Annotated in this window: 196 protein-coding genes and 1 pseudogene (1 of these 197 only partly in view); 73 read left to right on the forward strand and 124 right to left on the reverse strand. The window is 70.8% G+C overall.

What is annotated here, in order from left to right; all coding sequences use genetic code 11:
• Positions 1–1,014: the 5' portion of a GspE/PulE family protein gene (locus ITJ59_RS10865; RefSeq protein ID WP_194651112.1), read on the reverse strand. It extends 654 nt beyond the left edge of the window; only the first 1,014 of its 1,668 coding nucleotides appear in the window; it begins with the start codon at positions 1,012–1,014; its stop codon lies off the left edge, out of view.
• Positions 1,015–1,318: 304 nt separating this feature from the next.
• On the opposite strand from ITJ59_RS10865, the gene ITJ59_RS10870 reads away from it, so the two are divergent.
• On the forward strand, positions 1,319–1,714 hold the full coding sequence (locus ITJ59_RS10870) for a VOC family protein (RefSeq protein WP_194651113.1): 396 nt from the start codon (positions 1,319–1,321) through the stop codon (positions 1,712–1,714).
• Between the two features lie 26 nt (positions 1,715–1,740).
• On the opposite strand, the gene ITJ59_RS10875 is transcribed toward ITJ59_RS10870, so the two are convergent.
• The 8 genes from ITJ59_RS10875 to ITJ59_RS10910 form a co-directional block, all read right to left on the reverse strand.
• A complete protein-coding gene (locus tag ITJ59_RS10875; protein ID WP_194651114.1) occupies positions 1,741–2,172 on the reverse strand; it encodes a MarR family winged helix-turn-helix transcriptional regulator in 432 nt (143 codons plus the stop codon).
• On the reverse strand, positions 2,165–2,587 hold the full coding sequence (locus ITJ59_RS10880) for an SRPBCC family protein (protein ID WP_228511367.1): 423 nt from the start codon (positions 2,585–2,587) through the stop codon (positions 2,165–2,167). The genes ITJ59_RS10875 and ITJ59_RS10880 overlap by 8 nt, the downstream gene beginning before the upstream one ends.
• A 232-nt stretch (positions 2,588–2,819) precedes the next feature.
• A complete protein-coding gene (gene rpoC, locus ITJ59_RS10885; RefSeq protein ID WP_194651116.1) occupies positions 2,820–6,701 on the reverse strand; it encodes a DNA-directed RNA polymerase subunit beta' in 3,882 nt (1,293 codons plus the stop codon).
• Positions 6,702–6,745: 44 nt separating this feature from the next.
• On the reverse strand, positions 6,746–10,234 hold the full coding sequence (rpoB, locus tag ITJ59_RS10890) for a DNA-directed RNA polymerase subunit beta (protein ID WP_194651117.1): 3,489 nt from the start codon (positions 10,232–10,234) through the stop codon (positions 6,746–6,748).
• Between the two features lie 420 nt (positions 10,235–10,654).
• Entirely contained in the window at positions 10,655–11,254 is a 600-nt protein-coding gene (locus tag ITJ59_RS10895; protein WP_194651118.1) for a hypothetical protein, read from the reverse strand.
• Positions 11,255–11,601: 347 nt separating this feature from the next.
• The gene (locus tag ITJ59_RS10900) at positions 11,602–12,285 is read right to left on the reverse strand and encodes a response regulator (RefSeq protein ID WP_194651119.1); all 684 of its coding nucleotides are present in this window, start codon (positions 12,283–12,285) and stop codon (positions 11,602–11,604) included.
• On the reverse strand, positions 12,282–13,577 hold the full coding sequence (locus tag ITJ59_RS10905) for a sensor histidine kinase (protein WP_194651120.1): 1,296 nt from the start codon (positions 13,575–13,577) through the stop codon (positions 12,282–12,284). The genes ITJ59_RS10900 and ITJ59_RS10905 overlap by 4 nt, the downstream gene beginning before the upstream one ends.
• Entirely contained in the window at positions 13,574–14,134 is a 561-nt protein-coding gene (locus ITJ59_RS10910; protein ID WP_194651121.1) for a hypothetical protein, read from the reverse strand. Before ITJ59_RS10910 ends, ITJ59_RS10905 begins: the two co-directional genes overlap by 4 nt.
• A gap of 142 nt (positions 14,135–14,276) precedes the next feature.
• Here ITJ59_RS10910 and ITJ59_RS10915 point away from each other — a divergent pair, with 142 nt between their 5' ends.
• The 6 genes from ITJ59_RS10915 (at position 14,277) to ITJ59_RS10940 (ending at position 19,462) form a co-directional block, all read left to right on the forward strand.
• On the forward strand, positions 14,277–15,119 hold the full coding sequence (locus tag ITJ59_RS10915; protein ID WP_194651122.1) for a spermidine synthase: 843 nt from the start codon (positions 14,277–14,279) through the stop codon (positions 15,117–15,119).
• A gap of 147 nt (positions 15,120–15,266) precedes the next feature.
• Complete coding sequence (locus tag ITJ59_RS10920; RefSeq protein WP_194651123.1) at positions 15,267–15,944, forward strand: hypothetical protein; 678 nt, start codon at positions 15,267–15,269, stop codon at positions 15,942–15,944.
• Positions 15,945–16,064: 120 nt separating this feature from the next.
• The gene (locus ITJ59_RS10925; RefSeq protein ID WP_194651124.1) at positions 16,065–16,895 is read left to right on the forward strand and encodes a hypothetical protein; all 831 of its coding nucleotides are present in this window, start codon (positions 16,065–16,067) and stop codon (positions 16,893–16,895) included.
• Complete coding sequence (locus ITJ59_RS10930) at positions 16,892–17,383, forward strand: SprT-like domain-containing protein (RefSeq protein ID WP_194651125.1); 492 nt, start codon at positions 16,892–16,894, stop codon at positions 17,381–17,383. The genes ITJ59_RS10925 and ITJ59_RS10930 overlap by 4 nt, the downstream gene beginning before the upstream one ends.
• 47 nt (positions 17,384–17,430) lie before the next feature.
• Positions 17,431–18,126 carry a CGNR zinc finger domain-containing protein gene (locus ITJ59_RS10935; protein WP_194651126.1) on the forward strand — a complete coding sequence of 232 codons (696 nt, stop codon included), beginning with the start codon at positions 17,431–17,433 and terminating at the stop codon, positions 18,124–18,126.
• A 76-nt stretch (positions 18,127–18,202) separates the two neighbouring features.
• A complete protein-coding gene (locus ITJ59_RS10940) occupies positions 18,203–19,462 on the forward strand; it encodes an Nramp family divalent metal transporter (RefSeq protein WP_323749475.1) in 1,260 nt (419 codons plus the stop codon).
• Between the two features lie 13 nt (positions 19,463–19,475).
• Here the strand turns inward: ITJ59_RS10940 and ITJ59_RS10945 are convergent, their stop codons facing one another.
• Both ITJ59_RS10945 and ITJ59_RS10950 read right to left on the reverse strand, forming a co-directional pair.
• The gene (locus tag ITJ59_RS10945; protein WP_111083501.1) at positions 19,476–19,778 is read right to left on the reverse strand and encodes a DUF427 domain-containing protein; all 303 of its coding nucleotides are present in this window, start codon (positions 19,776–19,778) and stop codon (positions 19,476–19,478) included.
• Positions 19,779–19,845: 67 nt separating this feature from the next.
• Complete coding sequence (locus tag ITJ59_RS10950; protein ID WP_194651128.1) at positions 19,846–20,451, reverse strand: hypothetical protein; 606 nt, start codon at positions 20,449–20,451, stop codon at positions 19,846–19,848.
• A gap of 96 nt (positions 20,452–20,547) precedes the next feature.
• Here ITJ59_RS10950 and ITJ59_RS10955 point away from each other — a divergent pair, with 96 nt between their 5' ends.
• The 4 genes from ITJ59_RS10955 (at position 20,548) to ITJ59_RS10970 (ending at position 22,781) form a co-directional block, all read left to right on the forward strand.
• Positions 20,548–21,180, forward strand: coding sequence for a GNAT family N-acetyltransferase (locus ITJ59_RS10955; protein WP_194651129.1), 633 nt, complete (start codon positions 20,548–20,550; stop codon positions 21,178–21,180).
• A 44-nt stretch (positions 21,181–21,224) separates the two neighbouring features.
• Positions 21,225–21,707, forward strand: coding sequence for a hypothetical protein (locus ITJ59_RS10960; protein ID WP_194651130.1), 483 nt, complete (start codon positions 21,225–21,227; stop codon positions 21,705–21,707).
• Positions 21,708–21,838: 131 nt separating this feature from the next.
• Positions 21,839–22,411, forward strand: coding sequence for a DUF1684 domain-containing protein (locus ITJ59_RS10965; RefSeq protein WP_194651295.1), 573 nt, complete (start codon positions 21,839–21,841; stop codon positions 22,409–22,411).
• Positions 22,412–22,421: 10 nt separating this feature from the next.
• Positions 22,422–22,781, forward strand: a complete 360-nt coding sequence (locus tag ITJ59_RS10970; protein ID WP_228511368.1) for a GntR family transcriptional regulator — start codon at positions 22,422–22,424, stop codon at positions 22,779–22,781.
• Positions 22,782–22,803: 22 nt separating this feature from the next.
• Here the strand turns inward: ITJ59_RS10970 and ITJ59_RS10975 are convergent, their stop codons facing one another.
• Positions 22,804–23,637, reverse strand: coding sequence for an endo alpha-1,4 polygalactosaminidase (locus ITJ59_RS10975; protein ID WP_194651131.1), 834 nt, complete (start codon positions 23,635–23,637; stop codon positions 22,804–22,806).
• A gap of 288 nt (positions 23,638–23,925) precedes the next feature.
• Between ITJ59_RS10975 and ITJ59_RS10980 the strand changes: the two genes are divergently transcribed.
• The gene (locus tag ITJ59_RS10980) at positions 23,926–25,530 is read left to right on the forward strand and encodes a DEAD/DEAH box helicase (protein ID WP_194651132.1); all 1,605 of its coding nucleotides are present in this window, start codon (positions 23,926–23,928) and stop codon (positions 25,528–25,530) included.
• A 161-nt stretch (positions 25,531–25,691) separates the two neighbouring features.
• Positions 25,692–25,901 carry a CsbD family protein gene (locus ITJ59_RS10985; protein WP_111083508.1) on the forward strand — a complete coding sequence of 70 codons (210 nt, stop codon included), beginning with the start codon at positions 25,692–25,694 and terminating at the stop codon, positions 25,899–25,901.
• 102 nt (positions 25,902–26,003) lie between these two features.
• On the opposite strand, the gene ITJ59_RS10990 is transcribed toward ITJ59_RS10985, so the two are convergent.
• The gene (locus ITJ59_RS10990; protein ID WP_111083509.1) at positions 26,004–26,546 is read right to left on the reverse strand and encodes an NUDIX hydrolase family protein; all 543 of its coding nucleotides are present in this window, start codon (positions 26,544–26,546) and stop codon (positions 26,004–26,006) included.
• An 85-nt stretch (positions 26,547–26,631) separates the two neighbouring features.
• Here ITJ59_RS10990 and ITJ59_RS10995 point away from each other — a divergent pair, with 85 nt between their 5' ends.
• On the forward strand, positions 26,632–27,249 hold the full coding sequence (locus ITJ59_RS10995; protein WP_194651133.1) for an alpha/beta hydrolase: 618 nt from the start codon (positions 26,632–26,634) through the stop codon (positions 27,247–27,249).
• Positions 27,250–27,328: 79 nt separating this feature from the next.
• Here the strand turns inward: ITJ59_RS10995 and ITJ59_RS11000 are convergent, their stop codons facing one another.
• Positions 27,329–27,997, reverse strand: a complete 669-nt coding sequence (locus ITJ59_RS11000) for a PadR family transcriptional regulator (RefSeq protein WP_194651134.1) — start codon at positions 27,995–27,997, stop codon at positions 27,329–27,331.
• Between the two features lie 161 nt (positions 27,998–28,158).
• Here ITJ59_RS11000 and ITJ59_RS11005 point away from each other — a divergent pair, with 161 nt between their 5' ends.
• Entirely contained in the window at positions 28,159–32,934 is a 4,776-nt protein-coding gene (locus ITJ59_RS11005) for an ATP-dependent helicase (protein ID WP_194651135.1), read from the forward strand.
• Entirely contained in the window at positions 32,927–33,706 is a 780-nt protein-coding gene (locus tag ITJ59_RS11010; RefSeq protein WP_194651136.1) for an Fpg/Nei family DNA glycosylase, read from the forward strand. The genes ITJ59_RS11005 and ITJ59_RS11010 overlap by 8 nt, the downstream gene beginning before the upstream one ends.
• Before the next feature lie 16 nt (positions 33,707–33,722).
• On the opposite strand, the gene ITJ59_RS11015 is transcribed toward ITJ59_RS11010, so the two are convergent.
• Positions 33,723–34,646, reverse strand: coding sequence for a LysR family transcriptional regulator ArgP (locus ITJ59_RS11015; protein WP_194651137.1), 924 nt, complete (start codon positions 34,644–34,646; stop codon positions 33,723–33,725).
• Between the two features lie 70 nt (positions 34,647–34,716).
• Between ITJ59_RS11015 and ITJ59_RS11020 the strand changes: the two genes are divergently transcribed.
• Positions 34,717–35,478: a LysE/ArgO family amino acid transporter gene (locus ITJ59_RS11020; RefSeq protein WP_323749476.1), complete on the forward strand. Its 762-nt coding sequence runs from the start codon at positions 34,717–34,719 to the stop codon at positions 35,476–35,478.
• Between the two features lie 14 nt (positions 35,479–35,492).
• Here ITJ59_RS11020 and ITJ59_RS11025 read toward each other — a convergent pair whose 3' ends face one another.
• The 6 genes from ITJ59_RS11025 to ITJ59_RS11050 all read right to left on the reverse strand — a co-directional run bounded on the left by ITJ59_RS11025 (position 35,493) and on the right by ITJ59_RS11050 (position 41,396).
• A complete protein-coding gene (locus ITJ59_RS11025) occupies positions 35,493–36,968 on the reverse strand; it encodes an APC family permease (RefSeq protein ID WP_194651139.1) in 1,476 nt (491 codons plus the stop codon).
• A gap of 191 nt (positions 36,969–37,159) precedes the next feature.
• Positions 37,160–38,032 (reverse strand): hypothetical protein, encoded by an 873-nt coding sequence (locus tag ITJ59_RS11030; RefSeq protein ID WP_194651140.1) that lies wholly within the window; start codon positions 38,030–38,032, stop codon positions 37,160–37,162.
• A 39-nt stretch (positions 38,033–38,071) separates the two neighbouring features.
• Positions 38,072–38,890: an alpha/beta fold hydrolase gene (locus ITJ59_RS11035; protein WP_194651141.1), complete on the reverse strand. Its 819-nt coding sequence runs from the start codon at positions 38,888–38,890 to the stop codon at positions 38,072–38,074.
• 138 nt (positions 38,891–39,028) lie between these two features.
• On the reverse strand, positions 39,029–39,247 hold the full coding sequence (locus tag ITJ59_RS11040) for a type II toxin-antitoxin system RelE family toxin (protein ID WP_194651296.1): 219 nt from the start codon (positions 39,245–39,247) through the stop codon (positions 39,029–39,031).
• Between the two features lie 59 nt (positions 39,248–39,306).
• Positions 39,307–39,819, reverse strand: coding sequence for a methylated-DNA--[protein]-cysteine S-methyltransferase (locus ITJ59_RS11045; RefSeq protein ID WP_194651142.1), 513 nt, complete (start codon positions 39,817–39,819; stop codon positions 39,307–39,309).
• Complete coding sequence (locus ITJ59_RS11050; protein WP_323749477.1) at positions 39,816–41,396, reverse strand: DNA-3-methyladenine glycosylase 2 family protein; 1,581 nt, start codon at positions 41,394–41,396, stop codon at positions 39,816–39,818. The genes ITJ59_RS11045 and ITJ59_RS11050 overlap by 4 nt, the downstream gene beginning before the upstream one ends.
• A 443-nt stretch (positions 41,397–41,839) precedes the next feature.
• On the opposite strand from ITJ59_RS11050, the gene ITJ59_RS11055 reads away from it, so the two are divergent.
• Complete coding sequence (locus ITJ59_RS11055; RefSeq protein WP_416354862.1) at positions 41,840–42,418, forward strand: molybdenum cofactor biosysynthesis protein; 579 nt, start codon at positions 41,840–41,842, stop codon at positions 42,416–42,418.
• A 50-nt stretch (positions 42,419–42,468) separates the two neighbouring features.
• On the opposite strand, the gene ITJ59_RS11060 is transcribed toward ITJ59_RS11055, so the two are convergent.
• The 4 genes from ITJ59_RS11060 to folE are packed head-to-tail and all read right to left on the reverse strand — an operon-like array spanning position 42,469 to position 45,466.
• Positions 42,469–43,122, reverse strand: coding sequence for an HAD-IA family hydrolase (locus ITJ59_RS11060; RefSeq protein ID WP_194651144.1), 654 nt, complete (start codon positions 43,120–43,122; stop codon positions 42,469–42,471).
• A 54-nt stretch (positions 43,123–43,176) separates the two neighbouring features.
• Positions 43,177–43,926, reverse strand: coding sequence for a pyrimidine reductase family protein (locus ITJ59_RS11065; RefSeq protein WP_323749478.1), 750 nt, complete (start codon positions 43,924–43,926; stop codon positions 43,177–43,179).
• Complete coding sequence (gene folP, locus ITJ59_RS11070; RefSeq protein WP_194651145.1) at positions 43,923–44,858, reverse strand: dihydropteroate synthase; 936 nt, start codon at positions 44,856–44,858, stop codon at positions 43,923–43,925. Before folP ends, ITJ59_RS11065 begins: the two co-directional genes overlap by 4 nt.
• Positions 44,855–45,466, reverse strand: a complete 612-nt coding sequence (gene folE / locus ITJ59_RS11075; protein ID WP_194651299.1) for a GTP cyclohydrolase I — start codon at positions 45,464–45,466, stop codon at positions 44,855–44,857. Before folE ends, folP begins: the two co-directional genes overlap by 4 nt.
• Positions 45,467–45,623: 157 nt before the next feature.
• On the opposite strand from folE, the gene ITJ59_RS11080 reads away from it, so the two are divergent.
• Positions 45,624–47,099 (forward strand): NCS2 family permease, encoded by a 1,476-nt coding sequence (locus ITJ59_RS11080; RefSeq protein ID WP_194651146.1) that lies wholly within the window; start codon positions 45,624–45,626, stop codon positions 47,097–47,099.
• A 165-nt stretch (positions 47,100–47,264) separates the two neighbouring features.
• Here ITJ59_RS11080 and ITJ59_RS11085 read toward each other — a convergent pair whose 3' ends face one another.
• Positions 47,265–47,717 (reverse strand): hypothetical protein, encoded by a 453-nt coding sequence (locus ITJ59_RS11085; protein ID WP_194651147.1) that lies wholly within the window; start codon positions 47,715–47,717, stop codon positions 47,265–47,267.
• A 133-nt stretch (positions 47,718–47,850) separates the two neighbouring features.
• Between ITJ59_RS11085 and ITJ59_RS11090 the strand changes: the two genes are divergently transcribed.
• Complete coding sequence (locus ITJ59_RS11090) at positions 47,851–48,114, forward strand: hypothetical protein (RefSeq protein WP_194651148.1); 264 nt, start codon at positions 47,851–47,853, stop codon at positions 48,112–48,114.
• Between the two features lie 19 nt (positions 48,115–48,133).
• Here ITJ59_RS11090 and ITJ59_RS11095 read toward each other — a convergent pair whose 3' ends face one another.
• Both ITJ59_RS11095 and ITJ59_RS11100 read right to left on the reverse strand, forming a co-directional pair.
• A complete protein-coding gene (locus tag ITJ59_RS11095; RefSeq protein WP_194651149.1) occupies positions 48,134–49,393 on the reverse strand; it encodes an MFS transporter in 1,260 nt (419 codons plus the stop codon).
• Complete coding sequence (locus tag ITJ59_RS11100) at positions 49,390–49,962, reverse strand: ArsR/SmtB family transcription factor (protein ID WP_194651150.1); 573 nt, start codon at positions 49,960–49,962, stop codon at positions 49,390–49,392. Before ITJ59_RS11100 ends, ITJ59_RS11095 begins: the two co-directional genes overlap by 4 nt.
• Before the next feature lie 90 nt (positions 49,963–50,052).
• On the opposite strand from ITJ59_RS11100, the gene ITJ59_RS11105 reads away from it, so the two are divergent.
• A complete protein-coding gene (locus ITJ59_RS11105) occupies positions 50,053–50,568 on the forward strand; it encodes a DUF1697 domain-containing protein (RefSeq protein ID WP_194651151.1) in 516 nt (171 codons plus the stop codon).
• On the forward strand, positions 50,565–50,951 hold the full coding sequence (locus ITJ59_RS11110; protein WP_194651152.1) for a VOC family protein: 387 nt from the start codon (positions 50,565–50,567) through the stop codon (positions 50,949–50,951). Before ITJ59_RS11105 ends, ITJ59_RS11110 begins: the two co-directional genes overlap by 4 nt.
• 96 nt (positions 50,952–51,047) lie before the next feature.
• Here ITJ59_RS11110 and ITJ59_RS11115 read toward each other — a convergent pair whose 3' ends face one another.
• From ITJ59_RS11115 to hxlB, 5 genes are all read right to left on the reverse strand, one after another.
• Entirely contained in the window at positions 51,048–53,558 is a 2,511-nt protein-coding gene (locus ITJ59_RS11115) for a glycoside hydrolase family 65 protein (protein WP_194651153.1), read from the reverse strand.
• Between the two features lie 76 nt (positions 53,559–53,634).
• A complete protein-coding gene (locus ITJ59_RS11120) occupies positions 53,635–54,402 on the reverse strand; it encodes an HAD family hydrolase (protein WP_194651154.1) in 768 nt (255 codons plus the stop codon).
• A gap of 169 nt (positions 54,403–54,571) precedes the next feature.
• Positions 54,572–55,312: an alpha/beta hydrolase gene (locus tag ITJ59_RS11125; RefSeq protein WP_194651155.1), complete on the reverse strand. Its 741-nt coding sequence runs from the start codon at positions 55,310–55,312 to the stop codon at positions 54,572–54,574.
• 153 nt (positions 55,313–55,465) lie between these two features.
• The gene (gene hxlA / locus ITJ59_RS11130; protein ID WP_194651156.1) at positions 55,466–56,092 is read right to left on the reverse strand and encodes a 3-hexulose-6-phosphate synthase; all 627 of its coding nucleotides are present in this window, start codon (positions 56,090–56,092) and stop codon (positions 55,466–55,468) included.
• 11 nt (positions 56,093–56,103) lie between these two features.
• Entirely contained in the window at positions 56,104–56,667 is a 564-nt protein-coding gene (hxlB, locus tag ITJ59_RS11135; protein ID WP_194651157.1) for a 6-phospho-3-hexuloisomerase, read from the reverse strand.
• A gap of 111 nt (positions 56,668–56,778) precedes the next feature.
• Between hxlB and ITJ59_RS11140 the strand changes: the two genes are divergently transcribed.
• Positions 56,779–57,624 carry a helix-turn-helix transcriptional regulator gene (locus ITJ59_RS11140; RefSeq protein WP_194651158.1) on the forward strand — a complete coding sequence of 282 codons (846 nt, stop codon included), beginning with the start codon at positions 56,779–56,781 and terminating at the stop codon, positions 57,622–57,624.
• Here ITJ59_RS11140 and ITJ59_RS11145 read toward each other — a convergent pair.
• Positions 57,608–58,102, reverse strand: coding sequence for a helix-turn-helix domain-containing protein (locus ITJ59_RS11145; RefSeq protein ID WP_194651159.1), 495 nt, complete (start codon positions 58,100–58,102; stop codon positions 57,608–57,610). The genes ITJ59_RS11140 and ITJ59_RS11145 overlap by 17 nt on opposite strands.
• A gap of 250 nt (positions 58,103–58,352) precedes the next feature.
• Here ITJ59_RS11145 and ITJ59_RS11150 point away from each other — a divergent pair, with 250 nt between their 5' ends.
• Entirely contained in the window at positions 58,353–59,165 is an 813-nt protein-coding gene (locus tag ITJ59_RS11150; RefSeq protein WP_194651160.1) for a transposase, read from the forward strand.
• Positions 59,166–59,344: 179 nt separating this feature from the next.
• Here the strand turns inward: ITJ59_RS11150 and ITJ59_RS11155 are convergent, their stop codons facing one another.
• The 3 genes from ITJ59_RS11155 to ITJ59_RS11165 all read right to left on the reverse strand — a co-directional run bounded on the left by ITJ59_RS11155 (position 59,345) and on the right by ITJ59_RS11165 (position 63,489).
• Positions 59,345–59,965 carry a hypothetical protein gene (locus ITJ59_RS11155; RefSeq protein WP_194651161.1) on the reverse strand — a complete coding sequence of 207 codons (621 nt, stop codon included), beginning with the start codon at positions 59,963–59,965 and terminating at the stop codon, positions 59,345–59,347.
• Positions 59,966–60,319: 354 nt separating this feature from the next.
• On the reverse strand, positions 60,320–61,000 hold the full coding sequence (locus tag ITJ59_RS11160) for a response regulator (RefSeq protein WP_194651162.1): 681 nt from the start codon (positions 60,998–61,000) through the stop codon (positions 60,320–60,322).
• The gene (locus ITJ59_RS11165) at positions 60,997–63,489 is read right to left on the reverse strand and encodes an ATP-binding protein (RefSeq protein ID WP_194651163.1); all 2,493 of its coding nucleotides are present in this window, start codon (positions 63,487–63,489) and stop codon (positions 60,997–60,999) included. The genes ITJ59_RS11160 and ITJ59_RS11165 overlap by 4 nt, the downstream gene beginning before the upstream one ends.
• Before the next feature lie 233 nt (positions 63,490–63,722).
• On the opposite strand from ITJ59_RS11165, the gene ITJ59_RS11170 reads away from it, so the two are divergent.
• On the forward strand, positions 63,723–64,487 hold the full coding sequence (locus ITJ59_RS11170; protein ID WP_194651164.1) for an Abi family protein: 765 nt from the start codon (positions 63,723–63,725) through the stop codon (positions 64,485–64,487).
• An 8-nt stretch (positions 64,488–64,495) separates the two neighbouring features.
• Here ITJ59_RS11170 and kdpC read toward each other — a convergent pair whose 3' ends face one another.
• The 5 genes from kdpC to ITJ59_RS11195 are packed head-to-tail and all read right to left on the reverse strand — an operon-like array spanning position 64,496 to position 69,138.
• Positions 64,496–65,098, reverse strand: coding sequence for a potassium-transporting ATPase subunit KdpC (kdpC, locus tag ITJ59_RS11175; RefSeq protein ID WP_194651165.1), 603 nt, complete (start codon positions 65,096–65,098; stop codon positions 64,496–64,498).
• A gap of 2 nt (positions 65,099–65,100) precedes the next feature.
• Positions 65,101–67,197 carry a potassium-transporting ATPase subunit KdpB gene (kdpB, locus tag ITJ59_RS11180; protein ID WP_194651166.1) on the reverse strand — a complete coding sequence of 699 codons (2,097 nt, stop codon included), beginning with the start codon at positions 67,195–67,197 and terminating at the stop codon, positions 65,101–65,103.
• The gene (kdpA, locus tag ITJ59_RS11185) at positions 67,194–68,882 is read right to left on the reverse strand and encodes a potassium-transporting ATPase subunit KdpA (protein ID WP_194651167.1); all 1,689 of its coding nucleotides are present in this window, start codon (positions 68,880–68,882) and stop codon (positions 67,194–67,196) included. The genes kdpB and kdpA overlap by 4 nt, the downstream gene beginning before the upstream one ends.
• A complete protein-coding gene (locus tag ITJ59_RS11190; RefSeq protein ID WP_017887940.1) occupies positions 68,882–68,971 on the reverse strand; it encodes a potassium-transporting ATPase subunit F in 90 nt (29 codons plus the stop codon). Before ITJ59_RS11190 ends, kdpA begins: the two co-directional genes overlap by 1 nt.
• A complete protein-coding gene (locus tag ITJ59_RS11195) occupies positions 68,968–69,138 on the reverse strand; it encodes a hypothetical protein (RefSeq protein ID WP_166673509.1) in 171 nt (56 codons plus the stop codon). The genes ITJ59_RS11190 and ITJ59_RS11195 overlap by 4 nt, the downstream gene beginning before the upstream one ends.
• A 93-nt stretch (positions 69,139–69,231) precedes the next feature.
• Here ITJ59_RS11195 and ITJ59_RS11200 point away from each other — a divergent pair, with 93 nt between their 5' ends.
• Positions 69,232–69,570 carry a hypothetical protein gene (locus ITJ59_RS11200; RefSeq protein WP_194651168.1) on the forward strand — a complete coding sequence of 113 codons (339 nt, stop codon included), beginning with the start codon at positions 69,232–69,234 and terminating at the stop codon, positions 69,568–69,570.
• A 221-nt stretch (positions 69,571–69,791) separates the two neighbouring features.
• Positions 69,792–70,346 (forward strand): annotated as a pseudogene (locus ITJ59_RS19120) (Abi family protein); the annotation flags it as partial.
• A 341-nt stretch (positions 70,347–70,687) separates the two neighbouring features.
• Here the strand turns inward: ITJ59_RS19120 and ITJ59_RS11210 are convergent.
• On the reverse strand, positions 70,688–71,635 hold the full coding sequence (locus tag ITJ59_RS11210) for a helix-turn-helix transcriptional regulator (RefSeq protein WP_194651169.1): 948 nt from the start codon (positions 71,633–71,635) through the stop codon (positions 70,688–70,690).
• A gap of 62 nt (positions 71,636–71,697) precedes the next feature.
• Between ITJ59_RS11210 and ITJ59_RS11215 the strand changes: the two genes are divergently transcribed.
• Complete coding sequence (locus ITJ59_RS11215; protein WP_194651170.1) at positions 71,698–72,117, forward strand: VOC family protein; 420 nt, start codon at positions 71,698–71,700, stop codon at positions 72,115–72,117.
• Positions 72,118–72,136: 19 nt separating this feature from the next.
• Here ITJ59_RS11215 and ITJ59_RS11220 read toward each other — a convergent pair whose 3' ends face one another.
• Positions 72,137–73,039, reverse strand: coding sequence for a putative RNA methyltransferase (locus ITJ59_RS11220; protein WP_194651171.1), 903 nt, complete (start codon positions 73,037–73,039; stop codon positions 72,137–72,139).
• 35 nt (positions 73,040–73,074) lie between these two features.
• Between ITJ59_RS11220 and ITJ59_RS11225 the strand changes: the two genes are divergently transcribed.
• The 3 genes from ITJ59_RS11225 to ITJ59_RS11235 all read left to right on the forward strand — a co-directional run bounded on the left by ITJ59_RS11225 (position 73,075) and on the right by ITJ59_RS11235 (position 75,413).
• Positions 73,075–73,830 carry an SDR family NAD(P)-dependent oxidoreductase gene (locus tag ITJ59_RS11225; protein ID WP_194651172.1) on the forward strand — a complete coding sequence of 252 codons (756 nt, stop codon included), beginning with the start codon at positions 73,075–73,077 and terminating at the stop codon, positions 73,828–73,830.
• A gap of 76 nt (positions 73,831–73,906) precedes the next feature.
• Positions 73,907–74,845, forward strand: a complete 939-nt coding sequence (locus tag ITJ59_RS11230) for an aldo/keto reductase (RefSeq protein ID WP_194651173.1) — start codon at positions 73,907–73,909, stop codon at positions 74,843–74,845.
• Positions 74,846–74,867: 22 nt separating this feature from the next.
• Entirely contained in the window at positions 74,868–75,413 is a 546-nt protein-coding gene (locus ITJ59_RS11235) for a GNAT family N-acetyltransferase (RefSeq protein ID WP_194651174.1), read from the forward strand.
• Positions 75,414–75,494: 81 nt separating this feature from the next.
• Here the strand turns inward: ITJ59_RS11235 and ITJ59_RS11240 are convergent, their stop codons facing one another.
• The 14 genes from ITJ59_RS11240 to ITJ59_RS11305 form a co-directional block, all read right to left on the reverse strand.
• Complete coding sequence (locus ITJ59_RS11240) at positions 75,495–76,040, reverse strand: hypothetical protein (protein ID WP_194651175.1); 546 nt, start codon at positions 76,038–76,040, stop codon at positions 75,495–75,497.
• A 66-nt stretch (positions 76,041–76,106) separates the two neighbouring features.
• Positions 76,107–76,325, reverse strand: coding sequence for a hypothetical protein (locus tag ITJ59_RS11245; RefSeq protein WP_194651176.1), 219 nt, complete (start codon positions 76,323–76,325; stop codon positions 76,107–76,109).
• 67 nt (positions 76,326–76,392) lie between these two features.
• On the reverse strand, positions 76,393–79,548 hold the full coding sequence (locus ITJ59_RS11250; protein ID WP_323749479.1) for a GH92 family glycosyl hydrolase: 3,156 nt from the start codon (positions 79,546–79,548) through the stop codon (positions 76,393–76,395).
• A gap of 47 nt (positions 79,549–79,595) precedes the next feature.
• On the reverse strand, positions 79,596–81,218 hold the full coding sequence (locus tag ITJ59_RS11255; protein ID WP_194651177.1) for a serine/threonine-protein kinase: 1,623 nt from the start codon (positions 81,216–81,218) through the stop codon (positions 79,596–79,598).
• A gap of 97 nt (positions 81,219–81,315) precedes the next feature.
• Positions 81,316–82,512 (reverse strand): Fic family protein, encoded by a 1,197-nt coding sequence (locus tag ITJ59_RS11260; protein WP_194651178.1) that lies wholly within the window; start codon positions 82,510–82,512, stop codon positions 81,316–81,318.
• 85 nt (positions 82,513–82,597) lie between these two features.
• Positions 82,598–83,419: a phosphatase PAP2 family protein gene (locus ITJ59_RS11265; RefSeq protein WP_194651179.1), complete on the reverse strand. Its 822-nt coding sequence runs from the start codon at positions 83,417–83,419 to the stop codon at positions 82,598–82,600.
• 50 nt (positions 83,420–83,469) lie between these two features.
• Positions 83,470–85,155: a bifunctional 3'-5' exonuclease/DNA polymerase gene (locus ITJ59_RS11270; RefSeq protein ID WP_194651180.1), complete on the reverse strand. Its 1,686-nt coding sequence runs from the start codon at positions 85,153–85,155 to the stop codon at positions 83,470–83,472.
• A gap of 47 nt (positions 85,156–85,202) precedes the next feature.
• Positions 85,203–85,409: a hypothetical protein gene (locus tag ITJ59_RS11275; RefSeq protein ID WP_111083557.1), complete on the reverse strand. Its 207-nt coding sequence runs from the start codon at positions 85,407–85,409 to the stop codon at positions 85,203–85,205.
• Between the two features lie 34 nt (positions 85,410–85,443).
• On the reverse strand, positions 85,444–86,217 hold the full coding sequence (locus ITJ59_RS19630) for a hypothetical protein (protein WP_194651181.1): 774 nt from the start codon (positions 86,215–86,217) through the stop codon (positions 85,444–85,446).
• A complete protein-coding gene (locus ITJ59_RS11285; protein ID WP_228511370.1) occupies positions 86,214–87,074 on the reverse strand; it encodes a carbohydrate ABC transporter permease in 861 nt (286 codons plus the stop codon). Before ITJ59_RS11285 ends, ITJ59_RS19630 begins: the two co-directional genes overlap by 4 nt.
• Complete coding sequence (locus tag ITJ59_RS11290; protein WP_194651182.1) at positions 87,071–88,048, reverse strand: carbohydrate ABC transporter permease; 978 nt, start codon at positions 88,046–88,048, stop codon at positions 87,071–87,073. The genes ITJ59_RS11285 and ITJ59_RS11290 overlap by 4 nt, the downstream gene beginning before the upstream one ends.
• Before the next feature lie 11 nt (positions 88,049–88,059).
• Positions 88,060–89,385: an ABC transporter substrate-binding protein gene (locus ITJ59_RS11295; protein ID WP_194651183.1), complete on the reverse strand. Its 1,326-nt coding sequence runs from the start codon at positions 89,383–89,385 to the stop codon at positions 88,060–88,062.
• A 23-nt stretch (positions 89,386–89,408) separates the two neighbouring features.
• A complete protein-coding gene (locus tag ITJ59_RS11300) occupies positions 89,409–90,689 on the reverse strand; it encodes a Gfo/Idh/MocA family protein (RefSeq protein WP_228511371.1) in 1,281 nt (426 codons plus the stop codon).
• 148 nt (positions 90,690–90,837) lie between these two features.
• A complete protein-coding gene (locus tag ITJ59_RS11305; RefSeq protein ID WP_194651184.1) occupies positions 90,838–91,626 on the reverse strand; it encodes a DeoR/GlpR family DNA-binding transcription regulator in 789 nt (262 codons plus the stop codon).
• Between the two features lie 132 nt (positions 91,627–91,758).
• Between ITJ59_RS11305 and ITJ59_RS11310 the strand changes: the two genes are divergently transcribed.
• From ITJ59_RS11310 to ITJ59_RS11330, 5 genes are read left to right on the forward strand one after another with little or no spacing between them, the layout of a single operon-like run.
• The gene (locus ITJ59_RS11310) at positions 91,759–92,637 is read left to right on the forward strand and encodes an SIS domain-containing protein (RefSeq protein WP_194651185.1); all 879 of its coding nucleotides are present in this window, start codon (positions 91,759–91,761) and stop codon (positions 92,635–92,637) included.
• Positions 92,637–93,557, forward strand: coding sequence for an ROK family protein (locus ITJ59_RS11315; protein ID WP_194651186.1), 921 nt, complete (start codon positions 92,637–92,639; stop codon positions 93,555–93,557). Before ITJ59_RS11310 ends, ITJ59_RS11315 begins: the two co-directional genes overlap by 1 nt.
• On the forward strand, positions 93,554–94,672 hold the full coding sequence (gene nagA, locus ITJ59_RS11320; RefSeq protein ID WP_194651187.1) for an N-acetylglucosamine-6-phosphate deacetylase: 1,119 nt from the start codon (positions 93,554–93,556) through the stop codon (positions 94,670–94,672). Before ITJ59_RS11315 ends, nagA begins: the two co-directional genes overlap by 4 nt.
• A complete protein-coding gene (locus tag ITJ59_RS11325; protein WP_194651188.1) occupies positions 94,669–95,634 on the forward strand; it encodes a 1-phosphofructokinase family hexose kinase in 966 nt (321 codons plus the stop codon). The genes nagA and ITJ59_RS11325 overlap by 4 nt, the downstream gene beginning before the upstream one ends.
• Entirely contained in the window at positions 95,631–96,467 is an 837-nt protein-coding gene (locus tag ITJ59_RS11330) for a class II fructose-bisphosphate aldolase (protein ID WP_194651189.1), read from the forward strand. Before ITJ59_RS11325 ends, ITJ59_RS11330 begins: the two co-directional genes overlap by 4 nt.
• Positions 96,468–96,495: 28 nt before the next feature.
• On the opposite strand, the gene ITJ59_RS11335 is transcribed toward ITJ59_RS11330, so the two are convergent.
• From ITJ59_RS11335 to ITJ59_RS11345, 3 genes are all read right to left on the reverse strand, one after another.
• A complete protein-coding gene (locus ITJ59_RS11335; protein ID WP_194651190.1) occupies positions 96,496–97,896 on the reverse strand; it encodes an L-serine ammonia-lyase in 1,401 nt (466 codons plus the stop codon).
• A 152-nt stretch (positions 97,897–98,048) separates the two neighbouring features.
• Positions 98,049–98,243: a PspC domain-containing protein gene (locus ITJ59_RS11340; RefSeq protein ID WP_194651191.1), complete on the reverse strand. Its 195-nt coding sequence runs from the start codon at positions 98,241–98,243 to the stop codon at positions 98,049–98,051.
• Between the two features lie 123 nt (positions 98,244–98,366).
• Complete coding sequence (locus ITJ59_RS11345) at positions 98,367–99,305, reverse strand: NADP-dependent oxidoreductase (protein ID WP_228511372.1); 939 nt, start codon at positions 99,303–99,305, stop codon at positions 98,367–98,369.
• Positions 99,306–99,384: 79 nt separating this feature from the next.
• Here ITJ59_RS11345 and ITJ59_RS11350 point away from each other — a divergent pair, with 79 nt between their 5' ends.
• Entirely contained in the window at positions 99,385–100,203 is an 819-nt protein-coding gene (locus tag ITJ59_RS11350) for a shikimate 5-dehydrogenase (RefSeq protein WP_194651192.1), read from the forward strand.
• Positions 100,204–100,279: 76 nt separating this feature from the next.
• Here ITJ59_RS11350 and ITJ59_RS11355 read toward each other — a convergent pair whose 3' ends face one another.
• From ITJ59_RS11355 to ITJ59_RS11365, 3 genes are read right to left on the reverse strand one after another with little or no spacing between them, the layout of a single operon-like run.
• A complete protein-coding gene (locus ITJ59_RS11355; protein WP_194651193.1) occupies positions 100,280–100,723 on the reverse strand; it encodes an SRPBCC family protein in 444 nt (147 codons plus the stop codon).
• Between the two features lie 5 nt (positions 100,724–100,728).
• Positions 100,729–102,174 carry a phytoene desaturase family protein gene (locus tag ITJ59_RS11360; RefSeq protein WP_194651194.1) on the reverse strand — a complete coding sequence of 482 codons (1,446 nt, stop codon included), beginning with the start codon at positions 102,172–102,174 and terminating at the stop codon, positions 100,729–100,731.
• Positions 102,175–102,213: 39 nt separating this feature from the next.
• Positions 102,214–102,882: a hypothetical protein gene (locus tag ITJ59_RS11365; protein ID WP_194651195.1), complete on the reverse strand. Its 669-nt coding sequence runs from the start codon at positions 102,880–102,882 to the stop codon at positions 102,214–102,216.
• A 102-nt stretch (positions 102,883–102,984) separates the two neighbouring features.
• Here ITJ59_RS11365 and ITJ59_RS11370 point away from each other — a divergent pair, with 102 nt between their 5' ends.
• The gene (locus tag ITJ59_RS11370; protein ID WP_194651196.1) at positions 102,985–103,260 is read left to right on the forward strand and encodes a hypothetical protein; all 276 of its coding nucleotides are present in this window, start codon (positions 102,985–102,987) and stop codon (positions 103,258–103,260) included.
• A gap of 42 nt (positions 103,261–103,302) precedes the next feature.
• Here ITJ59_RS11370 and ITJ59_RS11375 read toward each other — a convergent pair whose 3' ends face one another.
• Genes ITJ59_RS11375 through ITJ59_RS11385 form a run of 3 tightly spaced genes read right to left on the reverse strand, consistent with a single transcriptional unit; the run spans position 103,303 to position 105,877 of the window.
• The gene (locus ITJ59_RS11375; protein ID WP_194651197.1) at positions 103,303–103,830 is read right to left on the reverse strand and encodes a GNAT family N-acetyltransferase; all 528 of its coding nucleotides are present in this window, start codon (positions 103,828–103,830) and stop codon (positions 103,303–103,305) included.
• A 26-nt stretch (positions 103,831–103,856) separates the two neighbouring features.
• Positions 103,857–105,134 carry an ABC transporter permease gene (locus tag ITJ59_RS11380; RefSeq protein ID WP_194651198.1) on the reverse strand — a complete coding sequence of 426 codons (1,278 nt, stop codon included), beginning with the start codon at positions 105,132–105,134 and terminating at the stop codon, positions 103,857–103,859.
• On the reverse strand, positions 105,131–105,877 hold the full coding sequence (locus tag ITJ59_RS11385; RefSeq protein ID WP_228511373.1) for an ABC transporter ATP-binding protein: 747 nt from the start codon (positions 105,875–105,877) through the stop codon (positions 105,131–105,133). The genes ITJ59_RS11380 and ITJ59_RS11385 overlap by 4 nt, the downstream gene beginning before the upstream one ends.
• An 80-nt stretch (positions 105,878–105,957) precedes the next feature.
• Here ITJ59_RS11385 and ITJ59_RS11390 point away from each other — a divergent pair, with 80 nt between their 5' ends.
• The gene (locus tag ITJ59_RS11390; protein WP_194651199.1) at positions 105,958–106,587 is read left to right on the forward strand and encodes a TetR/AcrR family transcriptional regulator; all 630 of its coding nucleotides are present in this window, start codon (positions 105,958–105,960) and stop codon (positions 106,585–106,587) included.
• Here ITJ59_RS11390 and ITJ59_RS11395 read toward each other — a convergent pair.
• The 8 genes from ITJ59_RS11395 to ITJ59_RS11430 all read right to left on the reverse strand — a co-directional run bounded on the left by ITJ59_RS11395 (position 106,574) and on the right by ITJ59_RS11430 (position 113,479).
• Positions 106,574–107,590: a glycine betaine ABC transporter substrate-binding protein gene (locus ITJ59_RS11395; protein WP_194651200.1), complete on the reverse strand. Its 1,017-nt coding sequence runs from the start codon at positions 107,588–107,590 to the stop codon at positions 106,574–106,576. The genes ITJ59_RS11390 and ITJ59_RS11395 overlap by 14 nt on opposite strands.
• Entirely contained in the window at positions 107,587–108,348 is a 762-nt protein-coding gene (locus ITJ59_RS11400; protein ID WP_194651201.1) for an ABC transporter permease, read from the reverse strand. The genes ITJ59_RS11395 and ITJ59_RS11400 overlap by 4 nt, the downstream gene beginning before the upstream one ends.
• Positions 108,345–109,622, reverse strand: coding sequence for an ATP-binding cassette domain-containing protein (locus ITJ59_RS11405; protein WP_194651202.1), 1,278 nt, complete (start codon positions 109,620–109,622; stop codon positions 108,345–108,347). Before ITJ59_RS11405 ends, ITJ59_RS11400 begins: the two co-directional genes overlap by 4 nt.
• Complete coding sequence (locus tag ITJ59_RS11410) at positions 109,609–110,256, reverse strand: ABC transporter permease (RefSeq protein WP_194651203.1); 648 nt, start codon at positions 110,254–110,256, stop codon at positions 109,609–109,611. Before ITJ59_RS11410 ends, ITJ59_RS11405 begins: the two co-directional genes overlap by 14 nt.
• A gap of 208 nt (positions 110,257–110,464) precedes the next feature.
• Complete coding sequence (locus tag ITJ59_RS11415; RefSeq protein WP_194651204.1) at positions 110,465–111,166, reverse strand: DinB family protein; 702 nt, start codon at positions 111,164–111,166, stop codon at positions 110,465–110,467.
• Positions 111,163–111,774, reverse strand: coding sequence for a hypothetical protein (locus tag ITJ59_RS11420; protein ID WP_194651205.1), 612 nt, complete (start codon positions 111,772–111,774; stop codon positions 111,163–111,165). The genes ITJ59_RS11415 and ITJ59_RS11420 overlap by 4 nt, the downstream gene beginning before the upstream one ends.
• A gap of 58 nt (positions 111,775–111,832) precedes the next feature.
• A complete protein-coding gene (locus tag ITJ59_RS11425) occupies positions 111,833–112,711 on the reverse strand; it encodes an aminoglycoside phosphotransferase family protein (protein WP_323749480.1) in 879 nt (292 codons plus the stop codon).
• 117 nt (positions 112,712–112,828) lie between these two features.
• Entirely contained in the window at positions 112,829–113,479 is a 651-nt protein-coding gene (locus ITJ59_RS11430; RefSeq protein ID WP_194651206.1) for a ScbR family autoregulator-binding transcription factor, read from the reverse strand.
• Positions 113,480–113,553: 74 nt separating this feature from the next.
• On the opposite strand from ITJ59_RS11430, the gene ITJ59_RS11435 reads away from it, so the two are divergent.
• On the forward strand, positions 113,554–113,997 hold the full coding sequence (locus ITJ59_RS11435) for a disulfide bond formation protein B (RefSeq protein ID WP_194651207.1): 444 nt from the start codon (positions 113,554–113,556) through the stop codon (positions 113,995–113,997).
• Positions 113,998–114,018: 21 nt separating this feature from the next.
• Here ITJ59_RS11435 and ITJ59_RS11440 read toward each other — a convergent pair whose 3' ends face one another.
• A complete protein-coding gene (locus ITJ59_RS11440) occupies positions 114,019–115,176 on the reverse strand; it encodes a PP2C family protein-serine/threonine phosphatase (protein WP_194651208.1) in 1,158 nt (385 codons plus the stop codon).
• On the reverse strand, positions 115,173–115,949 hold the full coding sequence (locus tag ITJ59_RS11445; protein WP_228511374.1) for a ThuA domain-containing protein: 777 nt from the start codon (positions 115,947–115,949) through the stop codon (positions 115,173–115,175). The genes ITJ59_RS11440 and ITJ59_RS11445 overlap by 4 nt, the downstream gene beginning before the upstream one ends.
• Before the next feature lie 49 nt (positions 115,950–115,998).
• Between ITJ59_RS11445 and ITJ59_RS11450 the strand changes: the two genes are divergently transcribed.
• Positions 115,999–116,451, forward strand: coding sequence for a DUF3817 domain-containing protein (locus tag ITJ59_RS11450; protein ID WP_194651209.1), 453 nt, complete (start codon positions 115,999–116,001; stop codon positions 116,449–116,451).
• A 273-nt stretch (positions 116,452–116,724) separates the two neighbouring features.
• Here the strand turns inward: ITJ59_RS11450 and ITJ59_RS11455 are convergent, their stop codons facing one another.
• Complete coding sequence (locus ITJ59_RS11455; protein WP_194651210.1) at positions 116,725–118,935, reverse strand: NADP-dependent isocitrate dehydrogenase; 2,211 nt, start codon at positions 118,933–118,935, stop codon at positions 116,725–116,727.
• Between the two features lie 193 nt (positions 118,936–119,128).
• Here ITJ59_RS11455 and ITJ59_RS11460 point away from each other — a divergent pair, with 193 nt between their 5' ends.
• Complete coding sequence (locus tag ITJ59_RS11460; protein WP_194651211.1) at positions 119,129–119,494, forward strand: hypothetical protein; 366 nt, start codon at positions 119,129–119,131, stop codon at positions 119,492–119,494.
• A gap of 27 nt (positions 119,495–119,521) precedes the next feature.
• A complete protein-coding gene (locus ITJ59_RS11465; protein ID WP_194651212.1) occupies positions 119,522–121,213 on the forward strand; it encodes a cation:proton antiporter in 1,692 nt (563 codons plus the stop codon).
• Positions 121,214–121,270: 57 nt separating this feature from the next.
• On the opposite strand, the gene ITJ59_RS11470 is transcribed toward ITJ59_RS11465, so the two are convergent.
• Positions 121,271–121,765, reverse strand: coding sequence for a hypothetical protein (locus ITJ59_RS11470; RefSeq protein ID WP_194651213.1), 495 nt, complete (start codon positions 121,763–121,765; stop codon positions 121,271–121,273).
• Between the two features lie 162 nt (positions 121,766–121,927).
• On the opposite strand from ITJ59_RS11470, the gene ITJ59_RS11475 reads away from it, so the two are divergent.
• The 3 genes from ITJ59_RS11475 (at position 121,928) to ITJ59_RS11485 (ending at position 125,369) form a co-directional block, all read left to right on the forward strand.
• Complete coding sequence (locus ITJ59_RS11475) at positions 121,928–122,929, forward strand: M23 family metallopeptidase (protein ID WP_194651214.1); 1,002 nt, start codon at positions 121,928–121,930, stop codon at positions 122,927–122,929.
• Between the two features lie 153 nt (positions 122,930–123,082).
• Positions 123,083–124,342 carry a hemolysin family protein gene (locus ITJ59_RS11480; protein ID WP_194651215.1) on the forward strand — a complete coding sequence of 420 codons (1,260 nt, stop codon included), beginning with the start codon at positions 123,083–123,085 and terminating at the stop codon, positions 124,340–124,342.
• A 115-nt stretch (positions 124,343–124,457) separates the two neighbouring features.
• On the forward strand, positions 124,458–125,369 hold the full coding sequence (locus ITJ59_RS11485; protein WP_194651216.1) for a helix-turn-helix transcriptional regulator: 912 nt from the start codon (positions 124,458–124,460) through the stop codon (positions 125,367–125,369).
• Positions 125,370–125,395: 26 nt separating this feature from the next.
• Here ITJ59_RS11485 and ITJ59_RS11490 read toward each other — a convergent pair whose 3' ends face one another.
• Positions 125,396–125,599: a hypothetical protein gene (locus ITJ59_RS11490; RefSeq protein WP_194651217.1), complete on the reverse strand. Its 204-nt coding sequence runs from the start codon at positions 125,597–125,599 to the stop codon at positions 125,396–125,398.
• Between the two features lie 39 nt (positions 125,600–125,638).
• Here ITJ59_RS11490 and ITJ59_RS11495 point away from each other — a divergent pair, with 39 nt between their 5' ends.
• From ITJ59_RS11495 to pucL, 4 genes are all read left to right on the forward strand, one after another.
• Entirely contained in the window at positions 125,639–126,430 is a 792-nt protein-coding gene (locus ITJ59_RS11495) for a class I SAM-dependent methyltransferase (protein ID WP_194651218.1), read from the forward strand.
• Between the two features lie 182 nt (positions 126,431–126,612).
• A complete protein-coding gene (locus ITJ59_RS11500) occupies positions 126,613–127,095 on the forward strand; it encodes an FBP domain-containing protein (RefSeq protein WP_194651219.1) in 483 nt (160 codons plus the stop codon).
• Positions 127,096–127,391: 296 nt separating this feature from the next.
• Entirely contained in the window at positions 127,392–128,189 is a 798-nt protein-coding gene (gene uraD / locus ITJ59_RS19635; protein WP_323749481.1) for a 2-oxo-4-hydroxy-4-carboxy-5-ureidoimidazoline decarboxylase, read from the forward strand.
• 5 nt (positions 128,190–128,194) lie between these two features.
• Complete coding sequence (pucL, locus tag ITJ59_RS11515; RefSeq protein WP_194651220.1) at positions 128,195–129,112, forward strand: factor-independent urate hydroxylase; 918 nt, start codon at positions 128,195–128,197, stop codon at positions 129,110–129,112.
• On the opposite strand, the gene ITJ59_RS11520 is transcribed toward pucL, so the two are convergent.
• Both ITJ59_RS11520 and ITJ59_RS11525 read right to left on the reverse strand, forming a co-directional pair.
• Complete coding sequence (locus tag ITJ59_RS11520; RefSeq protein WP_228511375.1) at positions 129,109–130,515, reverse strand: nucleobase:cation symporter-2 family protein; 1,407 nt, start codon at positions 130,513–130,515, stop codon at positions 129,109–129,111. The two genes, pucL and ITJ59_RS11520, sit on opposite strands and share 4 nt — an antisense overlap.
• Before the next feature lie 177 nt (positions 130,516–130,692).
• Positions 130,693–131,679, reverse strand: a complete 987-nt coding sequence (locus ITJ59_RS11525; protein ID WP_194651221.1) for an aldo/keto reductase — start codon at positions 131,677–131,679, stop codon at positions 130,693–130,695.
• A 129-nt stretch (positions 131,680–131,808) separates the two neighbouring features.
• Between ITJ59_RS11525 and ITJ59_RS11530 the strand changes: the two genes are divergently transcribed.
• From ITJ59_RS11530 to ITJ59_RS11560, 7 genes are all read left to right on the forward strand, one after another.
• The gene (locus tag ITJ59_RS11530; protein ID WP_194651222.1) at positions 131,809–132,045 is read left to right on the forward strand and encodes a hypothetical protein; all 237 of its coding nucleotides are present in this window, start codon (positions 131,809–131,811) and stop codon (positions 132,043–132,045) included.
• Entirely contained in the window at positions 132,042–133,592 is a 1,551-nt protein-coding gene (locus ITJ59_RS11535; protein WP_194651223.1) for an FAD-binding oxidoreductase, read from the forward strand. Before ITJ59_RS11530 ends, ITJ59_RS11535 begins: the two co-directional genes overlap by 4 nt.
• Positions 133,593–133,752: 160 nt before the next feature.
• Complete coding sequence (locus tag ITJ59_RS11540; RefSeq protein ID WP_194651224.1) at positions 133,753–134,385, forward strand: YdeI/OmpD-associated family protein; 633 nt, start codon at positions 133,753–133,755, stop codon at positions 134,383–134,385.
• Between the two features lie 9 nt (positions 134,386–134,394).
• On the forward strand, positions 134,395–135,276 hold the full coding sequence (locus ITJ59_RS11545; protein ID WP_194651225.1) for an aldo/keto reductase: 882 nt from the start codon (positions 134,395–134,397) through the stop codon (positions 135,274–135,276).
• A gap of 147 nt (positions 135,277–135,423) precedes the next feature.
• Positions 135,424–136,008 (forward strand): PadR family transcriptional regulator, encoded by a 585-nt coding sequence (locus ITJ59_RS11550; protein WP_228511376.1) that lies wholly within the window; start codon positions 135,424–135,426, stop codon positions 136,006–136,008.
• The gene (locus ITJ59_RS11555; RefSeq protein ID WP_194651226.1) at positions 136,005–136,733 is read left to right on the forward strand and encodes an ABC transporter ATP-binding protein; all 729 of its coding nucleotides are present in this window, start codon (positions 136,005–136,007) and stop codon (positions 136,731–136,733) included. The genes ITJ59_RS11550 and ITJ59_RS11555 overlap by 4 nt, the downstream gene beginning before the upstream one ends.
• Positions 136,730–139,549, forward strand: coding sequence for an ABC transporter permease (locus ITJ59_RS11560; RefSeq protein WP_194651227.1), 2,820 nt, complete (start codon positions 136,730–136,732; stop codon positions 139,547–139,549). The genes ITJ59_RS11555 and ITJ59_RS11560 overlap by 4 nt, the downstream gene beginning before the upstream one ends.
• Before the next feature lie 46 nt (positions 139,550–139,595).
• Here ITJ59_RS11560 and ITJ59_RS11565 read toward each other — a convergent pair whose 3' ends face one another.
• The 3 genes from ITJ59_RS11565 to ITJ59_RS11575 are packed head-to-tail and all read right to left on the reverse strand — an operon-like array spanning position 139,596 to position 141,551.
• Positions 139,596–140,033: a hypothetical protein gene (locus ITJ59_RS11565; protein ID WP_194651228.1), complete on the reverse strand. Its 438-nt coding sequence runs from the start codon at positions 140,031–140,033 to the stop codon at positions 139,596–139,598.
• A 30-nt stretch (positions 140,034–140,063) separates the two neighbouring features.
• On the reverse strand, positions 140,064–141,167 hold the full coding sequence (locus ITJ59_RS11570) for a hypothetical protein (protein ID WP_194651229.1): 1,104 nt from the start codon (positions 141,165–141,167) through the stop codon (positions 140,064–140,066).
• 51 nt (positions 141,168–141,218) lie between these two features.
• Positions 141,219–141,551 (reverse strand): DUF952 domain-containing protein, encoded by a 333-nt coding sequence (locus ITJ59_RS11575; RefSeq protein WP_194651230.1) that lies wholly within the window; start codon positions 141,549–141,551, stop codon positions 141,219–141,221.
• 53 nt (positions 141,552–141,604) lie between these two features.
• Between ITJ59_RS11575 and ITJ59_RS11580 the strand changes: the two genes are divergently transcribed.
• A complete protein-coding gene (locus ITJ59_RS11580) occupies positions 141,605–142,147 on the forward strand; it encodes a TetR/AcrR family transcriptional regulator (RefSeq protein WP_194651231.1) in 543 nt (180 codons plus the stop codon).
• Between the two features lie 131 nt (positions 142,148–142,278).
• Here ITJ59_RS11580 and ITJ59_RS11585 read toward each other — a convergent pair whose 3' ends face one another.
• Both ITJ59_RS11585 and ITJ59_RS11590 read right to left on the reverse strand, forming a co-directional pair.
• Positions 142,279–142,950: an SDR family NAD(P)-dependent oxidoreductase gene (locus ITJ59_RS11585; protein WP_194651232.1), complete on the reverse strand. Its 672-nt coding sequence runs from the start codon at positions 142,948–142,950 to the stop codon at positions 142,279–142,281.
• Positions 142,947–143,345 carry a cupin domain-containing protein gene (locus ITJ59_RS11590; protein WP_194651233.1) on the reverse strand — a complete coding sequence of 133 codons (399 nt, stop codon included), beginning with the start codon at positions 143,343–143,345 and terminating at the stop codon, positions 142,947–142,949. Before ITJ59_RS11590 ends, ITJ59_RS11585 begins: the two co-directional genes overlap by 4 nt.
• 109 nt (positions 143,346–143,454) lie before the next feature.
• Between ITJ59_RS11590 and ITJ59_RS11595 the strand changes: the two genes are divergently transcribed.
• The 4 genes from ITJ59_RS11595 (at position 143,455) to ITJ59_RS11610 (ending at position 146,707) form a co-directional block, all read left to right on the forward strand.
• Positions 143,455–144,630 (forward strand): PQQ-dependent sugar dehydrogenase, encoded by a 1,176-nt coding sequence (locus tag ITJ59_RS11595; RefSeq protein WP_323749482.1) that lies wholly within the window; start codon positions 143,455–143,457, stop codon positions 144,628–144,630.
• A 73-nt stretch (positions 144,631–144,703) separates the two neighbouring features.
• Positions 144,704–145,582, forward strand: a complete 879-nt coding sequence (locus ITJ59_RS11600) for a helix-turn-helix transcriptional regulator (protein ID WP_194651235.1) — start codon at positions 144,704–144,706, stop codon at positions 145,580–145,582.
• A gap of 52 nt (positions 145,583–145,634) precedes the next feature.
• Complete coding sequence (locus tag ITJ59_RS11605) at positions 145,635–146,507, forward strand: helix-turn-helix domain-containing protein (RefSeq protein ID WP_194651236.1); 873 nt, start codon at positions 145,635–145,637, stop codon at positions 146,505–146,507.
• Positions 146,504–146,707, forward strand: coding sequence for a hypothetical protein (locus tag ITJ59_RS11610; protein ID WP_194651237.1), 204 nt, complete (start codon positions 146,504–146,506; stop codon positions 146,705–146,707). The genes ITJ59_RS11605 and ITJ59_RS11610 overlap by 4 nt, the downstream gene beginning before the upstream one ends.
• Before the next feature lie 145 nt (positions 146,708–146,852).
• Here ITJ59_RS11610 and ITJ59_RS11615 read toward each other — a convergent pair whose 3' ends face one another.
• Positions 146,853–147,869: an aldo/keto reductase gene (locus ITJ59_RS11615; protein ID WP_194651307.1), complete on the reverse strand. Its 1,017-nt coding sequence runs from the start codon at positions 147,867–147,869 to the stop codon at positions 146,853–146,855.
• A gap of 122 nt (positions 147,870–147,991) precedes the next feature.
• Here ITJ59_RS11615 and ITJ59_RS11620 point away from each other — a divergent pair, with 122 nt between their 5' ends.
• Entirely contained in the window at positions 147,992–148,690 is a 699-nt protein-coding gene (locus tag ITJ59_RS11620) for a carboxymuconolactone decarboxylase family protein (protein WP_194651238.1), read from the forward strand.
• A gap of 3 nt (positions 148,691–148,693) precedes the next feature.
• Here the strand turns inward: ITJ59_RS11620 and ITJ59_RS11625 are convergent, their stop codons facing one another.
• The 3 genes from ITJ59_RS11625 to ITJ59_RS11635 all read right to left on the reverse strand — a co-directional run bounded on the left by ITJ59_RS11625 (position 148,694) and on the right by ITJ59_RS11635 (position 150,809).
• Positions 148,694–149,026: a sigma factor-like helix-turn-helix DNA-binding protein gene (locus ITJ59_RS11625; RefSeq protein ID WP_228511377.1), complete on the reverse strand. Its 333-nt coding sequence runs from the start codon at positions 149,024–149,026 to the stop codon at positions 148,694–148,696.
• A 323-nt stretch (positions 149,027–149,349) separates the two neighbouring features.
• Positions 149,350–150,321: an NAD-dependent epimerase/dehydratase family protein gene (locus ITJ59_RS11630; protein ID WP_194651239.1), complete on the reverse strand. Its 972-nt coding sequence runs from the start codon at positions 150,319–150,321 to the stop codon at positions 149,350–149,352.
• Positions 150,321–150,809, reverse strand: coding sequence for a DUF4126 family protein (locus ITJ59_RS11635; protein ID WP_194651240.1), 489 nt, complete (start codon positions 150,807–150,809; stop codon positions 150,321–150,323). Before ITJ59_RS11635 ends, ITJ59_RS11630 begins: the two co-directional genes overlap by 1 nt.
• Positions 150,810–150,916: 107 nt before the next feature.
• Between ITJ59_RS11635 and ITJ59_RS11640 the strand changes: the two genes are divergently transcribed.
• The gene (locus ITJ59_RS11640) at positions 150,917–151,567 is read left to right on the forward strand and encodes an SDR family oxidoreductase (protein WP_194651241.1); all 651 of its coding nucleotides are present in this window, start codon (positions 150,917–150,919) and stop codon (positions 151,565–151,567) included.
• 27 nt (positions 151,568–151,594) lie between these two features.
• Here ITJ59_RS11640 and ITJ59_RS11645 read toward each other — a convergent pair whose 3' ends face one another.
• The 6 genes from ITJ59_RS11645 to ITJ59_RS11670 form a co-directional block, all read right to left on the reverse strand.
• Positions 151,595–152,596 carry a matrixin family metalloprotease gene (locus tag ITJ59_RS11645; RefSeq protein WP_194651242.1) on the reverse strand — a complete coding sequence of 334 codons (1,002 nt, stop codon included), beginning with the start codon at positions 152,594–152,596 and terminating at the stop codon, positions 151,595–151,597.
• Positions 152,597–152,720: 124 nt separating this feature from the next.
• Positions 152,721–153,812: a fatty acid desaturase family protein gene (locus tag ITJ59_RS11650; protein ID WP_194651243.1), complete on the reverse strand. Its 1,092-nt coding sequence runs from the start codon at positions 153,810–153,812 to the stop codon at positions 152,721–152,723.
• 96 nt (positions 153,813–153,908) lie between these two features.
• Complete coding sequence (locus ITJ59_RS11655) at positions 153,909–154,625, reverse strand: ANTAR domain-containing protein (protein WP_194651244.1); 717 nt, start codon at positions 154,623–154,625, stop codon at positions 153,909–153,911.
• 12 nt (positions 154,626–154,637) lie between these two features.
• Positions 154,638–155,336 carry a GAF and ANTAR domain-containing protein gene (locus ITJ59_RS11660; RefSeq protein WP_194651245.1) on the reverse strand — a complete coding sequence of 233 codons (699 nt, stop codon included), beginning with the start codon at positions 155,334–155,336 and terminating at the stop codon, positions 154,638–154,640.
• Positions 155,337–155,454: 118 nt separating this feature from the next.
• Positions 155,455–155,913, reverse strand: coding sequence for a hypothetical protein (locus tag ITJ59_RS11665; RefSeq protein ID WP_194651246.1), 459 nt, complete (start codon positions 155,911–155,913; stop codon positions 155,455–155,457).
• 183 nt (positions 155,914–156,096) lie between these two features.
• Positions 156,097–156,798 (reverse strand): SDR family oxidoreductase, encoded by a 702-nt coding sequence (locus tag ITJ59_RS11670; protein WP_194651247.1) that lies wholly within the window; start codon positions 156,796–156,798, stop codon positions 156,097–156,099.
• 96 nt (positions 156,799–156,894) lie between these two features.
• Between ITJ59_RS11670 and ITJ59_RS11675 the strand changes: the two genes are divergently transcribed.
• A complete protein-coding gene (locus ITJ59_RS11675) occupies positions 156,895–157,290 on the forward strand; it encodes a MerR family transcriptional regulator (RefSeq protein WP_123311419.1) in 396 nt (131 codons plus the stop codon).
• 83 nt (positions 157,291–157,373) lie between these two features.
• Here ITJ59_RS11675 and ITJ59_RS11680 read toward each other — a convergent pair whose 3' ends face one another.
• The 7 genes from ITJ59_RS11680 to ITJ59_RS11710 all read right to left on the reverse strand — a co-directional run bounded on the left by ITJ59_RS11680 (position 157,374) and on the right by ITJ59_RS11710 (position 165,350).
• Positions 157,374–159,056, reverse strand: a complete 1,683-nt coding sequence (locus tag ITJ59_RS11680) for a CBM35 domain-containing protein (protein WP_194651248.1) — start codon at positions 159,054–159,056, stop codon at positions 157,374–157,376.
• Between the two features lie 86 nt (positions 159,057–159,142).
• Positions 159,143–160,420 carry a family 1 glycosylhydrolase gene (locus ITJ59_RS11685; RefSeq protein ID WP_194651249.1) on the reverse strand — a complete coding sequence of 426 codons (1,278 nt, stop codon included), beginning with the start codon at positions 160,418–160,420 and terminating at the stop codon, positions 159,143–159,145.
• A 53-nt stretch (positions 160,421–160,473) separates the two neighbouring features.
• Complete coding sequence (locus ITJ59_RS11690) at positions 160,474–161,346, reverse strand: carbohydrate ABC transporter permease (protein WP_194651250.1); 873 nt, start codon at positions 161,344–161,346, stop codon at positions 160,474–160,476.
• On the reverse strand, positions 161,343–162,296 hold the full coding sequence (locus tag ITJ59_RS11695; protein ID WP_194651251.1) for a carbohydrate ABC transporter permease: 954 nt from the start codon (positions 162,294–162,296) through the stop codon (positions 161,343–161,345). The genes ITJ59_RS11690 and ITJ59_RS11695 overlap by 4 nt, the downstream gene beginning before the upstream one ends.
• A gap of 47 nt (positions 162,297–162,343) precedes the next feature.
• On the reverse strand, positions 162,344–163,606 hold the full coding sequence (locus tag ITJ59_RS11700) for an ABC transporter substrate-binding protein (protein ID WP_194651252.1): 1,263 nt from the start codon (positions 163,604–163,606) through the stop codon (positions 162,344–162,346).
• Between the two features lie 110 nt (positions 163,607–163,716).
• The gene (locus tag ITJ59_RS11705) at positions 163,717–164,736 is read right to left on the reverse strand and encodes a LacI family DNA-binding transcriptional regulator (RefSeq protein ID WP_194651253.1); all 1,020 of its coding nucleotides are present in this window, start codon (positions 164,734–164,736) and stop codon (positions 163,717–163,719) included.
• Positions 164,737–164,849: 113 nt separating this feature from the next.
• A complete protein-coding gene (locus tag ITJ59_RS11710) occupies positions 164,850–165,350 on the reverse strand; it encodes a MarR family winged helix-turn-helix transcriptional regulator (RefSeq protein ID WP_194651254.1) in 501 nt (166 codons plus the stop codon).
• A 107-nt stretch (positions 165,351–165,457) separates the two neighbouring features.
• On the opposite strand from ITJ59_RS11710, the gene ITJ59_RS11715 reads away from it, so the two are divergent.
• The gene (locus ITJ59_RS11715) at positions 165,458–166,249 is read left to right on the forward strand and encodes an SDR family NAD(P)-dependent oxidoreductase (protein ID WP_194651255.1); all 792 of its coding nucleotides are present in this window, start codon (positions 165,458–165,460) and stop codon (positions 166,247–166,249) included.
• A gap of 8 nt (positions 166,250–166,257) precedes the next feature.
• Here the strand turns inward: ITJ59_RS11715 and ITJ59_RS11720 are convergent, their stop codons facing one another.
• Entirely contained in the window at positions 166,258–167,472 is a 1,215-nt protein-coding gene (locus ITJ59_RS11720; RefSeq protein ID WP_194651256.1) for an FAD-dependent monooxygenase, read from the reverse strand.
• 23 nt (positions 167,473–167,495) lie between these two features.
• Between ITJ59_RS11720 and ITJ59_RS11725 the strand changes: the two genes are divergently transcribed.
• Positions 167,496–168,062, forward strand: a complete 567-nt coding sequence (locus ITJ59_RS11725) for a MarR family winged helix-turn-helix transcriptional regulator (protein ID WP_194651257.1) — start codon at positions 167,496–167,498, stop codon at positions 168,060–168,062.
• Here ITJ59_RS11725 and ITJ59_RS11730 read toward each other — a convergent pair whose 3' ends face one another.
• From ITJ59_RS11730 to ITJ59_RS11765, 8 genes are all read right to left on the reverse strand, one after another.
• Positions 168,063–168,338, reverse strand: a complete 276-nt coding sequence (locus ITJ59_RS11730; RefSeq protein WP_194651258.1) for a hypothetical protein — start codon at positions 168,336–168,338, stop codon at positions 168,063–168,065. It lies immediately after the preceding gene.
• Positions 168,339–168,524: 186 nt separating this feature from the next.
• Complete coding sequence (locus ITJ59_RS11735; protein ID WP_194651259.1) at positions 168,525–169,175, reverse strand: dihydrofolate reductase family protein; 651 nt, start codon at positions 169,173–169,175, stop codon at positions 168,525–168,527.
• Positions 169,176–169,192: 17 nt separating this feature from the next.
• The gene (locus tag ITJ59_RS11740; protein ID WP_194651260.1) at positions 169,193–169,915 is read right to left on the reverse strand and encodes an SDR family NAD(P)-dependent oxidoreductase; all 723 of its coding nucleotides are present in this window, start codon (positions 169,913–169,915) and stop codon (positions 169,193–169,195) included.
• A gap of 53 nt (positions 169,916–169,968) precedes the next feature.
• Entirely contained in the window at positions 169,969–170,538 is a 570-nt protein-coding gene (locus ITJ59_RS11745; protein ID WP_194651261.1) for a manganese efflux pump MntP family protein, read from the reverse strand.
• A 152-nt stretch (positions 170,539–170,690) separates the two neighbouring features.
• Positions 170,691–171,389: a hypothetical protein gene (locus tag ITJ59_RS11750; protein WP_194651262.1), complete on the reverse strand. Its 699-nt coding sequence runs from the start codon at positions 171,387–171,389 to the stop codon at positions 170,691–170,693.
• A 119-nt stretch (positions 171,390–171,508) separates the two neighbouring features.
• Positions 171,509–172,363: a LamG domain-containing protein gene (locus ITJ59_RS11755; RefSeq protein ID WP_194651263.1), complete on the reverse strand. Its 855-nt coding sequence runs from the start codon at positions 172,361–172,363 to the stop codon at positions 171,509–171,511.
• On the reverse strand, positions 172,360–173,244 hold the full coding sequence (locus ITJ59_RS11760) for a S26 family signal peptidase (protein WP_194651264.1): 885 nt from the start codon (positions 173,242–173,244) through the stop codon (positions 172,360–172,362). The genes ITJ59_RS11755 and ITJ59_RS11760 overlap by 4 nt, the downstream gene beginning before the upstream one ends.
• Positions 173,245–173,390: 146 nt before the next feature.
• On the reverse strand, positions 173,391–174,044 hold the full coding sequence (locus ITJ59_RS11765) for a hypothetical protein (RefSeq protein ID WP_194651265.1): 654 nt from the start codon (positions 174,042–174,044) through the stop codon (positions 173,391–173,393).
• Between the two features lie 174 nt (positions 174,045–174,218).
• Here ITJ59_RS11765 and ITJ59_RS11770 point away from each other — a divergent pair, with 174 nt between their 5' ends.
• Positions 174,219–174,668 (forward strand): MarR family winged helix-turn-helix transcriptional regulator, encoded by a 450-nt coding sequence (locus ITJ59_RS11770; protein WP_194651266.1) that lies wholly within the window; start codon positions 174,219–174,221, stop codon positions 174,666–174,668.
• Between the two features lie 7 nt (positions 174,669–174,675).
• Here ITJ59_RS11770 and ITJ59_RS11775 read toward each other — a convergent pair whose 3' ends face one another.
• The 7 genes from ITJ59_RS11775 to ITJ59_RS11805 all read right to left on the reverse strand — a co-directional run bounded on the left by ITJ59_RS11775 (position 174,676) and on the right by ITJ59_RS11805 (position 179,286).
• Positions 174,676–175,236, reverse strand: coding sequence for an MOSC domain-containing protein (locus tag ITJ59_RS11775; protein WP_194651267.1), 561 nt, complete (start codon positions 175,234–175,236; stop codon positions 174,676–174,678).
• A gap of 58 nt (positions 175,237–175,294) precedes the next feature.
• Positions 175,295–175,609, reverse strand: a complete 315-nt coding sequence (locus tag ITJ59_RS11780) for a DMT family transporter (protein ID WP_194651268.1) — start codon at positions 175,607–175,609, stop codon at positions 175,295–175,297.
• Positions 175,609–175,956 carry a DMT family transporter gene (locus tag ITJ59_RS11785; RefSeq protein WP_194651269.1) on the reverse strand — a complete coding sequence of 116 codons (348 nt, stop codon included), beginning with the start codon at positions 175,954–175,956 and terminating at the stop codon, positions 175,609–175,611. Before ITJ59_RS11785 ends, ITJ59_RS11780 begins: the two co-directional genes overlap by 1 nt.
• On the reverse strand, positions 175,953–176,567 hold the full coding sequence (locus ITJ59_RS11790) for a TetR/AcrR family transcriptional regulator (RefSeq protein WP_194651270.1): 615 nt from the start codon (positions 176,565–176,567) through the stop codon (positions 175,953–175,955). The genes ITJ59_RS11785 and ITJ59_RS11790 overlap by 4 nt, the downstream gene beginning before the upstream one ends.
• Before the next feature lie 53 nt (positions 176,568–176,620).
• Positions 176,621–178,063, reverse strand: a complete 1,443-nt coding sequence (locus ITJ59_RS11795; protein WP_194651271.1) for a glycosyltransferase family 39 protein — start codon at positions 178,061–178,063, stop codon at positions 176,621–176,623.
• Between the two features lie 169 nt (positions 178,064–178,232).
• Positions 178,233–178,598, reverse strand: coding sequence for a hypothetical protein (locus ITJ59_RS11800; protein WP_194651272.1), 366 nt, complete (start codon positions 178,596–178,598; stop codon positions 178,233–178,235).
• Between the two features lie 19 nt (positions 178,599–178,617).
• Positions 178,618–179,286: a hypothetical protein gene (locus ITJ59_RS11805; RefSeq protein WP_194651273.1), complete on the reverse strand. Its 669-nt coding sequence runs from the start codon at positions 179,284–179,286 to the stop codon at positions 178,618–178,620.
• 286 nt (positions 179,287–179,572) lie between these two features.
• Between ITJ59_RS11805 and ITJ59_RS11810 the strand changes: the two genes are divergently transcribed.
• Together ITJ59_RS11810 and ITJ59_RS11815 are read left to right on the forward strand one after the other, a co-directional pair.
• Positions 179,573–180,157 (forward strand): recombinase family protein, encoded by a 585-nt coding sequence (locus ITJ59_RS11810; protein WP_194651274.1) that lies wholly within the window; start codon positions 179,573–179,575, stop codon positions 180,155–180,157.
• A gap of 200 nt (positions 180,158–180,357) precedes the next feature.
• The gene (locus tag ITJ59_RS11815) at positions 180,358–180,561 is read left to right on the forward strand and encodes a hypothetical protein (RefSeq protein WP_194651275.1); all 204 of its coding nucleotides are present in this window, start codon (positions 180,358–180,360) and stop codon (positions 180,559–180,561) included.
• Positions 180,562–180,849: 288 nt separating this feature from the next.
• Here the strand turns inward: ITJ59_RS11815 and ITJ59_RS11820 are convergent, their stop codons facing one another.
• A complete protein-coding gene (locus ITJ59_RS11820; protein WP_194651276.1) occupies positions 180,850–181,011 on the reverse strand; it encodes a hypothetical protein in 162 nt (53 codons plus the stop codon).
• A gap of 852 nt (positions 181,012–181,863) precedes the next feature.
• Here ITJ59_RS11820 and ITJ59_RS11825 point away from each other — a divergent pair.
• Positions 181,864–182,274 (forward strand): hypothetical protein, encoded by a 411-nt coding sequence (locus tag ITJ59_RS11825; protein WP_194651277.1) that lies wholly within the window; start codon positions 181,864–181,866, stop codon positions 182,272–182,274.
• A 118-nt stretch (positions 182,275–182,392) separates the two neighbouring features.
• Complete coding sequence (locus ITJ59_RS11830) at positions 182,393–182,614, forward strand: hypothetical protein (protein WP_194651278.1); 222 nt, start codon at positions 182,393–182,395, stop codon at positions 182,612–182,614.
• Between the two features lie 46 nt (positions 182,615–182,660).
• Here ITJ59_RS11830 and ITJ59_RS11835 read toward each other — a convergent pair whose 3' ends face one another.
• Together ITJ59_RS11835 and ITJ59_RS11840 are read right to left on the reverse strand one after the other, a co-directional pair.
• Positions 182,661–183,326 (reverse strand): alpha/beta hydrolase, encoded by a 666-nt coding sequence (locus tag ITJ59_RS11835; RefSeq protein ID WP_323749483.1) that lies wholly within the window; start codon positions 183,324–183,326, stop codon positions 182,661–182,663.
• Between the two features lie 314 nt (positions 183,327–183,640).
• Positions 183,641–184,552 (reverse strand): hypothetical protein, encoded by a 912-nt coding sequence (locus tag ITJ59_RS11840; RefSeq protein WP_194651279.1) that lies wholly within the window; start codon positions 184,550–184,552, stop codon positions 183,641–183,643.
• Between the two features lie 259 nt (positions 184,553–184,811).
• On the opposite strand from ITJ59_RS11840, the gene ITJ59_RS11845 reads away from it, so the two are divergent.
• A complete protein-coding gene (locus ITJ59_RS11845; RefSeq protein ID WP_194651280.1) occupies positions 184,812–185,093 on the forward strand; it encodes a hypothetical protein in 282 nt (93 codons plus the stop codon).
• Positions 185,094–185,220: 127 nt separating this feature from the next.
• Here ITJ59_RS11845 and ITJ59_RS11850 read toward each other — a convergent pair whose 3' ends face one another.
• On the reverse strand, positions 185,221–185,772 hold the full coding sequence (locus tag ITJ59_RS11850) for a hypothetical protein (RefSeq protein ID WP_194651281.1): 552 nt from the start codon (positions 185,770–185,772) through the stop codon (positions 185,221–185,223).
• Positions 185,773–185,980: the final 208 nt, after the last annotated feature.

Here is a 185,980-nt window from a genome sequence, read left to right on the forward strand (position 1 = left end):
GTTGATCTCGGGCTTCGCGACCGCGTTCAGGGTCGTGTACAGCGTGGTCGACTTGCCGGAACCGGTGGGTCCGGTGACCAGGATCATGCCGTACGGCTTCGAGTAGGACCGCTGGTACGCCTGGAAGTTCTGCTCGAGGAGGTTGAGGTCCTTGAGGGTCAACGACGTGTTCGTGTTGTCGAGGATCCGCATGACGACCTTCTCGCCCCACACGGTGGGCAGCGTCGCGACACGGAGGTCGATCTGGCGTCCGCCGTGGCGGACCGACATGCGGCCGTCCTGCGGCTTGCGCCGTTCGGCGATGTCGATGTCGCTCATGATCTTCAGACGGCTGATCACGCCGTTCTGGATGTTCTTCGGCGCCGGGGCCATCTCGTGCAGCACGCCGTCGATGCGGTAGCGGATCCGGACCTCGTGCTCACCGGGCTCGATGTGGATGTCCGACGCGTGGTCCTGGATGGCCTGCGACACGAGCAGGTTGACGAAGCGGACGATCGGGACGTCGTCGAGGGCCCCGTCGGCGAGGTCGACCTGCGCCGACGAGCTGAGCGAGGCTTCTTCTTCGAGCGACGAGGTCAGGTCGTTCAGCTCGTCGTCGGCGCGCAGGTAGCGGTCGAGCGCCGTCAGCAGGTCGCGCTCGTCGACCTGCAGCGGCTTGATCGGCCGACCGGACGCAGCGCGTGCGTCGTCGATCGCCAGCACGTTGGTCGGGTTGACCATCGCGAGGATGAGCAGTTCGCCCTCGAACCCGACGCCGAGGACGCCGTGCCGCCGGCAGAGCGCGGCGGGGAGGATCGAGACGGCCGTGCCGTCGACCGGGTAGTCGGTCAACGGCACGGTGCGGGAGTTGTTCGAGGCTGCGCGGGCGGTGATGAACTGCGCCTCGCTCACGACGCCCTGGTCCACCAGCCCGCGGATGGCGCGCTCGTCGAGGTCCTCGTCGCCCGTCATCGAATCGAGGTGCTCGATCGGCAGGGCGCCGTTCAGGATCAGGATCTCGGACAGGGTCGCCATGAGCCCAATGCCTCCTTGGACTCGCGCGCGGCGAGACGTCGTCGGGATGCGCACCACCAGGGATGTGGCGCTCGACCACGCTACTTCTGCGACAGTCGTCGGCCGCAGTCCCAGAAAGAGGGGGCGGAGGGGGTCTGGATGCACCCAGAACGGGGGCGAGACACGTCTGCACATGTCCGACAGCCTCGCCGTCGAGACCGTCCGGTCATACGAGGATGCGCCGAGTGGTGGACAGCCTCAGCGCCGCTCGGATTGTGGAGGAAAGCCCCTCGACGAGCGGGCCCGCCCGGGGACATGATGAGTCATGGACATCACGAGCGTGACCGTGGGGCTGCCCGTCACCGACATCGAGGCGTCCTGCCTCTGGTACGGCGCCGTCTTCGAGCGCACCGAACCGGACCTCGAACCCGAGGACGGCGTCGCCGAGTACGAGGTCGGCGGCATCTGGATCCAGCTCTACGAGGACGAGTCCGCCGAGGAGAACCCCGTCAGCGTCCGCTTCGGCGTCGACGACGTCGGCGCCCAGCACGCCCGGATCGGCGCCCTCGGCATCGACATCGGCCCGGTCGAGTGCGTCGACGGCGCCGTGAACTGGTTCGACGTCCGTGACCCCGACGGCAACGTCCTCAGCCTGTTCTCGCTCGTCGACGAGACGGGCCGCGGATCGGGACGCGACAACGGCGCCGACCGCGCGCTCTAGATGCGTCAGCGGAGCGCTCTCGTGCGTCACTGGTTGAGCGCGTTCAGGACCGCCATCAGCGCGGATTGATCACCAGCCGCCTCGAAGAACAGGCGATCGGCCTCCTCCACCACCCGAACCGCCCGCACCGCGAGTTCCACGCCTTCCTCGGTGACCTCGATGACGTGTGCACGAGCGTCATCGGGGTTGGTCGAGCGCAGCAGGAGTCCTTTGTCTGCGAGCGTCCGGATCACCTGGGACGTCATCATGGCGTCGGTGTTCGCATGCTCGGCGATCCGTCGCTGACTCGGCTCTTCACCAGCTACCTGGGTCAGCCACCAGGCGCTGACGAGCAGGACGAACTGCACATGCGTCAGGCCCAACGGCTTCAGCGTGGCCGTGATGCCCCGTTGCCAACTCAATGTCGCTCGCCACAGCAGCAATCCAGGGCTCTGCCCGGGCTCGAGCGATTCAGCCATGGATGCGCTCGGCGCGCACTCCGAGCGCCGCGATGACGTCGGCGAAGTCCTCGCTCACCGCAGCTCCGACCTCGGCCGCCACCTCGCCAGGCCCCTCCACGGTGCACCGGTACGTCACCCGGCTCCCGGTCCCCAACGCTTCGACCTCGTGGCGGACTCGGACCGACACTCCGGCATCCGGCACCGGCGTGAGGTCCTCGTATCCGCGCCCAGCCTCGACCCACGTCAACTCGAAGGGCAGCTCGCTTCCGTCCGGGAACACCATCACTGCAGTCGTCCCGGCTTCAAACGGGCCGTCGACGCGGACGTCCGCAACGCCGTCGTTCCACTCGGACCATGCGCCCGGGTCGGCCAGGACCGCGAACACCTCGGCCGGCGTCGCGTCGCACTCGCCAGTGATCTCTCGTACCCACATGTCGATCTCCGTTCAAATAGTATGCGCACATACTATCTGCAACCACCATCGAAGTCCACTCCTCAGTCACTGTCGGCAACCCCTCATGGCCAGCAACGTCTGGACGCACCCGCCTGCAGGCCGGGAGGCCCGTGGCGGCCTGGCACCGGGCCTCCCGTCCGTCACGCGGTGACGACACGACGAAGGCCCCGCCTCCTTGCGGAGACGGGGCCTTCGTGGGATCACATCAGACTCAGTTGTAGGTGCCCGGCGTGAAGTCGTCCGACGAGAAGCTGTCGAAGTCGACGAAGCTCAGGTCGGCGTCCGAGAACGACGAGTCGTCCGCGAAGATGCGGTTGGGGTACCGCTCCGCCTTCGCTTCTTCCGTCGCGTTCACGTCCACATCGCGGTACCGGCTGAGGCCCGTCCCGGCGGGGATGAGCTTACCGATGATGACGTTCTCCTTGAGGCCGACGAGGTGGTCCTGCTTGCCCTCCATGGCCGCCTGCGTGAGCACGCGGGTGGTCTCCTGGAAGGAAGCGGCGGACAGCCACGACTCGGTCGCGAGGGACGCCTTCGTGATGCCCATGACCTCCTGGCGAGCCGAGGCGGTCTTGCGACCCTCCTGCAGCGCCGCACGGTTCAGCATGTTGTAACGCGACCGGTCGACGAGCTCACCCGGCAGCAGGTCGGTGTCGCCGTGGTCGACGACGGTGACCTTGCGGAGCATCTGACGGACGATGACCTCGATGTGCTTGTCGTGGATCGGCACACCCTGCGAGCCGTAGACGTCCTGCACACCGTTGACCAGGTGCTTCTGGACCTCTCGGACACCCTTGACCCGGAGGACTTCCTTCGGGTCGACGGTGCCGGCGATGAACTGCTCGCCGAGCTCGACGTGCTGGTTGTCCTCGATGAGGAGCGTCGCACGCTTGAGCACCGGGTAGATGAACGGCTCGTCACCGTTGTCCGGCGTGAGGATGATCCGACGGCCCTTGTCCGTGTCCTCGACGACGACGCGGCCGGGGGCCTCGGCGATCGGGGACGCACCCTTGGGCGTACGGGCCTCGAAGAGCTCCGTGACACGCGGCAGACCCTGGGTGATGTCGTCGGCCGAGGCCGAACCACCCGTGTGGAAGGTACGCATCGTCAGCTGGGTACCGGGCTCACCGATGGACTGGGCGGCGATGATGCCGACCGCCTCACCGATGTCGACCAGGTTGCCCGTGGCGAGCGAACGGCCGTAGCACTGCGCGCAGACACCGACGGCGGACTCGCAGGTCAGGACCGAGCGCACCTTGATGCTCTCGACACCGGCAGCGAGCAGCTTGTCGATGAGGACGTCACCGACGTCCTCGCCGCCCTCGGCGACGACCGTGCCCTTGGCGTCCACGGCCTCGGTGGCCAGGGTGCGCGAGTACACGGTGTTCTCGACGCGCGGGTCGCGGACGAGCTTGCCGTCGGCGCCCACGGTCGCGATCGGCAGCTCGAGGCCACGGGTCGTGCCGCAGTCGTCCTCGCGGATGATGACGTCCTGCGAGACGTCCACGAGACGACGGGTGAGGTACCCGGAGTCCGCGGTACGGAGCGCGGTGTCGGCAAGACCCTTGCGAGCACCGTGGGTGGCGATGAAGTACTCCGCCACGGTCAGGCCCTCGCGGTACGAGTTGATGATCGGGCGGGCGATGATCTCGCCCTTCGGGTTGTTCACCAGACCACGCATACCCGCGATGTTGCGGACCTGCAGCCAGTTACCACGAGCACCCGACGACACCATGCGGTTGATCGTGTTGTCGATGGGGAAGTTGTCCCGCATCTCCTGCGCGATCTCGTTGGTGGCCTCGGTCCAGATCTTGATCAGGTCGGCGCGACGCTCGGAGTCGGTGATCAGACCCTTGTCGAACTCGCCCTGCACCTTGGCGGCCTGGATCTCGTAGCCCGCGATGATCTCCTTCTTGCGAGGAGGCGTCACGACGTCCGACAGGGCGACGGTCACACCGGAGCGCGTGCCCCAGTAGAAGCCGGCGTCCTTGATCCGGTCCAGCGCAGCGGCCGTCTCGGTCTTGGAGTACCGCTCGGCGAGGTCGTTGACGATCGCGGAGAGCACGCCCTTGTCGGTGACCTTCTGGACGAACGGGTAGTTCGACGGCAGGGTCTCGTTGAAGAGCGCACGACCCAGGGTCGTCTCGAGGAGGACGGTGTCGCCCTGCTCGTAGCCCTCGGGAGCTTCGCCCTCGGCGAAGTGGACACCCGTCATGCGGATCTTCGCCATGGCGTTGAGGTGCAGCGTGTGCTGGTCGTTGGCCAGGATCGCCTCGGCGACCGAGGAGAACGCACGGCCCTCACCGACGGCGCCCTCGCGGACGGTCGTCAAGTGGTGCAGACCGATGATCATGTCCTGTGCGGGCAGGGTCACCGGACGGCCGTCGGACGGCTTCAGGATGTTGTTCGAGGCGAGCATCAGGATGCGGGCCTCGGCCTGGGCCTCCACCGACAGCGGCAGGTGCACGGCCATCTGGTCACCGTCGAAGTCCGCGTTGAACGCAGCACACACGAGCGGGTGGAGCTGGATGGCCTTGCCCTCGACGAGCTGCGGCTCGAACGCCTGGATGCCCAAACGGTGCAGCGTCGGCGCACGGTTCAGCAGCACGGGGCGCTCGCGGATGATCTCCTCGAGCACGTCCCACACCTGCGGACGCGAACGCTCGACCATGCGCTTGGCCGACTTGATGTTCTGCGCGTGCGACAGGTCGATCAGGCGCTTGATCACGAACGGCTTGAAGAGCTCGAGCGCCATCTGCTTGGGCAGACCACACTGGTGCAGCTTCAGCTGCGGGCCGACGATGATGACCGAACGGCCCGAGTAGTCGACGCGCTTGCCGAGCAGGTTCTGGCGGAAACGACCCTGCTTGCCCTTGAGCATGTCGCTCAGGGACTTCAGGGCGCGGTTGCCGGTACCCGTGACCGGACGTCCACGACGACCGTTGTCGAACAGTGCGTCGACGGCCTCCTGCAGCATGCGCTTCTCGTTGTTCACGATGATCTCGGGAGCACCGAGGTCGAGCAGGCGGCGGAGACGGTTGTTGCGGTTGATCACACGACGGTAGAGGTCGTTGAGGTCCGACGTGGCGAAACGGCCACCGTCGAGCTGCACCATCGGGCGCAGCTCCGGCGGGATGACCGGCACGACGCCGAGCACCATCGCTGCCGGCGAGTTGCCGGTGGCGAGGAAGGAGCTGACGACGCGCAGACGCTTGATCGCGCGGATCTTCTTCTGGCCCTTGCCCTCGGCGATCTGCAGACGCAGTGCCTCGGCCTCGGCGGCCAGGTCGAACGCCTCGAGCCGGAGCTTGATCGCCTCGGCGCCCATGTAGGCGTCGAAGTAGATCCCGAACCGGTCCTGGAGCTCGTGGAAGACGGCGTCCTCGGGCTTGAGGTCGCCCACCTTGAGGTTGCGGAAGTCCTCCCACACACGCTCGAGACGGGTGATGTCCTCGTCGAACGACTTGCGGACCTGGGACATCTCCTTCTCGGCGGTGTCCTTGGTACGGCGCTTGACGTCGGCCTTCGCACCCTCTTCCTCAAGGGCTGCGAGGTCGTCCTCGAGCTTCTTGAGGCGGTCGGCGATGATCGAGTCGCGCTGGCCCTCGAGGGTCTTGATCTCGAGACGCATCTCGTTCTCGAGACCCGGCATGTCCGCGTGACGGCCCTCTTCATCGATGTCGATGATCATGTACGCCGCGAAGTAGATGACCTTCTCGAGGTCCTTCGGCGCCATGTCGAGCAGGTAGCCGAGGCGCGACGGGACGCCCTTGAAGTACCAGATGTGCGTGACGGGGGCGGCGAGCTCGATGTGGCCCATGCGCTCGCGACGGACCGAGGACTTGGTGACCTCGACGCCGCAGCGCTCGCAGACGATGCCCTTGAACCGGACACGCTTGTACTTGCCGCAGGCGCACTCCCAGTCGCGGGAAGGACCGAAGATCTGTTCGCCGAACAGACCGTCCTTCTCGGGCTTCAGGGTGCGGTAGTTGATGGTCTCCGGCTTCTTGACCTCGCCGTACGACCACTGACGGATGTCCTCGGCGGTTGCGAGGCCGATCCGAATGGCGTCAAAGGAAGTTGCTTCGAGCAATGTTCTTCTCTCTTGCTGATTCAGGCTTCGATGTACGGGCGGGATCAGATGTCGTCGACAGAGGACGACTCGAACCGCGAGGAGATGTTGATGCCCAGCTCCTCCGCAGCACGGAAGACCTCGTCATCGTTGTCGCGCAGGCTGACCGCCTGGCCGTCGGCCGAGAGGACCTCGACGTTCAGGCACAGCGACTGCATCTCCTTCATGAGGACCTTGAAGGACTCGGGGATGCCGGGCTCCTGGATGTTCTCGCCCTTGACGATCGCCTCGTAGACCTTCACGCGGCCGAGGATGTCGTCGGACTTGATCGTCAGGAGCTCCTGGAGGGCGTAGGCGGCGCCGTACGCCTCGAGCGCCCACACCTCCATCTCACCGAATCGCTGTCCACCGAACTGCGCCTTACCACCCAGCGGCTGCTGCGTGATCATCGAGTACGGACCGGTCGAACGCGCGTGGATCTTGTCGTCGACCAGGTGGTGCAGCTTGAGGATGTACATGTAGCCGACCGAGACGGGCTCCGGGAACGGCTCGCCGGAGCGACCGTCGAAGAGCTGCGCCTTGCCGGACGAGCCGATGAGGCGCTCGCCGTCGCGGTTCGGGAGGGTCGAGTCGAGGAGGCCCTCGATCTCGCGCTCGTACGCACCGTCGAACACCGGGGTGGCGACCTTCGTGCCCGGAGCGGCGCTGTGCGCTGCCTCGGGGAGCGCCGACGCCCACTCCTGGATGCCCTCGACGTTCCAGCCCTGCTTGGCGAGCCAACCGAGGTGGATCTCGAGGACCTGGCCGAAGTTCATGCGGCCGGGCACGCCGAGCGGGTTGAGGACGATGTCGACCGGGGTGCCGTCGGCGAGGAACGGCATGTCCTCGACCGGGAGGATGGTCGAGATGACGCCCTTGTTGCCGTGACGACCGGCGAGCTTGTCACCCGCGGTGATCTTGCGCTTCTGGGCGATGTAGACGACCACGCGCTGGTTCACACCAGAGCCGAGTTCGTCGTCGCCGTCCTGCGAGTCGAACACCTTGACGCCGATGATCGTGCCCTCTTCACCGTGGGGCACCTTCAGCGAGGTGTCGCGGACTTCGCGCGACTTCTCGTTGAAGATGGCGCGGAGGAGGCGCTCTTCAGCGGAGAGCTCGGTCTCGCCCTTCGGCGTGACCTTGCCGACCAGGATGTCGCCGGGGCGGACCTCGGCACCGATGCGGATGATGCCGCGCTCGTCGAGGTCGGCCAGCAGGTCCGGGCTGACGTTGGGGAGGTCACGGGTGATCTCCTCCTTGCCGAGCTTCGTGTCGCGGGCGTCGACCTCGTACTCCTCGATGTGGATCGAGGAGAGCGTGTCGTCCTTGATGAGGTTCTGCGACAGGATCATCGCGTCCTCGTAGTTGTAGCCCTCCCACGGCATGAAGGCGACGAGGAGGTTCTTGCCGAGCGCGAGCTCGCCGTTCTCTGTCGCGGGACCGTCGGCGATGACCTCGCCCTGCTCCACACGCTCGCCGGCCGAGACGACCACGCGGTGGTTGTAGCTCGTGCCCTGGTTGGAGCGGTCGAACTTGCGCAGGTAGAAGGTCTGCGTGCCACCCTCGTCGAGCTGCAGGGTCACGGCGTCGGCCGAGACCTCGGAGACGACACCGGCCTTGTCGGCGGTGACGACGTCACCGGCGTCGATCGCGGTGTAGCCCTCCATGCCGGTGCCGACGAGCGGCGACTCGGAACGGAGCAGCGGGACGGCCTGACGCTGCATGTTCGCACCCATCAGGGCGCGGTTCGCGTCGTCGTGCTCGAGGAACGGGATGAGCGACGTCGCGACCGACACCATCTGGCGCGGCGAGACGTCCATGTAGTCGACCTCGGCCTTGGCGACGAGTTCGACCTCGCCACCCTTCTTGCGGACGAGGACCTTGTCGTCGGCGAAGTGGAACGAGTCGGTCAGCGGGGCGTTGGCCTGCGCGACGACGAACTCGTCCTCTTCCGAGGCGGTGAGGTAGTCGATGGTCTTCGTGACCTCGCCGTCGACGACGCGACGGTACGGGGTCTCGATGAAACCGAACGAGTTGATCCGACCGAACGACGCGAGCGAGCCGATCAGGCCGATGTTCGGGCCTTCCGGGGTCTCGATCGGGCACATGCGGCCGTAGTGCGACGGGTGGACGTCACGGACCTCGACGCCGGCACGCTCACGGGACAGACCACCCGGGCCGAGGGCCGAGAGACGACGCTTGTGCGTCAGGCCCGCGAGCGGGTTGTTCTGGTCCATGAACTGCGACAGCTGGGACGTTCCGAAGAACTCCTTGATCGCGGCGACGACCGGACGCACGTTGATGAGCGTCTGGGGCGTGATCGCCTCGATGTCCTGCGTGGTCATGCGCTCGCGGACGACGCGCTCCATGCGGGACAGACCCGTGCGGACCTGGTTCTGGATGAGCTCGCCGACGGCGCGGATGCGACGGTTGCCGAAGTGGTCGATGTCGTCCACGTCGAGGCGCAGCTGCACCGGCTCGCCGTCGCGCACGCCGTTCAGCGTGGTCTTCTCGGCGTGCAGGGACACGAGGTACTTGATCGTCGCGACGATGTCCTTGACGGTGAGCACCGAGTCGGACAGCGGGGCGTCGATGCCGAGCTTGCGGTTGACCTTGTACCGGCCGACCTTCGCCAGGTCGTAGCGCTTCGAGTTGAAGTAGAAGTTGTCGAGGAGCGCACGCGCAGCCTCGGCAGCGACCTGCTCGCCCGGGCGCAGCTTGCGGTAGATGTCCTTGAGCGCCTCTTCCTTCGTGAGGATGGCGTCCTTCTCGAGGGTCGACTCGATCGAGGCGAAGCCCTGGAACTCCTCCATGATCTCCTCGCTGGTCAGACCCAGCGCCTTGAGGAAGACCGTGACGGACTGCTTGCGCTTGCGGTCGATGCGCACGCCCACCTGGTCGCGCTTGTCGATCTCGAACTCGAGCCAGGCACCACGCGAGGGGATGACGCGAGCGGAGTAGATGTCCTTGTCGGACGTCTTCTCCTGCTGGCGCTCGAAGTACACACCGGGGGAACGGACGAGCTGCGACACGACGACGCGCTCGGTGCCGTTGATGATGAACGTTCCGCGTTCGGTCATGAGCGGGAAGTCGCCCATGAAGACCGTCTGCGTCTTGATCTCACCCGTCATGTGGTTCATGAACTCGGCGTTGACGTACAGCGGAGCGGCGTAGGTCTTGCCGCGCTCCTTGCAGTCGTCGATCGAGTACTTGGGGTCCTCGAGCTCGGGAGCCGTGAACGAGAGCTGCATGGTCTCGCCGAGGTCCTCGATCGGGGAGATCTCCTCGAAGATCTCCTCCAACCCGGAGTGCAGGGCGAGGTCGGTGCGACCCTGCTCCTGTCCCTCTGCGAGACGGGCCTTCCAGACGTCGTTGCCGACGAGCCAGTCGAAGCTCTCCGTCTGGAGTGCGAGCAGATCGGGAACCGTGAGGGTGTCCGTGATCTTGGCGAACGAGAGTCGCGAGTGGTTGCGACCGTTCTTGGGGTTGGTGGATGCGTTGGGCGCAGCAGCCAAGGGTGTGACCTCCGTAGGCCCCGTCGGGCCGATACTGACGAGCAGCATGTAGGTGAGTAGATGATCGCTCGGCGATCCCCGCGAGTTCATGCCCTGCGACCACGCCGACGCGTGCCTGACGCAGAACGTCGGTGCACGTGTGGGATGATCTCCGTGAGCGGGACCCGCCGCCATATACGGGTCCGGCTGCACCAGGGCGAGTTGAGTTGGTACAACTCGGAACTCTGCGTCGACCGCAATATGACGACACGGATGCCAGGGAGCGCGAACTGCCATCATAGTTCGCGCCGAGACGCGCTGTCCAGTCCTGGCTTGACCGGATTCGGCACTGGCGTGTATAAGCCGCCGAGCGCCCCCGGAATTCCAGCCGGCGGGCCCGGCCCCGACCCGCCAGACCGGGCAGTGGGCCCGGCCGTCCGCTCAGCCGATGCGTTCGCGCTCGACGCGCCCCGCGCCTCCCGGCTCGCCCTGCAGTCCCGCCAGCGCGCGGAACGCGTCCTCGGGACGGCTGGTACGGACGAAGGTGACGCGACCGCGGTCGTCGGCGAGCTCGATGCCGAGTCCGGGGGTCAGGATCAGGGCGCGGACCCCGCGACCGATCCGCAGGCCGACACCGCCGTAGGTGCGGGCATCGGCCTCGACGAGCCGCGCGTCGACGATGCGTCGACGGGCGATGCGACGCGGCGGCAGCGGTCGGAAGTGCAGGACCACGTGCGTGTCGGTCACCGTGAAGCCGGCCCGCGCGAGCAGCAGCAGGAGTCCGGCCACGAGGGCGACCAGCGCCGGGACGATGAGCGCGATCTCCGGGGCGTCACCCGGCCACGCGGTCACCGCGGCAGCCAGACCCAGCCCGCCGGCGAGCAGGACCGCACCGACCACGCGCATCCAGACGGGCGCCGTCTCGTGGTCCGCGTGGAACGGACGGGAGGCGCGGATCGCGCGTGCCGGTCGGCTCGCGGTCGTGCGGATGGTCGGTGCGGCGAAGCGCGTGGTGGGCACGCTCATCGTGTCGGCGGTCATTTCGGGTCTCCTGCGGTCGTGCAGTGTTCTGCATCCCGTATTTTACATGACGGGTGCGATGTGTTCACGGCCAGCGCGCACGGGTGGCCGGAAGGGGCGCGCGGACGCGCGCCGACGACGCGCACGCTCGAGCGGTGGGGGCACTCGACGGCACGTCGTGGTCACGGGGACGGGCGGACGCGCGAGGTGTGGGGCACTGCACGCATCGACGCGGGTCGACGTGACGACCGGGTGAACGGTACGGAACGAGTCTTGGTGTCGGCTGGCCGTCCATGTGTACGCATTCATGTGCGAGTCGCGGCGTCGCTGCGTCGCGGCGTCGCTGCGTCGCGGGCCCGGCTCGCTGCTCAGCGCAGGACGCGCGCGACCGCCTCGGCGCGGGTGCCGACCCCGAGCTTCGCGAACACCTGGTTCACGTACGACTTCACGGTCGGCACCGTCAGGAACAGCTCCGCTGCGATCTGCGGGTTCGTCCGCCCCGCCGCGATGTGCTCGAGCACGTCGGCCTCACGCGGGGTGAGGTCCGGGAACCGGTCGCGCAGCGACGCCTGCGCGGCGCCGGGCGCTGCGGGCGCGGCAGGTCCGCCGGGCGCTGCTGGTGGCACCGCCCCACCGCCCAGCTGCGCCACCAGCCGGGCCCCCACCGTCGCGTCGAACGTCGACTGCCCGGACGCGACCGCGCGGATCGCCGTCGCGATCTCGGCACGCCCGGCGTCCTTCGTCAGGTAGCCCCGGGCGCCGGCCCGCAACGCGGTGACGATCGACTCGTCGTCCGCGTAGGTCGTGAGCACGAGCACCGCGACCTGCGGGTGGTCGGCCACGATGCGCGCCGTCGCCGTCGGCCCGTCGGTGCCGGGCATCCGCAGGTCCATCAACACGACGTCGGGTGCGTCCCGGTCGACCGCGGCGATCGCCTCGGCACCGTCGGAGGCCTCGCCGGTGACCTGCAGGTCCGGCACCAGCGACAGCACCGTCACCAGGCCGTCGCGGACGATGGCCTGGTCGTCGACGACGAGGACACGGATGGTCACGATGCCTCCGCCTCGTGCTCGGCTGCGCGGTCGACCGGCACGTGCATCGCGACGACGAACTCGTCGTCGGAGCGTTCCGCCTCGACCGCGGCGCTGCTGCCGAGCTCCTGGAACCGCTCCCGCATCCCGAGCAGTCCCTGCCCGCCGCCCGTGAGCGGGTTGGCGACCACGACGTCGACGGCGTCGCCGTCGCGGATGACGGACAGCGAGACGGGTCGGCCGGGAGCGTGCCGGCGCGCGTTGCTGAGGGCCTCGCGGACGACCTGCGCCACGGCGGCGCGGTGTGCCGCGTCGAGCCCGTCCAGCGTCGGGTCCCCCTGCACGACGATCGTGCCGCCGAAGGAGCGGTGCGCGTCGACCAACGTGGTCAGGTCGGTGCGTGCGGGCTCGGCGGAGCTGGACGGTCCGTCGGTGCGGTCCGGTCCGTCGGTGCGGTCCGGCTCGTGGTCGGTGGACGGCCGGGAGGCCCGGTCCGCGTCCGGCACATCGGCCGGGCTCGTCCGCGTGGCCGGGTCCGGGGCCGTGGCCGGCTCGGGATCCGCGTCGTCGCGCAGGGCGTGGACGGCTCGGCGGGCCTCGGCCAGACCGTCCGCCGCCAGGGTCCTGGCCTCGCCGGCGCGCTTCGTGGCGTCGTCGACGCGGCCGGCCTCGAGCAGGGCCTCGACCGCGTCGAGCTGCAGCACGAGCCCACCGAGCGAGTGCGCGAGCACGTCGTGGATGTCGCGTGAGGCACGCGACCGGTCGGCGAGGAGCTGGGCACGCTGCTGCTCACGCTCGACCTCGTGCGCACGCTGCGCGGCGATCCGGAACTGCCGACGGCTGAAGCCGATCAGCACGCCGAGCAGCAGGCCGCCGCTCGTGCCCAGGACGAACTGGACCGAGGCGTGTTCGATCGTGGCGGCGACCGCGATGACGACGACGGCACCCACCGCGGCGACAGCGGCGACCCAGACCGGCACCCGCAGGTTCGCGCCGAGCAGGATGATCCCGACGATCACCGGGACGATCATGAGCGAGTCGGTCGGCACCACGGTCAGGGACCCGGCGACGACCATCACCGCGCCGGCGACGACGAGCAGGCGGGGCGTCCGGCCGAACTCGCGGAGCGCCCACGCGGCGAGCGCCACCGCACCGAGGACCCAGACCCACGCGGGCTGGTGCAGTGCGAGGCCGTTCCGCACGAACCAGAACCCGAGGATCGCGATGCCGAGGGCGTTGAGGCCCCAGGCGGTGGCAGAGCGGGACCGACCCCCGGGGAGGTCGGTCTCGTCCTGTCCGCTCAGCAGGGTCACCGGACCATCATGCCGCGGGTGCTGCGCCCGTCGGTGGTCCGGTCGCCGCGGTCGCCGCGGTCTCCGTGGTCTCCGCGGCCTCCGCGCGGGATGCGCTGGTCGATCACCAGGGCACGGGCGGCGCGGTTCAGGGCGAGCACGAGCAGGATCGTGCCGGTGGAGGTGAGCAGGTGCGCGCCGAGGTGGCCGCCGAGCACGTCGAGGCCGATGCGCACGGCGATGAGCACGATCCAGAGCGACGCCCCGATCCAGCCCGTGCGGGACTGGATCGTGCGGCCCTTGGCGTCCGGAGTGGCGACGGTGCGGAACCGGGTGATGCTGCCCATGCTCAGGCCGACCCCGATCGTGATGAGGGCCTCGATCCCGAGGAACACGATGTCGACCGTGGTGATCGTCGCCTTCGTCTGCGCCAGGACCACCACGCCGATGATCGCCATGACCATCGGGGAGCGCCAGATGCGCGTCGGGTCGAGGTACTGCCAGGTCGCCTGGCGGTACCCGAGGAAGCAGACGAGCGCGACGCCGATCAGGACGTTCGCGAGGAGCTGGACCGACATGGTGTGCCTTTCGACGTGACCCGGCGGGACGTTCCCGACCGGTGGACCCAGCCTCGTTCCGGCGCGCTCTCGGGCACACCAACCAGGGGTGGGGGCGCGGGTGGTGATCGAGGGGGCGGCCGGGTGGTGTTCGATTGACGGCATGGCTGATGCGTTCGACGGGTTCCGGATCGGTGCGGGGTACTCGGTGGTCGAGCCGGACCGGCACCGTCCCGGGTCCTTCACACTCGTGGTCGACGGCACCCCGCAGTCGCACGTCGACCTCGAGGACCCGACGCACCTGGCGTTCGAGTACATCCGTCGGATCGGGCACGCGATCGACCTGCTGCCGTCCGGCCCGGTCACGGCGCTGCACCTCGGTGCCGGTGCCCTGACGCTCCCCCGGTATGTCGCGGTGACCCGGCCGGGTTCGCGCCAGCAGGTCATCGAGCTCGAGCGGGACCTGGTCGACCACGTCCGCGAGGTCCTGCCGTTCCCACGCGGCGCGTCGATCCGCGTGCGGTACGGCGACGCGCGCGAGGTGCTCGGCAAGCTCCCCGGCGGCCTGCGCGGCACGGTGGACCTGGCCGTGGTGGACGTGTTCGGCGGCTCGCAGATCCCGGCGCACGTGACGAGCATCGAGTTCTACCGCGAGGTCGCCGCGTTCCTGTCGCCGACCGGCATCGTCGCCGTGAACGTGGCGGACGGCGCCGGCCTGGCGTTCGCGCGCGGGCAGGCCTCGACGCTGCAGGCCGTGCTGCCCTCGGTCGCGGCCGTGGCGGACACCGGGATGCTCAAGGGCCGGCGGTTCGGCAACATCGTGCTGCTCGGTTCGCCGACCGACCTGCCCATCGCCGAGATGCCGCGTCGGTACTCGTCCGACCCGATGCCGGCGAAGGTCGTGCACGGTGCGGAGCTGCGGGCGTTCACCGCCGGGGCCCCGATCGTCACCGACGCGACGGCCGTGGCGTCCCCCGAACCGAACCGGAGCGTGTTCGGCGGCTGACCGGCACCCGTTCCCCGACAGAACACCAGTCGATCGCCTCGTGGTCCGTCGAACTGCCGGTGCCCGTTGGCGGGCGCTCGGCGGGTGCGCCTGCCAGGATGGTCTGAACGACCGCGCAGGTGCGCGACCGAGCGATGGGAAACCCTGATGACGAACGACGACCGGAGCAACCAGGACCGGACGGGCGACGGCCAGGCGCCGAGCTGGGGCGAATCCCCCCAGCAGCAGCCCGCCGCCGACGCACCCCGTTACGGCGAGCGGAGCGACTCGACGCCGCAGTACGGGCAGTCCGCCCCGCAGTACGGCGAGCAGCAGAACCAGTACGGGCAGCAGCAGGACCAGTACGGGCAGCAGCCGCAGTACGGGCAGCAGCCGTACGCCGCAGCGCCCGCGCACTCCGGCTCGCCCGCGTGGCAGAGCTACGAGGAGCCGAAGGCCAAGAAGAAGACCATCGGCGTGGTGGCGTTCGTCCTCGGCGTCGTCGCCGTCGTCCTCGGCGTCATCGCCGGGTACGTGTTCGGTACGACGCTGGTCAACAGCTCGGTCTTCGACCAGATGGTGCAGAACGGCGGCAGCACCACGCCCGACCAGTCCGAGATGAACGCGCTCGCCAGCGACCCGGGCTTCCTCGTGGGCGGGCTGCTCTTCGGAGCCGGCACGCTGCTCGGGCTCTGGGCCATCGTGCAGGGCATCATCGCCGCGGTGACCAAGCGCGGTCGCGGCTGGGGCATCTTCGGCCTGGTCCTCGCGGTGCTCGGCCCGATCGCCGTGTTCGTCGCGTACGTGGCCGTGGCCGGGGCCGCTGCCGCCGGCTCGATGTCCTGATCCGCAGACCAACAACGGCCCGTCGTGCTCCGGCACGGCGGGCCGTTCTCCGTCCACCGGCGCGAAGCCTGAGCGCGTCGCACCGACCGCTCCCGGCGGAGCGCGGCTACCCTCGAACCGATGTCCCTCCCGCCCGACGACCGTCAGCAGCCCGACCAGTCCGACCCCTCCCGTGAACCGCGCCACGCGGCTCCCGTGACGGCCGGGGTCAGCCCGGGCAGCACCTTCGCGCCCATCAGCCTGCGGCCGGCGGTCGACGTCGACGCCGTGCACCAGCGGCTGCGCGACCTCGGCCAGAGCCGCAGCACCGAGGCGCTCGCCGAACGCGCCGAGCTCCTCCGCCTGCTCGGACGCCTGGACGAGTCACTCGTGGTCGCCGAAGAGGTCTTCCGCCTGGCGATGTTCACCGGGGAGCGACAGGACAAGGTCGCAGCCCGGATCCGCCGCGCACACATCCTGCACGACCTCGGTCGGCACGAGCGTGCCGCGACCGAGGCAGCCATGGCCCGCGACACCGCAGCGACCGAGGAGTGGCCGGAACTCGAGGGCGCCGCCGCCGAGATCGAGGGGTGGTCGTTGTTCGAGAACGACCGCTTCGACGAGGCCCGCGCCGCACTGTCCCGCGCGTACCAGGCGTTCCGCCAGGCCGGAGCGCCGTCCGAGCGCACCGACGCCCTCCGCACCGCGGTCGAGGCCGCGATGCGCGCTTCGATCACGCACCCCGCCGAACCCGCCGACCGGCCGCGGACCGCACGCGAGGTCGCCGCACGTCGCGCCGAGGACGACGAACCGATCGTCCGCGTCGCCGAACCCGTCAAGCAGGTCCCGCCGATCCGACGCCGGGTGCTCGGCGCGCCGGACGCCGCACGGACCGAGGCCGACGACATCTGGGGCCGGATCGCCGCACGGGCAGCCAAGAAGGGCCAGGCCGACCCCCGCGCCGACCTGTGACCGCACTCGAGACCGTCCGCGGGCGTGCCGAGGCACTCATCGCGGAACACCTCGGAACCGGCTCGTGGGCCTTCGCCTTCGACCACGCGAAGACCCGCGCGGGACAGTGCGACTTCGCCCGGAAGCGCATCACGGTGAGCCGGCACCTGGCCGCGCGGTTCTCGGACCACGACGTCGAACAGGTCCTGCTGCACGAGGTCGCCCACGCCCTGGCCGGAGCACGCGCCGGCCACGGCCCGAAGTGGAAGCGGACCGCCGCAGCGATCGGGTACACGGGCTCGCGCCTGCACGACGGCCCGATCGCCAGCGAGCTCGCCCCGTGGATCGGGACCTGCCCCGCCGGACACGAGCACTTCCGCTACCGGACTCCCACCCGCCCGCTCGCGTGCGCCCGCTGCTCGCGCCGGTTCGACGCCCGCAACGCCATCGTCTGGCGGCGCCGGACCGCAGCGGACGACCCCTCGACGGTGGCCTCGACTACCGCATGAGTTCTGCGGCGCTCGGAGGCGCGCCGGTAACCCGTTAGCCTGGACGGATGCACACGGGGCAGCACATCCGCACGGACGCCGGATCCTCCTGGTTCTTCGACGCCGGTCGGATCGCCCTGGACTTCGCGCACACCGGCGGTTTCGCCGACGACCCGGACGGCCGACGCCCCCGATCGCAGCTCGGCGAGCTGCTGGCGAGCCCGGCGGACCTGGACGAGTGGCTCAGCGACCACACCGAGCCGATCGACGTCGGGGCGAGCGCACGGGAACTGCAGGACGCCCGCGCGCTGCGCGCGGCGATCGCCCGCCTCGCCGTCGCGGCGGCCCCCGGCCCGGCGACCACCGCTGCGGAGCGCACCGCCGTCGCGGCGGGCCTGCGTGCCGGGACCGGCCGCACGCGCCCCGCGCCCGACGACATCGACACCGTCAACCTGTTCGCCGCCCTGCCGGACGTGCCCCCGAGCCTCCCGGGTGGCCGACGCCGCGCCGGAGCCAACCGCGTCCGCCTGGCCCAGGCACTGTCCAGCGTCGCGCGCGACGCGGTCGCGCTGTTCACCGAGGTCGGCTTCGACGACGTCGAGGCCGACGGCCGGCCGACGCGGCTGAGCCGGTGCTCGGCCGACGACTGCGCGCTGGTGTTCTACGACTCCTCGCGCGGTGGGACGCGTCGCTGGTGCTCCATGCAGCGCTGCGGGAACCGCGCGAAGGTGCGGGCGCACCGCGCACGTCGCGCAGCGGCCTGACCACCCTCCAACCACCGGACGAGGGTCCTCGAAGAAAAAGATTCGGTACGCCGAATTCTCTGGCATGCTGGGTTCCGTGACCGACACCGCCGCCGTCAGGACCACCGAGCAGCCCCCGGGCACACCGCGCCGCCGTGCCGCCGGCCTCACCCTGCTCGGCCCGGCGTTCGTCGCTGCCATCGCCTACGTGGACCCCGGCAACGTGGCGGCCAACCTCACCGCCGGCGCGAAGTACGGCTACCTGCTGCTCTGGGTCCTCGTGGCCGCCAACGCCAGTGCCGTGGTCGTGCAGTACTTGTCCGCCAAGCTCGGCGTCGTCACCGGCAAATCGCTGCCGGAGCACCTCGGACTGCGGATGCGTCGCACCCCCCGGCTGCTGTTCTGGGGCCAGGCCGAGATCGTCGCGGCCGCGACCGACGTCGCCGAGGTCATCGGCGGCGCACTCGCGTTGCACCTGCTGTTCGGCCTGCCGCTCGTCGCCGGCGGGCTCGTCACCGGAGTCGTCTCGATGCTCCTGCTGACCCTGCACAGCCGTCGCGGGACCCGGACCTTCGAGGCCGTCGTCACCGCGATGCTCGCGATCCTGACCATCGGCTTCTGTGCCGGACTGCTCTTCGCCCAGGTCTCCCCCGCCGAACTCGTCAGCGGCCTGGTGCCGCGGTTCGAGGGATCCGAGTCGGTGATGCTCGCGGCGTCGATGCTCGGTGCGACGGTCATGCCGCACGCAGTGTACCTGCATTCCGCCCTCGCCCGCGACCGGCACGGCGACGTGCCCGCCGGCCCCGAGCGCCGCCGCGTGCTCGTCGCCACCCGGTGGGACGTGGGCCTCGCGCTGGTCGTCGCGGGTGGCGTGAACATCTGCATGCTCGTCCTGGCCGCGGCGACGCTGCCCGGCGTCGCGGACACCGACTCGATCCCCGGTGCACAGCGGGCGATCGCCGAGCACGTCGGCCCGGCCGTCGGGGTCCTGTTCGCCGTGGGGCTGCTGGCGTCGGGGCTGGCCTCGACCTCGGTCGGTTGCATGGCCGGCGCCGAGATCATGAAGGGACTGCTGCACGTGCGGATCCCGCTCGTGGCCCGCCGCGTGATCACCCTGGTGCCGGCGATCGTGCTGCTCGCGATCGGTGCGGACGCGACCATGCTGCTCGTGGTGAGCCAGGTGGTGCTGAGCTTCGGGATCGCGTTCGCGATCGTCCCGCTGGTCGTCTACACGTCGCGCCGCAGCATCATGGGCACGGACGTGAACGCCGCGACCACCCGCGTGGTGGCGTGGGTGATCGCGGCGGTCATCGTGGCGCTCAACGTCGCGCTGATCGTGCTCACGGTGACGCAGTGAGCGCGGACGGTCGTCACTCGACGACCGTGACGTCCTTCCAGAACGCGACGTAGCCCGAGTAGTCCTTGCCGACGCGGTCGAACGACGACGGGATCGGCGTCGGGTAGGACCACGCGCGGTCCTGCAGCGCCTGCCCGTCCACGTTCACCGTGAAGTACTGCGTGTCGCCCTTCCACGGGCAGTGGTACTGGGTGGGGCTCTCGGTGAACAGCTCGGACTTCACGCTCGACGGCGGGAAGTACCAGTTGCCCTCGATCTTGATGAGGTCCTCTTCCGGGGCCTCCGCGATCACCGTGTCGCCGACGACTGCCTTCATGCGTTGCTCCTTCGCTCGCTGGTGCCGGACGGCCTGGACGGCACACCGGTCCCTGTCCGCCCGAACGCTACGCCCGGCCCCGCGATTCCCGCAGGACGACCAGCTCCGGACCGGCGGCGAGCGCCGCGTGCACGTGGTCGCGTCCGAGGACACCGGCGCTCTCGGATGCGGAGACCAGGTGCTTCACCCCTCGCCGGAGCCCGGTGTACGCCGCGCAGGCGGCGGCAGCCTCGGGTGAGGTGTGGTCGATGCCGACCACGGCGAGCGCGTCGACGACGGCGCCGGCTGCGAGCAGGTCCTCCACGGCGAAGTCGGGTGCATCGGGCACGTCGACGGTCTCGCCCGCGGCTTCGGCCGCGTCGTCCAGCGCACCGGCATGGTGCAGCCCGGCGGCGACGACCGCGACGATGCACCGGTCACCACGCTCGGCCTGGAGGCACGTCACCCGTTCGGCGATCGCTCCCGCGTTGGCGAGGTGGCCCAGCACGACCTCCGGACCGTCCGGCAGCTGGGCGGTCGCGTTCCGCACCGCCCGGCGCTGCGCGCCCGCGTCCGGCGTGTTCGGGAGGACGTCCACCCAGACGACGAGGTGTGCGCCGTGGGCGATGCGTTCCGCGCCACGGGCGCCCCACGCGAACCGGACCTGGTACTGCTCCTGGGTGCGTTCTGCCACGTCCGTCACGATAGCCGTCCGGACGATGCTGTCCCTCTCCACAGGGTGACCCTCCGACAGGCTCCGCCATGGTCGACGACCGTAGGATGCACTTCCATGGAGATCGCCCCCGCGCCCACCTTGACCGGCGACCGAGTGACGCTCGAACCCCTCTCGCAGGAGCACGCGGACGACCTGCGGGCAGCGGTGACCGACGGCGATCTGTGGCGCACCTGGTACACCTCGATCCCGGCGCCCGCCCAGGTCGAGGACGAGATCGACCGTCGCCTGGCGGAGCACGAGGCCGGCCGCATGGTGCCCTTCGCGGTGCGGGACCGCCCGACCGGCCGGGTGGTGGGCTCGACGACCTTCATGAACATCGACGCGGGCAACCGGCACGTCGAGATCGGCAGCACCTTCCTGGCACGGTCGGCGCAGCGTTCCGGCATCAACACCGAGTCGAAGCTGCTCATGCTGTCGCACGCGTTCGAGGCCTGGCAGTGCATCGCGGTGGAGTTCCGGACCCACTGGCACAACCAGCAGTCCCGCGCGGCGATCGCCGGGCTCGGGGCGAAGCAGGACGGCGTCCTGCGGAACCACGCGATCGGTCGGGACGGCACGCTGCGCGACACCGTGGTCTTCTCGATCATCGCGTCGGAGTGGCCGGCCGTGCGGCTGTCCCTGGCCGAGCGGCTCCGGCGACACGACCGCGCCGAGGGGTCGCGCCGCCGGTCCGCCCGGCACGCCTGACCGCCGCTCGGATCCGCACAGCGCCGCGGCGTAGCGTCACGACCATGCACGTCGGTATCCGGATCGTCCTCGATGCGCCGGTCGATGCCGTGCGCGATGCCCTGCTGTCCCCGGCCGTGATGGTCGCGGTGACGAAACCGTTCCTGGTGTACCGCTCGCGCAGCCCCGAGGGCTTCCCCGAACGGTGGGAACCGGGGCACCCGCACCCGATCACCGCGAGTGCGTTCGGCCTCGTGCCGAGCGGCGACACGCACGTCGACCTCGACCTGTACGAGATCGACGGCGTCCCCGTGCAGCGCGACAACGGCGGCGGGACGAGCGGGCTGTTCGGCCGGATGACCATGCGGCACCGGATGGCGGTGGTGCCCGCTCCTGGTGACCGGACACTGCTGATCGACCGCCTGACCTACCGGATGCGCCCCTGGCCACTCGGGGCCTTGCTGTGGCCGGGGATGTGGGTCATCTGGCAGTGGCGGGCGTACCGGATGCGTGCGCTCGCACCCACCTGGCGGGCGGATGCTGCCTGACCGGGGCGAGTCGGGCCTCCCGTCCACCGCGCAGCGGGCGTAGCCTCGACCACGTGAGCCAGACGCGCCCCCAGGAGCCGACGACCGACGACCGTGTGCGCAGCACGCTGGCGACCGTGGACTGGCGGCGCATGACGTTCGACCTGTACCGCCGTGTCCGCGCCACCCCCGACCCGCAGACGGCGCACGCGCTGTGGCGCGAGACGCGCGACGCGATGTTCGCGGAGCACCCGGCGTCGCCGCTGCTCGACGAGGACGCCCGCGACTTCGAGTCGTTGCCCGTGCCGGACTACGACCCGGCCTGGCGCTTCCGGGTCCGCATCGAGGCGACGGAGCCCGCCGAGTTCGACTTCGAGACCGGCACCGACGGCGTCGTCCACTTCGACCGCCTCGGCCTCGTGCGGGTCCCCGGAGTCGGCACCCTCGACGTGTGGAAGCACGGCGGCTACGCGGGCGGGGTGTTCGTGCCCGTCAAGGACTCCAGCGCAGGCAAGGCCCGCGGCACGTACGGCGGCGGGCGCTACCTGCTCGACACGATCAAGGGTTCGGACCTGGGCGGCGACGACGGCGACTCGCTCGTGCTGGACTTCAACTTCGCGTACAACCCGTCGTGCGCGTACGACCCGGCGTGGGCGTGCCCGCTCGCGCCTGCCGGCAACACCGTCCCGGTGCCGATCCCGGTCGGCGAGCAGTACGACTTCTAGGGTGGAACGCATGACAGGACTCGTCGCACTCGACGCCGGCGGCCGCGTGCCGCCCTTCGAGCAGGTCCGCTCGCAGATCGCGGCGCAGATCGGCGCGGGGTACCTCGTCGACGGTGAGCGGCTGCCCAGCGTGCGCGGGCTGGCTGACGAACTCGGGCTGGCGGCCGGGACGGTCGCGAAGGCCTACCAGCTGCTCGAGGAGGCCGGGCTCGTGCACACCGCGCGTGGTGCCGGTACCCGGGTGGTGCGCCCGGCCGAGGTGCCGGACGCGGTGGCCGATGCGGCACGCGCCCTGGCCGCCGCCGCCCGTGCTGCCGGGCTCTCGGCCGACCAGGCGGCGACCGCGCTCAAGGACGCCTGGCCCGCGTAGGGCCGAGCGGACGCCGGTCCGCTCAGCAGTGCTCGAACACGTAGGCGTCGTCCTTCGGGGTCACCAGGTCGCGGTCGCGCAGGATCGTCATGGCCGGGCGGCTCGTCAGCTTGCAGACCGACCCCCACGAGCGCTCGAGGGTGTCCGAGTACTCGATGTCGATGACCCGCCCGCCGTAGGCCTTCGTGTAGGCCGAGCACTCCCGGTACTGCACGCACTCCTCGGCGACGACGAAGTCGAACCCGGTCTGCTTCCGGCCCGACGCCCCGAGCTGCGGCGTGTTCTTCTGCCCGACGGCCAGGCCGTGGCGGTGCCCCGTGGCCACGAGCGACTTCGCGAGCGCGAGGTTGCCGGCGCGTGTGAGCCGCTTCCCGCTCCGGGTCCACGAGTCGAGGTTGTCGAACTCGACCGCGTCGAACCCGCGGTCGCCGCAGCGGGCGACGGTCTTCGCCAGCACCTTCGTGATGAGCGCACGCTTCGCCGCGGTCCGGGTGTCGAGGAGCATCTCGTCCGGCCACCCCGGGTCGGACACCGGCTTGCCGGCACGGTCGCGCAGGATCGCCGACGGGTAGGACTTCGTCCACGTGCGGGCGGACTCGGGCTGCGTCTGGAACCCGTTGACGTAGCAGATGTTGTACTTGCCCTTCGCGGGCTTCGCGGTGCTGTCCCGCTCGACGATGGTCACGCCGGACGGCGGGGTGTAGGAACCGCCGAGCTGGTAGTCCGGCCGGCCCGAGGTCGGCAGGTTCCGGTAGCTCGACGCTGCGCTCGACGGAGCGGCCTCGGCGCATCCGGCCGTGCCGAGGACGGCCACCAGGGCCATCGCGGTGGTGATGAGGACGGTTCGCGTGCGCACCCCGGAATCCTCCCACGACGACGCCGAACGGCCCGGCCCTGGGATCTGCGGGGTGCACGCGCTATGCTGGTCGTACTCGAGACGCCGATCGTCTCGTGCGTCGTACGGACGCCCCGAACTCCCGACCACGTTCCACTGATCCTCTGGTCGATGATCGAGCACCTCCCGAAGGTGCCCAGGCTTCTCTGCTGCGGCGACTGCGCCAGCCACCTCTGTTGGCGCGCATCCCGCCCGCGCGCTGCCTCAGAGCGCGCCCACAGCCGGTCCCATCCGGCTCGAAAGGTCACCATGACCACCAATGACCTCCGTTTCTCCGACCTCGGCGTCCCCGCGCCGATGGTCGCCGTCCTCGCCGACCAGGGCAAGGAGACCGCGTTCCCGATCCAGGAGGACACGCTCCCCGACTCCCTGCAGGGCAAGGACGTCCTCGGCCGTGGCCGCACCGGTTCCGGCAAGACGATCGCGTTCGCGATCCCGCTCGTCGCCCGTCTCGCCGCCAGTGGCCGCAAGCGCCGCGCCGGTCGCCCCCGTGCACTGGTGCTCGCCCCCACCCGTGAGCTCGCGACCCAGATCGACGTCGCCCTCGCCCCGCTCGCCAAGGCCATGGGCCTGAACACCACGACCATCTTCGGTGGCGTCGGTCAGGGCCGTCAGGTCGACGCCCTGCGCGGCGGCGTGGACGTCGTCGTGGCGTGCCCCGGCCGTCTCGCCGACCTCATGCAGCAGGGCCACGTCAACCTCGGCGACATCGAGGTGACCGTCCTCGACGAGGCCGACCACATGGCCGACATGGGCTTCCTGCCCGGCGTGACCAAGATCATGCAGGCGACGCCCGAGCAGGGACAGCGTCTGCTGTTCTCCGCCACGCTCGACAACGGCGTGGACAAGCTCGTCAAGAAGTTCCTGCACAACCCGGTGATGCACTCCGTCGACGAGGCGAACAGCCCCGTCGAGGCGATGACCCACCACCTGTTCGAGGTCGCCGACGCCGACGCGAAGAAGCACCTCGTGAGCACCCTCGCCTCGGGCAACGGTCGCCGCATCCTCTTCATGCGCACGAAGCACCACGCCAAGCGCCTCGCCAAGCAGCTCAGCAGCCAGGGGATCCCGGCCGTCGACCTGCAGGGCAACCTGTCGCAGGGCGCCCGTGAGCGGAACCTGGCGAAGTTCTCGTCCGGCGAGGCCCTCGTCCTCGTCGCCACCGACGTCGCCGCCCGCGGTGTGCACGTCGACAACGTCGAGCTCGTCGTGCACGTCGACCCGCCCACCGAGCACAAGGCGTACCTGCACCGCTCGGGTCGCACCGCCCGTGCCGGTTCGTCCGGTGACGTCGTCACGGTGACGATGCCCGCCGAGCGTCGCGACGTCGCGCAGATGATGCGCGCCGCAGCGATCAAGGTCACCCCGCAGCACGTCACCGCGACCTCTCCGGCGGTCACCACGCTCGTCGGCGAGATCGCGCCGATCCGCCACGTCGCCGAAGAGCCCGCGCAGCAGCAGCGTCAGCCGAAGCAGCGCTCCGCCGATTCCGCCGGTGACCGTGGTCGTCGTGGTCGCGGCAGCCGTCCGGGAGGCTCGGGTCAGCCCGCGCGCTCCGGCTCGGCTTCCGAGTCCGCCGGTTCGGCCGGGGGCCGTCAGGGCCGTCCGGCTCGCGGCGCACGTTCCGAGGGCACCGGGCGCTCCGCCGCCGCGGGCGCAGGCTCGACGGGCGGTCGCCGCAGCGGCGGCAGCCGTCGCGCCGGCAGTGACACCGTACGCGGTGGGTCCTCTGCCGTCTGGTCCTCGGACGGTGGCTACGCCGCGGGCCGTGGAGCCGGCCAGGAGTCGGGCGGGGGCCGTCGTGGCTCGTCGCGCCGCGCCTCCCGTCCGGCCGGCGCTGCCGACCGCCACTGAGCTGTCGACCGCCACTGACCCGTCGACCCGGCCCGCGCTGACCAGCGGGGGACAACCTTGGGGGCGCCTGCGAAGCGGACGCCCCCGAGGCGTATGGTCTCCTTCACCGGATGCCGCGCAAGCGGCTGACGGGGAAACGTCCGCTGTTGGAAGGAGTGCCTATGGCTGGGATCGAAGACATCAAGAACGCCGCTGAGAAGGCGGCAGGCAAGGTCAAGGAGGCCGTCGGGAACGCGACGGACAACGACCACCTCAAGGCTGAGGGCAAGACCGATCAGGTCAAGGCCGACACCAAGCAGGCGGGTACGAACGTCAAGGACGCCGCTTCCGGCGTCGCCGACAGCCTCAAGAGCGACCGCGACACGAAGTAACAAGCCGGTCCAGCACCGCGCTGCGAAGCCCCCGGATCCGATCGGATCCGGGGGCTTCGTCGTGTTCGGGCGCTGCGCCGTGCTCGGGGACCGGGCCGGTCGCTACATGAGCGCGCCGACCGACGCGAGGCCCGCGCGCAGCAGGGCGCCGCGGCCACCCTCCATGTCGTCGGCCACACCGTCCGACGCAGCCTCCATCGGGGTCATCCAGGTCAGCTCGAGGGCGTCCTGCCGGGGCTCGCACGTGCCGGTGACCGGGACGACGTAGGCCAGCGAGATCGCGTGCTGCCGCTCGTCGGTGTACACCGAGGCGCCGGGCAGCGGGAAGTACTCGGCCACCGTGAAGGGCGTCGGGCTCGACGGCAGCTGCGGGAACGCCATCGGGCCGAGGTCCTTCTCGAGGTGGCGGAAGAGCGCCGTGCGGATGGACTCGCCGAACATCACGCGACCGGACACCAGGGTGCGGACGATCGAGCCGCTCGGGGCCACGCGGAGGAGCACCCCGACCTCGGTCACGACGCCGAGCCCGTCGGTGCGGACGGGGATCGCCTCGACGTAGCAGATGGGGAGTCGACGACGCGCGTTGGCGAGTTCCTCGTCGGACAGCCAGCCGGAGTCGGGGTCGGGGGTTTGCAACGAGGCCATGCACCGTGTCTACCAGGGACTCCGTCGAGTTCGGCGGAGGGCGCGGGACTTGGGGATGGTTGATGCGTCAACTATTGTCGGCCACATGATCGATCGTGATGTCGTGCAGTGGACCCGGCCCGCGGAAGACCGCGCAGGGACACCACTGCTCGTGACCATGCACGGCGTGGGGTCGAACGAGCACGACCTGCTCGGACTCGCCCCCGCGCTGCCGTCGGCGTGGACGATGGCGTCCCTGCGGGCGCCGATGCCGTGGGGCCAGGGGTTCAGCTGGTACCCGCTCGGGACGCCGGGCTCCCCCGCGCTCGAGCCCGTCGACGCCGCGGTCGCCGAGGTGCTCGCGTGGATCGACTCCGTCGCCGCCGACCACCCGCGGATCGGGTTGCTCGGGTTCTCGCAGGGCGGGTCGATGGCGCTGCAGCTGCTGCGTGCACGGCCCGCTGCGTTCGCGTTCGCCGTGTCGCTGTCCGGTTTCGTGGTGCCGGGGGTGACGGACGCACGAGACGAAGCCGTCGCCGCCGTCCGGCCGCGGGTGTTCCTCGGGCACGGCGACCTCGACCCGGTGATCCCGGCCGAGGCGACCGCGCGCACGCAGGCGTGGGCCGCGGCGCACACGACCGTGACCGATCGCGGGTACGCGGGCCTGCCGCACGCGGTGTCGGCAGCCGAGCTGTCGGACGTGGCGGCGTTCATCGGGACGTAGGAGCGCTCGCACCGCGGTTCGGCGGTCGTCCAGTGTGCAGAAGACGTCGGGTCCGAGGTACTGACCCGACGTCTTCTGCTCAGTCGGCGAGGATCTGCAAGAGGTCCTTGCGGAGCTGGTCGACCTTGGCGGTGGCGGCCTTGGCCTGGTCCTCCGTCGCGGTCGTCCGGTACATCTGCAGGACGCCCATGGTCTTCCGGAGCGCCTCGAAGAACTCGCGCTGCGCGTCCGGGATCCCCGGGGCCGCGTCGAGTGCCGCTGCGATCTCGTCGGCCTTCGCCTCGGCCTCGGCCTTGCCGGCGTCGGTGAGCTCGAAGAGCGTCTTGCGGCCGTCGCCCGACGAGACCACGAGGTCTTCGTCGACGAGCTGCTGGAGCGTCGGGTAGACCGAACCGGGGCTCGGCTTCCAGGCGCCACCGGTGCGCTCGGCGATGGTCTTGATCACGGCGTAGCCGTTCTGCGGACCCTCGGCCAGCAGGCCGAGGATCGCGAGACGGACGTCACCGCGGCGGCGGCGTTCGCGACCGAAGCCGGGTCCGCCGAAGCCACCGAAGCCGGGGCCGAAGCCGGGGCCGAAGCCCATGCCCGGCCCGAAGCCCGGGCCGAAGCCACGGCCGCCGCGGCCACCGTGCTCGTCGTCACCGCGGTCGCGGCCGGGGAAGCCGGCACCGTGGTGCTGCCGCGCGCCGCCGAACCGGGGGCCGCGCGGGTGGTGGTTGCTGTCGTTGTCGTTGTGCATGGGGCGCATGATGCGTCCTTCCTTGGTGCTGAGTCGGCTCGCGATCGGTCTGACTGGTTTCGTCTTCGTCGTATCGCGATGTGTTTACGATAGATCGCTAACTATCGCTGTGTCAAGGGGTACTCCTCGCTCGGCCTGCTGTCGGTGGTGCCGGGCAGGATGGGCGGACCATGACGGACGTCTTCGAGCGCTTCTCCCCCGCGACCGCGGAGTGGTTCCGAGGCGCGTTCGACGCCCCGACCCCGGCGCAGGCGGGCGCGTGGGACGCCATCTCGACGGGGCAGCACGCCCTCGTCATCGCGCCGACCGGTTCCGGCAAGACCCTGGCCTCGTTCCTGTGGTCGATCGACCGGCTCATCAGCGCGACGGACCGCCCGCCGGCCAAGCAGCGCACCCGTGTGCTCTACGTCTCACCGCTCAAGGCACTCGGCGTCGACGTCGAGCGGAACCTGCGCAGCCCCCTCGTCGGCATCACGCAGACCGCCCGGAGGCTCGGCACCGAACCGCCGGAGGTCACCGTCGGGGTGCGCAGCGGTGACACCCCGTCGTCGGACCGGCAGAAGCTGCTGCGCCAGCCGCCGGACATCCTCATCACCACACCCGAGTCGCTCTACCTCATGCTCACCTCGCAGGCCCGCGAGACCCTGGTCAACGTCGACACCGTCATCGTGGACGAGGTGCACGCGGTCGCGTCGACCAAGCGCGGGGCGCACCTGGCCGTGTCGCTCGAACGGCTCGACGACCTGCTCGAGAAGCCCGTGCAACGCATCGGGCTGTCCGCCACGGTCCGGCCCCCGGAAGAGGTGGCCCGGTTCCTCGGCGGCCGTGCGCCGGTGACGATCATCGCCCCGCCGGCGCAGAAGACCTTCGACCTGCGCGTCGTCGTGCCGGTCGACGACATGACCGAGCTCGGTGCGCCGCCGGTCGGTGCGGATGCATCCGACGCGCCGTCGAACGGCTCGATCTGGCCGCACGTCGAAGAGCGCGTGGTCGACCTGGTGGAGGAGCACCGGTCGACGATCGTGTTCGCGAACTCGCGGCGTCTGGCCGAGCGGCTGACGGCACGGCTCAACGAGATCCACGAAGAGCGCGTCCTCGCCGCGGCAGAGGGGTTCGTCTCCGTGGGTGCGTCACCTGCCGACGACGGCCTGCCGGTCGCGGCGGGTCGCCCGCAGTCGCCCGCGCGGACCTCGGCGCACGCGGTCGCACCGCAGGGCACGAAGCGGCCTCCGGCGCAGATGATCGGCGCGTCCGGGCAGACCGGTGGCGGGGGGTCCGACACCGCGGTGCCCGTGCTCGCCCGTGCCCACCACGGCTCGGTGTCGAAGGACCAGCGCGCGATCATCGAGGACGACCTGAAGTCCGGCCGGCTGCGGTGCGTCGTCGCGACGAGCTCGCTCGAGCTCGGGATCGACATGGGCGAGGTCGACCTGGTCGTGCAGGTCGAGGCGCCACCCTCGGTCGCGAGCGGCCTGCAGCGCGTCGGGCGCGCCGGGCACCAGGTGGGCGAGATCTCCCGCGGGGTGCTGTTCCCGAAGCACCGCGCAGACCTCGTCAACAGCGCGGTCACGGTGGAGCGCATGGTCTCCGGGCAGATCGAGTCGATCTCGGTGCCGGCCAACCCCCTCGACGTGCTGGCGCAGCACACCGTCGCGGCGGGGGCGATCGACACGGTCGACGTCGAGCACTGGTTCGAGCTGGTGCGGCGCAGTGCTCCGTTCAGCGGACTGCCACGCTCGGCGTTCGACGCCACGCTCGACCTGGTCACCGGGCGGTACCCGAGCGACGAGTTCGCCGAGCTCCGCCCGCGCCTGGTGTGGGACCGCGTGCACGGCACCCTGACCGGACGACCAGGAGCCCAGCGCCTCGCGGTGACGAGCGGTGGCACGATCCCGGACCGCGGCATGTTCGGCGTGTTCATGGTCGGCGAGAAGGCCTCGCGCGTCGGCGAGCTCGACGAGGAGATGGTCTACGAGTCGCGGGTCGGGGACGTCTTCGCCCTCGGCGCGACGAGCTGGCGCATCGAGGAGATCACCCACGACCGGGTCATCGTCAGCCCCGCCTTCGGGCAGCCCGGCCGCGTGCCGTTCTGGAAGGGCGACGGCATCGGCCGCCCCGCCGAGCTCGGCCGCGCGACGGGCGCCTTCGTGCGCGAGGTCGAGGGCTCCTCGGACGACGACGCCCGCGCCCGGGTCGCCGCCGGTGGACTCGACGAGCGCGCCGTCACCAACCTGCTGACCTTCCTGCGCGACCAACGTGCCGCCACCGGCCACGTGCCGAACGACACGACGCTCGTGGTCGAGCGCTTCCGCGACGAGCTCGGTGACTGGCGGCTCATCCTGCACTCGCCGTACGGCATGCAGGTGCACGCGCCGTGGGCCCTGGCGGTCGCGGCACGGCTGCGCGAGCGGCACGGCATCGACGGCGACGCGATGGCCGCCGACGACGGCATCGTGGTGCGCATCCCCGAGACCGACGCCGAGCCGCCGGGTGCCGACCTGTTCGTGTTCGAGCGCGACGACCTCGAAGCCCTCGTCACCGACGAGGTCGGGGGGTCGGCGCTGTTCGCGGCCCGGTTCCGCGAGTGTGCCGCACGCGCCCTGCTGCTGCCGCGGCGGAACCCCGGGCAGCGGTCACCGCTCTGGCAGCAGCGGCAGCGGGCCTCGCAGCTGCTCGAGGTCGCCCGGAAGTACCCGTCGTTCCCGATCGTGCTCGAGACCGTGCGCGAGGTGCTGCAGGACGTGTACGACGTCCCGGCACTGCTCGGGATCGCCGACGAGATCGCCGGGCGGCGCATCCGTCTGGTCGAGACGGAGACCGAGACCCCGTCGCCGTTCGCCCGCTCGATCCTGTTCGGGTACGTCGCCGCGTTCATGTACGAGGGCGACTCCCCGCTCGCCGAGCGCCGGGCCGCGGCACTGTCGCTCGACTCGACCCTGCTCGGTGAACTGCTCGGTCGCGCCGAACTGCGGGAGCTGCTCGACCCGGCGGTCATCGCCTCGGTCGAGCTGGACCTGCAGCGGCTCTCGCCGGACCGCCGTGCACGCGACGCCGAGGGGCTCGTCGACGTCCTCAGGCTCGTCGGGGCGCTCGACCTCGACGAGGCCGTGGACCGCAGCTGGCTGGCCGCCACCGCGACCGACGGCGACGCCCGCGCGCTCGCGCGCGACGAACTCACCGGTGTGCTCACCGCCCTCGAGCGCGACCGCCGCGTCCTGTCCTTCTCGCACGCCGCCGCCACCCGTTGGGCGGTCATCGAGGACGCCTCGCGCCTCCGCGACGCCCTCGGGGTGCCGCTGCCGATCGGCGTGCCGACGGCGTTCGTCGAGCCCGTCGCCGATCCGCTCGGCGACCTGATCGGCCGCTACGCACGGTCGCACGGGCCGTTCTCGGCCCAGGACGCCGCCGGCCGCCTGGGCCTGGGCATCGCCGTCGTGCAGGACACCCTGCGCCGGCTGGTGGCCGACCGCCGCGTGGTCGAGGGCGAGTTCCGGCCCGACCGCCAGGGCGCCGAGTGGTGCGACGCCGAGGTCCTGCGGCGGATCCGCACGAAGTCCCTCGCCGCACTCCGGCACGAGGTCGAGCCGGTGTCGCCCGACACGCTCGCCCGGTTCCTGCCCGCGTGGCAGCACGTGCAGACTCCCGGCACACGGGGCGGCCTGCGCGGGGTCGACGGTGTGCTGCAGGTGATCGACCAGCTCGCCGGTGTCGCCCTGCCCGCCAGCGCCTGGGAGACCCTGGTGCTGCCCGCTCGCGTGACCGACTACTCCACGAACATGCTCGACGAGCTCACCGCGACGGGCGAGGTGCTGTGGTCCGGCGGCGGGACACTGCCCGGCAACGACGGCTGGGTGCGCCTGCACCTGGCGGAGACCGCCTCGACGACCCTCGCCGAACCCTCCGGCGACGAGACCACCGAGCTGCAACGCGACGTGCTCGGTGCCCTGGCCGGCGGCGGCGCCTACTTCTTCCGGCAGCTCGGCCAGGCCGTCGGCAGCACGGACGACCAAGCGCTGACGACCGCGCTGTGGGACCTCGTCTGGGCCGGGCAGATCACGAACGACACCTTCGCGCCGCTCCGCTCGATGCTCGGAGGCAAGGCGAAGAGCACCAGCGCGCCCCGGGCACGCGCCTACCGCGGGCGCCGACGTCCGACGATGCCGACGCAGTCCGGTCCGCCGTCCGTCGGCGGTCGCTGGTCCCTGCTGCCGCTCGCCGAGTCCGACGCGACCGTACGGGCAGCCGCGACCGCCGAACAGCTGCTCGAGCGGTACGGGGTCGTCACGCGCGGTGCCGTGCAGGTCGAGGGCGTCCGAGGTGGGTTCGCGGGCGTGTACCGGGTGCTGTCGCGGTTCGAGGAGTCCGGTCGTGCGCGTCGCGGGTACTTCATCGAGGGGCTCGGAGCGGCGCAGTTCGCCACCGGCCCGACGATCGACCGGCTCCGCACCTACGCCCGCGACCTCGACGACGACGAGCGCGTCGACCCGGACCGGAAGCGCGAGGCACTGACCCTGGCGGCGACCGACCCGGCGAACCCGTACGGGGCGTCGCTGCCCTGGCCGTCCGAGGACCGCGCGGCCCTCGACGGGGACGGGACGACCGCCGACGCAGCCACTGTCGGAGCGGCTGCGCAGAAGGCCCCGGCACCGACCACCGGCGCGCGCGGCCACCGCCCCGGGCGCAAGGCAGGGGCGCTCGTCACCACCGTCGACGGTCGGCTCGCGGTGTACGTCGAGCGCGGCGGCAAGTCGGTGCTGACCTTCACCGACGACCCGGCCGACCTCGCCGTCGCGGCCGCGTCGATCGCCGGCATCGTGCGGACGGGTCTGCGGAAGCTCGCGGTCGAACGTGTCGACGGCGAGTTCGTGCTCGGTACCCCGCTCGGCGCCGCACTGGGCGACGCCGGGTTCACCGCCACCCCGCAGGGACTCCGGCTCCGTGCCTGAGGGCGACACCGTCTACCGGGCGGCGCGCCGGTTGCACACCGCGCTCGCAGGCAAGGTCCTGACCCGCAGCGACTTCCGGGTGCCTGCGTTCTCGACGGTCGACCTGGTCGGCCGCACCGTCGACGAGGTCGTGCCCCGCGGCAAGCACCTGCTGCACCGGATCGGGGACCTGACCGTGCACTCGCACCTGAAGATGGAGGGGCGGTGGGACGTCTACGCACCGGGCGATCGGTGGCGACGACCGGCGCACCAGGCACGCGCGATCCTCGACGCCGACGACGTCTCCACCGTCGGCTTCACGCTCGGGGTGCTCGAGGTGATCCCCCGCGACCAGGAGTCCGAGGTCGTCGGACACCTCGGCCCGGATCTGCTCGGGCCCGACTGGGACGCCGACGTGGCGCTCGAGAACCTGCTGCGGGACCCAGCCCGGCCCGTCGGACTGGCGCTGCTCGACCAGCGGGTCCTCGCCGGACTCGGCAACGTGTACCGGAACGAGCTCTGCTTCCTGCGCGGGGTGCTGCCGACGCGGCCCGTGGCCGAGGTGCGCGACCCGACGCGGACGATCGCCCTGGCGAGCCGGCTCATCCTGGCGAACCGGGACCGGAGCGCCCGGGTGACGACGGGGGTGGACCGACCCGGGCGCCGGTTCTGGGTCTACGGGCGAGCCGGCAAACCGTGCCTGCGCTGCGGCACCCGGATCCGGCGCGGCGAGCTCGGCGACTCGGAACTCACCCTGCGGGACACCTACTGGTGCCCGCGCTGCCAGAACTGACGTGCCGAGGGCCCGATCACCGCGCGACCGTCCGAGCCGGCGGGTGCAACCGCTCAGCTGCCGTCGACCGCACCGCGTCCGTGACCCGTTCGAGCAACGGCGACGCCAGGTTCCACCGCTGCCACCACAGGGCGACGTCCGCCCGCCGCCCCGGCGTGAGCTCGACGAGGTCGCCCCGGTCGAGGGCGTCGAGGCACTGCGCCTCGGGCAGCATCCCCCAGCCGAAGCCGAGCGACACCGCCCGGGCGAAGTCCGCCGAGGTCGGCACGAAGTGCCGCGGCCCCGACGGCGCCTGCCCGAGGACTCGACGGAGGTAGCCCTGCTGCAGGTCGTCGGCGCGGTCGTAGTCGACGAGCGGCACCCGGTCGAGCCGTTCGAGCATCTGCCGCTCGGTCGCGGTGCCGGGCAGGTACCGGTCGACGAAGGCCGGTGACGCCACAGCCCGGTACCGGTCGATGCCGAGCGGGACGGACGAGCACCCCTGCACCGGGTCGGCCTCGGCCGTGACGGCTCCCATCACGGCGCCCGCCCGGAGCAGCTCGGCGGTGCGGTCCTGGTCCTCGCGGTGCAGGTCGAAGACGACCTCGGTGTCGGTCCGGACGAGGGCGAGTGCGTCGAGGAACCACGTGCCGAGCGAGTCGGCGTTCACGGCGAGCGGGATCGACGGGACGACCGAGGTTCCGCCGCCGAGGGCCCGCGACGTCTCCTCGTCGAGCAACCGCGCCTGGCGAGCGTGCCGCAGGACGACCTCGCCGTCGGGGGTCGGCACCACCGGGGTGGTGCGCTGGAGCAGGATCCGGCCGACCTGCTGCTCCATCGACTTGATCCGCTGCGACACGGCCGACGGGGTGATCGCGAGGGCGCGGGCAGCCGCGTCGAGGGTGCCGTGGTCGACGGCGGCGAGCAGGGTCTCGAGGTGTTCGCGCTGGAGTCGCGGCATGCAGCTGAGCTTACGCAGCATCAGGAACGTGAGCTGTTCTACATCGGCCAAGAGCCCTACCGTCGAACCCGTGACCACGCTCCTCCCCCTGCTCTCCGGCCTCGGCACCGGACTCGCCCTGATCGTCGCGATCGGCGTGCAGAACACGTACCTGCTCCGGTTGGCGGTCAGCTCGGGCATGCGGGTCGTCGCGGCGGCGGTCGTCGTGTGCGCGGTGTCGGACGCCGTGCTCATCGTCGCGGGGGTGCTCGGCGTCGGGGCCGTGGTCGAGCGGTTCCCGGTGGCGCTCGTCGTGGTCCGGTTCGTCGGGGCCGCCTTCCTGGTGACCTACGGCGTGCTCGCAGCGCGGCGGGCGCTCCGCCCCTCGACCGATGCCATGCGCGTGGCCGACGAGGCCGCGGACGACGCGCGCGCCGCGACCCGCGTCGCCGACCACGCCGCGGACGACGGCGTGCCGGAGCCGGCCGCGGGCGGTGGACCCGACCGTACCGCGACGGTGGTGGCGGGGCGGACGCGCACCGTGCCTCCCGGCCAGGCGGCGACCATGCGCACGGCGGTGGCGACCATGCTCGTCTTCACGTGGGCGAACCCGCACGTGTACCTGGACACGCTGGTGTTCCTCGGGTCCGTGGCGAACCAGCAGGGCCCCGACGACCGGTGGCTGTGGACGGTCGGCGCGGTCGCGGCGAGCTGCCTGTGGTTCGGCGCCCTCGGGTTCGGCGGACGGCTGCTCCGACCGCTGTTCGCGAAGCCGCTGACGTGGCGGGTGTTCGACGGTGTGGTCGCTGTCGTGATGCTGGGCTTCGGCGTCCTGCTGGTCGTCGGCGCGTAGGAGGCAGGAGCCCGCTACTGCTGGCCCTTGCCCACCCGGCTGTTGCGACGGCTGTAGCCGAAGTAGATCGCGAAGCCGATCACGAGCCAGATGACGAACCGCAGCCAGGTCTCGACCTCGAGGTTCAGCATCAGCCAGAAGCACAGCACCGCCGACAGGATCGGGATGACGGGCGACCACGGGACCCGGAACGAGCGCGGCGCGTCCGGACGGGTCTTGCGGAGCACGATGATGCCGATCGACACCAGCACGAACGCCGACAGCGTGCCGATGTTGATCATGCCCTCGAGCTTGTCGACCGCCGTGAAGCCGGCGAGCAGCGCGACGACGACACCCGCGACGACCTGCACGCGCACCGGCGTCTGCGTCTTCGGGTTCGTCTTCGAGAACCAGCGCGGCAGCAGGCCGTCGCGGCTCATCGCGAAGACGATGCGGGACAGCCCGAGCAGCAGCACCATGACGACGGTGGTCAGGCCGATCAGCGAGCCGATGGCGATGATGCCCGCGGCCCACGGCAGCCCGACGATGTCGAACGCCGACGCCAGTGACGGTGCCTTCTCCTCGGCCAGACGCTGGTACGAGACCATGCCCGTGATGACGATGCTGACGCCGACGTACAGCAGGGTCACGATGCCCAAGCCGATGAAGATGCCGCGGGGCAGCGTCTTCTGCGGGTTCTCGGTCTCCTCCGCGCTGGTCGCGACGACGTCGAAGCCGATGAACGCGAAGAACACGAGCGACGCCGCGGCGAGCAGCCCGAAGACGCCGTACTGCGCCGGCTCGGACCCGGTGAACCAGGACACGAGCGACTGGGTCCAGACGCTGCCCTCGGCGCCCTTGGCGGGCTCTGACGGCGGGATGAACGGGGTGAAGTTCGCGGCCTTGACGAAGAACGCACCGGCGACGATGACGAACACCACGATGGCGACCTTGATGATCGTGATGACCGCCGAGACGCGCGACGACAAGCGCGTGCCGAAGGCGAGCAGCACCGTGAAGATGCCGACGATCAGGACCGGGCCCCAGGTGAAGGGGATCGGGCCGAGCTGGATCGTGCTCGGCAGGCTCACGCCGAACACGTCGAACGCGGTGCTGAGGTAGATGCCCCAGTACTTCGCGATGACGGCGCTGGCGGTGAGGGTCTCGAGGATGAGGTCCCAGCCGACGATCCAGGCGAGGAGCTCGCCCATCGTGGCGTAGGTGAACGTGTACGCGGAACCGGCGACGGGGATCGTCGAGGCGAACTCGGCGTAGCACATGATCGCCAGGCCGCAGGTGACGGCGGCGAGCAGGAACGAGATGATGACGCCGGGCCCGGCGAAGTTCGCGGCGGCGTTCGCGCCGACCGAGAAGATGCCGGCGCCGACGGCGACCGCGATGCCCATCGCGGCGATGTCGAACGTCTTCAGGGAGCGTTTCAGGGACCGGCCCTGCTCCTCGGAGTCGGCCAGGGAGGCCTCGATCGACTTGATGCGGAGCTTCGGTGCCATGGGGTGGATCCCGTCATCGGCTGGGCGGCGGACCCCGCGAGATTACTGGTGTACCACCCCGACACGCAAACACGGGGGCCGCTGGGCGCGCGGGAACCAGGTTCCGGACGCGGAACCACGGAACGGCGCGGTGCCGTGTCCGGAACCAGGTTCCGTGGGCAGGGCGGGTCGACCGGGAGGCCCGGCTCGGCTCAGGCGGATCGGCGCCAGTCCGCCAGGAACCGCGCTCCGGCGTCGTCGTGGATCACACCGTCGGGTGCGGTGAGCACCGGGTACGGCGTCGCCGGCACACCGTCCGCGGGACGGACGTCGACGTGCGCGACCTCGTGGCCGTTCGCGTGCAGCCAGTCGGCCATGGCGTAGTCGCTGCGCGAGTCGCCCATCGTGCGCCAGGCCGTCGGCAGCTCGCCGTCCTGCGCCAGCAACTCCAGCGACCGCTCGGCGCCCAGGTCCTTGCCGCTCCGGTCGGACTCGACGTCGGTCGAGATGATCGTCGGGTCGATCCGCCACTGCACGGCGCCGACGGCGTCTGGTCGGACGTCGTCGAGACGGCGCACCCCGAGGCCGCGGCGCTCGAGGGCCGCCATCGCCTTCGCGTCGAACTCCGGCTGCCGGGCCAGGTACGTGGCGTTCGGCACCTCCACCCGCTGCTCGATCGACACCATCGCACGCTTCGTCTCGTCGAAGAACACCAGGTCGGCGTACTCGCTCCGGACCAGCTCACGCATCTCGTCGGCGTAGTCGCGCGGGAGGGCCAGGTCGTCGGCGACGGTGAGCTCACCCATGCCGCCCTCGTACTGCGGGCCGATCGAGCACCAGACGGCACCCTTCTCGCACACGGCGTGCACGCGACCGCCCTCGGCCAGGCCGCCGGCGAGCAGCGGGCCGACGACCTCGCTGCGGATGAACGCGTCGCTGCGGCCCGTGTTGAAGACCACGGGGATGCCCTCGGCGGCGAGGGCGACGAGGTCCGCGATGATGCTCGGGATCGCGATGGTGCGGGAGACGGGGCTGGCGATGGGCCCGTCGACGTCGAGCAGGAGACCGAGACGAGGTGCGTTCACAGCACCATCCTCTCAGCCCCGCGTGACCGTCCTCGCGGTTCAGCCCCGCGTGACCGTCCTCGCGGTGAACTCGTCGAGCACCGCACCGACCGCCACCGGATCGGGCACGTGGCCCTGCCCGGGGACCTCGAGGTAGTCCGAACCCGGCACCGCCTCGACCACCGCACGGGACGCCTGCCGCATCCACTCGTGGCCATCGCTCCCCGCCGCCACGAGCACCGGCACACCGACCGCCGCTGCGACCCGCTCGGGGATCGCGAGACCGTTGAGCACCCGCACGTCACGGCTGAGCACGTGGGCGTCGACGACGAGGGCCCGCCAGAGCGCCCCCCGCAGTCGCAGCGCCGAGATCTGCCCCATCGGCACCCCGAGCACGTGCGCGAGGAACGCCCGGACGGCCTGGGCACGACGGCCGGCGGCGACGTGCTCGTCGAGCAGGTCGGCGAACACGACGTCGTCGGCGTGCGGATCGACCGTGGCACGGTACGGCGGCTCCCACAGCACGGCGCCCTCGAGCGGGACACCGGCGGCGAGACCGCGCAGGACCACACCAGCGCCCACGCAGAGACCGAGCGCGGCGACCGGGCCGTCGACGCTCGCGACGACGGCCCCGAGGTCCTCGACCTCGCGCTCGATCGCCCACGGGGTCGTGTCACCGCTCGCCCCGCGGCCCCGGCGGTCGTACGTGAGGACACGGAAGCGATCGCGCAGCGCCGTCGTGAGGCGCTCGACGGTCGGGGTGCCGTGGTGGTCGAACGCTCCACCGACCACGACGAGCGCCGGACCGGTCCCCGTGTCGGACACGGCGATCACCGTGCCGTCGGCGGAGACGACCGTGCGGTCGACGTGCTGGTCCATGGGGGCCTTCCGAGGGGGTACGACGGCGCTGCGTCGGGTCCTCGGGAGGGACCAGGCGGGTCGGTCCTCCGAGCATGACAGCGGAGCGCTCCCACGTCACCACCCGCAACCAGGGGGAGACGACCGGTCCCGCGGCGGTCAGCGCCTGCGGTGGATCTCCCTCCGGTGTCCGGCGCGGACGACGACCACGATCAGCCGGCCGTCGTCGATCAGGTAGAGGACCCGGTAGTCGCCGACACGGACTCTCCACTCCGGGTTGTTCACCAGCTTGCGCGCCGCAGGGGGTCGTGGTTCCTCAGCGAGGATCGCGAGGACGCCCTCGACGAGCCGTCGAGCCTGCGGTGGGAGCTTCCGGATTGACCGGGCAGCGTATCGACACTTCGCTCACCTGTACATTCTCGAGCGTTTTGTACAAGTCAGACGAGTGCCGTGGTGCCCACCGACTCTCGTTCGAGCAACGACCGCTTCACGTCGAGCCCCCACGCGAAGCCCCCGAGCGTGCCGTCCGACCGCAGCACCCGATGGCACGGCACGAACAGTGCGGGAGCGTTCCGCGCACACACGCTGGCGGCGGCCCGCACGGCGTCCGGCCGACCCATCGCGCCCGCGAACTCGGTGTAGGTCAGGGTGCCGCCGGCAGGGATGCGCCGGAGCTGTCGCCACCCCTCGGTGAACAGGTCGGTGCCGAACTGCCGAACCGGTACCTGCATGGCGTGCTCGACCTCGCCCGCGTAGAAGGCGTCGACGGCATCGGCGGAGGCGACCGTGCCGTCGACGACCCGTGTGGGCCGGTACCGCTCGGCGAGCCGGCCGAGGATCCGCTCGACGGAGTCGGTCCACCCCGAGGCGAGGACCCGCCCCTCGGTGTCCTCGAGCACGGTGAAGGCCCCGTCGGGGGTGTCCAGGGTCTGGATGGTTGCGTCGGTCATCGGTCGTCCTTCCGGGAGTCCAGGGGTGCACGGTGCGCACGGGCGCCGGCGGTCGTCGCGATCGCGCGGTCGATGATCGGTCGCCAGCAGTGCATCGTCAGGTAGCTCCGCCAGGGCGCCACCTGCTCCGACCATAGGGAGAGCTCGCGCGCCGTACCGGGCAACCCGAGTTCCTGTGCACCGTTCCGCACGGCGAGGTCGCTGTGGAGGAACACGTCGGGGTGGTGCCGGACCCGGAGCGCCACGTAGTCCGCGGTCCACGGCCCGATGCCCTTCACCGCCAGCAACCGAGCCCGCAGCTCGTCGAGGGACTGCCCGCCGTCGACCACGAGCGACCCGTCGGCGAGCGCCGCGGCGACCCGCAGGATCGTGTCGACACGGGCGGCCGGCCCGCGCAGCACCTCGTGGCCGCGGGCGGCGATGGCCTCGGCGGAGGGGAACAGCAAGCCGTCGGGCAGGATCGCGGACGGCACGGCGGCACCGAGTGCCGCCACGAGCCGTGTCTGCGCCGTCCGGGCCGCGGCGACGGAGACCTGCTGCCCGATCAGGGTGCGGAAGACGATCTCGTGCGCGTCGACCGCCCCGGGCAGCCGCAGCCCCGGGACCCGTTGCACGGCGGATGCCAGCTCGGGCACGGAGCCGAGCACCGCGTCGACTGCGACCGGGTCGGCGTCGAGGTCGAAGTACGAGCGGACGCGGGCGACCAGCGTCGGCAGGTCGGACAGGTCGGTGACGCGCACCCGCAGGTCGATCCCGGTGCCGCGACCAGCGGCCGTCGAGCCGGCGGCCCCTGCAGCCGCGGCCGATGCGCTGAACCAGCCCGGGCCTCCTGGCAGGTCGAGCAACCGCCCGTAGGACGTGACCCGACCCGAATCGTCCGCACCCACCTGCTCCAGGCCCGGCAGGGCGTGCAGTGCGTGCCAGTCGAGGAGCCCCTGCGCGTCGAACGGCGGTCGTGCGGGCAGGTGCACGTGCAGTGCGCCGTCCGAGGCCGGCCGGAGCGTCCGGCGGGCGCGCAGTTCGGACGGGGTGACGGCGAAGACCTCGCGGACGGTCTCGTTGAACTGGCGGACGCTCGCGAACCCGGCGGCGAAGGCGACGTCCGCGATGGGCAGGTCCGACGACGTCAACAGCGTGCGCGCCGTCTGTGCGCGGTGCGCACGGCTGAGGGCCTTCGGACCGGCGCCGAGCTCGGCCGTCATGATGCGGTTGAGCTGGCGTTCCGAGTACCCGACCCGCGCGGCGAGCCCGGGGACGCCGTCGCGCTCGACCACGCCGTCGAGGACGAGGCGCATGGCGCGTCCGGCGACGTCCTCGCGCAGGTCCCACTCGGGGCTGCCGGGGGTCGCCTCGGGCAGGCAGCGCTTGCAGGCGCGGAAGCCGGCGAGGTGCGCTGCGGCGCTCGTGCGGTAGAAGGTGACCCCGGCTTCGCGGGGCGTGCGTGCCGGGCAGCTGGGCCGGCAGTAGATGCCGGTGGAGTGCACGGCGGTGACGAACTGGCCGTCGAAGCGCGCATCGCGCGAGGCGACGACGCGGTAGCGCTCGGCGTGCAGCTGGTCGGTTCCGGGGGTGGTCACGGGTCCAGCCTGACACGCACCACCGACGGCGACTGGCGGAAATCGGACGGCGCGGTGCGCGTGCGCATGGCGGTGTGGCGCGCGTGCGCGTGGCGGCCCGAGGTTCCGAAATCTCGGCATCTCGGGCCTCCGTGGGCCAGCCAGTGGAACCTCGGCGACGCACGCACGGCGTGTTGTGGAACCTCGGCACCGCTGCCGAGACACCGGCGGGTCGTCGAGACGCCTCCTTCCGCGCGAGACGCCGCCGGATTCCGCGGCGTGTCGCGCATCGTGCGGCGTCTCAGCAACACGACGGCGTCTCGGCGACACGACGGCGTTTCAGCAACACGACGGCGTCTCATGACAGCGACGAGACAGCGACGACACCTCGGCGACGACCGGGAGGCCCGGCTAGCGTTGGGCAGGTGACCTCCGGAGACGACGTGGCCGGGTCTGACCACCGGATCGGCTCCGACGGGCTCGCCGAGCTCGCCGACTCCGCCGACCTGCCGTTCCGGACCGACGTCGAGATCGCACTGCTGCTCGTGTCACGCCGCCACCGCTACGAGGGTCGGCCGGCCGACGGCGCCCTGCCCGTCCGGACGGACGATCCGGACGAGCTGCGCGACCGCGTCGAGCTGCGCGCAGGACTCGGCATCGTGGGCGACCGGTACTTCGCTGCGCGGGCGCACGTGCACGCCTCGGTGACGGTGATCGGGCTCGAGGGACTCGAGGACGTCGGACGATCGCTGGACGTGGAGGTCGACCCCGTCGCCACCCGTCGGAACGTGTTCCTGCGCGGCGCCGACGTCGAGATGCTCCGGGGCGAGCCGTTCTCGCTGCAGGTCCCCGGGAGTGCCGCCGTGCTGTTCCGCGGGTACCGGCTCGCCAACCCCTGCGCGTGGATGGACCACGAGGTGGCACCGGGGGCGTTCCGGGCGATGCGCGGACGGGGCGGGGTGCGGTGCGACCCCGAGTCCGACGGTGTGCTCACGCTCGGACCCGCGGTGCTCCGGACCGTCAGACCCGTGGCGCTCGACTGACCGCGCGCTGCGATCACCGGCTGGGCGTGCCCGCAGGACGCAGCGGGTCCTCAGCCGCGGATGCGGAAAGCGGACCCTTCGGCCTCGACGGTGATCCCGTCGTACCCCGACACCCGGAACAGCCCGGCCGTGACGTCCGACTCGTGCGGGCCGACGACGACCGTGGTCGCCCCCGAGGCGATGGCCGACTCGAGGCCGGCGGGGGCGTCCTCGAACGCCACGCAGTCGGTGGCCTCGACACCGAGCAGTGCGGCACCGCGCAGGTACCCGTCCGGGTGGGGCTTGCCGTGCTCGACGTCTTCGGAGGGCACGAACGCCGTCGGCATGGTCAGCCCCGCTGCAGCCATCCGGCCGGCGGCCAGGTCGCGCGGTGCACTCGTCACGAGCGCCACCGGGACCCCGGCGTCGAGGAGCCGGTCGACGAAGGCGGCGGCGCCGGGGATCTCGAAGATGCCCTCGCTGCTCGCGCTCTCCTCGGCGACCAGTTCGGCGGCGATGCGGAGTTGCTCGTCGCGGTCCAGGTCGGGCAGGAAGTGCTGGATCGTGCTGATCGCCTGGCGGCCGTGCGAGAAGGCCAGGATCTCGGCCGGGTCGATGCCTCGGTCCTGTCCGAACCGGGTCCAGGTCGCCTCGACCACCGCGGTCGAGTCGACGAGGGTCCCGTCCATGTCGAAGAGGACTCCGGACGCCACGATGTCGATCACGCGCCCGACCCTAGCCGACGCGGTTGACCAGCACCGCGACTCGGGCCCGCGTGGTCAGCGTGCCCGGACGTACCGGGTCAGCAGCACGTCACCCGCACCGCGCAGCACGTGCACCGGGCGCATCCGTCGCAGCTCCGGCGAACCGCCGACAGCGATCCGTGGTCCGGCACCGCCCTCGAGCGACGGGTCGATCGTCAGCGTCAGTTCGTCGACGGCGTCCGCGGCGACGAGCGACCCGAGGAACGACGGACCGCCCTCGCAGTGGATCGTGCCGAGGCCCCGCGCCACGAGTGCACCGCGGACGAGCGACACGTCGACCGACTCGGGATCGGCAGCGGAACTGCAGGGCACGACGTCGGCGACGGACGACAACGCGACCCCGGCGTCCGATGCCGCGGCAGCCGCAGAGGTCAGGACGGCCACCCGGACCGGCGCCTCGGTGAACACCCGCGAAGCAGGATCGAGCGACAGCGACCTGGAGACGATCGCGAACACCGGGTGGTCGGGCATGCCGTGCGCCCGACGCCAGGCCACGTCCTCGTCGTGCAGGACCATCGGGCCGTAGCCCTCGTCACGCACGGTGCCCGCAGCCACCAGCACCACGTCAGCCACCCGGCGGAGCAGGTCGAACACCCGCAGGTCGTCCGCGCCGCCGAGCGATCCCGACACCCCGGCGGCCGATGCCGAGCCGTCGAGCGTCGCCACGAAGTTCACCCGCAGCCACGGTGCCGTCGCTCCCGATGTGTACAGGTCGACCAGGTCGTCGTCGGACAGGTCCGCGATCGACGGGGGCAGGAGGTTCACGTGTTGTGCCGCGCTTCCACCGGTGCACGCCAGCCGAGCGTGGCCTCGACCATGCGCATCGCATCGACGCTCTCCGCGACGTCGTGCATCCGCACGATCCGCGCACCGAGCATCGCGCTCACGGTCGCGACGGCGAGCGACCCCGCCAGGCGTTCGCCCCGCGGGCGCCCGATCGACTCGCCCACGAAGTCCTTGTTCGACACCGCTGCGAGCACCGGGTAGCCGAGCGCGACGACCTCGGGCAGGCGCCGGGTCATTTCGAGCGTGTGCACGGTGTTCTTGTTGAGGTCGTGGCCCGGGTCGACGATGATCCGCGAATCGGGGATGCCCGCGGCGAGTGCTCGGTCGACCCGCTCCTGCAGGAACGTCACGACCGACGAGGTCACGTCGTCGTACCGGGGCGGCTCGGGCAGCCGCTGGCGGGGTGGGGCGGTGGAGTGGGTGATGACGATCGTGGCCGCGGAGTCCGCTACGACCGCGGCCATCCGCGGGTCGCTCAGCCCCGTGGTGTCGTTGACGACGCTCGCCCCGGCCGCGATCGCCGCCGCGGCGACCTCGGGGCGGAACGTGTCGACGCTGATGACGACGTCGGACTGCTGCGCGAGCTGCTCGACGACGGGCACGACGCGGTCGATCTCGTCGGCGGCGGGCAGCTCCGGGCCGGGGGCGAACTTCACGCCGCCGATGTCGACCCAGTCGGCGCCCTGTTCGGCAGCCCGGACGGCAGCGGCGACGGCGCGGTCGAGTTCGAAGGTGGCCCCGCGGTCGTGGAAGGAGTCCGGAGTGCGGTTCACGATCGCCATCACGGCGATGCGGTGGTCGAAGTCGAAGGTGCGGCGCCCGATGGCGCGGATCGGGTGGCGCAGGTCCGGCACGACCCAGCTGGGTCCGGCCGTGTCCGGCGCGCCCCCGACGTCCGGGAGGCCCGTCATGCGTCCGCCCCGTCGCTCGCCGGGGCTGCGGGGTCCGTCGCCCGCCCCGCGCCGATGAGCGCGATCGCCTCGGCCCGTCCCGCGGCGTCGGCCAGCGTGCCGTTCGCCGCGACCGTGACGGTCGTCGACCCGGTCTGGCGCTCCCCACGGGTCGTGACGCACTGGTGCTGCGCGTCGAGGACGACGAGGACCCCCTCGGCACCGAGCCCCTCGGCGATCGTCGCGGCGACCTGTTCGCCCAGCCGCTCCTGCAGCTGCGGGCGGGAGGCCACGGCGTCGAGCACACGGGCGAGGGTGCCGAGTCCGATCAGCCGGTCGCCCGGCGCGTAGGCCAGGTGCGCGACCCCGAGGAACGGCAGCAGGTGGTGTTCGCAGACGGACCGGAACTTCACGTCGCGGACGATGACGAGCCGGCCGCGCTCGCCGTCCTCGGCGTGTACCGTGCCGTCGCGGGCGATGGCGACGGCGTCCGTGCCGATGCCGGAGAAGAACTCGGCGTACGAGTCGGCGACCCGAGCGGGGGTGCGTTCGAGTTCGGGGCGGTCGGGGTCCTCGCCGATGCCGAGCAGGAGTTCGCGCACGGCGGCCTCGACGCGGGCACGGTCCATGCGTGACGTCACCCGACCATCCAACACCAGCCATGGCCGGAGAACGCGAGCGGACGCCCAGCGCGAGGTGCGCGACCGGCGCGGAACGGGCCTCCAGGCCGCCGCAACCTGTGAGACCCGTGTGACACGCTCGAAACCCAGCGTCCTTTAAACTCCCGTGGTGAGCGCCCCGCAGACCGACACACCACCCCGGAACCGCTTCGCGACCGGCCTCGATCGATACTTCTCCATCACCAAGCGCGGATCCACGATCCCGCGCGAGGTCAGAGGCGGTCTCGTCTCGTTCGTGACGATGGCCTACATCGTCATCCTCAACCCGCTGATCCTCGGCGGGTTCAGCGCCGACCAGGCGGCCAAGGACGTCTCCGGCGGGTGGCTCGAGAACGCGCAGGTCGCCGCCGCGACCGGCCTCGTCGCCGGGTTGATGACCATCGCGATGGGGCTCATCGCGAACCTGCCGTTCGGCATCGCCGCGGGCCTCGGGATCAACTCGTTCCTCGCCGTGAGCGTCGTGCACCAGGTCACCTGGGCCGAGGCGATGGGGCTCGTCGTCATCAACGGCGTGATCATCGTGATCCTGGCGTTGACCGGGATCAGGACGATGATCTTCACCGCCGTCCCCGCGCAGCTGAAGGCCGCGATCACCGTCGGCATCGGCCTGTTCATCGCCTTCATCGGCCTCGTCGACTCGGGCTTCGTCCGCTCGTCCGGACTCGCCTCGCCGCCGCTGCAGCTCGGTGAGGACGGCTCCGTCGGCGCCCTGCCGACCATCGTGTTCCTGATCGGGCTCGTCATCATCGGCACGCTCATGGCCCGCAAGGTCAAGGGCGCGCTGCTCATCGGCATCGTCGCCACGACGATCATCGCGATCATCCTGCAGGCGGTCTTCCAGGTCCCGACGTCGGTCGACTCGAAGACCGGCTGGAACCTCAACGCCCCCGGCCTGCCGAGCGCGCTCTTCGCGTTCCCCGACCTGTCGCTCGTCGGCCACGCCGACCTGTTCGGCGCGTTCAGCCGCATCGGGCCGTTGGCCGCGTCGATGCTCGTCTTCACCCTCGTGTTCACGAACTTCTTCGACGCGATGGGCACCATGACCGGCCTGGCGAAGGCCGCAGGCGTCGCGAAGCCCGACGGCACGTTCCCCCGCCTGAAGTCGGCGCTCGTCGTCGAGGGCGTCGGTGCGATCGCGGGTGGCGGCGCCTCGGTGTCGTCGAACACGGTCTTCATCGACTCCGCCGCCGGCATCGGCGAGGGTGCCCGGACCGGCATGGCCTCCGTCGTGACCGGCCTGCTGTTCCTGGCGTCGATGTTCCTCACGCCGCTCACCCAGGTCGTGCCGCTCGAGGTCGCCGCCGCCGGACTCGTCGTCGTCGGCGCCCTGATGGTCGCGCAGGTCGCGGACATCTCGTGGACGGACTTCGGGTCGGCCCTGCCGGCGTTCCTGACGATCGTCGTCATGCCGCTCACCTACTCGATCGCGAACGGCATCGGCGTCGGCTTCATCAGCTGGGTGCTGATCAAGCTGCTGTCCGGCCGGGGCCGAGAGGTCTCGTGGCTGCTCTACGTCGTCGCCGCGGGCTTCCTGCTGTACTTCGCGCGCGGGCCGCTGGAGGCGTTGCTCGGCGTCGGGTGAGGGTGCGGCGGGGTCGGTTGGCTGGCTGGCTGGTTGGGCTGGTTGGGCTGGTTGCGTAAGACGCCGTCGTGTTGTCGAGACGCCGCCGAATCCGGCGGCGTCTCGTCGTTTCCGGGGCGTCTCGGGAGGACGCCGGCGTCTCGCGTTCGGCCGGGAGGCCCGTGCTCAGTCCGGCAGGTCGCCCGGCGTCGCCTCGTGGTGGCGTCGACCGCCGGTGCGCCGGTCCTCTTTCATGCCTGCCTCGAACAGGTGGCGGCGTCCCTGCACGAGTTCGTCGCGCGCGGTGCGCTCGAGCTCCTTCGCCAGGGCGTAGTACCCGTCGTCGTAGTCCTCGACGACCTGGAACGTCCACCGGCCCGCGATGACGTTGCGGCCCACCAGCTCCGTGTCGATGCGGTCGGCCAGTTCGGTGTGGCCCGCCTTCCGCAGCTGCTCGACGGCCTCGCCGAGGTTCAGGTCGGCCATCCCCGTCAACCGATGGAACCCGTAGAGCAGACCGCGGGCGTGCTCGAGCACCTCGACCGCGGCGGACAGGGTGCCGAGTGCCTCGACCGTGGCGTCGGACACCCCCTCGGGGACCTGGTGCTGTGCGTCGGGGCCCTGATCGTCGTTCGTCATGGGACCCGTCTACACGAGCGTGCTGCGACCGGCTCCGGGCTTCGTCCGCGACCCGCCGGCGCCGTCGGACAGCGGTTGCGACGTCAGCGGTGGACACCTACCATTCGAACACACGTTCGAATGAGGAGACCCGATGATGATCACGGAGACGGCCGCCACGGTGTGGTGGTCCGAAGGCGCACCGAGCCGCTTGGTCTGGGCCGGACGCCGTTGGCGGGTGAGCGACACCCCCACCCGTCTGACGGTCACGCGGGCCGAGCTGCCGACCGCCATCACCCACGCCCCTGAGCGCACGGTGGGCTGGCGGTTCCAGGCCACCGCCGACGACGGCGACACGCTCGTGGTCGACATCGTGCCCGAGGGCCGCGGCTGGGGTGTCGCCCGGACGTGGACGTGAGCGCCGCGTCGGGTGCGGACTACGTCGTCACGCGCTCGACGGCCGCCTGCTCCGGAGCCGGCCGCTCCATGAGACGCCAGGCGCCTCCCGTCAGCGGTGCGAGCGTCACGACCGTGTAGAGCACGACCACCACCCCGAACGTCGCCTGGATGCCGACGCCCTCGGCCGCGAACCCGGCGAGCAGCCCCCCGAGCGGGATCCCCGCCCAGGACCCGGCTCCGAGCAGCCCGAACACCCGGGCGCGCATGTGCTCCGGGATGCGCTCGAGCTCGACGGCCCCGAGGATCGGGTTCAGCGATCCGGCGGCGAGCCCCGACACCGCGGACGCGGCGAGCATCCACGGCAACCCGAGGCCGAGCGCCGGCACCAGCAGCGAGGGCCCACCGGCGAGCACGAAGCACAGGACGAAGGTGATCCGACGGGGCACGCGGTGCGCGACGTACCCGAAGGCCACCGACCCGAGGAACGCCGCACCACCGAAGGTCCCCGTCACGAAGCCCAGCGCCTGCGCCCCGCCGAGGGCGTCGGCGGCGTAGAGCGGGAGCAGCGTCGTCGACCGAGCCGCGTCGAGCAGGTTCGTGACCAGCACCAGGGCGATCACCAGCCGGAAGAACGGGTCGCGGACGCAGAACCGGAAGCCCTCGGCGATGTCCCGCCAGTACCCGTTGGTCGGAGCCGCATCAGCGGTCACGGCCGCTCCGTCGTCGCCCGCCGGACGGACCAGCACCGCAGCGAGCACCGCTGCGGTGCCGAACGCCACCGCGGTGCAGACGAGTGCCGCCATCGGCCCGGCAGCCGCGACGAGCACGCCCCCGAGCGGCGCGCCGATGAGCACCGAGAGCCGCTGCGATGCCTCGAAGTGACCGACCGACCGTTCCAGCGGCACGCCGGCCGATCGCGCGAGCCCCGGCAGCAGGACTCGACGTGCGGACTCCCCCGGCAGGTCGAACAGGCCGCTCACGAAGACGAGCGACAGGAGCGCCCAGAACGGCAGCCCCACGGTCCAGGCGAGTACCGGCATCGCCAGGAGGGTCGCTCCGCTGACCAGATCCGACGCAACACTCGACCGGACGAACCCGACCCGCTCGACGAGCGCCCCGCCGAACGGTCCGCCGAGGACGATCGGCACCGTCGCGGCGAAGGCGGCGATCCCGACGTCCGTCGCCGAGCCGCCCCGCGCGAGGACGGCGAAGGGCACGGCCACCGTCGTGACGACGTTGCCGGTCCTGGAGACGACCTGGACCGCGAGCAGGGCACGCAGCCGGGCCCGGGCGTTCATGCTCGGCCCATCCGGTAGCTCTGGGTGACGGCGATGACGCGCTCCGAGCCGTCACCCGGCGTGTGCGCGTCGCTCACCGCCGTCCATCGCTCGACCACGGCGCGCAGTTCGGCGCCGAGACCGGCGAGTTCCTCGGCGGTCAGGCGCAGGACCTCGTCGGAACTGGTCGACGCCGCGACCCACTCGCGTCCGAGCACCGGCGCCTGGTCGATGAACCGCCCGTACTCGGCCGCGTACGCATCCGCGACGGTGTGGTCGAGCGCCGTCGTGGCGAGCATCCGTTCCGGGTCGTCGAAGGCGTCGGCGAGGTCCCACGACGTGTGGTCCGCCGTCGCACGCCACCACCGTTCCCGCCGGTCGGAACCGAGCTCCGGAGCCGGCTCGATGAAGTCCGCGTCGGCGAGTCGCTTGCAGTGGTAGCTGATCGTGCCGGGCGCCTCGTCGATCTCGTCGCCGAGCATCGCCGCGGTCTGCGGCCCACCGGAGCGCAGGAGCCCGACGATCCGCAGCCGGGTCGGGTGAGCGAGGGCGCGCATGTGGGCGGCGTCGTCGAGCCTGCGAACGGTCATGGTCCGACGGTAGTTGCGCAAGAGTTATTGCGCAACGCTTCTTGTGCAATCCTTCCGACGAGCCGCCCGCCTTCGCGCTACGGTTCCGGCATGTCGAAGTGGATCGCACTGCTGCGCGGAGTGAACGTCAACGGCATCACGATCAAGAGTGCCGACCTGGCCGAGTTGTTCCGGGGCCGTGGCTTCGACGACGTCCGCACCGTGCTCGCCTCCGGCAACGTGGTGTTCGCCACGGACGCCGACGCCGCCGATCTGAAGACCTCGATCGAGCAGGCGCTCCGGGACCGGTTCGGCTACGACGCGTGGATCGTGCTCGTCCGCCACGAGGACCTGACGGCCGTGATCGAGGGGTTCCCGTTCGAACGGTCCGACGACCGGCACGACTACGTGGTGTTCGGCTCCGACGACCACGCACTCGACGCACTGCTCGACGGCCCGGCACTCGACGACGCGGTCGAGCGGGTGTCCCGCGGTCACGGCGTCGTCTACTGGTCCTGCCCGAAGGGGTCGAGCACGGACACCGTGTTCGCGAAACGGGCCGGCGCTGCACGCTTCAAGCGCACGACCACGACGCGCAACACGAACACGCTCCGGAAGCTGCTGTGACCCGCGGAGGACTGCACCACGTCGAGCTCCGCACCGCCGACCTCGACACGGCGAGCGCCGCGTGGGCGTGGCTGCTGGGATCGCTCGGGTACGAGCCCTTCCAGCAGTGGCCGGACGGCCGGAGCTGGCGGCTCGGCGACCTGTACGTCGTGCTCGAGTCGGCGCCGCTCGACGGCGCGCACGACCGGCGACGTCCGGGGCTGAGCCACCTCGCGTTCCACGCCGGCGACGCCGCGGACGTCGAGCAGCTGTGGACGGATGCACCCACGCACGGCTGGACTCGTCTGTACGAGGACCGCCACCCGTTCGCCGGTGGACCGGGCCACCGCGCCGCCTTCCTGGAGGACGCCGAGCGGTTCAAGATCGAACTCGTCGCAGGCTGACCCGACCCGACCCGACCCGACCCGACCCGACCCGACCGGAGCGGGCCAGCCAGTCCGGGCCAGCCAGTCCGGCCCGGCCCGGCCCGGCCCCCGACGCTAGGCGGTCGTCTCGTCGACGTCGAAGTCGCGCTGCAGCGAGATCGTCGGGATCGACGCCGTGATCACGGAACCGTCCGCACGCAGCGTGCCCTGGATGTCGCTCGTGGTCGGAGCGTGTCCGGACATCCGTGGCCCCTGGTGCGGCAGCGGCACGACGGTCGGCTCGCCGGGCTCGATGTCCCACTGCTGGTTGTGCACCCAGGCGGTGAAGCCCGAGCCGCTCTCGACCGTGAACGTCATGGCCTCCTGGCCGAGTTCGACCCGGACCCGCGAGCCACGCACCGTGAGGCGGTACGTCAGCGCGTCCCAGTGGCGCGGCAGCCGCGGGTTGAACGACATCCGACCACCGTGGTCGCGCATGCCGCCGAACCCGTTGACCAGCGCGCCCCAGATGCCGCCGGTCGACGCGATGTGCACACCGTCGGTGGTGTTGCCGTGCAGATCGGCGAGGTCGACGTAGAGCGCGGTCTGGAAGTACTGGTCGGCGAGGTCGTGGTAGCCGACCTCGGCCGCCATGATCGACTGCACGACCGCCGACAGCGTCGAGTCGCCCGTCGTGAGCGCGTCGTAGTAGTCGAAGTCGCGGCGCTTCTCGGCCGCGGTGAACTCGTGCCCCTGCAGGAACAACGCGAGCACGACGTCCGCCTGCTTGAGCACCTGGAACCGGTAGATGACCAGCGGGTGGTAGTGCAGCAGCAGCGGGCGCTTGGACTCCGGGGTGTTCTCGAGGTCCCAGAGTTCCTTGTCGAGGAACTGGGCGTCCTGCGGGTGGATGCCACGGTGCGGGTCGAACGGGATCTCCATCGACTCGGCGGCGTGCTCCCACTCGACGAGCTCGTCGGGCTGGAGTCCGGTCCGCCGGACCATCCGGTCGTACTCCTCGACATCGTCGGCGGCGAGCTCGCGGCACGCGTTGACGGCGAACCACAGGTTCGCCCGGGCCATGACGTTCGTGTAGAGGTTGTCGTCGACGACGGTCGTGTACTCGTCGGGACCGGTGACGCCGTCGATGTGGAACTTCTTGTCACCGTTGGAGCGCCAGAAGCCCAGGTCGGCCCACAGCCGAGCGGTCTCGACGAGCACGTCGATCGCCCCGCGCTTCAGGAACTCGGTGTCGCCGGACGCCCGGACGTACTGCATCAGGGCGTGGGCGATGTCGGCATCGATGTGGTACTGCGCGGTCCCCGCCGCGTAGTACGCGCTCGATTCTTCGCCGTTGATCGTGCGCCACGGGAACAGTGCGCCCCGCTGGTTGAGCTCACGCGCCCGCGAGCGTGCCGCGTCGAGCATGTTGTAGCGGAACCGCAGGGCGTTCCGGGCGACGATCGGCGCCGTGTACGACAGGAACGGCAGGACGTAGATCTCCATGTCCCAGAAGTAGTGCCCGCCGTAGCCGGACCCCGTCACGCCCTTGGCCGCGATGCCGTGCCCGTCGGTGCGGGCCGTCGCCTGCGCGAGCATGAAGAGGTTCCACCGAACGGCCTGCTGGATCGCGGGCTGCCCGGCGATCTCGACATCGCTCCGTGCCCAGTAGTCGTCGAGCCAGACGCGCTGCTTCTCGAACGTCTCGTCGATGTTCTCGGCGTGCGCCCGGTCGAGCGTGCGGTCGCAGCGGTCGGCGAGTTCGCGCACCGGCACGCCGCGGGAGGTGTGGTACACGACGTGCTTCACGAGCCGGATCGGCTGCCCGGCCCGCGCCTGCACCCGGTAGACGTGCTTCGCGAGGTCGTCGTCGATCGACGAGGACTCGTCCCAGCTGTTCTCGGTCTCGAGGTGGTGTTCGACACCGACGCAGATCGTCATGCCGGAGCTCGACGCCTGGTACCCGAGCAGTGACCGTGCGCCGGTGCTGCGCTTGAGCTTCGGCTGGAGCACCCGATCGGTGAACGCCTCGGCCTTGCGCGGGTCGAAGGCGTTCGCAGCCGCGCGCATGCCGGCGTGGTACTCGTCCTGCACGTCCTGACGGTTCAGGATCTGGCTGGACAGCAAGATAGAGGCGTCCGCGTCGAGGACCGTGACCTCGTAGTCGATGACCGCCAGGTGCCGGTCGGTGAACGAGACCAGGCGGCGGGAGCGGATGAGCACCCGCTTGCCGGACGGCGTCGACCACTCGGTCTCGCGGATCAGGTAGCCGCCGCGGAAGTCGAGGCGACGCGTGTGACGCAGGATGTCCGCCTCGGCCAGGACGAGCGGCTCGTCGTCGACGTACAGGCGGATCACCTTGGCGTCGGGCGCGTTGATGATCGTCTGACCGGTCTTCGCGAAGCCGAAGGCGTCTTCGGCGTGCCGGATCGGCCAGGTCTCGTGGAACCCGTTGATGTACGTGCCGTACTGCACGCCGCCACGGCCCTCGTCGAGGTTGCCGCGCAGGCCGAGGTACCCGTTGCCGACGGCGAAGTTCGTCTCGGCGACGCCCTGCTGGTCGGGGGCGTACTCGGTCTCGACGAGTGCCCACTCGTCGACCGGGTACCGGACGCGGTCGAGGGGGTCCGAGGTGATGGGGTTCATGGTGCTCCGTGGGAAGGGAGGGTGGTGTGGGACGTCGGTTCGGACTGGAGGCGCGACTCGCCCCCGGTCCGTCGGCCTACGTCGTGCTCACTGCCGGCTGGGGCAGTTCCGTGATCAGGTCGGCGAGGTCGGTCACCACGACGTCCGCGCCGTGCTCGCGCAGCGCGTCGGCGCCCGCTCCGCGGTCGACTCCGATCACCAGTCCGAAGGCCCCGTTCCGCCCGGCTTCGACGCCGCTCGTGGCGTCCTCGACCACGACACACTCCGCGGCGGTCAGCCCGAAGCGACCAGCGGCGTCCAGGTAGGTGTCGGGAGCGGGTTTGCCGGCGAGGCCGTCCTGCCGCGCGACCAGCCCGTCGACGACGACGGGGAACCGGTCGAGGATGCCGGCGGTCCGGAGCACCACGACGGCGTTCGCGGAACTCGACACGACGGCGACGTGCAGTCCGGCCTCGATCGCCGTCGTGAGGAACCGCAACGAGCCGGGGTACGGCTCGACACCGTGCTCGTCCAGCTCGGCGGTGAACTCGGCGTTCTTGCGGTTGCCGAGGCCGCACACGGTGTCGTCGTCCGGAGCATCGTCGGGGGTGCCGAGCGGGAGCTCGATCCCGCGCGACTCGAGCAGCGACCGCACACCGTCGTACCGCGGCTTGCCGTCGATGAACGCGAAGTAGTCGGCCTGCGTGTACGGCGCGACCCCGTGTGCCTCGAGGTACGGCGTGAAGAGTCGGCTCCAGGCGCGCATGTGGACGTCGGCGGTGGGGGTGAGGACACCGTCCAGGTCGAACAGGAGCGCTCGCGTGTCCGCGAGTCGCGCGGGTGTGCGCCGGGTCGGCGTCGTCATCTGCTGCCCTCCAGGGGACGGGGTGGTCGACGTTGCTTCCGGACGAGTCTAGGACCGCTCCAGGACCCGTGTTCCGCCGCGCCGCTCGTCTGTGGAAAGAGTTCACACAGTCGTTCGCTGTGCGGGGATCAGCCGGCTGCGTGCGCCGTCCTGGCGAGCGGGACCGTGGTCAGCGCAGTCCGGGAGCCGGCGGGAGGTCCTCCGCCCAGGCCTCGATCGCCGCACTGATCTGCTGCCGTGCAGCGGCCCGCGAGATCGTCGCGGTGTCGTCACCGGGCTGGGCGCCGTACGCACCGAAGTCAGCGTGGTTCGACCCGTCGATCTCGGTCATCGTCGCGGTGGACGGCAACAGGTGGCGAGCTGCCGCGACCTTGGCAGGCGTGGAGAGCCCGTCGCGCGATCCCGACACGCTCAACACGTCGATGTAGGACGTGCTGATGTCGTTCGCGCAGTAACTGCCGAGCAGCAGCAGGCCGTCGGCGTCCTGCGCGAGCTGGCAGGCGCGCACCCCTCCGAGCGAGTGTCCGCCGACCGCCCACGTGGCGACGTCGGGCGCGTGGGACTCGAAGGTCGAGAGCGGACGGGTGTCGAAGAACGCGAGGTTGAGCGTCGGCTTCGTGATGATCACCGTCGTGCCGCCCGCGACCACCTGACGGAACGTCGCCATGTACGCGTACGGGTCGACCTTGGCACCGGGGATGAACACGATGCCCTTGCCGTTCGCGGTGCCCGTCGGGGTCATCACCACGGAGTCGCCGGCGTCCTGGACGGCCACGCGGTCGTCGCGCCACACCTGCAGCGCTGCACTCCGTGTGCCCTGCATGACGATGTGCGCCCAGACCAGGAACACCACGGCGATCAGCACGATCACGGCGACGATCCACGCGGTCCACCGCAGCACTCGGTTCATGCAACCACCGTACGGCGGGGCGCTGAGTGTGCAGAAGACGTCGGGTGCGGTGATCGCACTCGACGTCTTCTGCTCACTCGACGGGCGCACGCGGCGCACGGGCGCACGCGGCGCATGCGGCGCACGCGCACCCGGCGCCCGGCGCCCGGAACGCTACGCCGTGATCGCGGCGCGGATCTCGGCGGCTGCTGCGCCGACGTCCGACGCGCTGTAGATCGCGCTGCCGGCGACGGCGATGCGGGCACCGGCATCCTGCACCGAGGCGACGGAGGACGCGTTCACGCCACCGGCGATCGAGAACGGCACACCCGACTCCTTGCCGGCGTCGAGCAGAGCCCCGAACGTGAAGCCCTCTTCCGCCTGCTCGTCGAGCCCGGCGTGGACCTCGACGAACTCGGCGCCGAGCGCGACGACCTCGCGCGCACGGGCGGCCTTGTCGGAGACGCCGATCAGGTCGACGACGATGCCCTTGCCGTGCTTCTTCGCGGCCTTGACGGCACCGACGATGGTGGAGTCACCGGCGACACCGAGGACTGTGACCAGGTCGGCACCGGCCGAGAACGCGATGTCGGCCTCGAGCTCGCCGGCGTCCATCGTCTTGAGGTCGGCGAACACGATCTTGTCCGGGTGGGCTTCCTTGATCGCGGTGACGGCGGACAGGCCGGCGCTCTTGATCAGGGGCGTGCCGAGCTCGAGGACGTCGACGTGCGGTGCGGCCGCGGCGGCGAGCTCGAGGGCGGCTTCGGTGGTCAGGGTGTCCATGGCGAACTGGAGCTGCATGTGGATGCCTTTCATTCGAGGTTGGCGTGTCGGGGCCAGAGGTCGTCGGCGGACTGCCCGCCGCGGGCCCAGAGCGTGTGGAACAGGGCGTCGCCGACCAGGGCGACCGCCTGTTCGAAGAGGCTGCCGGCGTACTGCGCCGAGGCCGTGCCGGAGCGGTCGGTCTTCGTCGCGGCCGGCAGCACGAGCGTGACGTCCGCGACCTCGGACAACGGGGAGTCGTCAGTGGTCGAGAACGCGACGACGGACGCGCCGACGTCGTGCGCGGTTCGGGCCGCCTGCACGATGCCGGTGGTCGTGCCGGAACCGCTCGCCACGAGCAGCACGTCGCCCGAGGCGATCGCGGGGGTCGTGACCTCGCCGACGACGTAGGCGTCGCGACCGAGGTGCATGAGGCGCATCGCGGTCATCCGGAGTGCGAGCCCGGAGCGGCCGGCGCCGTGCACGAAGACGCGGTGGCCCCGGTCGACCAGGTCGAGGGCGCGCTCGGCCGACTCGTCGTCGACGTTCGCGGCGAGGTCGGTGACCTCGCGCACGATCACGTCGAGCGATGCGGTGACGGTGGGTTCTGCCATGTCCACGAGCTTGCCGCGGCGCGGCTCGTCGCACCGCTACCCGCGTCGACGGGCGTCCCACCCGATCGGGTGGCCCCGTCCGCACGGGTGGGACAGGTAGGTTCGGCTCCCATGGACGCCATCGCACCCGACCGGGAGGCCCGTGGCGAGCCCGCCAGTCGGCTCGCGGCCTCGGAGCACGCCAGGACCGTCGCGGAGCAGGCGGACCGCCATGCGCTCACCCTGGAGTCCGTGCTCGCCGTGCTCCGCTCACCGCGGGTGTCCGACGCAGCCGCCCGGGCCGAGGCCGTCGAGATCGCCTCGGCCGCACTCGTCGATCTGCGGACCGTGACCGATCAGCAGCGCAGCACCCTGCTCGAGCCGGTCACCGGAGCGTTCTCGCGGCTCCGTGCCGACCTGCGTCCCCTCGTCCGGTTCGGCGACCTCGACGTGCAGTTCGTCGAACCGCCGACCACCGGCCGCGCGCTGCCCGGTGACGTCGCCCACGCCGCCCGGGCCATCGTCCGGACCGCCGTCCTGGCCCTGGTCGACGGCGGGGCGGCCAAGCGGGTCCGCATCCAGTGGGACTGCGACGGCCGGAACCTGCTCATGCAGCTCCGCGACGACGGCTCCGGCACCCTCGACGTGCACGACGACGCCATGCGCCCGATCGCGGAACGGGTCGTCACGCTCGACGGGCGGGTGCAGGTCTCGAGCACACCGGACTGGGGCTCGGTGCTCGACATCTCGCTGCCCCTCGACCCGTCGCCGACCGCGGTGGACTCGGTCGCGGACGACGACCTCACCCCGCGGGAGCGCGACGTGCTGCGCCTGGTCGCGACGGGCGTCGGCAACCGCGAGATCGCCGAGGGCCTCGGCATCAGCGTGAACACCGTGAAGTACCACGTGGCGAACCTGCTCCGGAAGCACGGCGCCCGGACCCGCGCCGAGCTCGCCGCCTTCAGTTCCCGCGCATGACCCGGCGGGACCGCGACAACGGGTAGCGACGGTCGAGCGACGGCTCGACGACGGTCGCCATCAGGAACTGCGAGAGCAACCTGCCTCCAGCCCAGTACACGGGGATCACGAAGATCGCGAACCCCGTCCAGACCCCCGCACCGATGAGGGCGATGGTGCCGAGTGTCACGACGATGCCCACGCCGGAGTACAGGTACTGCCAGCCCCGCGTCGCCGACTCGCGCTGCGCCTGCTGCTGCTCGGCGCGCTCGTCGAGTCCGCGCACCCCGGGCTCGAGAGCCTCCTGCTCGTCGGTGACGAACAGGTCCCGCACAGGGACCTCGAGTGCCGCGGCCACCGACGACAGCGACTCCAGGCTCGCGTCGTTGCCGCTCTCCATCCGCTGCACCGTCCGCACCGCGAGGCCGCTCGCCTCGGCCAGGCGTTCCTGGGTCCACCCGCGCAGTCGCCGGAGCTCACCGATCCGCATCTCGTTCATGCCCTGAACACTAGGGATTCGCTGAACGACGCACCACGACACGCACACGACACCTGCACGACAGCGACCTGACAGCCACCCGACAGCGATCCGTCGGCACCCGTCACCGCCTTCAGCCCACTGATGGCTTGCCGTGATGAGCCGCCCGGGACTCCGCAACGGCAGGACCGCTCATCGAGAAACGCGAACCGTTCGCCCAGTGAGGACATGCCGGCACAGCCGTTCACGGCGCACCCACCTCACTCAACGAATGGACACTGCATGCCCGGCGATCGCGAGAACTGCCGTCGAAGCGGCCCAGGAGCAGAAAGCCGTTGTCATCGGGGAAGCCGCGGCGGCGCGGCTCGTCAACCGAGCTGCACGTGACCTGCTGCGCATCCGCGACGAACTCGCCGAGATCGAAGCAGAGATGGACGCCGCGCTCGAAGGCAGCGAGCCCGCGCGACTGCTGGTCAGCATCCCCGGGTTCAGCTACCGGCTCGCTGCCGACTTCCTCGCCGCAAGCGGCGCTGACCTCACCGTGTTCGAGACCCCCGACTGGCTCGCCAGCTTCGCACCCGTTCCACGCGATTCCGGGAAGATCTCCGGCAACCACCATCGCCCGAGAGGCTACGACCGCCGACTCCTGAACGCCTGCTTCCAAGCCACGTTCATCGCGTCCCGGACGTGCCCCACTTCGAAAGCGTTCTACCAGCGCAAGCGCGCCGAAGGGAAGTCGCACAAGCGAGCACTCATCGCCCTTGCACGTCGCCGGATCAACGTCATCTGGGCGGTCCTCCGCGACCGAGTTCCGTTCGAGTCCCCGGTAGAAGCCAAATTGGCTCCTACCGGGGATGGGCAAGCGGAGCTAGTCGATCAGCAGGCGGACGCCGGTGCTGGTCACGACCGTCTGCGAAAGCAGGTCACCCGAGACCCGCCGCAGCAGCATGGCCCAGATACTGCTCGAGACTTCACGAAGCGGCACATCCTTCGACGTCCCCGCCAAAGCCACGACCCACACGATCACGAGAGCAGTGCCCGCGTGCTCAAGGTGCAGCCGAAGCACCAGGTCAGTGTCGATTGAAGTGGCTCCGAGGATCCGAATCGGTGTCTTCACCGATGGTGCAGGGCCGCCGTTTGGGTTGAACGCGCGAGTGCCTTCAAACCCTTCGGGTGGGGCTGCACTCGGTTGGACGATCGACGGTCCGACGTGTCCCCAGTCTGTCGGGAGGAACGTCGCGAGCTGCCGCACCTGTTCTGGTATCACAGCGAGTCGTTCACCCAGTCCGGGCACCTCGAGATGGGGCCGCTCGGCGCGGCAGTGCAGTACGCAGTCACGATCCCCAGGTCGTACTTATCCGGCGAAGCCGAGGACGGCGCACGCTCCTCGAACGCGATGAACTCCTCCGTTGCCTTGCCCTTGGCAACGAACTCAGCTCCGTAAAGCCGACGGTTATTTGGCTGGAGGACCCCGGCGGCGTTGATCTGCACGGCGTGCTCGATCGTCTGCTCCTCGACGTTGTGGTCCTGCAGGGCGTGGAGATAGCCGAACGCGGAGTTTTCGCTACCTGATCGTCCGATGCGGAGGCCGACCTGGTGGTGGCCGCCGTCCAGGAATACTGCCAGGCAGCTGTAGGGGTGCTTCGCGCCGGAGTAGTTCGTCGTGCCCGCAGGGCACGAGCCCTTCGTCAGGACGTGCGTCGGCACTGCGGGAGCGGCTGCCGTGACCGGGTTGAGCGCTACCCAGTGGCCGTCGGGAGGTGCAGCCGAGGCGTCCCCGGCTGGATCCGAGGTCGGGTCGGCTGATGGAGCTGAAGTAGTCGGTGCGGCAGGTGTTGCAGCGACCGCGCCTGTGGTGCCGAAGCCGTAGATGGCGCCGATCACTGCGCAGACTGCGACAGCAGCCCGCACGCTGGTTCGTTTCGTTGATCGCATGTTCAAATCCGTCTTTCGATTCGAGGATGCGGCAATCTCCTGCAGCGAGATGCCCCCTGATGCGCTTGCAAGCAGGAGCAACGCTACGCGGCTGCATAGGCGGCACAAGGCCAAATGTGATCTTGGCGCCGTTCCTGAGAGGACCTGAACGAGCCGAAAAGACCAGTGCAGACGCCGGCTGATGTTGACCATGGGCCGACGAAGACGACCTTCGGTCGACGCAGTTTTGTGCGCTACGCGCTTTCTTGCCTGGAAGCCTTCGGCAGCAACCGGACCTCCCGGCTTGACAAACCTGATTGAGAATCACGGCGCGAAGCGGTAGCCCATGCCGGACTCGGTGACCAGGTAGCGCGGGTGCGCGGTGTCCGGCTCGAGCTTCCGGCGCAGCTGCGCCATGTACAGCCGCAGGTACCCGGAGTCGTTGCCGTGCGACGGCCCCCACACCTCGGTCAGGAGCATCTCGCGGGTCATCAGCCGATCGGGGTTCGTGACGAGCACCTCGAGCAGTCGCCACTCCGTCGGGGTCAGTCGGATCGCGGGACCGCTCGCCGGCGTGACCTGCTTCGCGACGAGGTCGACGACGAGGTCCCCGATGCGGATCGTCGGCGCACTGTCCGCGCCCGCGGGAGCACGGCGCCGCCCGAGGGCCCGCAGACGCGCCAACAGCTCGTCCATCTGGAACGGCTTCGTCACGTAGTCGTCGGCACCGGCGTCGAGCGCGTCGACCTTGTCGGACGAGTCGGTCCGGCCGGAAAGCACGAGCACCGGCACCTGCGACCAACCGCGGATGCCCTCGAGCACGCCGATGCCGTCCAACCGCGGCATGCCGAGGTCGAGCAGCACCAGGTCGGGGCGTTCGGTGATGACCGCGTCGATGGCCGCGCGGCCGTCCTTCGCCGTCACGACCTCGTAGCCGCGGGCGGCGAGCGTCACGGAGAGCGCCCGGACGAGTTGCGCGTCGTCGTCGGCGATCAGGACCTTCATCGGAGCTCCACTCCGACGTGCCCGGCGATCGGCAGTCGCACCACGACGGTGAGCCCACCGCCCGGGGTGTCGTCGACCTCGATCGTGCCGCCCATGCCCTCGGTGAAGCCCCGGGCGAGCGCCAGCCCGAGACCGAGGCCCGTCTCGTTGTCGGTGTCCCCGAGGCGCTGGAACGGCTGGAAGACCTCGTCGACCCGGTCGGACGGGATCCCCGGACCGTGGTCCGCGATCCGGAGTTCGACGCCACCGCCGAAGGCGCTCGCGGCGACGCGTACACGGGTGCCGTCGGGTGCGTAGCGGACGGCGTTCGCGAGCAGGTTCACGACGACCCGCTGCAGCAGGACGGGGTCGGCGAGGACCGGGGGCAGGTCGGCGGGCAGGTCGAGGTCGACGTCTCCGGGGCCGAGCTCGAGCTCGTCGAGCGCGGGGGCGACCACCGTGTCGAGGGCCAGCGGCCCGGACGCGACGGCGAGCACACCCGCCTGCACCCGGCTGACGTCCAACAGGTCTGTCAACAGCACCGCCAGCTGACCGAGGCTCTCGTCGGCGGTCGCGAGCAGTGCCTCCCGGTCGGCCCGTGACAGGTCGACGTCCAGCGCACGCAGGGACTGGACGGCGGCGGAGGCGGCCGCGATCGGCCGGCGGACGTCGTGACCGACGGCGGCGAGGATCGCGCTGCGGACGCGGTCCGCCGCGGCGATCCGCTCCGCGTCCAATGCGGTGCGCGTCAGCGACCGGTGCTCGACCGCGGCGTCGAGCTGTTGCTCGACGACGCGCAGCAGTCGACGCTGGGTCGGGTCGTCGGCGGCGCCTGCGAACTCGAGCACGGCACCGGACGGGAGGCTCGTGGAGGCGTCCGGCGTCTCACCGAACGTCCCCGACGTGGCCGGCTCCTCGTTCCCCTGCCGGATCCGGACGCCGGTGAAACCGAAGGCCTCGCGGGTGCGGTCGAGCAGGGCCTGCAGCGCGTCGTCACCGCGGAGCACGCTGCCGGCGATCCCCATCAGCAGCCCCGACTCCGCGGCGGCGCGGCGGGCGGCACGCGACCGTCGGGCGGACCGGTCGACCACGAAGCTGACGAGCACGGCACTGATCACGTACATGACGAGGGCGAAGAGGTGCCACGGCTGCTGCACCGTGACCATGTGCAGGGGTTGGACGAAGAAGAAGTCGAGGCTCAGTCCGGACAGCACCGCCGTGAACACCGCCGGCCACATCCCGCCGACGAGCGCCACGACGAGCACGAGCAGCTGGTACGCCAGGACGTCCACGGTGATGGCGTCCGGGTCGTTGCTGAGCGACAGCAGCCACGTCAGCAGCGGACCGAGGACGAGCGAGAGCGCGAACGCCGCGAGCACACGCCCCCGCGACAGGCTCCCGCCGAGCTTCGGCAGGGCGATCCCGCCGCCAGCGCGCTCGTGGGTGACCACGTGCACGTCGATGTCACCGGATTCGCGGATCACGGTGTTGCCGATGCCAGGGCCGGTGAGGGCGGCGGCGAGACGGCTGCGGCGGCTGACCCCGATGACGATCTGCGTGGCGTCGATCGACCGCGCGAACCGCACGAGGGTGGTGGGTACGTCGTCACCGACGACCTGGTGGTACGTGCCACCGAGCTGTTCGAGCAGGGTGCGTTGCGACCCGAGCGCACCCGGGTGGCGTTCGCGCAGGCCGTCGTTCGTCGTGACGTGCACGGCGGCGAGTTCGCCACCGGCGCTGCGCGCGGCGATCCGGGCGCCGCGACGCAGCAGGGTCTCGCCCTCGGGGCCGCCGGTCAGGGCGACGAGCACGCGCTCCCGGGTCTCCCACCGGTGCTCGATGCCGTGCTCGGCGCGGTAGGCCTTGAGCGCGTCGTCGACCTCGTCCGCCAGCCAGAGCAGCGCGATCTCGCGCAGGGCGGTGAGGTTGCCGAGCCGGAAGTAGTTCGACAGCGCGGCGTCGATCCGGGCCGCCGGGTACACGAGCCCGTCGGACAGCCGTTCGCGCAGGGCCGCCGGGGCCAGGTCGACGACCTCGATCTGGTCCGCAGCCCGCACCACGGCATCCGGCACGGTCTCGCGTTGCACCGTGCCGGTGATCTCGCGGACGACGTCGCCGAGGGACTGCATGTGCTGCACGTTCACCGTCGAGATGACGTCGATGCCGGCGTCGCGCAGCGCCTCGACGTCCTGCCACCGCTTCTCGTGGTGGCCGCCGGGGGCGTTCGTGTGCGCGAGCTCGTCGACCAGTGCGATCGCGGGGGCGCGGGCGATCACGGCGTCGAGGTCCAGGTCGTCGAGTTCGACGCCGCGGTGGGACACGGTGCGGCGCGGGACGACCTCGAGGCCTTCGACGAGCGCTGCGGTGGCGGCGCGCTCGTGCGTCTCGACGACGGCGACGACCACATCGCGCCCCTCGTCGAGCAGACGACGCCCCTCTTCGAGCATCGTGAACGTCTTTCCGACGCCCGGTGCGGCACCGAGCAGGACCCGCAGCTTGCCGCGCTTCACGTGCTCATCCTCTCGCGTCCGCTGTTGCAGGGCATCCGGTCGACTGATATACTTCTCGCAACCGTTCCCACCAAGGCTCGAGCCTCGGCTTCCTCAAATCGGGTGGGACTGTCCCGTCCCGCGTCCGTCTCGGACGCGGGACGGAGTTCTTCACCGCTCACGTTCGTTCCCCACGCTGTAGTTGCTGCCGGCTTGCCCGAGATCATCAGTTCCCTCGATCTCGGAGCCTTTCGATGCCCGACGCCTCGGCCGCAATCTCGCGTTACCGCACCGCGCAGTTCCGCCAAGCACTGCACGAACGAGGTCTCGACCCTTCCGACGCCTCGGTCCGGAGAGTGCACGATTTCGACAGTGGGCTCCGCTCCGTCGCCCTCGGTCTGTCCGAGCGCATCGAACTCGCCCTGCGTGGCCATCTGGACGCGCTGGGCGCAGCTCGATTCGGATCGCACTGGTACCTCGACCGTCGGGCGTTCCGTGACACCTTCGATCACCGTGCGCTCCTCCGACATGCTCGGGCGGCGCTCGACCGAACGGCAGATCCCGCCATCCGTTCGGCGTGGCACGAGCGGCGCTTCGAACGGGTGCCGTTCGGGATGCTCGCCGAAGAGCTCAGCCTCGGTGAACTGTCCCGCCTCACCTGCGGGTTGGAACCCACCGCTCGGGACGAGGTGGCGGAAGCAATTCGCTTGCCCCCTGCGACGATCCGCCCGTGCCTGCACCACATCACGCACGTCCGGAACTGCTGCGCCCATCACACGAGGCTCTGGGGCCGCAGCTTCCGGATCCCTCCGCCGACCTTCCGCTCCCCCGCCGACCTGGTCGCGCGACTCGAGGGGCTGCCGAAGCGCACGCCGGTGCACTCCCTCGAGCTGCTCGCCCACCTCGCCGAGACCGTCGGGCCGTGCGACCGTCACGCCGATGCCGTCCGACGACTGATCGACGAGCACGACGATCTGATCGACGGCATCGGCGGACGGCCGAGCTGGGCGGCGAGGTGACCGCACGGTCAGGAGGATTTCGCCAGCGCCAGGTTCAGCTCCAGGACGTTCACCACGGGCTCACCGAGGAACCCGAGCTGCCGGGACTCGGTGTGCTGCGACACCAGTGCCCGCACCCGATCGGTGGACAGGCCCCGAGCCTCCGCCACCCGCGCCACCTGCTGCGCGGCGTACGCGGGGCTGATGTCCGGGTCGAGGCCCGAGCCCGAGGCCGTGACCGCGTCGGCAGGCACCTGCGCGGCGGGCACGCCGTCAGCCTTCGCCAGCGCCGCCCGGCGCTCCTGGACGGACTTGAGCAGATCGGGGTTGTTCGGCCCGAGGTTCGAGCCGGAGGACGCCCCGGCGTCGTACCCGTCCTCGCCGGCGGCGGACGGCCGCGACTGGAACCAACGGTCGGCCTGCTTGCCGGTGAACGACTGCCCGACGAGCGACGACCCGACGACGGCGCCGGACGAGTCGGTGACCATCGAGCCGTTGGCCTGGTCGTGGAACACCCCCTGGCCGACGCCCCAGACGGCGAGCGGGTAGCCGACGCCGAGCACGACGGTGGCGAGCAGGGTGAGGCGGATGGCCACACCAGCGGAACGGACGGTGGAACGTGCAGATGCCATGACTAGAACCCCGGGATGAGACCGACCACGAGGTCGATCAGCTTGATGCCGATGAAGGGGACGACCACGCCGCCGAGCCCGTAGACGAGCAGGTTGCGGCCGAGGATCGACGATGCTGCGGCCGCGCGGTACTTCACGCCGCGCAGGGACAGCGGGATGAGCGCCACGATGACGAGCGCGTTGAAGATGACCGCCGACAGGATCGCGGACGACGGGCTGTGCAGCCCCATGACGTTGAGCGCCGCGAGCCCGGGGAACGCCGCCTGGAACATCGCCGGGATGATCGCGAAGTACTTCGCGACGTCGTTGGCGATGGAGAAGGTGGTCAGGGCCCCACGGGTGATGAGCAGCTGCTTGCCGATGCGGACGACGTCGATGAGCTTGGTCGGGTCGGAGTCGAGGTCGACCATGTTGCCCGCCTCCTTCGCCGCCGTCGTGCCGGTGTTCATCGCGACGCCGACGTCCGCCTGCGCCAGGGCCGGGGCGTCGTTGGTGCCGTCACCGGTCATGGCGACGAGGTTGCCGCCCTCCTGCTCGCGCTTGATGTAGGCGAGCTTGTCCTCCGGGGTGGCCTCGGCGAGGAAGTCGTCGACACCGGCCTCGTGCGCGATCGCGGCGGCGGTACGGGGGTTGTCGCCGGTGATCATCACCGTGCGGATGCCCATCGACCGGAGCTCGGCGAACCGGGCCGCCATGCCGTCCTTGACGACGTCCTTCAGGTGCACGACGCCGAGCAGGGCGACCACGCCGTCCGCGGAACGGCGGCCGACGACGAGGGGGGTGCCGCCCTGGTCGGAGATCTCCGCGACGGTCGCGTCGATGGCCGACACCACACCGGCTTCGGTGGTGTCCGCCCAGGCGAGCACTGCCGCAGCAGCGCCCTTCCGGATCTGCGAGCCGTCCGGCAGGTCCAGACCGGACATGCGGGTCTGCGCCGTGAAGGGCACCTCGACGGCGCCGTCCGGCAGGGCCGGTGTGACCCCGGTGTCGGCAGCGAGCGACACGATCGAGCGGCCTTCGGGTGTCGAGTCCGCTGCGCTCGACAGGGCTGCTGCTTCCATCAGCGAAGCCTCGCTCACACCCGGCACCGGAACCACCCGTGACGCCCGACGGTTGCCGTACGTGATCGTGCCGGTCTTGTCGAGCAGCAGCGTCGTGATGTCGCCGGCCGCCTCGACCGCACGGCCCGACATCGCGAGCACGTTGTGCTGCACGAGCCGGTCCATGCCGGCGATGCCGATCGCGGAGAGCAGGGCGCCGATGGTGGTCGGGATGAGGCAGACGAGCAGGGCGATGAGCACCGGCACGCTGACGGTCGCGCCGACGAGTCCCGCGATGGGCTGCATCGTCAGGCAGACGATCACGAACACGATCGACAGCGAGGCGAGCAGGATGTTGAGCGCGATCTCGTTCGGCGTCTTCTGCCGGGCCGCACCCTCGACGAGCCGGATCATCCGGTCGATGAAGGTCTCGCCAGGGGTCGAGGTGATGCGCACGATGATCCGGTCGGACAGCACGCGGGTCCCGCCGGTGACGGCGCTGCGGTCACCGCCGGACTCGCGGATGACCGGCGCGGACTCACCGGTGACGGCCGACTCGTCGACGGACGCGATGCCGTCGATGACGTCGCCGTCGCCCGGGATCACCTCGCCGGCGACGACGACCACCACGTCGCCCTTGGCCAGGTCGACCGAGGCGATCTCCTCGGTCGCGTTGGCGACGGCTGCAGCGTCGGCCTGGTCGTAGCCGAGCACCCGGCGGGCACTCGTGGTCGAGCGGGTCTTCCGCAGCGTGTCGGCCTGTGCCTTCCCCCGCCCCTCGGCCACCGACTCCGCCAGGTTCGCGAAGACGACGGTCAGCCAGAGCCACACCGCGATCGCGATGGTGAACGCGGAGGGCTCGACGACGGCGGCTGCCGTCGTCAGGGCTGCGCCGACCTCGACGATGAACATGACGGGGTTCCGCCACATCAGTCGCGGATCGAGTTTCCGCAGGGCGCCCGGGAGGCCCGCCACCAGTTGGCGCGGTCCGAATGCGGACGAGCGGATGGCCGGCTCCGGGGCGGTGGTCGCCTCGTGCTCGGAGGTCACGGATGTCATGACAGTCCTTCTGCGAGCGGACCCAGTGCGAGCACCGGGAAGTAGGTGAGTGCGGTGACGATGACGGCGACGCCGCCGAGCAGCCCGATGAACAGCGGGCGGTGGGTGGGCAGCGTGCCGGCGGTCTCGGGCACACGGTCCTGGGCGGCGAGGGACCCGGCGAGCGCCAGGACGAACACCATCGGCACGAACCGGCCGAGCAGCATCACGACGCCGAGCGCGGAGTTCATCCACGTCGTGTTCGCGGTGAGCCCGCCGAAGGCCGAGCCGTTGTTGTTCGCGCCCGAGGTGAAGGCGTAGAGGAGCTCGGACAGCCCGTGGTTGCCGGGGTTGAAGATCGACGTGCCGAGTACCTGCTCGCGGACGCCCGGGATCACGAGCGAGAGTCCGGTCGCCAGGAGCACGAGGGTCGGCGTCACCAGGATGTAGAGCGCCGCGAAGGTCATCTCCTTCGCGCGGATCTTCTTGCCGAGGTACTCCGGCGTCCGGCCGACGAGCAGGCCGCCGATGAACACCGTGATGACGGCGAGCACGAGCATGCCGTACAAGCCCGAGCCGACACCGCCCGGGGTGACCTCGCCGAGCATCATGTTGAGCATCGCCATCATCCCGCCGATCGGGGTGAAGCTGTCGAACATGCCGTTCACCGCACCGGTCGAGGTCGCGGTCGACGTCGTGCCGAACAGCGTGGTGCCGAGGATCCCGAAGCGCGCCTCCTTGCCCTCCATCGCGGCCCCGGCGGCGTGGGTCGCGACACCGGCTCCGCCGAGCTCCGCGATCGACATGACCGACAGGGACACGAGGAAGATCGCGCCCATCACGGCGAGGATCGCGTAGCCCTGGCGGTCGTCGCCGACCATCCGGCCGAACGTGCGCGGCAGCGAGAACGGGATGACGAGCATCAGGAAGACCTCGACCAGGTTCGTCCACGCTTGCGGGTTCTCGAACGGGTGTGCCGAGTTGGCGTTGAAGTAGCCGCCGCCGTTCGTGCCGAGTTCCTTGATCGCCTCCTGCGAGGCGACGAACCCGTCCGGGATGTGCTGTGTACCACCGATGAGCGTGGTGACGTCGGTGCCGCTCCCCCACGACTGGATGACACCGCCGGCGACGAGCACGATCGCGAAGACGAACGCACCGGGCAGCAGCAGTCGGCCGACACCGCGGACGACGTCCACCCACACGTTGCCGAGCGTGCCGGACTTACGGCGGGCGAACCCGCGCACCAGGGCGACGGCGACCGAGAGGCCGACGGCGGCGGACAGGAAGTTCTGCACCGCGAGCCCGGCCATCTGCACGCTGTAGCCGACGGTGACCTCGGGTGAGTACGACTGCCAGTTCGTGTTCGCCACGAACGACGCCGCGGTGTTGAACGCGAGCGAGGGGCCCACGGCCGGCAGCCCGAGGTCACCGGGCAGGACGACCTGGATGCGCTGCAGCAGGTAGACGAGCAGGAGCCCGACGACGCTGAAGAGCAGCACGCCCCGCAGGTACACGGGCCACGACTGTTCGGCGTCCGGGTCGACCCCGATCAGCCGGTAGACCCCGCGCTCGACCCGGTTGTGCCGGACGGGCGTGAAGACCTTCGCCATCCAGTCGCCGAGCGGGCGGTAGGCGACGACGAGGAGCAGGACGAGTGTGGCGACCTGGACGATCCCCGCCCAGACGTCCGCGGTGCCCGCGCCCATCAGAACCGCTCCGGACGCACGAGCGCCCAGACGAGGTACACGACTGCGGCGATGCCGAGGACGGCGGCCGCGATGGTGATGCCGATCACAGCCGTTCCACCCCCTTGGCGATCAGTGCCACCACGCCGAACACGGCGAGGACACCGGCGACGACGAACACGTCGAACACGAGGGACTCCAGAAGGTCTGCGGTGTCCGCGCCGGGTGACGCGGACGGCACCACGTGTGGTGCCTGGACCGATGCTGGATCCTGCACCGGGCCTCCAGGCCGCTCCTAACGGTTTCCTCACGCCGCCCTGGCGGACGCATGCGCCCCGCTAACGCGCGCTCGCCGCCCTACGATCGGAGCATGGTGATCCCTGCTCCCCCGACCCACCCCGGAACAAAGGCGTCCGCCGTGGCCGGGAGCCTGCTCACCACGGCCGTGGTGTCGATCGGTGCGCTGTGGGCGGTCGTCTTCGGGCCGCTTTGGCTCTTCGGTGAGCAGCGGCAGCTCCTGCTGTGGTTCTGGGCCGTTCCCCTGGCGTTCGTGCCGTGGCTGGCCGCGATCGCGGCGCTCGTCCTCGCGCTGGTGGGGTGGTCGCGCGGGCGCGGGCGGAAGCGCGCGGCGCTCGCCGTCTGCTGCGCCGTGGTCGTCCTGCTGGCACCGATCGCGATGGTGTTCGGTGGGCCTGTCACGGTCGCCTGACGCTTCCGCACGTCTCATCCACGAGCGCTGGCTCAAGCTCGGCGGATCCTGGTAGAGTGGGGTCATCACGATCGGCCCGCTCGCCTCACGGCTCGGGCCGATTTTCTTGTCTCGGGGGGGGTCACGTGGAGTACGTGAAGCCGTGGATCTCGATCAGCGACCAGATCGAGAAGCTGGAGAGCAAGGGCGTCCGCATCGGCGATCGCGCAGTCGCGGCCTCGGTGCTGCGCGAAGTCGGCTACTACCGCCTCACCGGGTACCTCTACCCGTTCCGTGAATCGTCATCGGTGACCGATGAGGTCGGCCGCCGACACGTCGAGGTCTACGACCGGTACCGAGCAGGGACGGAGCTCGGCGCAGCCGGAGCGTTCATCGCGTTCGATCGGAGTCTCCGGCTCCTGGTGATCGAAGGTGTCGAGCGGATCGAGGTGGCCGTTCGGACTCAGGTCGGCCACGTCCTCGGAGAGCACACTCCCTTCGCTCACGAAGACGGGACGCTCTTCACCGGAGCGTTCACTGCGCCACGGCCCGACGCACCGGATGGCTCCAGCGCACACACGGCGTGGCTGCAGCGAGTGCGAGACCGACAGGACTCCTCTGACGAACAGTTCGTCGCACACTTCCGAACCAAGTACGACGACCGGATGCCCATCTGGGCGCTCACCGAGATCCTCGAGCTGGGACACCTCGCCCGGCTGTACGGCGGGCTCCGGAACGACGTCGCCACCCGGATCGCCCGTGAGTTCGGCGTCCCGACCAAGAAGACGATGCTGAGCTGGCTCGCCTCGGTCAACTACGTCCGGAACGTCGCAGCGCACCACGCGCGTCTGTTCAACCGGAAGTTGGTTGCGGTTCCCAAACGGCCGAAGCCCGACGAGGTACCGCTCCTCGCGCATCTCTCGAGATCGGATGCGCCGAAGCAGTTCGGCGTCTACAACACCGTGGCGGTGATGGCTTACCTGCTCAGGTCGATCCCGTCCGACCGTGACTGGGCCGAGCGGGTGGCCGCGCTGCTCGGGACCTTCCCGAGCACTGAGCACATCGATGTCTCGTCGACGGGCCTCGGCGCTGGTTGGTTGGATGAGCCGCTCTGGACCACCCCTGATCGTTCGGACCATCAGCTCGCGGTCGAGGCGCCGAGCCGTACTGACAGCGCACGGACCGCGGAGCGGAGATCATCGGGGCCCTCGACCAGGAAGTCGACCGCGAACCCCGCGAACGCTCCGGCGAGCCCCGGCCAGGACCACGAGCCAAGCGTCACCCGACTCCGCTCGTCGGGCAGGGGTTCGACGACGGCGTCCTCGGGCAGGTAGGGCGTGATCGTCCGTGCGTCGGCAGCCGTCATGGTGACCGAACCGACGCACGGCCACACGTCGGCCTGCGCCGATCCCTTGAACCGCGCCGACACGAAGGCCGCGGGGTCGCCACCGGGCACCGGCCGGGGCGTGAACGGCACGCGCGTGCGCATCCGCGGCGCGATCCGATCGACACGGTGGGTGCGCCAGTCCTCGCGGTCGAGGTCCCAGTCGAGCAGGTACCAGCGGCCGTTCCGGGCGACGACGGCATGCGGTTCCACCCGGTGCGGGGTCTCGTCCTCGCCGTAGCCGAAGCGGAACACCTCGTGCAGGTGGACGGCTTCGCTCACCGCCACCAGGACGTCCGGGTCGGTCGTGGTCCGGCTCGTCGCGGTCACGGCCTGCACCGCATCCACCCGTGAGCGGAGCCGCGCGGGCATCACCTGCCGGACCGTCGCCAGTGCCCGGGCGGCCGACTCGGCGATGTCCGCGCCCGACGCCGGAGCGACGGCGAGCGCCAGGGCGATCGCCACGGCCTGGTCGTCGTCGAACAGCAGGGGCGGCAGCTCCGAGCCCGCTGCGAGTCGGTACCCGCCGGCGGGACCGCGCAGCGCCTCGACCCGGTACCCGAGCTCGCGGAGGCGGTCGACGTCACGGCGCACGGTCCGAGGGCTGACCTCGAGGCGTCCGGCGAGCTCGTCGCCCGGCCAGTCGCGGTGCACCTGCAACAGCGACAACAGCGCGAACATGCGCGAGGAAGGTCCGGCCATGTCGATCATTCTCGTCGGAGAAGCGGACACGATCTGACCGCATTGCCGGTCATCCTCGTGCCATGAGCATCGAAACGACAACTCACCTCAACTTCGACGGCACCGCCCGCGAGGCCCTCGACTTCTACGCATCGGTCTTCGGCGGCCAGGTCACCGCCGCCACCTACGGCCAGATGGGCGCCCTGGACGACCCGGCCTGGGCGGACCGCGTCGTCTTCGGCCAGGTCTCCACACCCGAGGGGTTCCGGGTCATGGCCTTCGACGTCTGGCCTGGGCAGCCCTACGACCAGGGATCGAACGCGTTCTACGTGTTCGTGCACGGCGACGACACCGCCGAGATCGAGCGGTACTGGGCCGTGCTGTCCGACGGCGCCGAGATCCGGCAGCCCCTCGCTCCCTCGGCCTGGGCGCCGCTCGCCGGGCAGCTCCGCGACCGGTTCGGCGTGGTCTGGCAGCTCGACGTCGCTCCGGCCGACCGCTAGCGGGTTCCGAAGGCCGCGGTCAGCCCGCCGGCGTCCACGTGGACACGGTGACCGCGGCCGTCACCGTTGCCGGGGCGAACGCCGTCTCCGGAGCGACGTGGTGGTGGCTCGGCCCCATGTGCACCACGTCGTGGACGTCCTCGGCGGACAGCTCCATCGTCCACGTGATGTCCTCGGAGGACCGCAGGACGAACGACGGCGTGAGCGAGTCGTGCAGCCGTCGCTCCTTCTCCGGGTCCACGCTGATGGTCGCCTCGGCCAGCTCCGCCAGGTGGCCGGTGCGCGGAGTCACGACGACCAGCACGCCGTCGGGGTGCAGGACGCGGGCGTACTCGGTCTGGTTGCGGGGTGCGAAGACGTCGAGGACGACGGCGGCAGCGTGGTCGACGACCGGGAGGCGCTCGGTCACGTCCCCGACGACGGCTCCGGCACGTTCGTGGACGCGGGCCGCCCGTCGGATCGCGATGGCCGACAGGTCCAGGGCGACCCCCAGTCGTCGAGTCAGCTGACGGCCGACAGGTGCAAGCGCGTCCGGCGCAACCCCGAGCCTCCCGTCCGCACCGTCCGGAACGTGCGCTGCGTCGGGAACGTGCGCTGCGTCCAGCGCATGCGCCAGGTAGGTCCCCGGACCGGACCCGACGTCGAGCACGATACCGGGCGCCGTCGCCTCGGCGACGACGTCGGCGAGCACCCGCTCGACAGGCGCGTAGTGCCCCCGTCCCAGGAACCGCAACCGGGCGTCGACCATCTCCGGGGTGTCCGCGGTGAGCGCCCGACGCTTCGCCGGCAACAGCGTCAGGTGCCCCTGCTTGGCCTCGTCGAACCGGTGCCCGGTCGCACAGCCGACCTGGCCGCCGTCGACCCGACCGAGCGGCTCGGCGCACACGGGGCAGGCGAGCATCGGCAGCAGGTCGTCACGCACCGGCCCAGCGTACGGGGCCTCGCTAGCCTGGCCGGATGTCGCTGCAGCAACTCTTCGGCCTCGACGGACGCACCGCCCTCGTGACGGGAGGCAGTTCCGGCATCGGACGGGCCATCGCCACCGCACTCGCCGACGCGGGTGCGCACGTCCTCATCGCAGCCCGGACTCGGTCCACCATCGACGCGACGGTCGACGACATCCGCGCCGCTGGAGGATCGGCCGACGGCATCGTCGCGGACCTGTCCTCGCGCGCCGGAGCGCACGCACTCGCCGACGCAGCAGGAGACGTCGACGTCCTCGTGAACTCCGCCGGGATCAACCTGCGGCCGCCGATGGCCGACCTCGACGAGGCCACCTGGGACGCCACGATGGCCGTCAACCTCGACGCTCCGTTCGTACTCGGGCAGCGGCTCGCACCCGGCATGGCCGCGCGCGGGTACGGACGGATCGTGTCGATCAGTTCGCAGCAGGCGCACCGTCCCTTCGCCGCGAGCGGCGCGTACGGGGTCTCCAAGGCCGGCCTGGAGGCACTGGCCCGGTCCCAAGCAGAAGCGTGGTCCGCGCAGGGGGTCACCTCCAACCTCCTCGTCCCCGGTTTCGTGCGGACCCCGCTCAACGAGCGGCTCAGCGCCGACCCCGCGACGGTGTCGGCCCTCGCCGCGCGGACGCTGGTCGGGCGCAACGGGCTCGCTTCGGACTTCGCCGCGGCGGCGGTGTTCCTCGCCGGCCCCGGGTCGGCCTACGTCACGGGGCAGTCGATCGCGGTCGACGGCGGCTTCTCCGTCCACTGAGCGGGGGTCCGATGCGCCGGCCTGGGGTACTGGCAGGGCCTGCCTGCGCCGTGGTCCGGCTGGCAGGATCGAGGGCGTGAAGACACTGGAGTTGCCACAGACCGACCTCACCGCATCCGACGTCGTCGTCGGCCTCATGCGGATCAACGACATGAGCGACGAGGACATCCGCGCGCTGTACGCCGCTTCGCGTGACGCGGGCGTGACGATGTTCGACCACGCCGCGGTGTACGGCGGCTGGCACGGCTGCGAGGAGCGCTTCAGCGCTGCCGTCACCCTGACGCCGGCCGAGCGCGCCGAGATCGTCCTGCAGACCAAGGTCGGCATCCGCCCCACGCCGAACGGCGCGTACTTCGACTTCTCGTACGAGCACATCCTCGAGTCCGTCGAGGAATCACTCACGGCACTGCAGACCGAGTACATCGACGTCCTGCTCCTGCACCGCCCCGACGCCCTGGTCGAGCCGGAAGAGGTCGCGAAGGCCTTCGACGAGCTGCACGCCGCCGGCAAGGTGCACCACTTCGGCGTCTCCAACCAGACCCCCGGTCAGGTCGACCTGCTCAAGAAGCACGTGCGCCAGCCGCTCGCGTTCAACCAGGTGCAGCTGAGCATCACGCACGCCAACGTCATCGCGCAGGGCCTCACGGCGAACATGGGTGGCCTCGACCAGTCGATCTCCCGCGACAACGACATCCTCAACTACTCGCGGATCAACGACATCACGCTGCAGGCCTGGTCGCCGTTCCAGAAGGGTTTCTTCGACGGCGTCTTCCTCGGCGACCGCGAACAGTACGCCGACCTGAACGACGCCCTCGAGGAGATCGCCGCTGCGCACGGGGTCACCCCGACCGGCATCGCGGTCGCGTGGATCACCCGGCACCCCGCGCACTTCCAGGTCGTCCTCGGCACGACGAACCCGCAGCGCGTGCGCGACTCGGCGGCCGGCTCGGACGTCGAGCTGTCGCGCGAGGAGTGGTACCGGATCTTCACCGCGGCGGGTCACACCGTTCCGTGAGTCCGTGCGGCAGGGTGGAGTCGTGCTCCACGACCTCACCCTGCCCGTCCGCCTGTCCGCGCGCTCCGGATCGATGGTGGTGCGGAACGCGGTCGGCGGCGACCTCGACGCCCTGATGGCGCTGCTCTCCGACGATCCGATCAGTGCCGCCCGCGGGGACGTCGCCGCCCCGGAGGACCGCCCGCAGTACGCCGCCGCACTCCGGTCGATCACCGACGACCCGGCGAACGCGCTGCTCGTCGCCGAGGAGGAGTCCGGTCGGCTCGTCGGCACGCTGCAGCTCACCCGGATCCCGGGCATGGCCCGCCGCGGTTCGACACGGCTGCTCGTCGAGGCGGTGCGGGTCAGCAGCGCACTCCGCTCCGGCGGCATCGGGAGTGCACTGATGCGCTGGGTGACCGACGTCGCAGCGCCGGAGCTCGGGACCCCGCTCGTGCAGCTCACCTCGGATGCCGCCCGGACGGATGCGCACCGGTTCTACGAGCGCCTCGGGTTCACCGGATCGCACGTGGGCTTCAAGTACCGCGTGCCTGACCCTTCCGCGACCCAGCCTGATATGTCAGAATGAGCGCAGTCGCCCCATCGAGGTGGGTGCGGAAGTGATCCCCGGGAGATCCTGCGGTATAGCGGGGCCCGGGGATTCGCGCGTTCACCGGCGGTGTTCACGGATGGTCAGCAAGTGATCCAGCTGATCGCGATGCCCCGTTTCGCCCCGCCGAGCCAGCGCGACAACGCCGCAGATCGCATCCGCCGCCCAGAGGAGCGGCTCGCGGCCACCCGGCAGGTGCTCGAAGACCAGGCCGTGCACCAACTTGCGTGATCGCAAGGCGTCGAGGTGCGCGCGATCGTGCCGGTCCGAGGGGCCTCGGGACTCGAGGACGACTCGGTCGACGCCACCCGCGCGGAGTTCCAGGATCAACTGCTCCAGAGCGAGACGTCGGCGGCGCTCGCTCCGGACAGATGGATCAGTGACGCCCACGACTCCGAGTGCAACGAACGTGTACCCGCAGAGCATCTCGACGATTCCCGTCCTGTGCCGGGCGTCGCTCTCGGACCAGTGCAACTTGCGAGCAGACCGCGGCTTGAGCTCCCGCAACGCTTCACGGAACGGCTCGGCGACAGCGTCCGCGACCACGACAGCGCCGAGGATGTAGGCGCCTGGGTCACGGTCGCCACCGGGTTCGGATTCATCCACGAACGCCGTCGGTACCATTCCGGAATACTACCGGTCGGTACTCGGTGGGTGGTGCTCAGTGTGAAGTCAGTCGGCGGAGGCCGGGGTCCCCGCCGACGGGACGCGCACGTCGACCGGGGACACCGCGGCGGGGTCGGCGGAGGCGCCACCCACGACGTCGAAGGAGATCCCGAGCATCGCCGGGTCCTCGTCGAGCTCCAGCCCGTCCTCGCGGACCTGGTCCTCCGGGATTGCACGGCCACCAGACGGGTCCCACGAGTTCGCGATCGACATGCCGACGAGCATGCCGGGCGACCTTGAGTGACGCCTCTGAACCGCCGCAGAGCGAGCGATCAGCCGCGATGACCGGCGGTCAGGAACGATCCGCAGCGATCAGCTCGAGCTGCGTCAGCGCGACGTCCGTCCCCGCCGTGAACACGAACGACGAACCGCCGCCGATGATCCGGAACACCCGGGTCTGCCCGCCCCAGGTGAACTCGGCACCGTCGACCGCCGTGACCTTCCCACCGAGGGACACCTGCCACGAGTACGACCCCGGAGTCGCCACCGTCACCGTGTACAGCGACGCGGCGGGGCAGACCAGGTCGAACGACACCGACTCCCCCGCGGCGAGCGCCGTGACGGTCCGCCCGGTGTCGTCGGTGAGCGCCGAGGCACCGACAGGGAGGACGTCCACCGGGGCGTCCCGGTAGCCGTGCACCTCGGAGGCCGACACCGGTCGGGTGTCCGACGCCCAGCCCTGCGGCTCGGACGACAGCGTGAAGACGATGTGCGACGCTGACACCACCACCTGGTGCGGGATGCTGACCGACGTCCAGGGCGAGCCGTCGACCGTCACCGACACCACGTAGGCGCCTGCGGAACCGTCGGCGACCTCGATGACGGTGGGCGTTCCTCCCGGCTGCTGCAGCACCGTCCTGCGGACCGACGGCGGCACGAGCACGTACGTGCCCGTGGACGGCGCCAGCGGGTACAGGCCGATCATCGCGAAGACGTACCAGGCGCTCATCTCGCCGTTGTCCTCGTCGCCGGGGTAGCCCTGGCCCAGGTCGGAGCCGACGAACAGCCGCTCGAGCGATTCGCGGACGATGCGGTGTGCGTCGTCGTGCCGCCCGGTGAACATCGGGAAGAACGGGATGTGGTGCGCGGGCTGGTTGGACAGGCCGAGCATGCCCATCCGGATGTCGCGGGCCTCGGTCATCTCGTGGATCGGGAAGCCGTACGAGCCGGAGCGGACGGTCGCGCCGGTCTCGGGCGTCGAGAAGAAGGCATCGAGCGCGGCGTCGAACCGGTCCGGCCCGCCGTGCAGGTCGACGATGCCGGCGCCGTCGTGGGGCGCGGTGAAGGCAGTGCCCCAGGCGTTCGTCTCGGTGTAGTCGTCGCCCCAGTCGCGCGGGTCGAACTCGGTGCCGACGCGCCAGGAGCCGTCGGGGTCGCGGCCGATGAAGAACCCGCGCTCCGAGTCGAACACGTGGCGGTACTGCAGCGACCGGCGCGCGAACCACTCGGCTTCGGCCTCGTACCGGGACAGGTCGGCGGGCGTGCCCGCCCGCGACGCGAGCAGGCCCGCCATGACGGCGAGCCCCCAGTCGTTGATGGCGGCGTCGAGGGTCCAGGACATCCCCTCGGACGTCGCGGTGTCGACGTGGCCGCGGAAGGCGCCCGGGAGGCTCCCCTTGCGTCCGACACGCTCGTCGCGCGGCGGGACGGTCGCGTTGCGGACCGCGCTCCGGTACGCCTCGGCGAGGTCGAAGCCGGTGATGCCCTTCGCCGCGAGGTCGGCGAAGACCGTGTCGCTCGTGGTGCCCGTCATGCAGTCCTCGGCACCGGGGGCACTCCACCGCGGGGTCCACCCGCCGTCGTGGTGGTGCTCGACGAAGCCCTGTGCGAGTTCGCCGGCGGCCTCCGGGGTGAGGAGTCCGAGCAGCGGCCAGGCGGTGCGGTACGTGTCCCAGAAGCCGTGCGTGGTGGTGAACAGCCCCTCGACGGTCTCCGGCCCGGGCTCGTCGCGGATCGGGTCGGCGAGGACGGCTCCGTACGGCGAACGGTGCCGCGGGGTGCCGGTCAGGGCGGTCTCGCCGGCACGGTTCGGGTAGAGGAACACCCGGTACAGGCCGGAGTACAGGCTCGTCAGCCGGTCCGGGGTGGCCCCGTCGAACGAGAGCGTCGCGAGCTTCTCGGTCCAGAGCGCCTCGGACCGGGTGCGCATCGCGTCGAAGGAGCCGGCGACGTCGAGGTTGGCGCGAGCGTCCTCGATCGAGACGGTCGAGATGCCGAGCAACACGTCGACCGGGCGCTCCGACTCCCCCAGGGACAGCCAGCCGCGCAGCTCGTGTTCGCTGACGCTGGTGTGGTCCGCGGTCACGGCCGGGATCCGGACGTGCACGTGGTGCGGCGGGGTGCCGGGGCGGTCGTCGAGCACGGCCTCGACCACGGCGGTGCCGTCGGTGATCGTGACGGACACGTCCGACACCCGGCCGTGGTGGTCGAGCACGATGCTGCGGGCACCGGTGAACCGGAAGCCGAGGGCGAACTCCCCCGCGGTCATCTCGGCGGTCACACCCTGGTCGAGGGTGACCCGGTAGCGGTGCGGGCCGTCGAGTTCGTCGTCGTGGTCGAACCCGAGCGCGCGGGCGGCCCGGTCGACGTCGGGGGTGTCGAGCGGCGACGGCATCACCTGGAAGACCCCGCGGTCCCCCATCCACGGCGACGGGATGTGACTCGTCGCGAAGGCCTGGATCGCCGGTCGGACCCGCCCGTCGGCCTCGGTGCGAGCATGCTCCTGGTACGCGTACGGCCAGCGGTTGCTCGACGCGTCGGTCATCGGCAGGCCGAAGACACCGCCGTGCGGGATGCCGACGAGCGGGGCGTTGTTGCCGCGGGAGAACCGGGAGGACGCCTGCGTGCCACGGGTCGTGCGGACGTGGTCGAGCGGCGTCGCCGGTGCCGGGCGTGCCGGGGCGATCCGGACGTCGTCGAGCCAGCCGCGGAGGGCGGGACGTTCCCCGTCGGCGTCCGCAGGCTGCGTGTCGGAGCCGAGCCGGGCCTCCAGGCGGTCGACGACCAGCCCCGCGAACGGCGTGAGGTCCACCGCACGACGGTTCCACTGGTCGACCCACTGCTTGCGGGCGGCGTCCTGCGACTCAGCTGTGAGCGCGTCGCCGTACTGGTCGCGGGCGTTTCCGCCGTGCGCGCCCTCGTGCTCGCTCAGTCGCGTGCCGTCAGTGAAGACGACATCGAGCGCGAAGGCCGTTGCGTCCCAGAAGTGCGACAGGTCGGCCTCGGTGGGCTCGGTGACGCCCTGCGGCAGGGTGCGCTCCGGGAACCACACCCACGACAGTTCGTCGCCGGGCGCGACCACGCGACCGCCGAAGCCGGGCACCGACGCCACCACGGCACCGTCACCCGACGGTCGTTCGACCAGCCACCCCTCTGACGATCCGTACCCGACACCGTTCCGCGCCGCGACGGCCGTCGTCGGCCCACCGCTCCGTTGCAGTTCTCGCACGGGTCCAGCGTATTTGGTCCAGCGTCTGGACGAGAACGCTCGGCGTGTCAGCCCTTGTTCTGCCCGGGGGCGTTCTCGGACTTGCCCGGCCCGGAGTCGACCGCGGTGTCCGCCGCGCCGGTGCCGTCCTGGGGCTGCTGCACCGGGTTGGACGCGGGACTGCTCGGCTCGGGACCGACCGGCGGGTCCTGCGTCGGCTGCGCCGGTTCGCTCGGTTGCTCGCTCGGCTGCTGCGCGGGTTCGGACGGTTGCTCGGCGGGTTCGGAGGGCTGCTGCTCGGCCGGTTCGCTCGGCTGCTGCTCGTCACCCGGTTGCTGGTCGTCGCTCGGCTGGTCGTCGCTCGGCTGCTCCTCGGTGGGCGCGGTCGAGCTCGTGTCCGTGGGCGCGGGCGTGCTGTCGCCGTTCCCGTCCAGGGCGAACACCGCGACGCCGATGCCGACGAGCACCAGGACGATCACGACGACGGCCGCGATGATCGGGCCCTTGCGGCGCCTCTCCCGCTTCGCCGGGTCGTCGCCGGAGGCCGGGCGGACCGGTGGTGCCGCCGGCGGCGTCGCCCCGCCGCCGGCCGGGCCGCCGCTGCCGCGCTGGGCACCGAGCACCGTCGTGGACACGTCGTCCGAAGCGTTCGGTCGCTGGGCGTCCATCACGCGGGTCGCGTCGTCAGCGCCTGGCTGCACACCTGTCCGGGAGGCACCACTCGCCGGCATCACGCGGGTCGCGTCGTCCGCGTGTGCGGCCATCGGAGCCGTGGCTGCGCCGGCAGCGCCGGCTGCGGCAGCTCCGGCTGCGGCAGCTCCGGCACCGGCGCCGGCTGCAGTCAGTGTTCCGGGCCCGCCGGGCAGGAGCTGCGTGGCGGTCGAGGGTTCGTCGCGGCCCAGGGCGCGGAGTCGTTCGGCTGCCTCGGCGGCACTCGGGCGCTCGGACGGGTCCTGCGCCGTCATCACGTGCAGGAGCGTGCGCCAGGCCGTCGGCAGGTGCTGGTCGATCGCGGGGCTGCGGGTCAGTCGCGCGGTCGCCGACTCGATCGCGCTGCCCGGGAACGGGGTCTTGCCGGTCAGGCACTCGAGCAGCACGAGCCCGAGGGCGTAGACGTCGGCCTTGCCGGTGATCTCCTGCGCCAGCACCTGCTCCGGCGCCAGGTACGCAGCGGTACCCATCACGGTGCCGGTGCCGGTCACCCGCGAGGCGTCTCGGAGCAGGGCGATGCCGAAGTCGGCGAGCTTGACGTGACTGCCGTCGCGTTCGAGCAGCACGTTGGCGGGCTTCACGTCGCGGTGGACGATGCCCTGCGCGTGCACGGCACTCAGGCCGTCAGCCACCTGCGAGCCGACACGGGCCGCGGTCGTGGGGTCGAGCGGCCCCTCGCGCAGCCGGGTGGCGAGGTCACTGCCGGGCACGAGCTCCATGACGAGGTACGAGTCGCCGTCCTCGTCGTCGAGCGCTGCGTCGTACAGGGTGACCAGCGTCGGGCTGCGGAGCGTCGCGAGGGTCTGGATCTCCGACTCGGCGCGGGCGCGTTCCCCGTGGTCGACCGGCCCGATGCGGAACACCTTGACGGCGACCTCGCGGCCGAGTTGCTCGTCGACCGCGCGGTACACGGACGCCATGCCACCGTGTCCGAGCGTGCCCGTGACGCGGTACCTGCCGCCGAAGACCCGTTCTTCCATGCGGGGCAACCTACCGGCACCACCTGACGGCCCCGCTGGCGGCTCGTCGAGTGAGCAGAAGACGTCGAGTGCGCGTGGCTGACCCGACGTCTTCTGCTCACTGAGCGGCTCCGCTCCCCGACCGCATCGTGACCTGGACGACGTTCGAGGCCCGGAAGACACGGATTCCCTGCCGCTCGACCTCGGACAAGATGTCGAGATCGACGAGCCGAGCGACGGCGTTGCTGGCGGCCTGGTAGGTCTTTCCCAGAGCAGTGGCCAACATCGGAACCGTGACGAACGGCGCCCCGATGAGGTAGTCAGCCACGTCGAGGACCATTCCCCGCGCTCCGCTTGCTCGGATGCGATCGCGGTACTCCGCTTGCACCGCCAGAAGATCCGACATCCGGGCTCCTGTGTCCGTCGCGGAGCTGTGGATCCCGTCGGCGAAGAGCGCGACCCACTCGTCCCAGGCCCCCTCTGCACTGACCGCGGCCAGCGCATCCTGGTACTCCTCTCGCCGAGCCTCGAACCACGGCGAGACGCTCAGCAACGGCTCGGTGAGGACGTCAGACCGCATGAACTGCAGGACGATGAGCAAGCGGCCGAGACGACCGTTGCCGTCGTTGAACGGGTGCAGTGTCTCGAACTGGTAGTGCGTGAGCGCTGCCGCAACCACTGGGTCGATGTCGTACAGAGGCGCCGTGTCCACCCATTCGAGGAGGTCACCCAATGCACTCCGCAGCGGCGTCCCCGGTGGCATCGGGACGAATCGGGCATCCTCGATGCCACCTCCGCGCGTTCCGATCGCCACTGGAACCGTCCGGATGTGTCCAGCCTGCGGTGTACCTGCGGCAGTGCCACGGACCAGTACCGACTGCAGTTCCTCGAGGAGACCGGTCGTGACGCGGCGCTCCTGCACCCAAGTGAACCCGAGCTCGGCGGTGTCCACGTAGTTCAGTACCTCGGACAGGGCCGCGGACCGGTCAGCCTTCCCGACCGCTTCCGCGGCGAGGACGTCGTCCAGCGGCGCAAAGGTGCCCTCGAGCGCGGAGGTACTCTGCGCCTCTCGCCGGAGAGTCGGAGCGCGCAAGATGCCGGGGTTCGGGATCAAAGATGATCCTTGCCGTAGCGCCCCGAGCGCCCGGTTCGCGCGGGCGACCTTGGTCCACGTCCCTCCGGACAGTGTCGGGACTTCGCCGAGCGGGTCCGGTACGAAACCGAAGTGGTCGTACGAGCGGCCGGTCCGACCGTCGACTCCACGAACCGGAACGAGTTGACCGACGGGGCTGCTCCGGAAGCGCGTGAGGTCCATCGTTCCATTTTACGGGTCAAAAATTGAACCTGGAGCGGGGTCGTTCAAGTTCCGAAGATGTTTCTGGAACGGGATCCATCACAGTTCAAGTCTTCTTGACGATGTCGGTGTCCGGGGTGGGCTCGGCGCCGTGACGGAGCGCCGTCAGGTACAACCGGTGCGCCGTGATCACGAGCGCGAGCCAGGCGAGCCCCAGCGCCCACGCCGCCAGCACGTCGGTGAGCCAGTGGTGCCCGAGGAACACCCGCGAGGCCCCGACCGACAGCACGAACAGCGTGCCGACGACGATCGTCCACACCCGCGTCACCACCCGCGACTGTCGCAGGAGCAGCAGGTACACGATCGTCCCCACGATGACCGTCGCGTTGAGGGTGTGCCCGGACGGGAACGACGGCGAGTGCTCGTACGGCGGCACCGCGTCGGAGAGCGGCGGACGCGCCCGACCGATGAGGTCCTTGCCCGCGATCGTCATGAGGAGCGAGCCACCGCTCGCCGCGACGAGGAGCACCAGCGGGGTCCACGCCCGCCGCTGGATGGTGAACCCGACCAGGAACCCGAGTGCGACGATGGGCATCCCGATCGTGCCCGCGATGTCGGTCCACCACGTGACCAGCCGATCCCCCACGGGCGACCGGAGGGTGAGCGCCCAGTCGAGCACCGGACGGTCGAGCACGGCGACGTCGTCGGCTTCGCGGACCGCGTCGTAGACCTCGGACGCGATCCAGGTCGCGACGACGGCGATCCCGATGCCGATCGCGAGGGTGAGCAACAGGAGCGGCATCGCGCCGTACCGGTGACCGAGGGTGGTCCATCCCTGAGCGGTCGCCCGGCCCGCGCGGGTGCGCCAGCGGGTGAGGTCGACCTCGCCGACGGTGCGGTCGGCGGCGTCCCCGCGTTCGGTGTCCATCCGTCCACCCTGCCCGAAGCGCCCGGGAACCGCCGAGGCTCAGGCCCCGGTCAGTCCTTCGCCTCGGAGTACGCCCCCACCACGGCGACCGACAGTGGGAACGTCACCGGGAAGTCCTGGAACAGCAGCCGTCCGGCATCGACCGCGGCCTCGCGGATCTGCGTCGCCACCCACTCGGTGTGCTCCTCCGGCGCGTGCACCACGATCTCGTCGTGCACGAAGAACACCAGGTGCGGCGCGTCCGTCACCGCCCCGGGGAACCGCGCGGTGAGCCGGGAGCGCAACGACCCCATCCACGCGAGCGCCCACTCGGCCGCGGTCCCCTGCACCACGAAGTTCCGGGTGAACCGCCCCCAGCTCCGGGCCCGTGACTCGACGGCACGCTGCATCGCCGGGGTGCCCTCGACCGTGTAGGCCTGGTTCCGCGCCTCGAACCACGACGACTCCGGCACGGGCGACGTCCGACCGAGCAACGTCGTGACGGCTTCGCCCCGCTCCCCCGCGCGTGCTGCGCGTTCGACCAGGTCCAGCGCGCGCGGGAACGCCCGCACCAGACGTGGGACGAGCCGACCGCCCTCGCCCTGGGTGGCGCCGTACATCGCGCCGAGCATGGCCACCTTCGCCTGCTGGCGGGTCTCGACCGCTCCCGAGGCGACGACGCCGTCGTACAGGTCGCGCCCGTCACCGGCGGAGGCCATCGCGCGGTCGCCGGCCATCGCCGCGAGCACGCGCGGCTCCAACTGTGCAGCGTCAGCCACGACGAGCTTCCAGCCCGGGTCGGCGATGACCGCCCCGCGGATGCCCTTCGGCAGCTGCATCGCTCCCCCGCCGTCGGCCGCCCAGCGCCCGGTCACGACGCCGCCGACCACGTACTTCGGGTGGAACCGGCCGTCGCGCACCCACTCGTCGAGCCACGTCCAGCCGTTCGCCGTCAGGAGCCGCGCGAGTCGCTTGTACTCGAGCAGCGGTTCGATGACGGGGTGCTCGATCTCCTGCAGCTCCCACTTGCGGGTGCTCGTCACCATGAGCCCGGCACGGCGCAGCGACCGCAGGACGTCGGCCGGCGAGTCCGGGTTGAGCGCCGGGTCGTCGAGGCGCTCGCGCACGACGGCGGCGATCTCCTCGAGCCGGCGCGGCCGCACGCCGTAGGGCACGCGCGGCCCCAGCGTCTCCTCGAGCAGACGTTCGTGCACGTCCGCACGCCACGGCAGTCCGGCATGCAGCATCTCCGCGGCGACGAGCGCGCCGGCGGACTCCGCGGTCGTCAACAGCCGGAGCGCTCCGGGAGCCGTCGACCCGGCGACCGCTGCGAGCTGCGCACGAAACTCGGCGACCGGGTCGAGGTCGTCGTCGGGGACCGACGCGGTGAACAGGGCGTCGTCGAAGAGCTGGGCCTGCGTCGGCCGGACGACCCGGGCCTCTGCCACCGGAGCGTCGAGCGCGTCCGCCGGTGCCGCAGCGAGTGCGGAACCCCGCGCGGCCAGCGCTGCGCGCAGGATCCGTCGGCACAACCGCAGGTCGACGCAGCGCCCCACACGTCCGCCGGCGGTGAGCACGGCCGGGTACCAGCGTGCGGTGTCGTCCCACACCCAGCGCACGCCCGGTGCGTCGTGCACCGCGACGAAGGCCGGGAGGCCCGACTCGTCCACGCGCATCGGCGCACCGTCAGCGGTCCCCGCGTCGGACAAGGGCGTCGCGAGGACGCCGCCGTCGACGCGGCTGAGGACGAGGTGCACGCAACGATCATGCCGTGCCCCACCGTCACCGGCTGACGACGATCAGTTCACGCGCGCTTCGGGCCACCCGGGCGGACGGCTGCGGTGTCGGCGACGTCGATGCGGACGTCGCCGTCCTCGGCGCGGGACACCTCGACCCGCGGGTCGGCGTCGTGTGCGTCGGACCCGGACATGCGCCGGAAGGTGTCCTGGCGTCGTTCCTCGAACGTCATGTCCACGCCGTCGTCGAGGTGGTCGTGGTCGGGCTTCGTCATGCGCTGCACGGTACGCGCTGACTGCTGCGCGCGATCAGACGACGGGTGCGGTACCGGTCCGTTCCGTCCAGTGCGCGCCCGCCGCCCACCGCTCGAGCACGGCCCGGGGCAGCCGTCCGGTCGCCGTCGAGGCGCGCGCCGTCGCCAGCGGGACCCCGAAGACGAACTTCGCCGCGCTCGCGTCGCCCTCGGCGGCATCGTGCGGACCGGGCGGCGCGAGCCGGAACCGTCGGGCGAAGCGCACCAGGTTCGCGTCGGGACCGAGCACCGCGGCCAGACCGGGATCGAGGATCCACGAGCGGCACTGCCAGCGGTCCGCGGCGAGCGCCGGCGCGAGGGCGCGCAGGACCTCGGGCGCGCGGGCGAAGGACCGGTCGCAGGCGTCCGGATCGAGCGGCCCGGTCTCCGGCACGTGCACACCCCAGGCCGGCGATCCGTCCGGCAGGTGGTCGCCGAGTTCGAACTGGAGGCGTCCCACGGCCACCACGCGTCCGGTCGCCACCGCGACGAGCCAGTCCACCCCCGTGCCGCGCATTCCGTACCGGTCGAGTTTGCGGTCGACGTCAGCCACGGACGCCTCGGCGAGACTGCGTGGGAGCCCTCGTGCCTCGAGCGCGGCCGCGTTGCCGGGCACGGCCGCGCGGAGCGCGGCGACCATCAGGGTGTCCCGCTGGGCGGGTTCGGCGTCGGCCACGGTGGCGGCCAGTGCGGCCGCCACCGTGGCGGAGTCGTCCGGCGACCCCACGGCGGCGGCGAGGACCGCGACGGACGCGGGACGGGCCTCCTGGCCGGGGGTGTCGGTGGTCACTTCAGACCGGACGAGGCGAGCCCGTCCATCACCCGCCGCTGCAGGACGACGAACATGATGAGCACCGGGGCCATGGCCATCAGGCTCGCGGCCATCAGCACCGGGTAGTCGATCGTCCGGTCGCTCGACAGGGTGGCGAGTCCGGCGGCGAGGGGCATGTCCTCGGCGCGGGTCGAGACGACGAGCGGCCAGAGCAGCTCGTTCCACGACCACAGCACCGTCGTGATCGCGAGCACGCTGATCGAGGGACGCGCGAGCGGCAGCATGATCCGCCAGAACGTCTGGAACGGGTTCGCGCCGTCCATGCGTGCGGCCTCTTCGAGCTCCGGCGGCATGTTCAGGAACGCCGTCCGCATCAGGAAGGTGCCGAAGGCGCTGAACAGGCCCGGCGCGACGATCCCCATCAGGGTGTCGAGCCATCCGAGCCCCTGCACGATCTGGTACTGCGAGATCAGGTAGACCTGCGACGGCACCAGCAGGATCGACAGCACGATCGCGAGCAGGATCGCCCGGCCCCGGAACCGCATGCGGGCGAAGGCGTAGCCGGCGAGCGTGCAGAGCACGATCTGCGCCAGGGTGCGGATGATGGTGACGTACACGGACGTGCCGAGCTGGCTGAGGAACGGCAGGCGTTCGAAGACCTGTGCGTAGTTCTGCCACTGCAGCTCCCCCGGCCAGAACGTCGGCGTGACGGACTGCACCTGGGCGTTCGTGGACAGCGACATGATGATCTGCCACACGAACGGGAACGCCATCGCGAAGCCGCCGACGCCGAGGACGACGTGGATCCACCAGTGGCTGCCGCCGCGACGACCCGGTCGACGGGCAGCCCCGGGCGGTGTCACGGTTGCGGTCATGCCTGCACCCACTTCCGTTGGACGCGGAACTGCACGAGCGTGACGATGCCGATGAGCAGGAAGATCACCATGGCGATCGCGGCCGCGAAGCCCTTGTCGTTGTCGATGAACCCGGCGCTGTAGAAGTAGAAGACGAGCGACATCGTCTTCGGGATCACCGGGTTGGTGCTGCCGAGGATGGCGTAGAGCAGGTCGAACAGCTGGAAGCTCGAGATCGTCGTGACGATGACCACGAAGAAGATGCTCGGGCTGAGCAGCGGGACCGTGACGGAGCGGAACTGCCGCCACCGGCTCGCGCCGTCGAGTTCGGCGGCCTCGTACAGCTCCGGTGGGATGTCCTTGAGGCCGGCGCCGAGGATGATCATCGAGAACCCGAGCGACGACCACAGGCCGACGAAGCTCACCGCGACGAGGGCGAACCCGGGGGTCGAGATCCAGTACGGACCGTCGATGCCGAACAGTCCGATGAACCAGTTCACGATGCCGTAGTCGCCGTTGAACATGATGCGCCAGACGAGGGCGATCGCTGCCGGCATGGCGACGTAGGGCAGGAAGAAGAGCACCCGGTAGAACTGCGCGAACCGCAGACCAGGGGTGTTCAGCAGACTGGCGAGCCAGACCGCGATCGGGATGCCGGCCAGGACGATGACCGTGTAGACGATCGTGTTGAGGAGCGACTGGTACAGCTGCGGGTCGCCCGCCAACCGGACGTAGTTCGCGACACCGCTGAACGTCGCACCGCCGAAGACGCCCCAACTGGTGAACGAGTACCAGAACGTCTGGATGATCGGCCAGATGTAGAACGTGCCGACGCCGATGAGCAGCGGGAGGACGAACAGCCACGGCCACCAGCCGTCGGTCCGTCGTGGTGCGCGCTTGCCACCGGCCGCCGGGCCGGGGGCGCCCCGCCCGGACGAACGCGTCGTCCGGGCGGGGGCGGAGGCGGCCTGCGGCCGCTCGGTGTTGATCGTCATCGGCTCGGACCTCACTGTTCCTTCGTGAGGGCGGCGTCCATCTTCTGCGCGAGCTGCTCCGCGACGTCGTCGACCGGGGTCGAACCGTCGAAGGCGTTCGGCAGGAGGTTGGTCTCGAGGGTGTTCCACGCGGCGGTGTTCTTCGACACCGGCAGGGGCTTGGCGTAGTCGACCGCGTCGAGGAACACCTGCAGGTCGGCGTCGGGCATCGTCTTCGTGAAGGCGGACTGCGTGCCCTCGTAGGCGGGGATGACGGCGCCCATGTCGCCCTGCTGCTGCTGGGCCGTCTTGCCGGCGAGGTAGACCTGGAGCGCCTGCGCGGCGGCCTTGTTCTTGCTCGCCTCGGACACGACGTTCGAGACGCCGTGGATGACGGTCGCCTGTTCCTTGCCCTTCGGCAGGGGGTACACGACGATGTCCTTCTCCATGGCGGTGCCGGTCAGGGCCGAGCGGAACCAGCTGCCGCCCTGGTACATGGCGAGCTTGCCCGAGGTGAACCACTGGTCGGCGGTCGTGTCGGTGAGCTGCTTGATCGACGGCGAAGCACCGGACGCGATCAGGTCGGTCCAGAACTGCAGGCCTTCCTCCGACGCCTTCGACGCGTACTCGGACTTCGTGCCGTCCGCGTTCACGACCGATCCCCCGGCCTGGAAGATCGTGTCGTAGTAGGTCGTCTGGCCGTCCATGCCGCCCGCGGCGCCGTACGCACCGTCGGCCTTGAGCTTCTTGCTCAGCTCGGCGCCGGTCTTCTGGAAGTCGTCCCAGGTCCAGTCCTTCGACGGCAGGTCCATGCCGGCCTTCTCGAACAGGGCCTTGTTCACCCAGACGCCGATGGTGTCGAAGTCCTTCGGCACGCCGTACTGGGTGTCGTCGTACGTGTACAGGTCGTTCAGCGCGCTCGAGTACTTCGCGGGATCGATGTCGCCGGCCTCGACCTCGCCGGTGATCGGCGCGAGCTTGCCGTTGGCCGCGTACAGCTGGAAGTTCGGGCCGTTCATCCAGAACAGGTCGGGAAGCGTGTTGCTCGAGCCCTGGGTCTGCAGCTTCGTCCAGTAGTTGGCGAACGGCGTGACGTCGACGCTGACCGTGATGTCGGGGTACTCCTCGTTGAAGCCCTTCAGGTTCGCCTTGATCGCCTTGACCTGGTTCTCGTCCCAGACGGCGTAGGTCAGTTTCGCCTTGGTGTCCTTCGCGGCAGCGGTGTAGTCGCCGCCGGAGCTCGACGCCCCGGAGGACGTGGAGCACCCGGCGAGGAGTGCGGTCGCGCCGAGGGCGGCGACGACACCGACGAGGAGTCGGCGGACGCCGGTTCCTCGGGCGGGGATGTGTGCGGTCATCAGGGAGTCCTTTCGCACGGCCGTCAGGAACCGACGGTCTGGGCGGGGTGGGTGGGTGAGAGGGACTGCGTGGTGCGTCGGGTGGTGTGCGTGGAGGGTCGGGTGGTGTGCGTGGCGGGCCGGCTGAAGTGCGCGATCGTCTCGGCCGGCAGGGGCGGGACGTCGATGGGGACGGAACCGGCGCGCAGCGAGCGGGTCGCGAGGGCACCGGCGGCGACCGCGGCCCGGGCAGCGATCGGGGACAGCTCCGTCGGCTCGCCGAACGCGACGGACCGCAGGAACTCGGTCATGGTGAGCAGGTCGGCGTCGGCGTGGCCGTGCTCGACGCCGTCGATCGGGTACTCGCGGTCCCCGGTGGTGTCCCAGCCGCGACGGTGCGTCCAGACCTTCACCACGCCGCCGCCGGTGTCGCCGATGTTCTCGAGGCGGCCCTCGGTGCCGATGACCGTGTAGTTCCGCCAGTAGTCCGGGGTGAAGTGGCACTGCTCGTAGCTCGCCTGCACACCGTTGTCGAGCGTCATCATCACCATCGAGACGTCCTCGACGTCGACGACGGGGTTCAGCCCGGTCTGGGCGAGCGGCGGCCAGTTGTCGTGGGAGAACCAGTCCCCCATCAGCTCGCCGCTGCGGTCCCGCCGGTCGGTGACGGCGCCGTAGACCGACAGCGAGCCCATTCCGACGACGCGGCTGGTGTCGCCGCCGCCGAGCGCGTGGATGACGTCGAGGTCGTGGCTGGCCTTCTGCAGGAGCAGCGAGTTCACGTTCGCGCGGTCCGCGTGCCAGTCCTTGAAGTAGTAGTCGCCGCCGTTGCCGACGAAGTGTCGGCACCAGACGGCCTTGACCTCGCCGATCTCGCCGCGGTCGACGATCTCGCGCATCAGCCGGACGACGGCCGCGTGCCGGAAGTTGTGTCCGACGTACAGCGGGGTGCCCGTCTCGGCGGCGGTGTTGAGGACGGCATCGGCGTCCTCGACCGTGATGGCGAGGGGCTTCTCGAGGTAGACCGCGATGCCAGCACGGAGCAGGTCGATCGCGATCTCGGCGTGGGTCCGGTCCGGGGTGGTGACGATCGCGGCGTCCACCTGCCCGGTGAGGTCCCGGTGGTGCTCGACCACCAGTGCCTCGGGGTACTCGGCCCGCCCGCGCTCGCGGCCCGCTTCCGTGACGTCCGCCACGGCGACGACCTGCGCCCGCAGTGCCGGGTCCGCGGCGACCGCCTCGGCGACGTGCTTCGCGATGGCGGACCGCTGGCCCATGCCGATCACCGCGACGCGGAGGTTCCCGTTGTCAACGCCCATGCTCATCTCGCTCCCTTGCGTGATTGTGACGCCCATGATGCCGAATCGATCATGAATGCACAATAGGCGCTCATGGATCGCTCATGGGTCCACGGCGGGAGGGTTTTACACGATCGAAACGTCGGCCCCGGATCCGGGGCGTCCGTCCGCCTGCTCAGTCGGCGACGACGAGCTCCACGCCGGCGCTGGCGAGGTCGGCCGCGAACGCCGGCGGGACGGGCTGGTCGGTGACCAGGACGTCGATGCGGTCCAGCGGGCAGATCCTGGCGAAGGTCGACCGCTCGATCTTGGTCGAGTCGGCGACCACGATGACCCGTCGGCCGACGGAGGCGAAGTGCCGGCTGACCTCGGCCTCGCCCTCGTGCATGGTCGTGGCGCCGTACTGCCCGGTGAGCCCGTCGACCCCGAGGATCACCAGGTCGAGCGCGAACTCGTCGAGGGTGTCGCGGACGAGCGGGCCGACGAGCTCGTACGACTGCCGCCGCGCCACCCCGCCGGTGACCACGATCTTGACGTTGGCGCGGACGGACAGCTCGTAGCCGACGTTCAGCGCGTTGGTGACGATGGTGATCCCGAACTCGCCGTCGGCGCGGATGAACCGCTCGCTCTTGCCGAGTTCGCGCGCGACCTCGGTGGTCGTGGTGCCGCCGTTCAGTCCGACGGTCTCACCGGGCTGCACCAGCCGCGCGGCGGCTCGGGCGATGGCGGTCTTCGCTTCGGCCTGCCGAGCGATCTTGTACTGCAGGGGCAGCTCGTAGCCCGCCCCCAGTGCCGCGGCTCCCCCGTGTGTGCGCGTGACGAGCCGTTGGTCGGCGAGCGTCGTCAGGTCACGTCGAGCGGTGGCGGCCGAGATCCCGAGCAGCTCCCCGATCTCGGCGATCGACACGTTGCCGCGTTCGCTCACCAGTTCGAGCAGGGCGTTCAGCCGCTGTTGGGGGGTCATGACGGTCATCCTACGGTGTCATCGCGGTCGCTCGGTGATCGGAATTGACGCTTTGGTCTTCCATCGCGCACGATCGCTCGCTACGCTTCCTGATCATCGATCACCCGGATCGAACCGGACCGGAAGGCTCCCATGACCGACACCTTCGTGAGCGCCGAACTGGCGTCCCAGCCGGAGACCTGGCGTGCAGCCGCGGCGCTCCTGCCGACCTTCGCCGATGCGCTCCCCCAGCCCGGCGAACGCGTGGCGGTGATCGGCTGCGGCACGAGCTGGTTCATCGCGATGAGCTACGCCGTCGCCCGTGAGCAGGCCGGCCTCGGGGTCACCGACGCCTTCGCCGGCTCCGAGTACCCGGCGTCGCGCGAGTACGACCGCGTGCTCACCATCAGCCGTTCTGGCACCACGACCGAGATCGTCGACCTGCTGCAGGCCCTGCCGTCGCAGCGCACCGTCCTGATCACCGCCGTCGCGGACAGCCCAGCCGCGGCGGTCGCCGACGACGTGGTCGCGCTGCCCTTCGCCGACGAACGCTCCGTCGTGCAGACCCGGTTCGCCACCACGGCCCTCGCCCTGCTGCGTGCCTCGATCGGTGACGACGTCGACGCGCTCGCCGCCCAGGCCGAGACCGCGCTGACGCTGCCGATCGACGACCTGCTCGACGCCGAACAGGTGTCGTTCGTGGGGCGTGGTGCCGCCGTCGGCCTGACGTTCGAAGCAGCCCTCAAGACGCGCGAGGCCGCGCAGTTCTGGGCCGAGTCGTACCCGGCGATGGACTACCGGCACGGGCCGATCGCGATCGCGCAGCCCGGCCGACTCGTCTGGTCGCTCGGCGCCGCGCCGCAGGGGCTGGCCGACGAGGTGGCCGCCACCGGCGCACGCTTCGTGCAGCACGACCTCGACCCGATCGCCGGGCTCGTCGTCGTGCACCGGTTCGCTGTCGCCCTGGCCGAGGGTCGTGGGCTGGACCCGGACAACCCCCGGTCGCTCACGCGGTCGGTCATCCTCACCTGATGACGGGCGCAGGCGCGGTGCTCGGGGTCGACGTCGGCGGCACGGGCACCAAGGCCCGACTCACCGACGCCGACGGACTCGTCCTCGACGAGACCCGGGTCCCGACGCCGCGCGACGATCCGACGGGCCTCCGACTGGCCGTGGCGGTCGCCGACCTGGCCGTGCGGGCACTCGAGCACGAGCGCCACGGGGTGATCGGGCTCGACGCGATCGGGCTCGTCACGCCCGGTGTCGTCGACGAGGCTTCCGGCACGGTCGTCATCGCCGTGAACCTCGGCTGGCAGGACGTCCCGATCCGCGAGCTCGTCGGCGTCGAGCTCGCTCGACGTGGCATCGACGTGCCGATCGCGTTCGGGCACGACGTCCGTGCCGGCGCCTTGGCCGAGGTCGCCGCCGGCGGACCCGAGCTGTCGCACGGCTCGGTCTCGTTCCTGCCGGTCGGTACCGGGTTGGCGAGCGCACTCGTGGTCGACGGCCAGGTCGTCCCCGGCGGCGGCTGGGCCGGCGAGATCGGCCAGGTGCTGATCCGGTCCGGACCGCACGCGGGGCTCCGGGTCGAGGAGATCGCCTCGGCCGGGGGAGTCGCACGACGCTCGGGATCGGCGTCCGCACACGACGCGATGCTCCGGGTGCGCGACGGCGACCCCACCGCGACCGCCGTCTGGCACGACTGCGTCGACGTGCTCGCGGACGCCTGCGCCTGGACGGCCGCGGTCGCCGGCAGCCACACGATCATCGTCGGCGGGGGACTCGCCGAGTCCGGCCCGCTGCTGTTCGACCCGCTGCGCACGGCGGTGGCCGAACGCCTGGTCGGGGTCCGCACACCGGAGATCGTGCCGGCGCACCACGGCGACGCCGCCGGTGCCATCGGCGCGGGCCTGCTCGCACGACGTGCACTCGAGGCCGGAGTCCTGCTGTGACCGCCCTCGTGCGAGCACCGCGGATCGTGACCGCCGCCCAGGACCTGCACGACGGATGGATCGTCCTCGGCGACGACGCCACCGTGCTCGCGGTGGGCATCGGGACTCCGCCGCACACCGACACCGCGGTCACCGTCGACGGGACGGTCGTGCCGGGCTTCGTCGACCTGCACGCCCACGGTGCCCTCGGCCACGACTTCGCGGCCTGCTCCGCCGACGACGCCTGGGCCGCCGTGGCACACCACGGGTCGCGGGGGACCACGACCCTCGTCGCGTCGATCGCGACCGGACGCCGCGAGGACACCGTCGCTGCGCTGACGCGTCTGCGACCGCTCGTGTCGGACCGGACGCTCGCAGGGCTGCACCTGGAAGGACCGTGGCTCGCCCCGGCCCGACGCGGTGCCCACCGGTCGGACCTGCTGCACGCCCCGGACGCGCACGAGGTCGAGGCCTTCCTCGAGGCCGCCGACGGCGCACTGCGGGTGGTGACGCTGGCCCCCGAGCTCCCCGGCGCCCTCGACGCGGTGACCCGGTTCGTCACAGCCGGGGTCGTCGTGGCGATCGGGCACACCGACGCCACCTCCGAGCAGACGCACCGTGCGATCGACGCCGGCGCCTCGCTCGTCACACACCTGTTCAACGGGATGCCGCCGCTCCACCACCGCGCGCCGGGTCCGGTCGGGGTCGCCCTGACCGACGACCGCGTGCTGCTCGAGTGCATCGTCGACGGACACCACCTCGACCCGGCCACCGTGGACCTCGTCCGACGGAGCGCCCCCGGCCGCATGGTCCTCGTGTCCGATGCCATGTCGGCGACGGGCTGCCCGGACGGCGACCACACGATCGCCGGATCCGCGGTCTCGGTGCGGGACGGCATCGCGATGCTCGCCGACGGCTCCTCGTTGGCGGGCAGCACGATCACCGTCGCCGACGCCGCCCGTCGGCTCCTCGCCGCCGGTACCCCGTTGCCCGAGGTCGTCGCAGCGTCCTCGACGCGTGCTGCACGACTGCTCGGCCGACCGGCCCCGCTCACGCCCGGTGCCCCGGCGGACCTGCTCGTACTCGAACCGGACACCGGAGCGGTGCGCCCCCTGCCGACGGCGGTGGCCGCGTGATCGTCGTCGTCACCCCGAACCCGGCCGTGGACGTCACGTACCGGGTCGCCGAACAGCGCCTCGGCGAGACCCAGCGCGTGCTCGAGGTCCAGCGGCGCCCCGGCGGCAAGGGGCTCAACGTCGGCAGGGTCCTGGCCGCCACCGGGGTCACCACGCACGCCGTCCTGCCCCTCGGTGGCGCGCCCGGCCGCTGGATCACCGATGCGCTCGACGACCTCGGCCTCGCCCACACCGACGTGGTGGTCTCCGGCGAGACCCGCACGACGGTCACCGTGGTCGACGACGCCGCACACCCGACGATGTTCGGCGAGCCCGGCCCGGTGCTCGTCCCCGCCGAGTGGGGCGCGGTCGGTGCTGCCGTCGACGAGCTGCTCGGCCACGACGACGCGGACGCCCTCGTGGTCTCCGGGTCGTTGCCGAGCCGTGCGGCTCCCGAGGTCGTCGCGTCCTGGGTGGCCACTGCCCGCGACCACGGCGCCCTGAGCGTCGTCGACTGCTCCGGTGCTGCGCTCCTGGCTGCGGCCCGTGCCGGAGCGACGGTCTGCAAGCCGAACGTCGAGGAGCTGCTCGACGCCACCGGCGCCGCGGACGAGCGCGCCGGGGCACTCCGGCTGCTCGAGCTCGGTGCCGGGGTCGTCGTGGTCTCGCGCGGAGCGCACGGGATCGCCGCGCACACCACGGACCACGTGCTCGAGGTCCCCGCGGTGCCCGACGTCGCCGGCAACCCGACCGGTGCCGGCGATGCCGCGACCGCCGGCTTGGTCGCTGCCCTCGTGGGTGCAGGGTTCCGGACCGGAACCGGAGCGCCCTTCGACGACGACCGCCTGCTCCGGGCGCTCCGGTCGGCCGCCGCCCACGGCGCCGCAGCCGTCCTGCGCCCGGTGGCGGGCGAGGTCGACCCTGCCGACGTCCACCGCTTCCTGACGACCCCCGACCCCGACCGAACGAGGACCCCAGCATGATCACCGACCTCGCCCTGACCGGCCTGCTCGACACCGCACGGACGGCCCACCGCGGCGTCGGTGCGTTCAACGTCGTCCTGCTCGAGCACGCAGAGGCCATCGTCACCGGGGCCGAGCTGGCCGGACTGCCCGTCATCCTGCAGATCAGCGAGAACTGCGTCCGGTACCACGGCGGCCTCGCACCGATCACGACCGCGACGCAGGCGATCGCCCGTGCCGCCGACGTCGAGGTCCTCGTCCACCTGGACCACATCGAGGACACGGACCTCATCGCCGCCGGCATCGACCTCGGTGTGGACTCGGTGATGTACGACGGCTCCCACCTGGACTTCGCGGCGAACGTCGCCGCCACCCGCGACCTCGCCGTCCGGTGTCACGCCGCCGGCGTCGCCATCGAGGCCGAGCTCGGCGAGGTGGGCGGGAAGGACGGCGTGCACGCTCCCGGTGTACGGACGGACCCGACCGACGCTGCCGCGTTCGTCGCCGACACCGGGGTCGACGCCCTGGCCGTCGCCGTCGGTACCTCGCACGCGATGCAGACCCGCGAGGCCTCGGTGGACCGCGAGCTCGTGGAGCGCCTCCGCAGTGCGGTGCCGGTCCCGCTCGTGCTGCACGGGTCGTCGGGGCTGTCCGACGATGAACTGCGCGGTGCGGTGCACGTCGGCATGACGAAGATCAACATCTCGACGCACCTGAACGGGCTGTTCACCCGGGCGCTGCGCACCGTGCTCGACGAGCGCCCGGAGCTGGTCGACCCGCGCAAGTACGTGTCAGCTGGGCGCGAGGCGATCTCCACCGAGACCGCGCGGCTGCTGACGCTCCTGCACGGCTGAGCGGTGGCGGCGCGATCAGCCGCAGTGCTCAGCAGAGCGGGACGTTCACCGCGAGTCCGCCCATCGCGGTCTCCTTGTACTTCGTCGACATGTCCGCCCCGGTCTGCCGCATCGTCTCGACGACCTGGTCGAGCGACACGTGGTGCACCCCGTCCCCGCGCAAGGCCATCCGGGCAGCGTTGATCGCCTTGTTCGCGGCGATGGCGTTCCGTTCGATGCAGGGGATCTGCACAAGGCCACCGATCGGGTCGCAGGTGAGCCCGAGGTTGTGCTCCATCGCGATCTCGGCGGCGTTCTCGACCTGTTCCGGGGTGCCGCCGAGCACCTCGGCGAGCCCGGCCGCGGCCATCGACGCCGCCGATCCGACCTCGCCCTGGCAGCCGACCTCGGCACCGGAGATCGAGGCACGTTCCTTGTAGATCGACCCGATGGCGCCGGCGGTGAGCAGGAAGCGCACCACGGCGTCGTCACGGTCAGCGCTGGTGATCGAGGGGACGTACGTGAGTGCGTAGTACAGGACCGCGGGGATGATGCCGGCGGCGCCGTTGGTGGGGGCGGTGACGACCCGGCCGCCGGTGGCGTTCTCCTCGTTCACGGCCATGGCCACGAGGTTCACCCACTCCATCGCGAACAGCGGGTCGTGGTCGGGGTCTTCGCGGGTGAGCTGCTCGTGCCAGCTCGCGGCGCGACGGCGGACGGTGAGCCCGCCGGGCAGGCATCCGGTGCGCAGTACGGATCGGTCGACGCACGACTCCATGACACCGTGGATGCCGAGCAGCCCGGTGCGGACGTCGGCGTCGGTGCGGGTGACCGTCTCGTTCGCGAGCGCGACCCCGCTGATCGGCAGACCGGACGCGGCGCAGGCGGCCAGGAGCTCGGCACCGCTCGAGAACGGGTGCGGCACGCTGTCGTCGACGGGGATCGCCGCACCAGCGACGTCTGCTGCGGAACCGACCGGGTCGGCAGCCGCCTCGCCGTCGCGGGCGATGAACCCGCCGCCGATCGAGTAGTAGGTCTCGTCGGCGAGGTCGGCGCCGCTCGAGTCGCGGGCGCGCAGACGCATGGCGTTGGGGTGTCGCGGGAGCATGGTGAGGGGGTGCAGCACGATGTCGGTGAGCCGGAACGGCACGGTCGCGCCGCCGTCGAGGCGCAGGAGCCCGTCGCGCTCCAGTGCGTCCAGTGCGTCGGCGAGTTCGTCGGGGTCGACGGTCTCGGGGTGGGACCCCATCAGGCCGGCGACCACGGCGCCGAGGGTGCCGTGCCCCTGTCCGGTCGAGGCCAGCGACCCGTACAGGTCGACGGCGACCGAGGCGACGGGCAGGTCAGCCACCAGGGACGCGAACTCGGCGCCGGCCCGCATCGGCCCGACGGTGTGCGAGCTCGAGGGCCCGACACCCACGCTGAACAGATCGAAGACGGAGACCGGCACGCCGCCACACTAACCCGTCCGGACGGACCGAGCGCAGTCCCGTCCGGACGGACCGAGTCTCGAGCCGGCCGCGCCGAGTCTCGGGCTGAGCGACAGCTCACGGACGCACGAGCACGAGAACTGTCGCTCACCGCGAAACTCGGTCCGCGGGTTCAGCGGCGGGCGTTGCCCTCGGTCGGCATCACGAACCACAGGACGACGTAGGCGATCCACAGGGGCCCGGGGAACAGGCTCAGGATCACCCACCCGATGCGGACGAGGGTGCGGGACAGGCCGAAGCGATCGGCGAGGCCAGCGCAGACACCGGCGAGGAGGCGGCCGTTGCGGGGACGGGAGAGTGTGCTCATGGTGACGACGCTACGCAGGAGCGACGGGCAGCGGCACCCGGGCAGTACCCCGGACGACGGTGGGGGAAACCCCCGACACCCCCGACACCCGACCCTCGACACCCCCGACACCCCCGGCACCCGTCAGGGGATGAGCACGATCTTGCCGCGGGTGTGCCGCTGTTCCAGCTGCTCGTAGGCGTCCTGCACCCGGTCGAGCGGGTAGGTCGCTGCGATCGGCACCTCGACCTCGCCGTTCGCGACCTGCATCGCGAGCGCACCGAGGATCTCCGGGTCGGCGGTGTCCGCGCTGCCGGAGGCCTTCGCACCGACCTCGGCAGCGACCTCGAACGCGATGATCGTCTCGATGCGGTCGACCGGCACCCCCAGGGCGATGCCCAGGTGCACGTACTCCGGACCGTAGGTGTCGATGACGGCGTCGACGCCGTTGGTGGCGAGCGACGTGATCCGTTCCTGCAGCCCCTCGCCGTAGGCGACCGGCCGGGCACGCTTCGACCGGAGCCACTCGTGGTTCGCTTCGGACGCGATCGCGATGACGTCGATGCCCTCGTTCGTCAGCAGCTGCGTGACGAACCCGCCGACACCGCCGGCGGCTCCGGACACGACGACGGTCTCGCCGGGTCGGGGATCGACGGCGCGCACCGCTGCGGCCGCGGTCGTCGCGACGACGTCGAGCCCGCCAGCGACGGTCCAGTCGAGCAGGCGCGGCTTCTGCACGACCTGCTCGGCCGGCACCGACACGTACTCGGCCTGGCTGGCGCGGTCCCACGACCACCCGAGGACCTCTTCGCCCTCGTCGACGCCGTCGACCCCGTCACCGACGGCCACGACGATGCCGGCGAAGTCCGTGCCCTGACCGGACGGCAGGGCATCGGCTGACCCGCCGTCGAACAGGCCCTGTCGGATCGCGGACTCGCCCGGGTTGATGCCGGCGGCGCGGACCCGCACGAGCACCCGGCCGGGTGCGACCTCGGGCACGGGGACCTCGGCGACGTGCAGCACGGAGCGGTCACCCCACTCGTCGAAGCGGACAGCGCGCATGGTCTCCGGGATCTCAGCCATAGCCTCCGACGGTACCCCCGAGCTCGGCGAACGGCCCGTGTGGACCGCTCCATCGCCGTGACGGTGGGAGACTGACGGCATGCCCATCCTCAACAAGGACATGCAGGTCTGCATGTCGCTCGCGGCCCGACCGAGCAACATCGGCACCCGGTTCCACAACTTCCTGTACGACGAGCTCGGGCTGAACTTCCTGTACAAGGCGTTCACGACGACCGACCTGCCCGGCGCCGTCGCCGGCATCCGCGCGCTCGGCATCCGCGGCTGCTCGGTGTCGATGCCCTTCAAGGAAGCGATCATCGCGCTCGTCGACCACATCGAGGAGTCCGCAGCAGCGATCCAGTCGGTGAACACGGTCGTCAACGACCACGGTGTGCTCACCGCCTCGAACACCGACTACGAGGCGATCGCCGCGCTGCTCGGTTCGCACGGCGTCGACACGTCGTCGCGCGTGCTGCTCCGTGGCTCCGGCGGCATGGCGAAGGCGGTCACCGCAGCGTTCCGTGGGGCCGGCTTCGACCGGCTGACGGTCGTCGCCCGCAACGAGACCACCGGCCCTGCGCTCGCATCGCAGTACGGCTACGAGTGGGTCGCCGAGGAGCACGAGGCGGGGGAGACCGAGCTGGTCGTCAACGTCACGCCCCTCGGCATGCGCGGTGACCAGCAGGACGCGCTGGCCTTCGCACAGGACCGGATCGAGGCGGCGCACACCGTGTTCGACGTGGTCGCGTTCCCCTCGGAGACCCCGCTCGTGCTCGCCGGCCGCCAGGCCGGCAAGCACGTCATCACGGGCGCCGAGGTCATCGCGCTGCAGGCCGCGCGCCAGTTCGAGCGCTACACCGGCGTCGCGCTGACGGACGACCAGGTGGCGCGCGCCAGCGAGTTCTCGCGCGCCGAGTAGTCGACGCGACCACAGGGTGGACGGGAGGCACGTGGCGGCGTCGCCACGGGCCTCCCGTCCGCCCTGTGGGGACGTCTCAGGCGTCCGTCGCGCGTCCGACGGCCACCCACCCGAGACGGCGCAGCGTCTCGTGGTTGCGGACCCAGAGCACCGGCTCGAGCAGGAAGCGCGGCACCCACGACCCCGGGCCCGCGACCGCCTGCTCGACGATGGTGACCTTGCACCCCTTGCGGTGCGGCTCGACCGACAGGTCGACGCGTGCTTCGCCGAGCGGCCACCCCTTCGGCTGGATCACCATGCGGTGCGGGGCATCCCACTCGAGCATCGTCGTCACGTCGTCGATGACCAGCGGCCAGACACCGAACGAGTGGTGCAGACGTGTGCCCACCGCCGGCCACCCGGCGTCCTGGCCGCGCATCCGGGCGGCACCGACGACCCACGTCGTGAAGAGCCAGCCGTCGGCGAGCACGTCGAAGACGTCCTCCGGCGAGCAGTGCATGATGCGGACGTTCTTCGACATGGTGATCAGTCCTCCGGGGTGAGATCGACGTCGCCGGACAACCCGAAGGTGTGCCGGAGTGCGCTCTTCGCGGCGTGCCAGCCGGCCATCCCGTGCACGCCGGGGCCGGGTGCGGACGACTCGGAGCACAGGTACATGCCACCACCCATCCGCCACGGGTCGCTCGACAGCACCGGGCGCTTCACGAGCTGCCAGAAGCTCGCGGCACCGGCCGCGATGTCGCCGCCGACGTAGTTCGGGTTGTGGTCGGACATGTGGGCGGCCGTGCGGCTCGACGACTGCAGGATCGTGTCGCGGAAGCCCGGAGCGAACCGCTCGATCTGGCGGGTGATCGCCTCGGTCTGGTCGACGTCGGAACCCGCCGGCACGTGCGCGTACGCCCAGAAGACGTGCTTGCCCTCGGGTGCGCGGGTCGGGTCGACGACGGTCGGTTCAGAGCCCAGCACGTAGGGCCGCTCGGCGTGCTGCCCGCGAGACACCGAGCCCTCCGCCGCGGCGATCTCCGCCCGGGTCCCGCCGATGTGCACGGTGCCCGCCTTCCGCAGGGCCTCGTTCGTCCACGGCACCGGGTCGGAGAGCGCGAAGTCGACCTTGGCTGCGGCGTTGCCGAACCGGAAGCGTCGGAGCGCACCGCGCTTCGGCGTCGGGATCTGGCTGCCGGCGATCCGGAGCATGCCGGGCACGCTCGTGTCGAAGAGCACGGCCTTGGCGGGGGTGAGGTCGCCGAGGGACCGGACTTCGTGCCCCGTGACGATCCGACCGCCGTGCGCGACGAGGTCGTCGGCGAGCGCATCGACGATGGCCTGGCTGCCCCCGATCGGCACGGGCCAGCCGCGGGCGTGCGCGTAGGAGCCGAGCGACAGCGCTGCGGCGGCCGTCGACAGCGAGGGCATGTGCTGGATGGAGTGCGCGGCGACCCCGGAGACCATCGCGGGGGCGGCGTCCTGGCGGAAGCGAACGTTCCAGGCACTGCTGCCCTGCTCGAGGGCACGGAGGCCGAACCGCAGCACCGTGAGCGGGTGCCGTGGCACGTGCAGGAGCGCGTCGGTCGCGAAGTCGGCGACCTGGTCGGCCGCACGGGCGAGCGGCTCCATCAGGTTCCGGAAGGCCGGGCCGTCCACGCCGAGCTCGGCTGCGGTGCGCTCGAGGTCCCGGTACGCGATGCCAGCACGACCGCCGTCGAGCGGGTGGCCGTACTGCACCTCGGGCAGGCGGAGCTCGATCCGCTGCTCCATCCGGAACAGTCGGAAGAACTCGGACTGCAGGGCCATCGGGTGCACGGCGGAGCAGACGTCGTGCAGGAACCCCGGCAGGGTGAGTTCGGCGGTTCGGGCACCGCCGCCGATGGTGTCGTTCCGCTCGACGACCTCGACCGACAGGCCCGCGCGCGCCAGCGTCACCGCCGCCGCGAGTCCGTTCGGACCTGCACCGACCACGACCGCATCAACCATGGTCCGAGCCTAGGGACTCGTGACTGCGCGTGGTACCGGTCAGGGGCGGGCGACGTCGGGGTCCGCCGGGTCGGAACCGTCCTCGTCGCCGTCGGCGTCGTCGGGCTCGTCCGCGTCGATCGGGGTGGAGCCGACGGGGTGCTCGGCCAGCAGCGTCGCGAAGTCCTCGTCGAGCATCTGCTGCAGGCGGTCGTCTCGGCCGATCTCGTAGTCGTCGGCCGGGCGCTGCGCCCAGCCGAGTCGTCCGACGACGGTGGTGCCGATGTCGTCCCAGGCTCGGGCGCGGGCGGCGAGCACGATGCCGTCGACGAAGTGCTGGTCGTCACGGCGTTTGTCGAGCATGGTCGCGAGCTGCTCGTACGTGGCCTCGCGCGTGCGGAGCTTGAGGTCGTCGCCGCGGCGGTAGTCGTGCTGGTGGCGCGAGCGGCCCTTCGTCTTGCTCGACGTCGACCGGATGGCACGCATGCGCGCGGCGTCGCCCCGCTGTTCCTCGGCCATGCGGTGGAGTTCCTCGCGCGCCGCCTCGGCGATGAGCGCGTGGTCGAAGTAGCCCTGGTCGCGCAGGGCGTTGGTGATGATCCGGTTGCCGACCGCGATGGTGACCGCGGCCTTCGCGATGAGGAACCCCTCGTCGACGGCACGCTTCAGTTCGACCTGGCTGACGGGTCGATCGCGCACGTCGTGGTTGCGTCGTCCGAACAAGGCCATGCTCCGACGATACCGGCGTCCGGTGACCATCCGTCGGCAGGTGGACCCGGATCACGCCCTGGAGGGACGACTCGCCTCGACGAGGCCCGTAGCGTCGGGTGCATGGTCACGTACACGGAGTCCCCCCGCACCGGTCTCGGCACCGCGAGCCTGGTCCTCGGGATCTGCTCGCTCCTCGCCGGCTGGACGTTCGTCGCGCCGGTCGTCGGGCTGTGCCTGGGGGTCGCGTCGCGGAGGCGCGAGCCGCTCGCGCGTGGGCGCGCGGGTTGGGGGATCTTCCTGAACCTGATCGCGCTGGCCGTGTGGATCCTGCTGCTGGTACTGGCGGTCGTCGGTGGCGTGTTCGCGGTCTGGCAGGGCGCGACGCAGGGCTCCTGACGCGGGTGCGCCGGAGCGGCGGGGAGCGGACGAGGGCCCTCGTCAGAGGAGCAGACCGTAGACCGCGACGTCGGCCCGCACCGGCCCGAGCGGCAGCGCCCCACGCAGGGTGCCCTCGTGCACGAAGCCGAGCCGCTCGGCGAGGGCGCGACTGCGGACGTTGTCGGCGCCGGTCCGGATCTCGAGCCGTGCGGAATCGCGAGCCCGCGCGACCTCGACCAGGACGTTCGCCGCCCGCCGGGCGACACCCCGGCCCTCCTGTCCGGCGTCCACCCAGTAGCCGAGGGATGCCTGCCCCAGGTAGGGGTCGAAGGTGAGCGAGGCCACCCCGACGATGCGGTCGTCGGAGCGGATGACGCAGGGGAGCGCACGGTCCATCGCGAACTGCCCGAGCAGCCGCTCGGTGTGCAGCCCGATGGTCTCGTGGTCCTGCGGGTCCCACGCCCACGGTTCGGCGGCACGGAGCCGATCGAGGTTCGCGCGCACGAGTCCGAGCACCGGGTCGACCGTCGTCAGGTCGCGCAGCGTGAGCATGTACCCGTCGCCGAGGTCCCGCCCGAATGCCGCCACCCGTCAGAGACTAGGCACACCGGGCTCTACTCGTACCGGAGCGCCTCGATCGGGTTCTGCCGCGCGGCGCGGCGCGCGGGGAGCGTGCCGGCGAGGAACGCGATGAACATGACGACGAGGATGATCGTCGCCACCGAACTCGGCGCGAACTGCATGATCTGCAGCCCGGGCAGGTCCTTGAGCAGCGTGCCGGCGAGCACGTTCGAGATGCCCGTGCCGAGCAGGATCGCGACCCCGGCGCCGATCGCGCTGCCGAGGAACCCGATGAAGACCGCCTCGAGCGAGAACAGCGTGTAGACCTTGCCGCCGCCCATGCCCATCGCCTTCATCAGGCCGATCTCGCGGGTGCGTTCCTGCACGCTCATCAGCAGCGTGTTGATGATGCCGAAGCCCGCAGCCACCAGGGCGATCACGGCGAACGCGTTGAGGACCCCGACGATGCCGCTGATCACGGTCTGGAACTGGCCGAGCTGGTCCTGGATGGTCTGCCCGAGGAAGCCGTCGTCCGACAGCGCCTTCTTGACCGTGGTCGTGGACGCGCCGGAGTCGAGCGTCGCGGTGGCGCTGGCGTACGAGGTCGCGATCGAGGCCGGCTTGCCGACCTCTTGTGCGGCCTGCATCGCGTCGGTGAGGGCCGCGTTCGCCCCGGCACCGCCGCCGAACAGCGACTCGTTCTGCACACCGACCACCGTGGCGGTGAGGGTGTGCTCCTTGCCCTGGTAGTCGTCGACCGCGAAGGTGAGTTCCTTGCCGACGGCTGCCTTCGCGCTGCCGAGTCCGAGGTTCTTCAGGTAGTTCGTCGGCAGGAGCACCTGGTTCGCGTCGGTGTCGTCGTCGAGCTGCTTCCCGCTCGCCAGGTCGGCGTCGAGTTCGCCAGCGTTGGCGGTCAGGGACACGACGTACTTGCCGTCGTCACCGTGCTCGGCGTACTTCGGCGCCAGGGCGACCGCCGGTCGGACGGACCCGATACCGTCGGTCTTCTTGATGGTGTCGACGTCGGACTGCGACAGGTACGAGAACGACGCCGGACCGCGGTCGACGCTCTGGCCGGACTCGTCGGGGTCGTACTTCGCCGGGCCGCTGTCGGTCGAGGCGGTGTCGACGGCCTTCGTGATCGTCAGGGACCCGGTGTCGCCGATCGACGAGACCTGGGTGTCGATGTAGTTGCTGACACCCGTGCCGATCGCCGAGGTCAGCGTGATCGTGAAGGCGCCGATGAAGATCGCGATGACCGTCAGGGTCGTCCGCAGCTTCGACCGGAAGGTGTTCGCGACCGCGGTGCGGAGCAGGTCGAGGAAGTTCATGCGGAGTGCCTTCCGTGGGTGGCCTGCTGGTCGTCGGGTGCGCCGGCAGTCGGCACGCTGTCCGATCCGCCGACGATGAGCCCGTCGCGGACGTTGACGCTGCGGTCGCACCGGGCCGCGAGTTCTTCGTCGTGCGTGACCACGACGAGCGTGATCCCCCGTTCGCGCTGCAGTCCGAACAGCATGTCCTCGACCACCTGCCCGGTGTTCGTGTCGAGGTTGCCGGTCGGTTCGTCGGCGAAGATGACGCTCGGCTCGCCGACCAGCGCGCGTGCGATCACCACGCGCTGCTTCTGCCCGCCGGACAGGTCGTTGGCGTCGTTCTTCGCCTTGTCGGCCAGACCGAGGGAGTCGAGCGCCGCCATGCCGCGGCGCTTGCGCTCGGCTCCGGAGACGCCGGCGATCTTCAGCGGCAGCACGACGTTGTCGAGCACCGAGGTCTTGGGGGTCAGGAAGAACTGCTGGAACACGAACCCGAAGGTGCTGTTGCGCGTCCGGTTCACCTGCCGCGCACCGAGCGTCGCCGCGTCGGTTCCGTCGAGCAGGACCTGCCCGGTCGACGGCTTGTCGAGCAGCGCGAGCAGGTGCATGAGCGTCGACTTGCCCGATCCGGACTTGCCGACGATCGCCAGGCTCTCGCCCTGGTGCACCTGGAGCGACACCCCCTTGAGCGCGTCGAACCGCGTCGGGCCTCGGCCGTAGGTCCTGGCGAGGTCACGGGCCTCGAGCACGGGAGTGGTCATGGCCCCACCGTAGTGTCCACTGCACGACTGCAAGTTTGCGTTTGCTGTAAACCATGTGACGTTCCGGTTACAGTCGGGCCATGCCCGACACCGCGCCCGCCACCGAGATGGGACTGCGCGACCGCAAGCGCATCGAGACACGCCACCGCATCGCGGAGGCGGCTCGGTCCCTCGCGCTCGAGCAGGACATCGACCGCACCACGATCGAGCAGATCGCCGCACGCGCCGAGGTGTCTCCCCGCACGTTCTTCAACTACTTCGAGAGCAAGGAGGACGCGGTCCTCGGACACACCGAGCTCGACCTGGCCGCCGACACCCTGGCGGCACACCTGGAGACCGTGGCGGGGGAGTCGGCAGCGCAGGCCGTGGTCGACCTGGCGTTCCTGGTGTTCGGGTCGTCGTTCGGCGACGAGCGCGAGCGGCTCGCCCGGAAAGAGGTCATCGTTCGGTTCCCGCAGCTCATGCGCCGCCAGGTCAGCCGGATGACGACCGTGGCCGAGGCGATGACGGGTGCGGTGCGCACGATCCTCGAGCGCGACCCGGCGTGGGGTCCGGACGCCGCGACCCCGCAGGCCGCCGAGATGCTGCTCGGCATGTGCATGACCGGGCTGCGGAGTTCGGCGCGGCACGAGGGTTCCGACCCGGAAGAGGTCCGCGCCCGCGTCGTCGCGTCGATCCGCGACACGGCTGCGCGCATCACGGCTTCGTGATGAAGCCCTCCTTCACCATCCAGTCGAACGCGACGTCGGCCGGCTCACGTCCCTCGACGTCGACCTGACGGTTCAGTTCCTGCAGCACCGCGTCGGTCAGCTTCGGCGAGATCTGGTCGTAGACGTCCGCCAGCTGCGGGTACTCCTTCAGCGTTGCCGAGTCGAGCACCGGGGCGACGTTGTAGGCCGGGAAGAACCCCTTGTCGTCCTCGAGCACGGTCAGACCGAGTGACTTGATGCGGCCGTCGGTGGTGAACACCTCGCCGAAGTTGCACTTGCCGCGGTCGGTGGCCGTGTAGACCGTGCCGGTGTCGAGGATGCTCACGTTGTCGCTGGGGATCCCGTTCTCCCCCGTACCGCCGAGCTCCAAGCCGTACTTCTTGAGCATCGGCTTGAACCCGTCGGCGCGCGAGTTGAACTCGGACTCGACGCAGAAGGTGCGCTGGTCGACCGGCAGCTTCGCGATGTCGGACAGGGTCGTGACGTCGCCGAGCTCCTTGACCGCCTCGTCCCGCACCGCGAACGCGTAGGTGTTGTTCATCGGCGCCGGGTCGAGCCAGGTGAGCCCGTTGCCGGCGTCCTCCTTCTTGACCGCTTCCCACTGCTCGGTCTTGTCCGGGATCCCCTCGGCGTGGCCCATGTAGGTCAGCCACGCGGTGCCGGTGTACTCGTACGTCATGTCCGCGTCGTGCGTGGTCATGAGCTGCCGGGCGGGGACGCTCCCGGGCACGTTCGTCTCGTCGGTGACGTCGAACCCGGCGGCCTTCGCGGCGAGCACGGCGACCTTGCCGAGCACGAGCTGCTCGGTGAAGTTCTTCGACGTCACGGTGATGTGAGCGCCGGCCGGCAGGTCGTCGATGCGCTGGATCGTGCCCGGTCCGGCTTCGGGGACGAACGACGTCGCGGGCTGCAGACCGCAACCGGTCAGCACGAGCGCGGTCGCACCGGCGACGAACGCCGCTGCTCCGACCCGTGTACGGGTGCGGCGGGTACGGCGGTTCATCGGAGTCCCTTCGGACGGGCGACCGTCTCGACCACACGGCCGAGCCAGTCGATGGAGAGGGCGAGCAGGGCGACCAGCAGTGCCCCGGCGACGAGCACCTTCGGCAGGAACAGCGACACACCCGTCGTGATGAGCAGGCCGAGGCCACCCGCGCCGATGAAGGTCGCCAGGCTCGCGGTCCCGACGAGCAGCACCAGAGCGGTCCGGATGCCGGAGAGCATGACGGGCACCGCGAGCGGCAGTTCGACGCGCATCAGCACGCTGAAGGCGCTCATCCCCATGCCGCGGCCGGCCTCGACCAGCCGGGAGTCGACACTCTGCACGCCGATCATGGTGTTCCGGAGCACCGGCAGGATGGCGTACAGGACGAGGGCGACGACCGCAGACCACGAGTTCAGGCCGAGCCACGCTCCGAGGAGCACGATCAAGCCGACGGCGGGGGCCGCCTGCCCGAAGTTCGCGACGGCGAGCACGTACGGGCTCGCCCGGCGGAGTGGCCCACGGGTGAGCACGATGCCGAGCGGGATGCCGATGACGAGCACGAGCACCGTCGCCTGCAGGGTCAGCACGAGGTGCTGCCCGGTCAGGTCGAGGATGTCCGACGGGTTGAGCGTCGTGCGCTCCGTCGGGGTGAGGTCGGCCGTGGCGAGCCAGATCGCGAACCCGGCCAGCACGACCAGGATCGCGATCGGCTGGAACAGCAGGCCCTTCCAGGACGTGCTGGCGCCGGTGGCGGGCCCGGCGGCGACAGCACTCACAGGTCTTCCCCGGAGGGCGCGATCACGGGCGCGGCCGGGGAGGACGGCAGCGTCTCGATCTGGTTGGTGTTCGTGCCGACGGGCGTGTAGGCCTGGTCGCCGGCGGCGGTCGCGCGGGAGCGGGTGATCGCCTCCATCACGGTCTCGACCGTGATGACCCCGCGGAACGCGTCGCGACGACCAGTGACGAGTGCGGCACCGGCGCTCGAGACCAGCATCGTGTCGAGCGCGTCGTTCAGGGTCGCGGCCTCGCCGACGACGGGCAGCCCGGGCTCGACCCCGTCGGGGATGCGCTCGAGGCGCTCGAGCTGACGGCGCGACGGCCACCCGATCGGACGCTGCCGCTGGTCGACGACGACCGCGTGCTGGTGCCCGCCGGCCTCGTTCATCCGCTGCAGCACGGCCTTGACCTCTTCGCCGGGGGAGCACGTCACGGCCGACTCGACCTCGACGTCGCGCACCCGGTTCAGCGTGAGCTGCTTCAACCCGGCGCCGGAGCCGATGAAGTTCTCGACGAACTCGTTCGCCGGCTCGGCCAGGATCCGCTCCGGGGTGTCGTACTGCACGATGTGCGCGCCCTCGGTGAAGATCACGATCCAGTCGCCGAGCTTCACGGCCTCGTCGAAGTCGTGGCTGACGATGACGATCGTCTTGTGCAACTCCTCTTGGATGCGGAGGAGCTCGTCCTGCAGGCGCTGTCGGGTGATCGGGTCGACCGCACCGAACGGCTCGTCCATCAGCAGGACGGGCGGGTCCGCGGCGAGCGCCCGGGCGACGCCGACGCGCTGCTGCTGGCCACCGGAGAGCTCGCGGGGGTAGCGGTCGCGGTAGGTGTCGGGGTCGAGCGAGACCAGGTCGAGCAGCTCGTCGACGCGTGCCGCGATCTTCTCCTTGGACCAGCCGAGCATCTTCGGCACGATCGCGATGTTCGCCGCGACGGTCATGTGCGGGAAGAGCCCGCCTGCCTGGATCACGTAGCCCATCCGTCGACGAAGCTGGTCGGCGTCGATGCCGGTCACGTCGTCGTCACCGACGACGATGCGGCCCTCGGTCGGTTCGATGAGGCGGTTGATCATCTTGAGTGTGGTCGTCTTGCCGCAGCCGGACGGGCCGACGAGCATGACGATCTTGCCGGCCGGGATCTCGAGCGTGATGCCGTCGACCGCGGGCTTCGACTGCCCCGGGTACCGCTTGGTGACCTCGTCGAGCAGGATGCTGCGGCCGGTGACGTCGTCGGCTGGCGCGGTGGTGGTGGCGGAGTCAGTGCTGGACACGGATACCTCTCGAGATGGTCAGGCGGCCGAGGCCGAGGAGGAGCAGGTCGAGGACGAGGGCGAGCAGGACGACGCCGACCACCCCGACGACCACGGAGTTGAGGGCGTTCGCGCCGCCGAGGCGCGAGAGTCCGGAGAAGATGAAGCCGCCGAGCCCGGGCCCGAGTGCGTAGGCGGCGATGGCGGCGATGCCCATCACCATCTGCGCGGACACCCGCACACCGCTCAGGATGATCGGCCAGGCCATCGGCAGCTCGACCTGCACGAGGGTCCGGAACCGGCTCATGCCGATGCCGCGGGCCGACTCGACCACGCTCGGCGGGATCTCGGCGAGGCCGACGACCGCGTTGCGCAGGATCGGCAGGGCGGCGAAGAAGACGATGGTGACCACCGACGGGACGACGCCGAAGCCGAGGGGGACGATGAGCAGGCCGATGACCGCGAAGGACGGCAGGGTGAGGCCGATGGCGGACACCCCGTTCGCGACGGAGGTCAGCCGGGGGCTGCGGTAGACGAGTGTGGCGAGCACCACGGCGATGACCGTGGCGAGCACCGTGCACTGGACCACCAGCGAGAAGTGCTGCCACGACGAGAACCAGATCTGGCTCCATCGCTCCACGACGTACTGGAACACGGGTGGGCGCTCCCCTTCCGGTCGGCCGAAGTGCCCACGGATCGGGGCACGAGCTGCGCCAAAGCTACGCAGGGGTGGGGCCTCCCGCGTGACCGGAGCACCCTGAAGTCGTCGTTTCCTGTGCGGGCGACCTGGTCATAACGCCTGATCAGGGACGGGTTCAGCGTCCTACCCTGAGAGAACGGTAACGATCGTGAGGCAGCGTCGGCTACGTGCCGAGGCCCCGCAGGCCGGAGCGCTCGGCGATGTCGACGAGTGTTTCGCGCCAGAGCACCCACTCGTCAGGGGTCTTGTCGGCGAGGTTGCCGTCCCCGTCGCCGGCCAGACCGTCGAGCATCTCGCGCACGATGTCGGCGTGCCCCGCGTGCCGGGCCGTCTCGTACGCCATGTGCACCAGGATCCGGTGGAGCGTGACCTCGCGGTGCTCCTCCGGCCACCAGGGGACGGTGCCGCGGGCGTCGAGCTCGAGCGCGTCGATGGTCGCGTCGGCGTGCGCGGCGCTGCGGTGGTGGAAGGCCACGACGTCGTCCAGGGTCTCGTCGAGCGTCGCGTACATGTCCTCGCCGTCCTCCGATTCGAGCCAGGCGGGCGCGTCGGGCAACGGCCGGCCGAAGACCTCGCCGAAGTACCCGACCTGCACACCGGCGACGTGCTTCACCAGCCCGAGCACGTTCGTGCCGGTCGGCGTCACCGGCCAGCGGGCCTGCCGTTCGGCGAGCCCGTCGAGCTTGCCGAGGAGCGCGGCGCGGTGCTTCTGCAGGTACCGGTGCAGCGTGTGCTTGACCGCGGCGGCCGCAACGGTGTCAGGGCTCGCCGACGAGCCCTCGTCGGACAGCGCCGCGTTGCCGCTGGACGCGAGCCCGGTGGTCGTCGCAGGGTGGACCTCGGGGACCGCGTCGGTGCTGCTCATGCCCTCGATCGTGCCACCAGGTCGTCCTGCAGGCGCACGGATTCCTGCACGGCCACGCGTTCCGCGGTGAGCAGCAGCCCGGAGACCTCGGACGCGGTGCGCGCCGGGGCGTCGTTCCAACTGGTCAGGTCGCGGACCCGACCCATCCGGACGTCGGGCGCCGGACACCAGAGCACCGGCGCGCCCTCGTCCACGGCGAGCGCGTGCCAGACCAGGTCGAGCGAGTGCTGGACCCGCGGCGAGTGCACGGCGTGCGGCCCGCCAGCGGCCGAGACGACCGCGCCGACCAGACAGGCGGCGACGAGCGGCCGGCCCTGCACGTCCATCGCGGCAGCGCTCGACGCCTTCCGCATCCGGCCGTGCTCGTCGAGGTAGGCGAACCAGGCGTGCTGGATCCAGCCCCGTTCGACGACGCTCCGGGCGTCCGAGAGCAGGTGCCCGAGTTCGCCGAGTTCCTGCAGGCGGTCCTCGACCCGCCGGATCCGTGCGGCGGCGCGGCGCTCGGCGAGGCGGTCGAGGAACCCGCGGATGCCGGTTCGGTCGGATCGGACGGGGGCGGGAGAGGCGTCGGTGGCGACGTCGTGCTGGACGCGGAACTCGAGGGTCATGAGGGCCCCTCCGATCGGCTGTGCACGGATGGTGCGGTCACGATAGCCCCGCGGGGTCTCAGCCGTCCAGCACTGCGTCGATGGTGCGCCGCGCGACGCTCCGGAAGGCGCGCTCGTCGGACGTCGCGAGGGCGGAGGCGATGGTGATCGCCCACCCGCGGGCGCGTCCCCAGGTCGCGTCCGGGGCGGCGACGCGCGTCCGGAACGCGTGGCGGGCCTCCCGGTCGAGCGTCAGCCAGGCGGTCGCGAGGTCGACGGCGGGGTCTCCTGCGGTCACGTCGCCGAAGTCGACGACCGCCGACAGGCGTTCGTCGCCGTCCGTGGTGCGGTCGACGAGCAGGTTGAAGGGGTGCAGGTCGCCGTGCACCCAGACGGGAGGCCCGGCGTGCGTCGGCAGCGCCGCCGCGGTCCGCCAGGCTGCCGCCAGCTCCACGGCACGGGGCACGGACTGCGTGTCGAGTCGCGTCAGGACGGCGTCGCTGCGCATCGCGAGCGGTACGGCTCGGAACGGGTTCACCGGGGCGTCGGCCGGAGCGGGCACGTGCAGCAGTCGCACGAACGCGGCGAGCCCCTCCGCGACCGGCACGCCCGCAGCACGCTCGCCGACGGGCACGCCGGGGAGCCACCGCACGACGCTCCACGACCACGGGTACCCGAGCGCCGGACGGCCGACGCGCACCGGAGCCGGAACGGGCACGACCGGCGCGACGCGGGCGGCGATCTCCGGCAGCCAGCGCTGCTCGTGCTCGACCAGGCGCGCCGCGAGCTGTCGGCGGGGGAGCCGCACGGCGTACGCGTCCCCGAGCCGCACGATGACGTTGTCCCACCCGTTCGCGACCAGGGCGAGCGGCAGGTCGGCCAGGTCGGGGTGCTGGTCGTGCAGCAGCGCCCGGACGAGCGGCACGTCGACGTCGACCTCCGCGCGTGGTGTGGGCACCGGCTCAGGCTAGTGGGCCGAACGACCCATGCCCGCGAACGGGGGCGGGTGCGGAAACCGACCGCTGAGTATGCTAAGGATGCCAGTGACGTGGGTGTTTCCCTGGGGGGACCCGCGTCATTCCGGCGCGATGATCGCGACGAGCCGGGGGACCTCGGGCCGCAGGCGCTCCGTGACCAGTGCGGCGAGCAGCACGGTCCACAGTTCCCGGAGACGCTCGTACAGGTCGATGCGGTCCGCGAGCACGTCGGACACCGTCTGCACGCCGGTGTAGGCGGGGATGACCACGCGGCCCACCAACTCCGGGTCCCAGCGGGGGTCGACCTCGCCAGCGTCGATCGCCTGGCGGACGGTCTGCGCGATGACGGCCATCCAGTCGGTGTACGGGTCCTGCCGGTCGACGTCGCGCGTCGCGACCTCGGTCGACAACCGGATGCCCGCGCTGACGACCACCTCGGACACCATCTGGGTCGCGAGGCCCTGCGACATCCACATGAGCGCCTCGAGCGGTGTCCGGCTCCGCGCGACCGCGGCTTCGCCGTACCGCCGCGAGACCTCGTGCTGCTCGGCGATCACGGCGGCGGCGAGGTCGGCCTTCGACGTGAAGTGGAAGTACAGCGCACCCTTGGTCAGGCCGATCCGCTCCGCGACGGCGTCCATCGACGCACCGAGGTACCCGCGCTCGTCGAACTCGGCGGCCGCGGCCCCGATGATCGCCGCGCGGGTCTCGAGCGCCCGCTGCTGCCGGGTGCGTCCGTCGTGCGCCATCACCACCCGATCGTAGTCCTGCGCCGGTGCCGCGCACGGCCCGCGTTCGGGCGGGTACCCTACGGTTGGCGGCCATGGACGGATGGCGGAACCCCGCACGATGGGCGCGGACCGGACGGTGGCTGCTGCTGCCGATCGCGGTGCTCGACTGGGTGGCCCTCACGCCGCAGACCATCGTCGTGCTCGCGTTCCTGATCGCCGTCGTCGGGCTCGTCGGCATGGCGGCCGCGCTCGTCGTCCACATGCTCAGCCGCTCGCGCGGGGCGATGGCGGCGCTCGGCGTCGTGCTGCTGCTCGGCGGGCTCGTGGTCTTCGGCCTCGACCCGTTCCCCGGCTCGTTCCCGCTCATCGACGGATGGTGGCCCGAAGCGATCACCCAGCCGCAGGTCGTCGGCAGCGCCTACTGGCAGCTCGCCGGTCTCGGCATCGAACTCGCGGGCTTCGGCATGCTGGCCACGTTGCTCGTCGTCGCGCTGACCGGTGCACCGCGGGCACGGCAGGACCGCTTCCGCTCCTGACCGCGGTGCGGCAGGACGTCGTCAGCGGCGGCCCAGCAGCACGACGGTGACGTCATGGCGGCTGTCCGTCGGCACGAGCGCACGGATCCGCTCGACGGCGGCAGCGCCACTCGACTCGGACCGCACCAGGTCGGCCAGGTCGTCGAGGTGTCGGATGCCCTCGAGTCCCAGGACTCCTCCGGTGCACACCACCAGTCGGTCGCCCGGTGCCAGGTCGAGCGTCGCCGAGGTGCGTGGCACGCCCGCGGGCTGCAGGCCGAGCGGCAGGTCGAGCGAGTGCAGCGCCCGGCTGCTGCCGTCGGCGCGGACGAGCACCGCGAGGCCGTGGCCGGCGTCCCCGAAGTCGACGCGACCCGACGTCGGGTCGAGCCGCAGGTGGAAGAGCGAGCCGACGGCGTCCGCAGCGGACATGTCGGCGGCGACCTGCGCCTCCAGGCCGCCGATCGCATCCTGCAAGGCGGTCTCGGTCCGCGCCACCACGGCGCCGCGGACGGCCGAGGCGAGCAGACCGGATGCGCGACCCGCTGCCGAGACGCCCCCCACGGTGACGTGCACGACGCCGTCGGTGGCGACTCGCCAGTCGGCGACGTCTCCGCCGCCCTGATCGCGCCGGTGTGCGAGGGTGTCGACGTCGTAGCCGGGGACGTCGACCGGTTCGGGCACCAGGCCCTCGAGCACGCGGCTGATCCGAGCGCGGTCGATCGCGTGGCCGAGCTCGCGTTCGGCCCAGTGGGCGAGGTCGCGGAGCAGGTCGAGGTCCTCGGCCGACAGCTCGCGCGGGGTCGCGTCCATGATGCAGAGCGTGCCGACCCTGGTGCCGTCGAGCATCGTCAGCGGCGCCCCCGCGTAGAAGCGGATCCCGTGCTCCGCCACCGCCGCGGTGTGCGCGAACCGAGCGTCGAGCGAAGCGTCCGGGATCACCATCGGCTCCGGACTGAGCACCGTCGTCGCGCAGAACTGCTCGCTCGCGGGCACGCTCGTGCCCTGGTGCCAGCCGAACGTCGACTGCGACGTGACGACGTCGCTGTGGACGAGGTTGAGGAAGGTCAGCGGCACGCCGAACGCCTCGTGGGTCATGCGGGTGATGCGGTCGAAACGCTCCTCGGGGCCTGCCCCCAAGACTCCGAGCGCCTCGATCACCGCGGTGCGTCGATCCGCACCGTCGAGATGGTTGGTCACACGCCCTGTCTACCCGCTCCGTCCGTCAGGAACCAGTCCCGCGGGTGGGGGTCCGCGCCGAGCGTGCGCCGCTCGGACACCGGGGCTGCCCACGCGGCCGCATTCGACAGCACCCGCTGGATGTCCGGGTGGTGGTAGACCGGGTACTCCTGGTCGCCTGGCGAGAAGTAGAAGACCTTCCCGAGGCCGCGGCGGTAGGCGACGCCGGACCGGAACACCTCGCCGCCGGCGAAGGTCGACAGGAAGACCTCTTCGTCGGGGCGCGGGATGTCGAAGTACTCGCCGTACATCTCCTGGCGCTCGATCACGATCGGGTGTGGGACCCCGGCGGCGATCGGGTGCTCGGGAGCGACCGTCCAGACGAGTTCGCGCTCGCCGTCGTTCCGCCACTTCAGCGAGCAGGTCGTGCCCATCAGGCGCTTGAACGGCTTCGAGTAGTGCCCGGAGTGCAGCACGACCAGGCCCATCCCGGCGTGCACCGCGTCGACGACCAGGTCGACGACGGCATCGCTGACCTCGTCGTGGGCGGCGTGCCCCCACCAGAACAGCACGTCGGTGGTGGCCAGGCGCTCGGCGGTGATGCCGTGGTCGGGTTCCTGCAGCGTGGCGGTGCTCACGGTCGCGTCGGGGTGGTGCTCGCGGAGCGCGGCGGCGATCACGGTGTGCATGCCGTCGGGGTAGTGCCCGATGACCGTCGCGTCACCGCGGGTCTCGTGCACGTTCTCGTTCCAGACGACGATGTTCAGGGGACGGTTCTCGGTCGGCACTGACATGGGTCAACGCTAGCGGGTCCTCCCAGGAGGGGTCCGCGACGATGTGGGCATGACTCCCCGCTCCCTGTTCCGCGCCGCCGCGATCGCCGAACTCGTGACCTGGACCATGCTCATCGCCGGGATGGTGCTCAAGTACGGCCTGGACGCCGGCGACTGGGGTGTCCGGATCGGCGGCGGGGTGCACGGCTTCGTGTTCCTGGCCTACCTGGTGGTGACGACCGTCGTCGCGGTGAACCAGCGCTGGTCGTTCGGCACGCTCGTGCTCGGCTGGGTGAGCGCCGTCGTGCCCTACGCCACGCTGCCGTTCGAGGTCGCCGTCGCCCGCCGCGGGATGCTCGAGGGCTCGTGGCGCCGCTCGCCCGATGCACACTCGGGCTTCTGGGACCGCCTGCTGTTCTTCGTGGTGCGTCGGCCGCTCGTCGCGGTGGCCATCGGGGTCGTGGCGGTCGCCCTGGTGTTCGTGGTGCTGCTGGCGGCGGGCCCGCCCGTGCCGCGGTCCTGACGCGGGAGCGCGGTCTGGCTCCGGCCGTCGAGATCGGCCGCCGCGAGGTCGGCCGCCGCGAGATCGGCCGTCGCGAGGTTCCACAACACGCCGCTCAGGTTCGCCGAGGTTCCGGAAGCGGGCCCCGCGCGACGCGAGATGCCGAGATTTCGGAACCTCGGGGCAGGCAGGCAGGCAGGCGGGCAGGCGGGCGGCGGGGTGCGGGCGCGCGACGACGGACGGGAGGCCCGGTGCCAGCTGGCACCGGGCCTCCCGTCCGTCAGGTGCGTGCGTCTAGAGCGCGGCGAGCGTCGCGTTCAACGTGGCGGACGGGCGCATGACCGCGCTCGTCTTGGCGTCATCGGGGCGGTAGTAGCCGCCGATGTCGGCCGGGTGCCCCTGCACACCGTTCAGCTCCTCGACGATCTGCTCCTCCTGCGCGTCGAGCTTGCCCGCGATCTCGGCGAACGACGCCGCCAGGTCGGTGTCCTGGGTCTGCGCCGCGAGCTCCTCTGCCCAGTACTTGGCCAGGTAGAAGTGGCTGCCGCGGTTGTCGATCGAGCCGAGCTTGCGACCGGGGGACTTGTCCTGCTCGAGGAAGGTCCCGGTGGCGCGGTCGAGCGTCTCGCCGAGGATCTTCGCCCGCTCGTTGCCCGTCACACCGGCGAGGTGCTCGAGGCTGACCGCCAGCGCCAGGAACTCGCCGAGGCTGTCCCAGCGCAGGTAGTTCTGCTGCACGAGCTGCTGGACGTGCTTCGGTGCGGAGCCGCCGGCACCGGTCTCGAACAGTCCACCGCCACCGAGCAGCGGGACGACGGAGAGCATCTTCGCCGAGGTGCCGAGCTCCATGATCGGGAACAGGTCGGTCAGGTAGTCGCGCAGGACGTTGCCGGTGACCGAGATGGTGTCCTCGCCGCGGCGGATGCGCTCGAGCGAGAAGCGCATGGCGTCCTCCGGCGACAGGATCTCGATCTGCAGGCCCGCGGTGTCGTGCTCGCCGAGGTACTGGCGGACCAGGCCGATCAGGTTCGCGTCGTGGGCACGGGTCTCGTCGAGCCAGAACACGGCCGGCGTCGCCGACGCGCGGGCGCGGGTGACCGCCAGCTTGACCCAGTCGCGGATGGCGACGTCCTTCGTCTGGCAGGCACGCCAGATGTCGCCGGGCTCGACGTCGTGCTCGATGACGACCTCGCCGGCGGCGTTCGTCACGCGGACGACGCCGGCGCCGGGGACCTCGAAGGTCTTGTCGTGCGAGCCGTACTCCTCGGCCTTCAACGCCATCAGACCGACGTTGGGCACGGAGCCCATCGTCGCCGGGTCGAAGGCGCCGTTGGCGCGGCAGTCGTCGAGCACGGTCTGGTAGATGCCGGCGTAGCTCGAGTCCGGGATCACGGCGAGGGTGTCGTGCTCGTCGCCGTCCGGGCCCCACATGTGACCGGAGGTGCGGATCATCGCGGGCATCGAGGCGTCCACGATGACGTCGCTCGGCACGTGCAGGTTCGTGATGCCCTTGTCCGAGTCGACCATCGCGAGCTCGGGGCCCGCGGCGATGCCGTCGGTGAAGGCCTGCCTGATCTCCGCGCCGTTCGGCAGGGCGTCGAGGCCCGCGAGGATCGAGCCGAGGCCGTCGTTCGGGGTGAGGCCGGCGGCTGCGAGGTCGGCACCGAAGCGCTCGAACACCGACGGGAAGAACGCCTTGATGACGTGACCGAAGATGATCGGGTCGGAGACCTTCATCATCGTGGCCTTGAGGTGGACGGAGAACAGGATGTCCTCGGCCGCGGCGCGCTGGATCTGGTCGCGCAGGAAGGCCTCGAGCGCGGCGACGTGCAGCACGGTGCCGTCGACGACCTCGCCCTGCAGGACGGGGATGGACTGCTTGAGGACCTGGGTCTCACCGCCCTCGGCGACGAAGGTGATCGTCAGGACGTCGTCGGCGGGAGCGATCCAGGACTTCTCGTTGGCTCGGAAGTCGTCGACACCCATCGTCACGACGTTCGTCTTCGACTCGGCGCTCCACGCACCCATGCGGTGCGGGTGCTTGCGGGCGTAGTTCTTCACCGACAGGGGAGCGCGGCGGTCGGAGTTGCCCTCGCGCAGCACGGGGTTGACCGCGCTGCCCTGGACGCGGCCGTAGCGGGCACGGGCGTCGCGCTGCTCGTCCGTCTTCGGCTCGTCCGGGTAGTCGGGCAGATCGTAGCCCTGGGACTGCAGTTCCTTGATCGCGACCTTGAGCTGCGGGATCGACGCCGAGATGTTCGGCAGCTTGATGATGTTCGCCTCGGGGGTCCCGGCGAGCTCGCCGAGTTCGGCCAGGGCGTCGTCCAGGCGCTGCTCTGCGGTGAGCCGCTCCGGGAACTGGGCGATGATCCGGCCGGCGAGCGAGATGTCGCGGGTCTCGACGTCGACACCAGCGGTGCCGGCGAAGGCCTGGATGACCGGGAGGAAGGAGTGGGTGGCGAGGAACGGCGCCTCGTCCGTGAGGGTGTAGATGATCTTGGCCATGCTGGCGGGTACTCCCTTGTTCGACCGTCGGTACGTCCACGGTACTCGTGGCGCAGGATGTCTCGACATCAAGATACATGGTGCCGCCGACGTCCGGCAGGTGTTCGGCAGACGTCCTGGAGGCGCACTGTCGACTCATAGGAACATCACGTGCACTGGTCTTCCGCAGTTCCAGAGCCGCAGGAGGGCGATCATGGCGACGACACGTGAGACACCGGAGGACTTCGGGTGGACCGCGGAGGACCTCCGCTCCGCCTACGCCTCGGACGGCAGCGGTCCGTACCGGTACGCCCCGGACGGCTCCGGGCCCTTCTCGTACGACGTCGACGGGTCCGGTCCCTGGCTGGTCGGCCCGGAGCCCCGCCGTGGGCTGGCGCGGTTCGCCCCGCGCGACCGGAGCGGGCACTCACGACTCCGCCGGATCGGGACCGCGTGCACCGCCGGAGCGCTGGCCCTCGTGCTCGCCGTCGGCAGCGTGGCGGTCGTCGCCCACACCGCTCCTCCACACCCGTCCGTGCAGGCGGGCGTCCTCCACAGCGCGGACACCGACGGGACCTGATCGCCTGGACGGTGCCACCCTGGGGTCGTGACCGAACTCCTCGTGGTCGGCGTCATCGCCGTCATCGCCATCGCGGGCGCCGCCGTGCTCGGGCCCCGTATCGGGGTCGCAGCACCGCTTGTGCTCGTCGCCGTCGGGGTCGTCGCGAGCCTGCTGCCGTTCATCCCGAACGCGAAGGTCGAGCCGGAGTGGATCCTCGCCGGGGTCCTGCCGCCGCTGCTGTACTCGTCGGCGGTGTCGATGCCGTCGATGAACTTCCGGCGCGAGTTCGGTGCCATCAGTGGGCTGTCGGTGCTGCTCGTCGTCGCGAGCAGCCTCGTGCTCGGGCTCTTCTTCGCCTGGGTGGTCCCGGGCCTCGGCTTCTGGTGGGGGATCGCACTCGGTGCCATCGTCAGCCCCACCGACGCCGTCGCGACGTCGATCGTCAAGCAGACCTCGGTGTCGCGCCGAGCGATCTCGATCCTCGACGGCGAATCGCTGCTCAACGACGCCACCGCGCTGGTGCTCCTGCGGACGGCCGTCTTCGCCGCGGGCGCGTCCTTCTCGTTCTGGGGCGCGCTCGGCGACTTCGCCAGGGCCGTCGCCATCGCGGCGGTCATCGGCTGGTTCGTCGGCTGGCTGAACGTGTTCGTGCGCTCCCGGGTGCCGAGCGCAGCGGTGAACACGGCGCTCTCCTTCGCGGTGCCGTTCGTCGCCGCGGTGCCGACCGAGCACTTCGGGGGCTCCGGCCTCGTCGCTGCCGTCGTCGCGGGGCTGTTCACCGGGATCGTCGGACCGCGCAAGCTCCCGCCGGGGCACCGGCTGTCGGACGCGCAGAACTGGCAGACCATCGAGCTCGTGCTCGAGGGCGCGGTGTTCCTGACGATGGGGCTCGAACTCGCGACGATCCTCGGCGACGTGCAGAATGACCACTCCGGCATCGGTCCGGCGCTGCTCATCGCCGTCGGCGCGCTCGTGCTCACCATCCTCGTCCGGGCCGCGTACGTGGTCCCGCTGCTGTTCGGGCTGTCGGCAGCCGCCAAGCGCGGCGAGCGGATGCAGGACCGCTTCGCCGAGATGCACGCCGGCGACCGCGACGCGATGAGCGAGGTGATCCGTGAGCACCGACCGGGCAACCGGGCGCCGTCGGAGCGCGAACTCGACCGGTTCACGACACGCGTCCGGCGAACCCTGGCGGACATCGCGTACTACACGAAGGCACCGCTGGGCTGGCGCGAGGGTACAGCGGTGGTCTGGGCCGGCATGCGCGGCGCGGTGACGGTCGCGGCGGCGCAGACCCTGCCCGTGGACACTCCGCACCGATCGCTCCTGGTGTTCGTCGCGTTCGCGGTGGCGCTGCTCTCGCTCGTCGTGCAGGGCAGCACGATCGGTCCGCTGCTCCGACGGATCGCCGCACCGGCACCGGACACCGCCGCGAAGGACACCGAGGAACGCGGGCGGTTGCTGGACCTCATGCGGACCGCGGCGGAGCAGATCCCCGGGACCCGCGAAGCCGGCCCCCGGACGCGTGAGGAGCTCGAGGCGGCCGATCCGGCAGAACTCCGGGCGTGGATGGGCCGCGAGAAGACCCGCAGGCTCGCCGTGCTCGAGGCACAGCGTGCCGCGATCCTCGACGCCCGCGACGACGGCACCTTCGACGCGGAGGTGCTCGAGTCGATGCTGCAGAACCTCGACGCCGAGCAGATCGCCCTCGAGCTCCGCGGGGCGCCGGCCCGGTGACACCGAAGTCGACGTGCAGGTCGAGATCGGGGACGAGCTCGACTCCGCCGGTGCCGATCAGGTGTCGATCGACACCCGGAACACCCGCACGCCGGCGGCCCGCAGCCCGGCGACACCGAGGCGCATCCGCAGACTCCGGAACGGCCGCTCGAACCCCGACGGCGCCGATGCCGCATCGATCTGGTGCAGCACCTCCGACGTCAGGGTGCGCTCGACCTTCGGCGCCAGTCGCGTGAGCCCCGAAACGGTCACGACGATGCGCACGGCATGCGGCACGAGCAGGGGGTCGATGAGTTCAGCGGCCGCCTGCGCACGGTGGAACGCGGGGTCGTCGCCCGGGCGTCGGATCGCGATCACCGCGAGTTCGGCGTCCCAGGTCTCCTCCGGGTCCGGCAGGTCGTCCACCCCGACGACCCGCATGCGCGCGGCGTCGATGCCCGCGCGCACGGCGGCCGCGCGGAGCACGGGCAGCAGTTCCTGTGTGCCGGCGAGCACGACGTCGGCGGTGCCGAGGTCGACCTGCGCGGGCCGCTCTCGCGGCGATCGGGCCATGGTGCGGGTCCTTCCGTCGCTTTCTCCCGACCGTACCGACGCCGACCGGTCGGGGGACGTCGGAGCCCTCGTTGATCAGGTGGCTCCCAGCCCCGCCGGTAACGAAAAGATCACGGTGGGGCCTGTACAAAGCGACAGAGTCGTGCAGAATGGTTGACGGCCATGACGACTGCACCCGAACTCGACCAGCACCCGGACGCCCCGGTGGTGCACCTGTCCCGTCGCGCTGCCCTCGAGGCGGAGCGCGCCGCAGCCCGCAAACCGCAGCGCCGGACCGAGAAGCCGGCGAAGCCCGCCAAGGTCGCGAAGCCGGCCAGGGCAGCGAAGGTCGCGAAGCCCGTCGGCCGCCGCGCCACTGCCGCCCGCGCCGCGACCGAGCACGTCGACACCCGCATCACGCGCGTCGTCCGCCGCCCCGCCGCGAACGTGACGAGCGTCGCGAAGGCCCCACGGGCCTCCCGGTCGGGCCGCGCCGGACGCATCACCCTGACCAGCGCGGTCGCCGCCGTCGCGATGTTCGCCGCGTCGGCGATGCCCGCCCACGCGAGCGCGGGGACGTCGATGGCGACCTCGACCCTCGCTCCGATCGTGCGGACCCAGGACTACGCCGTCGCCCAGGCCGTCACCGCGACCGGGCTCGACCGCGACGGGTTCACCGTCGGCGGCGGCACGACCCGCAAGGTCGTCACCGGCACGAGCGGCATCGCGGGCGAGGCCGTGTCCTACGGCGGGGCCGTCCGGTCCCCCTTCCCCGGCCCGGTGCAGATGAGCTCGGGCTTCGGCTACCGCTCGGCACCCTGCGGCGCGTGCTCGTCGCTGCACCAGGGACTCGACTTCACGCCCGGCATGGGAACCCCGATCGGTGCCGTCGCCGCCGGCACCGTGCGGGTGTCGGGCACGTACTTCTCGTACGGCAACGCCGTGATCATCGACCACGAGATCGACGGCCGCCAGGTGTCGACGCTGTACGGGCACATGATCCCGGGCTCCTCGCCGCTCAAGGTCGGCGACCAGATCGAGGCCGGCCAGTTCATCGGCCTGGTCGGGTCCTCCGGCGTCTCGACCGGGGCGCACCTGCACCTCGAGGTCCTGATGGACGGCGTGACCCCGATCGACCCCGAGGCGTGGCTCGAAGCCCGCATCGGCCGTTCGCTGACGACCTAGCGCCGAAGCACCGGCGGGCAGCACGCACCCCGGACACACAGCAGACGTCGAGCGCTGGTGGGGTGACGTCCCAGCAGGCCTGTGCAGACTCACAGGCATGGACGATCACCACAGACCGCCCGCCCGTCGTCGATCCGAGGAAGCTGCCCGCTGATGGGCGCCGACACCTGGATCGCCTTCGGGCTCGTCATCCTCTTCGTGCTCGTCGGCGGTGTGTTCGCCGCCGCCGAGATCGCACTCGTCTCGCTCCGTGAGTCGCAGCTGCAGCAACTCGAACGCCGTGGCTCCCGTGGCCTGCGGGTCGCCGAGCTCGGGCGCGACCCGAACCGGTTCCTCGCCGCCGTGCAGATCGGCGTGACGGTGGCCGGGTTCTTCTCCGCCGCCTACGGCGCCTCGTCGATCGCGCCGGACGTCGCACCCCTGTTCGGCGGGCTCGGGCTCGGCCAGGGCGCCTCCGAGACCATCGCGCTCGTGCTGATGACCCTCGTCATCGCCTACCTGTCGCTCGTGTTCGGCGAGCTCGTGCCGAAGCGACTCGCCCTGCAGCGGGCCGAGGGCTTCTCGATGCTCGTCGCACCGACCCTCGACCGCTTCGCGACCCTGATGCGCCCGGTGATCTGGGTGCTGTCCGCCTCGACGAACCTGGTCGTCCGGGCGCTCGGCGGCGACCCGGACGCCCGCAGCGAGTCGATGAGCACCGAGGAGCTCCGCGGCCTCGTCGACGAGCACACCGGCGTCGACGAGCAGGGCCGCCGGATCGCCCGGAGTGCGCTGGACGCCGGCGACCGGATCCTCCGCGAGTCGATGCGCCCCTGGTACGACGTGTCGACCATCGACGCCGCACTGACGATCGCCGAGGCCACCGACCACGCGATCGCCGAGGGCCACACCCGGTACCTCGTGACCTCGGGCGGGCGCGACGAGGTCGACGGCTTCGTGCACCTCCGCGACCTGCTCCGGCCGAGCGACCCGTCCGCTCCGGTGTCGAGCCTGGTGCGCCCAGTGCTCGCGCTGCCGGAGACGAAGTCGCTGTCGAGTGCGATCGCGGACATGCGGACCGATGGACACCAGATCGCCCTGGTCGTCGACGAGTACGGCGGCAGCGCGGGCATGGTCACGCTCGAGGCACTACTCGAGGACCTCGTCGGCCGCATTCGCGACGAGTACGACGAACCCACGGCCGAGCACGACGGCGTGGACGGGTCCACGGTGCTCGAGGACCTGGTCGCCGACGGCGGTCCGGCGCTGCCCGACGGCGACTACGAGACCGTCGGCGGCCTCGTGCAGGTCCACCTCGACCGCGTCCCCGAGGTCGGCGACGTCGTCGCCGCCGGCGGACACCGCCTCGAGGTGACCGCCATGGACGGTCACCGGGTGGCGCGCGTCCGGATCACGGCCGACGTCGGCCTGTAGACGCGACCGCTTGCGGTCGGGAGGCCCGTGGCGGCGCCGCCACGGGCCTCCCGTCCGCCCGGCGGGTACCGCCAGTGCCTGCCGGACGGACAGCGCCGCCACGTACGCTCTCCCCATGGGTATCGACGTGCGCAACGAGATCCGCGACTTCCTGTCCTCCCGGCGAGCGCGACTCACCCCCGAGCAGGTCGGCATGCCGTCGTTCGGCGGCGGGGTCCGACGCGTCCCCGGACTGCGGCGGCACGAGGTCGCGATGCTCGCCGGTGTGAGCGTCGACTACTACACGCGTCTCGAACGCGGATCGCTCAAGGGGGTCTCGGACAGCGTGCTCGAGGGCCTCGCGAGCGCACTGCAGCTCGACGAGGACGAGCGCGTCCACCTGTGGGACCTCACCCGACTGGCGAACTCCGGCGTCAAGACGATGCACCGGAACGTCCCCACTCGGGTCCGTCCCGGTGTGCAGCGGCTGCTCGACGCCATCACCGGAGCGCCCGCCTGGGTGCGGAACGAGCGCGGTGATGTGGTCGCGACGAACGAGCTCGGTCGGGCGCTGTACTCGCCGATGTTCGCCGGCCCCGGGCGGCCCGTGAACACCGCCCGCTTCACGTTCCTCGACCCGGCGGCGCGCGAGTTCTTCCCGGACTGGGCGCAGACCGCCAAGGACGCCGTCGCCGTGCTCCGGGCAGCCGCGGTGTCGAACCCGTGCGAGCCCGGACTCATCACCCTGGTCGGGGAGCTCTCCACGCGCAGCGAGGAGTTCCGCGGCTGGTGGGCCGCACACGACGTCCGGCTGCAGCGCGCCGGCGGGAAGCGCATCGACCACCCGATCGTCGGCGAGCTCCGGTTGTCGTACGAGGCGCTCGACCTGGTCGCCGACCCCGGCCTGACGTTGTTCACGTACTCGGCGGAGCCGGGCAGCGAGTCGGAGCGGTCGTTGGCCCTGCTCGGCACCTGGGCCGCGACGGAACGAGCCGAGCAGTACGCGGCCCTGCGCGAATCCGAATCCGAGTCCGAGTCGGTCGACTGACCCGGCTGCGACAGCCGGTCGGGACCTCAGCCCTGGGCGGCGACGTCGCCGTCGAACGGCTCCGGGGAGCGCATCCGCTCGATGCGCAGCTCGCGCTCCTTCGCCGACAACCGCAGCACGCGGATCGCGGCGAACACGAGCACGATGAGGGCGACGGCCAGGACGGCGAGTACCAGCACGAACAGGGCGTACAAGACGACGACGAATCCGAGACCACTGTCTGCGAGCATCCGTCGAACATAGCAGCGCAGGTCCGTAGGGTGGGGATCGTGACGAGGACGACGGACGGATCAGCGGGGGACGCCGACTACGGCCGCATCGGCCAGGACTACCGGCAGTACCGTCGCCCGGAACCGGCGTTCGCCCGGGCGATCGGGAAGGCCCTCGGCGACGCCCGCACCGTGCTCAACGTCGGAGCCGGTGCCGGGTCCTACGAGCCGACCGACCGCACGGTGACCGCCGTCGAACCCTCGGCGTCGATGCGCGCCCAACGACCGGACACCCTGTCGACGGCCATCGACGCCACCGCCGAGTCCCTGCCCTTCGACGACGACACGTTCGACGCCGCGATGACGACGTTCTCGGTGCACCAGTGGGGGGACCTCGAGCGCGGGCTGGCCGAGGTGCGCCGCGTCACTCGGGGACCGATCGTGATCCTGACGTGCGACCCGGCTCGCGTCGAGGACTACTGGCTCGCCGAGTACGCCCCCGAGGTGATGGCGACGGAAGCGCGGCGCTACCCCGCCCTCGACCGGATCGCCGCCGCGCTCGGCGACGACACCGTGACGAACACGCCCCTGCCGATCCCGTTCACCTGCGTCGACGGGTTCTCCGAGGCGTACTACGCCCGCCCGGAACGGCTGCTCGATGCCGGCGCCCGGAAGGCGAACTCTGCCTGGAGCTTCGTCGACGAGCTCACCGCACGGCGATCGGTGGCCGCTCTCCGTACCGCGCTCGACTCCGGCGAGTGGGACCGGCGGCACGGGGCGCTCCGGATCCAGCCCACCTTCGAGGGTGCTCTCGTCCTGGTCACCGCGACGCCGGCTCCGACCCCCGCTTGACACGGCGACGTAGGCTGGGCGCGTGAGCTTCCAGGAGGTGGTCGGCGCCCGTCACGCCGGCATCAGGGCATGAGGCCCCCGGTCGTGCCCGCAGGCACGGCCGCCCTCGTCGAACCCTGACCTCCTTCCGCCCGGTGCGGTGTGCGTCCGCACGCCCCGGGCCTGTTCGAAAGCGATCCGCCATGCTCCCCGTCACGGAGAAGACCCTCCGCACGTCCTTCGCCAACGCCTCCCGCAAGGAGACGTCCGACATCACCCTGCCCGCCGACTTCGACACGATCGACTGGGACGCCCTCGACTTCCTGGGCTGGCGCGACCCGAAGATCGGCCGCCGCGCGTACGCCGTGGTGCCGACGCTCGAAGGGACGCTCGTCGGCATCGTGTTCCGGCAGGCCGAGGCCTCGTCGCGCTCGCGGGCCCAGTGCTCGTGGTGCCAGGACGTCAAGCTGCCGAACGACGTCGTGTTCTACAGCGCGAAGCGGTCCGGCAAGGCGGGGCGGAACGGCGACACCGTCGGCACGCTCGTCTGCCAGGACTTCCAGTGCTCGCGGAACGTCCGGAAGCTGCCGCCGCCCGCCTACGAGGGACACGACGTCGAGGCCGCACGCCTGCGGCGCATCGAGGACCTGCAGCTCCGGGCAGCGTCCTTCGCGACGGAGGTCTGAGCCGCCGGCGTCCTCCGCAGACGCCGGCGTTCTCCGCAGACGCCGGCGTCCGTCGCAGACGCCGCCGTTCTTCGCAGACGCCGGCGAGTCAGTGAGACGCCGCCGGATTCGGGGGCGTCTCGCGCTCACGCCGGCGTCTCGCGCCAGCAACGTGGTCGACGACGGACGGGAGGCACGGGGCGGGGCCGCCACGGGCCTCCCGTCCGGCAGACGCGACCGTTTCAGGACCGCGGGTCGCGTTGCGGGGGAAACCGCCCGGTAACGCGGGTGAAACGGACGTTCCATAGCCTCGGCACATGGACCTCGGCGACCTCGACGACGCGACCGCCCCCGACGCTGCCGCGGTGATCCAGGGTTGGGCCGACGTGCCCGCGTGGGTCGACGCCCTGGTGGCCGCGCGACCGTTCGGCACGGTGCCGGCGCTGCTCGACCGGGCTCGCGCCGAGTCGGCTTCGTGGGGAGCGCCGGAGCTCGACCACGCCCTCGCGCAGCACCCGCGGATCGGGGAGCGGACGACCGATCCCTCGTCGGCACGTGAGCAGTCGTCGATGCGCACCGCCGGCGACGACGTGGCCGCCAGGATCGCCGAGGGCAACGTCGCGTACGAGCAACGCTTCGGGCGGGTGTTCCTGGTGCGCGCCGCCGGTCGGACCCCCGAGGAGCTGCTCGCCGAGCTCGACCGGCGCCTCGGGGGCGACCCGGCGGCCGAGACCTACGAGGCCGCCGCGGCCCTCGCCGACATCGCCCTGCACCGCATCCGGGCGACGTTCGCCGTACCGCACCTGACCACGCACGTGCTCGACGCCACCACCGGCACCCCTGCGGTCGGAGTCGGCCTGACGCTCAGCACCGTCGACGGTGACGTCGTCGCGACCGGCGCGACGGACGCCGACGGACGCGCAGCACTCGGCCCCGACGTGCTCGCGCGCACCGACCACGTGCTGCGCTTCGAGACCGGGGCGTACTTCGCCGCCGCCCGGACCCCGACGTTCCACCCGTTCGTGACCGTGGCCTTCAGTGTCACGGGAACCGAGCACCTGCACGTACCGCTGCTGCTGAGCCCCTTCGCCTACAGCACCTACCGAGGGAGTTGACCGCCATGTCGGAGACCACCGTCCACCTGGGACCGAACAAGTACGGCAAGGCCGAGAACCGCCTGGTGCGGGTGACCCGGCACGGCGACCGGCACGAGATCGCCGACCTGACCGTGACGTCCCAGCTCATCGGCGAGGCGTTCGCCGGGTCGTTCACCAGCGGCGACAACTCCCGGATCGTCGCGACGGACACCCAGAAGAACACGGTGTTCGCCCTCGCGAAGGAGCACGGCGTCGGCGCCCCCGAGGACTTCCTCGCCGTGCTCGCCGACCAGTTCACGAGCGAGTTCGACTGGGTCGAGGGCGGGCTCTGGCAGGCCGAGGTGCACCCGTGGGAACGCATCACGGTCGACGGGCAGCCGCACGACCACTCGTTCCGCCGCACCGGTACCGGCACCCGCCTGGCGACCGTGCACGTCGAGGCCGGCGAGCGCCACGTCACCGGCGGCGTCAAGGACCTCGTCGTGCTGAAGTCGACCGGGTCCGAGTTCCACGGGTTCCCGCGGTCGCGCTTCACGACTCTGCCGGAGACGACGGACCGGATCATGGCGACCGAGGTCACGGCACGGTGGCGCTACCTGCCGTCCGCGGTCGCAGCGGGGATCGACTACGACGCCCTGTACGAACAGGTCGTCGCGGTGATGCTCGAGCAGTTCGCCACGGTCCACTCGCTCGCGCTGCAGCAGACGCTGTGGGAGATGGGCCGGGCGGCGATCGAACTGCGGCCGGAGCTCGCCGAGGTGCGGTTCGCGATGCCGAACAAGCACCACTTCGTCGTGGACCTGTCGCCGTTCGACCTGACGAACGAGAACGAGGTGTTCATCGCGGCAGACCGTCCCTACGGGCTCATCGAGGGGACGGTCGTCCGCGACGGCGTGGCCGAGGCGCCCCGTGCGTGGGAGCACCTGCCCGCCTTCGTCTAGGCCGAGGGCTCTTCCCGCGGCAACGTGATCGGCGCCGTCGACCGCACCCCGTCGTACGAACCGACCGCCGGGTCCTCGCCGTACCGCTCGGCCACGGAACGCGACCCGAGCAGCAGGTTGAGCAGGATCGCCGCGACGGCGCCGGCCGAGATCCCCGAGTCGAACACCAGCGTGAACCACGTCGGAAACTGTCCGTAGATCTCCGGGGCGACGGTCGGCAGCAGTGCGATGCCGAGCGGCAGCGCCACCACGAGCACGTTCCGGTTGTCGAACCGCACCTTCGACAGCGTCCTGATGCCCGAAGCCGCCACCATGCCGAACAGGGCGACCCCGGCTCCGCCGAGCACCGCGTGCGGGATCGCCTCGACCACCGCGGCCACCTTCGGCACCAGGCCCAGCACCACGAGGATGCCGCCGGCCGCCGTCGCCACGTACCGGGAGCGCACGCCGGTCAGCGCGACGAGCCCGACGTTCTGCGCGAACGCCGTGTACGGGAACGTGTTGAAGACCCCGCCGACGACCGTGCCGAGCCCGTCCGCGCGCAGGCCGTCGGCGAGCGTGCGCTTCGACACCGGCCGCCCGGTGACCTCGCCGACCGCGATCATGTCGCCGGTCGTCTCGGTCATGATCACGAGCCCGACGACGAGCATCGACACGATCGAGGCGAGGTCGAACGTCGGCAGCCCGAAGTGGAACGGCGTGACGAACGCGAACCACGATGCGCTCCCGATGCCCGAGCCGTCGACCATGCCGGGGACGAACAGCGCCGCGACGGTGCCGAGCAGCAGCCCGAACAGCACGGACACCCGGGCGAGACCGCGCGGGGCGAACCGTTCGACCAGGACGATCGCGAGCAGCACCCCGGCGGCGAAGGCGACGTCGAGCGGGTCCGCAGCACCGTCCTTCCCGCCGTCGGTGACCCAGCCGGCGGCGACGCTCATGAGCGACAGCCCGATGATCAGGATGACCGTGCCGGTGACGATCGGCGGGAACAGCCGGACGAGCTGTGCGAACCACGGTGCGACCACGACCATGAACACCCCGCACGCGATCGTCGCCCCGTAGACGGCGGTGATGCCGTGCTCGGTGCCGATCGCGATCATCGGGCCGACGGCGGCGAAGGTGACGCCCTGCACGAGCGGCAAGCGGACCCCGAACCGCCAGAACCCCACGGACTGCACGATCGTGGCGAGGCCGGCGACGAACAGGTCGGCGCTGATGAGGAACGCCAGGTCGGCGCTGTCGAAGCCGAGGGCACCGCCGACGATGAGCGGGACGGCGATCGCGCCCGCGTACATCGCGAGCACGTGCTGCAGTCCGAGCGGCAGGAGCCTGGCGAGTGGTGGGACGGAGTCCACTCCATCGTCACTCCGGGTCGTGCGCGGTGTCTTCGTGGTCGTCATGGCGTCCCCTTCGAGCGGTGGTTTCCCTGTGCTCCGGACGCTATGCAGCCCGTGTTTCCCCGGGATGACGGGCGTGGGTCGCGTCGGTCACCGGACCAGCGCCCGAAACGCACGCCGAGACGGACGGGAGGCCCGTGGCGGATCCGCCACGGGCCTCCAGGCCGTCATCCGGTTGCGTCAGCGACCGATGGTCGACATGTCGGGGTAGCGGTCGCCGGTCGGGACCGGGAGCGCCGACAGGCGCGCGACCTGGTCCGCGGTGAGGGTCAGGTCGGCGGCGCCGACGTTCTCCTCGAGGCGCGACGCGCGCTTCGTGCCGGGGATCGGCACCACGTCGTCGCCCTGGGCGAGCAGCCAGGCGAGGGAGACCTGGGCCGGGGTCGCGTCGGCCTCGGCGGCGATCTCCTTGACGGCGTCGACGATGCGCATGTTTTCGGCGAAGGCGGCTTCTTGGAAGCGGGGGTTCTCGGAACGGAAGTCGTCGGAGTCCAAGTCCGACGGCTTCGTGATCGCACCGGTCAGGAAGCCGCGGCCGAGCGGCGAGTACGGCACCAGGCCGATGCCGAGCTCTCGCAGGGTGTCGAGCACGTCGCCCTCGGGGTCGCGCGTCCACAGGGAGTACTCGCTCTGCAGGGCCGTGATCGGGTGCACGGCCTGGGCCTTGCGGATGGTCGCGGGACCCGCCTCGGACAGGCCGATGTGCCGGATCTTGCCCTCTTGCACGAAGCCGGCGAGCTGACCGATGACGTCCTCGATCGGGACGGCCGGGTCGACGCGGTGCTGGTAGTACAGGTCGATGTGGTCGGTGCCGAGGCGACGGAGCGAGCCCTCGAGGGCCTCGCGCACGGACTCGGGAGCAGAGGTGAGTCCGCGCCCGCGGGCCGGGGTCTCCTCGCCGGCGGTGTGCGTGATGAGGCCGAACTTCGTCGCGATGACGACGTCGTCGCGGCGGTCGGCGAGGGCCCGGCGGAGCAGGTCCTCGTTCGTGTAGGGGCCGTACGCCTCTGCCGTGTCGAACAGGGTGACGCCGAGGTCGATCGCGCGGTGGATGGTGCGGATCGACTCCGCGTCGTCCGTGCCGGCGCCCGTGTAGAAGGCGCTCATGCCCATGGTGCCGAGGCCGATCGGGCCGACCTCGAGGTCTGCGAGCTTGCGTGTCTGCATGGTCCAGGTCTACTCCATGGTCGAGCGGTCACGAAACGGCCGCAGAGTCCCGTCTCGGCTGGAGGCCGGACCCGCGGCGGCGCTACGCTCCGAGGACGGGGTGGATGCCCCGGACGGAAGGGGAACGTCATGGTCGTCGTGTGGATCGTCATCGGAGTGGTCGTGGCCATCGCCGCGCTGCTCACCGTGCTCGAGGTGCAGAACCGCCGTCGTGCGAAGCTCCTCGCGCACCTCGAACCCGTCGACCCGACCCTCGGTGCCCGCACCTTCGCCGATGCCGAGGGCGAACGGGCGATGACCCAGGGACTGGCGACGGCCGCCCACCCCGGGACCACCGGCGTCTCCGGCGGGCTCGCCGGTTCGTGACGCAGCGCCCGACCAGGCGGATCCTGCTCGCCGGGGGCGTCGGACTCGGGCTCGCCGGGGTCCTGGCGGCGTGCAGCCGGCCGGGCCCCGCTCCGTCGGGCTCGCCGCGCCCGACCTCAAGTAGCTCCGCACAACCGACGAGCGCACCGACGAGGACGCCGACGCCAGGCGGACCCGACTCGTGGGACGCCCTCGCCGCCGCGGTCTCGGGCACGGTGCTCCGGTCCGGGTCGAACGGGTGGGACAGCGCCCGCGTGCTCGAGAACCCGCGGTACGACGACGCCGACCCACAGGGCATCCTGCGTGCCGCCGGAGCTCCGGACGTGCAGGCCGGACTCGCGTTCGCGCGGAACACGCGCACCCCGGTCGCCCTGCGCGCGGGCGGGCACTCGTACACGGGCTGGTCGGCCGGTGGCGCTCCGGGTACCGACGTCCCGCGGTCGCTCGTCATCAGCACGCAGGACCTCGACGGCATCGAGCTGCACGACGACGACACCGTCACGATCGGCCCCGGCGCGCAGCTCGGGGACGTCTACGCCGCACTCGCGAAGGCCGGTCGGGCCATCGGCGCCGGGTCCTGTCCGACCGTCGGCATCGGCGGGCTCACCCTCGGCGGTGGCGTCGGCGTGCTCGTCCGCTCGTTCGGGCTGACCTGCGACCAGCTCACCGGCGTCACGGTCGTCACCCCCGACGGCGCCGTGCACGAGGTCTCGACGTCCAGCGAACCGGACCTGTTCTGGGCCTGCCGGGGTGGGGGCGGTGGAACCGTCGGCGTCGTGACCGCACTGACGTACCGGACGCAGGCCGCGCCTCCCGTCCTGCTCTTCACCATCACGTTCGCGTGGTCGGCCGCCGCAGCCGTGGTGCGCGCCTGGCAGGACTGGGCGCCCACGGCCGACCCGAAGCTGTGGTCGACGCTCAAGCTGCTGAACGGCAGCCGGCACACCGCTCCGACGGTCACCGTCACCGGCGTGTGGACCGGATCGAAGACCGGCGCCGACACCTCCGTCGACGGTTTCATCGCCGCCACGGGTGCGAAGCCCCTCGCGCACACCGGTCAAGTGCTCACCTACGGCGCCGCGATGTCCGCGTTGGCGGGGAAGCCGCAGCGGGTGTCCGAGGCGGCGACGTCGTCGATCGGATCGGCGAAGCTCACCGATGCGCAGATCGACGTGCTCGTCGCCCAGGCGGCCGCGGCGGGCGACGTCGACGGCAACCTCGAGGGCGGAGTCGCGCTCGACGCACTCGGCGGGGTCGTGGCGGACGTCGGCCGCACCGACTCGGCGTTCCCGTGGCGGTCGGCGCTCATGACCGTGCAGTACACGGCGGTCTTCGCCGACGGGGCGGACGCCGCTCCGTTCGACGCGTACGTGCGGGGGTTCCGCCGAGCCATGCGTCCGGCGTGGGGCGACGCGGCGTACGCGAACTACTGCGACGCGTCGATCACGGACCCGTCGGCGTACTTCGGGGACAACACCTCGCGCCTGCACCGCATCGCGGAGCAGGCCGATCCGACGGGTGTGCTGGACCAGCCGAACTGGGTCTGACGCGGGGTCGAGTCTCGGCGTGGGGCAGGCGAGTTTCGGCCCCAGCGACATCTCTCGCGTCCCGCGCCCCGTGAACTGTCGCCCAGCCCGAAAAGCGCCCGCGCCCGCGCCCGCACCCGGCCGCCCGTGCCCGCACCCGCACCCGCCCTACGATGACCGCATGGACATCGTCGACCTGGTGCTGCCGGACGCCGCCGCGTGGCGCGCCTGGCTCGACCAGCACGAGGACGAGCCGGACGGGGTGTGGCTCGTGCTCGCCAAGAAGGGCACGACGGAGCCGACGACGCTGACCTACGACCAGGCACTCGACGAAGCGCTGTGCTCGGGGTGGATCGACGGGCAGAAGCGCGGCCGCGACGACGCGACGTTCCGGCAGCGGTTCACCCCGCGACGGAAGGCCTCGCTCTGGTCGCAGCGGAACATCGGGCTCGTCGCGACCCTCGTCGCCGACGACCGGATGCGTGACCGCGGACAGGCAGAGGTCGACCGGGCCAAGGGCGACGGCCGGTGGGACCGCGCGTACGCCGGGGCCGCGAGCGCCACCGTGCCGGAGGACCTGCAGGCAGCGCTCGACGCCGCACCCGCCGCTGCCACACTGTTCGCCGAACTCGACGCGACGAACCGGTACGCGGTGCTGCACCGGATCACGACCGCCCCGAGTGCCACCTCGCGGACGAACCGACTGACCAAGCTCGTCGCCGGACTGGAGCGCGGCGAGACGCCGTACCCCCTTCCGGACCGGTCGGAGCGCCGGGGGACACCGACTCAGGGACCGGCAACACCTCCGGCGTAGACCGGGGGCATGACCACTGGTACCGACACCACGAACCGTCCGGCCGCCGCTTCCGGCACCTTCCGCATCGGGGGCGACCTCGAGGTCCACCGCCTCGGCTACGGCACCATGCAGCTCACCGGCCCCGGCGTCTGGGGACCACCGAAGGACCACGACGAGGCCGTCCGCGTCCTCAAGCGTGCCGTCGAGCTGGGCGTGGACTTCTTCGACACCGCCGACTCGTACGGCCCCTACGTCGCCGAGGAGCTCCTGCACGAAGCGCTCCACCCCTACGGCGACGACGTCGTCATCGCGACGAAGGCCGGCCTGACCCGCACCGGCCCGAACGTCTGGCCGCCCGTCGGCCGCCCGGAGTACCTGCGGCAAGAGGCGGAGATGAGCCTCCGCCGTCTGGGCCTCGAACGCATCGACCTGTTCCAGCTGCACCGCATCGACCCGAAGGTCCCGCTCGAGGACCAGGTCGGCGAGCTCAAGAAGCTGCAGGACGAGGGCAAGATCCGGCACATCGGCCTGTCCGAGGTGTCCGTCGACGACGTCAAGGCCGCGCAGGAGATCGCGACGATCGTGTCGGTGCAGAACCTGTACAACCTGCAGAAGCGCGACGCCGAGGAGCTCCTCGACTGGTCGACCGAGCAGGGCATCGCGTTCATCCCGTGGTTCCCGCTGGCGACCGGCGGGCTGACCGGCGAGGACTCGCCGCTCACCGAGATCGCGGAGCGGAAGGGTGCGACGCCGGCGCAGCTCGCACTCGCGTGGCTGCTCAAGCGCTCGCCCGTCGTGCTGCCGATCCCGGGCACCTCGAGCGTCGCGCACCTGGAGGACAACCTGCAGGGCGCGACCATCGAGCTGACCGACGACGAGTTCGAGGAGCTGTCGAAGCTGGGTTCCTGACCCGGGGTCGCGGACGCGACCGGACGGCGGACTGGAGGCCCGTGGCGACACCGCCACGGGCCTCCAGTCCGTCTGCTGGTTGCGGATGCATACGCAGTATGGGCATACTCGGTATGTCCACGGTGGACGAGAGACGGGGGAAGTGTCATGAGCGTACGGATGGGCGTACTCGCGCTGCTGGTGGGGGGACCCGGGTACGGGTACCAGCTCAGGGGGGAGTTCGAGCACCGCACCGGCGGGAGCTGGCCGCTCAACATCGGCCAGGTCTACACGACGCTCGACCGCCTGGAACGCGACGGCCTCGTGGCCCGCGGCGACACCGACGACGACGGCCACGTCGTCTACACGGTGACCGACGCGGGTCGCGGGGAAGTGGCGCGCTGGTTCAGCGAACCGGTACCGGCGAAGCGCGGTCGCGACGAACTCGCGATCAAGTTCGCGCTCGCCGTGACGGTGCCCGGCGTCGACGTCGCGCGCCTGGTGCAGGTGCAGCGTGGCGCCGCGATCCGGAACCTGCAGGACCTGACCCGGCTCAAGCGCACGTCCGACCCCGCGACGGACCTGGCGTGGTCGCTCGTGCTCGAGTCGATGGTGTTCCAGGCCGAGGCCGAGGTGCGGTGGCTCGACCACGTCGAGTCGACCGTGGCGCGGTACCGGCCGGACGAGCACCCGGCGGCTCCCGCTGGCTCCTCGTCACCGACCGCCGCCGACACCGCGCGGAGTGCACGGTGACCGCCGCACCGCTCCTGCGGCTCGACGCCGTCAGCGTGCACTACGGCTCCGGCGCGAAGGCCGTCACGGCGCTGGCCGGCATCGACCTGGCCATCCAGCGTGGCGAGATGGTCGCCGTGATGGGGACCTCGGGTTCCGGCAAGTCGACGCTGCTCGCCTGCGCCGGCACCCTGCTGCCGCCGACGAGCGGCGAGGTCCTGATCGACGGCGAGTTCGTGTCCGACCGGCCGGCCAAGGAGCTCGCGGCTCTGCGCCGACGGCTCATCGGGTTCGTGTTCCAGGACTTCAACCTGATCCCCTCGCTCACCGCGGTCGAGAACGTGGCACTGCCGCTCGAGCTCGACGGCTGGAAGGCCTCGCAGGCCCGCCGCGCCGCGGAACTGGCTCTCGACAACGTCGAACTCGCCCACCGCGCCGACGCCTACCCGGACGACCTGTCCGGTGGCCAGCAGCAGCGCGTCGCGATCGCCCGGGGCGTGGTCGGCGAGCGCCGGCTCGTGCTCGCCGACGAACCGACCGGTGCCCTCGACTCGCAGACCGGCGAGGTCGTACTCCGCATGCTCCGACGACACGTCGACGCCGGGGCCGGAGCGCTGCTCGTCACCCACGACGCCCGGCACGCCGCCTGGGCGGACCGGATCGTCTTCCTGCGCGACGGCCGCGTGGTCGACGAGACCGTCTACTCGGGCGTCGAGCTCGCGCTGGCGGACCGGACCGCCTCGTGAGCCGGCGTCGGCGTCCCGGTGCCGGCCGGACGCCGTTCGCCCTCCGACCGGCGCTCCGACTGGGGCGGCGGCTGGCGTTCGCGAAGGCCGGCCGGGCGGCGCTGATCATCGCCCTCATCGGCATCCCCACGGCCGGGTTCGCCGCCGTCGCGATCCTCGTGCAGTCCACGCAGGCCACGACCACCGAAGCCCTGGACCACGACCTCGGCAACGCTGCGGCGCAGATGCGGGTCTCCGGCCCGGACCTGCCCGGCATGCGGCAGGACCCGGTGCAGTGGCAGTTCACCGACTCGAAGCGGAACAGCCCCGTCACGAAGGCCGACGAGGACTCGCCGTTCGCCAACGTCCTCGCCCACGTGCCCGACGGCGCCCTGTCGATCCCGGTCGGCAACACGCCAGTCGTGGTGCAAGGCCCCAAGGGACCGGTCGGGCTCGCCGCCGTCGAGGGCAGCGTCTGGGACCCCGCACTCGACGGGCACTGGCGAGTCCTCGACGGCACCGCACCGACCGCGCGCAACCAGCTCATGGTCACGCCCGCGACCCTCGACCGACTCGGGGCATCGATCGGCGACACCGTCGACCTGACCGACCCCGTCACCAAGCGCTTCACGATCACCGGGACGATGCGCGACCTCGGCTCGGCGCCCGGTGAGCAGGGCGTGTTCCTGCCGTGGGGGACCACCCTGTCGACGACCGACACCACGGACGCCACCGGGCTGTCCGACGTCACGGTCTACCTGCCGACCGACGCCCCCACGTGGTCGGAGATCCAGCAGCTCAACGCGCACGGCATCGTCGTGCAGTCCCGGCCCGTCGTGCTGGACCCGCCGGATGCCCGCCTGCCCGGCGGCGGGATGAGCTCCTCGATCGGCTGGTACCTCGGCGCCATGGCGCTGCTCGGCGTCTTCGCGATGTTCGAGGTCGCGCTGCTCGCCGGTGCCGCGTTCCTGGTCGGCACCCGGGCGGACACCCGTTCGTACGCGATCGTGACGAGCGTCGGCGGGGACAAGCGGTTCGTCCGGACGATCGTCGCCGGTTCCGGCCTGGTGCTCGGGTCGATCGGCGCGGTGCTCGGCGTCGCCGTCGGCACGGGCATCGGCGTCCTGGTGTTCCGGCTCGTCGACAACGGCGACGTGGTGTCGTTCCCCGGGCTGCACGTGCCGCCGCTCCTGCTGCTCGTGGTCGCGGCCGCCGGAGTCCTGGCCGGGCTGGTGTCCGCACTCGTCGCTGCGCGGGCCGCCACCCGCATCAACGTGCTCGCGGCACTGCGGGGTTCGCTCCGTCCGGCACCCGTCGACCGACCGGCCCGTCGTCGCCGACGCCTGTGGGGCCCGGGGCTCATCGTCGCCGGCACCGTGATGACGCTGGCCTGCGGCGTCGGGGTCCTCATGCTCAACGACCGCCCGGTACAGGACGACCACTGGGCCTGGGTGGTCGGTGCCGGGGTCGCGATCGGGCCGTGCCTGATGCAGCTCGGCATCGCGATCTGCTCACCCTGGCTCCTCGCCCTGGTGTCCCGGCTGTCATCGCGCCTGGGGCTGTCGGCCCGACTCGCCGCTCGCGATGCCCGGCGCAACCCGGTCCGGACGGTGCCCGTGCTCGCCAGCGTGATGAGCGTCGTGTTCGTCGCGTCGGTCGTGATCACGTGGAGCGCATCGAGCCACGCGCAGTACGTCCGCGACTACGAGTACCGCACCGCCGTCGGGGTGGCGACGACCGAGGTGCAGCTGACCGGCGCGGAGGGCATGCCCCAGGGCCACGACGCCGCGTTGACCGCGCACGCGGCGAAGGTCGTGGCGCGGGTGCTCGACCACGACCGGATCCGGGTGCTCGGGGTCGTCGACGCCAGCGCTGGTGACACCCCGTCGACCATCACGGAGCCGCACCGCTGGGGGAACCACGACTGCCCGGCGCTCGACACCACGGGCTGCTCGGTCTACCTCGAGAGCGGCGACTCGATGGGCCCGCACATCTGGACCGGCACCGTCGATGACTACGCCGTGCTGACCGGGCACCGCCCGTCCACCGCCGTGCGAGATGCGCTCGAGGGCGGCAAGGCCGTGTCGCTCTGGCCGGAGTACGCCCGCGACGGCGCGGTCCGCATCGACACGTTCCACGACCGCACGTGGGAGAGCCCGACGATCACGACGAGGACGAAGCCCGACGCCAGTGTGTCGATCCCGGCGGTGCTCGACGTGCAGTCACCGCGGATCCAGGTCGGCGTCTTCATGACGAAGGCCACCGCGGCGCACTACGGCGTCCCCGCCGTCGACGGCATGCTCGTCACGACACTGCCCGGCGACATCGCTCCCGAGCAGTGGGACGAGCTGAGCTCGGCGTGGCAGAGCTTCGGCGGCGCGGACCGAGCCCGGTGGGACGGCCCGCAGTTCGCCTACGAGGCCGGACCGGTCGACAACGGGGCACTCATCCGCGCGATCGTGCTCGCACTGGCCGCGGCGGTGACGATCGGCGCGACAGCGGTGGCCATCGGGCTCGCACGGTCCGACGGGCGCCGAGACGACGAGGTACTCGACGCGATCGGCGCCGCACCGCGACTGCGCCGGCGGGTGTCGACCTGGCAGGCGGCGATCCTGGCCTCGGTCGGCGCGGTGATCGGCACCCTGCTGGGGCTGCTGCCGATCCGAGCCCTCACCCTGCGGTTCTCGGCGCCCGCGGCCGGGTCGAGCCACCTGCCGTTCGTGCCGGACTGGTCGATGCTGGCGCTGCTCGGGATCGGGTTGCCGCTCCTGGTGACCGCAGGGGCGTGGCTCACCGCGCACGGCCGACGACGGGTGGCGGTGCGGCGGGCGCACTGAGGCGGGGGGGTGGCGCGGCACGGGGCGCCGTCCCGGTGCAGCCCGGTCAGGTGCCGGGCTGCACCACCATGAGCACGGCGACGACGACCCACACCAGGTTGAACAGGCCGACCAGGGCCGCGAGCTTCCGCGGCGAGCGCTCGGTCCCGTTGCCACGCAGGACCTCGCGCTGCTCCGGCAGGACCCCGAGCGCGAGGACGGCCGCAGCCACCGCGGTCAGGCCGATCGACACGAGCAGCCAGGCCTCGTCGAGCGCCCCGACCTCGAACGCCAGGGCCGTGCCGAACGTCGGGACGGCGAGCGAGATGATCGAGTACACGTGGCAGATCCGGTGCAGGACCGTGGCGACCGCGCGGGCCCCCTGGTCGTGCGGGTCGGCGACGAGCGCGTGGGCCGGCTTCGGGAACATGCTCCCGGCGACCGCGACGGGCCCGAGGGTGAGCAGCGCCGCCACGACGTGCACGGTGAGGAGGACGCTGGACATCCCTTCCAGCCTAGGGCGCGGCCGCCGTGCTCACGTGTCCGCGCAGAACGACTCGACGTCGACGTGGACACCGTCGAGGCCACCGCCGAGCCGCATCCGTTCGACCGCCGCGTCCTCGCGGAGCGGCATGACGAGGTCGGTGCCCATCGCCCGGTCCACCGCCGCGTAACCGGCTGCGTCCCACCCCCGCTGCACCCGCGGAGCCAGGTCCTGCGGCCGCACGGTGGGCAGCACGAGCGACCCGGTCCACCGCCGGCCGCCACCGTCGCACCGCTCCGCGACGAGTTCGACCTGCGGAGGCGCTGCGGCGGCGGGTGTCGGTGACGACAGGTCGTCGAGGGGACCCGCCCAGCGGATGGTGTCCTCGAGCAACGAGCGGGTCCCCGCCTCGATCGCGTCGCCGCCGAGCGTCGTCGTCGTGGTCGGCACCGGCCCCGGCCAGTCGGGGTCCGGCGTCACCGACGGCTCGGTCGTCGTCGCGGCCTCCGGAGCACGTCCGAGGGAGCCGTCCGGCAACCCGCTCCCCGTGATCAGCGGACCGACGGCGAGCAACCCGACCAACGCGATCGCGATGCCCGCGTCCAGTGGCCACAGGAACTCGGGCACCTGGACGGCCTGGTCAGCCCTCGTGACCCGTGTCCGGCGCAGCCACAACGCGACGGTCAAGAACCCCACCCCGACCGTGACGACCGCCAGCTCGATGGGGAGCGGCACGATCCCGAGCCCGGCAGCCCACCACGTCGCCGGCAGTGCGGCTGCGATCGCGGTGGTCAGGTACGACGCGGCGACCAACCGGGTCTCGCGTCGCGGCAGGACCTCGTCGGCGCGGCGTGGGCGGGACAGTATCCACGCCGTCGCCACGACCGCGTTGACGCCGACCCCGATGCGTCCGAGACCGAGCCCTACGAACTGGCCGAAGTCCCACCAGACCTGCGTGTCGTCGTCCACCTCGTACCGGGTGTGCCCGGCGAAGTGGAGCAGGACGAGCACGCCGGCCACCCCGAGCAGGTACAGCGCCCAGGACCACCGCGGCACCGCGAGTCGTCGGAGCGCGGCGGCGACGAACACCACCGACGTCGGCATGAGCAGCAGCAGCGCGACGCCCGCCACGCCGTCGAACGCGTTCGGTTCCACCCTGGCGACGCTACGAGCACCCCGTGCCGTCGCCGGACTCCCGGCGCGCGACTACGTCCGACGACCCATCGGGATCGACACCTCGGCCAGCACGACCTCGTCGTCCATCGGGATCGGACCCCGCACCCGCGGGACCCCGTCGACCCACTCGACCGGCACCCCCGCAGCCGCGAGCCCCTCGACGCTCAGCTCGATCCGGAGCAACGGCAGCGCGAGGTCGCCGTACCGCTCGGCGACGACCTCGGCCACCCGGTCCGGAGTCGTGGCACGGACGTACCCGCCGGGCTCGAGCGGCACCCCGCGGGTGGACACCTCGTACTCGCCGAACCCGCGGCTCATCTCCCAGTCGTCGGCGATCGCCACGTGACAGACCACATCGGTCATGGACCCTCCTCGTCAATGAAACGGGAGCGTATCATTCTGGCTAGGATGGGTCCGTGAACAAGCGTGGACGTCCGACCGCCGACGAGCGGGCCGCCCGTGACGAGCGGATCCTCGACGTCGCGACCGCGCTGTTCCTGGAGCACGGGTTCGCGGGGGTCGCGCTCGACCGCATCGCCGCCGAGTCCGGGGTCACCAAGCGCACGCTCTACACGGCGTTCGGCGACAAGCCGGCGATCCTCCGGGCGGTCGTCCGCCGGCAACACCCCTACGCCGACCAGCCCACCGGGGACCTCGTGTCCACGGCCACGGCGATCGGCGCCGCGCTGCTGTCGGACCGTGCCGTCGCCCTGCACCGGCTCGTCATCGCGGAGTCGCCCCGGTCACCCGAGCTCGCCCGCGAGTTCCACGAGGCCGGCCCGCTCGCCGCCCAGCAGGCCCTGGTCCGTGCCGGCGCGACTCCGGAGACCGCTGGCGAGCTCTTCACCCTGCTGCTGGGGGAGCTCCACCGCGAGCGCCTGCTCGGCCTGGCCCCGGCCCCGACGGCGGCCGAGGTCGCCGCACGCGCCGCGCGTGCCGTCGCGGTGCTCTCGACCTGACCCCAGGGCGGACGGGAGGCCCGTGGCGGCGCCGCCACGGGCCTCCCGTCCGTCACGGAGTGCGCAGAAGGCGACGGGTCACGCGCTCGGACCCGTCGCCTTCTGCTCACTCGATGCGGCGCGAACCGCGCTCAAGCGGGGTCGGGCAGCGCCTCTGCGTAGGTGCGGAACTCGCCGCGCTCCGCGTGGATCGCCCACAGGCGATCCGCGATGGACGCACCGGAGTGCTCCGGCTGCCCGTCGTCGATGCCGAACGGGATGATGAGCTGGCCGACGTGGACCTGCTCGTCGCGCACGGCGTCGTGCAGGAGCTGGGCGTAGGCGCTCTCCGCCGCGAAGGCGACCGAGGTGCCGGTGACCCGGGCGCCGGGACGCACCGCACTGCCGCCGTTCACGAACAGGATCGTGCCGTGGCCGATCGCACGCATGCCGGGCAGCACCTGGCGGACCGCGTTGACCGAGCCGTAGACCGAGAACTCGATCGGGCCGACCAGGTCGTCCGCGGTGGTCTCGAGCACCGGGCGCATGTACTCCTTGGCGGGGAGCGGGCTGTACTGCAGCACCTCGATGGGGCCGAGCTGCTCGGTCGCGCGCTCGAGGGCGGTGCGGAGCGAATCGCCGTCACGGACGTTCGCGGCGAACCCAGCGGCCGTGATGCCCTGCTCGCGCAGCGACGCGGCGAGGCCGTCCAGGCGGTCCTGGTTGCGGGAGACGAGGGCGATCGAGAAACCCTCGCGGCCGAAGCGTTCGGCGACGGCGAGACCGAGGCCCTTGCCGGCCCCGATGATGGCGATGGTGGTCATGCGGAGTACTCCTCGTCGGTGACGTGCTCGAGCCAGGTGGTGGTGGTCGCCGGGTCGTCGGCGAGGTCGAGCATCGCGAGGTGCTCCATGTAATCGGTCGGGGTCGCACCGTGCCAGTGCTCCTCACCCGCCGGCGTGTAGACGGTCTGGCCGGGCTGGACCTCGACCACGCCGCCGTCACGGGTGCCCATCAGCGCGACGCCCTCGGTGACGTGCAGGGTCTGGCCCTTGGCGTGCGCGTGCCACGCGGTGCGGGCCCCGGGCAGGAACCGGACCTTCGCGACGGTCATCGTCTGGCCGGCTTCCGTCGGGCTGGCGATGGCGTCGAGGTACACGTCACCGGTGAACTGCGCGGCCGGGTTCTTGACGGTCGGCTGCTTCGGTTGGATCTCCATGGCCCCGACGGTAGGCCGATGTGCGCACCGGAGGGAGGTGCCGGTCGTACCCCTCAGCCGTTTCCCGAACACGACGTGTGTGATCGAAGCACGATCCGGGAGGACCACCGTGCACAGCAGCGAACACCCGACCCCGAACCCGCACCCGAGCCCCACCCGAGCCCGACGCGCCTGGTCGGCAGCGGGCATCGCCGCGGTGGCCGCCCTCGCCCTGAGCGGCTGCGCCGATGCCGCACCCGACGACGACGGCGGCACGTCGACGAGCGCCCGCGCCACCGCCCCAGCCGACCTGCCCACCGGGCAGGTCGCGCTCGACGGCGACACCAGCGACGTGGTCACCGGGCTCGAGGCGCCGTGGTCGGTCGTCCGGACGGGCGACGACGGCGACGCCCTGGTCAGCGAACGCGACTCGGCGAAGGTCCTCGAGCTGCAGGACGACGGCACGACGCGCGAGGTCGGCACCGTCGACGGCATCAGCCACGGCGGCGAGGGCGGGCTCCTCGGGCTGGCCCTGCACGACGGCGACCTGTTCGTGTACTCGACGGCCGACGACGGCAACCGGATCCAGCGGTTCGAGCTGACGGGCAGCGCCGGGTCGTGGGCGCTCGGCGATGCGACGACGATCATCGACGGGCTGCCGTCGAACACGTTCCACGACGGCGGCCGCATCGTGTTCGGCCCCGACGACATGCTCTACGCCAGTGTCGGGGACGCCGGCACGAGCAGTGACGCGCAGGACGAGGACTCGCTCGCGGGCAAGATCCTGCGGCTCACCCCGGACGGCGACGTGCCGGACGACAACCCGTTCGACGGGTCACCCGTGTGGAGCCTCGGGCACCGCAACGTGCAGGGCCTGGGGTGGTCGTCCGACGGCACGATGTTCGCGTCGGAGTTCGGCGAGAACACCCTCGACGAGCTGAACGTGATCGAGGCGGGCGAGAACTACGGCTGGCCAGAGGTCGAGGGCGAGGGCGGCGAGGACCAGGGCTTCGTCGACCCGGTGCAGCAGTGGTCCACCGACGATGCGTCCCCGAGCGGCCTGACGGTCGTCGACGACACGGTGTTCGTCGCCAACCTGCGCGGCGAGGTGCTCCGGGCGATCCCGGCGGACGACCCGAGTACCTCGACCGAGTACTTCCCAGGGGACTTCGGCCGGATCCGGACGGTGCTCGAGGGGCCGTCGGACACGCTCTGGTTCGTCACGAACAACACCGACGGCCGTGGTGACCCCGCAGCGGGGGACGATCGCATCGTCTCGGTCCCGCTCACAGGGGCGGCGGGCTGAGCCAGCGGCCTCGCCCCACAGGGGTTCCGGCAGCCCCTCGCTCGCACGCAGTCCAGCCGGTTACCGTGACGGCATGAACTACCGCGACGAAGCCCGCGACTTCCTGTCCAGCCGTCGCGCCCGCATCACCCCCGAGCAGGCCGGGGTCGAGACGTTCGGCACCCGCCGCCGTGTGACGGGGCTCCGACGCGAAGAGATCGCCCGGCTGGCCGGCGTGAGCATCGACTACTACACGCGGCTCGAGCGGGGGAACCTGCAGGGTGTCTCGGACAGCGTGCTCGAGGCCGTCGCCGGCGCACTGCAGCTCGACCCCGCCGAGCTCGAGCACCTGCGCGACCTCTCCCGGCACCAGAACGCGACCCCGCGGCGAGCGGGGAAGGTCGTGCCGGTGGCGGCCGTCCGCCCGGAGTTGCAGTACCTGCTCGACGTCATCACCGACGCCCCGGCGATGATCATCAACAACCGGCAGGACATCGTCGCGGCCAACGCGCTCGGCTTCGCGATGCACTCGGACCTGGTGGCGGCTCCGGCCCGGCCGATGAACTTCTCGCGCTTCATCTTCCTCGACCCGAAGGCGCGGAACTTCTACCAGGACTGGCAGCGGGCGGCGCACACGAACGTCGCGATCCTGCGACGCGAGGCTGGTCGGACACCGAACGACCGTGACCTCGCGGCGCTCATCGGCGAGCTGTCGATGCGGAGCGATGACTTCCGCGCGCTCTGGGCAGCGCACGACGTCCGACGCCACTACTCCGGTGTGAAGTCCTTCCGGCACGCCGTCGTCGGGCCGCTCGAACTGCACTTCCAGACGCTCGAACTCGCCGAGGACCCCGGGCTCGCGCTCACGATCTACCCGGCGACCCCGGGCAGCCCGACCGCCGACGCGCTCCGCCTGCTCGCCTCGTGGGCGGCGACGGAGCAGATCGCGGAACGCGCTCGCGCATCCGCCTGACGGGTACCAGCAACCCCTTCTTCCCCACCCGGCACCGTCCTACCGTGGACGCATGGACACCAGAAGCGAAGTGCGCGACTTCCTCCGCACCCGCCGCGAGCGCGTCACGCCGCAGCAGGTCGGGTTGCCCGACTTCGGTGGCGCCCGACGGGTCAAGGGGCTCCGCCGTGAGGAGCTCGCGCTCATCGCCGGCATGAGCGTCGACTACTACATCCGCCTCGAGCGCGGGAACCTCACCGGCGTCTCGGAGAGCGTGCTCGAGTCCCTGTCGCGCGCGCTGCGCCTCGACGACGCCGAGCACGCGCACCTGTTCGACCTGGCCCGCGTGCAGAACGCCTCGGCGACCACGCGGCGGAAGCCGCCGACGTCGAAGGTCCGACCGAACGTGCAGCGGATGCTCGACGGCATGACCATGCCCGCGTGGGTGCGGAACGGCCGCTCGGACTTCCTGGCCGGCAACGCCCTGGCGCGTGCGCTGTACTCGCCGCTGTTCCTCGACCCCGCCGGCACCCCGAACACCGCCCGCTTCGCGTTCCTCGACCCGCGCGGTCAGGAGTTCTGGCGCGACTGGGACGTCGTCGCGAGCGACATGGTCGCCGTGCTCCGTGCCGAGGCCGCCCGGTCGCCGTACGACAAGGGGCTGACCGACCTGATCGGCGAACTCTCGACCCGCAGCGAGGAGTTCCGGCAGCGCTGGGCCGCACACGGGGTCATGCGGCACCTGAACGGTTCGAAGCGGGTGCACCACCCCGAGGTCGGCGACCTCGACCTGACCTACGAGACCATGGAGCTCGCGACCGACACCGGGCTGACGCTCATCGCGTACGGCACGGAGCCGGGCTCCCCGTCCGAAGAGCGTCTGCAGTTGCTCGCGAACCTCGTCGCCACGACGGCCGAGGCCGTCCCGGAGTCGGAAGACGCATGAACGACACCGAGTCCGTCCCGACCACCGCACCTGCTGCACCCCTCGGATTCCTGGGCCGCCTGCGGTTCCGGTGGCGCGCTGAGCAGGAGATCCACGACCTGACCCGCGACCGCGCGCTCGAGGAGCGCGTGCGCGCCGAGGCCGCCGTGCGGCTCGCGCCCGGCCCGTGGCACCTCGGCGAGCTGTTCCGACGCCGCTGACGCGACCCGCGCCGCACAACCAAAATCACCCCGAACCACGTGATCGCCTGGTTCGGGGTGACTTGCGTTGTGCGCGTGCCCAGATGGCGGACGGGAGGCCCGGTGCGATGCCGCCACGGGCCTCCCGTCCGTCAGTCGGTCGCGTTCACCGGCGACGTGCGGCGGGCACCAGGGTGTGCTGCCCGTAGCTGTTGTCGTCGGGGTTGATCGTGACGCCGGGGGCGACGAGCTCGTCGATGCGGTCCAGGACCTCGTCGCTGAGCACACGGTCGGCGGCGGGGAGCTGCGACTCGAGCTGCTCCATGGTGCGCGGGCCGATGATCGCGCTCGTGACGCCGGGGTGCCGGATCACCCACGCGAGCGACATCTCGATGAGGGACATGTCCTGCGACTCGGCCAGCAGCGCGAGTTCCTCGACGACGTCGAGCTTCCGCTGGTTCGCGAGCGTCGACATGTCGAACCGGGCCGCGGGACGGTGCTTCGCCGTCGGGGTACCGGGAGCATCCTTGCGCCAGCGGCCACTGAGCCAGCCGCCGGCGAGCGGGCTGTAGACGAGGGTGCCCATGCCGTAGCGCTGCGTGGTCGGCAGGACGTCCTCCTCGATGCCGCGCACCAGGATCGAGTACGGGGGCTGCTCGGTGCGGAAGCGCTCCAGGCCACGGCGCTCCGAGGTCCACTGCGCCTCGACGATCTCGGCGCCGGAGTACGACGACGAGCCGATGTTCCGGACCTTGCCCTGGCGCACCAGGTCGGTCAGGGCGCTCAGGGTCTCCTCGACGTCCATCGTGGGCGACGGACGGTGCACCTGGTACAGGTCGATGTGGTCGGTGCCGAGACGGCGTAGGGAGTTCTCGACCTCCTGCATGATCCAGCGGCGCGAACCACCGGAGCGGTTCGGGCCCTCACCCATCGGCATGAAGAACTTGGTGGCGAGCACGACGTCGTCACGGCGGTCCTTGATCGCCTTGCCGACGATCTCCTCCGAGACGCCGTCCGAGTAGGCGTCGGCGGTGTCGACGAAGTTGATGCCCGCGTCGAGGGCACGGTGGATGATCCGGATCGAGTCGTCGACGTCGGCGTTGGCCCACGGACCGAACATCATGGTGCCCAGTGCGAGCGGGCTCACCTCGACGCCGGTGCGTCCGAGCTGGCGGTACTCCATGGTTTCCTCTCCGTGCCCGCGGGTCTCGCCGGGCACGGTGGCCACGCTAGGCCGGTGGCCCACGACGAAAGGGGGGAGGACCGTACCTCCCTCGGTCGGCGGGGCGGTCGTAGCGTCGAGCCATGACGTTCGCCGAGACCGACCCCGAGTTCGCCCGGTACCACGCCGACTTCGTGGACGAGACGCTGCAGCACGCGTCACTCAGCAGCCACGACCGCGCGGTCGTGCAGCTCGGCGCGATGATCGCCGGCGGCGCACAGGCCGCCTTCCGGCAGCTGCTCGGCACCGCGCTCGACGGCTCACTGACCCCGGTCGAGGTGAAGGAGATCGGCTACCAGGCCGTCGCCTACGTCGGATCCGCGCGAGCTGCCGACTTCCTGACCATCACGAACGAGGTGCTGGTCGGGCGGGGCGTCGAGCTACCGCTGCCCGGCCAGTCCACGACCACGCCGTCGGACCGGCTCGAAGGGGGCCGTGCAGTCCAGAGCGCCGTGGTCGGGACGGAGCGGGTCGACGCCATGTACGAGCACGCGGCCGAGGACACCATGCACTTCCAGCGGTTCCTGTCCGGCAACTGCTTCGGCGACACGGTCGGTCGGGACGGCCTCGACCTGCCGACGCGTGCGCTGCTGACGTTCGCGGTCCTCGTCGCGCTCGGCGGTGCGGACGCGCAGGTCACGGGACACGTCGCGGGCAACCTGCACGTCGGGAACACCCGGCAGCAGCTGCTCGACGTGCTCACCGTCCTGGTGCCCGTGATCGGCTACCCACGGACGCTGAACGGTCTCGCCGCGGTGGACCAGGGTGCACCCGCCGCTTGACGCTCAGATCGCGAGCTCGACGTCGTGACCGTTGACGGTCACGATGATGCGAGGGTTCTCGGCACCGGTCGCGGTGATGTAGCTGCGGAGCGTGGAGAGCAACATGTCTTCTCGCCGCTCCATCTGGGACACCGCGCCCTGACTGATGCCGAGCTCGTGCGCGATCTCGGCTTGGGTGCGCTTGCCGGCTTCGCGGACCATCGCGAGGCTCATGGCGTGGATGCGGTCGAGCTCATCCGCTTCCACTTCAAGCGCGGCCACGGCGTCCGCGACGCCCGGCTGCTGCAACATCTGATCGAGGCGGTCGTTGCCCCGTACGAAGTCTTCCTTGCTCATCGTGCTTCCTCGGTCTCGTTCCGCCATCGGTCGCGGTCCTCGTCGGGTGGGAACAACAGATCAGGCGGAGCGCCACCCCTGTGACGTACGGGTGTGACACCCGCCAGACCGGATGCTGCTTGGACTGCCGGACACGCTTGAGCATGAACGTCAGCAGCTGCAGACGTCTTCGCCCACGCTCGGTCGTGTCGGTCTCAAGACGATCGAGCTGGTCGTTGAACTCTCGCGACCAGTCGATCTGCATGCGGCGAAATTACCTGCGACTGATATTAGCCGCAACTAATATCGAGCGCAAGGGCAACGACTGGCGGGAGTGCGCCCCGTCAGACGACGAGGGGACCGGCGACCTCGAGCTGATCGTGGTCGACGAGCCAGCGGACCGCGTCGAGCACCGTCTGCTCCGCGGTGAACCCGGGCGCGTAACCGAGCAGACGACGGGCCTTCTCGACGCTGAAGACCTGGCTGCGTGACAGGTGCTCCCAGCTGGCGCCAGCGTGCTCTGGAGCCGTGGTCTCACGGAACCGGTCCCAGCTGACGGAGTCGAGCCGGGCCTCCTGGCCGAACCACGACGCTGCCAGATGGGCGTACCCGCGCGCGGTGAGCGCCGTCGGAGCCGTGATGAAGAAGTCCTCGCCCGTCGCCGCCTCGCGGTGTTCGACGGCGAGCTGGAACGCCTGCGCGACGTCGTCGGCGTGCACGTGGGCCATGGTCTCGGCGCCGAGCCCGGGGACCTCGATCGCCTCGCCGGCGGACAGCCGCGTCAGCACCGAAGGGTCCAGGTTGCCGAGCGGACCGATCGGCATCCAGCCCGGACCGCTGATGTGTCCGGGGTGCACCGTGGTCGTCGCCAAACCCCCTGACACGGTTTCTTCCTTGAGCGTCCGGGCGATCGCGTCCTTCTGCACGCCGTAGTCGCCGAACGGCGGCGTGAAGTCGTCTTCGGTGATCGGCAGGACGCTGGATGCTCCGGCACGCCAGATCGAACCGCAGTGCACCAGGTGTGTGCTCGTGCCGCGGAGCGCATCGACGAGTGCGGCGGAGGACGACTCGGTGAAGCACACGAGGTCGACGACGGCGTCAGCGGCGAGCGCGGCGATCCGCGCGCCGAACGTGCCGTCGCGGTCCTCCTGCTCGCGGTCGGCGGCGACCCGCTCGACCTGCTGCCACTCGGGGGAGTCGGCGTACGGGGTGCTGGTGCCACGACTGAGCGCGACCACCTGGTGGCCGGCGCGGACGAGGCGGGGCACGAGGAACGTGCCGATGTGCCCGGTGGCTCCGATGACGACGATGCGCATCAGTCGGCGGTGATGACCTTGACGGAGCCGGCGATGGTGGCCGCGTCCTCGGCGAGCGCCACGACGGGGTCGGGCAGACCGGTGGCCGCGCCGACCGCCTTGCGGAGTCCCCAGCCGACGAACGAGCCGACGACTGCACCGATGCCACCGAGGATCGCGCCCTCGATGCGCAGGTCGCGCCGGCCGGTCGTGCCGAGTGCTGCGCCGACGAGTGCGCCGGAGCCGATGCGGCCGATCAGGCCGGTGGGGGAGATGCGGTTCGGGGTCTTCGGCAGCTTGTCGCCGATGAGCTCGCCGACGGCCGACGCGACGAGCAGTCCGCGGCCGAGCGGTGTGCTGAAGACCTTCCAGTCCTGCCACGATCCCTTCAGCGAGGACCGGTCGTGGTTCAGCGCCAGCACCGCGAGCGGGGTGGCGCTCCGGCCACCGCTCAGGATGCCGAGCACCAGGGTGCGGACCAGGGTGTGCTGCTCGTGCTGCTTGCTCATCGTGTCTCCAGACGTGATCACGTCCGACCGTACGCACGCGGGCCGCGAGTGGTCCGAGGGTCCGCACGGACCGTGGACACCGAGCCGCCCCGAGTAGCGTCCGCCGCATGAGCAACGTCATCGTCTTCGGCGGCCACGGCAAGGTCGCACTCCTCACCACCCGCATCCTCAGCGAGCGCGGCCACACGGTCACCTCGGTCATCCGGAACGCGGACCAGTCCGACGAGATCCGCGCCCACGGCGGCGAACCGTTCGTGGCGGACATCCAGCAGCAGTCCCTGACCGACTTCGCCGAGCTGATCCACGGGCACGACGCCGTCGTGTGGTCGGCCGGTGCCGGCGGCGGGTCCGTCGACCGCACGTGGGCGATCGACCGCGACGCCGCGATCCTGTCGGTGCAGGGTGCGAAGCAGGCCGGTGTCGAGCGCTACGTCATGGTGTCGTGGTCCGGCTCGCAGCTCGACCACGGGGTGCCGCAGGACAACGACTTCTTCGCCTACGCGCAGTCGAAGGCGGTCGCCGACGCCGTGGTGCGCGACTCCGGTCTGCAGTGGACGATCGTCGCGCCGAGCACCCTGACCGACGACGAGGCGACGGGTTCGGTCGACTGGGCGGGGTCGTCGAGCGACGTGCCGCGCGGCGACGTCGCGCACGTGATCGCCGACGTGCTCGAGAACCCGGGCACGGCCGGCAACACCATCCGGTTCAACGCGGGATCGACCCCGATCGCGGACTTCCTTCGCGCCGACGCGGTCTGACGACCGGGCGCGGCCCGGAGCCGCGCGTCAGTAGATCTTCCCGATGCCGGTCAGGTCACCGAGCCCGAGCGTCCGCGACCCGGTGTCGCAGGTCCCGCCCGACGGTTCCATGACCTGGCCGGTACCGGTCTTCACATGGCCGAGCCCGTACAGGTGCCCCCACTCGTGGGTGGCGACCGCCTGGGTGTCGTACCGCGCACCGGAGCAGGTGTCGGTGGAGCTCCACTTGTAGCTCGTGGCGTACCGCTGGTCGGACTCCTTCGCGATGCCGTTGCTGTCGTACCAGACGCACGTCACACCGAGGGTGCCGGAGGGCAGTTTGCCCCACCCGACGACGCTGTACCCGTTGCTCTTCGCGCACCCGCCCTTGTCGGTGAGTCCCGGGGCCTGGGTCGCGAGGCGGACGTAGGCGTTCCGCGCCGTCGAGTTCACGGTGCGGTCGCACGACGAGATCGTGCCCGTCCACGCGTTCGCCGCCTTGCGGAGGGCGTCCTTGGCGTAGGTCGACTTCTGGCCGGACTGGTTGTAGTACCACTGCACGGTGCTCGACCAGCGGTAGGGGTTCAGCTCGTAGGCGGTGCTCGTGCACTTCGTGCTGGCGGCGGCGGCGGTCGGAGCGGCGGCTGCCGCGCTGGCCGCAGCGCTCCGCGCCTGCTCCTGGCGCACTGCGGGCGCCGAACCACTCCAGGACTCGTCGATCCGGACCGCGACACCCCCGCCGCCGGTGTTCGCGATGACGACCTCCGCCAGTTCGGCCGCGCCCGGTACCGCCGAGCTGCTCGCCATCACGCTCTCACCCGGCGCCGGCACGGCGAACGTGCGGCCGTCCGGCAGTGCGACCGTGCCGGAGGAGACGGTGCACCCCGTCCGGAGCGTCTGCACCGAGAGCGTCCCCGCGGCGCAGCGCGCACCGGCCGACGGCGCCGCAGCTGCCGGCATCGCTGCTTGCGCGGGTGCCGCTGTGGCGGTGAGGCCGACCACGAGCGCGATGACCGCTCCGGTGGTGAGCGTGTTCCTGAGCGGACGCATGGTTGCCCTTCCCGCGGCGGGCCCCTGCGGCCGCCGTCCCTGATCGGGTCCATGCTCGCCGATCAGCCCCCGCCAGGTCCAGGGATGCGCCAACAGGACACGCCGGGCCCGTGTCCTGCGACGGTCAGCGCAACCGCTCGACCATCGGACACGCGAACGGATCGCGCGCCGCCAGACCGACCTCGTTGAGGTACCGGACCACGATGACGTACGAGTGCACCAGCGTCGTCTCGGTGTACGGCACACCCTGGTCCGCGCAGTACCGGCGGACCATGTCGCGTGCCGCGCGCAGGTTCGGCCGGGCCATGCTCGGGAACAGGTGGTGCTCGACCTGGTGGTTGAGCCCGCCCATGAAGTACTCCACCCACGCGCCGCCACCGATGTCGCGCGAGGTCAGGACCTGACGCGAGAAGAAGTCCACGCGTCGGCCGGGCTCGATGACGGGCATGCCCTTGTGGTTCGGCGCGAACGCGATCCCCATCAGGAAGCCGAACACGGCGAGCTGCACCCCGAGGAACGCGAAGGCGATGCCGACCGGCAGGAACCAGAACACGACCCCGAGGTAGAGCACGAAGCGCCCGACGAAGACGGAGCCCTCAGCCCACCGCCGCTTGACCGGGCCACGGCTGGTGTAGGTCCGGATCGACTGCCAGTGCAGGTTGACCCCCTCGACCAGGAGCATCGGGAAGAACGCCCAGCCCTGCACCCGGACGAGCACCCGCAGGAACCCGGTCCGGCTGGCAGCGTCCTCGGGCCGGAACGAGATCGCGTCGAAGGAGATGTCGGGGTCCTTGCCGACCGTGTTCGGGTTGGCGTGGTGCCGGGTGTGCTTGTTCATCCACCACGCGTAGCTGATCCCGGTCAGGAACGTGCCGGCGTAGCGCGCAGCCCGGTCGTTCCAGTGGTGCGACGCGAACACCTGCCGGTGGGCGGCCTCGTGTGACAGGAACGCGAACTGCGTGAAGAGTGCGCCCAGCACCCCGGCGACGATCAGCTGGTACCAGGAGCCGCCGAGCACGGCGAACGCCCCACCGGTGAGCACGAGCAGCCCGGCGAGCACGGCGATGAGCCCCCAGTACCAGCCCGTGCGGCGACCGAGCAGCCCGGCGGAGCGGACCTGCGCGAGCAGTGCGGTGTACGTCGAGGTGGTGTCGGTCCGCGGCGACCGTCGTTCGGTCTTGCGGTAGCCGGTCGGTGCGAGCAGTTCGTCGCCCATGGGGTCCTCCTGGATCCAGTGCTGCGCCTGCAACCGGGGACCGGGGTTACGAGTCGTCGTCGAGCGTACGCCGGCCCGGACCGGGGACTCTCGGGGTCAGGCTGGCAGGACCAGTCGGCGTTCCACGACCGCGCGGGCGACGTCGGCCAGCCGCTCCTGGTGGGCCCTGGCGTACTGCCGGAGCAGCGTGAACGCCGTCTCGGTGTCGACGGCGTGCGTGAACGCCACGAAGCCCTTGGCCTGCTCGATCACGACACGGCTGTCGAGGGCTCGCTGCAACTGCGCCTGCGTCAGGGCCGCGTGTTCCAGGGTCCGCTGCTGCAGGATGCTGATGGTCGCGACGTCGGTCAGCGCCTGCGCGGCCAGCGCGTCGTCGCGGTTCAACTCGCCCTCGGTCTCGCGGAACAGGTTCAGCGACCCGAGCGTCGTGTCGCGCAGCCGCATCGGGATCGCGTGCACGGACGCGTACCCCGACTCGACCGAGGCCGCTGCGAACGTGGGCCACCGGCGCTGCATCTCCGCCTGGTCGCTGACCGACACCGGTCGTCCGGTGGCGAAGCACTCCACGCACGGGCCCTCGCCGGCGTCGAGCTGCAGGAGCCCGACGAAGCTCGATCGCTCGCTGGTCGACGCCACCACCTCGAGCTCCTGGTGCGGGTTCGCCAGCAGGATGCCGGCCGCCGACGCGTCGAAGATGTCGACGACGCTGTCGACCAGGTTCTGCAACAGGTCGACGACGTCGTACTCGTCGACGAGGGTGTCGGTCAATCTGACGAAGGTGTCGATGAGCCGGTGCTCGCGGGTCGGTGCCATGGTGCGTGCTCCTCAGTTCTCGGAACCGTACGGCCTGGCGAGGTCGATGCGGCGAGCGATGACGTCGTTGGAGACGTCGCGGACGGTGCGTTCGGTGGCGAAGGCGTGCGCCTGCAGCACGAGGAGGGCGTCGGTGACGTCCACCCCGAGCTGCGCCGCGACCATGCCGGTCGCCTGGTGCACCTCTCGTCGGGAGTAGCGGCTGGTGTCCATGTCGGCGCGGCCGTCGGCGGCCGCGGCGAGCAACGCACCACGGAGCACCCGACGGGCCGCGACCTCGGTGAGCTCCACGGCGCCGCGGATCTGCCCCACGGTCAAGACGCGTTCGCGGTCGACGGACAGATCGACCGCCCCGACCGGGATCGTCCCGATGCGCATCGGGAACGAGAAGACGGCGCCGACCCCGGCCCGCAGGAGTTCCTCGAGCGCGACGGGCCACGCCGGGTTGCGGGTGCGGGACAGGTCCGGCTCGAGCACCGGCCGCTGGTTGGTGAGGGCCTCCCAGCAGGGTCCCTCGCCGAGGTCGAACTGGATCTCGTCGATCCGTTCGGCGCGCTCGTCGCTCGCGCACACGGTCGCCGAGCCGAGTGGGTTGCCCAGCGTGGAGATGCCGACCCCGGTCACGGGCAGCGTCGTGAGGAAGGGCGGGCACATGTCTGTGCCGTCGGGTGCGGCCTGCAGTGCGGAGACCGCCATCGTGAAGTCGTTCATCGCGAGGAAACCGTCCAGATCCGGGTGCGCGGGGCTGATCCGGTCCCCGCGTGCTGCAACGCTAGCGCAGTGCTCGGTTGCCGTCGCCTACCAGGTCCGTCGACCCGCGCGGACACCGTCAGCCCGCGCTGACGCGCGAGGCTTCCGGCACGAAGTGGATCCGCTCCGCGGCGCGCGTGACCTCGCGGGCCCGTGCGGCGCGGTCGTCGAACTCGATGCGGGCGGCGTCCCGGACCTGCTCCTTGTCGAACAACGACGCGCGGCTCACGACGTCGACGATCGTCGCCACCACGGTCGCGAGCCCGCGCTCGAGCTGCCCGAGGTTCGTGTTGCCGATGACGAGGCGTCGGTCCTGCACGTCGAGCGTCACGTCCGGGTAACCGGCGGTGACGAGCTGCGCGTGCCCGTCGGCGCCGCGGAGACCTGCCATCTCAGCGGCGTCGGGCCGCCGGTTGAAGACCGCGGGGACGTCGTAGTACTTCGCCGCCGTGGGCTTGCCGAGCTCGGTGGGCAGGCCGGAGGCCACCACACTCGTGAGCGCGAGCGGCATCGAGGCCGCCTCGGACTGGTTCGTCATGATGACTCCCTGGGCGGCTCCCCGTGGGAGCTCGAGAAGGCCTCGGGCTCGGCGCGACGACACCGTTTCGCCAGTGTGGGACCCGCGGATGTGAGGCCTCCCAGCCGACCGCCTGCAGCGCCGAGACCGCCGCGCTGCCGCAGCGCAGCGCCGGGGCGCCACCACGCCCCGGCGCCACCACCCTCAGGCGAACTGCGCGTAGAACCCCGACGGGTCCTGCGACAGCGACGCCTTCACCCCGCGGCTCCACTCGTCGACGACGACCTCGGCCGCGTCACGCTCGACGCCGTCCAACGCTGCCCGCACCACGTCGGCCGGGTCGACCTTCGGCCCCTCGTAGCCGGCCATCATGTCCGTGTCCGCCGCACCGAGGTGCAGCCCCTGCACGCTGATGCCCTTGCCCGCGAGCTCCAACCGCACCGCGTTCGTCAGGTTCCACTCGGCGGCCTTCGCCGCCGCGTACGCGCCGGATCCCGGGTAGACGAACCAGGACAGCGCGGACAGGACGTTCACGATGCCGCCGCCACCGTTCCGCTCGATCACCGGCGCGAACGCCCGGATCATCGCGAGGTTCCCCCAGTAGTGCGTGTCCATCTCGCGGCGCGCATCGGTGAGGTCGTCGGTGAGCAGCGAGCCCGTCGTCGAGATGCCGGCGTTGTTCACGAGCAGGGTGACGTCGCCCGCGGCTGCGGTCGCCGCCTCGACCGATGCCTGGTCGGTGATGTCGAGCGGCAGCGGCACCACGCCCTCGATATCCACGAGTTCCGGTCGGCGTGCGGTCGCGTAGACCTTGGTGGCGCCGCGCTCCAGCAGCTGCTGGGCGAAGCGGCGTCCGATGCCCCGGTTCGAGCCCGTGACGAGTGCGACCGATCCAGCGATGTCCATGACGTCTCCTCCTGCCGCGCGGGTGTCTCCCGCAGCGGCTCGGTTACGCTAAGACCTCACATCCATGTCAGGGGCAAGCCCCGGATCGGAGACCGCATGCGGATCGGCGACCTCGCCGCAGAGACGGGCGCCAGCGTGCGCTCGCTGCGGTACTACGAAGAGCAGGGGCTGCTCACGGCGTCGCGGACCACCAGCGGGCAGCGCGTCTACGACGCCCCGGCGGTCGAGCGCGTCCAGCTCGTGCAGCAGCTGTTCGCCGCCGGTCTGCCGAGCCGCACCATCGTGCAGCTGCTGCCGTGCGTGGACAGCGGGCACGCGACACCGGAGTCGTTCGCGCTGCTCGTCGCCGAGCGCGACCGGATCACGGCGCAGATGGCGGAGCTCGAGGCCGCCCGTGGCCGGCTCGACGAGGTCATCGCCATCAGCGAGCACCCGACTGCCGAGCACTGCCCGGCGCTGCGCGAGCCGGCAGACGGAGCGGTCGCGGCCTGAGACGTGGTGGGGGGTCGGACGGGAGGCCCGTGGCGGGTCCGCCCGTCCGCCACCCGGTCACGATTAGAGCGGCGGCTGCGGCGTCAGGGCTGGAACACCTGGATCTGGTCCAGCTCCGCGAACCCCGTCCCCTTCGTGAAGGTGAGCGTGTTCGCGCCCGCCTGCAGGGTGACGGTCTTCTGCGCCCACCCGAAGCGCCCCCAGTTGACCGTCGGCGCGTAGCTGACCGTTCCGGCCGACGTTCCGTTGACGGCGATCGCGTGCGAGCTCGTCGCCCCCGTGCCGTTGTCGTAGCGGACGTTGACCGTGTACGTCCCCGCGGTCGCCGCCTGCACCGTGAACTGCACGGAGCTGGTGGCGTTGTTGATGTTGCCGACCTTCGCCCCGCCGACGGCATCGGCCTGGGTGACGGTGCTCGTGTCGTTCCGCACCGCCGACTCGGCCTCGTACCGCTGCGCGTTGATCGGGATGGAACCGACCCGCACGTCGTTGTAGGTGGTCGTCAGGTTCTCGACGTTCGTCGCCTGGTAGAGCGTCTTGCCGTCGGCGCTCGAGTCGAAGCCCTGGGCGAACCCGCTGAACGTGCCACCCTCGGCGTCACGGGCGTCGTAGGTCACGGCGTAGGGCAGCTGCTCCCACGAGCCGGAGCCCTGGTTGCGGTTGACGACGAAGTTCTGCCCGCCGTCGATGTTCCCGGCGCTGTCGAGCGACCACTTCGACGACACCACGATCATGCCGTTCGCGTTGCCCGTCGTCGGGACCCAGCGGACTTCGGGCGAGGAACCGACACCGCGGCCGTCCGGCAGCGCGATCTTCGTGCCGATGCTCGTCTCGGGGCTCCAGGTCAGGCCGTCGGGCGAGGTCTTGAAGTAGACGGGAGCGGTGTTGTTCGTCTGGCTCGGCCGGTTGACGACCTCGAAGGTGGCGACGTAGTTGCCGTTCGGGATCCGGGTGACCGTGATCATGCCGGGCCGGTCACTCTTGTTGGTCGGCGCCGAGACGTTCACCAGGCCGCCCCAGGTGAGGCCGCCGTCCGTCGACCGTCGGTAGCTGACGGCCTGCAGGACGCCCTTCGCCTTCTGCCGCTCGTCGGAGAAGTACGTCACGAGGCCGCCGTTGGCGTCGACCGCCACGGACGGCTCCCACACGGTCGAGGTGGTCGAGGTCGGGCTCGGGTCGTAGGTGGCGGGCCCGCCGGTGTCGACGGTGCTGACGAACGACCAGGTCAGCCCGTGGTCGAGGCTCTTGTACATGACCAGGCGGCTGCTCGACCGGTCGGTCGGCATGATCATGCCGCTCAGCAGCAGGGTGCCGGCGGGCATGGTGCCGAGCTGGATCGGGGTCTCGTACAGCGAGGGCTGGGCGGTGCGGGTGAGCGTCGGGAACTGCGCGCTCGGCTTCACGGTGGCGACACGGCTCCACGAGGTGCCGTTGTCGGTGCTGCGGTAGATCGGGTAGACCTGCACGCCGTTCTCGAGCACGAGCTGGTCGAAGGTGACGAACTGCTGGCCGTTCGCCGACCCGCTGTTCTTCAGGACGATGTTCTTGGCGTAGGTGGTGCCGGCAGCACGGCCGCCCTCGGGGTTGAAGGCGGTGCCCGCGGCGGGCGAGTACACGAGGGCTCCGTTGCCGGTCGTGACCGCCTGGGCGGGAGCGGGGCCGGTGACACCGGCGACGAGGGCTGCCGCAGCTGCGGCAGCGGTGACGACGAGCGCGAGCGTTCGGCGTCGACGAGGCGCCGGAGCGGCGCCGAGGCGGAGGGACATGGTGCTCCGTTCGGTTGGTGGTGCGGTGGAGGTGCGCGGAGACGGACGGGAGGCGCGGGACCGACCCGACCCGCGCCTCCAGACCGTCACTGGGTCGCCGACAGGGCCGCTGCCACGGCTCGTTCCTGCCGCGCATGCGCGGCGAAGGCGTCGGCGACCGGGTTGCGACGGCGGTCGAGCCCGCCGTCGCCGTCTTCGACGAGGTCGAAGAGGCCCATCGTGAGCAGGTGCTCCTGGCGGGGTGCGTCCGTGTGCCGCCAGGTCCACTCGTACATGTCGAAAAGCGGCCACCAGGTGTAGCCGACGACCGGCACGCCCTCGGCACGGAGTTCGTGCACGGCGGCCACGGAGTCGTCGAGCCAGCCGATGCGTTCGTCGACCGACCCGGTGACACACGTCTCGGTGAGCATGACCGGGGCGCCGTACCGCTCGGCATACGTCGTCAGCACGTCGCGGAGGCCCTCGGCCCCCGTGTCCCGGTACGGACGCGGGTCCGCGAAGCCGCCGCCGTGGTGGACGCCGGCCTCGAAGACCTCGGTGGAGTGCAGGGGGTAGTAGTTGACGCCCATGACGTCCGGCCGGACCGAGTGCTGGCGGAACCAGTCGAGGTCGGCGTCGGTGACCCCGCCGGAGCGCAGCCGACCGACCAGGGGGTGTCCGTCGTCGACCCCGCCGGTGACGAGGTCCTCGACCAGGAACGTCTGCGCGCGGAGCCGGGCGACGGTGTCCCGGTGCTCGGGGACGTCGACGTCGCCGACGTACCGGATGCCGGCGTCGACGTGCACGAAGGTGGCGGCGTCGCCGAGCTCGCGGGCGATGGCGTGCTGGGTGGCGACGAAGCCCTTCGCCAACGCCGAAGCGATGCGGGCGGACCCCTCGGCACCGGTCAGGTACGGGGGCCAGTAGCCGTACTCACCGGAGAACAGGGCGTGGATGACCGGCTCGTTGACGGGCGTGTAGTCGGTCGCGACATCGCCGTACCGGGCGGCGAACCGGGCGGCGTACTCGGTGACGTGCGCCGGGTAGTCGGGGTGCGCGAACTGGCCGTCGAGCCAGAGCGGTGTGCCGTAGTGGAGCAGGTCGACGACGGGCCGCAGGCCGGTCTCGCGGAAGCGCTGCATGACGCCGTCGACCCACGACCAGTCCCACACGCCCGGTTCCGGGGCGACCCGGTACCAGGGCACGCCCCAGCGGAGCAGCTCGGCGCCGACGTCCACAGCCAGGCCGAGGTCGGCGGCGTACTGCCGGTAGTGGTCGGTGAGTTCGTACTCGTCGATGGGGCGCTCGCCCGGGCGGGCCTGTGGGACGAAGGTGTCCTCGATGCCCAGGGCGAAGTGCAGCCGTCCGTCGTCGGACCAGTGCATGGTGTCTCGTTTCGTGGTGGGCGCTCCCCCGAGGGGACCGCGCGGGGTCGTCGTCACTTGAGCCCGGTGCTGGCGACGCTCTCGATGAAGCGGCGTTGCACGAGCAGGAACATGACGGCGAGGGGCAGCACGGCGATCAGGGCGCCGGCCATCATCACGCCCTGCGGGATGATGCCGCCGGGTCCGGTCAGCAGGGTCAGCCCCGAGGTGATGGTCCCCATGTCCTGGTCGGTGGTGAACACCAGCGGCCAGAGCAGGTCGTTCCAGTTGTTGACGAAGGTGAAGATGCCGAGGGTGAGCAGTGCCGGCACGGCGTTCGGCAGGACGACGCTCCGGAAGATCCGCCACTCGGACGCCCCGTCGATGCGCGCCGCGTTGTCGAGGTCGCGGGGGAGCGACACGAAGAACTGCCGGAGGAAGAAGATCCCGAAGGCGTCCGCCGCCCGCGGGGCGATGAGGCCGGCGAAGGTGTTCACCCACCCGAGGTCGGACACGAGCTGGTAGATCGGGATCAGGGTGGCCTGGAACGGGATCATCAGGCTGGCGATGATCACGATGAGCAGGACCTTGCTGCCCCGGAAGTCGAGCCGTGCCAGCGCGTAGGCGGCGAGCGCGTCGAACGCCAGCGCGAAGACCGTCACCCCGCCGGCGAAGGCGAAGCTGTTCAGGATGAGCCGGCCGAACGGCAGCTGCGTGAAGATCGCCCGGAAGTTGTCGAGCGTCCAGGTGTGCGGGAACAGCGTCGGCGGGTAGGCGTTCACCTCGCTCGCCGGCTTGAACGCCGTGAACACGATCACGAGCACGGGCAGCAGCACCGCGAGGGTGACGATGAGCACGGCGGCGAAGCCGACCCAGCGCATCGACGGCGGGCGCCGGGCCACGGTCCGGCGCCGGACCGCGGTCGCCGGACGGGGGAGTGCGGTCATGATGCGGTGTCCTCTCCGCGCTTGCCGAAGAACAGGAACTGCACGAGGCTCAGCAGCAGCGTCGCGATGAGCAGCACGTAGGCCAGCGCGGACGCGAAGCCGAGGTCCAGGTCCTTGAACCCGGACTGGTAGATCTGCATGACGATCGTCTCGGTGGACCGGTAGGGCCCTCCGCCGGTCAGCACGTAGATCTGGTCGAACGCCTGCAGCGCGGCGATGAGCGCGACGATGACGACGAACGCCATGGTGTTGCTGAGCATCGGGAACGTCACGTTCGCGAACCGCTGGCGGCCGTTCGCGCCGTCGAGCTGCGCCGCCTCGTACAGGCTGGTCGGGATCTCCTGCAGTCCGGCCAGGAAGATCACCATGTAGAAGCCGAAGTTCTTCCAGACCGCGACGAGCACCACGGTCGGCATCGCCAGGGTCGGGTCCTGCAGGACGTTGCCGAGCCGGATGCCGCCCACCTGGAGCCAGTGGTTCAGCAGGCCGATCTGCGGGTCGAGCAGGTACGACCACGCGAACGCGGCGACCGCCAGCGAGACGATGAACGGCAGGAACAGCGCCGAGCGGAAGAACCCGCGGAACGGCAGCGCCGGGTGGTTGAGCGCCAGGGCCAGCACCAGTGCGACGGCGATCGCGACCGGGGTGAAGAGCACCGAGTACAGCGCCGTGTTGCCGATCGACCGGACCACGTCCGGGTCGGTGAAGACCCGGACGTAGTTCGCGAAGCCGACCCAGCTCGGGTCACCGAACCCGCTGGCGTCTGTGAACGACAGCCGCAGTGCCGAGAGCATCGGCCAGAGGACGAACGCCCCGAGGATGATGATCGCGGGTGCGAGGAAGCCGACGACGGTGGCACGGCGACGGAAGGTCCCGTTCAGGGGCGTCCGGCCGCCGAGCTGTCCCGGGGGACGGTACCGACGGCGTCGGCCGAGTTGCTGCGTGGTCATGAGGTTCTCCGTGGGGCTGAGCGGCGGCTGGTACGGCGGGGGCGCGGCTACCCGAGCGCCGACTGCACGTCGGTGTCTGCGGTACCGAGGAGCGACTCCGGGTCGCCGCCCGCGATCGACTTCTGCGTCGCGGTGTCGAGCGCGGTGAGCACGTCGCCGCTGTTCACGACGCCGGGCAGGAGCGGGATCGTCGTGCCGGGCAGACCCGTCAGCGCCGCGACGGTGGGGTTCGCGTCGACGTCGGCGGCGGTGACGTCGGTGCGCAGGGACGGCCAGCCGGAGCCGAGCGCCCACTTCGTGGCGACGGTCTTCTCGTTGAAGTACCGCAGGAAGTCCTCGGCCGCGGCCTGCTTCGGGTCGTCGGTCTGCGCGGTGACGCCGAGCGAGATGCCGATGGCCGAGGCGACCTGTGCCTTCGGCCCGGCCGGGATCGCGGCGATGCCGTAGTCGATGTCGGAGGCCTTCGCGACGCCCGCCATCCACGGGCCACCGATCTCCATGGCGGTCTTGCCCGCGGTGAAGAGCTTGTCGGCCGCGATGCCGTCGACACCGGTCGGCGAGATCTTGTCCTGCCGGATCGCCTTCGCCCAGTACTCGAGCGTCTCGACGTTGGCTGCGGAGTCGATCGTCGACTTCGTGCCGGCGTCGTTCGTGATCGACCCGCCGTTGCCCGCGAACAGGCTCGGCCAGATGCCGTTGCCGACCGTCTGGTGGTCCGGCAGCACCAGGCCGTACTGCTCCGGGGTGCCGTCGCCGTTCTCGTCCTTCGTCAGCTTCTTCGCGTCGGCGACCCACTCGTCCCACGTCGTCGGGAACGCGTCGATGCCGGCCTCGGCGAAGAGCTTCTTGTTGTAGATCACGGACAGGGGCACGAAGCCGCTCGGGACGCCGTACTCCTTGCCGTCGACCTGCTCCATCGCGACGGCCTGGTCCTTGAGCGCGCCGGTGTTGCTGGTGTCGTCGTCGTAGAAGTCGCTCAGGTCGACGAGCGCCTTCTTCTCGGCGTAGACGGGCAGTCGGTCCGAGGTCATCGCGACGATGTCGGGGCCCTTCTTCGCCGTCAGCGCGGGGAGCATCGTGTCGTCGATGACCGCCCACGTCTTCGTCTGGGTCGTGATCGTGACCTTGTCCTGCGACTCGTTGAAGTCCTTGACGATGCCGTCGAGGACCTTGCCGTCGGCCTCGGTGTACCCGTGCCAGAACGTCAGGTCGACGTGGGCGTTCGCGGACGATCCGGGGGAGCCGGCGCACCCGGCCAGGGAGATCGCCGCCGCTGTTGCGAGCGCGACGACCGCGATGTGCTTCTTCATCGAAAACCTGCCATCCGTCCCGCACAACGGTGTGCGAGACCTCGTCCATGCCGGATTTACACCGGTGTAAATCTGGACAGTAGTCGGTGCTCGACCAGCAGGTCAAGGGGTCAGGCGGAGACCGTGCGTTCCACGGTCACCGGCGCCGACGAGGCCCGGACGACCAGGGCGTGCGGCGAGCGCAGGACCGCAGGGGCAGCGGCCGTCCCCGCCTCGAGCTGCTCGACCAGGACCCCGACGGCCGTCGCCGCGACGCGGTCCAGGTCCGCCGACACCGTGGTCAGGGCAGGCGTCGCGAACGCGGACTCCTCGATGTCGTCGAAGCCGACGACCGCGACGTCGTCCGGCACGGTCCGACCCGCGAGCTGCAGTGCACTCATCGCACCGAGCGCCAGGGCGTCGTTGCAGCAGACGATCCCGTCGACCTCGACGCCGGAGCCGAGCAGTGCCCGCGCCGCCGCCGCACCCTCGGCCCGGTGCCAGAGCGCGGTCGGCACGACGCGCTCCTGCCGGAACGCGACGCCGTGTTCGGCGAGCGCCTCGCGGTACCCGCGCAACCGTTCCTGCGCGGTCCGCACCGGGCCGGACGGGTCCGAGCCGATGAACGCGATGGACCGTCGCCCGGCACCCAGCAGGTGCGCGGTCGCGTCGTGCAGGGCATCGGCGTTGGACATCGTGATGAACGTGACCGGACTGTCCGGGATCGGCTCACCGAGCACCACGAGGGGGAACTTCACCTCGAGCGCGGACGCATCGCTCGACCGCACCGTCAGGGGGCTGTAGATGATGCCGTCGATCGAGTGCTCGCGCATCCGGGTGATCGCGTCGGCCTCGCGCACGCCGCTCGCGGTCTGCTCGATGAGCACCGTGTAGCCCACGGCACCGGCGGCGCGGATGACGGCGTCGGCGAGCTCGGCGAAGTACGCCTGCCGCAGTTCCGGGACCGCCAGGCCGATGACCTTCGACCGCCCGGCGCGGAAGTTCCGGGCCGACACGTTGAGCTCGTACCCGAGTTCATCCACCGCCGCCATCACCCGGTCGTGGGTGCGGGCGGAGACGTGCTCGTAGCCCGACAGGACGTTCGAGACGGTCTTCTTCGAGACACCCGCGACGGCCGCGACGTCGCTCATCGTGGGGGGCGAGCGGTGTCCCTGCGCCATCCGCGTCCCCTCTCTCGCGTCCGGAATGCGTTGGGCAGGAACCTACCGCACCAGCGTGGTGCGGATCGGCCGTCCCGGTCCGGTCAGGGCCGGCGGTCCCCGGGCGGCGTCCACGACGGAGCTGCGTCCACGGCGGCACCGATGCTCCGCGCGATGATCCCGAGCTGTCTCGTCTGGGCCGCAGTGAGCGTGTCGAAGACCAGGCGCTCGACCAGGGCATGGTGCGCGGGCGTCGACTCGAGGACCTTGCCGTGCCCGTCCTCCGTCAAGACCGCGAGGGTGAAGCGGCCGTCCGTCGCGTCGACCACACGGTGCACCCACCCCTTCGCCTCGAGCCGCGTGACCGCGCGGGACAGCCGCGAGAGCGTCGAGCTCGCGTACCCGGCGAGCGTGCTCATCCGCAGGGTCCGGTCCGTCGCGGTGTCGAGAGCGGTGAGGACCCCGAGTTCGAAGTGCGTGAGGCCACTGTCTCGTTGGAGTTGGGCGTCCAGGGCGACCGGGAGCCGCTCGAGCATCGTCGCCACCGCCGCCCAGATCTCGAGCCGTTCGTCGTGCAGGCCGTGTGGTTCGTCGCGCGGTGCCATCACCGCATCGTACGGCCGATGACTTGCCTGAGCAAGTAAATCGCCGTACGGTGACTTGCTCAGGCAAGTCACTGCGTCGAGCGACGCGGTGCGACGAAGGAGGATCCATGGACCTGCAGCTCCGAGGCAGAACGGCGTTCATCAGCGGATCGACGCAGGGCATCGGGTACGCGATCGCCTCCGCACTCGCGGCCGAGGGCATGCGAGTGATCGTCAACGGTCGAGAGGACGCCCGGGTCGAGGCAGCCGTCGATCGCCTGCGGCGTGACCAGCCGGGAGCCACGGTGTCCGGGATCGCGGCCGACTTCGGCGACCCGGGCGCCGTCACCCGACTGCTCGGGTCACTCGACGCCGTCGACGTCCTCGTCAACAACGTGGGACTCTTCGGCCTCGCCGCCTTCGAATCGATCGCCGACGAGGACTGGGCCCGGTACTTCGAGGTCAACGTGATGAGCGGGGTCCGCCTGTCGCGGCACCTGCTCGGCGGGATGCTCGAACGCGGGTGGGGCCGCATCGTGTTCATCGGGAGCGAGTCGGGCGTGAACGTCCCCGCGGACATGGTGCACTACGGCGTCACCAAGGCCGCGGTGATCGCGCTCGCGAACGGACTCGCGAAGCAGACGCGCGGGACCTCGGTCACGATCAACACGGTCCTCGGTGGTCCCACGTACTCCGACGGTGTCGCGACGACGGTCGAGGCCATCGCCGAGACGCAGGCACTTCCGGTCGAGGCGATGCAGGCCGCGATCATCGGTCAGAACCGGACCAGCCTGCTCGAGCGCTTCATCGACCCGGCCGAGATCGCGGCGCTCGTCACCTACCTCGCGAGCCCGTTGTCCTCCGCGACGAACGGCGCCGCGATCCGAGCCGACGGCGGCGTCCTGACCGGGCTCCTGTAGGTGGCACGTCAGCCCAGGTGCGCGTAGTCGGGCAGGTCGATCGCGTCCGCCGGCGGCGTGAAGAACCGGTCGCCGAGCCGACCGATGACCGGCGTCGACGCGACCCGGACCGCAGCGCCGAAGGCGGCGATGCCGAGCCGGCTCTTCGGGTTCGCGACCCGCGGGACCCCCGGCGGCAGCTGCTGCGCCTGGGTGACGTACGGGCGCATGATCCGCTCGTAGCCCCGGAAGGCGTCGCGGTGGTCGACGTGGGCCGCGAGCTCGCCAGCCAGCACGTAGGCCCCGGTGAGCGACAGACTCGTGCCCATGCCACTGACCGGCGAGGCGCAGTACGCCGCATCGCCCACGAGCGCCACCCGACCATCGGACCACCGCGGCGCCCGGACCTGCCCGATCGACTCGGAGTACAGGTCATCGGCGGCGTCGATGCCCGCGAGCACGCGCCCCGCCTCCCACCCGGCGTCCGCGAACACGGTGCGCAGGCGCCGGCGCTGCTCCTCGATCGTCCGCCGTTCGGAACCCGCACGCTCCCGCGTCCGGTCGGTCACGAACGACAGCGTCGCCCGGATCGTGCCGTGCGGGTCCGGGCGGAGCGTGACCGACCGCCCACCCGGCGCGTTGTACCAGCGCCACCAGTCGTCGTCCGCGGCCGTGCGGGGGATCGTCGCGTACGACGTCTCGAGGCCGAGCGAGCGGATCTGCGGCTCGTCGCCGAAGACCAGTCGACGGGTGCTCGAGCCGATGCCGTCCGCCGCGACCACCAGATCGAACCGCTCCTCCGTGCCGCGCTCGAACTGCACGGTCACGCCGTCGCCGTCGCCCGCGATGCCGGTGATCCGGTCGCCGAAGCGGTACTCGGTGGTGTCGGTGGTCCGGCTGACCAGCAGTTGCGCCAGGTCACCGCGCAGGATCTCGAGCTCCGCCGTGGCACCACCCGAGTCCGAGGTGCCGGCGGGGAACTCCGCGATGACGGAGCCGGAACGGCCGATGAACCGCGTGCCGACCTCACCGGTCGTCGCGGCGCGGATGTCGTCCTCGATGCCCATCCGCCGCGAGACCTCGCGACCGGCACCCCGCACGTCGACGTTCTGTCCACCGGTCCGGAGCTCCGGAGCGCGCTCGACGATCGTCGTGTCGTACCCGTAGCGGTGCAGCCAGTAGGCCAGGGCGGGCCCGGCGATGCTCGCGCCGGAGATGAGGACGCGCTTGCGATCGGTCGACATGTTGCCTCGAATCTTGATTACCAATGATATTGGCAATCTACACGACTAACATCGACATCGTGCCGCACGACGACCCGACCGACCCCGCACCTGCTCCGACCGCGCGCCGAGACCGCGAGGACCGACGCGACCGCCAGACCGCGCGCCGTGACGGACGTCCCCTGCTGGACGACGACATCCGCGCCCGGGTCCAACAGGTCGGAGTCCGCCAGCAACGGTTCGAGCGACACCTCGCCCGGGCACTCGACGTCGATGCGGCCGGGCTCGAGGCGATGGACCACCTCATCTCCCACGGCCCGTCGACCCCCACCGAGCTCGCACGACGGCTCGAGGTGTCCACCGCCGCGATGACCCTCGTGCTCAACCGTCTCGAGACCGCCGGGCACGTCCGGCGTGACCGGCACCCCAGCGACGGCCGGAAGCTCGTGGTCACCGCCGCCGAGCAGTCGTCGGACCGTGCGTACGACCTCGTGCTGCCGCTCATCGACGGGATCGAGGACGCCGTCGCCGGGATGGACGCCACCGAACGCGCCACGGTGCAGGCGTTCCTGGACCGGCTGATCGGGATCTACGACGACGCGATGGACTGATCAGTCGACCGCGTCGGGAGACCACAGTCGCTCCCCGAGGTTCCACCGCGCCAACGCCTCGACCTGCGCCTTCGCGCTCTCCAGGCTCGTGTGGTCACCGAAGACCTCACCGGACCACCCACGGACCTCGTACCGGTGCGTGAACACGACGGTCCCGATGTGGGACCGGCCAGCACGCGCTTCCCAGCGGTCGACCTCGGTCGTGGTCCAGGTCGTCGAGTCGCGCGCGAGCACACCACTCGGCTGGGGCGGGGAGTTCGGCTGCGAGGAGGACATGGCCTGTTCCGGTCGGCAAGGCACGAAGGGATCGTGCCGGCAGCCGGGGGCTCGGGTCACCTGCGTCCGACGGTAGTCCTCTGACGGCGTCGTCGCCCCGAGATCCGGCCGTCGACGCGCTGCGCCGTGCGGACGGGAGGCCCGTGACGGGCCCGCACCGTTCCTCCCGTCCGCCACCCCGTGCGGTCAGTGCGCCGCTCGCGTGAACGTGCGGTGCACGACGCCGGACGGCGACGCGACCGTCTCGACGGCGAAGCGATCCTCGATCCGCTCGAGCCCGTCCCACAGCCGCTCGCCCCGGCCGAGCACGATCGGCACCTCGACCAGGTGCAGGTGGTCGACCAGGTCGGCCTGCAGGAACTCGCGGACCGTCTCGACCCCGCCGCCGATCCGGACGTCACGCCCCGGAGCCGCCTGACGGGCGAGCTCGAGCGCCTCCGCCGGGGTCGCGTCGACGAAGTGGAAGGTCGTGCCGCCCGCCATCTCCAAGGGCTCGCGCGGATGGTGGGTCAGCACGAAGACCGGTGTGTGGAACGGCGGCTCGTCACCCCACCAGCCGGTCCAGTCGTCGTCCGGCCACGGCCCGCGCTGGGGCCCGAACTTGTTCCGCCCCATGATCTCGACGCCGATCTCCGGACCCCACGCTCGTGCGAACTCGTCGTCCGGGCCGGTCGTCCCACCGGACGCGCCCTGCATCGCGCGGAAGGTCGCGGTCGCGGCGAACCACTCCATCAGGCGACCGTCGGCGTGCCCGAACGGATGGTCGAGCGACTGGTCCGCCCCGGCGCCGTAGCCGTCGAGCGAGATCGCGAAGTTGTGGACCCTGACCGTCGACATGCTGCTCCTGTCCTGCTTCAGAGGGTGGTGCCGGTCGCCGTCGCCAGGGCGTCGACGAGCGCTCGGCGGAACTGGACGTCCGCCACCGCCGGGTGCGGCTCTTGCCGCTCTCCGTGGAACCAGTAACCACCGCTGGTGGTGGCATCGGGGTCGGTCACGAGGGCCTCTTGCGTGCGGTGCCCGAGCTCGAGGTCGTCCGATGCCCCGGCACCACCCATCTTCGTGGGCACCCAGCCCGGGTCGACGGCGTTGCTCAGGACGCCGGGTCGCCGGGCAGCGACCTCGGCAGCGAGCGCGGTCACGAAGAGCTTGGTGTCCGAGTAGGTGTTCGTCTCCGCGGTGCCGTCCCAGTCGACCCCGTCCAGCCGGGGTCGGCCACCGCGGTGCATCCCGCTGCTCAGGTACACGTGCCGGGTCGGCGTGTGGAGCAGGGCGGTGAACAGGTACGGGGCGACGACGTTGACGGGCACCAGCGCGCGTCCGGAGATCACGCCGGCGTTGTGCACGACGGCGTCGATCGGTTCGCCGGCGTCGAGGTCCCGCGCGGCGGCGATCACGGCCTCGCGGTCGGACAGGTCGGCGACGACGAGCGTGGCGCCGCGGTCGACCAGGTCGGCGACCGCCGCGGCGCGCTCGGTGCTGCGGGCGTGCACGACGACGTCGTGGCCGTCGGTCAGCAGGGTGTCGGCGGTCGCCCGCCCGAGGCCGTCGGTCGAGCCGGTGACGAGGATGCGGGACATGGGTTCATCATGCGCCCGGTGGTGGGCGCGTGTGCGGTGGGACCCAGCCGACGTCAGCCGATGACGCCCGTGTGCTCGAGCACGATGTTCAGGCCGATCAGGATGAGGACCACACCGCCGGCGATCTCGGCGGGCTTGCCGAACCGGGCTCCGACACGGCGGCCGACGAGCACGCCGGCGAAGGACAGCACGGCCGTCGTCACACCGATAAGCAGCACGGCGCCGCCGATCGACACCGGCAGGAACGCGAGGGTGACCCCGACCGCCAGGGCGTCGATGCTCGTCGCGACCGCCAGGACCAGGAGCTCACGGATCGGCAGGGTGTCGGTGTCCTGCTCGGTGTCCTCGTGCTTCGAGAACGCCTCCCACAGCATCTTCCCGCCGACCAGCGCGAGCAGCCCGAATGCGATCCAGTGGTCGAAGGACGCGATGGAGCGGGCGAACGCCGACCCGAGCAGCCAGCCGAGCAGGGGCATGAGCGCCTGGAACGCGCCGAACGTCAGCGCGATGACGAGGGCGTGCCGCACGTTGAAGCGCTTCATGTGCAAGCCCTTGCCGAGGGCGACGGCGAAGGCGTCTGCGGAGACGCCGAGGGCGATGAGGAAGAGGGCCCAGAACGACATGGGGTGGCGCCTTTCGAGACGGTCGGACGGAGACGCCGACGTCTCAGGACCTGTCGATCCTGGCATGCCCGAACGCACGAAAAGGCCTGATCAGCGGTATTCGTCGCGCCGAATCCGGGGGTTGGTGCGCCCGCCCTGCGTTCGCGGGGGCGTCAGCCGGCGAGGATCCGCCAGGCCATCACGACGAACGTCACGAGTGTTCCGAGGATCGAGACCACCACGGCGGTCACACCCAGCCGACGCCCCCGGCCGGCCGCCACGATCGCGCGCACCGCCAGCATCGACGCGATCAGCTGGAAGGGCCAACCGAGGATGAACACCGGCGGGATGCAGCTGAAGTACAGACCGGTCAGCGCCAGGAACAGCGCGATCAGCGCAGTGCCGGTGCGGTGGGGCCCCCGGGCGCCCTTGGTCGGTCGGCCTGCGGGCGCCCCCTCGGCCGGCATCGCGTCCGGGTACGGGTTGTCGGGGCGGAGCGCCTGCAGGGCCCGGATCCGGTCCGGACCGAGTTCGTCGTCGCGGGCGAGCGCGGCATCGCGCATCGCGACCGCGTCCTCTGCGACCGACAACCGGTTCGACGGCAGACCCGAGCCCTCGTGCTGGGCGATGGCCCAGGCGAACCGGGCGCGCTGGGCGGCGGTCGAACTCGTCACGGCGTCGACCGCCCAGGCGCACGTCGTCAGGAACATGATGCCTCCGAGCGCCAGGAGCACGGCGCCCCCGGCTTCGTCGGAGTTCGTCAGCAGCATGAACGCGCTCATCGCGATGAGGACGACGCCGAACAGCCCGGTCGTTCCGATCTGCACGCTCCAGTAGCCGTTGCCCGAGCGCGCCCCCGCGGGTGTAGTCATGCCTACAACACTACTGACGGCGGTCCCGCGATGACGGGTCGCGTTCTCGACGCGACCACGAGTCGGACGGGAGGCCCGTGACGGGTCCGCCACGGGCCTCCCGTCCGGTCCGTGGCGCGTCAGCGACCGGCTGCCGCGTGGTTGGCGACCTGGGTGGCCGACAGTTCCGTTCCGTAGACGGCCGCGTACCGCATGGACCCGGTGAAGTAGGCGTTGGCGGGCGAGCCCGGCCACCCGCTGACGGTGTCGTAGCCGATCCGGTACCAGCCGGTGTAGCTCTCGGGCGTCTTGTACGTCGTGTTCGACGCGACCAGCGCACCGTCGACGTACAGACGCATGCCGTTGGTCGGCGACATCGTCGTCACGGCGTGGTGCCACGAGCCGTCGGTGTACACCTTGGGCGAGGTCACGACCTGGGTCGTGCCGTTGTAGGTACCGAAGACCAGCTGGCCGCTCGTGTTGAGGTAGAGCTTCCGGTCGTGCTGTCCGGAGCCGCCGGTCTGGCTGCTGCCGAAGCCGATGAGCTGTCCGCCGGCGACCGTGGTCTTGAACCAGACCTCTTCGCTGAAGGTCGTCGGGTTGGCGTACGAGGTCGGGGTGGAGACGTAGCTCGTCGAGCCGTTCAGGACGTAGGCGCCGCCGCTGTCCCGCGGGCAGGCGATCGGGGTCGTGGTGGCCGTGGTCATCGCGCCCTGGTAGGTGCCGTTCGCGCCCCTGCCCGACGAGTCCGTGGCGGTCTTGGCGTTCGTCGCCTCGGTGAGACGGTAGGCGAACAGTGCGTTGGCGGCGTCGGCTGCGACGGCGCCCGAGCAGGTGAAGTAGGGAGCGGTCGCGGCGGAGTTCGTGTCGTTCCGGATGGTCGCGCTGTAGGCGGACCGCGTCGGCGCGAAGTGGTTCAGCAGGACGACGACGACCAGGGCGACCACGAGGAGGAGGGCGACGACGCGGCCGTCGCGCAGGCGGCGGACGCTCACGATGCACGCACCGCCTCGACGCGACCGACGGCCAGGCAGGCGACGAGCGGGACCAAGCAGACCGCGATCAGGGCGACCCAGCCCATCGGGTCGAGATCGATGTTCGAGGTCAGCTGGTAGTGCCCGTTCTTCGTGAGCTCGTGGATCACGACGCGGCCGACCTCGCCGTCGACCAGGTGCACGGTGTTGCCGCCGTGGGCGTCAACGCGGACCGGGAAGATGCCGGACGAGATCACGGTGGCCTCGACACCCGTCGGGCTCGAGGTGTTCGTGATCGTCGTGACGTTGACGAACGGCTTCAGCAGGAACGCCGCGTACGACACGGTGAGCGCGGAGCCGGCGATCCGCAGGCACGTGCGGGTGACGCGGTCGGTGAAGGCGCTGGTGAGGGTCAGGATGAGCAGCGTGCCGATGAGCAGGATCGGGGCGGCGCGGAACAGCCAGCCGAGGTGGGGGACCAGCAGCGCCGGGGTGCCGATGACGTCGGCCTGCGACAGGGTCCACGGGTCGGCGGCGCCGTTCACGTCGCCGCGGGTGTGCAGGCCACCGTCGGCGTCGATCGCGATGATGCGGTGCGTGTAGACGACGTCCGGGTTGGCGGAGGTCTCGAACGAGACGATGTCGCCGACACGCAGCGTGGCGACGTCCACCGGCAGGTCGAGCACGAGGGTCCCGACCGGGGCGGCCTCGCCCATCGACGGCGTCTCGACGACGAACCAGCGGCCACCGGCGGACAGGAACAGCACGGCGGCGGTGAGCAGCACGGCGGCGACCAGGGCGAGCAACCAGGCGAGGGTGGACTCGGACCGGGTGACCGCGCGACCCCGGAGAGCCGGACGGTCGAGCATGCCGCTGAGCGGGATCGCTGCGGTCTGGCTCATGTGCTGCTCCTGCGGCTTCCGGGGTGCTGGTCTTCGGGGAACGGGGGTGGCGACGCTCGGCCGGAGGGGGGTTCGGTCGAGCGTCGCCGGTCTGGGGTCACGGTGCGTTCCGGGCCGGCTGGGGGGGGTGCCGACCCGGATCGGGATCAGGCCGTGAACGTCCAGGTCATGGGGACCGAGGCCGCGAGGCCCTGGTAGGTGTTGCCCGCAGAGGAGTCGAGGGTCACCGCGAAGTTGAACGGCGTCGACGCGCCGGCCGCCGGAGCCGCGGGCATCGTGAAGGCCGACGCTGCAGCACCCTTGAAGCTGGCGAGCGTGCCACTGAAGACCGTGGTCGAGCCCGAGGTGATGACGAGGTTCATCTTGGCGCAGAGGTCGGTCGCGGTGCCGTTCGAGGAACCGTTGTTCGACTGGGTGCACGTGCTGCCCGGGTTCAGGGTGAACGTGCTCGCGGCTGCGGTGCCGGTGTTCTTGATCGAGATCGCGGTGTTGACCGTGTTGCCCGGGGTCATCGTCGTGCTGCCACCGAACTTGTTGATGGTCGAGCAGGTCGCGGAGTTCGTCGAGACCGAACCGCCGTCGGTGCTGAGGCAGGTGACGGTTGCGCCGGCGTTCTGCTCCTGCATGATCAGCGTGCCGCTGGCGGCGGTGTTGCTGCTGTTGGTGATGCTCGCCGCGAACCCGGACAGGGTGCCGGTGAGCGAGAGGGAGAGGAGGACGGCGGCGAAGATGCCGGCGAGGAGCGCCACGGGGGCGAAACGGATCCGCTTCAGCGCGGAGGTGCGGAGCTTGGTGGACACGGTGTACCTCATCGGTTCGGTGGTTCGCGGTGGTTGGGGGGAGCAAGTCATTCGGGCTGATTTGCTTCAATCATTAAGATAGTCATCGGTTGACCAAATTAGCCACTCACACAATCACCCCAGTGCGGGGGACGCTCCCGTCCCCCTGCTGCCCGACATGCAAGGATTCCCCTCGTGACAGCCGCAGCACACGATGACGCAGCCGACCTCATGGCCGCGTTCACCGCCGTCGTGCGCGCGAACGCCAGCCTGGTGAGCCAGCTCAGCGCCCGCGCCGGGGTGCACGAGAACGCGCTCCGGGCGCTCGTGCTCGTCAGCGACACCGGGTACTCCACGCCGACCGAGGTGGCCGGGTACCTCGGACTGACCTCGGGCGCGGTCACGAACATGGTCGACCGGATGAGCACCGCCGGACTGCTCGAGCGCGCGCCGAACCCGGCTGATCGTCGCGGGGCGCTCCTGCGGCTGCTGCCGGCCGGCGACGCCGTCGTCGCGGACTACCGACAGCGGTACGCGGCGATGCTCCGGGCCGTGGACCGTGCGCACGGCGGGGAGCTGCACGAGGTGCTCAACGACCTGGCGACGAGTCTGTACGAGCAGGCCGGAGCTGCTGCGGAGGACTGACCGCCGGTCACACCGGGGTCAGCGGCTGCCGCTCACCAGCGGGGAGCTCGATCCGGACGGTGTCGCCCGCGCGCACCACGCCGCCGGCCTCGACGACGCTCATGACACCGCCCTTGCGCTCCACCGAGCCGTCGTCGGCGCGGCCCAGCACCTGTCGCAACAGGCCAGGGTCGAAGTCGTTGATCTGCTGGCACGGGTTCCGCAGGCCGGTCAAGCAGACCCGGGCCTGGTCACCGAGGTGCAGCACCGTGCCGGTCGGCAGGCCGAGCAGATCGACCCCGCGGGTCGTGACGTTCTCACCCATCTGGCCCGGCTCGAGGTGGTACCCGGCCTCGGCGACGTCGTCGAACACCTCGGCGTGGAGCAGGTGGACCTGCCGCAGGTTCGGCTGGGAGGGATCACGGGCGACGCGGGACCGGTGCTGCACGGTCGTCCCGGCGTGCGCATCGCCGTCGATGCCCCATCCCTCGACCAGGGTCACCTCGTCGACGACGGGCTTGCTGAACCGGTGGGCGCTGTCGCGGCTCACGGCGATCACACGCGGCTGGTCGTCACGCTGCTCGGTCATGATCCGATTGTGGCGCAGCACGGGCTCGATGCGCCAGGTTCGGCTCATCGCGCTTCGGTCAGTGCCCGAGCTCGACCAGGAAGACCCCGGCGATGATCAGCGCGATCCCGCCGAGCATGAGTGCCGTCAGCGGTTCGCGGAACAGCACCCGGCCGAGGATCGCCGTCAGCGCGACACCGGTCGCGGCCCAGATCCCGTAGGCGACACCGATCGGCAGGCCCAGCGTCAACGCCACCGCGAGCAGGCTGAACGCGATGAGGTACCCCGCGACGACGGGCACGAAGAAGACCTTCTTGCCGTCGGTCGCGAGCTTCAGGCTGATCGTCGCACCGACCTCGGAGACGATCGCGACGGCGAGCAGGACCCAGGCCATCAGCGCGCCTCCTGCTTCCGACGTGCCAGCGCACGTTGAGAGCCGATCTCGACCAGGAGCACCCCGGCGGCGATCAACACGATGCCGACGACCATGGTGAGGGTCAGTGTCTGGCCGAACAGGACGGCTGCCAGCACGGCGGTCAGGGCGACACCGGACGCTCCCCAGATGCCGTAGGCGACCCCCACGGCCATGCCCGCGCGGAGCACCAGGATCAGCATCGCGAACGCGGCGACGTAGCCCGCGACGACGAGTGCGTACCACCCGGGCTGCTCGACGGCGGCCTGCATCGACAGCGCCGCCGTCACCTCGGCGACGATCGCGGTGCCGAGGAACAGCCACTTCATGCGCCGCTCCCGGCTGCCAGAGCCGCGATCGACCGTGCCGCGACCAGGACGGTCGCCTGTGCGGCCGTGTCGTCGCGGTCGGCGAGCCACGTCGAGCCGATGCCGTCGGCGGTCGCGATGAGCAGCCGGACGACGTGCTCGACCGGCACGGCCCAGCGGATGCCGTCATCAGCGGTCCACTCCTCGACCTGCGCACGGACGGCGTCGAGGTACGCCTGCTGCTCCCACGCCGCGAGGTCCCGCAGATCGGGGTCGCGTCGTGAGTGGGTGACCAGCTCGACGACGGCGAGTGCGGTCGCCGGATCGGTGCGCGTCTGCGCGAGGTGCGCCGACAGGCCGGAGGCGATCCGGGCCTCCAGGTCGAGCCGGGTGACCGGCGGTGCGAACGCGACCGCCATGGCGGTGCGGAGCTGGCGTTCCAGGACCGCTCGGAAGAGCGGTGCCTTCGACGCGAAGCAGTAGTGGAAGGCGCCGTGCGGCAAGCCGGCGCGGGCGGTCACCGCTCGCGTGGTCACCGCGCTGATCCCGCCGTCGCGCAGGACGGCGATCGCGGCGTCGACGAGCTGCTCGCGCCGCTCCTCGACGCTGCGGTGCTCTTGCTGGAGGGTCATGGGCCGACCGTACCGTCCGACTTGGCCATGTGGCCAAGTTGGACGGTGAACTCTCAGTCGGTGATCGTGAGGGCTCCGCCGTCCTCGCGGATGCGGCCGTCCTTCGGGACCCACACGCGCAGGCCGTCCAACCTGGCGGTGGTGAAGGACGCAGCGTCGTCCTGCAGCAGCGTGGTCACGGCCTCCGGTGCGGGAAGCCGGCGGTCGCGACCGACCACGATGGCGACGTACGGGCCGCGGTCGAGCCGGTTCGTGCCCTGGTTGCCGACGTACGGCTGGAAGAGCGTCGGGGTCGCCGACACGAACAGGATCCGACCGTCGGGCACCCCCTGTTGCTCGAGGTAGCCGGGCAACAGCGCGATCCCGGTCGGGTGCGCCCGCGCGACGGCCTGGCTCACCCGGAACGACGGGACGACGAGCGTCGCGACGAGGACGAGCACGACCGGGACGGTCAGGACCCTCGGCGGGAGGGTCGCGAGTCGCGCGAAGCCGATCGCGGCGAGCACCAGCACGAACGGCATCCACGCCGTGTAGTACGTCGGCAGCGCGATCTTGGCGACGACGACGTAGAAGCCGACGAGCAGCACCAGGGATGCGCCGACGTACGCGACCAGGCGGTCCGCCCGCACCACCAGGGCGGCGAGCACCCCGATCGCGAGCACGACGAGCATCGCCTTGCCCGTGCCGTCGAGCAGGAACCGGAAGCTCGCCCACCACGGCGCGAACGTGTAGATGTCGCCGTCGATCGTGATCGGGTGCCCGTTGGTGTTCTGCCCCTCTTGGAAAGCGACCATGTACTGGATCGCGGAGCGGATGCCCATCGGGACGTACAGGGCGACGAACGTCACCGTGAAGGCGGCGACCCACAGCACGCCACCGACGAGGCCCTTCCGCCACGCTCGGAACAGGATCGGGAGCAGCAGGAACACCGGGAGCAGCACGATGGTCGACAGCTTCGACGTGACCGAAGCGGCCATGAGCACGCCGGACACGGGAGCGAGCCACCACGCCCGCTCACTGCGGATCCACCACCACGCGACGACGATCGCGAACACGGCGAACGCCGTCATCACCGGGTCGAGCAGGGCGAGCCGGTCGACCCGCGCACCCGCACCACCGCGGGGCGTCAGCCACCACAGGGCCGCCGCCAGCAGGGCACCCCAGTAGCCGATCTCACGGCGCAGCCACAGGTACACGACCACGCCGACCGCGAAGGTGAGCACGCCGACGAGGACCCGCGGGCCGATCGGACCCTGCCCGGTGACGAGCTGCACGAGCCCGAACAGGTACTTGGCCGTCGGCGGGTGCTCCCGGTTCGCGGTGAAGTCGCCGTGGACGTACTGCCACCCGCTCTGCAGGTAGATGTTCTCGTCGCCGGTGATGTTCGAGCCGGCCAGGTTCCAGAAGCACTGGTAGAGCGCGGCGAGCAGGACGAGGGAGGCGATCGTCAGGCGGAGGCGGAGGTCGCCGGCGATAGCGAGCAGTCGTGATGACACCAGACGAACCTACTGGCTGTGGTCGGCGGGCTCGGTTCTGCCGCGGCACAGCGCGCCAGCGAGTAGTACAGCTGGCGAAGCTCGCGCACCGCAACAGCAGTTGCTCAAAGCAGAGCAGGCGTGAACGCAGCTTCGCGCTGCGTCCACGCCTGCCAGCAAACCCGGGCCATCAAGCCACTCCGACCCAACGCACGTCGCCCGGGGTGTCGCAGAGACCGTCAGCCCAATCCACAGCACGGGGTTCGCCGGGGCCCGACGGGTCTACGAAGTCCCCCGTCCATGCCTCAGCGGCCAACGCTTTCGCACTGTTGTCGGTGAACAGTGCGCGTTCTTGCGGTAGGTCGTAGCGGCGGCCAAGGACGGGGCCGTTCGGCCGATCCCGGTAGAGCACGACGGCAACATCATCAGTGAGGGCGCGGGCGCCGACCCACTCCATGCCCGTGTTCCAGTCCGTGTCGGTCTGGAACAGGTGCCGAAGCTGGGCGATGAACGTTTCCGTGTATGCGCGCCGGTCATCTGCGGTCGCGTAGTCCATGGTCATGATGCAAGCACGCTCAGTCGTCGGCGTCGAGTCCGGACTCGCCGGTCGACGGCTCAGTGACCGGGCCGAGCGGCTCGTAGCTGAGCGTGACGGAATCCTCGCTCACGTCGGCGTCGGACTGCACGGCGGCACGCTTGCTGCCGATCCGGTCCGTCGGAGTCTGGAAGGCTGTGTCCACCCAGCTCGGGCAATCGTGCGCCTTGTCCTCGTTCGTGCAGTACGCCGTGGCGATCCCGAGAGTGGTCTGGTGCAGGTCGACGCCGTAGTACACGCCGACCTTGCGGTAGTCCATGACGACGTGGAACGGACGGCTGTCGGTATACTTACAGTTCTTGCCGTTGACACACTCGATCTTGTTTGCCCAAGCGTCGTACTGCCGCTTCTGCCCCTTCGCCGTTCCGCCGTTGGGGTTGTTCGTGGCGAACTTCAGCGAGTTGATCAGCTTGATGTTGTGTTTCGTGCGGATCTTCTTCATCCCGAAGCCCTTCGCTGTCGTAGCGCTGTACGCACCCTCGCGGACAAAGACGTTGCGGCCCTTGTAGTCCTCCCACGAATTCAGGATGACGCTGCCAGCGGTCGCCGCGGTCGCCGATGAGACCGGCACGACGATCCCCGCAGTCACCGCGATGAGTGCGCCAGCGCTTGCCAGCAGGCGAAGCTTGGATCTGTTCTCGTTCAGCATGTTTCCTCCCGAAGGCGCGGAGGAAGCCCCTCTCCCCCCGAGCTGCTGCGAAGGACGCTATCGGTGATCAAAAACCATTTCTTGCAATCACCTTGCAACACCTGAAGTTCCGTTCACCTGAACCTCTTCAAGTGATTCGGGATATAGCCGACGCTCCAGAGCGGGACGTTCTGAGCAGCTTCGGTGGGTGTCATCACCGTGCACCGTTCCGTGTCGTGGTCGCGTCTCGTCAGCCGATCCCGTTGCGAGACGAGGCGGATTCGGGAAGTCGGTGGATCCTCGCGCCATGAACGCTCTACTCATCGGGTACGCCCGTGTCTCAACCTACGAACAGGACCTCACCGCCCAGCGCGTCGCGCTGGAACGGCTTGGAGTCCTCCCGCCCAACATCCACACCGATCATGGCCTGACTGGCACGAACAGATCACGACCAGGGCTGCGCGAAGCGCTTGCCTCCTGTCGTGACGGTGACACACTCGTCATCGCCAAGCTCGACCGGCTCGCACGAAGCCTCCGCGACGCGAAGGACATCGTCGACGAACTCACCGCCAAGAACGTCAAGCTCAACATCGGCGGCTCCGTCCACGACCCGAACGACCCCGTCGGCCGGCTGCTGTTCAACGTCCTCGCGATGGTGGCCGAGTTCGAGTCCGACCTCATCCGCGCCCGAACGCGCGAAGGAATGCAGATCGCGAAAGCGAAAGGCCACCTCCGCGGCCGGCAACCCAAACTCAGCTCCGCGCAACAACGCCATCTCCTCGAGGTCCACGAAGCTGGCACGCACTCGGTCGCCGAACTCGCCGAGCTGTTCGGCATAGGACGCGCAACCGTCTACCGCTGCGTCAACCGACAAGCGCACCCCAACCGCTAAATCCTCAGCTCCGCTCTCAGACGTAGGCGTCCAAGAGCGGAGCCTCACCCGGGACCAGAACCATCGAGGGTCCCCGCCTGGCGGCTTCGAGCAAGCACGTCCGTGGAACGACCGGCTAATGAGACAACCGTGCCGCGATGCCTCGTCCACGCCACAGACCCGAGCGGCGAAGACATGACCACGTCGGCAAAATCAACTACATGCGTTCTCTCGCCATCGCCCTGTTCATCGTCGGCGCACTGCCGTTCGCGAGCGGCATCGTCGACTACCTCATCGACTACCGCCGAACAGGCAAGCTCTACCGGAAGAAGCTTCCGTGGTTCCCGATCATCATCAGCGGATGGGTGCTGGCCGCCGCCGGGGTGCTCCTCGGGATGTTCACCACAGGGCAGGGGTTCGAGTGAACATGGAGCCAACCGCCTCGCTGCGGGCCGGCTGGAGCCAGGCAAACGACGTCACTTGCGTCGTCCTCGTGTGAAGGCGAGGACACCGCCTACCGCCACGAGCGCCAGGACGATGACGATCCAAATGGGGAACGGGATGCTCCCGCCAGGGTTCATCACCGCCAGGTAGTGAGAGGTAGAGCTGAACACGAGGCTCCGATCGATCGCAACCCGCCGAGGGGATCCCTCGTCCAGCCCGCTTCCTTAGGCTACTTCCCTCGCCCGCGCCGCCGCCCGGTAGTCGATCGCCTATCGGTCGCGGTTCGTTCCGCGAAGAGCGGATCGCCACAGTCTGATGCCGGTGTAGAGCAAGAGGGCGCCGAAGACGATGTTCAGAACCGCGAGCAGGACGTCGAGGTCTGGACGACTCAAGCGCACGACGGACGTCACGATGAAGGTGAGCCCGAACACGATCGCACCTGTACCCAGGACTTTCGCGCTGACGGTGTCCGTTCGCTGAAGCTACTGCTTCCGAGCGACCGGCGAGCGTTCCCGTACGGGGCGATCCTCCGGTCGTCAGCGCCTGAGGAACTCGGCGACCAACGTCGCAGCCGCGGTGACGCCTCCGAGAACAAATCCATAGCCGACGAAACGTGTGAGTTCCGGAGTGAACTGCCCTCCCAAAAACTCCCCTTGAACTTTCCGCGCGAAACGGGCGATCGGCCTGGGGAAGAGAATGAGGATACAGCCCCACGTGACGCAGATCACTGCCAGCCCAACCAAAAACAAGCCCACCTCGCTGAGCGTAGCGCGATCGCAGCGCAAGCGGTGGAAGCAGTCCCGCAAGCCGATCGGCTAACGAGACCCGAGCTAGGGCGCTGCAGCGATATTCTCGACGTGAACCCGCCCAAGGCGCATCTACCCGGTAAGGGTGCGTCCTGCCCGCAGCATGGTGAGGGTGGTTGCCCGTTCGAGCCGGGCCGGGTCCGTAGGCCTCACTTCGCTGCGGGAGATGTCGGAGGCCATCAACGAACACGTCCGAGCGGCCTTCGTCAAGCGAGACAGGCGACGTTATCCGCGATCGCATCACCGTGACGCGCTCCGGCGCCCGGTGAACGACCGGCTTACGGGCACCATGTCGAACCGCCCGCACGGCGTTACTCGCTAGGTTGATTGCAGTTCGGTACTGCCGACGTGGCGAGCGGGAGGGATGACGATGGGTGCTGGAGTGCTCCCCCGGGTGCCGTGGGTGGCGTCCCCGCTGATCGTCCCAGCCATCGTGTATGCCGTCGTAGCGCAGCGGCGGAAAAGGTGAACGAGGTAGTGCAGTTCTCCGCGGCTACGAAGTATCTGCTGTCTGGACTGCTGTCATTGCTTATCATCGGCACCGCCCTCCTCGCCTTGTTTGTTGACCCTCGGATGGTGGTGCTGGTGGCGTTCCTGGTCTTGCTCTGGTGGAGGCTCTTCGCCCTGAAGGTCGTGTTCGCTTCGGACGCGCTCGTCCTCATTGGCCTGGTGTCTGTCCGACGGGTACCGCGGATGAACGTGCTCCGGGTCGAGGAGGGGGCTGTCGTCGTGATGAGGAAGCAGGGTCGTGATCGCCGCATCACGATCCCGATCGCTATGAGTGCCTCCAAGATCACTGACAACTCGCCTGATGCACGGGTGAAACAACGCGTCGACGCCGCATACCGAAGATGGGTCGCGGGGCCAGCGACGTCCGCATCGGCCTGAACGCGACCCGACCTCTCGACCGCCGGAAGGCGTGCAGCTGGCGAATGCGCCCGGTGAAGGATCGCCACCGGACAGCTACGCCTCACTACCATCAAGTCGACCTGGTTGGGTGGAGTCCATGTGGATCCCGGGAATCATCGCTGGGCCGGCAATCGTTGCGGTAGCGGTCGCTGCGTTCGTGCGTCCGGCGTTGATCGCGCAGTATTTTGTTGACGCCCAGCAGAGCAGCCGCGGTCCGCAGCGTGCGATGACTCCGGGGCTCGTGCGTGTGCTCGCTGGAGGGCTGGCCATGATCGGCATCGTCTGGATCCTCCTGTCGATCTTCGGTCACCCCGAGTGACCAGAGAGTCGAAGGCGGGACCAAACGGAGTCCGGTGGTCGATCGGCTACCGGGCAGCGGCGCTACCAAGCACCGAGGTTGCTACCTGTTGAGGTCGTGAGATGTACGGGGAGTGACTGGCGCTGAGCACTTCGTGGCTGCTGCATCGCATCGCCATCCTGAGTTGCAGCGCGGGGCTCATCGCGCGGTCATCTGCGCAGACGAGGTAGTGACTGACCGCGTGCTCCCATGGGGCTGCTTCGACGACACCTCTTCCGTGCCCGGAGGCCTGCGGCACGAGCAGACCGACCGCCCGTTGCGCCGCCTGCGGGTCGCAGTCCGCGTAGAACAGCTCGGCCGCCGCCTCGGCCGGGATGAACGTGCCGCCTTCCGGGTGCGGTCGCACGAAGGCGTTCACCGGTGCGTCGACACCACCGAGCTGCGCGCAGCTCTCCCCAACTTTGGGTGCGAAGGCTGCCATGAAGACGAACGAGGCAGCTCCCTGCATACCGGCGGCGGCCGCCCCGCCGTAGCTGTGGGCGACCAAGATCGGCTCGTTCCGACAGGCGTCGACGACTTGTTGCACGGCTCCGGTGTCTGCGGCGAGAGACCCTCGGTGCAGGCGAGGAACGTGCACGATCGCGCCACGCTCTTCGAGAGCTGCCCGGAGTGGCTGCATGTGCTGCGGCTGGTGGTACAAGCCGTGAACGAGGATCACTTCGGGGGCCGTCACGGCGCTCAGCCAATCACCCTTAGCTCCGCCGTCCCGGTAGGCGATGGCTCAGCGGCGAACGATCCGGATGATTCGGATGAAGTAGTACGTGAGCAGGAACATTAAGGCGCCCAGGGCAACAAGTAGGTAGCCGATGGCGTCTCCGGATCGAGCTTGCGCGATGCCCAAGATGACTGCTGCCGCCCCAACGAGCGGCGCGCACACTGCAAGGACTCGAACGAGCGCCAAACCTCTTGGAGCGGGTGCTTTCACTTTGGGCATGCCTGAAGCATGCCGCAGATCGCGTCCCGCTAGCCGGTGGCTGACCGAACACCTCACTGCGGTGCCGGACCGACCTTCACATCCATTTCCGACCACTCGCCGTCGGGGTCGTCCACAGGCGCGAGCCCGTGCATCAAGATGTCGAGGCACCGCCGCGCCTCGGTGATGAACTGCGGAAGCATGGTCCCCACGTCGTAGGTTCGGCCCTCCCAGGTCAGCTGAACTTGCATCGCCGGGCGCAGGAACACCTGGCCTACCATCTCGACAGTCGCACCGGCATGCAACGTCCCGAGCACGACGCCATCGGCGAACTTCACATCCGTTCTCATCTCGATGCGGGGTGTCGCTATAACCTCCGTGTTCTCGTACTTGAAGGTTGCTCCGTCGAGGGCAAGCCCATTTATGTCCGCTGAGACGGTCAGGAAGTCCTTGTGCTTATCCTGAACATCGAGATCGTGAATCATCCTCAGCACCGATGGCATGCCAGGCGGCACATAGTTGAACGGTTGCACGATGTGGAGTCGGTGCCGGAACTCCGGATCAAGTTCGCCCACCCATGACTTCAGCGCGTCGTTCCACTGCCTCGGTTCGGTGCAAATCGGGAAGTAGATCGCCTTGGGCTTCGCGGGCTGGGCGTCGTTGAAATGTGCCATGCCCCATGCGAGGGCATCAAAAGCGCTCCGGAAGTTGTGCAGGGCGTCCCCTAGCATCAGCGACCACTCGTGTTTGGGGATACCGCGAGGGACGCGCGCCACAAAATCGAGCCCCTGACGGTCCTCGCGCAGGACGGCTTCGACCGTCACCGGAGCACTCGCCGACCACTCCACGAAACTAGCCTCGAGCGCCTTCGCGTGGGTGTTCCCCCGGGCCCACTTGAGATCGGGCCAGGTTGAGAAGTTGCTACCACCGACGAGGTGGATCTGTTGTGGCGGCAGGGTTGATTCGTCGGGCTCAGGATCGGTCACGGTCCAATGTTGGTGGGTCGGTGTGACATCGGTGCGCAATCATCGCCCGCTGAAGGGATTGGAGTGCCGGCGCGCGCCGTCCCGTGGCATCTGTGCATCTGTCTGGACGCAGAGAGTTTTCGGACCTCTGAGCGCGGGTCCGAGGTTTCTAAGCTGGCCATGCGGTGCCCGGAGGCCGATCGGCCATCGAGACGGTCGACGCCCGGCAGGATGGGCCCAAGTTCTGCTTCCGTCGACGGGCGCAGGGTAGCGTCGAAGCATGACGTCGTGGTGGAATCGCACCGATCGGTCGGATCGCCCGGAACTGACGAATCGTATGCCTGCGGGACTCACCGAGTCGTGGTGGAACGTCATCGTGGGTGCCGCCTTGATGATCGGTCTCCCCATCATCCCGCTCAGTGGAGGCTTCGACGCGGCACGCATCGCGTTTGCTCTCTTCGGCCTGGCCATCATGGTCGCGCTCGAGCTCGTGTTCCTAAGGAAGCTTGTCCAGCGCATTGCCGGCCGGCGCGCGCTTCGCGCCGAGCGCGACGACGGTTGAGAATCAGGTCCCGATGCGTTCGCGCGTCCGTCAGGCGATCCGCAACCGCACATCTGAGACGTCTTGTTAGTCGGCTGCGTCGCGTCTGCCTGGGGACGGCACGTCGCTCAACGCAGCTGCTCAAGATTCAGTCCGGCAGCAAGCGGTCGGCGAGTGCGAACCCGACCGCAGAAGGGAGTACTGCACACGCGCAGGCTAGGAGCACGAGAAGGACGGCATGGGCTGAGGTATAGAACCCTCGTCTCGCAGTACGGTTCTTCTTGGGCTGATGATCTTTGACCTCTTGGTCAAACCAGCCGCGGCTGCGCTGACCGAGGTACCACTCGGAGATCTTGCCGCTGAGGTCGGAGGCGATCATCACCACCTCGCCTTGGGTCTTGGCCGCAAGCATCGCGTTGACCCGAGTTTGCGCCCAGACGGCGATCATGCGATCCCTCCGACGCAGCCCAACAAGTAAGCGCGGTACTAGGAGCGCGTACTCGATCTCGGGCTTGGTCCAGAAACGCACGACAACTGGTCTGGAGTGCGTCCGAGCGACGCGTTCGAGGGCGGTCAAAACAGTGTCGACCATCGAGGCGCGAGCAGCCCGGCGAGCGGAGACCACGACCATCACCTGTGTGATCGCGAACAAGGCCACTGTCACCAGCACCGACACCAGCGCGACCAGTGTGGCGCTCACAACCGTTTCCCCATCGTCATCCCACCAGCATTTACGGAGCTGCCGGGGTCCGCGACCCCCAGAACGCGTTCGAGGCACCGCATTGGGCGTCCGGTTGTCGATCCTTCATCGAGGCAGAGTCGACCGGCCATGGTCAGCTGTCGAGCGCGATGACCCACACAACCAGTAGCGCACCCGCGACGACGAGCACTCCGATCCCTGACCAGAA

The organism is Curtobacterium sp. VKM Ac-1393 (genome assembly GCF_015350995.1).
Taxonomy (GTDB): domain Bacteria; phylum Actinomycetota; class Actinomycetes; order Actinomycetales; family Microbacteriaceae; genus Curtobacterium.

Coding starts and splice junctions, on each gene's coding strand:
- ITJ59_RS11640 (WP_194651241.1), top strand. CDS start 150,917: ATGAGCAACGTCATCGTCTTCGGCGGCCACGGCAAGGTCGCACTCCTC.
- ITJ59_RS11805 (WP_194651273.1), bottom strand. CDS start 179,286: ATGCTGAACGAGAACAGATCCAAGCTTCGCCTGCTGGCAAGCGCTGGC.
- ITJ59_RS11775 (WP_194651267.1), bottom strand. CDS start 175,236: ATGACCGAGCAGCGTGACGACCAGCCGCGTGTGATCGCCGTGAGCCGC.
- ITJ59_RS11145 (WP_194651159.1), bottom strand. CDS start 58,102: ATGAACGAGATGCGGATCGGTGAGCTCCGGCGACTGCGCGGGTGGACC.
- ITJ59_RS11085 (WP_194651147.1), bottom strand. CDS start 47,717: ATGACGAACGACGATCAGGGCCCCGACGCACAGCACCAGGTCCCCGAG.
- ITJ59_RS11035 (WP_194651141.1), bottom strand. CDS start 38,890: ATGGACCAGCACGTCGACCGCACGGTCGTCTCCGCCGACGGCACGGTG.
- ITJ59_RS11265 (WP_194651179.1), bottom strand. CDS start 83,419: ATGGACACCGAACGCGGGGACGCCGCCGACCGCACCGTCGGCGAGGTC.
- folE (WP_194651299.1), bottom strand. CDS start 45,466: ATGGACCGTGCCCGCGTCGAGGCCGCCGTGCGCGAACTCCTGCTCGGC.
- ITJ59_RS11665 (WP_194651246.1), bottom strand. CDS start 155,913: ATGACGAACCAGTCCGAGGCGGCCTCGATGCCGCTCGCGCTCACGAGT.
- ITJ59_RS11680 (WP_194651248.1), bottom strand. CDS start 159,056: ATGTCCCTCCGCCTCGGCGCCGCTCCGGCGCCTCGTCGACGCCGAACG.
- ITJ59_RS11290 (WP_194651182.1), bottom strand. CDS start 88,048: ATGACGATCAACACCGAGCGGCCGCAGGCCGCCTCCGCCCCCGCCCGG.
- ITJ59_RS11700 (WP_194651252.1), bottom strand. CDS start 163,606: ATGAAGAAGCACATCGCGGTCGTCGCGCTCGCAACAGCGGCGGCGATC.
- ITJ59_RS11140 (WP_194651158.1), top strand. CDS start 56,779: ATGGACGCCATCGCACCCGACCGGGAGGCCCGTGGCGAGCCCGCCAGT.
- ITJ59_RS11100 (WP_194651150.1), bottom strand. CDS start 49,962: ATGACCGTTCGCAGGCTCGACGACGCCGCCCACATGCGCGCCCTCGCT.
- ITJ59_RS11490 (WP_194651217.1), bottom strand. CDS start 125,599: ATGCTCGCAGACAGTGGTCTCGGATTCGTCGTCGTCTTGTACGCCCTG.
- ITJ59_RS11120 (WP_194651154.1), bottom strand. CDS start 54,402: ATGACGACGCCGACCCGGCGCACACCCGCGCGACTCGCGGACACGCGA.
- ITJ59_RS11370 (WP_194651196.1), top strand. CDS start 102,985: ATGGTCACGTACACGGAGTCCCCCCGCACCGGTCTCGGCACCGCGAGC.
- ITJ59_RS10985 (WP_111083508.1), top strand. CDS start 25,692: ATGGCTGGGATCGAAGACATCAAGAACGCCGCTGAGAAGGCGGCAGGC.
- ITJ59_RS10955 (WP_194651129.1), top strand. CDS start 20,548: ATGGAGATCGCCCCCGCGCCCACCTTGACCGGCGACCGAGTGACGCTC.
- ITJ59_RS11690 (WP_194651250.1), bottom strand. CDS start 161,346: ATGACCGCACTCCCCCGTCCGGCGACCGCGGTCCGGCGCCGGACCGTG.
- ITJ59_RS11685 (WP_194651249.1), bottom strand. CDS start 160,420: ATGCACTGGTCCGACGACGGACGGCTGCACTTCGCCCTGGGCATCGAG.
- ITJ59_RS11380 (WP_194651198.1), bottom strand. CDS start 105,134: ATGAACTTCCTCGACCTGCTCCGCACCGCGGTCGCGAACACCTTCCGG.
- ITJ59_RS11585 (WP_194651232.1), bottom strand. CDS start 142,950: ATGACCACCATCGCCATCATCGGGGCCGGCAAGGGCCTCGGTCTCGCC.
- ITJ59_RS11725 (WP_194651257.1), top strand. CDS start 167,496: ATGATATTGGCAATCTACACGACTAACATCGACATCGTGCCGCACGAC.
- ITJ59_RS11455 (WP_194651210.1), bottom strand. CDS start 118,935: ATGGCCAAGATCATCTACACCCTCACGGACGAGGCGCCGTTCCTCGCC.
- ITJ59_RS11780 (WP_194651268.1), bottom strand. CDS start 175,609: ATGGCCTGGGTCCTGCTCGCCGTCGCGATCGTCTCCGAGGTCGGTGCG.
- ITJ59_RS11255 (WP_194651177.1), bottom strand. CDS start 81,218: ATGGAAGAACGGGTCTTCGGCGGCAGGTACCGCGTCACGGGCACGCTC.
- ITJ59_RS11355 (WP_194651193.1), bottom strand. CDS start 100,723: ATGTCGAAGAACGTCCGCATCATGCACTGCTCGCCGGAGGACGTCTTC.
- ITJ59_RS11430 (WP_194651206.1), bottom strand. CDS start 113,479: ATGGCGCACGACGGACGCACCCGGCAGCAGCGGGCGCTCGAGACCCGC.
- ITJ59_RS11470 (WP_194651213.1), bottom strand. CDS start 121,765: ATGGCCCGATCGCCGCGAGAGCGGCCCGCGCAGGTCGACCTCGGCACC.
- ITJ59_RS10880 (WP_228511367.1), bottom strand. CDS start 2,587: ATGTGGGTACGAGAGATCACTGGCGAGTGCGACGCGACGCCGGCCGAG.
- ITJ59_RS11565 (WP_194651228.1), bottom strand. CDS start 140,033: ATGTCCAGCGTCCTCCTCACCGTGCACGTCGTGGCGGCGCTGCTCACC.
- ITJ59_RS11650 (WP_194651243.1), bottom strand. CDS start 153,812: ATGGGCGACGAACTGCTCGCACCGACCGGCTACCGCAAGACCGAACGA.
- ITJ59_RS10990 (WP_111083509.1), bottom strand. CDS start 26,546: ATGGCCTCGTTGCAAACCCCCGACCCCGACTCCGGCTGGCTGTCCGAC.
- ITJ59_RS11090 (WP_194651148.1), top strand. CDS start 47,851: ATGATGATCACGGAGACGGCCGCCACGGTGTGGTGGTCCGAAGGCGCA.
- hxlB (WP_194651157.1), bottom strand. CDS start 56,667: ATGGCAGAACCCACCGTCACCGCATCGCTCGACGTGATCGTGCGCGAG.
- ITJ59_RS10875 (WP_194651114.1), bottom strand. CDS start 2,172: ATGGCTGAATCGCTCGAGCCCGGGCAGAGCCCTGGATTGCTGCTGTGG.
- ITJ59_RS11710 (WP_194651254.1), bottom strand. CDS start 165,350: ATGGCACCGCGCGACGAACCACACGGCCTGCACGACGAACGGCTCGAG.
- kdpC (WP_194651165.1), bottom strand. CDS start 65,098: ATGGCATCTGCACGTTCCACCGTCCGTTCCGCTGGTGTGGCCATCCGC.
- ITJ59_RS11015 (WP_194651137.1), bottom strand. CDS start 34,646: ATGCCGCGACTCCAGCGCGAACACCTCGAGACCCTGCTCGCCGCCGTC.
- ITJ59_RS11670 (WP_194651247.1), bottom strand. CDS start 156,798: ATGGACATCGCTGGATCGGTCGCACTCGTCACGGGCTCGAACCGGGGC.
- ITJ59_RS11450 (WP_194651209.1), top strand. CDS start 115,999: ATGACTCCCCGCTCCCTGTTCCGCGCCGCCGCGATCGCCGAACTCGTG.
- ITJ59_RS10915 (WP_194651122.1), top strand. CDS start 14,277: ATGGCTGATGCGTTCGACGGGTTCCGGATCGGTGCGGGGTACTCGGTG.
- ITJ59_RS10925 (WP_194651124.1), top strand. CDS start 16,065: ATGTCCCTCCCGCCCGACGACCGTCAGCAGCCCGACCAGTCCGACCCC.
- ITJ59_RS11150 (WP_194651160.1), top strand. CDS start 58,353: ATGGACACTGCATGCCCGGCGATCGCGAGAACTGCCGTCGAAGCGGCC.
- ITJ59_RS11475 (WP_194651214.1), top strand. CDS start 121,928: ATGACGACTGCACCCGAACTCGACCAGCACCCGGACGCCCCGGTGGTG.
- ITJ59_RS11210 (WP_194651169.1), bottom strand. CDS start 71,635: ATGGCCGGACCTTCCTCGCGCATGTTCGCGCTGTTGTCGCTGTTGCAG.
- ITJ59_RS10910 (WP_194651121.1), bottom strand. CDS start 14,134: ATGTCGGTCCAGCTCCTCGCGAACGTCCTGATCGGCGTCGCGCTCGTC.
- ITJ59_RS11340 (WP_194651191.1), bottom strand. CDS start 98,243: ATGAGCACACTCTCCCGTCCCCGCAACGGCCGCCTCCTCGCCGGTGTC.
- ITJ59_RS11645 (WP_194651242.1), bottom strand. CDS start 152,596: ATGCGTCCGCTCAGGAACACGCTCACCACCGGAGCGGTCATCGCGCTC.
- ITJ59_RS11655 (WP_194651244.1), bottom strand. CDS start 154,625: ATGGCACCGACCCGCGAGCACCGGCTCATCGACACCTTCGTCAGATTG.
- ITJ59_RS11635 (WP_194651240.1), bottom strand. CDS start 150,809: ATGAGCAAGCAGCACGAGCAGCACACCCTGGTCCGCACCCTGGTGCTC.
- ITJ59_RS11615 (WP_194651307.1), bottom strand. CDS start 147,869: ATGGAGTACCGCCAGCTCGGACGCACCGGCGTCGAGGTGAGCCCGCTC.
- ITJ59_RS11390 (WP_194651199.1), top strand. CDS start 105,958: ATGCCCGACACCGCGCCCGCCACCGAGATGGGACTGCGCGACCGCAAG.
- ITJ59_RS11170 (WP_194651164.1), top strand. CDS start 63,723: ATGCCCGACGCCTCGGCCGCAATCTCGCGTTACCGCACCGCGCAGTTC.
- ITJ59_RS10895 (WP_194651118.1), bottom strand. CDS start 11,254: ATGACCGCCGACACGATGAGCGTGCCCACCACGCGCTTCGCCGCACCG.
- ITJ59_RS11435 (WP_194651207.1), top strand. CDS start 113,554: ATGGACGGATGGCGGAACCCCGCACGATGGGCGCGGACCGGACGGTGG.
- ITJ59_RS11480 (WP_194651215.1), top strand. CDS start 123,083: ATGGGCGCCGACACCTGGATCGCCTTCGGGCTCGTCATCCTCTTCGTG.
- ITJ59_RS11160 (WP_194651162.1), bottom strand. CDS start 61,000: ATGAAGGTCCTGATCGCCGACGACGACGCGCAACTCGTCCGGGCGCTC.
- ITJ59_RS11575 (WP_194651230.1), bottom strand. CDS start 141,551: ATGACCGATGTGGTCTGTCACGTGGCGATCGCCGACGACTGGGAGATG.
- ITJ59_RS11245 (WP_194651176.1), bottom strand. CDS start 76,325: ATGCTCGTCGGCATGTCGATCGCGAACTCGTGGGACCCGTCTGGTGGC.
- ITJ59_RS11660 (WP_194651245.1), bottom strand. CDS start 155,336: ATGAACGACTTCACGATGGCGGTCTCCGCACTGCAGGCCGCACCCGAC.
- hxlA (WP_194651156.1), bottom strand. CDS start 56,092: ATGCAGCTCCAGTTCGCCATGGACACCCTGACCACCGAAGCCGCCCTC.
- ITJ59_RS11750 (WP_194651262.1), bottom strand. CDS start 171,389: ATGACTACACCCGCGGGGGCGCGCTCGGGCAACGGCTACTGGAGCGTG.
- ITJ59_RS11345 (WP_228511372.1), bottom strand. CDS start 99,305: ATGGCTGAGATCCCGGAGACCATGCGCGCTGTCCGCTTCGACGAGTGG.
- ITJ59_RS11115 (WP_194651153.1), bottom strand. CDS start 53,558: ATGAACCCCATCACCTCGGACCCCCTCGACCGCGTCCGGTACCCGGTC.
- ITJ59_RS11420 (WP_194651205.1), bottom strand. CDS start 111,774: ATGACCCTCGAGTTCCGCGTCCAGCACGACGTCGCCACCGACGCCTCT.
- ITJ59_RS11625 (WP_228511377.1), bottom strand. CDS start 149,026: ATGAGCAAGGAAGACTTCGTACGGGGCAACGACCGCCTCGATCAGATG.
- ITJ59_RS10980 (WP_194651132.1), top strand. CDS start 23,926: ATGACCACCAATGACCTCCGTTTCTCCGACCTCGGCGTCCCCGCGCCG.
- ITJ59_RS11395 (WP_194651200.1), bottom strand. CDS start 107,590: ATGAACCGCCGTACCCGCCGCACCCGTACACGGGTCGGAGCAGCGGCG.
- ITJ59_RS11620 (WP_194651238.1), top strand. CDS start 147,992: ATGACGTTCGCCGAGACCGACCCCGAGTTCGCCCGGTACCACGCCGAC.
- ITJ59_RS11225 (WP_194651172.1), top strand. CDS start 73,075: ATGTCGCTGCAGCAACTCTTCGGCCTCGACGGACGCACCGCCCTCGTG.
- ITJ59_RS10935 (WP_194651126.1), top strand. CDS start 17,431: ATGCACACGGGGCAGCACATCCGCACGGACGCCGGATCCTCCTGGTTC.
- ITJ59_RS11610 (WP_194651237.1), top strand. CDS start 146,504: ATGAACGACACCGAGTCCGTCCCGACCACCGCACCTGCTGCACCCCTC.
- ITJ59_RS11360 (WP_194651194.1), bottom strand. CDS start 102,174: ATGGTTGATGCGGTCGTGGTCGGTGCAGGTCCGAACGGACTCGCGGCG.
- ITJ59_RS11740 (WP_194651260.1), bottom strand. CDS start 169,915: ATGTCCCGCATCCTCGTCACCGGCTCGACCGACGGCCTCGGGCGGGCG.
- ITJ59_RS11525 (WP_194651221.1), bottom strand. CDS start 131,679: ATGCAGACACGCAAGCTCGCAGACCTCGAGGTCGGCCCGATCGGCCTC.
- ITJ59_RS11350 (WP_194651192.1), top strand. CDS start 99,385: ATGCCCATCCTCAACAAGGACATGCAGGTCTGCATGTCGCTCGCGGCC.
- ITJ59_RS11705 (WP_194651253.1), bottom strand. CDS start 164,736: ATGAGCGACGTCGCGGCCGTCGCGGGTGTCTCGAAGAAGACCGTCTCG.
- ITJ59_RS11530 (WP_194651222.1), top strand. CDS start 131,809: ATGGTCGTCGTGTGGATCGTCATCGGAGTGGTCGTGGCCATCGCCGCG.
- ITJ59_RS11540 (WP_194651224.1), top strand. CDS start 133,753: ATGGACATCGTCGACCTGGTGCTGCCGGACGCCGCCGCGTGGCGCGCC.
- uraD (WP_323749481.1), top strand. CDS start 127,392: ATGGACCTCGGCGACCTCGACGACGCGACCGCCCCCGACGCTGCCGCG.
- ITJ59_RS11045 (WP_194651142.1), bottom strand. CDS start 39,819: ATGACCGACGCAACCATCCAGACCCTGGACACCCCCGACGGGGCCTTC.
- ITJ59_RS11520 (WP_228511375.1), bottom strand. CDS start 130,515: ATGACGACCACGAAGACACCGCGCACGACCCGGAGTGACGATGGAGTG.
- ITJ59_RS11315 (WP_194651186.1), top strand. CDS start 92,637: ATGACGGGCGCAGGCGCGGTGCTCGGGGTCGACGTCGGCGGCACGGGC.
- ITJ59_RS11025 (WP_194651139.1), bottom strand. CDS start 36,968: ATGGCACCGAAGCTCCGCATCAAGTCGATCGAGGCCTCCCTGGCCGAC.
- ITJ59_RS11605 (WP_194651236.1), top strand. CDS start 145,635: ATGGACACCAGAAGCGAAGTGCGCGACTTCCTCCGCACCCGCCGCGAG.
- ITJ59_RS11500 (WP_194651219.1), top strand. CDS start 126,613: ATGCTCCCCGTCACGGAGAAGACCCTCCGCACGTCCTTCGCCAACGCC.
- ITJ59_RS11760 (WP_194651264.1), bottom strand. CDS start 173,244: ATGAGCCAGACCGCAGCGATCCCGCTCAGCGGCATGCTCGACCGTCCG.
- ITJ59_RS11845 (WP_194651280.1), top strand. CDS start 184,812: ATGACGTCGTGGTGGAATCGCACCGATCGGTCGGATCGCCCGGAACTG.
- ITJ59_RS11445 (WP_228511374.1), bottom strand. CDS start 115,949: ATGTCAGTGCCGACCGAGAACCGTCCCCTGAACATCGTCGTCTGGAAC.
- ITJ59_RS10920 (WP_194651123.1), top strand. CDS start 15,267: ATGACGAACGACGACCGGAGCAACCAGGACCGGACGGGCGACGGCCAG.
- ITJ59_RS11005 (WP_194651135.1), top strand. CDS start 28,159: ATGACGGACGTCTTCGAGCGCTTCTCCCCCGCGACCGCGGAGTGGTTC.
- ITJ59_RS11295 (WP_194651183.1), bottom strand. CDS start 89,385: ATGACCGCACACATCCCCGCCCGAGGAACCGGCGTCCGCCGACTCCTC.
- ITJ59_RS11730 (WP_194651258.1), bottom strand. CDS start 168,338: ATGTCCTCCTCGCAGCCGAACTCCCCGCCCCAGCCGAGTGGTGTGCTC.
- ITJ59_RS11715 (WP_194651255.1), top strand. CDS start 165,458: ATGGACCTGCAGCTCCGAGGCAGAACGGCGTTCATCAGCGGATCGACG.
- ITJ59_RS11695 (WP_194651251.1), bottom strand. CDS start 162,296: ATGACCACGCAGCAACTCGGCCGACGCCGTCGGTACCGTCCCCCGGGA.
- ITJ59_RS11200 (WP_194651168.1), top strand. CDS start 69,232: ATGGTGATCCCTGCTCCCCCGACCCACCCCGGAACAAAGGCGTCCGCC.
- folP (WP_194651145.1), bottom strand. CDS start 44,858: ATGACGGGCCTCCCGGACGTCGGGGGCGCGCCGGACACGGCCGGACCC.
- ITJ59_RS11260 (WP_194651178.1), bottom strand. CDS start 82,512: ATGGACCTCACGCGCTTCCGGAGCAGCCCCGTCGGTCAACTCGTTCCG.
- ITJ59_RS11125 (WP_194651155.1), bottom strand. CDS start 55,312: ATGAACCGAGTGCTGCGGTGGACCGCGTGGATCGTCGCCGTGATCGTG.
- ITJ59_RS11095 (WP_194651149.1), bottom strand. CDS start 49,393: ATGAACGCCCGGGCCCGGCTGCGTGCCCTGCTCGCGGTCCAGGTCGTC.
- ITJ59_RS11485 (WP_194651216.1), top strand. CDS start 124,458: ATGGGTATCGACGTGCGCAACGAGATCCGCGACTTCCTGTCCTCCCGG.
- ITJ59_RS10965 (WP_194651295.1), top strand. CDS start 21,839: ATGACGTTCGACCTGTACCGCCGTGTCCGCGCCACCCCCGACCCGCAG.
- ITJ59_RS11330 (WP_194651189.1), top strand. CDS start 95,631: ATGATCACCGACCTCGCCCTGACCGGCCTGCTCGACACCGCACGGACG.
- ITJ59_RS11830 (WP_194651278.1), top strand. CDS start 182,393: ATGTGGATCCCGGGAATCATCGCTGGGCCGGCAATCGTTGCGGTAGCG.
- ITJ59_RS11810 (WP_194651274.1), top strand. CDS start 179,573: ATGAACGCTCTACTCATCGGGTACGCCCGTGTCTCAACCTACGAACAG.
- ITJ59_RS10945 (WP_111083501.1), bottom strand. CDS start 19,778: ATGAAGGCAGTCGTCGGCGACACGGTGATCGCGGAGGCCCCGGAAGAG.
- ITJ59_RS10995 (WP_194651133.1), top strand. CDS start 26,632: ATGATCGATCGTGATGTCGTGCAGTGGACCCGGCCCGCGGAAGACCGC.
- ITJ59_RS11790 (WP_194651270.1), bottom strand. CDS start 176,567: ATGACCCTCCAGCAAGAGCACCGCAGCGTCGAGGAGCGGCGCGAGCAG.
- ITJ59_RS11275 (WP_111083557.1), bottom strand. CDS start 85,409: ATGACGAAGCCCGACCACGACCACCTCGACGACGGCGTGGACATGACG.
- ITJ59_RS11600 (WP_194651235.1), top strand. CDS start 144,704: ATGAACTACCGCGACGAAGCCCGCGACTTCCTGTCCAGCCGTCGCGCC.
- ITJ59_RS11305 (WP_194651184.1), bottom strand. CDS start 91,626: ATGACCCCCCAACAGCGGCTGAACGCCCTGCTCGAACTGGTGAGCGAA.
- ITJ59_RS11460 (WP_194651211.1), top strand. CDS start 119,129: ATGGCGACGACACGTGAGACACCGGAGGACTTCGGGTGGACCGCGGAG.
- ITJ59_RS11545 (WP_194651225.1), top strand. CDS start 134,395: ATGACCACTGGTACCGACACCACGAACCGTCCGGCCGCCGCTTCCGGC.
- ITJ59_RS10970 (WP_228511368.1), top strand. CDS start 22,422: ATGACAGGACTCGTCGCACTCGACGCCGGCGGCCGCGTGCCGCCCTTC.
- ITJ59_RS11285 (WP_228511370.1), bottom strand. CDS start 87,074: ATGACCGCAACCGTGACACCGCCCGGGGCTGCCCGTCGACCGGGTCGT.
- kdpB (WP_194651166.1), bottom strand. CDS start 67,197: ATGACATCCGTGACCTCCGAGCACGAGGCGACCACCGCCCCGGAGCCG.
- kdpA (WP_194651167.1), bottom strand. CDS start 68,882: ATGGGCGCGGGCACCGCGGACGTCTGGGCGGGGATCGTCCAGGTCGCC.
- ITJ59_RS11385 (WP_228511373.1), bottom strand. CDS start 105,877: ATGACCACTCCCGTGCTCGAGGCCCGTGACCTCGCCAGGACCTACGGC.
- ITJ59_RS11310 (WP_194651185.1), top strand. CDS start 91,759: ATGACCGACACCTTCGTGAGCGCCGAACTGGCGTCCCAGCCGGAGACC.
- ITJ59_RS11590 (WP_194651233.1), bottom strand. CDS start 143,345: ATGGAGATCCAACCGAAGCAGCCGACCGTCAAGAACCCGGCCGCGCAG.
- ITJ59_RS11215 (WP_194651170.1), top strand. CDS start 71,698: ATGAGCATCGAAACGACAACTCACCTCAACTTCGACGGCACCGCCCGC.
- ITJ59_RS11675 (WP_123311419.1), top strand. CDS start 156,895: ATGCGGATCGGCGACCTCGCCGCAGAGACGGGCGCCAGCGTGCGCTCG.
- ITJ59_RS11630 (WP_194651239.1), bottom strand. CDS start 150,321: ATGCGCATCGTCGTCATCGGAGCCACCGGGCACATCGGCACGTTCCTC.
- ITJ59_RS11735 (WP_194651259.1), bottom strand. CDS start 169,175: ATGTCGACGGTCAGGGTCCACAACTTCGCGATCTCGCTCGACGGCTAC.
- ITJ59_RS11550 (WP_228511376.1), top strand. CDS start 135,424: ATGAGCGTACGGATGGGCGTACTCGCGCTGCTGGTGGGGGGACCCGGG.
- ITJ59_RS11800 (WP_194651272.1), bottom strand. CDS start 178,598: ATGGACTACGCGACCGCAGATGACCGGCGCGCATACACGGAAACGTTC.
- ITJ59_RS11105 (WP_194651151.1), top strand. CDS start 50,053: ATGTCGAAGTGGATCGCACTGCTGCGCGGAGTGAACGTCAACGGCATC.
- ITJ59_RS11785 (WP_194651269.1), bottom strand. CDS start 175,956: ATGAAGTGGCTGTTCCTCGGCACCGCGATCGTCGCCGAGGTGACGGCG.
- pucL (WP_194651220.1), top strand. CDS start 128,195: ATGTCGGAGACCACCGTCCACCTGGGACCGAACAAGTACGGCAAGGCC.
- ITJ59_RS10960 (WP_194651130.1), top strand. CDS start 21,225: ATGCACGTCGGTATCCGGATCGTCCTCGATGCGCCGGTCGATGCCGTG.
- ITJ59_RS11720 (WP_194651256.1), bottom strand. CDS start 167,472: ATGTCGACCGATCGCAAGCGCGTCCTCATCTCCGGCGCGAGCATCGCC.
- ITJ59_RS11365 (WP_194651195.1), bottom strand. CDS start 102,882: ATGGCCTTGTTCGGACGACGCAACCACGACGTGCGCGATCGACCCGTC.
- ITJ59_RS11300 (WP_228511371.1), bottom strand. CDS start 90,689: ATGAGCATGGGCGTTGACAACGGGAACCTCCGCGTCGCGGTGATCGGC.
- ITJ59_RS11000 (WP_194651134.1), bottom strand. CDS start 27,997: ATGCGCCCCATGCACAACGACAACGACAGCAACCACCACCCGCGCGGC.
- ITJ59_RS11415 (WP_194651204.1), bottom strand. CDS start 111,166: ATGAGCAGCACCGACGCGGTCCCCGAGGTCCACCCTGCGACGACCACC.
- ITJ59_RS11745 (WP_194651261.1), bottom strand. CDS start 170,538: ATGTCGTTCTGGGCCCTCTTCCTCATCGCCCTCGGCGTCTCCGCAGAC.
- ITJ59_RS11815 (WP_194651275.1), top strand. CDS start 180,358: ATGCGTTCTCTCGCCATCGCCCTGTTCATCGTCGGCGCACTGCCGTTC.
- ITJ59_RS10870 (WP_194651113.1), top strand. CDS start 1,319: ATGGACATCACGAGCGTGACCGTGGGGCTGCCCGTCACCGACATCGAG.